Raw genomic sequence first — 230,686 nt, forward strand, 5'->3', positions numbered from 1 at the left:
ATTAATATTAATTTTGGTAACTAAAGTAACCTATTTTTTTTATGACCTAAAATTTTAGATTACAAGAATTCAGGCATGAAATATTTGTTCAATCCTTCAAATATATTCTGTTCATAAATGCTGTGATGCTTATTAAATACACTGACTATATGACCTGATATTTGCCTAAGGAATGTTTACTTGAACAATGTTTTATTACATGTAAGTACAAAGATTAATTAGTATAAAAAATTATGAAATGCGACAAGAATACGTCAGGAAAATTTTAAGTTTTTGATATTATTTAAGTTGCATTGTCTTTGACATCGTAGAGGTCAGCAGTTCGAGTCTGCTTATACCTACCAAAATTCGTTGATTAATCAACACAATAAAGCCCACTCATTGTAGTGGGCTTTTTGTTAGGGGTATTTTCGGGGAATGGTGTAATTCCCCAATGTGGAAAACTCGCCTATTTAAACTTAAAACCAATAATTAATGGTAGTTAATCCGCTCTGGTTTACCCTAATATGAGGGCAAGTCTGCATAAGCTCTATTATGTTAAATAGCCTGAACGAAAGGAAAAGTTCTTTTGAATTTTTCTAATATATGTAGGTTTTGTTTTAGGGTATTCAAAGCAGTTTCTTTTGTAGCGATAGGGTTAAAAATATCTATTCCCCTTAGATAAGAGATACCTTCTAAAGCGGTTTCTTCTGATTTGGATAGTCCAGAACTTGGTACAAATCCAATAATTAAATGAACCTTGTATAAAGAATCTTCGAAATCTACAAGATCAAACATATAAAGAGGTATTTCATCTTGATTTAAATCAGTAATACATAATTCGACCCATTGTCTGAGCTCAATCAAATTAATTGCTTGTGAAAATAGGCAGCCAATAGCAAACCCAAGATCAGAACTATTTTCTTTATATATTTTCCACATACTTAAATATTTCTAAAATTAATATAATTCACCTTATATGAAATGCTTGAAATTTTACACTTAGCATCAATATTTTATCCGAAACCATGATGGGGTTCAGCGCACTGTCATGGTTTTTTTATGATTATTCACGTTTCACGCATACTATTTAACCTAACAAAGAAAATTTACGAACCATATTTTGTTCAATTTAAAAAGGTATTTGAGTTAAGCCTAAATTGATTCAAGGCTTGTCTTAAATAGAAATAGAGCACCGTGTGGCGCTTTATTTCTATTTAAGATTCTCGGAATTTAAATAATCTTCTAAAAATTTAGACTCAAGTTTTTTATTTGACTTAAATCGGATCCAATTTTTACCATCCCAGCCTTCTGGAAATATACCGAAACCTAGCAGACAAGTATCTTCAAGGACTGGTGTATATAGAGCCATAACAATTAGGCGATATCTATTAAAATCATTAGGTTGAGGGTTAGTGTAAGTTAATAAATTATTATATGAAATATCAAAAGGTTTAATGAATAACGCGTCATCTCCACTATCAGTTGTAATTAAGTCTGTTTGATTTTTATTGAAGTGTTTTAAAAATTGAGCTATTGAAAAGGATTTAAAGTCCAATAGAGTATCACTTGTGCATACATCCTTTTTCATGAAGTATCCATCTTTCATTATGAAGTTATTATCAAATGGTTCACTAAGTTCTTGAGCCCAAATATGTAAAGAGCAAATACTTAGAATAAAACCAGATAAAAGTGCCTTATAACTAGCCATATAAGATGAAGATCCTATTTTAATTTTGTATAAGTCCCATTATGTCAATTAGGGGACAGCGGCAGACTATAACAGTTTATTTCTTTTTCTTTATTGCCTTTTTTATTGTTTCATTGATGGTGCTTTGGAAATTTATGCGACCTACTGCGGCTAAGAATTTCTTGGAAATGGAAAAAATAGTGATAGATCAAAGTAAAAAAGATACTTTGAATAAAGTCGCTTAAACAAGACTGATTAATACTTTATAAAAAGAAAGGAAAAACCATGATTTACGCTTTGATATTTGGCTTGGGTATTTGGGTTACGATTCCAGCTCTTATGATTTGGTATTTGATTCTACCAAAAACATACTTCCTAACTTTTAATGGTGAGATACCTTCACGGCTATCTATCTTCACACATCATTTTTTGTCCTTCCTCCTGCTGTTTATGATTCTTGGTTTGGGTTTTGAAATAGCAGTTAAGTATCCAGAGGGTCCGATCGTGCCAATATTTTTCTTCTTATCGATTGTTTTAATATTCATATTCTGCATTTACTTTGGACGAAATAAAATTAATTTGGGCGATAAGAAAAGGATATAAAAAATAAATGTGCCGAGCCAACAGCCAGATGACACATCATCTGGCTTTTTTATGAAGTAAAACATGAAATAAGTTCACCTCAACATGAGCATGTTTCAGTAAATGTGTTAAATAACATGCATAAATATTGTTAAGTCTATGATGCTTATCACTATTCAATAATTACAGCATCTAAAAGTTAAATTCGACATTTCTTCCACACTCCGATTCAATCCAAGCTACATTTAAAATGACGACATTTATGAAGAGCAACACGAGCCAAGCAGCAAAAAACCAGTACGCTAATAATAAGGTAGAGCATGTCGGGAGCTTTTTAAGACCATTAAAACTGAAAAAAGCCCGTTATGATTTTGCTGATCGTGTGATTTATGAAGAAACATTACGTCAAGTGGAAGATGCCGAAATTCATAACCTGATTGATATTCAGTTGGATAATGACTGCACCATTATGACGGATGGTGACTTTCGCCGTGGTTGGTGGCATTACGATTTTCTTGAACAGTTTGACGGCATTCAAGGCTATAAGACCCGTGATGGACTACAGTTTAAAGGTGTTATTAGCAAAGCTTATGATGTTCGTGTAACTGGGAAAATTGATTTTCCAGAAGATCATCCAAGTCTTGCGCATTATCGTTTTTTACATCAGGCCATTGATGGCTTTGCGACGGCAAAATTTACTTTGCCGAGTCCCAACATGATGTTGTATCCACATTTGCGCAATAATCATCATTATGCCGAGCGTTTGGCTGAATACGTTGAAGATCTAGGGCAAGCTTATCAAAAAGCAGTTCAAGCCTTATATGACCAAGGTTGCCGTTATCTTCAGATTAACGATGAATTTTGGGCCTATTTGTGCGATGAAGAACAACGTGGCAAAGAGCTTGCATCGGGTATGAATCCTGATGATCTAGCAGATTTTGCTGTTCAGACTTTAAATCTTGCGCTTGCCAATAAGCCTGAAGACCTTGTGGTGGCACTGCATATTAACCGTGGTAATTTCTTATCGAGTTGGTTGTATCAAGGTGGCTATGCAGCGATTGAAAGTTTTATTTTTGAAAAATTACATAATATTGATCGTTACTTATTAGAATTTGACACCGAGCGTGCAGGTGGTTTTGAACCTTTAGCAAAATTACAGGGCACGAATGCTGAAGTCTTTTTAGGCTTGATCTCGACTAAAATAGAGACTGTTGAAGACAAAACGAAGCTGATTGCCAAAATTCAGCAAGCGGCAGTATGTCTTCCCCTTGAGCAATTGGGTCTATGTCCACAAAGTGGTTTTGCTTCGATGGAAGAGGGCAACCGTATTTCTTATGACACGCAGTGGAAGAAGCTTAAACTGATGAATGAAATTGCACAGGATGTATGGGGCTAGCCTATATTGTATCGGCATGACTTCTGATGCTGCCAAATCGCGTGGCATCAGATGCACTTTAGGCCGATCTTTATTATAATTCGGTTTTATTTTGTCTTGATCCTCTGGATCACTTTCCCTTTATGTCTCAACTTTCGACTTGTTTTACTCAAAATCAGTTTTGTGTGCTGGTGGAATATCTCTGCTCAATGAAAGAGATTCTGCCTGTAAAAACTCAATTTGCTGGCTTTCCTGCATTGATGACTTTGGCAGATCGAGTCCATGCGGATGATGATCTTGCCCCGATTATTGCTGCACAAGCTTACCCAAAACACGTCGAAAAAGTGCTGCATTTTGCTGGTAAGGGGCGCGACATTAGTGACTTTGAGCAGTTTTTAAATGATGCTCAAGCGATTGGACAGCAAAATTTATTATTGCTCACAGGTGATAAGCTTAAGAACCATCACAAGGGCGAGGATTCTAGCGAGCGTACACGTTATCTTGAATCCGTAAATGCCGTGATGGCAGCGAAACAACATGGTGATTTTTGTGTAGGTGTTGCATTTAACCCGTTTAAATATGCTGAAGCCGAACGTGATGCACAGTATTTAAAATTGCATAAAAAGCTGAAGGTTGGTGCAGATTACATCATTACCCAATTGGGTTATGACTTGTCTGCTTTGAAAGAAGCAAAAGCATTTTTAACCCAGCATGGCTATTCTCAAAAATTACTCGCCTGTGTCATGCCACTAACACTGGGACGCGCCAATTTTATGGTGAAGCATCAAGTGGCGGGCATTGTCATTACACCGCATATGCTCAAGAGCTTGGGTGAAGAAAAAGAATCAGGTTTGACTGATCGGGTGTATCTACGCTGTGCGTTACAAATTTTAATCTGTAAACAGTTAGGTTTTGCAGGTGTACACCTTTCGGCATGTCATAAACCTGAAGAGCAATTGCTATTAGAGAGCTACATTGAGGAGTATCGTCATCTTGGTTTAGATGAACTTGAGCTGCTGTGGAATGCACTTTGGCAAGTTAAAACAGGCAAAGAGTTTTATCCGGCGCTGACGTATTATTCACGCCCTGTAAGCTCCATGCAGATTTTAAAATATCAGCATTTGAATTTAATGCATGATGCTTTGTTCGAGTCTAAAGTCGCAAAAGGCATCGGACATTTTATTTTCCAGTCACGGTTTTGGAATGGGTCGCTTGCAGCACAAGCACTGCTTAAAACTGAATTTGTCAGTAAACATGGTGTAGTGGGCTGTGAAAGTTGTGGGCAATGTCGCCTAGGTGACACCTTATATATTTGCCCTGAAACCTGTCCCAAAGGCCTCGCCAATGGTCCGTGTGGTGGAACAACATTAGACCGCTGTGAATTTGGTGATCGTGAATGTATTCACTCAGTCAAAGCACGTCTTGCCAAAGCAGTTGATCAAACGCAAATTTTAAAAAACAACTTGATTCCGACAGTACCGATAGAAGTGCGTGGCAGTAGTTCATGGAAAAATTGGTATGTAAATCAAGCCAGTTAAAGTGTGGTTGTTTCATTTAAAACAGCTTATAAAAAAAGGCGGGATCACTAAAATGATTCCGCCTTTTTAAGTTTGGTCTAATTTAAAAAATATTAGAACTGGCCTTTTTCTTTACGCTCAAGCATCACTTTTTTCAACATGGTGCGTGGCAAAGTAAACCACAGCAGCACCAATGCCAAACTACATAAGCTAAATGCCATCAGGTCATAAGCTTCAAACAACATGCGTGATACTTCAAGCACGACAAAGTAGCTGAACATCATGATCATTGACATAGCAGACGCAACTGTACCTTTCGACACATCTGATGACATCATGGCTAAACGATACAGCACAGAGAAACAAATCCCTTCACCAAAGCTCATGATGGTCATACCAATAATCAGCGTCCATACAAAATAAGTCGGGATGAATAAGCCCATTAGGATGATCAGTGCACCAACTAACATGGTTGGTAGACCGAATAAAATGGTTTGACCGAGTGGATATTTATCGATGATTTTCACTAAAATCACGCTACCCAAGATTAGTGCACCCAATACAGGCACTTGCGCCATACCATATTGCATACCACTGAAACCGAGGTTTTCAACAAGCATTACAGGCGATAACGCAATCCAGAGCATGATTGGTAAACAAGCCATTGGTAGGGCACTGGTCATGATCACAAACTGTTTATTGTTAAAGACTATTTTAAAATCGCTCCAAATGCTGCTCATTGGTTTTTGCGTCAGATTCGCTTTTTGATCTGCCGGCATTGCCACTTTGAGACCTAACCAACCCAGTAAAGCCAATATCGAAATTCCGATAAAGCCCCAATGCCAAGACACGTGGTCAATCAGCAATGAGCCGACTAAAGGACCTAAGAGCGGCGCGAATAAAGTCATATTGCCCATAATTGCCATGACTTTAATTGCAGTACGTTCTTCAAAGTTTTCTTGAACGGCTGCATAACCTACGGCACTAATTACGGTCAAACCCATGCCTTGTAAGAAACGTAAGCCTAAAAAACTTTGAATATTTTGTGTGAATAAAATCAGTAAGCAAGTTACTGCAAAAAATAGCGCACCTGCCAATAAAATTTTCTTACGACCAATACGATCCGACAAAGGACCCATTAGCCATGCGATACAACCACCACCAAGTAGGTAGAATGACATAGACGAGGGTGCCCAAGCGCTGCTCACGCCAAAATCACGGGTTACGCCAAGCATGGCCGGTTGAATTAAATCGTTGCCCAAATAGACAGCGAACTCAAATAAAACCAATGCCAAAGGAAACAAGAAAGTGGCAAAGGTGAGTTTAGAAATGTGTGGGGGAGACATGGTTTTCAACATAGTTTTTACACCCCGTCAGCGCAAAGTCACTTTTTTTAAAATAAAAGGACCTTACCCCCTGACAGGCAGGAAGATTAAAAAATAATTTTGCAAATAGAAAAGTAATAACAGTGCACAGCGTCGATGGGGAGATCACGCTGAACAGACAGAACAATTCAATTTCAAAAAGGGAGATTTAAAAAAATACACCCACGACATAGCGTAGGTGTTAAAAGTGCAGCTAGTCTAACATAATTACTGGATGAACGAAATTGGCTGTTTTGGGCAGCAGAAAAAGGCTTGCTTTCTCATAATATTGATTACAGGGGTATACAATTTAATCGGTGCTGGTTTTTTCATTATCCATGGCGTTGGAATAGAATTTCACGCCTAATTTGATGCGGTCGCGACCATTGCTCATACGCCAACGATTGGTATCTCTGAGTGAATACACGCATCCACAGTATTCTTGTTGATAGAACTCTTCCTTTTTACTGATTTCAATCATGCGGTGAGCGCCACCATTTTTTCGCCAGTTGTAGTCCCAGTAAGTTATATCGGGATAATGCTCGGCAGCACGTATACCACAACCATTAATTTGCTTCATATCTTTCCATCGAGAAATACCCAGCGAACTACTGATTAGGCTAAAGCCATGTTCATGTGCATAGAGCGCCGTACGTTCGAAACGCATATCAAAGCACATTGTGCAGCGACTGCCTTTTTCAGGTTCATTTTCCATGCCTTTGGCACGTTCAAACCAATTGTCGGTGTCATAGTCGCAGTCAATAAAAGGAATATTGTGCTTTTCAGCAAAGCGAATATTTTCTTCCTTACGGATTAAGTATTCTTTAACGGGGTGAATATTGGGGTTGTAAAAGAAAATAGAGAAGTCGATGCCCGATTCGATCATGGTTTCCATCACTTCACCAGAGCATGGCGCACAGCATGAGTGCAGCAGAAGTTTGTTATGACCATCTGGAAGAGTGAGTTTTTGACGCTTTAGCTTAGACATAGTAAATAATGAAAAATTGAAGCAGAGTATTTTAGTTTTTATCAGTACTTTAAAATTATGAATTTGATGAAATGTTTTCATTTTAAAATAAATTATTTTCACTCTTTAAATCAATAGACCTGAATAATCCATACGATTGACTGGATTTTAACTTTATTTCAGTTTTATTTTAAGGCTTATCATTTGAACCTGAACTTAATGGAGTATTTTAATCGCGAGATAGGGGTGGTTTTTCTTATTTTTCAGTAAATTGTTCAGCTAAAGATCTGGTGATTTTGGATCGTAGCCAACATGGGGCAGGTGTAGCACCATGGCGATGGTGCCAATACATTGACCCGTTAAATGCTTTCTACAATCAACCTATACGGTGTTATATGTTGATTGTAGAACACTTTAAAAGTCATATATTTGTGAATAACAGTTTTACAGCAAGTATTATTAATACTGCTCCCATAAATTTCTCAAATTTATTTCCAGCTTTTAAGAATTTATTCCGAACCATTGGCCGAGAAAATAAAATAGCAACAACCATGAACCACAATGCATTGACTACACACATCCAAACACCATAAAAAAATTGAAGTTTCATCGGTGTCGTTGGTCGAACCAAGGTCGTAAATATGGCCAGAAAAAATAGGGTTGCTTTCGGATTAAGGGCATTCGTCATAAACCCGGTCATAAATGCCTTCCATTTGCTCAAAGCAAGACTGTCTATATTTTCTGTTGAAGCATCATAATTAAAGGGCTGAGTACGCAATAAACTGCATCCCAAATAGATTAAATACATTGCTCCACAAATTTGTAAAGAAAATAGTAGCCATGAACTTTGCTGAATGATGATGCCGACCCCAACAAGGGTATATAAAACATGAATTGAAATCCCTGCGCCTATTCCTATCGCGGTTAGGCATCCAATCAAATAGCCATAGCGGACACTGTGCCTTACGGTCACTGCAAAATCTGGACCCGGTAAAAGCACTGCAAGAAAATGAACTAAAGCCAAAGCTAAAAACTCTGAACCATATTGCGCCCACATATTATGGATGCTCATCAGAAATTTTATAGTGAATCGTTAATTTACCTTTCTTCAATTTATATTCGGCAATACTGATTTCAATAATTTCAGCTAAAGATTCCACATGGGTTCCACCGCAGGCAAATGCAGGCAGATGCCCAAAATTTATCTCACGGTAACCATTTGCATTTTGTGTAATAAATTTCTGCAAATTGTCAGAAATATATTGATTGCAGATGGCTTGCAGAGATGCAACATCAATATCTTGAGCAGCTTCCGATTTTATAAACTGCACTTTGGAATCTTCTGGCCAGTGCTGCGCTTTGATCGGCTCCCAGCCAAAGGCCTGCATTACATGGCCAATTAAATGTCCTGCTGAATGTAAACGGCTAAAATATTGTCTCTTATCAAGATTGACCTGAGCATAAGCTTTGCCTAAGGGGATTTCTTGGTCGCAGTAATGGATAATTTCTTTATCTTGCATAGCAACATGCTTAACGGTGACCGCGTTAATTTTTCCAATATCACTGGGCTGTCCGCCACCCTGAGGATGAAAAGGCGTTGCAGCAAGCTGAACTGCGAAAAGACCCTCTTGAGTTAATTTGCAGTCTATTACATTTACGTCAGCACAGGTTTTGCCTGACAAATAGAGGGCTTGAGTCATATAAATCTCTGAATAAATCGAATAAAAAGATTATATAAATGATGCTTGGTAATGATAATCTAGTAAAAAATCAAATCATTTTTGCCTCATGAGCACAAATCAAAGTATTTCATTGCTTCAAGAAATGGCTATTTTTGTCAAAGTTGTAGAAACAGGCAGCTTTTCAGAAACCGCTCGGCAGCTTGGAAATACGCCATCTGCAATTAGTCGAGCGATATCCCGACTGGAGCGCGCGCTTGGCACCCGCTTACTGCAAAGAACGACACGGAAATTGCGCCTGAGTGAAAGCGGAACACAGGTTTATGCTTATTGCCTAGAAATGGTGAATGCAGCTCAAGCGGTTATCGACAATTCGGGCAAGTTTAATTCTGAACCTCATGGCACTGTTCGAATCAGCGTGCCTAAGGCAGTGGGGCATTATTTACTTCACCCACATATTCCTGAATTTTTAGAACGCTATCCTAAGGTTGATGTCCAAATGTTATTGGAAGATAAACTCATAGATTTTATTGATGATGAAATCGATCTAGCCATACGAATTACCAATGAACCATCATTAGGATTAAAGGGCAGAAAACTGATTGAAATTGATCATGTGATTGTAGCGACGGCTGAATATTTAGAAAAACATGGGATGCCTCGGCAACCTCAGGATTTAAAGGAACATCAATGTATTTATTTGGGGGAACAGGCAAGTGACTCGAAGTGGAAATTTCAAAAAGAGAATAAAACAACCAGTGTTTCTGTGAAAGGTCGTTATTCAGCTAACCATACAGGCATAAGATTAGATGCAGCGTTAAAGCATATGGGGATTGCCAGTTTGCCGTATTTTGTTGCTCGGCATGCGTTAGAGACTCAAGCGTTAATTCAAGTATTACCAGACTGGTATTTTAAAACTTACTATAGTGGGGATGCGTGGTTGCTATATCCTCCAACACGCTATTTGGCGCCTAAAATAGAGGTTTTTATCCATTTTTTAGCAGAAAAATTAAAATTGGAACCCACGTTAAAAAATGAATAATCCTCTCATATTTAAAAGAATGACAGCGCAAAAATTGAAAAATGGAGTTGGAAACCAGTTGGCTTATTGAAATTGAACTGTATGCAGTTGTTCATTATTTTTACGATTAAACAGACTTGAGGATATTGCATTAAGTAATAGAGTGATATTCTTAAATGAAAATGATTATAATTGCGTTTAAGTTTTTATCGGTATTGCATCATGCAGTTCAATCTGTCCTTTTTAGCATTTTCAGTTCTGGCCATTATGGCAACAGCATCTCATGCTCAATCAGAATCCGATTTAGAACAGCCATCAGGCAATCAATTACCAACCATTACGACTCAAGCAGAAACCGATGAAAAACCCTATGCGGCTAAAACAGCAAGTGCAGTACTCCGGTCAGATGCCGCTTTATTTGAAACTGCACAATCAATTAGTGTCATTACAAATCAACAAATAGAACAAAAACAAGCAAGAACAGTTGCGGAAGCTTTAGATGGGGTAGCGGGCGTGACCTCTGGTCAATATGGACGTCGGGGTTGGGATGACTTTATTATCCGCGGACAAATTTCCAGTTCACAAACCTATATTGATGGATTGCGCGTACAAGCATCAGATAATGTTTTAAGAGCTGAAGATATTTCGGGTCTAGAGTCTATTGAAGTTGTGAAAGGTCCAACATCAGTGGGTTTTGGATTGGCATTGCCGGGTGGTTTAGTCAATTTGACCACCAAACGTCCACAAGCAGAAACGTCTTATAAAGGGGCGTTAAGTTATGGTAGTTATGGTTTAAAAGAAGGAACTTTTGATATTAACTATGCGCCAAACCAAAGTGCAAAAGGTGCTTTTCGTGTGGTAGGACGGGTGTCTGATCAGGATGATCCAACGGATGATGTGTATTTTAAAAACCAATACATTGCACCATCATACAATTTTGATTTAGGCGATAAAGATGATTTATCTGTGATTGCCAGTTATCAACATCGTGAATATATCCGCCAGCAGGGCATTCCATATAGTAAGGGAAGTTATAAAAACTATTCATCTAGTTTGTTTTTTGGTGAGCCGAATTATGGCTACGATGTGGATGTTTATCGTATTGGTGCGAATTATGCCCACTATTTTGATAATGACTGGACTTTCAAACAAAACCTTGCTGTGACCAAAACCGACACAAAAGGGAATGCAATATTAGCATCTGGTACAAATACTCTACCAACCATTAAACGTGCGATTAACAATCAAGATAAACAAGATATTAACTATACTCTGGATAATCATTTACAGCGTAATTTTGATTTTGAAAAGATCAACTATGATGTGATGGTTGGTGTCGATATGATGCGAGAACGCAGTGATTATTATCGTCGCACAGATACCATTAATTCGTTTAATGCAGGTAATCCTGTCTATGGGATTACCAGTACCAAACTGGGTACTCCAACTCAAGAACTGACCTATAGTCAATATGCTGGTTTATATTTGCGTAATACCATTAAAATTGATGATGATTGGATTATTGGGCTATCCGGTCGTCATGATTGGACCCAAGTTGAAATTGATAATGTCTTGAAAAATACGCGCACTAAAAATTCAGACAATGCCTTTACGGGCAGTGCTTCAGTCATGTATCGCATCAATGACATGTTTGCACCGTACGTCAGTTATTCTACCTCCTTTATGCCTGTGACGGATGCAGGGGAAAATGGCACATTACTTAATCCAGAAGAAGGTAAACAAGCAGAAGTAGGTGTAAAATTTCAGGCTTTGGATCAACGTTTGCAAGGCTATGTTGCCTATTATGATTTAACCCGTAAAAATGTGACTGAGTCAGATACTTCTGGAAATTTCTCAATTCAAACGGGTGAGCAAGTCACCAAAGGTTTTGAAGCGGAAATGGCGGCGGCATTAACTGAGCAATGGAATGTAGCGGCAACATATAGTTATATTCCAACTGCAAAAATAACAGAAAGTGTGACTGCCAGTGAGATAGGTAAACGTAGCAATCATGTACCTAAAAATGCCAGTTCATTGTCCACCCAATATTATTTTAGCCCTGATCAATTCGGTTGGAATATTGGTGCGGGTATTCGTTATCAAGATTCACGCACAGCACAGCGCAGTACGGATTTTGTCTATTTACCTAGTTATACCTTGGTTGATATAAATGCAGGCTATGAAGCAAAGTCTTGGGGCGCGGGTTTAAGTATTAAAAACTTATTTGATAAAGAATATCTGGCCGGAACCACACCAAATGCGCAATTGGTCAATTGGGGTGATCCAATGACGGTTCGCTTTAATGTGAAGTTTAAATACTAAAAACTTAAAACGGTTCGTTTCTACATATTTAATATGGTTTGATATGGCGCTGTAAAATTTTAATTTTGTGGGTATATTTTGAAGATAATGCCCACTTTTTTTTCAGCTTTTAAAATGCAAAAAGCATATTCAATTTATGTATCGATGATAGTGCGTTATGTTTGATGTTATTCCTTTGTACAGAAGTAAAAACAAAAGCATTATCTATCACATTCATTTCTTAGGTTAATGAACTTTCTTATACGATTGATTTAGTAATGCTGGCTGATTGATATAAAAGTTGAAGCTATTAGAAAGATAATAATGATCTGTGAAAAACCATAGCGGCTATTCACAGATCATCTTAAGCTGATTTATTACTTGTTAACAGTGATGATCAGTAATATTGATTTTGTTTTGTGCAGTTTTATTGTTTTGATATTTACCGCCACCCCAATTAAATTTCTGCGCGCAAATTCCTAAGCCCACAATAAATAAGGCAAGAACACTGGTATATGCCACTTCCTTAAGATAAGTCCCTTCAATCACCATGGTAATTAAGGCGCCAATAATAAAGATGATGACGAGATAAGTCAGCCAAGGAAATAGCCACATTTTAAATGGAATATCGACACCTTCAGCTTCCAACTTTTTACGCAGCTTCAATTGTGAAATCGCAATGGCAAGGTACACATATAAAGACACCGTACCGGTTGCCAGCATTAATACATCATAAATATTCATGCTTTCAGTCGCAGTGAAATATACTGCAACGATTGAAAAAAGACTTGAGAAAATAACACCAACCCATGGGCTGTTATTGCGGTTGGTAAATGCAAAACTTTTCGGTGCATCGCCACGTTTGGACAGAGAATACATCATGCGTGAACAAGTATAGAGTGCAGAGTTAAAGCAGCTACACACAGACGTTAAGACTACAAAATTAACAATATGGCGTGCTTCAGGAATACCTAAGGCTGTAAGGGTAACGCTGTATGTACCCCAAGTTGGGTCTTTTAATAAAGGATTGTTATGCGGAATTAAGCAAACAGTAATCAACATTGAGCCGACATAGAATAAAATGATCCGCCAGACAATTGAGTTAGATGCTTTGCGGATTTCTTTAGCGGGATCTTTGGTTTCAGCGGCTGCAACGGTGACAATTTCTGCCCCCATATAGGCAAACATGACACCCAGTAAGGCGGTAATGACAGAAGAAAAACCATTCGGCATAAATCCTTCAGCAGTTAAATAAGTGACACCGCCCAGCATAGAGGCATCGCCCCAAGGCCAAAGGTGCATAATGGCTAAACTGCCGACAACCAAGAATAGTACAATGGCAATAACCTTGATTAAGGCAAACCAGAATTCAAATTCACCATAGTTTTTGACATCGCGTAAATTAATCCAGACCAAAGCTACAATGACGAATAGCATATAGCCCCAAATCGGAATAAATGGAAACCAGTTATTTAGAATTTTGCCAGCAACAAAGGCTTCCCAACCCATGAGTAAGGTCCAGAAAGACCAATATAACCATCCAATTGAAAATCCAGCCCAACGACCAATTCCGCGGTCTGCATAAGTTGAAAATGAGCCGCTGTCGGGATTGAGTACCGCCATTTCACCCAGCATGCGCATGATGAATAGAACCAATAATCCGCCTAGCGTGTATGCGATAAGTGCCGCTGGCCCTGCACTGTAGATAACATTTCCTGAGCCTACAAAGAGCGCACCGCCAATTACTCCTGCAATGGAAATCATGGTGAGGTGACGTGACTTAAGTCCATTTTTTAAGCCTTGTGATGAATCGGGCTTGGAGGCATGTTGATTTTCAGCCATATTATTTCCCTTAATATCAAGGATATATTTGCAATTGGGAGTTATACCTTTTTCGCACTATCTATCCATTGAAACTGCAACCGAATTATTAAGCACTTAATTAAGATTAAGTTAACCTGTATAAATCTGATGTTTCTGTAAACAAGTGAAAGATCACACTTTGGCTACAAAACTGTTACATACTGTTTATGTGTGCTGCTAATTTCTCTTTTTTGTTGGCAGGTGACGAGAGCCATTTTTTATCTATTCAAAGGAGCCAATTGCTTTAAAAATGTGAAAAGTAGAGGAACGAATATTTACAGAAAAATAAAGACTAAATAAAATGAAAAAGCAATACATAGTTTTGCCAGAGATTTTAAAAACTGACAAAAGTTAAGTTTAATTTAAAAATAAAATTTTGATGAATCGATGCAATTGATTAATTGAGTGTCGGAATACCAACATCACGTAAGCACTTTAGCAGAATGCCAAAAGCGACCAATATTTCCTGTTCACTGACACAGGCGAAACCGAGCAATAGTCCTTTTTGCCGCGTAGAATAGTGTTTTGTATAGTATTGCGATAGCGCTCTGACTTTTACGCCTTGATCGAGTGCATTCGATGCAATCAGTACATCATCACTGCTGCTTGGTAATTTTAAAATAAGGTGTAAGCCCGCTGCGGTATTGTATTCGTGCAGAAAATCTTGACCTAAATGACGGTGAATTAAATCAATTAAAAATGCATGGCGTTTACTGTAAAGTAAGCGCATACGTCGAATATGTGCTCCATAATGCCCCTCACGGATAAACTCGGCTAACACTTTCTGATCCAGTAAATGTCCACCTCGATACAGTTCTGATGCCACAATGCGCAGTGGAGAAAACAGTTTTTTCGGCACCACTAAATAGCCAATGCGCAATGCTGGATAAATGGTTTTGCTGAATGTTCCCATATAAATGACGGGTGAATCAGGTTCCAATCCTTGCAAAGACGGATAGGGTTGACCTGAAAATCTGAACTCACTGTCATAATCGTCTTCCACAATCCAGCTTTTATGCTGACGGGCAATTGCAATCAGTTGCTTGCGCCGTTCAAGGCTCAAATGTGAACCTAAAGGATACTGGTGAGATGGTGTGACAAAGATCAGTTTAGGCGGTTTTTTGGGCTCAAGGTCAGGAATAATACCTTCTTGGTCAACAGGTAGCGAACGCAGATTTACGCCATTAATGCGTAAAATATTGCGCGCGCCCCAGTAAGCAGGATCTTCGATCCAGACTTCGTCACCGATATCGCTCAAGGTACGTGAAACCAAATCTATGGCCTGATGCGTGCCTTCGGTAATGATGATTTGATCGGCATCGCATTGTACCGAGCGCGCAATTTTGAGGTATTCCGCCAGTTCTTGGCGCAGTTCCAAACATCCACCTGCATTGCTGTAAATCAATCGGGTAATTTCTGGTTCACGGCTCAAGCGAGTCTGAATTCGGCTAAAAATATGGTGCGGAAATTCAGTGACATCAGGCGCACCGGGTACAAATGCGCCCCATTGATAAGGCGATGCCGCTGAATAGCCGATTAAATACGAACCGCGCTGAGATAAGCTGTAACTTTGCTGAGATTTTTTTTCTTGAATAGGAATGTTGGTATTTTCTGCTTTGATTAAAAAGGACTCGGGTAATTTCTCTGTGACCCAAGTGCCTTGTCCTGTGCGGGCATCGACATAACCTTGTGCCTGCAATTGTTCATAAGCGCTTAATACCGTATTGCGGGAGACTTTGATCTCTTTGGCAAGATCTCTGGATGCGGGTAAACGAGTTTTGGGTGCCAATACGCCATCAATTATAGCATTACGCAAGCAGCGAAATAATCGCAGCTGCAATGTTCCATCAATATCTTGCTGTAATCGCTGCAGCAAATAATCTCCAAGCAAACTACGCAATTGGCTCTCTCCTACAAATTCAAAGTGGCTCTCGTGGGAGCAATGTCGGTACGTGCAAAATAATCTGGTCAGGTGGTGATTGTAAAGGATCTGGCTCTTGCACGGTTGGCATAAATGCGAGCCTGTAAACGGCAGGCAATATACACACATCTTGGTTAAAGCCCAAGCGAAAAATCTAAGCTTAATTTTTTAATTTAGACCACGCCGCCTGAAGATATAGATCAATAAATACCGATACGCAGATATAAATTTATACTTTTTGCAGCCGCAAGGAAATGCGTCTGCATACAAAAAATAGGATCATGCAATGAACACGATGGTGAAAGGTCTCAGGTATACAAAGCGGGATAGAGCTGCTTGTAATAATGATTTTCAGCAGCTCGCTAAAGTGGCTTCCCATCTGGGTGAGCCGAGCGCAAGGCTAGATGTTCTTAGCTACCTCAGTCTACATTTTGGCATGTGAGCGCATTCTGATGGCGCGCAAAGAGCACGGCATTTATTCAGCTTAGTTATTCGGTTTCTTGCAGGATGCAGAATTTGATGAAGCGTGATTTTGGATATCGAATGCCTTCACTGATCAAGTTTTGTCAAAAATTTTGCTTTTGCCCGAGATTTGCTTTTGGAATTGATTTTTTCTTTTTGGGATTTTTATTATGTTGCAGCGTTTTCTAGTGAAACCATTTTCATTTTGTACCCTTAGCGGTGTCATGGCAATGTCGGCAGCCGTGCAGGCAGATACGCTTTCTTGGGGAGATGCGGAAACAGATTTAGGAAAACTGACGGTATCAGGGTGGGTGCGCGCGAATTATCAAGCTAAGGATTATTCGGACAGTGACCATAAATTAAAGTTCAATGCGGCAAAACTTAGTTTGAAATATGATGCCAAGACATTTTTTGGTAATGCTGAATATCGTTGTTATCAAAATGATACTTTGTGTGATTTTTCAACCTTGGTGAATGCCAATTTAGGCTATAAGCTAAGTGATGACAGCCGCATTACCGTAGGTCTACAGGATATGCCTTTTGGCATCGGCCGCTTTTGGAGCAGCAGTTGGTACGGCAGTTCAATGGACAATGCTGGCCTAGAAGATGTACATAATCTGGGCGTCAATTGGCAGCAGCAGTTAGGTGACAATACCAGTTTAAATTTGGCTTATTTTGTCCGCGATGGTGGAAGTTTTGTGGGGGATGGCAATGCAGCGCGCTATGCAGCGAATTATGTGAAACCTGAAGATGCCACGACCGATGACATTGAAGAAAAAAATATGTGGGTTGCGCGTATCAGTCAGCAGATTCCGCTACAGGACAGTCCGGTTAAACTTAATGTAGGCGGGTCGTACTGGCATTCAGATTTGGAAAACAGCAATCGTCAAACGGGGCACCGCAATGCATGGAATATTTTTGGCCGCTTAAACTACCAAAAGGCCAATCTAACTTTGACTGCTGGACAGAATAGGGCAGATACAAAGTCTTTGAGCAATCCAGATTATGCGACGGTTGGCTCATTTGAATCGAAGTATTTTGTCGCCAACAAAGCCAATTATTATGTGGCGAATGTTGATTATCAAATTAATGATTTTTATAAAAATTATGATTTAACTCCTTATGCCAGTTATACCGTATTTGATAAGGATAAATCAGGTTTTGCCACATCGACCCGCAGTATTTTGGGTGCTCAGCTGGATGTTCAGCAGTTTTCGCTGGCCGCGGAATATATCACTGGCAAAAATGATGTGTTCATTGGCGGTAATGCAGGTTCTTTGGCTGAGGGAGATGCATCTGGGCATAGCAGACTCTTGAATTTATTGTTTATCTACAATTTTTAATTATTGCTGCAACTCATCAGAATGGCACCTTTGAAAAAAGGCGCCATTTTTATGATTTTATTTTAATTATTTGATTTATATATTTAAAAAATTTTTAAATTGCCAGATAAGTATAAATTGGCCCTCTCTATCTTATCCAAAGTGGCTCTCGTCTAGAGCCAATAAAAGCGCAAAATGCAATGAACCACAGGTCCTTTGCATATCAGCAAAAGCATGATCGGGACGCTGAAATTTTATAAATGTATGAATCAAGAATGAGGATACAAAATGGACAGTAAACACTCTGCACTGAACGCACGTAAACTAAAAGCGACACCTCGTGGCGTGGGTGTCATGTGTCAATGGTATGCGGAGAAAGCAGAAAATTCCACAATTTGGGATGCTGAAGGGAATCAATATACAGACTTCGCAGGCGGTATTGCGGTACTGAATACAGGTCACCGTCATCCTAAAATTATTGCTGCTGTTACTGAACAATTGACTAAATTCACCCATACAGCGTACCAAGTTGTACCGTACGAAATTTATGTTTCTTTGGCTGAACGTATTAATGCACGTGCACCGATTGCAGGTGAAGCGAAAACAACATTCTTCTCTACAGGTGCGGAAGCTGTAGAAAATGCAGTGAAAATTGCACGCTCTTATACAGGCCGTCACGGCATTGTGACTTTTGGTAATGGTTTCCACGGTCGTTCATTTATGACCATGGCGATGACAGGTAAAACTGCACCGTATAAACGTGACTTTGGTGTGATGCCTTCAGGTGTTTTCCATGCACGCTACCCTGTAGAGTCAAAGGGCATTACTGTAGATATTGCGATTGAAAGCATTGAAGACATTTTTGCAGAAGATATTGCGGCACATGATGTAGCAGCTATTGTGCTTGAACCTGTTCAAGGTGAAGGCGGTTTCAACGTTGTTCCTGCTGAATTCTTAAAACGTTTACGTGCGCTATGTGATCAACACGGTATTTTGATTATTGCAGATGAAGTACAGACAGGCTTTGCACGTACTGGTAAGTTATTTGCCATGGATCACTATGAAACCAAAGCGGATTTAATCACTATGGCAAAAAGTCTTGGTGGTGGTTTCCCAATCTCTGGCGTAGTTGGCCGTGCTGAAGTGATGGATGCACCAAACCCAGGTGGCCTAGGTGGTACTTATGCAGGTAACCCAGTGGCTGTAGCTTCTGCACATGCTGTACTGGATGTGATTGAAGAAGAAGGTCTTTGCGAACGTGCAAATGTATTAGGTGCTGAATTAGTTGAAGTTCTGAATGAACTAAAACAGTCTTCATCTACAGTCAAAGAGATTCGTGCGTTGGGTTCAATGGTCGCAATTGAATTGGAAACGGCGGATCAAGCGAAAGCAATTCAAAACCATGCAATGCAAAATGGCTTGCTTATTTTGACCTGTGGTCGTTATGGTAATGTGATCCGTTTCTTATATCCTTTAACGATTCCTGCAGAACAATTCCGTGCTGGCTTAAACATTTTAAAACAAGGTTTTGCACTTTCTGCTGCAGCATAATTGAAGAGTAATGATCATGCTTCAAGCGCAATATAAAGATTTATTACAGCATCCAGATATTCGTTTTGATGTGCCTGAAAATGGCGGTTACATCGAAGTGAAAGATGCAGCAACACATGACACTTTGGCATGGGTGAAATCCCATGACCGCGCGTCAGTTGAGCAAGTGATTGCTCGTTCTCAAAAGGCACAAACTGCGTGGAAAGCGCAAACAGCTCTACAACGTGCTGATGTGCTTTGGGCTTGGTTTGATTTGATGCAGGAAAATAAAGAGTCATTGGCTCAGATTTTGACTGCTGAACAAGGTAAGCCTTTAGCAGAAGCACGCGGTGAGATTGGCTATGCTGCTTCATTTATTCGTTGGTTTGCAGAACAAGCTCGCCGTATCGATGGTGAGGTTTTAACACCAACTTTGCCGAATCAACGCTTGTTAGTGATTAAACAGGCGATTGGGGTTACGGCGGCGATTACGCCGTGGAACTTCCCCGCAGCAATGATTACACGTAAGGCAGCACCTGCAATTGCAGCGGGTTGTTCGATGATTGTCAAACCTGCTGAGCAAACGCCTTTAACTGCTTATGCTTTAGAAGTGTTAGCGCTACGTGCGGGTTTGCCACAAGATGTGTTATTGCACATCAGTGGTGATTCAAGCGAAGTGGGTAAAACATTGTGCGAAAGCGACACGGTGAAAAAGTTGAGCTTCACAGGTTCAACTCAAGTTGGCCGTATTTTGATGCAACAATGTGCGCCAACCATCAAAAAACTGTCTTTAGAGTTAGGTGGTAATGCACCTGTTTTGGTGTTTGATGATGCCAATCTTGAGCAAGCGGTACAAGGTATTATGGCCAGCAAGTTCCGTAATAGCGGACAGACCTGTGTCTGTGCCAACCGTATTTATGTACAAGACGGTATTTACGATGCTTTGGTTGAAAAACTGGCAGTTGCTGTAGCGAACTTAAAAGTGGGTGATGGCCGAGTTGAGACTTCAACCCAAGGGCCGCTGATTGATGAAGCTGCGATTGAAAAAGTGCAGTCGCATATCGCCGATGCCATCAGTAAAGGTGCGCAGGTTAAAATCGGTGGTCAACGCTCAAGCCTAGGTGGTACTTTCTTTGAACCGACACTTTTAACAGAAGTGACGCAAGAGATGAAAGTGGCGAAAGAAGAAACCTTTGGCCCATTGGCTGCATTGTTCCGCTTTAACACGGAAGAAGAAGCGGTTCAAATGGCCAATGACACTGAGTTTGGTCTGGCAACTTACTTGTTTACCCAAAACACAGCACGTCAGTGGCGTGTTGGTGAAGCGCTTGAGTACGGTATGGTGGGCATCAACACGGGCGCGATTTCAAACGAAGTGGCTCCATTTGGCGGTGTGAAGCAGTCTGGCTTAGGTCGTGAAGGCTCTAAATTTGGTATCGACGAATATCTCGAAATGAAATATTTGTGTGTGGACTTATCTGTTTAAGTTAGTCCAGCAATCATCAGTTAAAGAATCAGCCTTGCCCATTCAAGGCTGATTTTTTTTTCATTCATCATAATGTCGAAAATAATCATTCACTGCTTTAAGGGTTAAAAAATAGTGCAGAGCGCTTTTAATTAAATAGCTCGCTTATGAACGTAAAAATGAGTTAACGAAACGTTATAAAAATAAAAGAGAGATTTATTTTAAGGATGAATTTGATTGCTGAAATTGTAAATAGGGTAAATGTACCGCAACTTTTACAAGAGCAATTATGCAGTTTGTAGAGCATAAGAGTTTTAATCAAATTTATAGTGATATTGCTTTATTTTTATCTATTGTAAAAATCATGTGAAGCTAAAGCGAACAAATTTAATCTAAAGCATTGGGTTAAAAATTGAAGAAAAATCACAAATTCTTCATCTTGAGTCTTTTAAAATTGCTAGGCAAACATGATTTTAAAAAGATCAGGAAAGATAGCTTGTACCATACAGATTGGTTGGTTTTCTTTTTTCATCTTCATGATTTTAATATTTTTCTTTTTAATAAAATAAGGGTGATGCTGTGGATAATGCGGTCGAATATATGGGTGCAGATCTGTCACGGATTATTGAAATGGCGTGGGAAGATAGAACACCTTTTGAAGCCATAGAGCGTGAGTTTGGACTGAATGAGTCTGCCGTGATTCGGTTAATGCGGCAAAATTTAAAGTCGGGCAGTTTTAAGCTATGGCGTAAACGGGTAGCGGGGCGTAAAACCAAGCATTTGCAGTTACGTTTGCCCGAGGTAATCCGTGGTTACTGTACACGCCAGTATAAATATCATTAACTATAAAAGATGGTAGGATGGCTGAGTCACTTATTCCGCCATCCTATCCCGAACACTTTCCCACCAGCCAAGAATCTGCCAAATAAACCGTTCATTCATACTAAGTCACAATTTAAATAAGGAACAAGCAGGGCATTGCTGTGGGTCGTTGTCCAGTAAAAATACTTAAGATGACCAATCACTATGAAATCTCACATGAGCAAAATGAATTAACTTTTTAATTTCGCTCTTTTTAATTTAGCTGTTACGGCCAAAACATGATAGTTACACCTTCCAGCCTTGTATTTCCAATTCTATAGCGCATAAAACCTTGAGTCGCTCATCTAAATATTAACTTTAAGTTAATAAAAGTGATTTGAGGTTGATTGATCAAAAGTGAATAAAACGCTTTTATAGGCTTAGACCAAAATACAGAATTAGGATAAATGACATGGATGGTTCGGTTCAGAACAAAGAGCGTAAATGGAATACACGTCGACAGGCTAAACAGCTCAAAATAGAAATGGCCAGCAAGTATGCTGATGGTGTGGTGATTCCGACCCAAGATATTGTTAAGGTTTTAGAAACCTTAATTAAGGCTGGTGACCGAGTTGTTTTAGAAGGAAATAATCAGAAACAAGCCGATTTCCTTTCTCGCTCTTTGGCGCAGACGAACCCTGATGTTTTACATGATCTGCATATGATTATGCCGAGTGTTGGACGTCCAGAACACCTCGATTTATTTGAAAAAGGCATTGCACGTAAACTCGATTTTTCATTTGCTGGCACACAAAGTTTACGCATTAGCCAGCTGATTGAAGATGGTTTACTCGAAATTGGCGCGATTCATACTTATATCGAACTTTATTCACGCCTATTGGTTGATTTAATTCCGAATGTCGTACTTTCAGCAGGTTTCATGGCAGATCGCGAAGGCAATATTTATACCGGAGCAAGTACCGAAGATTCTCCAGCATTAATTGAACCCGCAGCATTTAGCGATGGCATTGTCATTGTGCAGGTCAATGAATTGGTGGATGACGTTAAAGATTTACCACGAGTCGATATTCCTGCCTCTTGGGTCGACTTTGTAGTTGTGGCGGATAAGCCTTTCTATATTGAGCCGTTGTTTACCCGCGATCCTAAACATATCAAGCCTGTACATATCCTAATGGCAATGATGGCGATTCGAGGGATTTATGAACGTCATAATGTACAGTCGCTGAATCATGGCATTGGTTTCAACACCGCTGCAATTGAACTGATTTTACCGACTTATGGCGAGTCTTTAGGTTTAAAAGGCAAGATTTGTCGTAATTGGACTTTAAACCCCCATCCAACCTTAATTCCTGCAATCGAAAGTGGCTGGGTTGAAAGTGTGCATTGCTTTGGTACAGAGCTTGGCATGGAAAAATACGTTGCGGCGCGACCTGATGTGTTTTTTACAGGACGCGATGGTTCACTGCGTTCCAATCGGATGATGTGTCAGCTTGCTGGGCAATATGCCGTGGACTTATTTATTGGTGCAACCTTACAAGTCGATGGCAGCGGGCATTCTTCAACAGTGACCAAAGGTCGTTTGGCAGGTTTTGGCGGGGCGCCGAATATGGGGCATGACCCACGAGGGCGCCGTCATGCGACACCTGCATGGTTGGATATGCGTCCATCGGGTGCAACAGAAACCGAGACCTATCTTGCACGTGGTAAAAAACTGGTTGTGCAAATGGTAGAAACTTTCCAAGAAGGTGGAAAACCGACTTTTGTCGATACCTTAGATGCGGTAGATGTTGCTAAAAAGGCAGGAATGCCACTCGCCCCAATTATGATTTATGGCGACGATGTAACGCATCTTTTGACTGAAGAAGGCATTGCCTACTTGTATAAAGCAAGAAGTTTAGAAGAGCGTCAGGAGATGATTGCTGCGGTTGCAGGGGTGACTGAAATTGGCTTAAACCATAATCCTAAGACAACCGAGCGGTTACGCCGTGAAGGATTGGTTGTATTTCCAGAAGATTTAGGCATTCGCCGTACCGATGCCACGCGTGAATTACTGGCGGCAAAAAATATTGCGGATCTTGTGACATGGTCTGATGGGCTTTATCAACCTCCAGCAAAATTTAGGAGTTGGTAATGAATGCACGTGTTCAACCCTATATTCGTCAACATTGTATTTTGCTCGCAGATTTTGCAGTCAATGCTTTAGTTGCAGAAGTCAATTTAACGCCAAAACCTGCGTTGGTCGATCAACGTGGAAGCGGTGCCCATGATGATTTGACACTGGATTTGATGGAGCGTTCAGCCCACAGTTTACATCCGATGTTTGTGGCAATGGCACACGCGGCCTTTCAACATGCAACTTGTTCACAAACATTACGTGAAGCGATTGGTGAAATTGGTCGTGTGGGTGAAGCCACCATGTTGCACGCCACCAATGGGGTGAATACCCATCGTGGCGCAATTTGGGCATTAGGTCTGATGGTCACGGCTAGTGCATTGATGAGTTTAGATACTAAACCAGTACAAGCTGTTGAACTGTGTCAATTAGCAGGAAAAATTGCCCAGTTCGAAGATCGTTTTATTCCCCAACAGGCACTCAGTCACGGTCAACAGGTACAAAAAGTATTTGGTATAAATGGTGCTAAAGCCCAAGCACAGCAAGGTTTTCCTACAATTGTGAAGTTTGGATTACCTGAACTGGATAAAAGCCGTCAAACACAGGGCAATGAAACAATCGCGCGAGTAGATGCTTTGCTTGCCATGATGACCACCCTTGATGATACCTGTGTGTTGTATCGGGCAGGAGAAACCGGATTAGCGCGAATGCAGCAGGGTGCTCAAGAGGTGTTGGATCTTGGAGGTTATTCAACGTTCGCCGGACAACGTGCATTTAATTCTTTAGAACAGGATCTTTTACGCTTAAGAGCCTCACCGGGTGGGGTTGCAGATTTACTCGCAGCCACACTATTTATTGATCGTGTTGAGCAATTTTATTTTAACAATAAATAGGAAATGCAGTAATGGAAATACTCAAGTTTGAATTTGCAGCTGGAAGTAGACCAACTAAAAAAGCATTGGTTGGTTGTGTCGGTTCTGGTGATTTAGAAATTTTAATGCAACCGAGCCAAACAGAAAAGATGTCAATCCACGTTGTCACATCGGTTGATGGTAGTTCAAAGCGTTGGGAAAATTTGTTTGAACGAATGTTTAGCGAGCAAGAACTCCCCGCTGTACATATTGATATACATGATTTTGGTGCAACACCGGGTGTTGTTCGCCTACGTTTAGAACAAGCATTTGAGGAGGTGAACGGTGGCTGATTTTCAAACTTTACTGGCAAAACAGAGCTTTATTGAACTGAGTGCGAGAGAACGTGCCAAAGCATTATTAGATGAAAATAGCTTTCGCGAATTATTAGATCCTTTTGCACGCATGATGTCACCTTGGCTGCCAAAACAGAATATCGTGCCACAAGCGGATGATGGTGTGGTGGTTGCAAAAGGCACACTTCAGCAAAAAACAGTCGTCATTATCTCGATTGAAGGTATTTTTCAGGGCGGAAGCCTAGGTGAAGTCGGCGGTGCAAAAATTGCAGGTGCATTAGAACTGGCCGCGGAAGATAACCGTAAGGGGATTCCAACCGCAGCGATTTTGTTACTTGAAACGGGCGGTGTACGTTTACAAGAAGCGAATCTGGGACTGGCCGCTATTGCAGAAATACAAGCAGCAATCGTGGCACTTAGACAATATCAACCTGTGGTCGCAGTCATTGCTGGGAGTGTCGGCTGTTTCGGTGGCATGTCGATTGCAGCAGCATTATGCAGTTATTTGATTATGACCCAAGAAGGACGTTTAGGACTCAATGGCCCACAAGTGATTGAGCAAGAAGCGGGCGTACAAGAATATGATTCCAAGGATCGACCATTTATTTGGAGTATTACCGGCGGACAACAACGTGCTGCAAGTGGCTTGGTAGATGCCTATGTTGAAGATGATCGTCAGCAGATTAAACAACAAATTTTGCAGTATTTAACTCAAGGGCTACCCGATTTACATCGCAGCTCAAACTATGATTTTTATTTGAATCATTTACAGGGTGTTGATACGACAGAGCAAGCCACACCGCTTCAAGTTCAGACTTTATATCAAGGAGAACAAGCATGAATATGGATGTACATGCAGTGAAAACGTCAATACGTGGTCAGCATTGGTTTCAAGCACTCACTGCTGATTTTAGCCGAATCGAGCAAGATGCAGAATCAGTTTGGGTTGCAGATGGACAAATTTCAGGAAAAACAGTTCGTGTCATTGCCGTGGTTCCGCATCAACATAATCTTTATCCACGAGCGCAACATGGTGAAGTGGGATTGTTAGAAGGCTGGACTTTAGCTAAAGCTGTGGATGAAGTCATTCAAGCAGATCGGAACAATCATCATAAACGTGCAATTTTATGTATTGTCGATGTGCCAAGTCAGGCTTATGGTCGCCGTGAAGAACTTTTTGGTATCCATCAAGCTCTTGCTGGTGCAGTCGACAGTTATGCGCGAGCACGTTTGGCAGGACATCCTGTGATTAGTTTACTGGTTGGAAAGTCGATGTCAGGTGCATTTTTAGCCCATGGCTACCAAGCGAATCGTATCATTGCACTTAAAGATGCAGGTGTTATGGTACATGCGATGGGGAAAGAGTCGGCTGCCCGTGTGACCCTGCGTACTGTGGATGAGTTAGAAAAACTCGCAGCAAGCATTCCACCTATGGCCTATGACATTGAAAGTTATGCCACATTAGGCTTGTTATCCGACCTTTTAACCGTTGTGAATCCTGAACAACCCACAACTGAAGATATTGCATGCGTTCAAGATGCATTTTTACAGGCATTAAATGACATTCAAACCACAGGTTCAACAGGACTTGAACATCGCTTACATGGTGAAAATCGACAAATGTCAAAACGTGTCCGTGAGTTATTACGTGAACAGTGGTAATGATCATGCAACCGCAACCACATGACCTACTCTGGGGAATCACTGTTGCAGATCTTGCTTCACCCGTGCCTGATTGGGTGAAAGAAGTTGTACAACGCGGAGACCCTGTAGTGATGCGCAGAGCCGTCACTCACAAAGGAATGATTCCTGTTGGGATTCGGGGAGTTGAGCGTTATCAGCGCTATAAACTAGAGATGCCGAGTCAGCAGATTAAGCAAATTATGAAGCCTGAGCAACTCTGTCAGGTAGAGCTTGAGCATTTTCCGCATTTGGCCAAACAGTTACAGCGCGTGCAGCAAACCATGAAAATGCTGCCATGGGTTTGGGGATATACAGGCAGTGTCGGGTTTGAGCTAGCCACGGGTATTCAGACAGTGACTGAAAATAGTGACATTGACCTGTTGATTCGGACAGAGGGATTTTTGACCAAGGATGAAGCCAAACAATTGCTGCATCAGCTGGAACAAACCGAATTAAAACTGGATGTGCAACTGCAAACACCAAAGGGTGGTGTGGCACTTAAAGAATGGGCAAGGACAACGGGAAAGGTCTTACTAAAACGAAATGATGGTGCAGTTTTGGTAAACAATCCTTGGCAGTAAAGGGATGATGGCATGAGTTCAATTTGGGTATATCCAGGTCAGGGTGCACAAAAAGTCAATATGTTGCATGACTTGCCTGAACATCGATTGGTTCAACACTATTTGGATCGTGCTTCAGTGGCTTTGCAACGTGATGTACTGACCTTGGATCAACCAGAGGCACTACGTTCAACAGAGGCAGTACAACTCTGTTTGTATCTGGCTGGTTATATCAGTTCAGCCATGCTGCTTGATGAACAGGTACAGCCAGATTATGTGGCAGGACTGTCGATTGGTGCATGGACAGCGGCGGCAGTCGCGGGTGTCTATAGTTTTGAACAAGGGCTTAAGCTGGTGTCATTACGCGGAAGGCTCATGCAAGAAGCTTATCCTTCTGGTTATGGTATGACTGCCATTATCAATGCCGATAAATCGCAGGTTAGCCAATGGGTTGCAGATGTTTATCAACAACTGGGTAATATTTATGTCGCTAATTTAAATGCAGCCAATCAGATTGTTATTTCTGGTTCAGAAATAGCGATGCAGCAAGTGATAGAAATTGCACAAAATCAGGGAGCAATTGCCAAAAAGTTAAATGTAAGTGTGCCATCGCATTGCGAATTGTTGGATGCACAGGCACAACAACTGGTTCAGGCTATGGCGCAGATAGATTTGAATCCAGCAAAGTTTAAATATTTAAGTGGTACATCCGCGCGGTTAATCTATGCAGCAGAGCAAGTTAAAGAAGATCTGATCTTTAATATGTGCCGAACCATTGATTGGGAAAGCACAGTTCAGGCAGCGTGGGAGCGTGGAGTAAGGTTACAGATTGAAGCTTTATCTGGAACCGTATTAACAGGTTTAGCCCGTCAGGTATTTAAAGAAGGAACCGTTCTGTCTTTTCAAGGAACGCGTTTAGACAGTCTTATTTGTGCGATGCATCAAGAAAGTGCTTGATCATCGAATGCATAGCTAGATAAATTTTAAAAAATCAGTCATTCAAGGATATGAGGAATTAACAATGATTATATATGGAACAGCACTCTTAGCCATCTGCCATTTATTGGGAGATTATTTTGGTAATACCTTAGGTATGTTGCTAGGCGTCAAAGCAAATGTGGGTGGCGTTGCCATCTCAATGATCTTACTAATTTTATCCAAAGAGCTTTTAGCGAAAAAAGGATATTTACCGCAAGGGACTCAATTTGGTGTGCTGTATTGGTCTGGGATGTACATTCCGATTGTTGTTGCCATGTCTGCTGGTCAAAACGTCGTCGCAGCATTATCAGGTGGAATGCTGGGTTTGATCGTTTCAGTGGCCTCGTTGATTGGTACTGTTTTGGTGATTCGTTATTTAAATAAAATGAACAGCGACTATGAGACTTATGAATGGCCAGTCGAAGCTCAGGAAAAGACAGCTTAATTTTCGTTATAAAAAATATGAGTTCAATGATTAAAAGGAATTAAATAATGGATGCTTTAATTGCGGTATTAGGTAAAAATGCGCTGGTGACTGCACTTGCAGTCACAGGGTTGATGATGTTTGTTTCTCATTTGCTTTCAAAGTATTTGACCAGAGGTAAACTGCAAAGTTCTGCAATTGCAATCACCTTAGGTTTAGTCGTGGCATATTTTGCAGGCGTGTATACACAAGGAACCAAAGGCATTTCAGATATTGCTATTTTTTCTGGCTTTGCTTTGCTCGGTGGCGCAATGATCCGTGATCTGGCTATTGCATCTACAGCATTTGAAGTGGATGTTAAAGAAGTCAAAAAGGCTGGGAAAGTGGGTCTGATTGCATTAGCACTCGGTTGTGTTGTTCCTTTTGTGATTGGTGCAATGGTGGCATGGTTAATGGGATATAAAGACCCAGTTTCAATGACCACTATCGGTGCAGGCGCAATGACTTATATTGTTGGTCCAATTACAGGGACAGCCATTGGTGCAACTTCCGATGTTATTGCACTCTCAATTGCGATTGGACTGATTAAGTCGGTATTCTTTATGGTGGGAACCCCATTACTGGCTAAATTTATGTACTTAAAAAGCCCAAAATCTGCCATGGTATTCGGTGGTTTGGCTGGAACGACAAGTGGAACGGCTGCTGGTTTAGCTGGAACTGATGTACGTTTAGTCCCTTATGGTGCATTGGTTGCAACATTCTATACGGGCTTAGGCTGCCTATTGGGGCCATCTGTATTCTTTCTTACCATAAATGCCATTTTTGGTTAAATGAATTTGTTTTATTCAGCATGGGCAATTTATGGAGTATACATAAATTGCCCAATTTTTTATGTTAAACATGCCTTGAGAACATACGACATTCAGCAATAAAGGCTAATAAGTTGGGGTCACGTTCCTTACTTTTTAAAAAAACTAAGCCAATTTGTTGTTTGATTTGATATTGTGCTTTGAGTCGAATTAATTTGACAGAGCTTTCATAAATCGTTGAAATACGTCCCGGTAATAAAGCCAGTCCAACCCCAGAACTCACCATACTAATCAACGTAAAAATATCACTGACTTGTAAAAAGACTTTTGGATTAATACCTGCTTTTTCAAAGACAAAATCACTATCATTACGTGTAGCGAAGCCTTTTTTAAGCGTTAAAAAAGTTTCATCTTTGAGCTGACTTAAATCAATTTCATCAAATCCAATATATTTAGAATCTTTATTGACCGCTAAAAAAATATCATCTTCAAACATAGGTAAATGTTCGAATTCTTGACCAGATGTTGTTTCGTTAAGGGCAACAATAATCGCATCTAACTCAGTGGCCTTTAATTTTTTGACCAAATCCAAATTTGAACTTAATGAAAGTTGTATATCTAAATCGCCTCGTCTGAGTTTTAAGCCACTAATCACGCTTGGAATGGTATTCACTGTTAAAGAATACAAAGAACCTAAATGAAAAACTTTTGAGGCAAATCCAGCTGCTTCTCGGGTTTTATTGACCGTAGTGACAATATCCTGAACAATTTTCTTTGAATGTTCTTCGAGTACATAAGCACTCTTTAAGGGAATTAAATTGCGCCCTTCATTTTTGAATAAAGGGCAACGTAATGAATTTTCAAGAGAATGTAATGCTTTGTGAACACTGACATTACTGATTTGCATTTCAACAGCCGTTTTTGACAAATTACCACATCGCATAAAAGCTAAAAAAATTTGAATTTTTTTAAGCGTCAGTTCTTCGTCTATTTCCACCGAGTTTTATCCTTAAATGCTGATGGGCGTAATGGATAAATATAGCATGCTAATTTTTAAAATGTTTAATGGAATGGTGTACTAAAAATGATGTTAATACTACGGATATTTACTACCTAATCTATTCAATCAGTAATTCGGGTTTGAAATGATGCTAGAAATTTTAGCTAGGGTTCTTTAATTATAAACTTTTAGTTCGTATGCCTAATTTCTTATAAATAGATTAGAAATGGACAATGTTAAAAAGTTTGATCATCCTAAACGCTCTCATAATTATGATTTAGAAAAACATGTTTTTAATATACTGTTCATCATGAAAAATGCACCAGCAATAGGCCTTTTACGGGGATATGTGCATTCAATTGATACTCAAAAAACATACTCATTTTAGTATCGAAAAAGCATGAATCATCGTGATTTTAAAAGTACAAAACCGTAACATATCAATAAAAAGGATTTCATCTATGATTTAGATCTAAATTTCTTTAGAACAACAGGATCAAATATGAAATCGCCTACAATTGTGCTGGTCCACGGATTTTGGGGAAATGCTCTGCATTGGCAACATGTCATTCCTTTATTAATCCAACAAAATTTCAAAGTAAAAGCAGTAGAAATTCCTTTAACGTCTTTAGCTGATGATGTTGAAAGAACCAATAAGATGATTAATCAAATAGATGGCCCTGTATTGCTCGTTGGTCATTCCTATGGTGGTGCCGTCATTACTGAAGCAGGTAATAATGAAAAAGTGGTGGGGTTGGTATACATAGCCGCATTTGCGCTAGATCGTTCTGAAAGCCCTGGCCTGATTACTCAACAGCATCCGCCTGAAGCTGCTGCTAACCTTTATCCAGACAGTGATGGTTATTTATGGGTCAATGCAGAAAAATACCATGAGAGTTTCTGTCAGGATTTAGACCCTTCAGAATCTATAGCAATGGCGATTGCCCAGAAAGCACCTCTTGCCAGTACTTTTGGTGACACTATTGTGACACCTGCATGGAAGACTAAACCGTCTTGGTATCAAATTTCAAATCAGGACCGTATGATTGCCCCTGAAAATCAAAGAAAAATGGCTGAAAGATTGAATGCCAAGGAGATCATTGAGCTTGAAGCGAGTCATGCTTCTCTTGCATCAAGACCGAATGAAATCGCGGATTTTATTATCAAGGCGGCTTCATCTTTTTAGTTTTTGAAATATGAGCATAACCGTGAGTATCGAATATTACTTTTAAATAGCCCATTCTCTTAAAATCCCTTTAAAAATAAAGGGATTTTATTATTCGTTAAAGCATTAAAAATAGTAAAAACCCTGATGAGTTAGCAACTATTGTTCAACTTTTCTCTATGTTGTGATTAAGCGTTAGCAACATCATTTTATGAAAAAGAGCCTATTTATGATTTAATTTTTTAATCTGCGAAACTTCCAAATCAGCTATTTTAAATAAAATGAAATAAATAAGAATCTCAACTAGAAATTGCAAAAGAACACATGATATTTTGTGTAAAAGCCGTACTATAAAAATGATTTTATTGAGTTTCTAATATTATGTCTCAGATTGATGTTCTCGTTCCTTTGGCTGAAATTGAAGTGAATCGAGCTGAACTTCTCTCCATTCAACGCAATGATTTGGTGCCGTTACTGAATGATCAATATCGTCTCAATCATTATGCAGACCAACTGATTCAAGCACAGTCTGTGCTGCTAAATGGGGTCGACCCACATTTAACGCAGCAATTAAGTTTAACCATCGAGCAACTGATTCAGTCCTTAGCAGATTCAAAAAAATATTTAAAAACGCGAAAGTTTAATGCTTTGCAAAAGTGGTTGGGTATAGATTTAGAATATGGTTCTGGTCAGGTTGAATATTATAAAAACTTAGATCAGTTACTCAATCGAGCCAATCATTTAAGTCAAAAATTACAGATTGAGATTCAAAAGTCACAAGCCCGTTTTCAGCAGTTGCTTGGGCATCGCGAGCAAATGGCAAAATACATTCGTGCTGCGCAAGAGTTCTTGGAGGAATATCCAAATTTTGTGCAGAATCAACATCCACTCGATAATTTTGCTGATCGCTTAGCTAAAAAAATTCATACCTTACAGACTTTGCAAGCAAGTAATGATATTGCAATTACACAAATGCAGTTATCTCAGCAACTTTCTTTTACCTTGCTCGATCGTTTTAAAGAGGCACAGCAGGTGCTTATTCCTGCGTGGCAATATCATGTTAAACAAAGCAATCAAACCAGTTCGACAAGTGAATTGGAGAAGTTAGATAATAGCCGAGAAAACTTGATTAAAACTTTAAAAAAATCTCTCCAGAAACCAACACATTAATAATTTTACTTAGGTGTCCCATGACCAATTTTGAGCATAAAGATTTACCTACAGACGTGACCACAGATGTCGTTCAGCAAAAATTTCAGCAACTGAATTTACAAGAAATAGGATTGCAGGATTCAGACTTTAATGAAGTGATGAATGCACATAAAGAATTGGCTGAAATGAGCCATACCGCCGTCGCTGAATATGGTAAAAATATTGCAACAAAAACCTCGACTTATACCGATGAATTATTAAACTTAGTGCAAAATAAAGACCTTGATAGCACAGGTCAAAAGTTAAATCAGGTGGTTCAAGTTGCGCAGCAGTTGAACACCAACAGTATTTTAAATCAGAAAAAAAGTTCGGGTTTTTTTGGCAGTTTGCTTAGTAAAATGAGAGGCGCGAAGCAAAGCTTTGATCAACATTTTAATAGCACCAAAGAACAAATTGATGTGTTGGTCAAAGAAATTGAAACCTCTCAGTCGGGGTTAAAAAGTCGTGTTACAACTTTGGATAAAATGTTCCATGGTGTACAAGATGAATATAAACAGTTGGGTATTTATATTGCCGCTGGAAAATTGAAAGAACAGGAAATTCAGCAAGAAATAGCGTTCTTAACCACACATATTCAAGATCAATCAACGGTACAAAAAATTTATGATTTCAATCATCTTGCCAATAATTTAGAAAAACGAGTCAGTGATTTACAAGTTTTGCAGCAATCAGCGATGCAAACTTTACCCATGATTCGGATTATTCAATCCAATAATTTAATGTTGGTGGATAAATTTTACGCCATTAAGAACATTACTTTGCCTGCATGGAAAAACCAAATTAGCTTGGCCATTTCTTTGCATGAGCAGAAAAATAGTGTCCAACTGGCGAATAGTATTGATGATGCGACCAATGATTTATTGCGCCGTAACGCAGACTTATTACATCAAAACTCTGTAGATACAGCTAAAGCCAATCAGCGTTCGGTGATTGATATTGAAACGCTTGAACATGTGCAAAACACCCTCATTAAAACAGTAAATGATGTGCTTCAAGTGCAAAAAGAAGGTATGCAGAAACGTGCAGAAGCAACCACACGTTTACGTGCTTTGCAGAATAATTTGAATCATTTGGTTTTAGAGTCAAATACAGGTGGGAGCAATAAACATGAGGATCGTTCTTAAATTGATGACTTACACTTTAGGAGAAAGTAATTGCCTCCCTTAGATGAATATGCTGTGAATCCACAACAGATTGAATCGGGTGTCGTGGCGTTGAAAAAGCGCCAACGCAATGTGATGTTATTGTGTATTAGTAGCACAACAATTTTTCTTGCTTCTGTGGTGGCATTATTTTTACAACATGATTTTGTCTATAGTTTTTTTGGTGTGACCACTGAACTTAAACAATTACATATGCCCATCAGTATAGATAGCCATCTTGCGGCATTGGGGCAGCATTCAGATTATTTTACCAGTTTGCTGTCATGGTTTGGTTGGCTCATTCTGAAGCTGTTTGTCTCTTTTGTAGGGGCATTTTTTGTCATTCATTTTTTGAAAAAAATCCGTTTTTTTTATATTCGTTTTCAGTCTTTTATTTTGAAATTTGTCAGTTGGTTGATCGCATTTATAGTGTTGTGGTCAGGACTGACTTATCTACAATATGATTTAAAGCATGATGAAAATGATGCTTATGCCGAAGCGATTCAATACGATAAAAATATTCAGCAAAGTGAGCTGGCCCAATATTTACAGCAAGCTGATTTAGATGAGCCAGTGAAGGCTTATTTACTGGCGCAAACTGCGTTATTGCATAAGCCTGTCGATAAAGATGCCGCAATTCCTCAGGTTTTAGCTTTGGTGAAAGCGGAAAAATCAGATCCACATTTTATTGAATATGGTTTTAAACCTGAACAATTATGGACGATGCAGCATCAGCTTTATGGCAAGACTTTAACGCCGATGGCTGAAAGTGTGTCGCGTCAAGTAGATCAAGCAGCACAAATGAGTGCCTTTGTTAAAATATTGATTATTGCGGTACTGATTGTATCTGCGGTTCTGAGTTTGATTTTATTTCTCTTAGCACAGCATTTAAAAGGTCGAGCTTTAAGAGTAGAGCAGCGTCTTATACCTTGATCATCAACCCTAAAGGCTTGAATTGAGGCTTTTAGGGTGTGTATTTATTTTGCCTTTATTCTGTTTTTAAACACCACATCCCTGATCAAAGATAAGATAAATAAGTTTCAATCTAATAATTCGATCTTAATTATAAAAACAAACTGTTTTACCTATTTAATAATTTATCTTATGATGACTGCATTCAATAGATATTTACTCCTTTGGAGACCTTTGCCATGTTAGATCAAAATACTTCAGCACAATTAAAAACCCTACTTGAACGCTTAGAAAGTCCCATTGAAATTGTGGCATCGCTCAATGATTCCGACAAATCAGACAAAATTAAGGAATTGGTCACTGAAATTGCAGCATTATCCGATCAAGTGACTGCTCGTTTTGATGGCAGCAATAGCCGTCGTCCAAGCTTTGGCATTGCTAAAGTCGGTGAGCAACCACGGGTGAACTTTGCGGGCTTGCCGATGGGACATGAGTTCACCTCACTGATCTTGGCCTTGTTACAGGTGTCAGGCTATGCTCCTAAAGTATCTGATGAAGTTTTGGCACAAATCAAAGACTTAAACTTAACCGCTGATTTTGATGTGTTCGTATCTTTAAGCTGTCACAACTGTCCTGACGTAGTGCAAGCCTTAAACCTGATTGCCATTAATAACCCCAATGCCACTGCAACCATGATTGATGGGGCGTTTTTCCAAGATGAAGTTGAACAGCGCAAAATCATGGCCGTACCCATGTTGTTCCAAAATGGTGAGCATATTGGTCAAGGTCGTATGACTTTGGAAGAAATTGTGGCAAAACTCGATACACACTCATCGAGCAAAGATGCGCAAAAACTCAATGCCAAAGGGGTGTTTGATGTACTGGTGATTGGTGGTGGTCCTGCGGGAAATACCGCAGCAATTTATGCAGCACGTAAAGGCATTCAAACCGGTATTGTGGCAGAACGCTTTGGCGGTCAGGTCATGGATACCATGGACATTGAAAACTACACCTCAGTACAAAAAACCCAAGGTCCGAAGTTTGCTGCTGAAATGGAAGCCCATGTGCGTGCTTATGATGTTGACATCATGAACCTACAAAAAGTGGCTGCCATTAAAGGTGCCGATGAAACGGTAAATGGTCTCGTTGAAGTGACATTGGAAAATGGCGCGAAACTGGAATCCAAAACCATCATTTTATCGACCGGTGCACGTTGGAGAGAGATGAATGTACCGGGTGAGCAAGAGTACAAAACCCGTGGCGTGGCTTACTGCCCACATTGTGATGGTCCATTGTTTAAAGGCAAACGGGTAGCAGTGATTGGTGGCGGGAACTCGGGTGTGGAAGCAGCAATTGACCTTGCAGGGATTGTTGAGCATGTGACCTTGGTTGAGTTTGATACCAAACTACGTGCCGACCAAGTCCTACAAGACAAACTGAATAGCTTACCCAATACCACGGTGATTATGAATGCACTCTCGACGGAAGTGGTCGGTGATGGTTCACAAGTCACGGCACTCAAATACAAAGACCGTGCTACGGATGTAGAACATACAATTGAATTGGCAGGGATCTTTGTACAAATTGGTTTATTGCCAAATACGGATTTCTTAAAAGCGTCCAATGTGGAGCTTTCAAACCGTGGTGAGATTGTAATTAACGACCGTAATGAAACCAATGTGAAAGGTGTATTTGCTGCGGGTGACTGTACCACTGTGCCATACAAACAAATCATCATTGCCACAGGTGAAGGTGCGAAAGCGTCGCTGTCGGCTTTTGATTACATCATCCGTTCAGGGCAGTAAATAATAAAAAAGAGGTTAAAGTGTCCCCAAACACTTTAACCTCTTCATCAAGAGTTATTTGACTATTATTTTTCTCAAATCTTTTTATCAAATCTTTTTGTTTTACTGGAGCTTTGGAGGTTTACCCCTAAGTTCCTTTTTTATGCCTGCAAGGTGTAAATCTAAAGTGTCCCCAAGCACTTTAGATTTACAGTTGCATTCAACATTTTTTGTTTTGTAGTCTTATTATTTTACTTTTCCCAAGCTTTTTTTTATTTAATGAAGCAATTATTATTCCAACTCAATGGAAAATATTAAGATTTAAATAAGTTCAAGCCTTTAAATTTTTCCATCAATTGCACTTGGGTTTCTACGTGCTCAGGATGCGGCGTAATACAGTCAATCGGGCAAACGGCTAAACAGGTCTGATGATCATAAAAACCGACACATTCTGTACAACGGTCTACATCAATTTCATACACTTTACTGCCTTCAAAAATGGCCTCATTAGGACATTCAGGCAGGCACATATCGCAATTAATACATTGATCGGTAATCAATAAAGCCATGCGTTGATCTCTTAGCTCGCTACATATGCCAGTGCAGACGCGGTAATGTCTTGCATTGAATGCGGTAGATTGCGAATGAGCAGGGCATAGTTCATATCGACATCGGCTGGAACAGGAATATCAACGATATGCCCCGAGCCTTTGGCTTCAGAAATAGCATGGCCTTTTTTGTCTAAAATTTCAGTCAGTGTAAAAGTGATATTGCCAGAAGTGGTCATGAGTTCTAATGAATCACCCACGTCAAAACGGTTTTTAACTTCAATTTTAATATAGTTGCCATGACGTTCCAAAACCTCACCCACAAACTGTTGATGATCAAAACGCGATGAACCCGTTTCGTAGTTTTGATATTCGCTATGCACATGACGACGCAGGAAACCTTCGGTATAACCACGGTTGGCCAAACCTTCTAATTGATTCATTAATGCTGGGTCAAAAGCTTGACCCGCCAGTGCATCATCAAGTGCTTTACGGTAAATTTGTGCAGTACGCGCACAATAGAAGTAAGACTTGGTACGACCTTCAATTTTTAATGAGTGAATGCCCATTTTCGCTAAACGATCGACATGCTGAACGGCACGTAAATCTTTAGAGTTCATGAAGTAAGTACCATGTTCATCTTCTTCAGCAGCGAACATTTCTTCTTCATTGCGTTGTAATAAAACCGGCTCGCCAAATTGGTGTTGTTCTATGGCGTGTTGCTCATCGGCATCTTTATTATTGCAGCAAGATGCTGTCTCCAGTGGTTGGACTGGAATGACATCCCCAGATGCATCTTCTGCTGCTTCGTGAATATTATATTCCCAGCGACACGCATTGGTGCAAGCGCCTTGATTTGCATCACGTTTATTCATATAGCCTGAAAGTAAGCAACGACCGGAATAAGCCATACAGAGTGCGCCATGTACGAAAACTTCAATTTCCATATCAGGCACGTTCTGTTTAATTTCTTCAATTTCCTCTAATGATAATTCACGTGACAAAATGACACGGGTTAAGCCCATATTTTTCCAAAATTTCACCGTTGCCCAGTTCACCGCATTGGCTTGAACAGAGAGGTGGATCGAAACTTCTGGAAAATGTTCACGCACCATCATGATTAAGCCGGGATCAGACATAATCAAAGCATCAGGTTGCATTGCAACAACAGGCTCAAGGTCTCGAATAAAATTTTTCAGTTTGCTGTTATGCGGCTGAATATTGACAACCACATAGAATTTTTTGCCTAAAGCATGTGTCTCAGCGATACCAATTTTTAAGTTGTCATGATCAAACGCATTATTACGTACACGTAAGCTATAACGTGGCTGTCCTGCATAAACGGCATCGGCTCCATAAGCAAATGCATAGCGCATATTCTTAAGTGAACCAGCAGGAGATAGAAGTTCAGTTACGTGGCAAATAGTCATGACTCAAATAAAGGCATATAAAAAATATGTCTTTATTGTAGGGATATAAAAAAATGATTCAACCTAGTAAAAAGCTCGGATTTCATCAAATTGGCAGAGTAATTCAGCTAAACTAGAGTTGCTGTATATGAAAATACCTCTATTCATTTATGTTGGGATCTTGCTTATAAATCGGGTTGGTTTTTTCAAATCTCTTAGCGATCAAACTCAGTGAAATATTTTGTTATTGATCGTGAAATAGGCTGAATGATATATCTGTAATTTGAGCAAAATTGTGTAACTCAGTCAGCCAAAAACTGACGATATTTGACGTTATTATGATCAACATAAATTTTGCAAGATCGCCGCCAAGGGCAGTGGCCTTATTAGCGTCTAGATATCAATTTATCTATATGGAATTTTATTGTTTTACAATCTGTAGCAGAATAAGGTTTACCATTTTATAATGCGAAATTAAGGGGGATGTCTAAATTTAAGTTTCTGTGATTAACCAGTTGGAATAACAATGAATTTTCTATTTCTATCTGCCCGAAATCATTGCCGTTGCATTTAGTCAGAAGTTTTATTTAATACAGGTGTACCGAAAGGTTTTAATACATGTAATGCATGCCGTCAATCCAGTGCTCAAGTTTATCTTTTGACTTGAAGAACCTTGCAAAGTTTAGGATTTTTACAAACGATTTATCCTGTAAAAACTATGCAAGATTGTTAGCAATTTTAGCTTGAAGCGATGATTGGGATTTCTGATTCGGCAGCATAAAAATCATGCCCGCTATATTGGGGAAATGCGATAAAAGTTCATGAAGGCTGGGGTGATCTATTGTATTTAGAGCTGTCTAAACAAGAAAAATTGCAGGCATTTATGTAGCGCGTTGAACCTAGAAAATGTCGTTTTGATGCTGTTTATGAAGTTGGATCGAGTATATTTAAGTCATCAAAAATTAATTAAAAAATTTCGAAATATTATAAAAATTGTATAATCACGAGGTGTTTTTTTAATATGAGCACTGCAAAATTTTCATTTTCAGGCCGAAACCTGACCTTTAGACTGGCTCGCCTTATGGTATTTACGACTATTCTTGGTCCTTTGCTTGAAATGGTCGTCTTCATTGTCTAAGTTCGCATGTCTTTGCTTAAAACAAAGTGCTATTCAAATTCATCGCTTATTCGGTCGCTTTTAATTGCTTTAAAATTTGACAATGATCAATGGTGGTATCACTGGAACAGCTCTTGCGTAAGTCTTGGAGCTGCGTGTAGAAAGTCTGTAATTCGGTAATTTTTTCTTCAACTTGTTGAATGTGCTGTTCAATCATTTGATCAACGACTTGGCAACCTGCCTGAGGCTGTTTGACTAATTCAACGAGCTGACTAATTTCTTGTAATGACATATTTAAAGCACGGCAGCGTTTAATGAAAATTAAGCGTTTTAAGGCTTCATCATCATAATAACGATAGTTATTGTCACCACGAAAACAGGGTTGAATCAGCTGTTTTTTTTCGTAAAAACGGATGGTGTCCGTAGACAGGTGTGTTTTTTGGGCTAGATCACGAATTAAATAATTTTTCATGGTATTCATCATTGTGCTTGACCTTGGAGTTACTCCATAGTTTTGAATGAGCATAATACAAATAAATGTAAATTGAAACGGAGTGATCATATGGCATGTTCTTGCAGTCATACCCCCGCACCACAAAAACCGAACAGTAAATTTAGAACAGCTTTGTGGATTGCATTGTTTATTAATGCTGCCATGTTTGTGATTGAATTGATTGGCGGAGCTTATGCACATTCATCGGCACTTTGGGCAGATTCGCTCGATTTCTTTGGCGATGCCATGAATTATGCTATTTCACTGGCTGTATTGGGGGCAAGTTTGTATTGGCGTGCGACCGTTGCATTGTTCAAAGGTGCAACAATGGCACTGTTTGGTCTGGTGGTCATTGGAAAAACGGCTTATGCCTATGTACAAGGAATTCCACCTGAAGCGATTACGATGGGTGCAATTGGGGCTTTGGCTTTAATTGCGAATGTCATTTCAGCCTTAGTATTATATGCCTTTCGAGATGGGGATTCGAATATGCAGTCGGTATGGCTCTGCAGCCGTAATGACGCGATTGGGAATGTGGCTGTAATCTTAGCTGCGGTCGGTGTATTTGGAACAGGCAGCTTAATTCCAGATTTAATGGTGGCTTTGGTGATGTCGATTCTAGGGTTAACTGGTGGTTATCAGGTGATAATGAAAGCCATGAAAGAACGACAAGCAAGTAAGCGTATCAATCTAGTCGAGGAATGCCATTAAACAATGAGAGCGTCATACTCTCATTGTTGAATGTTATCAAATCACTCGAGGAGGAAGATAAATCGTAAATTCATTGACTGGTTCAATCAGTACGCTATAGGGGTTTAACTGATTCTCGAAAGAGACTAGATTCATACGGTCTAAAAGATCAAATTTTGCATGAAGTAACGTTGCTGGCTTCGCTTGTAGACGATCATGCCAAACACGATAAGTACCTAATTTACCGTCTCTGCGATGGTAAAAGCCCGCAAGTGGGTGGGTTAAATAGACCAAGTAAGTTTCTAAATTGGGGAAGCCTTCGTAGTGCCATGGGTTTTCATGTGATTGTGTGAGTTGTAGTTCAGCACTGGCCCATTCAGACTGAGTTTGCATTTTATATTGACGGTATAAGCCATCAGCATCTTGATGGCAGTCAAAATCGAATATCGCAGTATGCCAAGGTAATTGCCACAAATAACGCGGTACGATCAGTGTCCAAGAGTCTAATGTTGTACCAATAAACCAGACGCAACGTTCTTGTGTTTCCTGATCAATCACATAAACACGATAATTGGTCTGTCCCATCGTAAAGTTAGGAAAAGGGCACACCGCAGAAGTAAAATCAACATCTATAAATGGAACGACAGACATCAAAGCCTGTTCTTTCCCTTGATATTGAATGGTATCCAGCTTAAAGCGTTGAGGAATAATATCCTTAAAACGAATGGGGTCTAGTGCATAAGTAATTAATGCAAAATGTTTTAATTTGCATTGCACATCAAGGCCAGTAGGCTTGGGGCGCGGATGCAGAAAATCTTGGAAATTTAAGTTTGGAAAAGTCATTGAATCAATTTAGTAAATTTATAATTGTTGCGTAAATATAAAACAAAGTTTACTGATGAGTAAATAAAGGCTGAAGCATTATTTACATTTGCTTTTAAACGTTTTTGTTTTTCTAATTTAGACAAGCAAAGCAAAGGCTATCACAACCATAACTGGGCTATACAAAATTGTTTTAAAACCGAATAATTCCTAAAAAAAGCGTTATTCAAGCAACGGACAGACTTTTGAATTAAATATACAGTGTTTGGTTAATAATAAAAATATTCAAAAATAATGGCTTATGTCGTTAGAGTATCCATTTTACTCCAAAAATTTTGCCAAAGCTGTAGGTATTGTCCAAGTAACTGTTCATAGCTATGTTGCTGAGAACCTTGGTAACTTTGAGTCAGAAGGGCCCAAATATCATCTTCATGATTGTCATCATTGGCTAATTTTTCTGAGTGATCTACCACACCATGACACGCATAATATCCATAGCTAAATTGCACATCATATTTTTCTAAATTAATTCTGAGTGCTTCACTGTATTTAATCACCTGTAATTCTGCACAGGCTAAAATTAACAACAAATTGTTATAAGACGGTAGGTGTGGATGATTGAATTGGTTAAGCTCATAGGCTTCCGTAACGACTTGTTTCTGATCTAAAGGATTAACCTGCAATAATTTCAATAAATCCATAAAGTAAACCAGATGAGACCTTGCTGGCGAACTTAAACTTAGCTCATATGTATTAAAACCTAACTCATCAATCAAGTTGAGTGATAATAAATAGCGAGCGTAGGCCTTAGCATGAATACGGTCTACTTCATAAATATTTTCATGATTTTCTAACTGCAAAGCTTGATAAATAACCATACTAAGCGTGTCGGTAAAGTTTTTTACAATGGCAGTAAAATAATTGATATGAATAAATTTTAACTGTTCTAAAGACAAGGTTTGGTTGCTAAGACGGGTTAAAATGGGAAGCTGAAACAACGGATGTTGTAGGCACGTTTGTTTAAGTTGTTGAACCTCATGGGCATGCTTGTTCCATAAGGTAGCCGGAATAGACTTTTTAATAAAACTCAAAGCTTCAAGCCGTGCATTTTCAGATTGAGTGAAAGAAAGTGTACTCATAAGTGGAGGTCAGTCTTTGAATCTTTCAATCATAGTAAAAAAAATATAAATACGCTATACCATTTTTCATAAAAGACTTTTATTTCAAACGTTTGCTCTTGTAGAATAAATATAGTAATAAATGATAAACATGATTTTTTTTAATACGATTCAAAAAATGTTATGCTAGGGCACATTTACGTTAGATCATTAAAAAGATGCATGTTTTTCTATTTTATTTTGCTTCGTTATACAATGAAAATAAGGTTGGTAGGTAAGTAGCATGTCCAAAAAAGACGACATAATTAATACTGCACTGCATCTTTTTAATTCTCACAGTTATAACTCAATTGGAATCGATCGGATTATTAGTGAATCTGGTGTTGCGAAAATGACATTTTATAAATATTTTCCATCCAAGGCGAAACTGATTGAGGAATGCCTACATCGTAGAAATATGAATCTACAAGAATCTTTAGATGCCACAATTGATAAATGTGAGCATAATGATTATCTAGCACATGTAAAAGCCATTTTTTTCTGGTATCACGCATGGTTTCATATGGACGACTTTAATGGTTGTATGTTTCAGAAGGCCGTTGAAGAAGTCTCTAAAATATATCCATCAACAATGCAACCCGCTATAGAATATAAAGAGTGGTTACTCGAAAGAATCCGTTCGGCTTTACAACAGTTACAAATCAAACAGCCACTTCAGTTGGCTATACTGCTGACTAGCATCCTAGATGGGATGACGATTCAAGCACAAATTGATAAAAACTCGGTTAATATTGATGAATATTGGAAACGTGTTTATCAGTTAATTCAATTGGAACTCATGTCAGCTTAAGTTTTTACTGTGCTAAATCGATTGCAACTTATAAATTTTAAAAAATAAAAAAGCGTGAATATTATAATTATATATCACGCCTCGCTGAAAGTTCTTGATTTAATATTAATATTGAAGTCTCTTTCATCATGAAATTGGCTAAAATATTAATACTATGAGGAGTTTGAAAACTCCTTTCTTATGTTGTTTTTATACTTGTAAAGTGCCCTCTGGATGTATTATAAATTTCAGCTAAATAAAACAAATCAGGAATATACAGACCTGTCTGTTTATGTTTGAGATTATAGGTACTTTTGTTGATGAAGACAACAATTTTTAGTCAGTTTTTTGACAAATTCTGACCAAAAATTGTCAGTGTGGTTAAACTTTGTTCAGTTTTAATAAAAAATAAATCTTTGAAATTAAAAAAAAACCGAGGCAATTCCTCGGTTTTTCAATATTAAACGGTATTATTTTTCAACGAATGCACGTTCAATCACGTAGTCGCCAAGTACACCCATACGTGGAGATTCTTTTAAACCATGTTGGTCAAGAAGCGCTGCAACGTCGTCTAGGAAGGCTGGGCTACCGCAAAGCATTGCACGGTCAGTTTCTGGGTTGAAACGTGGTAGACCAATTTTTTCAAAGATTTCACCAGTTTCAATTACAGTGGTTACACGGCCTTGATTTGGATAATCTTCACGCGTTACAGTTGGGTAGTAAACAAGTTTGTCTTTAATGCCTAATTCTTCAAAAAACTCATTGTTTGGAAGTTCATTCAAAATTAAGTCTTGGTAAGCCAATTCAGAAATGAAACGTGTACCGTGAACAACAATCACTTTTTCAAAGCGTTCATAGGTTTCAGGATCACGAATGGTTGCCAAGAATGGCGCAAGACCCGTACCTGAAGAAAGAAGGTATAAGTTTTTACCTGGGTTTAAGTCATCAAGCACTAAAGTACCTGTAGGTTTTTTAGAGACTAAGATTTCGTCGCCCACTTTTACTTTTTGTAAAATAGAGGTTAAAGGGCCATCTGGCACTTTAATTGAGAAAAACTCTAATTCTTCTTCATAGTTAGCACTAGCAATAGAATAAGCACGCATTAAAGGCTTACCGTTTACTTCAAGACCAATCATCACAAATTGACCATTTTTAAAACGTAGCGCAGTGTCACGCGTTGTTTTAAAGCTGAATAATGTGTCATTCCAGTGGTGGACGTGAGTAATCTTCTCGACGTTGAAAGCAGCCATTAAAGGTCTCAATAAATTATCAAATTAGAACAGCTTACTATTCTAATCTAAAAACATTCTCGATAAACTGAATATATTTAATTGAACTTATCAGAAAAAGTGATGATGACTGAACTTAAAGTGCCTATTATTGGGTATATGAATTCGCCTTATCGTGAAAAATTCGGTATTCCGAGGCAACCCAATTTGGTTCAAGTCGAATCTTATATTGAAATGGTGGAGCCTTATAATGATTTATTGGCATTTGAAGGCATTGATGAATTTAGTCATTTATGGTTGATTTGGCAGTTTCATGACAATAAAAATCAACAAGATAGCCATAAGTTTCGCCCTCAAGTCCGACCACCACGTTTAGGCGGCAATAAGAAAATAGGCGTATTTGCGACACGGAGTATGTATCGTCCTGCACCTATGGGCTTGTCTGTGGTGCAGTTGAAAGAAGTGAGAAAAGTCGGGAAGTCTGTTCGTGTTTATGTGACAGGGAGTGATTTGCTCAATGGCACACCCATTTTAGATATTAAGCCATATATTCAATATTCAGATGCAGTTGTTGCTGCAAAAAGTGGTTATGCACAGCATGAGCCTGAGCGAATGCTGGTGATTTGGAGCGAAAGTGCGGAGCAACAAAAGCAAGAGTTGATTCAGGCACAAAGCTTAGATGATCGAATAGTGAGTGAATTGGAACAAGTTTTATCTTTAGACCCAAGACCGGCTTATCAAAATGATGCAGGGCGGATTTATAAGATGAATTTTGCCCATTTAGATGTGAGTTTTTCTGTAGGATTGGACAGCATTACGGTTGTGGATCTTGTTCAACTCTAGCGTAGGGTAATCCAGCAAAGCACACTGATTAAAACGAGCATATGTAGCATTTGAACAGGAACGAATACGCGTGCGAATTTCCAGCCACCCGTTAAAGTCGCATTAATAGATTTCGAAATTGCATGAGCGCCTAAGCCTAAAATCATGGCATAGAGTAATGTTGAGTTGGTTGGATCACCTTGAATGACCACGGCCGCTGCGGCTGCGTGAATTTCAAACAGTGAAGCTAATAGCGTTCCTGCAATTAATCCGGCATCCCCAAGTAAAAGATCGAGTCCATAAATTCCTGCTTGAATAATGGTTAATGTACCTGCAATGATGGCAGCTTCTTTTAAGCTAAACATTCGGCTATCGATTAATTCTATGTTTTCAAGTGCCTTAGCGTTGCGTAAAAGCCATAAAGCACAGAGAGCAAGAATAATGATGGCAAGTAATGAGGGGAAAATCAGAACTTTTAACCAACTTACCGACACGCCAGCCACAATGATTAACAACAGCAATAAGGTAGAAATGCAGGACATAAGTGCTGCACCTGCATTGGAGTTTGCTTCTGCTCGACCTGAGCGAACTTCCATACCTAAACTCGCAATGGTAGCTGTACTGGAGACAAAACCAGATGCTATAGATGAAAGAATGAGGGCATTTTTTGAAGAAAGTAAGCGTTTTGCAATATGTGCTAAGGTTTGAACCACCAGTATCAGCGCAAGCAGTTTTAAAATAATATAGGGGTTGAGGACTGAACCCCATAAAGGCGTGTTTGGGGTCAGCGGTAAAGCAATTAAAATCAGCGCAAGTAGAAATAAACCATCTTTAAATTCAGCTTCGGTAATCCATTTACTTGCAATACCATGCATCGAATGTTTCATCATTAAAATAATGGTCAGTACAACGGATAAACTTGCAGCCAGTGTAATGTTCCAAAGGCAAAGTGCGCCGATAAAATAGGTCATGACAAAGGCCAGTTCAGTGGTTACACCGGGATCTTTAAGCTGATTTTTAAGCGAAAAAATACCAATTCCACCTATAATGATTGCACCGATCAGACCAAAAATAGCACCAAAAGTAAAACAGAGTGCACCGAGTAAGGCACAGATGACAAATGAACGAACGCCAGCAAAGCTATGTTGATTTTCACGTTGCTTACTTCTCTCACGCTCTAAACCGATTAATAAACCACAACCCAAAGCCGCAGCCATAATCATCAGTAACTCTTGAAATGATGTGCTTTGAAGCGATAGATTAAGCAGATTATTCACAGTATTAATCCAAAAACTGAAGGTGGAGGAATGTGGCGGTTAATTGAACAGTGTATAGAGCATTATTGGCTATAAATCAGCGAAAGTAAAAGCGTAATCGTCGTTAAATCAAGAGCAGTGATCGCCTTTATTTAAAAGTGAGATAAAGAATCAAGAAAGTTAATTTAATGCTTAAGTGCTTATTTTTCTAAAAGTGATTTAAGCCAGATGAAATTTAGTTTGCTATAGTATTGCGATGTTTTGGGGCTTAGAACAATGAATTTTAATTTTGAAATGGACACATCTTGGTGTCTAGAACAATTACAAAAAGATGAACGTATTACCGAGCGCAATAAGCTACTGATACAAACGACACATCGACAACGTGAGCAACTCAAATGGCATCCCTTACAATGGATTGCAAATTTTGATCTGGTGGATCAATCGCATCCTCAATCAACCCTGACTTTAAACCGTTTATGTCAGTGGATTGCAGAAAAAGCCAATATTCCTTTTTATATTATTGATCCTTTAAAAGCAGATGTGCAGGCGTTGACCAATGTCATGTCGCAAGAATTTGCAGTGCGTAATAAAATTTTAGCGGTTGAAATTCACGCAGATAAAGTGTTGATTGCAACGGATCAACCGTATAAAACAGAATGGGTTGCTAACTTAGAACACAGTCTTTTGCCGAAAAAAATTCAGCGTGTATTGTTAAGTCCAGACCAATTACAGCGCTATTTGGTGGAATATTACCAAGTCAGCCGTGCTGTAAACTCATCACAAAAATCCAGTGCTTATGATCGTGATCACAAAGGGGTAGAAGCCCTTTTACAACTGGGAGATACTCAAAATCCAGATGCCAATGATCAGCATATTGTGAAGCTTGTAGACTGGGTTTTACAGTTTGCCTTTGAACAAGGCGCCAGTGATATTCATCTCGAACCGCGCAAAGATGCAGGAAAAGTACGCTTTCGAATAGATGGTGTGCTGCATACCATTTATAAAATGCCCGCCAATACACTGACCGCGGTGATTTCACGGATTAAGATTTTAGGTCGTATGAATGTGGCGGAAAAGCGTAAACCTCAAGATGGCCGATTAAAAACCCGTACCCCAAAAGGGCAAGAAACCGAGCTGCGTTTATCGACTTTGCCGACTGCGTTTGGCGAAAAAATGGTGATGCGTATTTTTGACCCTGAAGTATTGGTCAGAAGTTTTCAACAGTTGGGTTTTGAAGGCGATTTACTTAGTGATTGGCAAGCTTTAACCTCGCATAGTCATGGCATTATTTTGGTGACGGGACCGACCGGTTCGGGAAAAACCACGACCTTGTATTCTTCACTGAAACAGCTGGCAACAGAACAAGTGAATGTTTGTACCATTGAAGACCCGATTGAAATGCTTGAACCGAGTTTTAACCAAATGCAGGTAAATCAGGGGATTGATTTGGGCTTTGCCGATGGCGTGCGTGCTTTAATGCGTCAAGACCCCGACATTATTATGGTGGGTGAGATTCGAGATCATGATACTGCAAATATGGCGATTCAAGCTGCGCTGACAGGTCATTTGGTGTTATCTACTTTACATACCAATGATGCACCTTCAAGTCTGACTCGATTGCATGATTTAGGCATCCAGCCCTTTTTAACTGCGGCGACCATTTTAGGGGTTTTGGCACAACGTCTGGTGCGGAAACTGTGCCCACATTGTAAACAAGAAACCTTTATTAATGAGCAAGAGTGGAAGCATTTAACTTTTGATTATGAAATCGAGATGCCCAATTTTGTCTTCCATGCTGTTGGTTGTGAAGCATGTCGTCACACGGGATATAAAGGTCGTATTGGTATTTATGAATTTATGCCTTTAAGTTTGGAGAGCAAACAACTGATTGGGGCAAATGCTAACTTAAACCAGTTACGTCATCAGGCGAAAAAAGAAGGCATTGAACCTCTTCGAATTGCAGGCGCACGTAAAGTTTTAGCAGGTATGACCACTTTAGAAGAAGTCTTGCGCGTGGTGCCTTTAAATTAAAGTATTGGTGAAAATTAAGAAATCTTAAGATTCACCTCATCTTGATTTGTTTTAATGACTTTATCGAAAAGGTGAACAAAAAAATGAGGGTTTTAAGCATGAATATGATTTCAAAAGCAGCTTTAATTGCAGGTTTGGTGGGTGCAACAACATTTGCTATGGCAAATACCGCAGTCAATCAAACTGCAATTGCACCGCAAGTGACCACGACGGTTAAACAGGCGTTGACTTTAAAAGACGACACTAAAGTACAGCTCAAAGGTTATGTTGTTAAAGCTGTAGGGGATGAGAAATATCAATTCCGCGATAATACAGGCACAATTACGGTCGATATTGATGATGAGTTATGGCACGGTAAACCCATCTCGGCAAAAACGCCTGTCACCTTAATTGGTGAAGTCGACATCGATTATAAACCTGCAAAACGTGTTGAAATTGATGTGGAAGCCGTTAAATTCTAAGTCATTTATGCAGTTGAAATAAAAGATCGCAGCGGCTTAAGCAAATATCTTTCCCAAAACCACATGAGTCGCTCATGTGGTTTTTTCAATCCAAGGCTTTTTAAAGCATGTTATCTTAAAAGTAAATCATGCCTCAATATGAGAACAACAGATGCGAATCTTACTGGCAGAAGATGATGCCTCCCAAGCAGAAAGCATAAAAACATGGCTGGAAATGGATGGTTATAATATTGATTGGGTTGAGCGTGGTGATCATGCCATTTTAGCTCTTGAACAGCATCAGTATGATTGTGTGTTGTTAGATCGTGGACTACCCAAAATCAATGGCGATGACATTCTGAAAACTTTACGCGCACAGCAGCAACCCACGCCGGTGATTTTTATTACAGCGCAAGACAGCATTCATGATCGCGTTGAAGGTTTGGATTTGGGGGCCAATGATTATTTGGTCAAACCTTTTAGTTTGGAAGAACTTTCAGCCCGTGTACGCTCGCAATTACGACAACATCAAGCTCAAGTGGGACAATATCTTCATTTTGCCAATTTACAATTAGACCCACAAGCAAAAACCCTAAAGCAAGAGGGTCAACCCATTAACCTTACTGCAAAGGAGTTTCAAATTTTGCATAAGTTGATGCAAAAACCAGATCATGTGGTTACACGTGAGCAACTCGAGGAATCTTTATATGCATGGGGTGATGAGGTTGAAAGCAATGCGATTGAAGTCTTTATTTATCAATTGCGTAAAAAAATAGGCAGCCAATATATTAAAACCATTCGCGGTTTAGGCTATCGTATGAGTCACGATTAATATGCTGAAAACAGTTTCTTTACAAACCAAACTGATTAAAACTTCATTATTCAGTTCAATTCTGACAGGGCTGTTGGCATTGTTGCTGTTTGTGCTGATTTCACTGTATCAGACCATGCAAGTACAAGATCAAATCATGGATGAAATTGCCGATATGCTGTTGATTTCGGATATAACCACGCATTCAGGACAACAAGTGGATGAACTGAGTGATGAGTTTGATATTCAATACCAATTAAAAGATCAGCAACATATACTCACCGAATCAAAAGAATTTCCGCTAGAACAGCAAAATTCAAAACTGCAAATGCTGGCATCGAATGGTTATCGCTATATTTGGCAAGATCAGCAATTATGGCGTATGTATAGTGCCGAAGATGCTGAACTGAATATGTCTGTGACGATGTTACAACCGGTAGGGGAGCGCTTTAAGGAGCTGGCGCAAAATGTCATGGGCTATAGCTTGGTGTTAATTTTGCTTTGGTTCATGCAGTGGCTGATTTTACATTTTGCGGTGAAACGTCAATTTAAAGTCATTCAACAATTGTCTAAAAACATTGCTGAAAAAAATGCCGATGATTTAGCACCTATTCAGCAGCAAGAGCCTGAGTTAAAAGAATTACAGCCGATGGTCTTGCAGTTGAATCAGTTGTTGCAGCGGCTTAAACAATCGTTGCTCGCAGAACAGCGCTTTACTGCGGATGCTTCACATGAACTGCGTTCACCTTTATCCGCTATTCAGATGCGTTTACAGGTGCTTAAACGTAAATATCCAGATTTAAATCAGGACTTGGCGAGTATTCAAAATGATGTCAGTCGTGGTACGCAAGTTTTGGAAAATTTACTTTTACTGGCCCGTCTTGATCCAACCAATACCCATCAATTGCCGAAAATAGACGTCAATTTACAGTCTATAGTTTGCGATGTCATCCAAGCTTTGCAACCCTTTGCACTAGAGAAAAATATTCAGATTACGACACATATCGCGGATGATCTTTCTATCTTTGCCAATGAAAAATTAATCTTTACCTGTGTGCGAAACCTTGTTGATAATGCAATTCGCTATGCTGGACAGGATGGGCATGTATTTATTGATGTACAACAAAGACAGCAAAATGTGGTCATGACCATTGCCGATGATGGGCAAGCGCTAACTGAAGAGATTTTACAGCGTTTAGGTGAGCGTTTTTATCGTGCCTTAGGAACAAAAACACAAGGCTCGGGACTTGGACTTTCGATTTGTCAAAAAATAATGCAATTACATGCGGGTGAAATCCATTTTTCTAAATCGGGCTATGGTGGATTACAGGTCACGCTGCAATTGCCACTGCTTCATAAATAACTAAAAAGCAGTATGTTTGTGCACATACTGCTTGTTTCCACGTTTATTGTTTTAAATTATGATTATTTTTATTTGGTTAGAATGAGTCGATTATTACGAGTGAGGCGTAAGCGATATTCTTCTCCAGCATGCATAATTCGGATTTCTCTGCCTAAGGAAAATAAGTTGTTCGAGTACAACATAGGTAGTGATTGAGCTGCGTCATTATTACGTGTAAATAGGCTAAATGGTGCGTTCATTCCTTCGACTCCGTGGTATATGGGGGAACAATTTAAATGATAATCATTATCGAATAGACCTGTCAATCAATTATTTAACAATTTATAAAAAACTTAAATTTGCTTACACTGCGTTATATTTTCACGCAAAGGAGTAGGTAATGTCCAAACCCACGATTCATGTTGCAATTGCTATTTTATTGCATCAGGGCAAAGTACTGGTGGGCTGGCGTGAAGCAAATCAGCATCAGGGCAATAAGCATGAATTTCCGGGTGGGAAAGTAGAAGAGGGTGAAACACCTTTAGCTGCATGCCGCCGTGAAATTTATGAAGAAGTCGGTGTGGGTTTACAGGACTGGCATACTTTTGATGTGATTCGTCATGAGTATGATGATGTGATCGTGAATTTGCATTTATTTCATGCCATTGTACCCACCGCATTATTGAATGAAATTCAACAGCCTTGGGCATGGTATAGCCGTGATGAATTATTGAGTTTGAATTTTCCGAAAGCCAATCAAGCCATGATCCAGCGGTTATATTGGGCACACCAAATTAAGATTTCAGATCAATTAGATGGCTTGACACAATTACATCAAGATCAACTCATGTACTGGCGTGTTGAGGGGACTCAGGCACAAATAGTTGAACTTGCAGCGTTGAGTGTTGAGCAACTGTCTCAGCTTATTCTTAATGTTGATATTTACACGAAATTGAACACGATCCAACAACAAATGGTTTCCACAATTCATTTAAAACAGTCGCAATTGATGTCTTTAAAGCACGGTGATTTAAGCATTGGAAAACGCTATATTGCTGCATGTCATGACTTGGCAGCGATGCAACAGGCACAGCGTATTGGTTGTGATGCGATTGTGTTGAGTCCAGTACTGGTGACAGCAACACATCCAGAAACGCCTGCACTTGGGTGGCAGCAGTTTAAAGCTTTAGCATCGCAAGTTGAGATTCCTGTTTTTGCACTCGGTGGCATGCAAGCGAGTGATCTTGGTTTGGCGCAAGAACAGGGTGCATATGGTATTGCAGGCATTCGATTCTTATAAAAAATGGTTTAATAGGATGTATTAAGCACTATCTTTTAGATGTCAATACATCCTCGATTTTATAAGCCTTTCAGTGCCTTTTGCGCTTGTTGAATCAGTTTTTGATCTTTTTGCTGTTGTGCAGCTTTTAAAATCACCAGCCAGAGTTGTTTTTTCATGGCATTACTTTGTGCATAACTCAGTCCGCGTTGCGCGAGAGCCTCAGCATTTGCAGGCTTATTTTTTTTCTGCGCGACCAAAGCCAAATACAAAAAAGTCTCGGCAGATTGTGGTGCTAAACGCTGTGCTTGCAGTGCAGCAGCTTCTGCTTCATTCCATTTTCCCTGTGTATAGGCTTGTTGAGTTTTTTGCATGAGTTTTTTAAATGCAGGTAGTTGACGGCCATCTTCAAATTGCTGTTTGCTTCTTTGTTCAGGAATAACCACTTGCATTTTTTTACGTTGAATTTCTTCACGATCATAAGGCGTAATGACAACGCCATCCGATGTTTTAATGGTCTTTTTTTCAGTAGACGGTTTTTTTTCTACTGCTGGCTGCTGAGGGGCAGGTAGGCTTTGACAGCCGACCAACCCGATTAAACCTAAACCGATTACTATCTGTTTATAGCTGCTGAATCGTACATTCATGCTTAATTTTCACCACTAATTATCATAGCCACCACTTGAAATGACTTTCTCATTACTTGGCAGATCGCGCTGCATTTCAGTTTCGCTTTCACGAATATAGTTTTCAATACTATCGTTTTGATCTGTGGGTGCTTGATTGTTTTCAGTATCAGGATTGTAAACAGGCTCTACTTGATAATGCGGTAAACCACAACCTGTTGCCTCACGCGGTACATTATTACGTAGCAGTGGAATATACATGGCACCTTCACAGCCTTGCGCAGATAGGTGTCCAGTCGCACGATCAATCCATTGCCATTGCACATTTTCTGTTTGGCGTAAGTTCACTGGTTTTTGGCGCAATTGCTTCATGACATTGGTCCAAACTGGAAGCGCACCTGAAGAACCCGTTAATCCCGTCACTTTGTTGTCGTCTAAACCCAGCCAAACCACACTTAAATAGTTGCCAGAATAACCTGCAAACCATGAGTCGCGTGTATCATTCGTGGTTCCTGATTTTCCTGCCAGTTTTAAGTCTGTAGGAAGAGCGCTATATGCCGAACGTCCAGTACCCGCGCTCATGACTTGTTGTAAGCCGTAATTTAAAATATACGCAGCAGAAGGGTCGATGGTATTTTGAACTGTAAGACCGTAACGTTCTAACAAACGACCATTCGAGTCGACCACTGAGCGAATGGATTTGATGGGATATTTGAAACCACCCGTTGCAAAGTTGCTATAAACACTCATCACTTCCATAGGTGACATATCAACAGCGCCCAGAAAAATAGACGGATAATTTGGAATTTCTGATGTCACACCAAATTTTTTCAGATGATTGCTAAATGTTGAAAGTCCAAATTCTTGTCCTAAACGCACCGCTGACAGGTTGTATGAATTTGCCAAAGCTTCTGCCATAGGAACCACACCATGTCCACCACCACTATAATTTTTAGGTGTCCATGTTTTTCCTTCACTGACGATGTTGATGGAACTATCTTCAATTGGACTTGCCCAATTGTAACGTCCCGATTCAATAGCACTTAAATAAATAACGGGTTTCAGTAAAGAACCGACTTGGCGTTTGGCATCTAAGGCACGGTTAAAACCAGTAAAATCTTGGGTAGAACCTACGGCTGCAACCAACTCACCATTTTCAGGATGAGAGATTAAAACAGCCCCTTGCAAGTCTTTTAGGCGTTTTGGATTGGCATTGGCTAAACGTGAAACAGAAGCTTTAAAGGCTTCTTGCACTTGCGTTTGCGCAATAGGATCAAGCGTGGTGAAAATTTTCAAACCTTGATTGGTTAAATCACCTTCTTGATATTCAGTGCGTAATTGACGACGCACAATATCGAGAAAGTCTGGGAAGCGTGCAGGGCCTAAAGTTGGCTTTGCAATGACATTTAATGGGCGTGCAGTTTCTTGCTCAAACTGTTTTTGAGTCAGATAACCCATAACCAACATATTATTGAGCACAATATCACGACGTTTTTTGGCACCTTCAGGATTCTTCCATGGGTTAAATAGCGTCGGCCCTTGTACTAAACCAACTAAATATGCCTGTTGAGCAATATTTAATTCGCTTAAAGGTAAACCAAAGTAAAATTGTGAAGCGAGACCGTAACCATTAATCGAATAATTACCATTTTGCCCCAAATTTACTTCATTTAAATAGGCTTCTAAAATTTCATCTTTATCGTAATGCAGTTCAATTAACAAGGCCATTAAGGCTTCATTGACTTTACGTTTTAAGGTTTTTTCTGGGCTTAAATAGAAGTTTTTAACCAACTGCTGAGTTAGCGTCGAGCCACCTTGACGTTTACCTCCAGTCACATTACTGACTAAAGCACGTGCCGTACCACGAACTGAAATACCATGATGATGATAGAAATTACGATCTTCAGTGGCAATAAGAGCTTCAATTAATGGTTTAGGTACATTTTTAAGTTTAATCAGGACACGGTCTTCATTATGTTGTGGGTAAATTCCGCCAATCAACAAAGGCTCTAAACGTGCAATCCCAGTAGAAGACGGTTTAGTTGCACTGACTTCACCAATTTGATTGTTGCTAAACGTGACTTTTAAAACTTGTTCTGGTTCAACACTGTCACCAAAGTCAAAACCTCGGGTATGTACATAGAGTTCATCACCTGAAGTCACATAACTACCTGATTTGGTATAACTCTCTGAATTTTTATAACCCAGTAATTTTAATTCTTGGGTGAAATCTGTTTGATTGACCGGCGCATTGGTATAGACCTCTAAAGGACGCGCAAAAACTTTTGCAGGAATATCCCAGCGTTGTCCTTCAAATTTATCTCGTACAATATTGTCCATTCGTATTAAGTAGATGCTAAAAACTAAGAAAACACCAATGACTAATATTGAGAAAATAAGGGCCAGTAAACCGATACCGCGTTCAGACTTCATTAATGATTATAAGATCCAAATAAATTATGCTAATGATGCGAAGCTTTTCATTTTTTTGCAATAATTAATCTGTGAATGAAAACAAAATATAACGCTAAAAAAGTAAGTCTATAGGTAATGAGTTGTTGATTTTATAAAAGATGTTATTTTACAGTTGAGTCTGTTTTTATAGGTGTTGGATGGGTTTTAATTGGTGTTGCCAAAAGTGAAGGATTACGGATTATGACATGGCTAAAGTGTGGATTAAAAAATGTGATTTTTATCATGAAAATTTAATACCATTATAATTTATATAAAGTTAGCTTTAAGTATAGGTGCAGGTTGAAAAAATGGTTTATTTTAGCTTGGTAAATCGATATAGCTTGTATGATCAACTTTTAAAGTTTTTTAAAATGAATAGGGTTAATGCTATGATATGCATGAATCGTAGCGGAGCGATGACTTAGGTGCAAATTTCACATAAAAATTTTCGTAACATTGGATTGATCGGACGTCCAGATAAATCCTCCGTCGTTGAAACTTTAAGTCTCATTCATAACCATCTTTTACGTATAGGGCTTCATCCTGTTTTTGATTCAGAAACAGCAGCATTGGTTCCTGATAGTCGTAATACGCAAACAGTGAGCCGTAGTTTACTGGGTGAAGTGGTTGATTTGGTGATTGTGGTCGGTGGTGATGGTTCTTTGTTACATGCTGCACGTGCTTTGGTAAAACACAATACGCCAGTGATTGGCATCAACCGTGGTCGTTTGGGCTTTTTAACCGATATTAAGCCGACCGAGGTGATTTTTAAACTGGATCAAGTGCTCAAAGGTGAATTTCAGCTAGACCGTCGTTTTCTATTGGAAATGGAAATTCGTTCGAAAGGCGAAAATATTTATGATGCGATTGCTTTGAATGATGTGGTCTTGCATTCAGGCCGCTCGGTTCATATGATTGACTTTGAATTGAATATTGATGGTCAGTATGTCTATCGCCAGCACAGTGATGGTTTAATTGTATCTACCCCAACGGGTTCTACAGCGTATGCTTTATCTGGTGGTGGGCCGATTGTTCATCCAAGTATGGATGCCATCTCTTTAGTGCCTATGCATCCGCATACTTTGTCTTCACGTCCTATTGTGGTCGGTGGGCATAGTGAAATTAAGATTATGATTCGCGAAAACCGTGTGTTACCGATGGTCAGTGCCGATGGTCAACATAGTGTTTCGCTGAGTGTTGGTGATAGTTTACATATCCGTAAACATCCATTTAAATTGAATTTACTTCATCCACCGGGTTATGACTTCTATATGGCATGTCGAACCAAACTTGGTTGGAATCAAGATTTTGACTCTTTACAACAGCAGGATTAAATGATGAATATTGAACAAATGCTGGCTATACTCGATCCTGAAATTGTTTCGCGTTTAAAAACAGCAGTAGAAATTGGTAAATGGCCAAATGGCATTGCTTTAACCACAGAACAGCGTCAAATTTGTATGCAAGCTGTCATTGCGTGGGAAGCTCAAAATTTACCTGAAAAAGAACGTAGTGGTTATATTGATAAAGGTCATAAAGAGGAAGGGGAAGAATGTGATTCGCATGTTCCTGAACCTGAATTTCAACCGATTCGTTTTGTTTAAAGATAGGTTATTTTAGTCACTTAATCTTAAATTGAAGTTGTAATTATGGCTACACGTAAAAGCCATTCGAAACTGTTCGAGGCAGGACGATATTAATATCGTCCTGTTTTTGCGAGAGAGATGACACTTGGTGGTATTTGCCGAGTTTTGCAAATGGAAAAAGTTTACTTGCGCTATCACTAGCTCATTTTTAAAAAGTAACACAATGAGCTCCAGATATTTGCTAATCAGCGGTAAGAATCCGCAGAGCCTGATCTTTTAGCCTATTAAATAACTTTTCGGCTTTGCCAAAGTTCTTTAGCTTTTAACATTGCGTCATCATAAGAGTCACAAACTCCCATGGTATATAACGCAATGCCCATGGTTTCAGTGACGGCAATTTCACCATATTCATGACGTTGCTTGCCTTCCCAAACTGCTTTAAACACGGCTAAATCCAGTTCTTCCTCAATCGGACTACGGTTTTCAGTCAATTTGGGTAATTCGTGTTCGTACAGCTCACCATTTTTAATGCCACAAATTAAAGTTTTAGCATCCGGATTGCGTTCAAATTCACCGCCTTCACCTTTAATAACAGCACTATTTTTATAGCCTAATTTAAAAGCCGTTTGCTGATGCGAACTACGATAAGCTGGATGGAAAATCGCTTGCATGGTTGCTTTTGCATTAAATGGATTAATTAGGCGAGCTAACGTGTGAATTGGAGAGCGTAAGCCCATCACATTACGTAAGGCAATTAAATCACTCAAAATGGGTGAAATGGCATCCAAAGGAATATAGGCAAAATTGGTTTGTTGTAATTGTTGTTCCACATCGGTGTCATTTTTGCAAATAGCATAACCGAGATATTCTAATACCTGTTCGGTATATAGACGGTTTATCGTATGCCCAGATGCACCATGCATGACTACCTTATAGCCATTTTGGGTAAGGGTGAGTGCAGCCAATAAAAACCAAGGATAGTGTTTTCGTTTACCTGCATAAGATGACCAATCTAAATCTACATCTAAATGTTTAAAATTAAGTTGATCACGTGTTGCTTTTACAAAGCCTGTTAGCTCATCTACAGATTCTTCTTTAACGCGCAGCAGCATTAAGAAAGCGCCGAGCTGAACATCTAAAACTTCACCTTTTAAGATCATACTAAAAGCTTGGTAAGCTTCATCAAAACTAAGCGATCGCGCACCATTTTTCCCTTTACCCACAATACGAACAAATTGTGCAAAGGGATGTTCAAAATCTTTGTAGAGGTTTCTTTTATTGTTCATGCGTGCGTACCAGAGTATTTCGTATGAAAATGAATGTCCACACTATGACATAAAAATAAAATGAAGAAAAAGAGAATATCCATATTAGACTAATGTCTGAATGGATTTTGTGTGAAAAACAATCGAAAAGGACGCGTGTTAACAATTTCTTGATCTAAATTCAAGTACACTTTCTTCTTATAGGATTTATTTAAATTTTCATGATCTCCTTAGTCTGATGTTTTGCACTTAATATATATTTCTCTCACATATTATTTGCGAACTTGACTATTTCATTTGTGAATCTTTTTTTGTTTTCATCTTAAGTCGAGTTTTTCACAAGAACTCATTGTCTTTTTGCATCTGGTAAAAAGATTTAGGGTTGTATATTCGTAAGAATAGGCAAGAGAAAATTGATATTTCTGCGTGCGGAAATACATGAAGAAGTTATGATTATGGCTAAAAAACCTTTATATAAATCGCTTTATTTTCAAGTGATTGTTGCCATTATTGCGGGCGTGTTAATCGGTCACTTTTTCCCAAGTGGTACACAACTAGTCAATGGTGTTGAAAAACATGTGCCTGGTTTAGGCGAGCAATTAAAACCGTTGGGTGATGGATTTATTCGCCTAATTAAAATGATTATTGCACCTGTAATTTTCTGTACTGTGGTCAGTGGTATCGCTGGCATGGAAAGTATGAAGTCTGTGGGTAAAACAGGCGGTATCGCTTTACTCTATTTTGAAATCGTATCTACGATTGCCTTACTTGTCGGTTTGCTTGTAATTAATATTGCAAAACCGGGTGTGGGCATGAATATTGATCCTGCATCTTTGGATATATCTGGTATTTCTAAATATGTAGAATCAGGTCAATCACAATCGACGATTGATTTCTTGATGCATATCATTCCGAATACCGTTGTAGGTGCATTTGCTGAAGGTGAAATTCTTCAAGTCTTACTGTTCGCTCTTCTGTTCGGTTTTGCGTTGCATAAGTTGGGTGATGCGGGTAAACCTGTACTGAAATTTATCGATCAAATTTCTCATGTCTTCTTCAATATCGTAAATATGGTAATGAAGTTGGCTCCAATTGGTGCATTTGGTGCGATGGCATTTACCATTGGTAAATATGGTATTGGTAGCCTTGCGCAGTTAGCACAATTGATTATCTGTTTCTATGTAACCTGTTTACTGTTTATTTTCATTGTATTAGGCACAATCTCTCGAGTTTGTGGTTTTAGTATTTTGAAAATGATCCGAATGATTCGTGAAGAACTTCTGATTGTATTGGGAACATCATCTTCTGAATCAGTGCTTCCGCGCATGTTGAAGAAGCTTGAAATTGCGGGTTGTGAAAAATCGGTTGTTGGTTTGGTGATTCCTACAGGTTATTCATTTAACCTAGATGGTACATCTATTTATCTTACAATGGCGGCCATTTTTATTGCGCAAGCGACCAACACACCTTTGGATATTGAGCATCAAATTACTCTTTTAGTGGTGTTATTGATTTCTTCTAAAGGTGCTGCGGGTGTCACAGGTTCAGGTTTTATTGTTATGGCGGCAACGTTATCGGCGGTAGGGCATATTCCAGTGGCAGGCTTGGCATTGATTTTGGGTATTGACCGTTTCATGTCAGAAGCACGTGCATTAACCAATCTTGTGGGTAACTCATTGGCAACGATTGTTGTAGCGAAATGGGTCGGACAGTTGGATAAAACACAATTAGATTATGCTTTAGCCAATCCAGAAGAAGTGGATCGTTTAATGTTAGAAGAAAACAACCAAAACCATGCGTAATCAGCATGGATGAAAAAAGGAAGCTTCGGCTTCCTTTTTTATTGACTATAAAAGTCATAAAAATGACAGGAATGGGACATGACAGCAGACGATAAAATCACTAGCATGGCAGGAAGCTAAAAACTAAAACTGAAAATAAGGATGATATATGTTGGCTTATGATGCTGATCTAGAACTGTTTCGCGATAATTTTAAACGTTTTATGAGTGAGCATATTGCACCTCATTATGAGCAATGGGAACATGAAGGCATTATGCCGCGTTCGATTTGGAGCTTATTGGGGGAAAATGGTTTCTTATGTGTCGATGTACCTGAAGAATATGGTGGCTATGGCGTTCCGATCAATTATTCATTGATGCTGGTTGAAGAGTCAGCCCGTGCAGGATTTAGTGCATTATCAACGGGTATTTCATGTCATTCTGAAATTGCAGCACCGTATATTTTGCATATTGGTACAGAACAACAGAAACAATATTGGCTGCCAAAAATGGTTGCGGGTGAAGTTGTTGGTGCGATTGGCATGACTGAACCGGGTGCTGGTTCAGACTTACAAGCCATGCGAACCAATGCAATTTTGCAGGGTGATCACTATCTATTAAATGGTTCAAAAACCTTTATTTCAAATGGTCAGCATGCAGACTTGGTGGTGTTGGCGGTGAAAACCGATCCGCAAGCACGTGCAAAAGGCGTGTCTTTAATGCTGTTAGATACTCATTTAGACGGTTTTAAAAAGGGTACCAACCTGAATAAAATAGGCCTACATTCACAAGATACTTCAGAACTGTTCTTCGATAATATTCAAGTGCCCAAAGATCAACTGTTGGGTCAGGCCGGGCAAGGTTTTGCTTATTTAATGCAAGAATTACCACGTGAACGTACAGCGATTGCTTCCACCGCTCTTGGTGCTATTCGTGGTTCGATTGATGTCACGATTGCTTACGTAAAAGAACGTCAAGCATTTGGTCAGCCGATTAGCCAATTTCAAAATACACGATTTGTTTTGGCTCAAGCAAAAATAGATGAACAAGCGACAGCAGCTTTTTATAATCAAAATGTCGAACTGTATATGCAAGGTAAATTAGATGTTGAAACTGCCGCAGCATTGAAAAGTTTTAGTACCGATATGCAAATGAAAATTGCCGATAACTTGTTACAGCTTTTTGGTGGTTATGGTTATATGACTGAATATCCAATTTCACGTTTCTTTGTGGATGCACGTATTCAACGCATTTACGGTGGCACCAATGAAATTATGAAAGAAATTGTAGCGCGTAGTATTTTAGGGCGTTAATGACGGGTTGTTTAATGTCTAAAAAAAGAGCCGAAAGGCTCTTTTTTATTGGCTTAATACCAGTAAACTTTCTTTAATAAAGGCAGGTAAGTCGTCAGGAGAGCGAGAAGAAATATACAGATTATTATCATTCACCACATCAACATCGTAATACACAGCACCGGCATTAATCAGATCTAGGGCGACGGTTTGAATGGTCGTCATTAACCGACCTTTAACCACTTTTGCAGCAATTAGCAGTTGAGGGCCGTGACAAATACTCATAATTGGTTTTTGTGCATTGGCAAAATTACGGACAAAATCGACAAAACGATGATCACGACACAATTGGTTGGGAGAATGTCCTCCGGGAATAAGTAAGGCATCAAAATCATGCACAGAAACATGGTCTATACTTCGATCAATGGTAACCGCAGATTTGCATTTTTGACCATAGACAATATTACCGGCTCTGTTTTCAATATTTAAAATACTATGACGTGCAGCTCGAAAGGCCTGTACAGGTTCCGAGTATGCAATATCTTCAAAATCATGGGTCACTAAAACGGCGATTCTTTTTGACATTATTATTCTCCGAATTGCTTTATTAAAAGAATATAGAGGAATCACTAAATTTTTGTGATGGATTTTGGTAAATGACTCTTGTAAAAGAGAAAGCCCCAAAGACAAAGCTTTAGGGCTAGATTTTAATACCATAATAAGCTGAAATTAATTAGAATATTTTTGACTTTCCATTTGACGAAGTTCGGCACGTAGAATTTTTCCGACGGTTGACTTTGGTAACTCATTCAATATTTCAATCGATTTTGGGACTTTGTAGGCGGTTAGGTTGTCTTTACAATGTTTTAGGATTTCACTGACAGAAAGACTGGCATTATTCGAGGCAATAAATGCTTTAACCGATTCTCCCGTTTGATCATCGGGTACACCAATGACAGCAGCTTCAATAATATCTGGATGTTCAGCTAAAATTGCTTCAATTTCATTGGGATAAACATTAAAACCTGAAACAATCACCATATCTTTTTTACGATCTAAAATATAACAAAAGCCATCTTCATCGACTTTGGCAATGTCACCTGTATGTAACCAACCATCGATAAAGGTTTCAGCCGTTTCGGTTGGGCGGTTTAAATAACCCAATACAATTTGGGGCCCTTTTACACAGAGTTCACCGGCTTCACCTAATGGAACTTCGTGACCTTGTTCATTGACAATTTTAATGTCGGAACCCGGTAATGGAAAACCAACAGAACCCTGACGAATTTCACGAATGGGTGGATGAAGTAGCGCAGCACAACTGGTTTCTGTCATGCCAAAACCTTCAATAATCGTGCCGACTTTAGCTTTCCAGTGTTCTGCTGTTGCAGGACGCAGTGCCGTGCCGCCAGAAATGCTACAGGTCAGTTTTGGTGGGTTTGCAGTAAACCAACTTTCAGCCAATAAGCCCGCATAGAGTGTATCGACTCCAGTTAACCACGTGACTTTAAATTTTTCAAAAGCAGGTTTTAAGTTGCTGACTGGTCGTGGAGAAGGAATTAGCAGATTGTGAGAACCCGCTTCAAAGAACATGAGGAAATTTACACTAAAGGCAAAAATATGATACAGCGGAATTGCCGTTAAAATGCAGTCGTTATGGTTAAATCCAGATTCATGGGCATGTAAATAATCGCCAGTTATTTTGACCAAAGATGCCACATTTTGATGACTAATTATGGCACCTTTACTACGACCCGTTGTTCCACCTGTATATTGATATAGGGCAATATCATGTTGAATAGGGATATATTGTTCTAAATTTTTACCCATTTCTAAAGCATCTGTGAAGGTTGTATAGACAATACTTGGTTTGAGTGAGCGACCTTGCGCTTCGGCATCTGCCTGCATTTTTTGTGCAATCATGCCCTGATAAGGCTGATCAAAAAACTCACTTAAACTTGCGGTTACCAGTGCCAAGGATTGAAGCTGAGCGTTGTTTTGAATCACACGTTCAAAAGTTGCTAAAAATAAATCAGAAACAATCAATGCTGTTGCAGCACTGTCAATTAATTGGTATTCAAGTTCGCGCGCTGTATACAGTGGATTAATATTGGTAATAATTAAACCCGCTTTCCAACAAGCAAATACAGCAATCGGATATTGCAAAGAATTTGGCATTTGTAAACCAACCACATCGCCTTTTTTAAGTTTCAGGTGATGCTGTAAATAATTGGCAAAGGTGCTTGATAGATCATCAATTTCTTGAAAGGTTAAGCTCTTGGTTAAGCCTGTAGGTAACACCACACTAAATGCGGGCGATTGTGAAAATTGAGCCGTGGTGTGGGTCAATAATTCTGGTAAGTTTGATTTAATTTGATCAGGCTTAAGTTGATAACCATGTAATGAAATGGGTAAATTTTTTTCCCATGGGCGCTGTGCGTAATGACTCATTGATGATCCTTAAGATAGATGTTTTAGTTTTGTTTTGGTTTTTATGTCAGTCCAGACATTTGTCTTCAAACATCAAGCAAATGTTTATTTTTGGCAATGATCTAATCTGCCAATGACCCCAATAAATAGTAAAAAAGCAGAGTGTAAAAATATTGATATTAAGCGTTTTAAAATATGATGTTATTTGCAAAACAAGATCAATATATTCGACCAGATAGCATAAAACTCACCTTGGTCGTACAGGGCTAAAAATGTACAACTGTAGTGTAATTTATGGAAAATTGGCAAAAGGTCATTAATTTTAAGAATTTATTGCAAAATCATAGAGAATAAAATTGCTGATTAAATCAACTGTATGTTTTTAAGGCTGAATCAATCAAAGTCTTATTGCGTAACATTTGAAAGCTAACTATTGTTATACTGTTTGCATAATGTTTTTGAAGGGCGACATAACAATGATCAACGACGATCAAAACACAAAGACTTCTCTTGACCTTGCTCAGATTCGTGAGGATATTGACTCAGTTGATCAGCAGATTCAACAGCTTATCAACCGCCGAGCAAAATTGGCAGAAGCAGTAGCAAAAGCAAAGTTTGCTTCTGAAGAGAATCCAATGTTTTACCGTCCTGAACGTGAAGCGCAAGTTTTGCGTAATGTTATGGAGCGCAATGAGGGGCCATTATCTGATGTGACCATGGCGCGTCTATTTCGTGAAATCATGTCGGCTTGTCTTGCACTTGAAGCACCACAAAGCATTGCATTTTTAGGTCCAGTCGGTACTTATACCCATTCAGCTGTGCTGAAGCACTTTGGTCAGGATGCGATTGTTCGTCCACTTCCAACCATTGATGAAGTATTTCGTGAAGTGGAAGCGGGAAGTGCACATTATGGTTTGGTGCCCGTGGAGAACTCTTCTGAAGGCGTGGTCAACCATACTTTAGATTGTTTTAAGTCATCGCATTTAAATGTGATTGGTGAAGTTGAATTGCGTATTCATCACCAATTTTTAGTCTCTGCAAATACCCGTAAAGACAGCATTAAACAAATTTATGCACATCAACAAACTTTGGCGCAATGTCGCAAATGGTTAGATGCGCATTATCCGGGTGTAGAGCGCGTTGCTTTAAGTTCAAATGCTGAAGCGGCACGTCGAATTCGTACTGAATGGCATTCAGCAGCAATTGCATCTGATGTTGCTGCCAATATTTATGACTTAGAAATTCTACATGGCAATATTGAAGATAACCCGGAAAATACCACACGTTTCTTGGTGATTGGTCGTGAAAAAGTACCGCAAAGCGGCAATGATAAAACCTCATTACTGATTTCAGCACATGATCGTGCCGGTGCATTGCTTGAAATTCTTGCACCTTTTGCAAAACATCATATTAGCTTAACCAGTATTGAAACCCGTCCTGCATTACCTGAAAAATGGGCTTATGTATTCTTCATTGACTTAGAAGGTCATGTCGAGCAAGACAATGTCAAAGCGGCAATTGAAGAAATTCGTCCGTTGGTGAAAGAAGTTCGAGTATTAGGTTCATATCCGATCGCGGTATTGTAAATCACTATTTGGTGGTTAATTTTAACTTGAAGTTAACCACTTTTATCACTTGAAATAATTGGAAGAGTAACATGTCGTTTGTCCCTGCCAATGAAGGCATCTCAAAGTTAAAACCTTATCAACCGGGTAAGCCAATTAGTGAGCTTGAGCGTGAGTTAGGGATTACTGATATCGTCAAATTGGCATCGAATGAAAATCCATTGGGCTGTTCTGATCAGGTCAAACAAGCAGTGGCTGCTGAGTTGGCTGAAATTGGTCGTTATCCTGACGGTGGCGGTTTTATTTTAAAAGATCAAATTTGTGCGCAATTTGGCGTGACTGCTGACTGTATTACTTTGGGTAATGGTTCAAACGACTTATTAGAAATGTTTGCTCGTGCATTCGTTTCTTCAAGCGATTCTGTGGTGTATAGCCAACATGCATTTGCTGTTTATGCTTTAGTGACGCAAGCAATTAATGCACAAGCGATTGAAGTCCCAGCAAAAGGCTTTGCACATGATTTAGATGCCATGGCTGCTGCAATTCAAGACAATACTAAACTCATTTTTATTGCCAATCCCAATAACCCAACGGGGACTTGGTTTGAAGAAGCTGAATTTGAAGCATTTATGCAGAAAGTACCTGCAAGTGTGATTGTGGTACTGGATGAAGCGTATGTGGAATATTTTCCAGAAAATTTCAATAGCTTAAAATTTTTAGCACAATATCCAAACATCATCGTTAGCCGTACATTGTCTAAATGTTATGGTTTGGCAGCCCTGCGTGTGGGTTTTGCATTGGCATCGAAACAAGTCACTGATTTTTTAAATCGTATTCGTCAGCCCTTTAATGTGAATCATCTTGCTATGGTGGCTGCTGTTGCTGCACTAAAAGATGAAGACTTTATTGAGCAATCACGTATTGTCAATAAAGCAGGTATGAATCAATTAGAGCAAGGTTTTCAGTCGCTTGGCTTAGACTATGTGGCATCACGTGCGAACTTTATTTTGGTTGATGTTCAGGCTGATGCTGCACAAACGTTCAATGCCTTGTTAAAAGAAGGGGTGATTGTACGTCCAGTCGGAATTGCAAATCATCTGCGTGTGTCGATTGGTACTGAAACTGAAAATGCTAAATTCCTTAGCGCACTTGCGAAGGTACTTGATTTAGCAAGCAATACTGTAGAGGGAAAAGCTTAAGTGATGTCCAAGCCTCTATTTGAAAAAGTTGCATTTATTGGACTTGGGTTGATTGGTTCAAGTCTAGCGCGTGTGATGATTGCTGAAAATTTAGCAAAGCAAATTGTTGCATCAACACGTTCGCAAAAAACATTGGATGATGCGAAAGCACTTGGATTGATTCAAGCGGGCTATAGCAATCCTGTTGATGCTGTTCAAGGTGCCGATTTAGTCGTTTTAGCCTTACCTGTTCGTGCGACAGAAAAAGTACTGGAAATGATTAAGCCTTATCTTGCTGCGACCACCATCATCACTGATGTTGGTAGCACCAAAGGCAATGTGGTAGATGCTGCAAAGGCGGTATATGGTGAAAATTTACCAGAAGGTTTTGTACCGGGGCATCCGATTGCTGGGGCTGAACATACAGGCGTACATGCCGGTAAGGTCGATTTGTTTGCCAATCATAAAGTCATTTTGACGCCTTTACCGACCAGTGCCGATTGGGCGGTGGAAAAACTGACACAATTGTGGCAAGCGGCTAAAGCTGACGTGATTTGTATGGATGTCGATAAACACGATGAAGTCCTTGCACATACCAGTCATCTGCCACATTTGATGGCATTTAACTTGGTCGAGCAGCTTGCCAATCGTGAAGATAATTTCGATATCTTTCGTTATGCAGCAGGTGGTTTTCGTGACTTTTCACGCATAGCTGCCAGTGATCCGCAAATGTGGCATGACATCTTTTTTGCCAATAAGAAAGCGATTTTAAATGCAGTCGATGGCTTCGAAAAGCAACTCGCAATATTACGTAAACTGATTGAAGATGAAAACTCACAGGCATTAATGGGGGTGTTGGGGCATGCACAGGCTGCACGACAACACTTCAATCACATGCTCGCCAAACAACCTTTGATGGAGAAAAATAAAGTGACACAACAATTTACCATTTTGCCAGGTTCTCAAAATTTCCAAGGTAAATTTACCGTGCCTGGTGACAAATCTGTGTCACATCGCTCCATCATGTTTGGTGCGATTGCAGAAGGCACAACCCATGTTACAGGTTTCTTGGAAGGTGAAGATGCGCTGGCAACTTTGCAAGCTTTCCGTGATATGGGCGTGAGTATTGAAGGGCCAAAAAATGGTGAAGTCACTATTCATGGTGTCGGTATCAATGGCTTAAAAGCGCCTGCAAGTGCCTTATATATGGGGAACTCGGGTACATCAATGCGTCTACTTTCAGGTATGTTGTCTGCGCAAAAATTTGATTCAGTCATGACCGGCGATGCGTCATTGTCTAAACGTCCAATGGAACGTATTGCCAAACCTTTACGTGAAATGGGTGCACAAATTCAAACCACGGGTGAACGTGGTACGCCACCAGTATCGATTACAGGGAATCAAAACCTTCAAGGTATTCATTACGATTTGCCGATGGCATCTGCACAAGTGAAATCAGGCATTTTACTGGCGGGTCTTTGGGCCAGCGGTGAAACATCAGTGACGGAACCAGAACCAACACGTGACCATACAGAGCGTATGTTGCGTGCATTTGGTTATGAAGTAAAAACTGAAGGCAATCGCATTTCATTACAAGGTGGCGGTAAGCTCATTGCGACTGAAATTCAGGTGCCATCAGATATTTCATCTGCCGCATTCTTTATGGTGGGTGCTGCCATTACTGAAGGTTCAGACGTGACTTTAGAGGCTGTTGGAATTAACCCAACGCGTACGGGCGTGATTGAAATCTTGAAACAAATGGGTGCGGACTTGACCGTTGAAAACGAACGTATTGCAGGTGGTGAACCGATTGCAGACATTCGTATCAAAGGCTCTCGTACGCTTAAAGGCATTCATATGCCTGAAGATCAAGTGCCATTGGCCATTGATGAATTTCCAGCGCTCTTTATTGCCGCAGCATGTGCCGAAGGTCAAACGATTTTAACGGGTGCTGCGGAACTTCGCGTCAAAGAATCTGATCGTATTCAAGTCATGGCAGATGGTTTAAAAACTATGGGTATTGACTGCACACCAACGGATGATGGCATCATTATTGAAGGTAAGGGGAAGTCAGGCGATTGGTCTACAATCTTCACGGGTGGTGAAATTGAATCGCATCATGATCACCGTATTGCGATGAGTTTTAGTATGGCCGGTTTGCGTACTTCGGGCGCAATTAAAATTGTCGGTACAGAAACGGTGGCAACCAGTTTCCCTACTTTCACTGAGCTTGCAAATCAAGCCGGTTTAGCGATACAAGTCAGTGAATAATTAGTCTAGTTTTGTACATTTGTTAGACAACAGCCAAGCTTTTGCTTGGCTGTTTTGTTTTTATTGCTTATTCTAAAACCATACAATAAGAATGCCTTTGGATATATCGATGAGAAAATTACAATTTACAGCAAACTGTGAAAAACATAATCATGCTGCATTGCAGAGCAGTGATCGTCATGTGACTCAGGAATATGTTGCAGATCTTTTGTCTAAAGAATTAGGCGAATATGGTTTTCAGACCTTGTCACAAAGTGGTGACCATGTTGCTGTCAGTGTAGATAATCATTCCTTGCCGCTGTCCATTACTTGCCAAGGGCATGATCAGGGTGGTCATTTGGTCTGTGAAATTACATCATATCCTGATGAAGATCAGGACTGGTTAGACCGCATTACAGAGCAGAGCTTGCTGAATCAATTGGCACAAGCCGTTGAAAATACATTAAAACAAGATGAAGCTTTTAGCGAGTTTGAGTGGAAGGGTTAGCCTTAGCAAAAAGGTAGGCTTGAAGTTTGGAAGGGCAGATATTGCTGACACCGATATCGGCTACTTTTGAATTTGAAATAATTTTTGAATTTGAAATGATCAGGGCTTGTTGACCTTGTATAAATAGCCTGAGCTGCGAAAAACAGTGCTGTGTTCGCAGCTCAGGATTTTTATTTTATTCCACACGTAACCAAGTCTGACTGCGACCTACGGCTGATACTCCCATATATCCGCGAAGAAATAATTTTTTGCCATTGGTACTGATTTTGCCTTTAAGACGGTAAAATTTTCCAGAAACAGGATCAATGATTTTCCCATTTGTGTAATTAATTTGATCTTCTGTTTTTAATCCAGAAATCACCTGCATACCTATGATGGGTTTGTTGGTATAGGGTGCAGGGCAATTGGTACAAAACTCTTTCGGTGTATAGCCGACACGTGGTGTTGATTTGAGCGCTGTACCTGCATATGTACCATCGGCCTGTTGCTCAATTTTGACTAACCCTTTAGCTTCACCGGTTTTATCGTCTATATAACGCCATGTGCCGACAATATTTTGTGCAATGGCTGAAGAGCTCAATAAAGCGATGCAAATTATCCCAAAAATAGTTTTCATAATATCCTTCTAACTATTAAAAATGTTTCCGAACATCTTAAGCCGTACTTGGCTAACTATTTGATTGTATAGTTTTTAGATTTTCAAATGAAGTGCAAAATAATTCATTTTGGAAAGGGGAATCTAGAGCATTTGTTATTTCGTGCAACCTATACAGCGTATGGCAAAGATAAAGTAATGAAAATATGCATGGCTTAGTTTGCTAGTACATTGCCAAAGGCAGCGACTTTTAACATGAGCCTAATCATAGATTGAACTATCGCTCAAAAAAAGACTCGGATTTATGAGTCCGAGTCAGGTGTTATTGAAAGAGCATAGTGTTGAACTTTAAATGCTAATCTAAGGTATTATAATAAAATTATAAATAACAATTAATTATATAATGGCTTCAAAAATATCTTTTTGTATTGCAGTTTTTTTATTTTTTCTATCATGGTGCTTGCCTGCTTATGAGGGAATAATAGGTGTTGGGGTGATGCTTACTGCATTTGCTTATCATTTTATGATTTTACCTATATTTATTGTCTTTCCTGTTTGGGCAAACCTTACATTCTTATTTACCCTTAAGTATTATATAAAATCTTCACCTGCTAGTGATCTCGGTTCAATCTATGCCGCTGTCACTTTCGCATTAATGTTTATTGGTGTAGCAATGTCACTGAATAAATTGAATGTGGGTGCGCTGGTATGGTTGGCATCATCTATTTTTTTAATGTGCGCTTTTACCCTTAAAAAAATTTCTGAAATATACGCAAGAATAATTTTAGTTGCTGTTATAAGCATTTTCACTTTCTTGGCTATTCAACTGTATTTATACACTGTAGATGAAGCAAAATTTCAAACTACGCAGAGTCAAGAGTTGGGTTTAAAGCGTTATTTATTTCGTGGCAAAGACAGTGACTTTAATGTGCCTGCTTTGACTCAGGTATCACAAAATCACAGTACACGAATTTTAAATCGTGAAAAGGTAGATGATCAAGCACGTGATATGATCACTTTAATAGGAGAAACTATTGAAGTTGATTTTAATAATGTGATTAGTGTACCGACTTTTAGTCATAAGCAAGCCTCATGTGAATTAGAACCTAATCAACAACATACCTTACTTTATCCAATTCAGTATCTTGAAAAAGGGTATTATTGGCGGAAATATTTCAATTCTGGTGCTGTAGCAATTGGAATACCAACGCAACAAAAAGCGACCATCCTATATCATGCAACAAATCTTGATTCGAATTACACGCAAATAAAAATCATACGTAAAGTAGATCAACATGTGTTATACGAACAAAGGCTTGTGACACAGGCTGAATATACTGGATGTCATTATGAGCCACGAGGCTATGCCAGTGAATTAAATACAGCTTTTGAGTTGGGGCTTAATCCATTTGAAATCAAAAATAATGGGTTTATACCACATGGGAAATTTAAAACCAATGAAGTATTAGTGGCTGGTTGCTCTTGGAAAAAAGAAACACATAATCGTTTTCAATTTGAAAATAAGAAAATTAATTTTTTAGATCAACAAGTGCTTCAGCCGCAGTTATTATGCTCGGATCATTATATTGCTGTTGCTTCGGTGGAGAAAAGAGGAGTGACACAGTTAGAAACTGGACTCAATCTAAAGATGTTTCAACGAGAAGACTTACAACCTATTGAATGTGGCACTTTGCGTTATTTATTATCGGAATCCCAAATACAGGCATTTTATGAGGGTGGCTTAATGATGACGCAGGTAACAGTCTTAGAGGAAAGACCAACACATGCAGAGTGTCCGAAAGTAGAGTTACGTTTAAGTGATGGATTTGTAGATACAGATTACAATTATTTGAGTAAAAGTAATTAAGCTAGAAAAGGATCATCAGATGATGATCCTTTTCTAATTCTTATGAAGTTGTTAAAAAACGAGAAATCGCAATACGCAATTGTTTTAAATAGCCCGTAAAGAAATGGTTTGCATTAGGCAAAATGGTCAATAGGTGACGTTGAGGTTTTGCCCAAGTAATTAAGTCTGACAATAAAGTGACTTCATCACCTTCACCATGAATAAATAAAATATCACCCTTAATTTCAGGGGTCACATAATGACGTAAACCTGCAACGGTTGCAGTAGGTAAGCCACATAAAATCAATTGCTTAGGTTTTATTTCGTCAGGTAGTGCATGATAACTTTTAGCCATCACATGTGCTCCAAAACTAAAGCCACCAGCATAAAAAGGCAGGCTAATATGTTTGGAACGCATCTGTTTAATTACTTCTAGAGTATCATCAGTTTCACCAAAGCCTTCATCATGCACACCAATGCTTTGACCTGAACCACGGAAACTAGGACGGTATACAATACAACCGCGCTCAAGAAACATTTGAGCAAGAAGGGTTGGCACTTTATGCTGTGGTGTGCCGCCTTGTAATGGATGAGGGTGACATACAACCGCGAATCCTTTCACTTCACCCTGTGGATAATCAACAAAAACTTCAATTTGACCGACAGGACCTTGAATGAAAATTTGCTCGGACATATTACAACCGACTAATAATAGGAGAATAGCGTATTTTACCGATAATGTTCAGTAAAAACACAAATTGGAAATAAAATAAGTCTACTGTTATAGTCTGTTTAATTATTTTTTGATCAGGTTGTCCATGCTCGCCTTAATTTCTCCTGCTAAGACTTTAGATTATGAATCTGCACTTCCTACCGATTTGCATACTCTACCAAGATTGCTGGAACATTCACAACAACTTATAGACGTAAGTCGTAAACTGTCTGCTACAGATATCGCCAATTTAATGAGCGTGAGTGAAAAAATTGCCAAATTGAATGTAGAGCGCTTCCATGATTGGCAATCAGACTTTAATTTTTCGAATGCACGTCAGGCTTTATTTGCGTTTAAAGGTGATGTTTATACCGGTTTAGATGCTTACAATTTAAATGATCAAAAACTTGAATATGCACAAAAGCATTTACGGATGTTATCTGGATTATATGGTGTATTACGTCCGTTGGATTTGATGATGCCATATCGTTTAGAAATGGGCACAAAATTACACAATTCACATGGTCATAATTTATATGAATTTTGGGGCGATAAAATTACCAATTTAATTAATGATGATTTGGAACAAGCCAATTCAGAATTATTGGTCAATATTGCTTCGGATGAATACTATAAATCAGTCATCGAGCGTAAGCTTAAAGCTGAAATTATTAAGCCTGTGTTTTTAGATCAAAAAAATGGCAAATATAAAGTCATTAGCTTTTATGCTAAAAAAGCCCGTGGTCTGATGGCTCGATACATTATTGAAAATCAGTTGAGTAAAGTTGAAGACTTAAAATCATTTAATAGCGATGGTTATTATTTTGATGCTAACAGTTCACTTCAGGGTGAGTTGGTGTTTAAACGTGATGAAAAAGCAGCTTAATTTAGTTTTTTAAAGGCAAAAATCCTGACATTGTTCAGGATTTTTTCTTTGTCTGAAATATAAAGTTTTAAATTTCATGAACTGCTTGAGAAGCATTAAAGCTAAAAAGAATCTTTTAAGCATCATAGAAATAAAAGCGGAGTTGCTCAACAGTCATGTCATTTTAGAATGATCATCTTCTGTTACAGTCTCTTTTATGATTAGCTTTAATGGATATTAAAATATTTAGAAAATGTGTCTTGCATCACCTTTTCATGTTGTTTTTTGTTATCATAATGAAAAGTTTTTAAAATAATAAAATTATATTATGAAAAAATTACTCATTCTAATCTTCATTCTTGTTGTTGTGCTATTGGGATATTATGTTTACCAAGATGCTGAACGTAAAAAAAAGAATGAAGTTGATCAGTTGATTTATGATGCTCATCATTCACTCAGTGTAATAGATTCTAATCCTAATCTTTTTATTCACCATACTGGAAGTAAAGACGTAAATACAAAGCCTTTGGTTCAATTGGTGAGTCAGTCCGATAAACACTAGACGATTAATTTAGTTGACTAAATTAATATCTTATTGAATTTTAATTAAAAATAAATTTTAGAAACAATAAAAAATCATTGTGTTATAATTTGCCCCGACCATATTTGAATCATATTTTTTATTAAATAAGTATTTGATTTTTTTGAATTAAGTGAGCTGCATAAAAGTTATGCGGCTTTTTTGTTTACAATTTTTGTCATTTGGCTCTTTAGGCCCTAATGAAGAATTGTTCAATATACTTGTTTTAAATGAAAATATTGGCATATCCATTGCTTAGACATCTACAAAATTAATGGTGATTGGTATTAGACGGATCATTAATTTTGTAGCGTGCTGACCGCATAAAGTTTACTTACAGGGGTGAAGTCATGACGACTCCTAGTCCATCTTCAGAGAATATGCTTGAACGCTTATTTAAGTTGAGCGAAAACAAAACCAATTTTCGCACCGAAGTTCTTGCTGGTGTAACTACTTTTTTAACAATGTGTTACATCATTATTGTTAATCCAATGATTTTATCCGAAACGGGGATGGATCATGGCGCTGTGTTTGTAGCAACCTGTCTTGCAGCCGCAATTGGTTGTTTGGTTATGGGGCTTGTTGCAAATTATCCAATTGCACTGGCACCGGGTATGGGGCTAAATGCTTACTTTACCTATTCTGTGTGTATGGGTATGGGCGTGCCTTGGCAAACTGCACTTGCCGCTGTGTTTGTATCAGGCTTGGTGTTTATTTTCATCAGTATGTTTAAAATCCGAGAGGCAATTGTCAATGCAATCCCAATGTCATTAAAACTGGCAATTGGTGGTGGTATTGGTCTTTTTCTTGCTTTGGTTGCACTCAAAAATGCCGGTATTATTGTTGCTAACCCTGCAACTTTAGTGGGTTTAGGCGATTTAAAACAACCTTCGGTGATCCTTGCCTTGCTTGGTTTCCTCATGGTTGTGGTCATGCATCAGTTTAAAGTGCGTGGTGCAATTATTATTAGTATTTTGGCGGTGACGGCTATTTCAACAGCATTGGGTTATAACCAATTCCATGGTGTTGTGGGGCAAGTGCCATCAATTGCACCAACATTTATGCAAATGGATTTTGAAGGTTTATTCACTGCAAGTTTGGTCGGGGTAATCTTTGTCTTCTTCTTGGTTGATTTGTTTGACTCAACAGGAACATTGGTTGGTGTATCACACCGTGCCGGCTTATTGAAAGATGGTAAATTACCACGTTTGAAAAAAGCACTTTTTGCAGACTCAACTGCAATTGTTGCTGGTGCAGCTTTGGGTACGTCTTCAACTACGCCTTATATTGAATCATCTGCTGGTGTTGCCGCGGGTGGTCGTACAGGTTTAACGGCTGTCGTTGTTGGCATTATGTTCTTGTTATGCCTCTTTTTAGCACCACTTGCGCAATCCGTGCCAGGTTTTGCTACAGCGCCTGCATTGTTATTTGTTGGGGTGTTAATGATTCAAGGTATTGTTCATATTGAATGGGATGATATCACTGAAGCGGTTCCTGCCTTTTTAACCATCGTATTTATGCCATTCACCTATTCAATTGCAGATGGTATTGCAATGGGTTTCATTAGCTATGCGCTGATTAAACTATTCACTGGTAAAGCGAAAACTGTACCTTATATGGTGTGGATTGTTGCCGTACTTTGGGCATTAAAATTCGTATTATTTGGTGGTTAATTTTCCAAATTTATAGTACAGCGTGTTGAACTTGCATTTATAAATGTGCCACACGCTTCAGGGTGTAAACTCAAGTTTGCACCTTTTTTTATTTTTAAGGATTAGGATATGAATAGACTTGAGCTCATCCGTGCTTTGCCAAAAGCAGAATTACATGTACATATTGAAGGGACGTTTGAGCCTGAGTTGATGTTTGAAATAGCTCAACGTAATCAAATTGATATTCCTTATAAGTCGGTTGAAGAAGTAAAACAGGCCTATAATTTTCATAATCTACAATCTTTTCTTGATATTTATTATGCGGGTGCGAATGTTTTAGTACTCGAACAGGATTTTTATGATTTAGCATGGGCATATTTTGAAAAATGTCATGCTGATCATGTGACGCACACAGAAATGTTCTTTGACCCGCAAACTCATACTGATCGTGGTGTGGCATTTGCAACTGTATTCAATGGTTTACAACGTGCTTGTGATGATGCAAAAGCTAAATTGGGTATTAGCTCGCATTTAATCATGTGTTTCTTGCGTCATTTAAGTGAAGAAGCGGCATTTAAAACCTTAGAACAAGCACTACCATTTAAAGATCAGATTATTGCGGTCGGTTTGGATTCTAGTGAAGTGGGGCATCCACCTGCCAAGTTTGAACGTGTTTTTGCCAAAGCTCGTGAAGCGGGTTTCTTGGTGGTGGCACATGCGGGTGAAGAAGGTCCGGCTGAATATGTTTGGGAAGCCTTGGATTTACTTAAAGTAAATCGTATTGACCACGGTGTGCGTTCAGAAGAAGATCCTGAATTGATGCAGCGTTTAATTCGCGAAAAGATGCCTTTAACGGTGTGTCCTTTAAGCAATTTAAAGCTCTGTGTGGTTGATGATATGGCACAGCACAATATCCGTCGTTTATTACAACAAGGTGTGCATGTCACGGTAAATTCAGATGATCCATCTTATTTTGGTGGATACATGAATGATAATTTTATTGCCATTGCTGAAGCTCTAGATTTATCCAATGATGAACTGAAACACTTGGCTAAAAATTCGTTTGAGGCTTCTTTTATTTCTGAAGCTGAAAAACAAAAATGGACACAGCAAATCGATGCTTTAGCATAATTCATATTTGTCTATGTGCTGTTTTATTTGGCGGATTAATCGATTGATCCGCTAAATTATGAAGGTTAAAAATTAGGTTTGATGGTGAAAAAGCGTCTTTGTTGGGTGTTGGCCGCGTGTTTGGTGATTGGTTCGATGTCGGTTTTTGCGACCAATCAGGATCATTCTTTAACACAAAAAATGTTAAAGCCAGTATTGGAACAAAGTTGTAAAAGTGAATTAAATGATTCAAAAATTTGGCAATCGGCTGCATTTTTTATGAGTGTAGAACGCCAAACGGGTGTACAAAAACAAATCTGTGCTTGTGTGAGCGATCATGCACTGAATAATATTTCAGCCAAAGACTTGGCCTTGGCATCAGTCAGTGAATCTGCGAAAAATAGCCTGATTAAACAAGCGGTATTGAATAGTGTGAAGGGCTGTGCTCAAGAAGCGCTTAACTAAGTTTTAGCTGTAAAAAAGCCACATCGGTGTATGCCTGATGTGGCTTTTTTGATGTTGGGCTTTAATGACTTATTTATCTTGTCGAGTCATACTGCGTAAAATATTATCTTTGTCGATAAAATGATGTTTTAACGCTGCTGCGATATGACCGATGACCAGAAAACCAGCAAACCAAGATAAATAAATATGAACTGGTTTAACGATCTCTAAAATATCGGGATTGTCTTGAACCAGACGAGGTATTTCAAATAAATATAAAACGGGTGCAGGATGCCCAGCACTCCAGCTAAACAAACAACCTGTAATCGGTAATGCCAACAACATTAAATATAAGGCCAAATGTCCAAGATGTGCCAAGACTTTCATCATCGGTGACATGCTGTCTGGGAGCTGCGGAGCAGGATGGGTATAGCGCCAAAACAAACGAATCAACACAAGGAATATGATGGTTGTCGCGATATTTTTATGCAGGGTAATAACTTGACCTTTAAAGCTACCATCAACATCATAGCTTAGAAAATTGCCACTATAGAAACCAATCAACCATGCTGCAATGAAAATGATGGCCATGAGCCAATGTAGCATTTGTGCTGTGCGCGTATAGTATTGTGAAGTGCGTTGCATGTTGTACCAACATGTGATTTTTAGTTTAACTATGCTAATCAAATTACAGTCATTTAAAAACCTTGAATATAGAACAAAGCGTATAATTCTTGAAACGCTGAAAGCTGTATCATTTTTAGTCAGATAGTCGGGATGCTTGGAATTGCAACGAAATATAGATTTCTTCTGCATCAAAGATTCTGCAAAATACGCGCAATCTATTTTAAAACTTAGGATATTGAACTGTGAAAAAATTAATTGCTGTGCTTGTGCCTCTAACTTTAGCTTTAACCGCTTGTGTTTCAACGAACACAACAACTGGTACAGCAGGCATGCAATCAACAACTCAGCAACTGGGCAATACGGCACTTAAAATTGCCATTAATGCAAAATGTACAACAGAGTTAAATAATACGGCTGCATGGCAAACAGCAACGAAATTGATGACAGCAACGCAAAAACAAAATATTCAGTCTGAAATTTGTGGTTGTGTCAGTGAAAAAGCACCACAAAGCGTAACGGCTGTAGATTTGGCAACCGCAGCGATTGATCCAGCAGCACGTAACACGATTGTTACAAATGCAGTGACTAAAACGATTAATGCTTGTGTCGCTGAAGCAGTGAAATAATTGTTAGTAAAGAAGGGTCTGTTGATATTTCAGCCATGCATTGCGTTATTGGCTAAAACAACGCAAACAAGGCATGAAATGCAGACAATGGCGACCCCCTTGTTAAATTTCATAACGAAGTTTGGGGAAGTTTTAGTGATAACCCTGAGCAAGACTAAAGCACTGCTTTGGTCGTAGCGCAAGGCGAAGTACGAGGACAGGGACATTTTTGCCGCTACTACGTTATGTTTTACTCATTTAGAATAACTAAATTTCGCGAAACATGCCTTGCATTGTCTAAAAATGTCCTCTGTCGCAAGCATCTGTGAAATATCAACAGACCCTCATAATGAGGCTGACGTGTTCAGCCTCTTTTTTTTATAGGTAGATGAAGTGATGAAAATTGCTGGTGTAGATGAAGCGGGGCGTGGCCCACTCGTCGGTTCTGTGGTTGCTGCTGCGGTTATTTTAGATCCCAATAATCCAATTGAAGGTTTAAATGACTCTAAAAAACTTTCTGAAAAGAAACGTGAAAAATTATTTGTAGAAATACAAGAAAAAGCATTGGCTTGGGCAATTGCTGAAGCAAGTCATACAGAAATTGATGAAATTAATATTCTTCAAGCATCCTTGTTGGCAATGCACCGTGCTGTGGAAGCTTTAAATATTTCACCTGATCATGTGTTGGTAGATGGAAATAAAGTCCCACAAGGCTTAGCCATGAGCTGTGATGCGATAGTTGGTGGGGATGCCTTGCATGCGGAAATTTCAGCTGCCAGTATTTTGGCGAAAGTAACCCGAGACCGCGATATGGTTGAGCTTGATGTGCAATATCCACAATTTGGATTTGCGAAACACAAAGGCTATCCAACCAAAGCACATTTTGAAGCGATTGCAGAACATGGTGTGATTGATCAACACCGCCGTAGTTATGCACCTGTAAAAAAAGCATTAGCTTTGCTTGAACAAAACTAAGCTTTAGATAAATTTAAAGCGGCTTAGAAAAGCCGCTTTAGGGGAAAACATTTAATGTTTAACGATTAAAGTTATTCTGGGTATTCTGTGTAAAATTATCTTCTTCAAACGAAGGTTGATAATCTTGATCGAGATGTTGAAGATGTTCGTGCATAGCGCGTTCATGTTGAATACGTTGGTAAATTTCTTCACGGTGAACTGATACTTCTTTTGGAGCATTTACACCAATACGAACTTGATTTCCTTTAACCCCAAGTACAGTTACACTGACTTGGTCCCCAATCATTAATGTTTCTCCGACACGTCTAGTCAGAATCAGCATGTTTATCTCCTTGCAAAATGCTAAACCTGCAATTGATCTAAAATGAACAAAACACAACCTTAAATATCAAAAGAAAACTTTAACAAAGCAATGTCAGGAACATTACCCAAGATGCAGTTTTGTTAAAATTTTCTTAAAACCTTAGGGCTAATATAACAGAGCCACTATAAGAAAAACTATAGTGGCTCGGCTTTTTTGTGTTGTTTTTCAAAAACTGTCTAACAATGACAATTTTTGTTAGCTGCAAATTAGGCGCGTACGCTTGATTCGCCATGCTCTCGGTCTAAACCGAAAGCAGTATGTAGTGTGCGAACTGCAAGTTCTAAATAGTTTTCTTCAATGATCACAGAAATCTTAATTTCTGAAGTCGAAATCATTAAAATGTTAATGCCTTCTTCAGCTAGGGCAGTAAACATTTTGCTTGCAACACCCGCATGTGAACGCATACCTACACCCACGATTGACACTTTGACAATATCATCACGGGTTGCGACTTCACGTGCACCAATTTTTTGTGCTGTGTCTTCTAGAATGGCTGTGGCTTTTTTCAATTCACCGCGATTCACCGTGAAAGTGAAATCAGTTGTACCATCTTCTTCAACATTTTGGATAATCATATCCACTTCAATGTTGGCATCACCAATTGGGCATAAAATTTTAGAGGCAATACCTGGTTCATCAGGTACACCTAGAATGGTTAATTTTGCTTCGTCACGGTTAAATGCGATACCAGAGATAATTGGCTGTTCCATGTTGTCTTCCAATTCAGTAGTAATAAGAGTGCCGACGTTTTGTTTAAAGTCTTCGTCAAATGCGCCATCATTGTCATTATCAAAGCTTGATAATACACGCAAAGGCACTTGATACTTGCCTGCAAATTCAACTGAACGAATTTGAAGAACTTTAGAACCCAAAGATGCCATTTCAAGCATTTCTTCAAAAGAAATACGATCTACTTTTTTCGCTTTAGGTGCAACACGTGGATCGGTGGTATAAACACCGTCTACATCTGTGTAGATTTGGCACTCATCTGCTTTTAGTGCAGCAGCAATTGCAACACCTGAAGTATCTGAACCGCCACGTCCTAGAGTCGTGGTGTTACCAAGTTCATCAAAACCTTGGAAACCAGCAACAACGAGTACACGTCCAGCATCTAAATGATCAGTTAAAACGTCAGTATCAATTGCTTCGATACGCGCTTTGGTGAATGCACTGTCAGTTTTAATGCCAACTTGGCGACCTGTTAGAGATTTAGCTTCAACGCCAATAGAATTAAGCGCCATCGCTAACATGGAAATCGTTACCTGTTCCCCAGTAGAAACCATTTGGTCGAGTTCACGTGGATCAGGGGTTTCGGTAATGGCTTTCGCTAAAGCAAGTAGGCGATTGGTTTCGCCACTCATGGCTGAGACAACCACTACAACCTTGTGACCGTGGTCATGCCAACGCTTTACACGACGAGCAACATTTAAAATGCGCTCGGGAGTACCCATTGAGGTACCGCCATATTTTTGAACGATTAATGCCATAGTTGTTCCATAAAAGCCATGATCCTGAATTACCTTTTCAGGATCAGTTACACAAAAAGTGAAGTCTTATTTTGCTTCAAGCCAAGCAGTTAAACCTGCTATCACTGATGCAAACTTCTCGTTAAGTGGCGCGCCACCTTGTGCCAAGTCAGGTTTACCACCACCTTTACCACCAAGTTCAGTGGCTAAGTGTTTGATAATGTCACCTGCTTTAATGTTTGCAGTGAAATCTTTTGCGACCGAAGCAAGAAGGCTGACTTTGTCGCCTTCAATCCCAGCAAGCACAATCACTGCATTGTCTAATTTAGATTTTACCCCATCATGTAAGTTACGTAGCGATTTCGCATCCATATCTTGCACGGTGGTGATTAGAGTCGAACGACCAGCAATGGTTTGAACTTGGCTTAAAAGTTCAGCTGCTTGCAAGTTCGCCAATTTTTGGTTCAGTTGTTCAATTTGTTTTTGCAATTGATGAGCTGCTTCAACCGTCGCTTCAACTTTTTCAACCGTTTGATCTTTTTGTGCTTTCAATAAGCCATTGATCTGTTGAATGTCTGCATCAGCTTTTTGAATCACTTCAACTGCTTTTGTACCTGTCACAGCTTCGATACGACGTACACCGGCTGCAACACCACCTTCAGAGGTGATTTTGAACAGACCGATATCACCCGTACGTTTGACGTGAATACCACCACATAGTTCAATCGAGAAGCTTTTCTCTTCAATCATTGAACCCATAGAAAGTACGCGAACTTCGTCACCATACTTTTCACCAAACAACATCATTGCGCCTTTTTCTTGCGCAGATTCGATGTCTAACAATTCGGTGGAAACGGCTGTATTGGCAATTACTTCAAGGTTTACAATGCGTTCAACCTGTTGTAGCTGTTCAAATGTCACCGGTTGGTCATTGGCAAAGTCGAAACGTAAGATATCGCTGGCAACCAATGAACCTTTTTGCTGTACATGAGCGCCGAGTACTTGACGAAGGGCTGAATGTAAAAGATGCGTTGCAGAGTGGTTACGCGCAGTGGCTTCACGAATATCGGCTTTTACAATTGCTTCAACAGACTGAGTGGCTTTTAAGCTACCTACAGTCACGATACCTTGATGGACAAAAGCACCACCAGATTTTTTAGTATCTTGAACTTCAAAAATACCCGTTTCATTTTTGAACAGGCCAGTATCACCGATTTGACCACCGCTTTCTGCATAGAAAGGCGTTTGGTTCAGTACGATCAGTGCTTCATCGCCTTCATTCACTTCATCAACTTGCTCGCCATCTTTATAGATCGCAATAATTTGACCTTGACCTTGGGTGGCATCATAACCGTCAAATTGAGTTTCGCCTTCAACATTGACAATGCTGTTGTAGTCGATTGCAAATTTACCCGCATCACGTGCGCGTTGACGTTGTGCCGCCATTTCAACTTCAAAGCCAGCTTCGTCAATCGTTAAATCACGTTCACGTGCAATATCAGCTGTTAAGTCAGCAGGGAAGCCGTAGGTATCGTAAAGTTTAAAGACAACTGCGCCTGGAATGACTGAACCTTTCAGGTTCGCAAGTTCGCCTTCAAGCAGTTTCAAACCTTGCTCAAGAGTTTTAGCAAACTGTTCTTCTTCTTTTAATAATAAAGCTTCAATACGTGCTTTATTTGCTGCAAGTTCTGGATAAGCAACACCCATTACATCAACAAGCGGTTGAAGCATTTTGTAGAAAAATGAACCTGTTGCACCGAGTTTATTACCATGACGTACTGCACGGCGGATAATACGACGCAGTACATAACCACGACCTTCATTGGATGGGTTTACGCCATCGGCAATCAGGAAGCAACATGAACGTGCATGGTCAGCAACCACTTTTAAAGACGCAGGGTAGTCAACAGGTGTGTTGTTTGCCGCAGCTTCAGCATCAATTGCAGTGGTATCAAGCTCAATAATTTGCGCAGCAGATTTAAGCAAGTTTTGGAACAAGTCGATTTCGTAGTTTGAGTTGACGTGTTGTAAAACCGCAGAAATACGTTCTAAGCCCATACCTGTATCTACAGATGGAGCAGGTAATGCATGTAATACGCCATCAGCAGTACGGTTAAACTGCATGAATACGTTGTTCCAGATTTCAATGAAACGGTCGCCATCTTCTTCAGGTGTGCCCGGTAAGCCACCCCAGATGTGGTCGCCATGATCAAAGAAAATTTCAGAACACGGGCCACAAGGACCAGTATCACCCATTGCCCAGAAGTTGTCAGATGCGTATTGACCGCCTTTATTATCACCAATACGGATAATACGGCTGGCATCTAAGCCAATTTCTTTGTTCCAGATGTCAAACGCTTCGTCATCGGTATGGTAAACAGTGGCATAGAGTTTATCTTTAGGCAGTGCTAACCATTCGTCGCCAGTCAGGAATTCCCATGCAAATTTGATCGCATCACGTTTAAAGTAATCGCCAAAAGAGAAGTTACCTAACATTTCGAAGAAAGTATGGTGACGTGCTGTATAACCGACGTTGTCTAAGTCGTTGTGTTTACCACCGGCACGTACACATTTTTGTGAAGATGTTGCACGAACATAATCACGTTTTTCCAAACCAAGGAAGCAGTCTTTAAACTGGTTCATCCCGGCATTGGTGAACAGTAAAGTCGGGTCGTTGGCGGGTACTAGTGAACTCGACGCGACACGTGTATGCCCTTGCGATTCAAAGTAACGCAAAAATGCTTCACGAATTTCAGCTGATGTCATAAAACGAGTACTCACAACCAAGTCACTCCATATATTTCGTATTGGCTAATAGCATAACCGAGCAGATTCATTTTTAAGAATAGCTGCCTCAGTACACTGGGCTTAAAATTTTAAAACGCCAAATTATAACGGAAAAAGCCGTATGCACCAATCACTTTAAGGTGAATTAATGACAATTCTATAGAATCGTTGTCCTGAGCTTTTTGATGTAAATCTAAGAGTTAATTGATCTAGAGCCGTTATCGTCAAAATTTAATGCACAGCTTGGTCAATGTTTTTAGCTTACTTTCTTTGATCCTGATTTGTGAAAAAATGGCATCAAAATTAAAGTCAGGGTGATTGGAGCGCAATATTCATCAATAGATGTGAAGAAATGGTATCGATATTCAGTCGAAATCCATTAACATATACAAGTATTTACATCTACCCAAGAGTTAAGGATATCTAATGCAACGAGTAGCCATTAATGGTTTCGGGCGAATTGGTCGCAATGTATTACGTGCTTGGTTTGAAAATCCTAAAGATTTTCATTTTGATATTGTAGCGATTAATGATGTTGCAGATGTAGAGACTTTAATTCATTTATTTAAATACGATACAACCCATGGGCGCTTTAAAGGTAAAGTTGAAGTGTTATGGGAAAATGAACAGATTTTTTTACATATTTCGGCGGGTTTGGCGCAATTAAAAGTCAAAGTCTTTTGCCAAGAAAATCCAGAATTATTGCCTTGGCATGATTTAAATATTGATGTTGTACTTGAATGTACAGGTTTGTTTCGTTCTCGTGAAGCTGCGACAAAACATATTACAGCAGGGGCGAAGCGGGTCATTATTGGCGCGGCTCCTTTTGATAGCGTAGATGCCGCGATTGTCTATGGTGTCAATCATCATGAAGTAAAAAGCACCGATCAAATTATTTCCAGCGTATCGTGTACCACACAAGCCTTGGTTCCACTGGTTAAAATCATTGATGATGCTTTTGGCATTGATACGGCACTCATGACTGAAATTCATGCCGTCACAGCAGATCAATCGGTATTGGATCATGCGCATCGTGATTTACGTCGTGCGCGTGCTTCGGGGCAAAATATTATTCCAACTACTTCCTCTGCTTTGGGGGCTTTGAAAAGTGTAATGCCAAAAATGGCAGATCGTATTGATGGTTATTCTATTCGTGTACCGACCATTAATGTGGCAGCCATCGACTTAACGTTTATTTCGCAATCACATATTACAGCGCATAAAATTAATGAAGTCTTGGTCAAGTCAGCACGTCATGATTATGCTGAAATTATGGATGTGACAGATGAGCCGTTGGTTTCATCAGACTTTAACCATTCTCCCTATTCTTTGGTGGTGGATCTGAATCAAACCATGGTGGTGGGACATCAAGCCAAAGTTTTTGCATGGTATGATAACGAATGGGGTTATGCCAATCGCTTGCTTGATTTGTGTGAATCCTTTACCTAATAAACACATAAAACAGAGGCAGGTCGAATATTCAACCGACCTCTGTTTCAAGCAAAATTATTCTTCTTCACTGATGTAGTTTGGATCGTTTAAGAAGCCTTCTTGAATTTCTTTCGGCATGTCTTTGTGCCACCATGCATAGATGGAGGATTGAATCTGTTGATCTTCATCGGGATCATTGAAGGGTTCATCGTCTTCACGAATAAGTTCATCGCCTTCAAATTTAAACCAAAATTCCCACGGGTCATCATCACCACAACCCCAAGCTTGTGTATGGATGTCAGGAACTAAGCTTTTTAAGAAGTTTAAAATGGCTTCCATAAATTCATCGCCAGATGAACCATGCACAAAGTGAGCAATCGAATATCCTTCAAAACGGTAAAGTGATTCTGGCCCTAAGTCATATTCAACCTGATCGATTTGATCAATCAGATCTTGGGCAAGTTCTTCACCTTCAGTCGGATTGATGGTGATCGCAATTTGTTTGAATATTTCAGCATTGCCCCGATGTTCTTGAAAGAGGCGATCTAATTTATTCATGATTTCTGGGTTAGGATGCTTAAAGTATAAGTTGCTGTGAAGTTCCATAGTGAGTGCAGACCCCGAGATGTCGAAAGCATAAAATGCGGATAAATAATGATTGTTTTTAACGGTTGTAAATGACAACTGAATATAGTGTTATTGATGAATAAAAATACAATGTATTGCGGTTATTTGGGAAGCATTTTTTGAATTAATCTGTTGGCTGTGTCATTGGTGATTTAGGAATTGGGTTGATAGATCAAAATAGTTGCTGAACTTAAACGAATTTTTGAAAATTTAGATGATTAATTGGTTATGATAGTGAATAACAACTAAATAAGATAAGAGAAATGCATATTATGTTGATATTTATCTGGGGTTTTATTCTACTTTTAGCAATCGCTGTGGTTTTTTTGATTTGGGTACAAATAAAGAATCAAACTGATGTATTGAGTGAAACTGAACTTAATCAAAAACTTGAAGAAAAAGTCATTCACTTAGAAGAAAACTTAAAAAAGACCTTGGAAATTATGCAGGACTTGGCCAAAAAAATGCATCTTCAGCAAGAAATGTTGGATAAAACCACGGTTAAATTAAGTCAGATCGAGTTAAAAAATGCTGAATTGGTTGGCTTGCTGGCAAAGGCGGTAAATTCGTCCGATAGACCATCACTCTAATTTCAGTTTTTAAACTTTAAATGATCTTAAGTCAGCATGAATCTTAGCTCAGCATAAACCTTAAAATGGCTGCGGATACCATGCTAATCAACACTGTAGGCAGTAAGGAAAAACGTGAAGCTGCAAGCAGTGTAATCGCAATCGCCAGTAAGTCGGCAGGGTTGTCTTTGACAAAATAAGGCGCAATCACTGAAATGAGCACACAGCCAGGAACCACTTCTAAGATTTGTTTCTGGCGAGGGGTGAGGGTTTTATTTTTAAGTAAGACATAACCTAAAACACGTGTCAGATACGTGGTGATTGCAATGCATAAAATGGCAATGAGGGTTGCTGAATGAATCACTCTTTATCTCCTAACAACCAATAGGCAGAAGCAATGCCTGCGACCGCCCCAATAGGGACATGCCAACCTTGGGGTAAATATAAATAGGCCAGTGCAGCCGTAATTAAACTGACCAACCATGGTCGCGCTGCGTGTAAACCTTTCCACATGCCGCGTAATAACACTAAAAAGACTGCGGGAAATGCCATGTCGAAGCCAAAACGTGAGGCATCACCTAAAATGGGACCAATTGCGCCGCCTAATGCGGTGAATCCAACCCACATGAGGTAAAGAGCAAAACAAAGACCTGCGTAAAAAGACAGATTAAAGGCATGATTGATGCCAGTCTGAGCTTGTCTTTTTTGTGCATCCGCCAAGGCAACCGCCCAACTTTCATCACACATAAAAAATAAAGCAGGGAAAACCTGTTTATTGGGTAAATGTCTGAGGTAGGGCACTAGGCTTGCACCCATCAGTAAATGGCGACTATTGACTAAAAAAGTAATGAACATCAGCATTAAAATATTAGGTGGATTGGTCCACAATTCTAAAATGGCAAATTCTGAACCACCTGCAAAATTGAGACCGGTAAATAAAGGCACTTCAATAAAAGAAAAGCCTTTTTGCGTGGCTTGTGCGCCGAGTACTAAAGCAAAGGGAATAATCCCTAATAGCATCGGAATTGATATTTTTACGCCACGTTTAAATTCAGTGAAGTCTTGTGAGTACGTTAAATCTTGAGTGATATTTTTTAACGTAAACATAAGGTTTGGCCTGACAAGAGGAATTAAATTGAAAAAAGATATTTTATGATGATTTATGGGGTATTTTTCACTTAAATTAGCTTAATTTAGATTTTAAATGGCATTAAATAGCGTTAAATTGTATTTGGTTGAAATTTACTGCTTTGGTGGTTGGTGATGGATCATATTGATAAACGCATACTGAAAGCCTTACAGCACAACGGGAAGTTGCAAAACAATGAATTGGCTCAAATTGTTGGTTTGTCTGCATCGCCATGTTTACGGCGCGTTAAACAATTAGAAGATGATGGCATTATTGAAAAATACGTGGCTTTGGTTGATCCGACAAAAGTCAATCTTGCGTTAACGGTTTTTGCTCGAATTTGGTTGAAAGGACAAGATGCAGAAACTGTAAACCAGTTTGTAGATGCTGTACATGATATGCCTGAGGTGGTTGAGTGTCAGCTGATGGCAGGGGATTGTGATTTCTTTTTAAGAATTGTGGTTGCCGACTTAGCTGCTTATCGTCAGTTTCAAATTCATCATTTAAATAAAATTGCCGGAATCCAAAATGTCAAAACGGAGATTCCTTTACAAAAAGTCAAGCAAACAACAGCTTTACCTTTGGACGGATAACTTGCTTTTTGTATGATTGTATTTTGGGCTTAGATATTGAATTTTCTATTGATTGATAATTTCATAAATTTGAATGATTTCATGTTGATTAAACAATAAGTATTCGCCATTTTTTCTGAAAAAGTCAGGTGCACAGCTAAAACTATCGTGCTAGACTAGGAGAAATCGGGTGTGCTCCCGATTTTTTTATGCGGATTCGTTCCGCGCTGACAGAATTTAGGTTTACAACATGCCCATTTCAGAGACATGGTTATTACCTGATGGTGTAGCTGATGTATTACCAGAACAGGCGCAAGTGATTGAAACTTTGCGTCGTGACGCACTAGATTTCCTCGCATCTCGAGGTTATCAATTGGTGTACACGCCATTTATTGAATACATCGAATCTCTATCTTCTCTTTCAGAATCGAATCAAGATTTAGACTTAGCTACTTTTAAAGTGATCGATCAGCTTTCTGGCCGTTTACTTGGTGTGCGTGCCGACATGACACCACAAGTGGCTCGTATTGATGCGCATGTACATCCAGTAGAAGGTGTGGCTCGTTACTGCTATGCAGGAACGGTTTTACATACGAAACCACAAGGGTTTAATACCACACGTTCACCACTACAATTGGGTGCAGAACTATTTGGTTCAGACAGCATAGATGCTGATGTCGAAATGGTTGATGTTATGTTGAGCTTGATTGAAAAAGCAGGCTTGGCAGCAGGTACGCATTTAGATTTAGGGCATGTTGGGTTATTCCGTAGTTTAGTTAAACATGCCGGTTTGACCAAGGCTGTTGAAAGCCATCTTTCGGATTTGTATCAGCGTAAAGCACTGCCAGAACTTGCAGAATTTACTCAAGAATTAAAATTTGGTTCAGATTTTTATGCGCTTGGGCGTTATTCAAGCGATTTAGATGCGTTACAAACACATTTAAGTGCTGAAATATTGGCAGATGAAGCCTTTAAGCACGCTTTTGATGTATTGAAAACGACTCAAGTCGAAATTCAATCACGTTGGCCAAATCTGCACATTGGTATTGATGTTGTAGAGTTGCGTTCATATCATTATCACACTGGTTTAATGTATGCAGTGTATGCGCCAAACCGCGCGGCGCCACTGGCACAAGGTGGGCGCTATGACGGCATTGGTCAGCATTTTGGTCGTGCTCGTCCTGCAACAGGTTTTTCGTGCGACTTATATGCTTTAAGTGCAGGTCAATTTACAGATTTAAATGTAGTGGTTGCACCGAAGGGTACTGCGGCTGATTTGCTTGAAGCAATTTCGAATGCACGTATACAAGGCTTTGGTGTAATTCAGTTACTTGGAAATGACAGTTTAAACTCAGTACCGCATGCAACTCACCAATTGGTGAATGTGGCAGGTGAGTGGAAAGTCGAAAAGATTTAATGACGTGAATTAGTTTCAAGTGACTAATTTAAGTTTTCAATTTTAACAGCATGATGCAATGAGGCTATTATGGGCAAAAATGTTGTGGTACTCGGTACCCAATGGGGCGACGAAGGTAAAGGTAAGATTGTCGACCTGCTCACAGATCAAGCGGCTGCGGTAGTTCGTTACCAAGGCGGACATAACGCTGGTCATACACTCGTGGTTGGTGGTAAGAAAACTGTATTACACCTCATTCCATCTGGTATTTTACGTGAAAACGTACTTTGCTTAATTGGTAATGGTGTTGTACTTTCACCTGCTGCATTAATCGAAGAAATGGACATTCTTGAAAAAGAAGGCGTGCCTGTTAAAGAACGTTTACGTATCTCTCCAAACTGTCCTTTAATTCTTCCGAACCATATTGCACTTGACCAAGCACGTGAGAAAAAACGTGGTAATGCGAAAATTGGTACGACTGGTCGTGGTATTGGTCCAGCGTATGAAGATAAAGTTGCACGCCGTGCAATTCGTGTTGCTGACTTAGTGCGTGGTGGTGAACATCTTAAAGCTCAACTTGAAGAGCTGCTTGAATACCATAACTTCCAATTAACTCAATTCTACGGTGTAGAAGCGGTTAATCTTGAAGATGTACTTGCGCTTTGCGACCAATGGCGTGAAGTTGTAGCTCCACTTGTTGTGGATGTAACAACTGAATTGCATAACTACCGTAAAAACGGTGAAAATATTATGTTTGAAGGCGCTCAAGGTTCACTTCTTGACGTCGATCATGGTACATATCCGTATGTAACATCTTCAAATACAACTGCTGGTGGCGTAAGCTCAGGTTCAGGTTTAGGTCCATTGCACCTTGACTATGTACTTGGTATTACTAAAGCATACACAACACGTGTAGGCGCGGGTCCTTTCCCAACAGAGTTGGTTTATGATGCTGCGAATGACGTAGGTGATGCAATTGGTAAACACCTTGGAACTAAAGGTTCTGAATTTGGTGCGTCTACTGGTCGTCAACGCCGTTGTGGTTGGTTTGATGCAGAAATTTTACGTCGCTCTGTAGATGTAAACTCACTTTCTGGTATTTGCTTAACTAAACTTGATGTTCTTGATGGTTTAGAAGAAGTGAAAATCTGTGTAGGTTACGAAGCTGCTGATTCTGGTTGTGTTGGTTCTTCTGATGCGCTTGCATTTGAAACTTTAAAACCAATCTATGAAACAATGCCAGGTTGGTCTGAGTCGACTTTCGGTGCAAAAAGCATGGAACAATTGCCAGCAAATGCAATTGCTTATGTAAAACGCATTGAGCAGTTAATTGAATGTCCAATCGACATCGTTTCAACGGGTCCAGACCGTGAAGAAACCATTGTATTACGTCATCCTTTTAATGCTTAATTTAAGCGAATAGAAAGATGGTAAAAAAGCCTCGCAATATGTGAGGCTTTTTTTTATTCACTCTTTTTACAAGCGGATAAGTGGGTATCTATTTATGAAATTTCTGCAAGACTAAAGTTGCATCAGAGAATACTGTTTAAATCATTGGCAGTTGCTAAAATACCAAACATAAGATAAATAGCGGGTTGTGCGGATGCATAAAAATATTTCAGGAACGATTTTTTATTCCTTACTTTTTGCAATGGGTGGAGCACCGACTATTGCGATGCTGATTATTCAAGCACAGACTCAAGATCCTAATATTATTTATGGGGTGTTTATTGGTTTAAGTGTCATTATTGCGTGTATTTTGGTGCCATTAATTTTAATTCAAAATGCATTTTTATTTTTTAAACGAAAGAATGATCAACTTGAAGAAAAAATCAAACCACTTTGCCAAGTGTATTTGGTGCTGAATGCTTTGTGTCTAATTTATTGGCTTAGTTTTCAGTTTCTTAAATAAGTACGGTTACATAAATGATATGAATGTGGATTGAATAATAATTTAAAGCTGATCCACAATTCCATATAATCGCCTTAAAACAGATATCTATTTTTAAGGCGGAGATTATTATAATGAACAGCAAGTTTATTTTGAGTTTGTGTGCAGCAAGTGTGATCACTATTTCGGGTTGTACAACTGTCGCGGAAATGGCAGGGGCGGATTCATCCACATTAAATGTAGCTGCGGCACAAGGTTTTAATAAAACAGTTCAAGAAGCAAGTGCAAATAAAACCTTAGACACATCATCAGCGACGTATAAACGTATTAATGCGGTATTTTTGCGTTTAAAACCGTATGCAGATCAAGTGAATCAAACAGGTCAGAAGTTTAGTTGGCAACTGGCAGTATTGAAATCCGATCAGGTGAATGCCTATGTTGCACCAGGCGGTAAAGTTGTGTTCTATACCGGTATTGTCAATAAGCTAAACCTGACAGATGCAGAAATTGCGGCAGTGATGGGGCATGAAATGGTCCATGCTTTAGAGGAACATTCTAAAAATAAAATTGGTGCTCAAGCGCTCACTGATTTGGCTTTAAATATTGGTCTAAGCGCAGCAGGCGATAATGTGGGTCAATTGGGGGCTGCGGCTGCTCAGTTAGGCGCGCAAGTGGGCGTGGGTTTACCTTATTCACGTAGTCTTGAAAGTCGTGCCGACCAAGGTGGATTACTTCTTATGGCACGTGCAGGGTATAACCCGCAAGCAGCCATTACCCTTTGGGAAAAAATGAATAAATTAGATGGTGCAGGTGGTTCATCATTCTTGTCTACTCACCCTTCAAATAGCCAGCGTATTGAAGCAATGCGTAAAAATTTGCCTGCGGCTCAAGCAATTTATAACAAGCGTTAATAAGCAGTTAGGTTTAAAAAAGGATGTGGTAGGCATCCTTTTTTTTATAATTTTTTTGATTTTGAAAATCAAAAATTATTTGTGACAGGTGAAGCAGTGCTTTATTCTTTGTTCAGGGTGCAGGATTAGGTTGTTGACGATGGATCTCTTCAATGTCTTGTAAAATGTCTACAGATAAATCGATGTCAAAAGCTTGGATGTTTTCTTTCAGTTGATCTAAATTGGTTGCACCAATAATTGTACTGGTTACAAAGAGCTGTTGCTTGATAAACGCCAGTGCAAGCTGAGTGAGGGTTAAGCCATGTTGCTCTGCAAGTTGAGCATACTGTTCGGTTGCCCACTCACTTTCTGGATTGCTATAGCGGCTAAAACGCGAGAATAGTGTGACGCGAGCATTGGCAGGACGTGCACCATGACGGAATTTACCTGTCAAATAGCCAAAAGCCAAAGGGGAATAGGCCAGTAAGCCTACATTTTCATAATGGGCAATTTCTGACATGCCAATTTCATAGGTACGGTTTAATAGGCTGTAGGGGTTTTGTACACTGACAAACTTTTCTAAGCCTAATTTTTCTGCCAAGTTTAAAAATTTCATGGTTCCCCATGGGGTTTCATTAGACAGTCCAATAGAACGAATACGCCCTTTTTTAATTTCATCACTTAAAGCGGTTAGGGTTTCTTCTAAAGCCGTAATTTCGTTGTTTTGCTGTGCTTCACTGTTGCCATAACCGAGTTTGCCAAAGAAGTTGGTTGGTCGTTGTGGCCAATGTAGTTGATACAGGTCGATATAATCGCTTTGCAGGCGTTTTAGCGAGCCATCAATGGCAGACGCAATCTCTGCTGCTGTAAAGCGCGTTTGCCCATCACGGATGTGACTGCCGCCTTGTGAGGGACCTGCTATTTTTGAGGCAATAAATAATTGGTCTCGATTGCCACGTTGTGCAATCCAGTTGCCCAAGATGGTTTCAGTGGCACCTTGAGTTTCAGGTTTGGGTGGCACGGGATACATTTCCGCGGTATCCCAAAAGAACAAACCTTGATCTAAAGCATATTCAAGTTGTTGGAAGGCCTCTGCTTGTGTATTTTGCTCACCAAAAGTCATGGTGCCTAAACAAATTTCAGGAACCAATATTCCTGTATTGGCTAAAGGTTTAAGTTGCATCGAGGTTTATCCTTCAATTTTTATCATGGAGTTTTAAATCGTGTATAAGACTAACTGATTTAGGCATAAGCGTTAAATCATAAATAGTTTTAATGTTGTCACAATTGTTATAAAAGAAAAATGAAAGCATAAAAAAAAGCAAATCATGAGATTTGCTTTTTTTATTGAATGTCACAGAACAAAAAACTTATTCCTCGTCATCATCCTTATCTAAAGAAACATCGGTTTCTTCAGGTGTCACATCAAAAATAAGAATGGCTTTACCATCTGTTTCGATCATGCCTTGTTCTTCAAGCGTTTTTAAAACTCGTCCAACCATTTCACGAGAACAGCCAACAATACGGCCAATTTCTTGACGGGTAATGCGGATCTGGCGGCCATTTGGAAGAATCATGGCTTCAGGTTGTGAAGAAAGATCAATTAAACAACGTGCAATACGACCAGATACATCTATAAATGCAAGGTCCGTAACTTTACGTGTGGTGTTTTTTAAACGGCGCACGAGTTGAGCAAATACAGCGTAGCTAAGATCTGGATATTGTTTGCTTAATTCATGAAAATTTTCATAGGTAATTTCAGCAATTTCACATACGTCACGTGTACGAACTTCTGCAGTACGTTGTGGATTTGCTTCAAATAAGCCCATTTCCCCAAAAAAGTCACCGGCATTCAAATACGCAACTACAATTTCGCGCTCATCATCTTCGCGTAAAATAATGGATACTGAACCTTTTAAAATCAAATAAAGAGACTTTGATTCAGTGCCTGCATCTACGATCGCAGTGCGTTTTGGGTAGCGGTTAATATATGCACGTTTTAGTAATGCTTTTACTGACTCTGGTAGCTGGCCAGGAGAAAGCGCATCAGTGCTAAGTTGTGAAAAGTTTGCAGTCATGCTAACGGTTCCGAATATGGATAAGTAATAGATCGCACAAGACCTAAAATGAACTTGTCACATAGAAGAGATGAAATTCCGTATCAACTCAATTTATGTTAGTGTACAGGTACGTCGTAAATTTATAGCTTTTTTCAGGTAGTTGCAATGCAAACAAGTGTTCATTGGCTAGAGAATGTTGCTTTTGAAGCCAAATCAGAGAGTGGTCATCAAATTGTCATGGATGGGGCTGAGGCATACGGTGGTGAAAACCGTGGCCCACGTCCTATGGAGCTTATATTAATGGGACTTGGTGGGTGTGCTTCCTTTGATATTGTGACTATTTTAAAGAAATCACGCCAAGATGTGACCGGAGTTGTATGTCAGTTGAAAGCGGATCGTGCCGATAGCATTCCTGCTGTGTTTACCAAAATCCATTTACATTTTGTGGTCACGGGTAAGGCGGTAAAAGAAAAACAGGTGGCTAAAGCGGTTGAACTTTCTGCTGAAAAATACTGTTCAGCAAGTAAAATGCTGTCAGATGGCGGTGTAGAAATTACTCACGATTTTGAAATTATTGAAGCTGAGTAATGAAAAATAGATGGCAATTCATCGATGAGTTGCCATTTTATAAATCTAAGAATGATATAAGTCATACCTTTTTAAGTTAAAAAATTACAATAAATTGATAAAATAGTCTTCGTTCAACCTAAATTCAGAACATTAAAAACAAGGTTCAGTAACTTCGTTCACTTGCTGCTTTATCTTCATCTAATTTCTGCTCTTAAACTGCATTAAAATTCTGACTGCTCAAAGGCACTTGCTATATAAATTTTTAAATCATCAAGCACAAATGCATGGTGTTTTATGCAGTTGCTTAAAATGAGTCAGATAATATATTCCAAATAGAATTTGATACATAAGATATCAAATTGAACTTGAAAAACCTGCGATATAGACCCATATTATAACTGAGTTGCATTTTTTATCTTAATGACTTTAATTATTGAAAATTAAAAATATTTTTTAATAAAATTGTTGAAAAATATCAAACCATTCCCATCTATTATCCAAGTACAAAATTTGTTGTGAGGAAAATAAGAATGCGTTTTGAAAAATTTACAAATCGCTTACAGCAAGCCTTATCAGATGCCCAATCTTTAGCGATGGGTAAAGATAACACCGCAATTGAAGGTATTCACATTCTATCTGCACTGTTGGAAGAATCATCTAATATCAGCCTGTTACAACAGGCAGGTGCAAATTTAAGAGACCTTCAAACCAAGTTGCAGCAGGCATTAAATAATGCCGCAACGATTGCGAATCCAACGGGCGACATCAATTTAAATCCAGAAGCTGTGCGTGCATTGAATCTAGCAGATAGTTTTGCACAAAAAGCGGGAGATGAATTTTTATCTACGGATTGGGTAATTTTAGCGCTCGCTGAAACAGGTGCAACGAAAACACTACTCAATAGTGTAGGTGTGACGACAGATAAGCTGCGTAAAGCAATTGAAAATATACGAGGTGGTGACAAAGTTATGGCAAATAACCACGAAGATCAACGTGATTCTCTGAATAAGTATACGGTTGATTTAACTGAACGTGCCATGTCTGGCAAGCTTGATCCAGTCATTGGGCGAGATGAAGAAATTCGTCGCACGATTCAAGTTTTGTCACGTCGTACTAAAAATAACCCTGTGCTGATTGGTGAACCGGGGGTTGGTAAAACTGCGATTGTAGAAGGCTTAGCACAACGTATTGTTAATGGTGAAGTACCTGAAGGCTTAAAAGGTAAACGCGTTTTATCTTTAGACTTAGGGTCGCTATTGGCAGGTGCGAAATATCGGGGTGAGTTTGAAGAACGCTTAAAAGCAGTGCTAAAAGACCTGGCTAAATATGATGGCGAGATCATCTTGTTTATTGATGAGTTACATACGCTTGTCGGTGCCGGTAAAGGTGATGGCGCGATGGATGCAGGGAATATGTTAAAACCTGCATTGGCACGTGGTGAGCTGCGCTGTGTGGGTGCAACCACTTTGGATGAATATCGTCAGTTCATTGAAAAAGATGCAGCATTGGAACGTCGTTTCCAAAAAGTCTTGGTCGATGAACCGAGTGTAGAAGATACCATTGCAATATTACGTGGTTTAAAAGAGAAGTATGCAACGCATCATGGTGTGCAGATTCTTGATTCTGCGATTATTGCTGCGGCGAAAATGTCGCATCGTTATATTACAGACCGTCAATTGCCAGATAAAGCCATTGATTTAATTGATGAAGCTGCATCGCGGATTAAAATGGAAATTGACTCGAAACCTGAGCCACTGGACCGTTTAGACCGTCGTTTGATCCAGTTGAAAATGCAATTGGAAGCGGTGAAACAAGATGCAGATTCAGTCAGTAAGGCTGAAGTTGAATATTTGGAAAAGCAAATTGAAGAAGTTCAACGAGAATATAACAATTTAGAAGAAGTGTGGCGTGCTGAAAAAACCTTAGTCGAAGGGACGAATCAGGCTCAGGTTGAGCTAGATAAAGCCCGTACTGCGTTTGAAAAAGCACAGCGTGAAGGTGATTTGGCTGAAGCAAGCCGTTTGCAATACGGAGTGATTCCTGAATTGCAAAAACGCCTTGCAGCGGAAGAGGTGGCTGAAGAAACGAGTGAAGAGCCAAAATTGATTCGTACCAAAGTGACTGAGAATGAAATTGCAGAAGTAGTGAGTGCTGCAACGGGTATTCCTGTCGCAAAAATGTTGCAAGGTGAACGCGAAAAACTTCTGCATATGGAAGATTTTTTACATAACCGTGTGGTGGGACAAGATGAAGCGGTTGTTGCTGTATCGAATGCCGTCCGTCGTTCACGTGCCGGTTTATCTGATCCGAATCGACCAAGTGGTTCATTCTTATTCCTTGGACCAACAGGTGTTGGTAAAACGGAATTGACCAAAGCTTTGGCGAATTTCTTGTTTGATAGTGACGATGCTATGGTTCGTATCGATATGAGTGAGTTCATGGAGAAACATTCTGTGAGTCGCTTGGTCGGTGCACCTCCGGGCTATGTTGGATATGAAGAAGGCGGTATCTTAACCGAAGCTGTGCGACGCAAACCTTATAGTGTAGTGCTGTTTGATGAAGTGGAAAAAGCACATCCTGACGTGTTTAACATCTTATTACAGGTGCTTGATGATGGTCGTTTAACGGACTCTCAGGGGCGTGTGGTTGATTTTAAAAATACAGTCATCGTGTTGACCTCAAACTTAGGTTCACAAGATGTACGTGAGTTAGGTGGAAGCGCTACGGAGGATGAGGTTCGTGCGGTGGTGATGAATGCGGTATCGCAACATTTCCGTCCAGAATTCATTAACCGTATTGATGAACTGGTTGTTTTCCATTCATTGAAAAAAGAGCAAATTCGAGGTATTGCAGATATTCAGTTGGATCGTTTACGTTCACGCTTAAGCGAAAAAGACATGAGTCTTTCTGTAGAGGATAGTGCTTTTGATCAATTAATAGATGCTGGTTTTGACCCTATTTATGGTGCTCGACCACTGAAACGTGCAATTCAACAACAAGTCGAAAACTCGTTGGCACAAAAAATATTGAGTGGTGAGTTCATTCCCGGCGATACGATTTTGATTAAAGGTGAACATGGTCATCTTGAGTTTGAGAAAATGAAATTGAGTTAAAAAGTTTTAACCCAGTTTCAATCGAAAAGTAAAAAACCTAGCTTCGGCTAGGTTTTTTATTGAGGAATAGAAATGTTAAAAATGACATTTTAAAGTCAAAATGTGACGTAAGTTTTCACTTTTTTGTGATGGAAATATCATCTAAGTGCTTTATTTGCAAAATAATTATCTTTATTTGAGGATTCTCTTTATAATTTATTTTAATAAAAAATAAACAGCTTGAGATGGAAAAAATGACTAAATTAAAGTGGGGTATTGGAAGTGTACTTACGCTTGCTGTGGTCGCAGTAGGAGGGAATCTTTATGCAGATAAAAGTTTGAAAACTTATTATCAGCAGGGTAGCAAGCAATCGAATAATTTAAATTTACAATATCAACAATTTCACATGGGGTCTTTAAAAGGCAGTGCGAACTGGGTTGCCGAATTAGTACTTGATCCATGTAAACCGAAAGAAGTGATCCAATTGAGTGGTCAGGATAATATCAAACGTAGTTGGAATGGATACGCGATTCATTCAGATATTAAAATTATTCAAGCGCCGGGGGCACTTCAGTCCTTGTTGAAGGAACCGCTTAAAGTACAAACGACAGTCAACTGGTTAGGAAACATGAATAGCACGTTGACGACGCCAGTCATTACACGAAATGAAGCCCAAATACAGTCTAGATTAGATCCGATAAAATTAAAATTTCGTGCAAAACCGATAGATCAACAGTTGAAGATACTGGATTTACAACTTGAAATTCCGAATTTGACCGTAACAGATACAAACACACATTTCCAAATGGTGGGGTTAAAGCTAGAAACTGACCAAGGACTAAATGGTGAGTATCTCGAGGCGGGGAAAACCAAAATTCAGATGGATTTGCTGAAAATGTCAGATCGAGATGTCAATAAACCAATCAATGCTGAGCTGAAAAATTTTAGTATAGAGACGCAAAGCGAGTTAACGGATCGGGTTTTAAACACTGAAATGTTGTTGCGGCTAGATGAAATGAAAATGCCCTTTGTGCCAGCAATGCAGAAAGTACAGTTTAATTTTAATGTGATTGATTTGAATCGACAAAAATTACAGAGTTTTTTTGATATCTTGGCGAAAGGTGAAAACAGTTGCGTGGCCAAAGAAGCACTGGTGAAAGATATAGAACCTGCTTTATTGGCGGTGATCAATGAGGGTTTCCGTTTTGAATCAAAAGATAATCAGTTTGCTATGGGGGAAGGGCTTGCTCAGGCGAGTATGACGGGACGTATTATGCCGAGTCATCAATCGACCATGATGGGCATGCTAAAAATAATGCCAAGTTTAATGGAATACAAAGCAGATGTTCAGTTTGATAAAAATATGATGTCGAGTGTAATGAATAATTATATGCAAAAGGGTGGAGCTGCGAAGTCTGATCAAAATATCGAAAATATGTTGTCCACTATGCAGCAGTCAGGTCAGGTGAAACGTGAGGGTGATATTTTGAAAATGTCAGTTGAATACAAATATGGGCAGACAAAGTTCCTGACTGAATAATACGGTGTGGCATAAAAAATGGGACGAAAGACGTCCCATTTTTATGCCTGAAAACTTTCCAGCGCAGATCTCAGCAGAGATGAAATACGACCTAGTATTTCATCTCCAAAGCATTAGCTTTTTGGATGGGTAATTTTCCATGCACGGTGAATTTTGGTATTGCGTTTGAAGTCAGTACCAATGGTTTCATTGGTAATTTCTTCAACATCAAAGAATGCCAAAATTTCATCATCCATTTCAAAACCACGATAGTTGTTTGAAAAGTATAATGTACCTTCAGTTGTTAAACGGTTCATTGCGCGTTTGAGTAATGACAAATGGTCACGTTGCACGTCAAAAGTACCGTGGAATTTTTTCGAGTTAGAGAAAGTTGGCGGGTCAATGAAGATCAGGTCGTATTGTTCATGACCTTCTTTTAACCATTCAAAACAGTCGCTTGAGAAGAACTGATGTTGTTGATCGGCATGATCGACAGTTAAGCCATTCAGTACAAAGTTTTCTTTAGACCAGTTTAAATAAGTATTCGATAAATCGACGCTTGTGGTACTTGCAGCACCGCCTAGAGCAGCATGAACACTGGCAGTAGAGGTATAGCTATACAAGTTTAAGAAGTGCTTGCCTTGCGCTTCAGCCGCAATACGTAAACGCATTTGACGATGGTCAAGGAATAAGCCTGTATCTAAATAATCCGTTAAGTTGATTAAGAATTTTGCTTTGCCTTCTTGCACAATAAAACGTTTAGATGCAGTACTTTGTTTTTCGTACTGCGTTTTACCTTCTTGACGTGCACGGGTTTTAATGAAGATCGCATCACGACCTAAACCTGTCACTGCACGAATAGAAGCAAGCGCTAAATTAAAACGTTTTTTTGCTTTTTCAGGATCAATGGTTTTTGGTGGAGCATATTCTTGAACGTGTAAACGATCGCCGTATAAATCCACTGCAACGTTAAAGTCAGGCAGATCAGCATCATATAAACGTAAGCAATAGATATTTTCTTTCACTGCCCACTTTTTCAATGCCTGCATATTTTTTTGCAGACGATTGGTAAAGTCTTCAGCACCTTCAATTTTTTCAAATTGTTGCGGCTGCCAAACAGCAAGGAAAGGCTGAGTTGCCGTAGCAGGTTTAATTTGACCTGAACGAATATAAATTGGCAATTTACCATTCATTAAACGTAAGGTTTGCGGATCATTAAACGCTAAAACGTCCGCTTGCTCAATTTGAGAAGCAATCACGGCTGCTGTTTGATTTGGGAAGTGTTTTTGCAATAGGGCAGATAGGCCTAGGTACAAAGCACGATTCGAAGCCTTTTCGCCTAAACGCTCACCATAAGGCGGGTTAGTTACAATAAATGCTTTTTTACCCATTGCTGCAAAATCAGGCCAGTCAGCCAGAGTACGTTCTTCAATTTTGATGTGATCAAGCAATGACTCAAAACCTGCGGCAATAATATTTTGCTTGGTCGCTTTCACCGCTTCCCAGTCAGCATCATAAGCATAGAACTGAGGTAATGGTTTTTCTAATGCAGCTTGGTGACGTTCAGTGGCTTCAGTTTTAATTGACATCCATAAATCATGGTTATGGCCATTCCAACCATTGAAGCCAAAGCGACGTACTAAACCAGGTGCACGATCCGTCAACATCATCAGTGCTTCAATGATGAACGTACCTGAACCACACATTGGGTCTAAAATAATGTCTGGATTACATTGGAGTAATTTGGCTTTTTGTAGAATTGCTGCTGCAAGGTTTTCTTTAATTGGTGCATCGGTCATAAAATGACGATAGCCACGTTTATGTAAAGAATCACCTGATAAATCTAGGCAGTAAGTGTGCTGAGTTTTACCCGCAAGCACGTATAAGGTAATTTCTGGTTGTTTAATATCAACACTTGGGCGTTTGCCGACAGCTTCCATAAAGGAATCGACCACACCATCTTTTACACGTAAGGTCGCAAATTGACTGTTTACTTTAATGTCGCGTTCGACGTGTAAACGAATGGCAAAGGTACTTTGTGGTGCAAAAATAAGAGACCAGTCAAAGTTCATTGCACCTTCATACAGCTCTTCTGCCACATCACGTGCATCATGAGTGAAGTCCAATTCATGGGTATGAATAGGCGTCAGTACACGAGATGCTAAACGCGACCAGATACAAATACGGTATGCATTTTCTAGCGTGCCTTGGAAAACTAAACGTCCTGGAAAGCGTTCAATATTTTGAACACCTAAACCTTCCAATTCTTCTTGGAGTAAGGTTTCAAGTCCATCTGCACAGGTAACCCAGTATGTAGAAAGACGTAGTTTCGAATTCATGCAAATTTCCAAAAGCAGCTAAGCAATCTAATATTTTAACGTATTTTAGTGCTGAAAAGTTTTTAAATTAGGGGGAAGCCTGAGTCTGAAGCAAAAATATCGACTTTTTATCTCTTAAGCGTTCATATTTGGTATGCATTTTGCTGATTAATATCTTGATTAGTGATCAGTCAGGTATTTGGGCTGAAAGCGTGGTTTAAAATTGATTTGATGGGGGCATTCATGACGGATTCAGTTTATAAAGGTTTTAAGGAAAATGGCGATGCATTTTCAGTTGCAACACTTATTTATGCGCGATTGAGACGTGTGGCTGGGCGGGTGATTGATGTGATGTATCTGGTACAGAATAAGGATTATGCCCAATATGTTGTCGGTTTGGCGCAGGCGGAAAAAGATGCCGAATTAGACCGACATGCAGCGCGTTTAAATGCTTTAATTGTTGCTGAACGTGAGCCTGAGTTTGTGGTTATTCAGGAAGAAAAGAAAGTAATCGCTGAAATTGTTCAAAATGAAGTTGAGGTTACAGAAGACGAAATTTATAGAGCACAAGTTTCACATCATTATATTGGTGCATTGCGTTGATAAATAAGGCTCTAAATCATCGCATTTATTTAGAGCCTTTTTTATATAGATAAATAGATGAGAGGTTATTATTGCTGGAACAATCGTAACTTTCCTGTATGGCTAGCGTAGAAAGAATGACTCAACAGAGAGATATAAATATTCAGCTTAAAAAATTTAATGTTTTGATCGGGTTGATACTGAATAGGCATTTTATTTGAGTGATGTTGGACGTATTTTTGTGAATAAGAGAAGCGAGATCAAAAATTTAAATTGACTAAAAATTGCTTGATCGTGCGCATTGGTCTCGGATTATGAAGAATAATATCTGTATAATAGTTCAACTTAACCGCAAGGGAATCTCTCATGCACTTGGCAGCATTGCATACTCCGAGCCAGATTCAACTCAATCAACAGGGTAATCTTAAGCATTTCTTGACCATTGAAGGTCTTTCCAAAGAAACCCTGACAAAAATTCTTGATACCGCTAATTCTTTTTTCAATGAACAAAATCAACTGATTACGACTCCACTTTTGGAAGGTCGTACAGTCATGAACCTATTTTTTGAAAACTCAACACGTACACGTACTACTTTTGAAGCAGCAGCAAAGCGTTTGTCGGCAAATGTTTTGAATATTGATATTGCGCGCTCAAGTACATCGAAGGGTGAAACGCTACGTGATACGCTGTGGAATTTAGAAGCAATGGCGGCGGATATTTTCGTGGTTCGTCATTCATCTTCAGGTGCAGCACATTTTATTGCACAAACGGTCTCGCCACAGGTTGCCATCATTAACGCGGGTGATGGTCGTCATGCGCATCCAACTCAAGCCATGTTGGATATGTTGACGATTCGCCGTGAAACGAAAAAGCCATTCGAAACTTTAAGTGTTGCAATTATTGGTGATATTAAACATTCACGTGTGGCACGTTCAGATGTGGTGGCATTGCAAACTTTGGGCTGTAAAGACATTCGCGTGATTGCACCCAATACCTTGCTTCCATACGGTTTTGATGAATACGGTGAAGAGATCCGTCTATTTAATAATATGGAAGATGGCATCAAAGATTGCGATGTGATTATTACCTTACGTATTCAAAATGAACGTATTGATTCTCCAGCGCTCGCATCGCAAGCTGAATTTTATAAAATGTATGGCTTAAATAAAGAACGTTTGGCAATGGTAAAACCGGATTGTATCGTGATGCATCCGGGTCCAATGAACCGCGGTGTAGAAATTGATTCCAGTATTGCTGATGGCCCGCAAGCGGTCATTTTGCAGCAAGTGACCAATGGTATTGCTGTACGTATGGCAGTACTAGCGCTGTCTATGCAAGGCCAGTTACAGGAAAAAGGTTTAATTGAAGCGATTGCGGGATAAGGGAAAGTCATGAGTATTGTAAAAATTGAAAATGTCCGTGTCCTCGATCCAATCAAGCAAACGGATAGCGTAGAAACAGTTTATTTAGAACAGGGCAAACGCGTTGCGGCAACAGATCATGTGAGCGAAAGCATTGATGGACAAGGTAAATGGTTGATGCCAACCATGGTCGATTTGTGTGCACGTATGCGTGAACCGGGTCAGCAACAGCATGGTACGTTAAAGTCTGAAGGTCGTGCAGCACGTAAAAACGGTATTCTACATATCTTTACACCACCGGATTCCAAACCAATCGTACAGGACAATGGTGCACTGATTCATGGATTAGTGGAAAAAGCCATGTTAGATGGTGGCATTTACTTAAAAGTGATTGGTGCACAGACTCAAGGCTTAAATGGCAAACAACCTGCCAATATGGCAGGTTTGAAAAAAGGGGGTTGTACTGCTGTTTCTAACGCTAATGCACCCTTTGCGGATGATGATGTTGTACTTCGTACGCTTGAATATGCAGCTGGTTTAGGTATGACCGTTGTGTTTTATGCGGAAGAACATCAAATTGCCAAAGATGGTTGTGTACATGAAGGTTTTGTTGCCTCACGTCAAGGTTTACCGATGATTCCAGCCTTGGCCGAAACAGTGGCGATTGCAAAGTATCTCTTGATGATTGAAGCCACTAAAGTTCGTGCCCATTTTGGTTTGTTGTCCTGCGGGGCTTCTGTTGAACTCATTAAAATTGCCAAAACTAAAGGCTTACCTGTTACTGCTGATGTTGCAATGCACCAATTGCATTTAACCGAAAGCTTAACCGATGGTTTTAACTCGTTGGCACATGTGCGCCCACCATTACGTGCTGAAAAAGATAAACAGCTATTACGTCAAGGCGTGAAAGATGGTGTGATTGATGCGATTTGTACCCATCATGAACCACTGAGCAGTTCTGCAAAATTAGCGCCATTTGCTGAAACGGAACCGGGTTTAACCGCTTTTGATACTTATGTTGCTTTTGGTGTCCAATTGGTTAATGAGGGTTTATTTGAGCCTTTAGAGTGGGTGGAAAAAGTCACATTGGCTCCAGCAAAAGTGGCTAATATGGTTGATCGTTGGGTGGAAGAGTCTGGTTGGGCTTTGGTTGACCCTAAACTCGAATGGTTGGTCTCTAAAGATTCAATTCTTTCACAGGGTAAAAATACACCGCTTATTAATCAAAAAGTTGTGGGTAAGGTCATCCAAACTTTTGCGGCTTAATTGATTTCACATTTTTCTAAAAGTTATAAAAGTCAGCTTCGGCTGGCTTTTTTTGTGGTTGAAAAACAATTGTATTTTAAACAATACAATTATTTACACTGATTAAAAAACGAACAGATAAACTAAAAATTAAGCATGATAAAACGAGAATAAAAGGAATAATGGATGAATATTAATTTGATTGACTTACTTAAGAAGAAAGTATCTGCGATTGTCCTTGAGGGTGAAACAGAATATCTTAGTGAAAAGAGTCAGGCATTAACTAGTTTTTTCCCAATCCTATTATCGATTTTAAAATCTCAGCCAAAGCTTATTGAAATTTTACAGAATCAATTAAATCCAAGATTAACCGATATTTTTATAACTAATCCTGCTTTAAAGCAGCAATTTTTAGAACAAATTTCAGGTACTGTCCCGACTGGAGCAATGGAATCTACCCTAAATCGCTCAATTGCACCAACGCTTGGTGTGTTAGAGATTGAAGCGGGGTCTGCTGAGCCAAGTGCGATTGTGCATCTAATTGAAACACATTGGTCAGCCGTGTCGAATGCCTTACCACCTTGGGCGCTTGCATTGTTAAGTGCTTTAGGCATAGGTACAGCAGTTGAACATACTTTACATCAAGCGCCTGAAATTACCTCTTATAAGGAGGCTGAAGAAAAAAAGAAATCAGGTTTTTTATTACCTCTGATTGCTTTTGTTATTTTAGCGGTGCTACTTGCATTAATATTTAGGGCTTGTTCTGGTCAAAAAGAAACTGAATCGGTAAGTACTCTTCCTGCACAAACAGCCAGTAGTGAACCTGCTAAATTACAGCTCAGTACTGGTGCGGCAGGATATTTAACAACGTGTCAGTTATATTCTGGTAATGCGAGTTATATCAATATTTTGCAACAGGAAATTAAACAAATTTTTAATCATACCATGGGTTGTGGTGTCGAGAGCAATGCCAATTATCATACCGAATTTATTGATCAAGATGCTATTCCAAGCGTATTAAAACTGGTCAAGGGCGTGCCAAATGCCTCCTTAACTTGGATGGGAAATCAACTTTCTATTCAGACTGCTGATCCTACAGATGCACAACAACTGGCAGCTAAAATTCAACCACTGGTTAAAAACATGACAGTGCTTACTCAAACCGCCACCAATACTGCTACATTCGTAGATAGTCATGCTGTAATTAGTACGGGCAATAGCAATGCGGAAAAAGCTTTGGCGGAAATTAACCCCGATAATATTCGCGCTTTAGATATTGCAACAGCACTTAATATGCAAATTATTAATTTTGATACCGCCAGCACCCATATCCCTGAAGCAAATAAATCGATTTTAGATCAAGCCGCTGCTTTGATGAAACGTGCGCCACAAGTGAAGTTAACCGTTAAAGGTCATACCGATGCTGTAGGTCATGCTGCAACAAATAAGACCTTATCACAAAAACGTGCGCAAGCTGTTGTGGATTATTTAGTGAAACAAGGGGTTGACCCTGCACAATTACAAGCCGTCGGTTATGGTCAAGAACAGCCGATCGCGGATAATTCAACGGCTAATGGTCAGTTTAAAAATCGCCGTATTGAATTTGAAGTACTCAATACTGAAACAGGTGTAGTACGAGAAGTAAATGAGGATGGAATTAAAAAACAGTAAGTCATCTGTGCATCTAAGAAGTAAAAAATCTCTGGGTAAAAGCAGAGATTTTTTTATTGGAACTATCGCTAAATTGATCACTTTTTGCTTAAATACGCAGCGAAAATTATAAATAATGTGGTTAATAACATAATGATGAATAAAACAATACTTTGCAGCCTAATTGTCGCGACAACTTTAGTTTCGGGTTGTGACTATTTTAAAAATAAGAAGAGTGAACCGGTTGAGGAAAAAGTTGAAACCTCAAATTGGAGTTGTACTGATGCAAAAAATATCGGACAGGTTGAAGCATATCTAAAAGCTGAATATTTAAAACAGTTAGATAAGCAATTACGTCATTCGAGCTATGAAGCAGATCAAGAATTATTAAAGAAAATCACGCAAAACGTGAAGTTTAAAATTAAGAATGTCACCACGATTACAGATGATCCAAGCACAGCCAAAAACTTAGCTTGTAGCAGTGATCTGGTGGTTCAATTGCCTAAAGGCTTACAAAAACGTGCTGAAAATGCTTATTTAGAAGCACCTTGTGAAGATTGTGAAGGCGAAGAACATGCATCGACATTAAATTTACGTGATTATTTGGAAAGTGGTGAATCAAATTTAACGCTTGGTGATGATCAACTGAGCGGTGCTTATAGTTATGATATTACCAAGACCGATAAAGAAGGTTTAACCATCAGCGCGGAAAACCAAAATGCAGTGATTGATGGTATTGTTTTTGTGACAGTGAAAGCGGTGCAATATGAATCCTATGTTAAACAGAATAGTGAAAACCGCGAATATTCAGAAAAATATTCTCAAGAACAGGCAGCAGAAGTCGCTTTAGCACAAAAGGTGATGGATATTCGCCAAAAAGAATTAGATGCAGACAAAACTAAAGTGGTTGAACGCTTAAATCAGATTTGGGATCAATTCTCGCCTGAACAAAAACAGCAGTTGCAACAAGATCAATCGGATTGGTTTGAAAAACGTGATGTAGACTGTAAAGTCATCGCACAAAAGAATGTATATCAGCTCGCCGATAATGATAAAGAAGTCTATCAAAAGAAATCTGATTATTGGGATGATGCAATGCGTCAACAAAATGAAGCGATGCAATACACCAAATGTTTTAATCAGAAAACTACTGAACGTATAATTTATTTAAATAACATTTTTAACTAAACTGACCGATATAAACGCTATTAATGAAAAGGACGAATTGATTCGTCCTTTTTTTATTGGCATGCTGTGCTGAACAGTAAAGTGTGAAAGTATATGCGAATTAGTTTTATGGGTGCAGGGCGAGTTGCGCATCATCTTGCTCATGTATTAAGCCAACATCATCAAATTGTTCAGATTTATAGTCGAACTTTAGCAACTGCACAAACTTTAGCGACACAAGTGAATGCAACTGCGACCACGAATATTGAAGAATTGAATCCTGAAATTGATTTGGTCATTATAGCAGTGAGTGATCAGGCGATTGCTTCGGTTATTAGTAATGTTCATCAGCAATTACCCAAGGTTCTGATTGTACATACTTCAGGCAGTACCGACATTGAAGTCTTGGCACAGATCCATGCACGGGCAGGTGTGTTTTATCCTTTGCAAACCTTTAGTTTAGAGCGGGAAATAAACTGGTCAGATACGCCTATTTTTGTAGAAGCCAAGTCTGAAGATGATTTGGTGTTATTAGCAGAACTGGCCAATCAGTTAAGTACTCGCGTTTATTCATACACTTCGGCACAACGTTTAAGTTTACATTTGGCCGCCGTGTTTGCTTGTAATTTTAGCAATTATTGTTATGACATGGCGAAGCAAATCGTGGATGCACAGCACGTGGATTTCTCATTGCTGTATCCGCTGATTTTAGAAACAGCCAATAAAGCCTTACATAATGATCCAAAATTGATGCAAACAGGGCCAGCGATGCGCGGTGATCAAAATATTCTAAAAATGCACGAACAGATGTTGCAAAAGGCGCAACGTGAAGATTTAAAAAATATATATCAGTTAATGAGTCAGCAAATTCTACAATCGCATGCGACTCAATCTTAATTTTAAATCAGACTTAATTTTAAATCAGAATACGATTTTCTTAGATTAATATTTGAATAATCGATAAATAAGGGGACAATAAAGCAATGGCAAAGGATTTTAACAGTCAGCATGTGGTCGATGGTTACGATGTACACATTCGTAAACTCATTCCGGGCTACGAAGTGGTGCACCAACAGATTCAAGCATTGCTCAAAACCTATGTCAATGAACATGCACATGTCTTGATTGTGGGTTGTGGTACAGGTTATGAACTGGGCTATTTGTTGCAATTGTTTCCGAATTGGTCTTTTACGGCCACTGATTTATCGGCAACCATGTTGGAGAAAGCCAAACAATATATTCAGCCGTTAGATGCACTGCATCGGGTTGAGTTTGTACTGGCAGATGTTGATCAGTTAAAAACAGAGCAGACTTATGATGCAGCACTTTCCATTCTTGTTACACATTTTGTTCCTTATGCACAGAAACTCAATTTTTTTAAAGCAATTGATTCGCGCTTAAAACAGCACGGCGTGTTTATTGGCTTTGATTTGACCGCAATAAAGACCGATCAAGAGCGAGGAATGCTTCAACATATTTGTGAGACAAATGGCTTAAGTACAGCGCAGTCTACGGCAATGTTAAGTCGTTTAGCAGATGACTTTTACCCATTGTCGGAACAAGAAACATTTGAACAATTAAACTTGGCAGGTTTTGGTTCTGTACAACGCTTTACCCAAATTTTATCTTATCAAGGTTTTATGGCACTGAAGGTTTAATAGCTTGCATTAAAAATGGCTCATATTTGAATGAGCCATTTGTTAACTTATCTTTTAAATTTACTTGATTTTCTTAAAGAGGAAATCATTAATTTTATGACCTTCCTCTAAACCACGACGTTCAAATTTGGTTTGTGGACGCCAGTCTGGGCGTGGGTAGCTATTGCCTTGACCTGCCATATTTTCAAGATTTGGACGATTATCTAATACGTCTAACATCCATTCAGCATACGGTTCCCAATCTGTAGCAGAGTGGAATGTACCACCCATTTCCAGTTTTTGTTCAACCAATGGCATACGGTCATGCGACACAAAACGACGTTTAAAATGACGTTTCTTTTGCCACGGATCTGGGAAATAAAGCTGTACCGCATTAATGCTATTGTCTGGCATTTCACGTAGCACTTGAATGGCATCTGCATCAAGTAAACGTAAGTTGGTTAAACCCGCCATACCTGCTTCATAGACACATTGTGCAATACCGGGTATATGAACTTCAATACCGACATAGTTGCGTTCAGGATTCGCCTTTGCCATAAGCACAAGCGAACGTCCCATACCAAAACCAATTTCAACAGTCAAAGGGCGTTCTGGATGTTCAAACTGCTGACGTAAATCGCCCACAGGATATTCCAAAATTAAGTGACCATATTGTTCAAGCGCAGTACGTTGAGAGGTATTCAGCGGAGATGAACGACGCATAAAAGTAACAATTTCGCGATGTTCATTCAAGTTGTCCAGTTCGACGACTTGCTGGTCTAATTGATCGTTCGACATAACTTTGGCAAATGTAAAAAATTCGAATGCGGTATTTTAAGTCTTAAGGGGTGTAAGTCAAATTTTTTACTGGGTTCAGTTCAATTTAATTGCTGAATAAAGTTGTGTGATATAAAAAAGCGCCTAAATAGACGCTTTAAAATCGATGAAAATTAATTGGAACTGTAACGGTCAACTAAAGTGCTGCTCGCTTCATTTAAGCCAATAATATTGACTTCAATATTTTGCGCTTTAAATTTCTGCACTACATTATTCAGCATATTCACTGAAGTAATATCCCAGATGTGTGCATGAGTTAAATCAATTTCAACTTTGCTTATATTTTCTTTAAAGTCAAAAAACTGAAAAAATTTATCTGAACTGCTAAAGAAAATTTGCCCTGAAATGCTGTAGTGACGAGTATTGTTGATCAGCTGGGATTGAACTTTGACTTCATGTTCCAATTTATTGATTAAAAATAGCGCTGAAAGTAACACGCCAAGTAATACACCAAGCGCAAGATTATGCGTTGCTAATACGACAACCACCACAGTAAGCATAACCAGATTACTTTGTTTGGGGTGCTTACTAAAATTGCGCACCGAATCCCAGTTAAAGGTGGTGAATGACACCATAATCATAATGGCAACCAAAGCGGTCATAGGAATATATGCCAACCAATTTTTTAAAAAGACCACCAAACACAGTAAAAATACCCCAGCAGTTAAGGTGGATAACCGAGTACGCGCACCTGACGAGACGTTAATAATTGATTGACCAATCATGGCACAACCGGCCATGCCGCCCATAAAACCGCTGACAATATTGGCATAACCCTGACCGCGGCATTCTTGATGACGATCGCCTTCAGTTCCAGTGACTTCATTTACAATGGTCGTGGTCATCATAGTCTCAAGCAAACCCACGGTGGCTAAAGTCATAGCGTAAGGGAAAATAATCCTGAGCGTTTCAAAGTTCAGTGGAATGTCAGGAATCAGGAAAATAGGCAAGGTGTCTGGGAAATGGCCTAAATCACTGACTGTACGCATATCTGCACCTAAAAAAAGTGCAACGAGACTTAAAACAATAATGCAAATTAGTGGAGAGGGAATGAGTTTGCCGATTTTAGGAAGATAAGGAAATAAATAAACGACAGCTAAACCTAGCCCGACAAATAAATAGCCTAAGCTATCCATTTTATTCAGCTCGGGAAGTTGAGCAGCAAAAATCAAAATCGCGAGGGCATTCACAAAGCCGTAGACTACGGATTGAGAAATAAAGCGCATCAACTTTGCAACTTTAAAGTAACCGGCAATGACCTGAATCATTCCTGTAAGCACTGTCGCTGCTAATAAATATTGCAGACCATGATCTTTTACCAGAGTGATCATCAGTAAAGCCATAGCACCCGTGGCAGCAGAAATCATGGCGGATCGGCCGCCAAAAAATGCAATCGTGACTGCGATACAAAATGAAGCATACAAGCCGACTTGTGGGTCGACACCTGCAATAGCCGAAAAAGCGATTGATTCAGGAATCAGCGCTAAGCCAACCACCAAACCGGCTAAAACATCGGTACGGATATTGGAAAACCATTCTTCTTTTTTCAGGCTAATCACAACGTTAATTTTCATCAAACTTTAAAGCTGGCTATGTTAAAACATCTTTATAAAAAAAAGCACATTAGATTGACTTGAAAAAAGCGAGATTTTGGACAATATTCAGAAGGTAAATATTTTTTATTCATTTATGCTTTTTTGCAATTTACAGGTTTGATCACTTGAAAGTTTGTTAGAAGAGATTTAAAACAGTTAATAGTTAGATAACAAGGATCAGATATGAAGCTTTATTATTCTCCGGGTGCATGCTCTTTGGCTGCTCATATTATTTTAAATGAAATTAACGTCGATTTTGATTTAGAACGTGTCAATCTAAAAACACATAAAACAGAAAAAGGGGCCGATTATTACGCCATTAATCCTAAGGGCTATGTTCCTGCTTTAGAAATTAATCCGGGCTTGATTCTAACTGAAAATGTGGCAATTTTACCTTTCCTTGCACAGCATGATCCAAAACAAGATTTAATTCCACCATCGGGTTTAGGGCGTGCCAAAGTGCTTGAGTGGCTTGGTTATTTAAACTCTGAATTACACGATGCTTACGCCGTATTCTTTGGTGCGCCACTATCTGCTGAAGCGAAAGAAAAAGCCTATGCGGAAATTGATCGTTTATTAACTTATATTGATAAAACAATCGGTGAATCTGATCACGATTATTTGGTTGATGATAATTTTGGCCCAGCAGATGCTTATTTGTTTGTACTGACAAATTGGTCAAATGGCATCGAACATGATTTAACACCCTATAAAAATATTATTGCATTACGTCATAAAGTGGCTGAACGTCAATCGGTACAAATTGCAATGCGTGATGAAGGTTTGATTGCTTAAGTGAACTTGATTTAATTTAAAAGTGCCTAAGGGTGCTTTTTTTATGTCTATTGAATTGGGTGGGTAGTGTTTACTTTAGGTGCTGGATCTTGCACAACTATTTCCGATTACTGCGGTGGAATTTTAGATTAAGCAAAAATAATTTTGAAGTGAATTTTTTTATTGTTGATTTTTTATCAATAATATTTTGCATTTTGATGAATTTTTAGCAATAAAAATCTCAAGTATATTTGCTACTGAAAATGAATCCTTTAAGGTTTGAAGCATGAGTAATATTCTGATCGTCAATGGCGCTAAACAATTTGCACATTCGAATGGAGAGCTAAATGATACTTTGACAGCGTTAGCAAATAAGGTACTTTGCGAACTGGGTCATACCGTTCAAATTTCACGTGCAGATAGTGACTATGAGATTCAGGCAGAAATACAAAAATATGTATGGGCCGATGTGGTGATTTATCAAATGCCCGGCTGGTGGATGGGCGCGCCTTGGACGGTGAAAAAATATATCGATGATATCTTTACAGAAGGGCATGGAACTTTATATGCAAGTGATGGCCGAAGCCGTGCAGATGCATCAAAGAAATATGGTTCTGGGGGTCTCATTCACGATAAAAAATATATGTTATCACTGACATGGAATGCACCTATGGAAGCATTTATTGAACAAGATCAATTTTTTCATGGTGTTGGGGTGGATGGTGTGTACTTACCCTTTCATAAGGCCAATCAGTTCTTGGGTATGCAAAGTTTAGAAACTTTTATTGTCAATGATGTGGTTAAAGCACCTGAAGTTGAAGCCTATATGGCGCAGTACCGTGAACATTTAACCCAAGTTTTTGCTTAATCTGGAGATGTGACCATGTTAACTGTAATTGCTGAAATTATTTGTCATTCAGAACAAGGTTTTAAAACGGTACTTGATTCATTTCACAACATCCGCAAACAGGTATTACAAGAGCCTGGTTGTAATCTTTATGACGTACATATTGATCATCCTGCAATTGAGAGTGCATTACAGACCAAAGTGCCATTTTCAATCATGATGTATGAGCAGTGGGAGAGTATGCCGCACTTAGAGATGCATATGCACAGTGTCAATATGCAACAACATGCCAAAGCAACCGAAGGGGCGGTTGCTCACGTACAAATTCGTATTTTAGAAGCACAATAAGCTGCGCATGTGAGTTTGAAAGAGTCTTAATGACTCTATTTATTCAAACTCACGTGGCTCATTAAATTGAACCTGTTCGAGTTTCAATGCATAGCGATGTTTTAATGTCGACCATTGAACTTTGACAGGTTGCGTGCTTTCAGCAAATTCATTTTCACCTGTCGTGCTTTTCACTTTGCCTGTCATAAAGTTAATACTTCGCGCTGTGATGTCACCTGATGCGCGGTGAAAATCATTCACATCATAGCCAATTAGCTTAAATGCGCGGTCTTGGTATCGAAAGGTATAAATGTGATTGGTCACATACCACGAACCACAGCTTAACCAGTAGTGCAGATGAATTTTGAGCACGCCTCTTTGAATGCTCAAAGCTTCGGTTTCACCAAGCGGATCAGCCAGACAAGGGGACTCTGCATCGCCTTCAGTCGGTAGTGAATGATTACTCGCAATGAGCTGATAGCCACTTGGCTGTTTAAATAAAACCAAAAGTTTCCGTTCATTTACATTCAGTACATTACTGCCTAAGCCTGCATTTACCACGAAATGGTCTGGATTGGTGTCTTCAATAATCAGGGCAATATCTGCTTGACCATCTTGGTTTAAATCGCCTTGTACTTTTTCCAAGATTTTCCAATTTTTTGGAACAAAGGATTGATAGCTTGTTTTGAGCGTAGTTTCTGTCTCTGCTTTTGCCCAAACATTACTTGTTAGTGTAATGAAAAATAGGGTGTTAAGTATAAGTAAAGGTTTGATAAGTTTTAGCATGGGCTTAAATTCCTCTCATTTTTATATGGTTATAGATATTTGAAGGTGAAGATTCTTGAGTTTATTTAAATGTGTTGATTGAGCGAATTCAACTATTGAATACTCATAAAGCACTGTTTTTATATTGAAATGAATAAAAAGGACTCCGAAGAATCCTTTTTAATGCTTAGAGCAGATCAGCTCATTATTTAAAGAAATAGCCTGTTTCTGGCGAGCTTGCATTGGCCATACGTTTACGCGGCATGCGACCTGCTAGATAAGCTTCACGACCAGCTTCAACCGCTTTTTTCATTGCAGAGGCCATTAAAATTGGATTTTGTGCTGCGGCAATGGCTGTATTCATCAACACGCCGTCACAACCCAATTCCATCGCAATGGCTGCATCGCTGGCTGTACCCACACCTGCATCAACCAAGACAGGTACTTTGGCATTTTCTTTGATAATTGAAATGGTGTGTGGATTTAAAATGCCTAACCCAGAACCAATCAAGCTACCTAAAGGCATAATGGCTACACAGCCCATACTTTCAAGTTCTTGCGCCACAATCGGATCATCAGAGGTATAGACCATAATCTCAAAACCATCATCAATTAGCGTACGTGCGGCTTTTAAGGTTTCGGTGATATTTGGGTATAAGGTTTTTTCATCACCTAAAACTTCAAGCTTGACCAAGTTATGACCATCTAGAAGTTCACGTGCAAGCATGCAGGTACGCACGGCACTATTGGCATCAAAACAACCTGCGGTGTTTGGCAGAATAGTATATTTTTCAGGAGGGACAACAGAAAGTAAATTCGGTTGATCAGGATGCTGTCCAATGTTCACTCGGCGAATCGCAACAGTGACAATCTCTGCGCCACTGGCTTGAATTGCTAGATCAGTTTCAGTTAAATCTTTGTATTTACCTGTACCAACCAATAAGCGTGAATTAAATGTACGCGAACCAATTATAAGTGGGGTATCTTCCATGGGAGCTCCGAATTAGCCGCCACCGACGGCATGAATAATTTCGATATGATCTTCAGCACAAATAAGCGTTTGTGCCAATTTACTTTTGGAGATGATCATTTCATTCTGTTCTACAGCAAAGCGTTTGCCTTCAAGTGCTAACTCTTGAACCAATTCTAATAAATTGGTACATGATGTATTTTTTGATTCGCCATTTAAGTAAATATGCATACTGATTTCCCTATTTTTACTCTATTTCGCGTATTTAAATGCATTCCAAGCAAGGAGCAGCCAACCTGCAATCATGAGTGCACCACCAATGGGTGTAATTGCACCTAAAATACGCGGTAAGCCTAACGCCATGACATATAAAGAGCCACAGAAAAATACAATGCCGATTTGAATGAGTAAAAAACTGGCTTTAATTGGAAGCTGAGGAATAACTCGGGTTAAAATGGCAAGTGCCAAAAGCCCAAGTGCATGATAGAAAAAATAATCGGTCGCTGTTTGCCACCATGCCAGTTGAGCTTCGGTCGCGTGTGCTTTTAAGCCATGTGCACCAAATGCGCCAAGCATGACGGCAAGTGCTAAGTTAAGGGCTGAAATTGCAATCCACATAAGCAATTGTCATATGAGTAAATTTGCGCCCAACCTTAACATATTTTCGGCTTTACACGAAAGGCGAAAAGCAACAATAGCAATGCCTAAATACAAAGAAAGGGCACGCGGCCCTTTCTTTAATTATGCAATAAAATCAGTCTAATTGTTTAATTAGAAGACATTGCCACTTTAATTTTTTCCATTGCATTTTTTTCTAACTGACGAATACGTTCGGCAGAAACATTATATTCAGCAGCCAATTCATGTAGTGTCGATTTTTCATCGTCTAACCAGCGGCGCTGTAAAATGTTGCGTGAACGATCATCAAGTTGGTCCATTGCACTATGAAGGGCAGAGCTACTTTGTTCCTCGTAGTCTTCTTCTTCGGCAAGACGCGCTGGATCATAGCGGTTGTCTTCTAAATACAGTGCGGGTGCAACATGTGTTGAACCTTCATCGTCATCATCACCTTGTGCTTCAAAGGCAGCATCATAGGCAGTAAGCCGACCTTCCATTTCCAAGACTTGTTCTGGTGTCACATTTAAGTCATTGGCAATAGATTTTGCTTCATCGAGTGTGAGTTTTTTACTCGATTTTTTTAAGCTGCGTAAATTGAAGAAAAGTTTGCGCTGAGCTTTGGTCGTTGCAATTTTAACAATGCGCCAGTTACGAATCACATATTCATGAATTTCAGCTTTAATCCAATGCACCGCAAAAGAGACTAAACGCACGCCCATATTAGGGTCAAAGCGCTTAACGGCTTTCATTAAGCCTAAGTTGCCTTCTTGGATTAAGTCGCCCTGCGGCAAGCCATAGCCTGCATAACTACGGGCAATATGCACCACAAAACGCAAATGCGACATCACCAGCATTTTTGCTGCGTCTAAATCTTGCTCGTAATAATAGCGCTCGGCTAACTCTTTTTCTTGTTCAGCCGTTAAAATAGGAATCTGATTGACAGTACTGATATAAGCACCGAGATTTACCCCTGGCGCCGATAATGACAGGGGCATCAATTGATTGCTGCTGTCACTCATGTGTTCTCCTTTAAAATGGGATGACATAACCAACTTAAATTTTATCTTAATCTAATATTTTTGTGAATTAAGGAAAATTGGGTAGAGAAATGTAATTTTTTATGCAAATTTGAAAAGCTATAGTCTAATTGAAAATAATTAAGATTCAATTAAGTAGTGATATTCCGAATCGGAAATTGTGGTCATGCCGCATTTGAGTTGATGCATTTGGCAATAGCGCATGACATCTTGTTGACTATGTGGATCTGAAGATTTTAGCAAAAATAGATGATCTGATTTATTCTTGAGTGCTCGCTTAAGCATCAATAAGGGCATGGGGCAAGGTTTTCCCATTGCATCTATAATCATCGCTGTATTTGCTAGATCATTCATCTTATTTAATATCCAGTAAAACTTTCTGAAATGTTAGCAAATTTAGCGCCAAACAAAAATAAAATTATTGAATCACAACATCAAGATACTTTTATAAAAGTAAGAAATAATTAGTAAAAAAATAGCTAAATTAATAACGCAGATTAATCAAAAAAACAGTATGAATTGTTAGAAACCCGTGTTAAGCTCTTTGCGTATTCAAAATAATGACAACACTTAAATTTGTCATAAAATTGAATACAGTAATGGATGTAACCGGGATTTTGTTAATAGTAATACAGAATGATTACAAGCTTAGAAATAATAAATATTTTTAAACCTTGTTTACTCTGCTGTTTGCAACACCGGGTGGTCCTTCTATAAATACAATGAGGATTAACTTATGACAGCTCGTGAACAAGGCGTAGTTAAATGGTTCAACGACACTAAAGGCTTCGGCTTTATTCAACGTAACGGCGGCGACGACGTATTCGTTCATTTCCGCGCTATCCAAGGTGACGGTCACCGTTCACTTCGTGACGGTCAACGCGTTGAATTCAGCGTAGTTAAAGGTCAAAAAGGCTTCCAAGCTGAAGAAGTACAACCTTTAGACTAATCGCCTGATTATTCATGAGAACGCCCCAATGTAATTTGGGGCGTTTTTGTTTATAATGGACTACTATTTTTCCTGATTATTAAGTTAGAGCACATTTTTATGTCATCTGGTTTTGAAACCTTAAATTTACATCCGAAACTTAAACAAGCTATTGATGCTTTAGGTTTTAAAGAAATGACGCCCATTCAGGAAAAGGTTTTAAAATTCACTTTGGCTGGACATGATGCGATTGGTCGTGCGCAGACGGGTACGGGTAAAACAGCTGCTTTTCTCGTTAGTGTAATTAATGATTTGCTCAATAATCCGATTAAAGAACAACGCTTTCGCGGCGAAGCACGTGCACTGATTCTTGCACCAACGCGTGAATTGGCTTTGCAAATTGAAAGTGATGCTAAAGATTTAACCAAATTTACAGATTTACATTTAGTCACTTTATTGGGTGGTGTAGATTTTGATAAGCAAAAAGCACAACTTGATAAGCAATTTGTCGATATTATTGTGGCAACACCAGGTCGTTTAATTGATTTCGTTGAACAAAAAGAAGTTTGGTTAGACCAAATTGAATTTTTAGTCATTGATGAAGCAGACCGTTTATTGGATATGGGTTTTATTCCATCGGTCAAACGAATTGTTCGTTATTCACCGCGTAAAGAGCAACGTCAAACGCTGATGTTTTCGGCAACCTTTAGTTATGATGTTTTAAATTTGGCACAACAATGGTTATTTGAACCAGTGACTGTGGAAATTGAGCCAGAAAAGAAAACCAATGCAGATGTTGAGCAGCGCGTTTATATGGTTGCAAAAACGGATAAATACAAGTTATTGCAAGAAATCTTGCGCGATGAACCGATTGAAAAAGTCATGATTTTTGCCAATCGTCGTGATCAAGTGCGTAAACTTTATGATCATTTAAAAAGAGATGGTTATAAAGTGGTGATGTTGTCTGGTGAAATTGCACAAGACAAGCGTTTGAAAATGTTAGATCAATTTAAAAATGGTCAGCATAATATTATGATTGCAACCGATGTTGCAGGTCGTGGTATTCATGTGGATGGTGTTTCACATGTTGTGAACTTTACCTTGCCAGAACAGTCGGATGATTATGTACACCGTATAGGTCGTACAGGTCGTGCGGGTACAAGTGGTGTGAGTATTAGTTTCTTGTCTGAAGATGATGCGTTCTATCTTCCAGAAATTGAAAAAGCGATTGGTCAAAAACTACCTTTAACGCGTTTAGAAGGTTATTGTTAGTTTTAAAACTAAATTACATCAATGTAAAAAGCCGCTTATTTAAAGCGAATGCCAGTCAGTTAAGAAATTGACTGGTTTTCTTATTTTTAGATTAGCATTTTAAATTTATGATGTTATTTTATGCGCGGAAATGTCATTCGTATCTTGCGAACTTAAAATATATTTTGAGGCTTCTCATTTAAGTTTATTTAAAGTAATGAATTAAATTAAAATATTTGATTTAAAATTATAAATAGCTGTCTTAAATAACTAAAAAGTTAAGGTGTTGATTGTAAACCCCTTAACTGATTAGCATTACTTAATTTAAAGCAGTTTTTTTGAAATGCTTTAAGCATTATTAATGCATTGCTGGGATTAAGTGATTGTGCAATGACTTAGTTTGCTCGACATTTAAAAGTGAGCGTGGTTTGATAATCTTCATCTCGAGCAAGGCTACCATTTTTTCCTGCTAAAGTGCCTATAACGCTTGCTGCGGCTTGAATCATTTGTCCAGTTTGTTCATCGACAACCCCTTTTAACGCACCGTTATATTCAGTTTTTTCATCAATAATGACAGCAGTGGCTTTTTTACCACAGGTCGTGTTTGCGGCAGCAATTGCATTGTTTTTAGCAATTAAATTACTTTTCCCTACACCAGTGACTTCATATTGATTATTTTCTTTTTGAATCGCTAAGGATGCCGTTGGGTTTGATGCGCAGGCAGTTAATACCAGCGTGGCGGCAACTGTAGAACATAGCATGAAAAATTTATTCATTTCTTCCCCTTATGTGTTTTCAAACAATAAAGGCTATTTGAGCATAACTTTTTGGATGATTTTTGAAAGACTTGTATAAAATATGCAGTTTTATATGGCCGCTCTGTGACGGATTAATCTGTAAGATTGGAATTGAGTGGCGTACATTGGTTCATCGCTCTAGAGAATCTGAATAAGAGTATGCTAATCTTATTGAAATATTTTAGTACATAGATATAGAAACCAATGACGGATTCAGTGGTAGATACGGTTCATTATAATATTCATCAACGTCAGTCGATTGGTCATTTGGTCGAGCCTGCGCCGAATGCAGAGCAGTTAGAAAAAGCCTTTCAAGCGGCACTCACTGCGCCAGATCATCATCGTTTAAAGCCGACGCGTTTCATTGTTATTCCCAGTGATCAGCGAGGCGCTTTTGGTGAGTTGTTATCTAAAGCTTTGGCCGATTTAGGTGAGACTGATCAGACGCAGTTAGAGCGGGTTAAAAATCACCCATTTCGTGCGCCACTTTTGGTTTTGGCATTAACTCAGTTTCAGCCGCATCCGAAAGTTCCAAATTTTGAGCAAACCTTAAGTACAGGTGCGGCGGTACAGAACTTTTTGTTGTCACTGCAAGTTCAAGGTTTTTCAACGATGTGGCGCAGTGGTGCCGTGGTTGAGTCAAATTTATTTAAACAACTTTTAGGTCTAACGAAAGATGATTTAATTTCTGGAATTATTTATATTGGAACGGCAGTTAAAGCTATTCCAGCACGTGCAGAAATAAATACACAAAATTATGTCAGTTATTGGAATAAATAACTTTATTGAATACTGAGTCATTAAATACTGAGTCGAGATATAAAAATAATGTCAGAGTTAAAATTTTCAGATCTTGTTGAGCCTGTTTCAGTGGATCAAAAGACTGCGTTACGTGTAACAGTTTTGGGTGGTGGTAGTTTCGGTACTGCAATGGCCAATACCGCAGCTCGAAATGGCTGCGATACCATGATTTGGATTCGGGATGAAGCAGCAGCAGCAGAAATTAATCAAACCCATGTAAATAAACGCTATTTAGCCGATTTTACTTTAGAGTCTGGTTTGAAGGCGGTGACGGATTTAGAAACGGCAATTTCTAATCGCGATATTATTTTGGTGGCGATACCAAGTCATTCTTTTCGTCATGTGCTTCAACAAATTAAGCCATTTATTACTTCTCAGGCCGTTGTATCTTTAACCAAAGGGATTGAAGCCAAAACCTTCAGTTTTATGAGTGATATCATTCGTGAAGAATTACCTGAAGTGCCTTATGGTGTGCTGTCGGGACCAAATTTAGCCAAAGAAATTATGGCGGGACAGCCAGCAGGAACTGTAATTGCAAGTCAGTCGGAACTGGTGCGTTATGCAGTGCAACAAGCTTTACACAGTGCATTATTCCGTGTCTTTGCCAGTGATGATGTGCATGGTGTAGAACTGGGTGGTGCTTTAAAGAATATCTATGCTGTTGCAATGGGGATGGCGGCTGCTTACAAAGTGGGTGAAAACACCAAAAGTATGATTTTAACCCGTGCATTGGCTGAAATGAGCCGTTTTGCGGTGAAATTGGGTGCCAATCCGCTGACATTCTTAGGTTTATCTGGTGTCGGTGACTTGTTTGCGACTTGTAGCAGTCCTTTAAGTCGCAACTATCAAGTGGGTTTTGCACTAGGTTCGGGTAAGACCTTGGAACAAGCAACCACTGAATTGGGGCAAACGGCAGAGGGGATTAATACCATTGTGCAGGTGCGAAGCCGTTCTGAAGAATTGGATGTTTATATGCCCATTACCAGTGCTTTATATAATGTGATTTTTGAAGGTGCACCACCTTTAAGCATTGCACTGTCATTAATGAAAAATGGCCATCGTAGTGATGTAGAGTTTGTTTTACCGCATAATGAAGTGTAATCTTTTTCAATATAATTGAATAAATTCGCGCTGTCATAAAGCTCAGGTATAATCGCTGCATATTGAAAATAAGGAAATTTTAATGCAACTCACTTTAGTTCGTCACGGTGAAGCCTCTCCAGCAATTAATGGGAATGATGATAAGCGTCCATTAACTGCGCGAGGGCACAGACAAGCACAGCAAGTTGCAGAATATTTAAAGGATGTGATTCAACCCGATGTATTTGTGGTTAGTCCTTTATTGCGTGCACAAGAAACCTTGGCACATCTGCAGCATTATTTTAATGATGTGCCTGTGATGCTATGCGATAAAATTAAGCCTGAAGATGATGCGAAATTGGCGGTTGAATGGTTGTCTCAGTTGCCTTATGAATCTATTGTTGTGGTTTGTCATATGAATGTGGTTGCACATATTTCATCATTATTGACCGCGGAGTCTTTTCATCCCTATGCTTTGGCTGAAGCGCGTATTTATGAGCAAGCAGTCATTGCAACTGGGTTGTCTACACAGTTAAAAATTTTTATTCCAAACGCATAAAATATTAATTAAAACGGCAGAAAAACATTAATGTTGTATTTATGGATGCCTGAAGCCAATGGGGTTTGGCAATGGTCAACTGGAGAGAGCTGGTATCAAGCCTCTAGTCTTGAGCATTTAATTCAAGAGACTCAAGCCTATCATGGTGAAGAAGCGGTTGCGTTTTTTCCAAGTCGTGATGTGCAAATACTTCAACAAACCTTTGCCAAGCCGCAATATAAAAAATTAGGTGTGGATGGGGTTAAATATCTACTTGAAGAATTTGTGGTTTTGCCCATTGATTCAATGAAAGTATTGCATCATTTTCAGAATCCAGATCAGCTCATTATTTTGGGTGTTGCCAATACGACGGTTGAAACGCTACAACATGCCTTGACCTTGATTCCAGTTAAAGTCATTTCCTTGTTGCCAGATTTTCTGATTTTGCCAAGTCCTGATGTGGGGCAAACAATCATTGCTAATGTATCGGGGTGTTTACTGGTACGTGAAAATGAATTTATGGGCAATTCGGTCGATGATTTGGCTTTATTTTTAGATTATCAGCCTCAAGGGCAGCATTATAAGATTAGTAATTTTACCGCTGAGCAAATGCAGAGCCTTGAAGCCATGGTTGCATCTGATCAGATTGAAACTTTTCATTATGAAGTGCCGATATTAAAAAAAGCCAAGAATCATCCCTTTAATATTTTACCTAAAGCAAAAGCTGCGACAGGGATTTCGGGCTATTGGAAGGCATGTGCTGCTGTGTTGATTGCTGCACTGGTGGTTCAGTTTAGCTATGATGCGACACGTTGGTATAAATATAAAAAAGTTGCAGATCAGACTGCGCTGCAAGCTATTGATCAGTATAAATCTTGGTTTGGGCAGAGTAGCCGTGTCACTGAGCAAAATTTAAAAAGTCAGTTTGAAAGTCATGTGCGCTTAAACAAAGGTGCTAATACACAATCTTTACAGTTATTAAGCCGTGTTGGTCCAGTCCTCATGCAAAATCAGATTGTTGCTCATCGTGTTAATTACGAGAGCTCTATTTTAAATATGGAATTGAAAGCCAATTCTGCTGCTACATTGCAAGGTTTGACTCAGCAGCTTAACCAACAAGGCTTTAAGGTTGAATTAGGAAATATTCAGCCGAATGGCACGGGTGTCATTGGATTGGTGAAAATACAATAATGAAAACAGCAGAAAAAATACACAATTCCATTGAGCAATCGATGGAAAAGATCACCGATTATCTTGAACGCCTGTCTGTGCGTGAACGCTATATGGTAGTTTTTACCACAATTTTTGTGGTGGTTGCGGTAGTGGGTTCAGCGCTTTGGTATATGCATGCAGCCGCAGAAAAACAGCAAAACCGGGTCAATGATTTAAAAGACATGATGGTTTGGATGCAAAGCAATGCAGTGACCATGAAGCCTGCCGATGATTTGCAATTAAGCGCATCGGATAAAGTTCAGCGTGTTGCTCAGCAGCAGAGTTTATCGGTTGCATCGCAACAGGCAGGTGAGCAAATTCAAATTGTGGCCACACATGCAAATTATGCAATTTTAGCCAATTTTTTAACGCAATTAGCACAAATGGGACTAAGTCTTGAAAAAATAGAATTAATTTCAGAAGCGGGGCAGATTAAATTAACAGCGACAGTGCAATAATGGGTGAAAATAAAGACCCGCTAAGCATGGTGTTTTGTATAGGCTATGCCTATAATATGGCGACTTAAAAAGCAGTAGACTTTTACAGATATGTTATATTCTCTTGCTCGCCCTTTGTTGTTTTCTTTAGCACCAGAGCGTGCACATGAGCTAACACTATCGTTATTGAAATCGGCCCATCGTATGGGCATGATGCGTCAAAGCATTGCCTCTAAACCGGTTACTTGTATGGGAATTCAATTCCCGAATCCAGTTGGTTTGGCGGCAGGTTTAGACAAAAATGGCGCTTATATTGATGCCTTAGCTGGACTAGGCTTTGGTTTTATTGAAATTGGAACCATTACACCACGTCCACAAGCGGGTAATCCGCATCCTCGTTTATTCCGTTTAGTTGAAGCCAAAGCCATTATTAACCGTATGGGGTTTAATAATGACGGGGTAGATAAACTGGTTGAAAATGTTAAAGCTTCGAAATTCAAAGGAATTTTGGGAATTAACATTGGTAAAAATGCCGATACCCCAGTTGAAAATGCAGTCGATGATTATCTGATTTGTCTTGAAAAAGTCTATAACTACGCTTCTTATGTGACAGTGAATATTTCATCGCCAAACACCAAAAATTTGCGTAGTTTGCAAAGCGGTGATGCACTGACAGAATTGTTAGAGACGTTAAGAAAACGTCAGCTTGAATTGGCAGAAGAACATCAACATTACGTACCGCTTGTGCTTAAGGTTGCCCCAGATTTAAGCGCTGAAGATATCGAATTTATTGCAAAGCAATTGCTGCAATTTAAAATTGATGGTTTGATTGTGACCAATACGACTTTGTCACGTGAAGGCGTGGAAAATCTGAAATATGCGGACGAGGCAGGTGGCCTATCTGGCGCGCCAGTGTTTGAGAAAAGCACAGCATGTTTGGCAGCATTTTCAAAAGCTTTAGATGGTCAAATTCCATTGATTGGTGTTGGTGGTATTTTGTCGGGCGAACAAGCTTTGGCTAAACAAGATGCCGGTGCAAACCTTGTACAAATTTATAGTGGCCTCATATATACAGGGCCAACACTAATTAAAGATTGTGTTGATGCTCTAAAATCATCATGAATACACTGGATATCTTTGTACTCATTATTTTGCTCATTGGAGGGCTAAACGGTTTGCGACAAGGATTGGTTACAGCCTTTGCGAACTTGGTAGGATGGATTTTTGCACTGATTATTGGTGCAAAATATGCAGTCATCCTAGCACCTTCGATGGTCTCGTTGAGTCAAGATCCAGTGGTACAAAAAATAGCAGCTTTTGCATTTATTGTATTGGTGATTGTGGTTTTAACTTGGATTATTACTGCGTTACTCAATAAAATATTAAAGAGCTTGAAACTAGGACCATTAAACCGTTTAGCGGGTGGTGCTTTTGGTTCTTTAAAAGGTTTATTGATTGTACTGATTACTATGCAGGGGATTGGTCCTTGGGTGGAAAGTTCACCCCATTGGAAACAATCTAAACTTGTACAACGCCTGATGCCTTATGCACCATGGGCAACCAAACTTTCAAAAGATGCGGCACATGACGCGCTTGATCATATTAAGTCTGAAGATGCATCGAAATCTTCAGGCTCGTCATCTGATAAAACGCAGAAGCATGCAGCGCGTACAGATGAATCAACAAATAATCCTTTTTATTAATCCTAGCGTGTTTGCGAGGTTGCTATGTGTGGAGTAGTTGGTATAGCTGGTAAGTCACCTGTTAACCAAATGTTGTTTGATGCATTAACGATGTTACAGCATCGTGGTCAGGATGCAGCCGGAATAGTAACTTGTCATGAAGGGCGGTTGTTCTTGCGTAAGGACAACGGTATGGTACGCGATGTTTTTCATACGCGTCATATGCGTGCATTGCTAGGTAATTACGGTATTGGTCATGTGCGTTATCCTACAGCGGGTTCATCAAGCAGTGCAGAAGCACAGCCATTTTATGTGAACTCACCTTATGGGATTACTTTGGCGCATAACGGTAACTTGACCAACGCTGAAGAAATTCACGATGATTTGTTTAAAACAGATCTTCGTCATATGAATACGGATTCAGATTCAGAAGTATTGTTAAATGTCTTTGCACATGAAATGCAAAAAAATGGCAAGCTGAATCCAACCCCAGAAGATATTTTTAAAGTGGTTTCACGTGTTCATGAGCGTTGTAAAGGTGCTTATGGTGTTGTGGCAATGATCACTGGACAGGGTTTGGTCGGCTTTCGTGATCCAAACGGTATTCGTCCATTAATTTATGGTTCACGCGAAACGGAACAAGGCATGGAATACATCATTGCCTCTGAATCTGTTGCGATTAGAGCTTTAGGTTTTAAAGTCGAGCGTGATATTGAGCCGGGTGAAGCAATCTTTATTTCATCGGAAGGTGAGATTTTTACCCAGCAATGTGCAACAAACCCAGAATATCGCCCATGTATTTTTGAATACGTTTATTTTGCGCGTCCAGATGCGATTATTGACGGTATTTCGGTATACAAAGCACGTTTGAAAATGGGTGAAAAACTTGCCTATAAAATTTCACGTGAATGGGGCGAGGAACACGATATTGATGTGGTGATTCCAATTCCAGATACATCACGTACTTCAGCTTTAGAGCTTGCCAATATTCTGGGTGTGAAGTTTCGTGAAGGCTTTATGAAGAACCGTTATATCGGACGTACCTTCATTATGCCGGGTCAGAAACAGCGTGAAAAATCAGTTCGTCAAAAGTTAAACCCAGTGGAACTTGAGTTTAAAGGCAAGAATGTATTGCTGGTGGATGACTCGATTGTTCGTGGTACGACCTGTAACGAAATTATTCAAATGGCACGTGATGCAGGTGCGAAAAAAGTATTTTTTGCTTCTGCTGCACCTATGGTGAAATATCCAAATGTGTATGGTATTGATATGCCTGCGAAAGATGAGCTTATTGCCTCTGGTCGTAGCGTTGAAGAGATCCGTGAAATTATTGGTGCAGATCGTTTAATTTTCCAAGATTTGGAGGATTTAAAAGGTGCAGTACGTACCAGTAAAGTGCCAGCATTACAGGAATTTGATTGCTCTGTATTTGATGGTGTGTATGTTGCAGGCGGAATCGATGAAGCTTATTTAGATGAGCTTGAACGTAAACGTAATGATTCTGCAAAAAAAGCGAAAGGTGGTTATATTGATGTGAATATTGATGCCGCATCAGTTGATCTTACTGGAGTAAAAGAAGAATAAAATTCTTCTTTAATTCGATGAAAAGCGGGAATTTCCCGCTTTTTTCATTTATGATAGTTCAATAAAGACAATGTAATAGAGGATCTTTACATTGAAGAGCGTGGGTTATTCTTTCATTAAAAATAAAAACATGGTTTGGTCTGCAAGTGTTTGTATACTCGCGGTGTTGTTAACGCTATTCATTTTAAATACGATTTTGGGTTTGTTGGTCTTTTATCTTGATTCAACTCAGTCTATCTTTTGGCATGCATTAAGTCCTTATCTCATTGCGTCGTTGCTTAGTGTGATGACCATTTCTGTACTTTACGAGTTCTATGTATTTCGTTCGGGTGGGCATTCGCTTGCAAAGCAATTGGGTGCTCGTCGACTCAGTTTAATTGAAAGTATTCCTGAAGAAAATGTTGCTTTGAGAGTAACTGAGCAATTGGCGAATACCTTTTTAATTGAGACACCCGCTGTATATGTGCTTCCCGATGAAGTGGGTGTCAATGCACTGACTGCTGGATTTTATCCGCGGGATATTGTCATTATTTTGACTTGGGGCGCTTTACAAAATTTAGATGAATTGGAGCTTTATGGCTTGTTAAGCCATGAATTTAATAAAATTTTATCGGGTGACACGGCAGAAAATACGCGATTAAAAATTCTCTATAGCAGTTTAACTACTTTTAGCCAGTGGGGCAGTAAAATTGCCAAGCTGGGTTTTACGAAGCATGGTCAAGCGCATACCCATAAATTTGCGACTTCCTTTGTTGCAATTGGGGGTGTTATTTGGTTGGTTGGAAGTCTTGGGATCTTAATTACCCGTTTTATCAAATATATATCTTTGGGTAGTCGAACCTTTAAAAATGATCAAAAAACCAAGCGCCTTATTCAAAATGATGCCAATGTTCAGACGCTATTAAGAATTTATGTGCATCATTCAGGTTCGCAAATTCATAGTGAGTATGCTGAATCTATTTCACATATGTGTTTTGCCAACTCTTTAAGTCCACAAAATTGGATGAATATCCATCCAGCGATTGAACAGCGTATTTATGAGTTGAATCCGGGTTTGGTGCAAGATTTACAGCTGGAAAATTTAAAAAAACTACGCAATCAGCCATTATTCAGTTTATTTCGATCCTTAGAGGAAATGAATAGTGAAATATATCTGCCATGGAGTTCGCCACAACCCTTGCCACTATTGCGTTTATCACCCATAAGTTTTGCCATTAAGGATGCCATTAAGCCTTTAAATCCAGAAATACGCCATAATATGCAGCGTCCAGAGTTGATATTAAGGGCTTTGCAGACCGCGACGGGTTCGCGTGAAGTTATGGTGGCAATTTTAATGATTCGCCAATATCGTGAATTTATTCCAGCAGATGCAGAGGTTAGCCGCGCAATTGTCGATTCTTTGCTGAATTTGGATGGTCGTGTCCATATTTCTATTTTTTATGATGCATGTAAAAACATTGGTGGTATGCCAGCCACAATTGCACGGCAATTTTTAACCAAATTGGCTCGGATTATTCAAGAAGATGGTGAAATTGGGCTGTTGGATGAATTGCTGCTTGAATATGTGAAATTTGAATTGAATCTTCTACCGTTGCATATGCCAACCTCTCTGGGAGAGGTAAAACCCGATATTGTACGTTTGATTGATGCTTTATTGCATGTGCAGCAGATTAATAGCTTAAATCAGCTTGATGTACGTGAAAAAATTCTAAAGCGTGTACTTGGTGCGAAAGAATTGGAAATGTATACAGAAATTTCAGATGAGCCGATTGATTTGGCTGAAATTTTGAATGATATCGCGGGGTTGTTGTTGCGTGACCGTTTAAGTATTTTGGGGATTGCAGAACTCTGTTTGTGGAATGATCGTATTATCACCCAAGATGAATTGGACGTATTGCAATTGCTGTATTGGCGTTTTGGTTTTGAAACCAGTGAAATTGTTGAACAAATGCAGAAAAAAAATAGTTTGATGATTGTGTAGCAAGGGTGAGATAAAATTATAGATGAGTGATGATTAAACTAATCGTCAATAAAAGCACAGCAAAATATAGATATTATCGTTAGAATACCAAGCATTAAATTGGTGATGAAAAAAGATGATAGGGCATCAGCGTGACATACTGGCGACATTAGGGATCGATATTTGGATTCCTAAGGATGTTGCATGTCAGAATATGCCATCGTCATCGATCTGGCGAGATCAGGCTGCACCTGAATATTTGACTGAAATTGTCATTGCGAAATCTCAGCCTGAAATACCAATAGTGCCTCAGATTGAGCAGCCTAAAGTACTTGAGCGGATAGAAGCTTTAATCACACCATCTGTGATCAAAGAAGTGCCAACTGAAGTTGCACCTTTGGCTATTGAAGAACGTACAGCTCTACAGATCGCACCTTTTCAATTACAAGCTTTTGGCTTGCCCGATTGTGTCATTGTTGTTGATGCCACGGAAATGACGGCTGAACAACAGCAGCTTTGGAATAATATTCAGCAGGCAGTTCAGGCTGAATATTATGAGCTACAGTGGCCATTTCCTTTGCTTAATTTCCAAGATAGTCGTGGTGTAGACAGTTATGTACACGGTTTCTTGGATGCTATTAGTGCAGATAAAAACATTATTTTAATCGGGCAGCTGCCTTATTTAGCTGACCCCAAAAGTATAAATTTGGCTGGCTTGCAAGAAATGCTTGATCAGCCATTATTGAAAAAACGCCTATGGCAATTTATGCAAAAAAAAGTAATCAGAGCGCGGATGGGATATGAATAAGAAAGTTGTGGTTTTTAGTCAGCTAGATCAAGATGTACTTCAGCGCTTACAAGCTCAATATCATGTGGTGGTGATTAACCCAAAACAGGGTGATGTGAATGAGCAAATACGCGAACAGGTCAAAGATGCGGATGCCATGATTGGTGCGGGGCGTTTACTGAATGAAAGTAATTTGGCGACCGCACAGCAGCTTAAAATTATTTCCAGTGTGAGTGTTGGTTATGATAATTATGATCTTGCTTATTTGAATCAGAAAAAAATTTGGTTAACCAATACACCGCATGTGTTGACCGAAACCACGGCTGATTTAGCCTTTACTTTGTTGATGAGTGCTGCGCGAAAAGTGCCTTATTTAGATCAATGGACCAAGCAAGGTCATTGGCAACGTACTGTGGGTGAAGCACAATTTGGGCATGATATTTTTGGTAAAACACTCGGTATTATTGGTCTAGGTAATATTGGTGTTGCTGTGGCACGTCGTGGTTTTTATGGTTTTAATATGAATATTCTTTACCATAACCGCCGTGAAAGACTGGAATTGGCACAGCCTTTAAATGCAAAATATTGCGCTTTGAATGAGTTGTTGCAACAGTCTGATTTTATTGTTGTTGCCGTTGATTTAAATGCCGAATCTAAAGCATTAATTGGGCAATCTGAATTTGATAACATGCAACCCCATGCGGTTTTTGTAAATATTGCTCGTGGTTCTGTAGTGGATCAGCAGGCACTTATTGCTACCTTGAAGGCCGGTAAGATTTTTGCTGCGGGACTGGATGTGTATGCAAAAGAGCCGTTACAAGAATCGGAGCTTTTTCATTTGGACAATGTGGTGACTTTGCCACATGTCGGTTCTGCTACCGCAGAGACGCGTAAAAAAATGGCTGAACTCGCCTATCGTAATGTGGTGGATGCACTTGAAGGGCAGACCCCACCTTATATCGTCAATCCTGTATTTTCTTAAAATTTAATAACACTTCATTGCAAATGCCTTCAATTTTCAATGCTATAGTCTGATAAATTGAAAAAAAGCAGTTTGAGTATATAGCATTGAAACGGTTTTTATTGGCTTGTAGTACAGCTTTGATTTCAGTCATGGGGACAACGCACAGTGCTAATCTGAATGCTGTGCCCCAGTTTAGTGTTCCTGAAATTGGCAGTGGGATTGGTTTAATTGACCAGCAAAAAGAAAAAATGATAGGGGAAAAAGTCTTTCGCGAAGTGCAAAGACACATGCCAGTCATGCAAAACCCATGGTTAGAAGATCAGTTATTCAATGTATTTGCACATATTTTAAGTCAAACCCAGCTTGGTCAGCCTATAGGCTTGGTGATCATTAACGATGCTCAAATTAATGCTTTTGCTGTTCCCGGTGGATTATTTGCCCTGAATGCAGGCTTAATTACCTCTGCTCGAAATATGGATGAGGTGGCAGGTGTAATGGCGCATGAGGTGGCACATGTATCACAACGTCATTACAGTCGTTCACAAGAAGCATTTAAGGGGCAAGGTTTACTGACCTTAGCAGGGCTTTTGGTGGGAGCTTTGGTTGCTTCGCAAGCAGATGGTGATATTGGTACAGCCGTGATGTTGGGGACACAAGCCGCATTAATGGATAAGCAGTTGAATTATAGCCGTAACCAAGAGCGCGAAGCCGATCGTATTGGTATGCAATATATGTATTCAGCGGGTTATAACCCACAGAGTATGGCTGACTTTTTTGAGGTGATGCATCGCGCGACGAGCCAAGTGTCTTTTTTACCTGATTTTTGGTTAACACATCCATTGAGCACGGAGCGGATGAGTGAAGCACGCTTACGGGCAAATCAATTGCCTCAAGTGAAATCGAATTTGCATGATGAAGATTTTGAAATACTGAAATGGTACAGTATGGTGATCTCTAATCAGGCAACAGAACAACAATTACAGATTTTGGCAAATCGTAAAAATTTTGCGGGACAGGTGGCTTTATCTGCATTTTATTTAAAACAAGGCGACTATGTTCTCGCTCAGCAAGTTTTAGATCAGGCAAAGATGCATCAGCGTTTAAATAATTTGATGATTCTTATTCAAACGGATATTTATTTAGGGCAAAATAAAGTCGATGAAGCATATACAGCGATTCAATCCACTGCGCGAATTATGCCTGAAAATAGAGCTTTAGCTTTTAAATTGGCTGAAGTGTTGATTCGTCAAAAGGAAGCAGGGCAAGCCCTGAGCTTAATCCAGCGTTTTAGCAATAAGAATCCGCGAGATATTGCTGCATGGCGTTTGATGCAACAAGCTGCAAATATTGATCAACAATCCCCTTTGAGAACGGTGAATGTATTACGTTATCGTGCAGAGGTTGAATATTGGTCGGGTTGGGAAGAAAATGCAATTAAGTCATTATTGCACGCAGAGCGTTTAGTTAAAAATAATGAAGGATTGTCTGCAAAACTTAAAATACGACTGAGTGAAATGCAAAAAGAGCGACAGCTAAAAATCTAACTCAGGATAATTTTTTACAGCAAAGAGAATAAAAATAAGGAGGTTGGAAATGATTGAAGGGCAATGCTTATGTGGGTTGGTAACATACCGTTATCATGCCGAGATTGAAAAAACAATCATCTGTTATTGTAAGCACTGCCAACGTGCTCAAGGTTCTCTATTTGGTTGGAATAGCCCGTTAGATAAATCTAAATTTGAGATTAGTAGTGGTATTAAATTTTTAAAAGAATATTTTCATAGTCCTTATAAAGCACGTGTTTTTTGCCAAGAGTGTGGTAGTCCTATTTATTCTTATCGGGTGGATCTACCTGATGTTATACGTTTACGCTTGGGCACGGTAACCAGTGGTCAATTGCCAGCACCAACGGAACAGGCTTACCTAGAATACAAACCCTCTTTTTTGCATATAGATGAATGAAATCTACCGCTAAAGTTGCTAAGTATATGATAATCTTGGTTTGAATTTATATTTTTAACGATGACCTGTATTGATTGATTTATGAAAAAAATATTATTTTGCTTATTGGTGTTGGGGTGTTCTGCATCAGGTCGTGTCTTTGCAAGCGTAGAGCAATATGTAGCAGCAGTAGAAAAAATTTCTAACCAGTATAAGCAGGAAACAAGGAATTTTTTTAGTGGTTTAGATGCGCGACAGAGCAATTTTACACCACAGCAACAGGTACAATTCTGTGGAATTGTTGGGGATTATGTTGAGCGGCTATATCAAGCGGCAGATCAAAATAGAGGGGCTTTGGATCGTCAATTTAGACAAATGACTAAGCAAGATGTGATTGATCAAGTAATGTCGTCAAAAGAGATGTTAATTTTGAAAAAATATAATATTCAATGTGATCTGAAATAGAAAATAACAACTTTTGAACTGTCTTTAAAGAGAAGGCAGTTCAACGTTAAAGAATAAATTTGATAAGCGTGGGATTACGCAAGTTTTGCTTTAATTTTTGCAGAAACTTGTGCAGGATCGGCACGTCCGGCTATGATCGGACGTAGAGAATTCATCACCTTACCCATATCTTTCATGCTAGTAGCTTCTTGCGCAGTAATTGTCTGTGCAATGATTGAATCAAGTTCTTCCTCAGTCATAGCTGCTGGTAGAAATTGAGAGATAATCTCAACTTCGGCTTGTTCCTTACTAGCTAAGTCTTGTCGATTAGCACCTTCAAAGGCTTTAATCGATTCTTTACGTTGTTTGATTTGCTTTTCAATGACCGCAAGAACTCGACTATCATCAAGCTCTACGCGCTCATCGATTTCAATTTGTTTGATTGCTGCCTGTAGACCACGAATTACCGTTAACTTAGACATTTCTTTAGCGCGCATAGCTGCTTTCAAAACTTCAGTTATTTGGTTTTTTAAAGTCGTCATCTATTTTTTCCAGTTCAGTCAATCAGTCACAAATTAATTTTAGTAAAGGCGAGTAGTACGTACAGATTCACGCGCCAATTTCTTTTGGTAGCGTTTAACTGCAGCAGCTTTTTTGCGTTTACGTTCTTGAGTTGGTTTTTCATAGAATTCGCGTTTACGAACGTCAGCTAAAACGCCCGCTTTTTCGCATGAACGTTTGAAACGACGGATAGCTACGTCTACTGGTTCGCCTTCTTTCAATTTAACTTGTGGCATGAAGAATCCTCATTAAGTTATGGATAAGATCTAGACTGGATTGCCTAGATCACAAGTGAAGGACAGTATTTTACTCATTTACATCTCATATCACAAGTCTATAATAGCATTAGTAATATTTAGATACGGGTAAAAGGCAGTTTAATGATCGTTCTTGGCTTAGAAACTTCATGTGATGAAACAGGTTTAGCACTTTATGACAGTGAAGTTGGTTTAAGAGCACAGGTGCTATATAGCCAGATTAAATTGCATGCTGAATATGGTGGCGTTGTGCCAGAGTTGGCTTCACGTGACCATGTGCGCAAGCTAATTCCTTTAATGAATCAATTGCTTGAAGAAAGTAAAATTCAAAAATCAGAAATTGATGCGATTGCTTATACCCGCGGCCCTGGCTTAATGGGCGCGTTAATGACCGGTGCATTATTTGGTCGTACCCTAGCATTTGCATTAAATAAACCGGCCATTGGTGTGCATCATATGGAAGGTCATATGTTGGCGCCTTTATTGTCTGAAACTCCGCCAGAATTTCCATTTGTCGCTTTATTGGTCTCTGGTGGGCATACCCAGCTTATGGCAGCACATGGCATTGGTCAATATGAACTCCTTGGTGAGTCGATTGATGATGCTGCGGGTGAAGCTTTTGATAAAGTTGCAAAAATGATGGGGCTTGCTTATCCGGGTGGACCCAATGTATCTAAATTAGCCTTACAAGGCAGTGCAACCGCTTTTGATTTTCCACGTCCGATGTTACATCAAGGGTTGGACTTTTCATTTAGTGGTTTAAAAACTGCGGTTTCCATTCAATTGAAAAAAGTTGCCGGTCAAAACCGCGAAGCAGATATTGCTGCGTCTTTTCAAGAAGCCTTGGTCGATACCTTGGTTAAAAAATCGGTTAAAGCTTTGAAGCAAACGGGTTTAAAACGGTTGGTGATCGCGGGTGGTGTGAGTGCCAATTCGCGTTTACGTGAACGGTTAGAAGCCGATTTAGCGAAAATTAAAGCGACCGTTTACTATGCAGAACCTGCATTATGTACCGATAACGGGGCAATGATTGCCTTTGCAGGTTATCAGCGTTTAAAAGCGGGGCAACACGATGGTTTGTCGGTAACCACGACACCACGCTGGCCGATGACGGAATTGAGCAATCCTGAGCAGGAATAAGTATTGAATTTTGAAAAGAGGCGAAAGCCTCTTTTTTTATCTTCATTTATCGCAGTATGAATGGTTTTAAGTCGAGTATTGCTAAAAAGAGACTCGAAACAATAAAAAAAGAGTAATTTCTCATTAAGAAATTACTCTTTTAATGATGCTCTTCATGAATGCTTCAATTAATCTTGACGAATCAATAGATTGAATTGCTCTTTAAGTTCAATATATTTTGGATTTAATTTTGCTTGATCGCTTTTATCTTTAAAAATTTTCGCCACAGTCGCTTTGACTTCATCTGTATGGCTGTGTGGATGTTTTTCAGTTGCAACAGCATCATTAAGTAATACTTTAACTTTGGGTGTCGCCCCTTTATTTTTTCGGCCAGTTTTATGTGTGCCTTTTTTATGATTTGCATAACGACGCGCACGCGTATAACCCATGAGCAAAAATTTTCTTGCCATGTCTGCGCCAACAAAATCATTCTTCTCTAAATAATCTAGGAATAATGCAAAGATTTTTGCACTACTTTCAGTGGCTTGTGCTTCATCTTCAAATTGCCAAAAGGGTAAAATTTCCGATTTATACGGTTCAACCAATAAAACACCTTCTTCACCACGACCAATGCGATATAACTTTGGACGCTTTCTAAAATTAATCTTTTCAAAGTCGAGTGAAAAGTCAAAACTGCGTGAAAATGTTTTGGCATCAGACTTAGGCGTTAATGAAACCTGTTCATTATCGGTCATGGGGGATTCCTTAAAATGTGTGATTTCTTTGAATAATAAACACTATTCATAACGAGCTTAGATAGAGTTTAAGGCATTGTGATATGTCAAAACTGCAATGTATATAATAATGTATATCACCACAGCTGTTTATCTCGCCTAAATAAAAGGATTCAGTGTTTTGAGAGAGAAGATATTAAACAATCAATAATCTAGAATTTTTGCAAATACGAACGACTGAAACAACAATCTAAAATGATGGTGCATTTGATTTTAGATCATTATTTCAGAAATCATGAAAAATTAAAAGGATGCCAATCGTTGCGAGCCAATCCAATGTTTGGAAAACTGATAAGCGGCACGTCCAGAACGTTGACCACGTAGTTGACACCATCTTAAAGATTCAGCACGAACTTCATCAGTAAATTCCGTATCTGCTTTAGCTAAATAATGTTCGACTATTTCTAAATAGAGCTTCTGATCCATTGGGTAAAAAGACAGCCATAAACCAAAACGATCAGACAATGAAATTTTTTCTTCAATCGCTTCTTGAGGATGTAATTCTGTGTATTGCGGCACATCGACACGCGTAACAGGCGTATTTTCATGCATAAATTCAGGCAATAAGTGACGACGGTTACTGGTTGCATAAATAATAAAATTGCTTGAGCCTGACTGTAGCGAACCATCTAGCACACTTTTTAAACTGCGGTAGTTTTCATCTTCTGCGTTAAAAGCCAAATCATCACAATACACAATAAATTTTTCAGGACGATCTTGAATAAGCTTCTGAATTTCAGGTAAGTCTGACAAATCATCACGTTCTATTTCAATTAAACGTAAACCCTTAGATTCATATTGAGTCAGTAAAGCACGCACAATAGAGGACTTTCCTGTGCCTCGTGAGCCGGTAAGTAGTACGTCATTCGCTGGCAGACCTTGGAGAAATTGTAAGGTGTTTTGGATTACTTTTTGTTTTTGCTTTTCAATCCCTTTTAAATCATCTAAATAAATTTTCTTCGGTTGTTGAATGGCTTTCAATTGTTTGTCTTGCCATTTATAAGCAGATGCTGAAAAGTCAGTTTCTTGTTTCAGTTCGGGTAAATTCTGCTGTAATTGTTGCAGTACAGTAGAAAGAGCTTCTAAGATATGGTCAGGTAAATTAATTGTTGCCATGATTGTTCAGCTTGTACGTTTGAAAGATAAAAAAAAGATAGTTTTGCTTAAGAACTGTATATCAATTAGTCGTGATTTGCCAATGGAATAGGCATTTTTTGTCATGATAATCCGCTGAGTTTTCTGTCAATGTAATGCTTGATGACCTATTATGAATAGTGAATGACAATGAAAGTGTTTGAGGGATAGGTATGTTATTTAAAGATTTCACACAAGATATTAATCCACATCAAGCGTATCGAATAAAAAAATTAAAAAGCCAACTCGGAACAGCCGAATCATATGAAGAATGGAAAAGTATCGCGCTGAAAATAGATGAAGAATCTGGCGCTCAAGAATGGAAGTTTGATAACTGCTCACCTTATTTTGATGCTGAAATTATTGCCCATCGATTAGTTTTATTAAAACGCTATCGGCTGCAAAAACGTACCCGTGATCTGATGTATATATTACGTGAAGGTTTAACCTACGATATTGCGAATATTGCTCATCCCATGTTGTTCACTGCGACATATATGGGAACTAAAAAAATTATTGAAGATTATGTGGAAGAAGTCAGTGAAAGTCTGGCTTTTATTGCTTCAACGGCTTGTCAGTGTTTGTCATTGTCAGAAAAAATTGATTTTTTTCAGCATTGTAAAAAAGCATATGGGCAACCTGCCTTAATGTTCTCTGGAGGAGCAACCTTAGGTTTGTTTCATACGGGAGTATGTAAGGCTTTACTTGAGCAAGATTTAATGCCCAAGGTGTTATCTGGCTCTAGTGCAGGGGCCATTATGACGGCAATGCTAGGGACTTCAAAACCTTCAGAAATTTCAGCGCGTTTAAATGGTGAAAACTTTTTTAGTGAAGCTTTTCATTTTCGTAAATTCAGTGAGCTTTTAAAAGGTAATGGTGGGCTTGCCGATGTGAAATACCTAAAGAAATTCCTTGTGGAAAATTTAGGTGATATTACCTTTGAGGAAGCATTTAAAATTTCTGGCTTGCACATCAATGTGGCTGTAGCCCCTTATGATGCTTCACAAGAAGCGCGGATTATGAATGCCTACACATCACCAGATTTGTTGGTTTGGAGTGCCGTTTTGGCGTCCTGTGCAGTCCCGATATTATTTCCGCCCGTTAGACTCACCAGTAAACGCTACGATGGCGAATTAACGCCATATATGGCCTCCACGCGTTGGGTAGATGGCAGTGTACGCAGTGATTTTCCTCAAGAGAAAATGGCACGCTTGTATAATTTAAATTACACCATTGCCAGTCAGGTCAATCCACATATTGTGCCGTTTATGCAAAGTGATGCAGAGCGCTATCGCAAAGATATGTTAAGTTGGCCGGAACGGATTATTCGTCGTCAGGGGAAGGTCATTACCAAAGGAATTATGGACTTTGCACGCGGCCGAGTTGGAAAAATCCCACCAATACGACGTTTGCTTGATCATGGTTATGGCGTGGTGGATCAAGGCTATTATGGTGATTTGAATATTGTGGGCAATTATAGTTCGCGACACTATACCTATATGTTGCAGAACCCACGTCCATATTTGTTTAAATTATTACAGCGTGAAGGTGAGCAGGCGACATGGCCTAAAATGTCATCTATTGAAACGCATGCCCGCGTCGGTAAAACCATTCAACATTGTTTGGAGCTTTTAAATTATCAACAAGATCCAGAGCAAAAAGCCGCAGAATTTATTGCAGTTTAATGCTGAAGATATTCATGGTTTAAATTTAACGTTAAAGACCAAGCCTACAAGTTTGGCTTTTGGGCGTGCTTTATATGCATTTGAATATGAGCAGCAACATTATTGGTTGAAAACCCAAGCATCGAATGTTAATCCATATTATGAAGCCGGATTTTTAAATGAATTGGCTTTTTATCAACAATGTATAGCACAACAAAGCTGTGCAGATTTTTTGTTACCCTTTCAAATTATGCCTGACGTCGATATTTTCGCTAAGCAACAAGTATCGGGGAAGGCTGTTTTAATTGTGGGACATGCAGAGGCATTGCTCCATGATTGTTCTGCGCTGCCGATTCAAGAGATTGAAAAAATACTATTACAGTTACTCGATGCCGTTGATCAATTACATCAATTCGGTTGGATTCATGCTGATTTAAAAAGAGAGCATTTGGTTCAGTATCAACAAAAAGTGTGCTTGATTGATTTTGAACATGTACAAGAAATTAATTCACAGGTCGTATTGCAAAGTTTAACCGCAACGCCACGTTATATGGCACCTGAATTGTTTCATGCTGCGGCAAAAACCGTTCAAACCGATATTTATGCGCTAGGCATCATTATTTATGAATGGCTTACAGGGCAGCGTCTGACTGCAAAAAATTATCAAGAGTGGGCCTATTTACACTGTCAAAGGTTAACAATTGAACTTCCAGAACATTTTTTACGGTTTAAAAGGCTTTTAGATGGAATGCTGGCGAAGCAAAAAGAATATAGATTTACCAATATTTACACTCTAAAACAGTGCTTAATGACTGAAATTGTTTAAGAAAAATACAGAAAAACCGTTTTTGTTTTTTATTTAAACAAACAAAACGATTTTTCATAAAAAGGTCTTGTCATCATGAATCGATCTCTATAATATACACAGCCATTGGGGACGTGGCGAAATTGGTAGACGCACTGGATTTAGGTTCCAGCGCCGCAAGGTGTGAGAGTTCGAGTCTCTCCGTCCCCACCAATTATTATCAAACTTGTTTGATAATAAGGTTATAGAGGATTGGTGTAATGGTAGCATGACGGTCTCCAAAACCGTTCGTCAAGGTTCGAGTCCTTGATCCTCTGCCAAGTTTTTAAAAAATCCAACAACATGTTGGTACCCTGATGGGGACGTGGCGAAATTGGTAGACGCACTGGATTTAGGTTCCAGCGCCGCAAGGTGTGAGAGTTCGAGTCTCTCCGTCCCCACCATCATATGAAAGCAAGGTTATTAACCTTGCTTTTTTATTGCCTGTATATAATGAAAAGTTAAATAAAAAGCCCTAAACAGGGCTTTCAATATATTGCATACGTTATTCTTTTTATCTCGATCTAAAAGTGAACTTGTCTTTAAGCTTTTAAATGATCTTCAAATTCTTCACCCAGTTGCATTGCAAGTGAATTCCCCGCTAAATCACACGTCACAAGACCATATTCTTTTTTAAAGCTAAACGTAAATCCGCGATTGTCGGTTAATGATTTTACTGAATAGCCTAATTTTTCTAACCAAATACGAAATGCAATTAAATTTTTTGCTTTAACAACTTTTTTCACGAGAGAACTCCTTGTATATATTAAATACCTTGTGGGCACTTCATAATTAATAGGGGTGAAATGGTTTTTTTTAAAGGGGAGATTTGTGCTGTTTTTTATAAAAAAATTATTTGGTTGGTTTTTTATACAAAAACAGGGTAAATAAGCATTAAAATTGGCACAGAAAATTAAATATAAAATGAATTTTTAGCTGGTAGTTTGGGCTGTATTAAACTGATTTATATTATTTTTATTGGTAGTGGCCAGTGTCATGAAATAATGGAAATATTTATACACAATTTTAAAAGCGTTGCTCAATCATTTTTTATCGGACTTTGGCTGACTATTGTTCTAAATTGCAGTAAAAGTACTAGAACTTAGCTGATTGAGGTGTTTTGTCGGCAGCTTAGATCAGATAGAAACCACCTTAAATGAGTTTTGAACAGGATGTCTCTGCTGAATGCTGATACTTTTGTAAGATGATGGAATGATCACAGAAACGATTAAACAGAATGTATGAAATCAAATTCAAAAGATGCAGCAACAAGATTTAATTCCTATTGCTGTCATGCTCGGGCATACAGATTGCTGATTCAAATTGAGCTATAGGCTCATGCTTAGATGTATCAAATTTTATCAGTCAAACTTAAAAGTTATCTTTTAACTGTCTTAGTCGTTGGAATTCTGCCACATTTTCGACTCTTAAAAATGGGTTGGTTTCTAGTTCTAATTCAATTGTACTGGGCAGTGTGCATTGACTGAGCATGCGCTTGGCTTCAACCTCGTCAAAGCGCTGTTGAATCGCTAAATTGTCTGGTTCTACATGTAATGCGAATTTTGCATTTGCAAGGGTATATTCATGCGTGCAGTAAACTTTTGTGCGCGCAGGTAGGGCAGCCAAGCGATTGAGCGAATGATACATCTGTTCGTATGTCCCTTCAAAGACCCGGCCACATCCCATAGCAAAAAGTGTATCCCCGCAAAAAACAAGCTCTAAAGCTTCAATAAAATAGACAATATGACCCAGTGTATGACCGGGTACGGCAATAATTTCAATGTCTAAATCATGGAATGTGATTTGCGCTTGGTCTTGTAGCGGATGAGTAATAAAGGGAACTTTAGTTAATTCTTCACGTGGGCCATAAACTGGAATATTACGATTGAGTAAAAGCTCAGGTACGCCGCCAGTATGGTCTTTATGCCAATGTGTGAGCCAAATTTGCGTTAAATTTAAGTTGTTTTCCGCACAGTAAGCTTCCACTAAATGTGCTTCAGTTGGGTCAATCGCAACAACATCCTTACTTGGTCGATGCTCTAATAACCAAATATAGTTTTGTAATTGATTTTTGACATCAATCATATGAATTTGAAAAGTCATGAGATACGAGACCCGTGAAATAGATATGAATAAGCTAGCGTTAAAGTCGATTTTTTTCTAGTCGTAGAGTGCAAAAACATAATATTCAAGCACATTATCCAGTCTGAGTAGCACCGCTAAAACTGGATAGGAGTTGTGAAGTTTCGGCTTGGCTATTTAAAAATACCCATTCATGATTGGATGCAAACTTGATAAAGCCATATGGACTTTATCGTTATCGACTATTGAGCATCACGGGTTTGATGCGCTGCATAAGCAATCGTTGTTATCATCAAAGCTGAATTTTTGATTCATTGAGAAGAATAAATGTACGAAGAACATTAAGGCTTTAAAAGCAGCATTAAGTTTTGCTTTATAATAGAGACAGATTATCCTAAGGGAAGAAATATGAATATACCCTTGATATTGAATGTTATCGCATTTTTTGTCTTATTACTTTTATTAACCCAAACACGAAAAACAGATTGGAGCTTAGCGAAAAAAGTTTTAGTCGGTTTATGTTTAGGTGTCGCTTTTGGTTTGGTTTTGCACCTGATTTATGGTGAAAACGCTGCTGTATTGAAAGACACCACTCAATGGTTTAATTTGATTGGTAATGGTTATGTAAAACTTTTACAAATGGTTGTTATGCCTTTGGTTTTTGTCTCTATCTTGGGCGCAGTCATTCGATTACATGATGCAGGATCATTGGGGAAAATTAGTTTCCTCAGCATTGGAACGCTATTGTTTACCACGGCAATAGCGGCTTCGGTGGGTATTTTAGTGACACACTTATTTGGATTGAGTGCGCTTGGCTTAGTTCAAGGCACGGCTGAAACAGAACGACTTAATACGATTCAAACGGACTATGCTGATAAAGTATCTGATCTCAATATACCGGATTTATTTTTATCGTTTATTCCGAGTAATCCATTTGCAGAACTGACAGGTGCTCATCCGACCTCAATTATTAGTGTGGTTATTTTTGCAGTGCTTTTAGGCATGGCGGGTTTAAACCTAATTAAAACCGATCCTGAAAAAGGTCAAAAAGTGCTGGCTGCGATACAGGTTCTACAAGCTTGGGTCATGAAGTTGGTGCGTTTAATTATGACTTTGACACCTTATGGTGTTTTTGCATTGATGGCAAAAGTCGTTGTTAGTTCTAAAATGGCAGATATTCTCAATTTAGGTGGTTTCTTAGTAGCATCCTATGTTGGTTTAGCCATTATGTTTGCTGTACATGCGGTCATTCTATTGATCACAGGTGTGAATCCGATTCAGTTCTTTAAAAAGGTTTGGCCAGTACTGAGCTTTGCATTTACCAGTCGTTCAAGTGCTGCGAGTATTCCTTTAAATATTGAAGCCCAAACTAGACGTTTAGGTGTGCCAGAGTCGATTGCGAGTTTTTCAGCATCTTTTGGAACAACGATTGGGCAAAATGGTTGTGCAGGCTTATATCCAGCCATGTTGGCGGTGATGGTTGCCCCAACGGTCGGCATTAATCCTTTTGATCCTATCTGGATGATTACCTTAGTTTGTGTGGTGACTTTAAGTTCGGTTGGCGTGGCAGGTGTTGGTGGTGGTGCAACATTTGCGGCACTGATTGTATTGCCTATGCTTGGTTTGCCAGTCACATTGGTGGCATTGCTGATTTCAATTGAACCGTTAATTGATATGGGCCGTACGGCATTGAATGTGGATGGATCAATGACTGCGGGTATGGTCACGAGTCAGTTGTTAGGTCAAACCAATAAATCGATATTTGAACAAGATGCAGCCGATTTAAAAGAAATTTAAACCATCAGTTTTGATGAGCGTGTCCATATGATGCGTTTATGTAAAGCCAATAGATTACTATTGGCTTTTTTTTATTCAAAATAATCTGTATCAATTATTTTTTAAAATCTGTCGCTATTTTGAGGTGATGAGTTGCGTAAAATGATGAAAAAATACAGTAAGGTCAATGAATATGAAAATGTATCAGGTCGATGCTTTTACCAATGCGTTATTTAAAGGCAATCCAGCCGCAGTGATTGTGACCGAACAATGGTTGGATGAAGCATTGATGCAAAATTTGGCTTTGGAAAATAATTTGTCTGAAACGGCATTTGTAAAAGTCATTGACGCAGAAAATTATGAAATTCGTTGGTTTACCCCAACAACAGAAGTCGATTTTTGTGGACATGCGACTTTGGCCAGTAGCTTTGTGCTGTTTAAAGATTTTACCTCGGCTAAAGTAATTCAATTTCATGTGAAAAATTTGGGTGTTTTTGTGGTCAGCCAAGAGGCAGATGGCAAAATCAAAATGAATTTTCCAATTCGCCGTGCAGAGAAAATTACAGACTACCCTGAAATACTAAGCCAAGCTTTAAGCAAGCCATTTAAAAATGTGTATTTGAATAGCCAAGCCTATATTGTGGAATATGAGAATTCACAAGATGTCATAGATGAAACGCCAAATTTAGAACTGTTAAAACAACTGGGGAAAATTCGAACGGCAATTACAGCACAAGGAACATGGGTTGATTTGGCTTTAACGGCGCAAGCTGAGCAATATGATTGTATTTCGCGTTATTTTGCCCCAGCCAACGGTATTAATGAAGATCCAGTCACCGGTTCAATTCATACCGCGATTGCGCCGCTTTGGGCTGAAAAACTAGGTAAGAATGAAGTCTTAGCGTATCAAGCCTCACAGCGTGGAGGTGAGTTGTATTGTGCTGTGCTTGAAAATGAACGGATTGAAATTTCAGGTTATGCAAAATTGTATATGCAGGCAGAATTATATTTGTAAAATACTAACTGATTTTACGCACGGCACTCATTAAAGGGCTGGTTGCACTGCCTTATATGTATTGCAAAGTTTAAATGACCTTTGTATAGGCATTATTTCTACTTGTATATTAACTTACATAGTGATTAGCTCTCACTATATGCAAATAGTAGAGTTTGGTTCTCTACTAAAACTTAAAGTTTGGTCAAAAGATAAAACCTACTATTTGCCCTAACCACTTGCACAACTCTGGACGGTAACTAAGCACTTTGATGCTGTATTCACAAGAAAAGACGGTGGTTATGCTGAAAGAATAAGTGAATAAATAAAGCAGGTGAAAATTATGTTTTATCTTGGTATTGATGTTGCTAAAGCTAAAATTGATTGCTGTTTAATTTTAGAAAACTCTGAAAGTAAAAAGAAAACCAAAACTTTTTCGAATATGCCCAAAGGTTTTGAACAGCTTCAAACTTGGCTAAATCATCATGCTGCAAATTCTACGCAGACCATTATTTTAATGGAAGCCACTTCTATTTATCATGAACGCTTAGCTAAATATTTATTTGATGCAGGCTATCAAGTCTGTGTAACCAATCCCGCTAGAGCTCGATATTTTGCTCAGAGCATGTCTAAGCTGAATAAAACAGACAAGGCTGACAGTGAAGTTCTAGCTCGATTTGCGATGACTGCGGATCTGCATTTTTGGCAGCCTTTACCCGAACATATTCAATTACTGAATGCTTTGCTGGATAGAAGAGCTGTACTTTGTGAAGATTTACAACGTGAAAAAAATCGTTTGGAAAAAGCAGAGTCTACCTTCACGATAGAACCTGTACTTCAGTCTATCCATAAGAGTATTAAACAGTTAAACAAACACATTCAGGATATTGATCAGCAAATTGATGATCACATTGATCAAAATCCTGATTTAAAAAATGATAAAGAATTGCTCAGCAGTATTCCAGCCATTGCGGATCGCACCAGTTTATTAATGCTCAGTTTCTTGCGCAGCCATAATTTTGAAAGGGCTAGTCAAGCGGCTGCCTTTGTCGGCTTGGTCTCCATTCAAAGGCAATCGGGTAGCTCCATTCATGGCAGAAGCCGTTTATCCAAAGCTGGCTCTTCCAAAATACGTGCTGGTTTATATATGGCAGCCATTGTCGCAACTCGGCATAATCCCCACATTAAAGAGATGAATGAAAGGTTATTGGCCAATGGTAAAACCAAGATGATGGCGATTGGAGCTGCGATGAGGAAGTTAGTTCATCTTTGTTATGGTGTACTCAAACACCAACAGCCTTATCAAGAAAATTATTGCATCAATTCTCAATAATCCTCTTGATATCTGAGACGGTATCTTTTGAAAGGTCAGAAGTAGACAAAACCTTTTGTTGGTCTGAGCGAACATCCTTGTACGCCAGCCCAACGGGTAGCATCCATGCCACCTGTCCGCGGAATTAATTTTTTCTATAATTTAGTCTGGCAGATTTAAGCGGCTGCGTAACATCAGACACTAATCAAGATGAGCGACAAAGCCGTTGAAATAAACGGCTATTTTTTCAAAAAACTACTATTAAAAATAAGAATCATTTCCTAAGATGGCAGGGTTATAAAAATTCATATGACTGAATAAATTGGAATAATTATGTTAATGCGGTTTAAACAACTTACCATCTCCTTATTTTTAGTAGGCTTGAGTGCCACAGCTTGGTCCCAACCGATTTTGGTTAAATCTCAACAGAAGATTGAGGAATATAAATTAGAGAATGGTTTTCGTGTGATCCTTGCGCAAAATGATAAAGAAAATAAAGTATTTATGAATACGGTTTATTTAACTGGTTCATTGAATGATCCGCAGGGTAAAGGTGGTTTAGCACATTTATTGGAACATTTAGCGTTTAAAGGGACACAGAATATTAAAGGCGAAGAATTTCAACGCCGTCTTGATCAATACACCTTAATGACGAATGCCAGTACGGACTATTATTCGACCAAATATACCAATGTCATTCGTCCAGAACAGAATGTGATTAATGAAGTGATTCATCTTGAAGCTGAACGGATGGATAAATTGGTTCTACAAGAAAAATTTGTCCCTTCAGAAATTTCGATTGTGAAACGTGAACGTGAAGTTCGTATGGATCAACCTTTTTCTGTAATGATGGATCAAATGTGGAAGTCGGCTTATGGCAATCAATATTTAGGGCGCTTACCGATTGGTGATTTAAACGAATTACAATCCATTAAAATGGATGAGCTGAATAAGTTTTATCGCACATGGTATGCACCTAACAACGCCGTCATGGTGATTTCAGGTAAATTTGATAAGGCTGAAGTTTTAAAGCAGATTGATCAAAGGTTTAGTCCAATTGCAGCACGTCATGTTCCAGCACAGACGAAAGTTCCGGTGCTTGATTCGTCTAAAATGAAACAGCGCAATTTTCTGGTGCAAAAGGGTAGCGATCTAGCGAAATTCAATGTTTATTTGAATGGTAAAAATGAAAAGATCAAACCTGAACTTGTTTTAGTGCCTTATTTATATAGCATGCAGCCGAGTGGACATCTTTACCAAAGTATGGTGGAAACGGGTTTAAGTACAGCAGTTCAATCAACGACATGGTTGGATCAAGACTTTAATTTAGTTTTTATAGGTGCAATTTATGCACCTAATCATGATGCCAAGAAAGTTGAATCTGCGCTCATTTCTGGGGTAGAAAAGAATCAACCCTTCAACGAAACTGAACTTAATCGGGTAAAAAATCTAATTCAAAATCAGTCAGAGAGTGTATTAAGCAATGCCGCAGCATTGGGTGGACGTTTGAGTGATTATTATGTGTCTTATCAGGGTGATTGGTCGCAGTATTTTACCGATTTGGACAATATAAAAAAACTTAAACTGACCGATGTGAATCAAACCTTAACCCAGTTTTTAGTCCCACAACATCGTATTTCTGGTGATATTCAACCGACACCTGAAGAGCAGAAAAAAGCATTAAAGCAAAAGCAAGCATCTGAACCGGCTAAAACTTTAACGCAAACCGATATTCAAGCAGAACCTTTGAAAGATAGTCGTGTCTATCAGCAGGAGGTTGCAGAATACGTTAAGGCTTCTAAGCAGTCCTTAGTCAATACTGAAAAGAAAATTCAACGTGGCACATTGAAGAATGGTATTCAATATGCTTTATATCCGACATCGACACGTGATGATAAAACCTACGCCACAATTTCGATTGATTTTGGCACTGAAAAATCATTGTTTAATCAAGGTGAAGTTTTAGATTTGATGGCGTATTTATTATTACGTGGTTCAGATCAATATAGCTTGCAAGATATTGCCGATAAATCAATTGAAGCGGGTGGTGGTGCAACTGCAAATGCAGCAGGCAATAGTATTACCATTCAAATTGTTGCGAAAAAAGAAAAGTTTGCAGATTATTTCAAATTTATGTTAGAGGTTTTGAAAAAGCCGAAGTTTGAACAATCCCAATTTGATTTGATTAAATCGCAAAGTTTATCTGCGCTAGACCGACCTTATACCGAACCAGAAACCGTGGCTGCGCTGACCATGACACGTTTGTTAGAGACTTATCAACCGGGGGATTTGCGTTACCATTTTGAACCTGAGGTCTCTAAGCAACAGATTAAGGCTGCGACAGTTGAGCAAGTGAAGACCTTGTATCAAAATTTCTTTGTCAGTAATCATGCGCAAATTGCAATTACTGGTGATTACCAAGCCAAAGCGATGCTTAAAATATTGCAAAAGGAGTTTGGGGGTTGGAAAGCAAAATTGCCATATCAACGACTCAGTTCCGATTATCAAGCTTATCCTGCACAGAAAGTTCATACGTTATCTGAACAACGTGAATTTGGTAATTATCAATCTATTTTGACCTTTCCTGTCGGTGCGGATCATCCTGATACGCCTGCCTTAATGGTATTTAGTTATATTTTGGGCGACTCACAACTTTCTTCGCGCCTCGCACAAGAGCTGCGTGAAAAAAATGCCTTGGTTTATGGTTTTGGCAGTGGTTTAAACTTGGATGAGTGGTTAGATTCAGGTGCTTTAACCATTGAAGCCAATTACACCGCAGGTAAGTCGGCACAAGTTTCACAGGGTGTGCATAAAGTTTTAAATGATTTGCTCAGCAAAGGTGTAACCGAGCAAGAGTTGGAAGCTGCCAAAGCCAATATCTTGAAAAAACGGGTTACCGCTTTAGAAGATGAACGCAATATTCATCGCATGCTAACACCACAACTTGAACATCATCGAGATCTATTGTTCCGTGAAAAACGTGATCAAGCGTTGGCAAAATTGACTAAAGCCGATGTCGATACTGTTATTAAGAAATATATTAAGCTGGATCAATTCGTTGAAGTCATGGCTGACCAATATGGCAAAGCAGAAAAGTAATTTTATCTTTCCTTTGTGTTAAGACCAGCAAACTTAAAAAAGTGCGTGGTCTTCATCCTTCTAAACCTCGCTTGATTAAAGGGAGGTTTTTTTATAAATGATAGAACTGTTTGGCATTGTGATGAAAGACTTGTTGCAATGCATTGGGATCATAGGCGATGACGGCATCACTAAAAGCATCAATAATATTGACCAATGATGTACTCACCCGATCCATCGGAAAATTAGAAGCAAACATAACGCGATAAGTACCAAAGCTTTTTAGCATATGGGTAATGAGTGGCATGGCTAAATCATAAACTTCTTGTTTGCTGGCTACGCGACCTTGCTTATGAAATTGATGACCTAATACAGGCATAAATAAACCTGACATTTTGGTATAGACATTTGGACATAAGGCTAGCTCAGCCATGTCTTCCTGCCAACGAAATAAAATATTTTCACGGGCAATTTTGGTCAGTCCCGTAAGTGTACCGACTTGACCAAAAAGCCCTGCAGGTGTGCCAAAGTGATCCAGCACAATGGATGTTTCAGGAAATTGTTTGGCTAACGCAATTACATCATTTAATTGGGTGGAATAGACCCAAGCATCAAATGTTAAGTTGAGGTGTGCTAAGGCTTCGAAACCTTTTAGAAATTTTTTATTACGATATAAGTGCGGTTCATCTGCCCAAGCATGAATGTTTTTATCTTCATGCACTGCGGCCATTTTACGAATGCCTTTAAAGCGTGGCGAAGCTTTACGGTGTAACTGCAAGATCTTTTTAAAATTACTGTCTCGTGGGTCTGCTGTTGCGACAATGCCACCTAGTTTGACTGTTTCTTGGTTAAAGGGTAAAGACTCAATAAAATGGGTTTCATCGACAACGCCTTTGCCTTTGTTTTTATGCCAACGGGCTTCAACATGCACGACTTGTTCGACCAAGTAATGTCCAATATCTTGCATATAATTTTCAGGTAAATAAGGCGCAGTAATATGATTGGTTAACCCAAGCGTTTCGATCAGCTCATCGGATTTAACCAGACGTACAAGCTTATCTAGTAAGTAGGGATGCTTAGCCAATAATTTAACTGCCAAAGCAGCTGAATAGGGCATGTGAGAAGCATCCCATTGGTGAATATGCGCGTCAATAATTGCAAAATCTAGTTGTTGCATATTTATGCCTAATTCAGCGTATCCTTACTCTTTACCATACTGCAAAGTATGATTGCTTTGAATGACCTTTTATCCAAAAAATAGCGAGCTAAAAAAAGCCCTGACGGGCTTTTAATCATATGATCAATGTTTGTGATCATGGTCATGCTTATTGGCATGAAATTCTTCGTTATGACGGAAGCGAAGATAGTTTTCAAACTGTTCGCAATATTCATCATAGTTATCTTCAAGCATCATTTGAAACTGTTGCATGATGTAAGACATGACTTGATCTTTAGCATCACGCATTTCATTGCCATCTTTAAAGTTGTTGGCTGCGACCCACGTATTAAAACGAGCCGTACCAAATAACATTGCAGCACTGACTTGCCCACGTATTTCAGGTGGCTTTACTTGCGAACCTTTTTCAATGCGGCAAAAGTCATTGGCATGTTTAATAAATTCATCAGCACGTTCAAAAAAAGCAGCATTTAACGCTTCTTCTTCGGTTACATCTGTTGCTTCAATCTTTTGAACCATGAACTTTTCCTGCAAAAACGATCTAATGCCATATTATAGGCAAAGGCTTGCAGAAACTAAACCTTTGGCTTAATCTAAAAATAGCCTAAGTATAAAAATGGATAATGTAATGCAAGATGCTATTGCGGTACAAAGTTTAAAAAGTGACATCGCCTTATTGCGTCAAAATATTTGGCCGCCTGTAAATTTAGCCAATGTTGAAGGCTTGCCTATTTATTATGGTTCCAAGGTTGAAGTTGAAGAATATTATCGACAATGGACAGGACTCATTGAAAGGGCACAGGATTTATTCCAACCGTTTATGCAGGATGAGGTGGTAGATGCAATTCATTTACCCAGTCATTTGAACTTGCCTTTATTTTATTTTCATGTGGATCGGATTCGGATTAATAAAACCCGTGCCAAAGAGTCGAAGACTTTTCGTGGGATTGCCAGTTTGATGGATAAATGCGGACAATATGAAGTTGAACAGGTTCAGGCGATGCAAGCTTGGTTAGAAAGTGATGATACTGCTGCCTTAGTTGCACACCGTGAATTTATTGACCTGCGTACCTATGTATTTCAGCATGGGCAAAGTGACTATACACGGACTCGGTTTTATGTGAATGGTATTGTACTCAGTACAGAACCACACTTTGAATTGGTTGATGCACGTGATAAGCCGCGTAAACAGCGTAACGATAGTTATAGCGATCCATTGGCTGATAATCATACGTGGAAAATTTTCGGCAAATATCGCTAATTTATGGTGATATTTGATTTTCGTTTATGACCAAAAAGTATCTGTTTTGGAAAATGTGACTAAATGCTGCTCGATTTCTTGCAGTATGTATTTTTTTTCATTGGCAATCCAACCGAGTACAAACCACACTTTTTGTTTGCGCTGAACAATGTCTAGAAACATCGTTTCAGCCACAATTAAATCGTTATATTGTCCCAAACTTTCTTGTAGCGGTTTTAAGTCCTTGAGATACTTTTTAACGGCTTTATTTTGATAGAGCGAAGCAATAAATTCGACACAATAACGTAAACGTTTGACTCGTTTACGGGTGCGATGTCGTGACGGAATATCCAGCTCTAGAAATTGGTCGGCGTCCTTGCCAATTTGCTGATGCAATTTCTGGAGTTTTTTGGCGATATCTTTTTTTAAGACCGTCTTTTTTTGCTTTTTGGTGGGTTGATGCACGAATCGCAGTAACGCTAACATTAACTGAACCGTATCTAAAGCACGTAAAGCTGCATCAATCGGAACATTATTTTCCTCTGTAGCGGGAGGAAGCTGAGTGAAAGGCGCGCCTGCTTGTTGTAGCTGTGGGATGAGGCCTTCATTTAAGGCATCACGGTCTCGCGTTGAACCCAGTTGACGAAACAGTGTCGCAAGTTGTTGTTGCCAGTTTGGGTCAACATCATTGGACCAATCGCCAAAAATGCGTAAAGCACTTCTTAGGCGGCGAATCGCGACACGCGTTTGGTGCACATGTTCATGCGTATAGTGTTCAGAGGCAATGGCTGTGGCATTTGGCAATAGGTGTTGTAAGCTATTATTTACAATTTGTTTTAATGCTGCATCGGTAGAGCCTTGTCGATTAAGTTGCAGTGGAGCTGCAAATTGTACAGTTGTAGTCTTTAGGTTTTGGCTTAGACAATCACCACGCTGTGCTTTACTTCTTACATCTAACCATAAATCATATTGTTTAACCCACGGTTGGATAAATTGAATAAAGTTGGTTATAGCCCCTTTTTTAAGTTCAAATTCAAGCTCATAAATGGCTAATTTTTGCTTGTCGTGACGAATTTCACCCCGATCCAAACTGACTTCAATTTCTGCATGATTATAATGCACCACATAAACGAGGCGATTTACATCGGTCTCAAATTGCATGCTTAAATTTTTAGCCTGTTTGCCTAAAGCATGCTCTAGCACTTTTTTTGCTTGTGGATGTGATTGATAAATTTCGAGATTTAAAGCGGGATGTTCTAGTGGTCCTAAATCAATTTCTAATTCAAAGCGTTCTAAATGATGCTCACTCGACGCCTTTAAGGTTTGTATCCAGTGTGTGTCTTCAAGGCGTTGTCGCAATGAAATATGCTGTTGGGCTAAATGCCGTTCGGGCGTATCGTAGTATTGTACAAATAGTGAGCGGGGCTGCGCATTTTTAGCCAAAAACAGTTGGTAGAGTTTTTTTTGATGTTGCGCGGGAATCTGAAATTTTAATTCAACTTCTAGCATATCAAAACTCCTGACATTTTATTATTCATGTCGTTCTATTTTAATTGTAAGTCAGGCCGAAAAAAATAGTAGTAGTGTTATGCTGAAAAGTAGATCAAGCATATCGTCCAAAATATCGAGATTTATTCGAATAGAGAACCATATGCTTTAATTTTAGGCTTTGGATCGTTTATTTAATAAATTTCCGGCTGACGAGGAACTGTTCGGTCGCTTCAAGTAAATGCTGCGCATAAACCTCTTGTTTCGCGGTGAGCCAACCCAAAACAAACCAGTCACTGGCTTCAAGTTCCGTTTGTTGAATATAAGCTGCGGAAGAAGCCAGAATTTGATATTCACTGGCTGCAAGCTGAGCGTCATTTAAAGCTTTGCTATATTTTTGCAAATTTTTAACATCATAAATCGAGGTTAAAATAGGGAAGCTAAATTTTAACTCATGAATTTTAGTGGATAATTTATCGAGGCTTTCAAAGTCAGCAATATCGGCACTGGCCAAACTGTCTTGTAATTGCTTGTATTGATTTTGCAATGTGTTTTGAGCAAACCATTTTAAATCGTGGGCTTGGGGTTTTTCCTCATGCTCTAAACTAAACATCAAGAGTTCCAAATAGTGATGTACGTTTTGCGTTGAGCGAACTAAATTGGACAACTTTTCTTTGGCATACAAAATATCTTTGGTCAGATTGGATGCGGTATTGGGATTTTGTAAGAAAGCTCCCAAAGTAGTTTGCATGTGTTCCAAATGCTGTAAATGATCAAACTGCTGTTTAAATGCACCCAGTTGCATGGCCCATTTATCCGAAACGACTTCATTCCAATCTTTAAATAAAGATAGCGTTAAATTCAAATGATCTAAGGCAATTTGGGCTTGTTGAACATGTTCTTTTTCCGCCACGACAGCTGCAATGGCCGCAATATTTGGCAGTAAATGTTGTAATTGTTGAGCAATCAGTAGTCGTAAGTTTTTGTTGGCAGCGTCTTTTTTACTTAACGTAAATTCTTTTGCTGATTTTGCCGGACTGACTTTTTGATGTTTAGCTAAAAGATGGCCTACTTCAGCTTTACTACGAACATCTAACCAAAGTTGGTATTTTTTTACCCATTCAAAACTAAAGGCTAAAAGGGCTTGGATGGAGCCTGCTTTAAGCTCAAATTCAACTTCATGAACTTCCCGTTGTGCTGTTTCAGTACGGACTTCACCGACATCTAAACTGACCTCAATATCAGTTTCTTCAAATTGAAGAACGCGAAAAGTGCGCTGAATATCTGTCTCAAATTGTAATTTAAGTTGCGCTTGTGAGTTGCCCAAAGCATTGCTAAGGATTTGCTGTGCTTCAGCATCATTATTATAAATAGTTAAATCAAGCTCTGGTGCTTGCTCTTGTTCACCAAGGTCGTAATTGTGCTCAAAGCGGTGTAAATGGCTTTTTCCCGCAGCCTTTAAGGTCTGAATCCAACGTGTACCTTCTAATCGTTGTCTTAAGGCAACACCATGTTGTGAAAGCAAGCATTCTTCAGTGTCATAATATTTTGCTTTAAGTTGAATAATTTCTGATTTTTTAGGATCTAATGCTTTGAGTAAAGCATTACGTCGTGCTTCAGGAATTTGAAATTTTAATTCAACTTCGACCATGATCTTTCATCCTAATTTTTTGACGCTATGTTAGACATAAAAAGCGTCATCTTTACGGTAGAAATGCGTTATGAAAAAATGATTCTTAATAGCGCTTGAATTGTATTCTTTCTTTTAAGCCTTCAATTGTAGCGAAAATGATTTTTCATGTAAGACTTGACGACGCAATTCTTCTGTCATTGCATTTGAAATGAACAAAAAGTTATCGCGAGGAACACTTTTGTTTGTATGTGAAATACGCTAACGTAAAGAAAAATAAACAGGATGATAAAAATGAATGCACCCGTAGAGCTTAAATTGGAACTTAATTCGCAACCAGAATTTCAACTGCCGATTCAAAATTATCATGAATTTTATCGCTTTTATTTAACCGAGCATCGAAATATCATCAGTCGCCGTTTACACGTATTTGGCAGTAGTGTCGGTATATATTTCTTTGGCAAAGCGATTCGTCAAAGAAAGCCAAAATATTTTATCTATGGGCTGTTATCCTGCTATGCTTGTGCATGGGTCGGACATTTCGTTTTTGAGAAAAACAAACCGGCTAGTTTTAAACAACCGATCTACAGTTTTATTTCGGATTGGCGTATGTTTTCCGATGTATTACGAGGAAATTTAAGTTTAAAAGACCGCTCATTGGATAAAATTTCAAGCTAATGAGAGAACTAAAGCATGATTTAGCCATCATAATAATGCTGGTATGAAAAACAGGTCGCACTTTGATCAAAAATTTAAACTGCTTAGGGCTTGCAAAAATAGAATGAATATTCTATTAATAGTTATATGTTGAATTGTTGATCTTTTAGATTAAACAAAAATACAAATTTAAAGCTTTCCAAGCCTAGAGCGACCTTTCTCTGGGCTTTTTTTATGCATGAATTTATAGCGAAAATTTACAGTATTTTATCATTGGAAAAATACATTTTTATTGGATTAATGGATTGAATTGAAATAGGTTCTAGCTAAAATAGTTGACTCTCTAATTCTTTATCCGCTTCCCCAAGCGCGTTTTATGACAAAGCATTAGAAAGTCAATTCGTTGTTTTGTTCCAAGTTACTATTTTTTTGTTTATGGTTATTCTGTAGTTGTATTAAATCGTTTAATTTGCATTCGATCTATCCCTGAAAATAGGTATTTCCCGCTCAATAATGGGAAATGTGAGATTAATTACAATTTGCTAAGTTTTTCATCCGTCTATGGTTAGCAATCAATTACTATTTGCCTGAAATGCACTGAATCTGGTTAATCTTGTGCATATAATAGGGCAGTTTTAATTTTGGCAGTTTTTTATGCGCGGTTTATATCTTATTACCAATGATGATCCTTTAGAAGTTTTACTTGCAAAGTTGGAAGGTGCTTTTGCAAATGGTGGCATAGCCGTATTGCAATATCGCCGTAAGAAAGTCACACAAGAAGATCAAATTTACGAAGTGGAATATATGAAAGCCTTGTGTGCTGAATATGCTGTTCCTTTTGTGATTAATGATGATCTAGAAATGGCAGTTAAATATGGTGTAGGTGTACATTTGGGGCAAGATGATGGCTCAATTGCCGATGCTGCCGCACAATTACCTCAAGGTGTACTTATTGGTTGTAGTTGTAATAATTCACTCGAACTGGCTGAACAAGCCATTGCAGAAGGTGCAAATTATGTGGCATTTGGTGCAATTTATGCCACTGATACTAAACCTGAAGCAGGCAATATTGGTCTGGAAACATTAAAGCAAGCAAAAGCCAAGTTGAATGTACCGATTTGTGCCATTGGTGGTTTAACGGTTGAAAATTCCGATGTTGTGATTACAGCAGGCGCAGACTTATGCGCGGTGATCAGTGATATTTTAGGTCGTCCAATGAATCATATTCCTGAACGTTTAGATGAGTGGTCTGAACTTTTTAGTGCGACGGTTTAAGCAGTTTTTTTATTTTTGTAGTTAAATTTTTAGTTGAGTAAATTGATGAGCTTATCTCCAAAGCAAGAACAATTGTTTAAACAAGCCAGCAAACATATTCCAGGTGGGGTGAATTCACCGGTACGTGCTTTTAATGGGGTGGGTGGCACGCCTGTATTTATCGAAAAAGCCAAAGGTGCGTATTTATACGATGTCGACGGTAAGCGTTATGTCGATTATGTGGGTTCATGGGGACCAATGATTTTAGGGCATGCGCATCCAGCCATCATTAAAGCAGTTCAAGATGCTGCTGTGGACGGTTTGAGTTTTGGTGCGCCCACTGTTCATGAAACCACTTTGGCAGATATTATTTGTGAAATTATGCCGTCGATTGAATTGGTTCGTATGACCAATTCGGGGACTGAAGCAACCATGACCGCCATTCGTCTAGCACGTGGTTATACCGGTCGTGACAAGATTGTAAAATTTGAAGGTTGTTACCACGGTCATTCAGACTCGCTGTTGGTTAAAGCAGGTTCGGGTATGTTGACCAATGGTGAAGGTGAAGCGACGTCTGCGGGTGTGCCTGCTGATTTTGCTAAACATACGCTCACACTTCCATACAATGATATTGCGACACTGAAAGAATGCTTTGCTAAATTTGGTCATGAAATTGCTGGGGTCATTGTTGAACCTGTAGCGGGTAACATGAACTTGGTTATCCCAATTGATGGTTTCTTACAAGCAATTCGTGATGTATGTGATGAACATGGTTCAGTGTTTATTATTGATGAAGTAATGACGGGTTTCCGTGTCGGTCTAGGTGGTGCTCAGGCACATTATGGCGTAACACCTGACTTGACGACTTTAGGTAAAATTATTGGTGCAGGCTTACCCGTCGGTGCATTCGGTGGTAAACGTGAAGTGATGGAATGCATTGCACCACTGGGTAAAGTTTATCAAGCGGGGACATTGTCGGGTAATCCATTGGCGATGCGTGCCGGTATTGAAATGTTTAAACATTTACGTGCCGAAGGTTTCTATGAAAACTTAACTGCACAATTAGCAAAATTACTGGCGGGTTTACAAGTTGCTGCGGATCAAGCAGGGATTCCATTCAAGACTCAACAAGTGGGTGGGATGTTTGGTTTGTACTTTACCAATCAGACAGACATTACCAGCTTTGATTCAATGCTGAAATGTGATGTTGATGCCTTCCGTAAATTCTTCCACGGTATGTTAAAACGTGGGGTAAACCTTGCACCATCCGCATTTGAAGCTGGATTTATTTCGATTGCACATTCTGATGAAGATATTGAATTTACTCTACAGGCAGCACGTGAAACTTTTGCTGAAATGAAATCGGTTTAAGTAAATAGTTTTCAGCTCAATTGATTGATCATAAAGCTCGTGGTTGAAGGACTACGGGCTTTTTATTTTTATAGGACTTATTAGGAGTAAACGTGAAAACCAAACATTATTTAATGCTAGAAGATGCTGAGTTGCTATTAAATTACGCCCATCAATATGCAATACAACATGCATTTAATGTCAGCATTGCGATTGTGGATGAAACAGGTACTTTATTGGCAATGAAGCGTATGGATGGTGCTTCACCCATGACAGCAAACTTATGTTTAGAAAAAGCCAAATGCTCAGCCATTAGCCGTCGTCCATCAAAATTATTTGAAGATCTTATTAAAAATGGTCAGATGGGTTTTCTAACGATGGATAGTTTTTCTGGCATGTTGGAGGGTGGAGAGCCGATTTTATATGCAGGGCAATTGGTCGGTGCTGTTGGTGTGTCAGGAGTTAAATCCTTTCAGGATGCAGAAATTGCGCAACATGCAATTCAGGCTTTTTTGGCAAATATGCCTGAATAAGGGATATATTGAGAATCGACACAATCAGGGTGTAGAGATTAACTGTAAAGATTTCTTGGCACTTCTTCTTATGCGGGGGCAGATTTTGACTAGGGTATTTAGACCCCCAATTCTATTTTTCAACCAATTGAAATAATTTTGAGTCAAAATCGGAAAAACCGTCGTCAATTCTAGTATTGAGCATTGTAATTCTGTGGCAAGCTTTCTATTATTGCTGGCTTGTTTTCGCGATCAGCTTGGAATTGAACATTGAGTAATTTTCTAACCGAACACCTGATACATCGTGATGAAGATTTTATGGTGATCCATAAACCTGCGGGTGTACTCACCGTTCCCGGCAAAACTGAAGATTTACAAGATTGCGTGATCAATAGATTATTAAAAATAGAACCTAAAACCTTATTGATTCACCGTTTAGATCGTGATACTTCGGGTATCTTGGTTTTTGGTTTGACCAAATGGGGACAAAAAACCATTTCCCGTCAGTTCCAAGAACGTCAAACAGCAAAAACATATCAAGCCGTTGTGGCTGGACATTTGGTCGGTGAAGGTACTGTTGACGTGCCTGTGGTTTACGACCCTGAACATCCGCCATTACATATTGCCGATATTCATCATAACAAGCCTGCATTAACGCATTGGCAAGTCATTGAACATTTTGAAATTCAAGGGCAGGCGGTCACGCGTGTCAAACTTACCCCGATTACAGGTCGTTCACATCAGCTTCGCGTACATATGCAGTATCTGGGTCATCCGATTGTGGGGGACACTTTATATGCGACACGGGAACAGCAACAGTTGATTCCACGTCTATGCTTACATGCTGAACACTTGGGTTTTTACCATCCTCAAACAGAGGAACTTGTGGAGTTTTATTATCCTGTTCCTTTTTAAGATAAAAACTTTTTAATCGTCATCGAATTTGCTCACTTTTTAGTGGGCTTTATGTCAAAATATATTGCTTAAAGACCTATTTTCTTGCTCAAATACTAATCAGGTTTTGAGTTTAAAATTAGTGTCCTCATTTTTAGATAAAGGTGGAAAAATTGCATCAGTTTGCTATTGGTCAGCGTTGGTTATCAGATACAGAAACAGAGCTTGGTTTAGGGGTTCTTATTGATGTAGATGAACGATCGGTTAGCATTTTATTCCCGAAAAGTGATGAAACACGTGTGTACGCACGTAATAATGCACCTTTATCGCGTATTGTTTTTAACATTAAAGATGAATTACAAGATCAAGAAGGCACCAAGTGGCTGGTTGAATCTTTTGAAGATCGTCATGGTGTGGTTCGTTATAACGTGGTGCGTACTTTAGAAGATGGGACTGAAGAGCGTAAATCATTAAACGAAACACGTATTGGTGCGCATATTCAGCTGTCTAAGCCACTTGATCGTTTGCTTGCCAGTCAAATTGATTATAAAGAATGGTATGACCTTCGTATTGAAGCTTTGCTTATGCAAGCCAATATGAAAGCCAGCCCATTACGTGGCATGGTCGGTGCGCGTGTCGGTCTAATTCCACATCAGTTGTATATTGCTCATGAAGTCGGGCAGCGTTTTGCACCTCGTGTTTTACTTGCCGACGAAGTAGGTTTGGGTAAAACCATTGAAGCAGGCTTGATTATTCATCAGCAACTTAAAACAGGTCGTTCAGAACGTATCCTGATTTTAGTGCCAGATTCACTGCAATATCAGTGGATGATTGAAATGCGCCGTCGTTTTAATCTACAGTTCTCTTTATTTGATTTAACCCGTACAGCATCGATTAAAGAACATGATCCAGATTTAAATCCATTCTTGACTGAGCAATGTATCATTGCCAGTGTGGACTTGATGGTCGATCATGATGATTTACGTGAACAAGCACTAGAAGCTGGTTTCGACTTGCTTGTGGTCGATGAAGCACATCATTTGATGTGGAGTGAAGAAGAAGGTGGTAATGACCGTTATGACCTTGTTGAAGAACTGGCTGAGAAAACACCGGGTGTTTTACTGCTGACAGCGACACCTGAACAATTGGGTGTAGAAAGCCATTTCGCGCGTTTACGTTTACTTGATCCACAGCGTTTTAGTTCACTTGATCGTTTCTTAGATGAAGAAGTGCAATATCACCACACTGCAAAAATTGCAGAAGTGTTGATGTCAGATATGCTTTTAGAACAAGGCCATTTATCTGCGATTGAAGGCTTGCTTGGGCATAGCATTCAGGATGAGCCAGAACAACGTTTCCGTGCCATTCACGAATTATTAGACCGTCATGGTACAGGTCGTATTTTATTCCGTAATACCCGTGAAGCGATTCAAGGTTTCCCAGGTCGTGACTGTCAACCAGCTGCATTACCTGCACCAGCACACTGGTCTAAAGATGGTAAATTACGTGAACAAATGTGGCCTGAAGAAGCACAGCTTGATGGTGCTTGGATGGAACACGATCCACGTGTTATGTGGTTGATGGAAATGCTCCGCACAGGGCTGAAACACAAAAAAGTATTGCTGATTGCACGTACTGGACCTGTGGTTGAAGCTTTGGAAAATGTACTGCGTTTACATGCCGGTATTCGTACGGCTATGTTCCATGAAGGTATGAGCTTACTTGAGCGTGACCAAGCAGCTGCATATTTTGCGGAAGATTCTTACGGTGCACAAATTTTACTCTGTTCGGAAATTGGTTCTGAAGGACGTAACTTCCAGTTTGCTTCTGACCTGATTTTATTTGATTTACCGGCGAACCCAGACGTTTTAGAACAACGTATTGGCCGTTTAGACCGTATTGGTCAAGAAAACCGTATTCAAATTCATGTGCCATATTTAGTAGGTACAGCGCAAGAGCGTATGTTCCGTTGGTACAACGAAGGTTTAAATATTTTTAGTAATATTTCACCTACGGCTCAAACGTTGCAAGAAAACTTCATTATTAAATTAAAAGATTGTTTATTGGCTGATTTGGGTCAACAGTTTGAAGATTTACTTGAAGAAGTCTGTGTGCAGCGCGAAGCTTTGGAAGCTGAATTGCAGGAAGGTCGAGACCGTTTGTTAGAATACAACTCTTGTCGTCCGATTGTGGCGCAAGAAATTGTGAAAGCGCTCGAAGATTATGATGACAACACCACGTTGCCAATGTTTATGAAGCGCTTTATGGCATCGACCAATATTGACTTTGATGAACAAAGTAACGGTACGGTGATCATTAAACCAACTGATCAAATGCAGGTTCAAGGTTTAACGCTTGATGAAGAAGGCATGACAGCCACTTTCTATCGTGACCAAGCACAAGCCCGTGAAGATGCGCAGTATTTAACGCTGGAACATCCATTCACAGAAAGTGTAATGGAAATGATTAATACACAAGGCTTTGGTAGTACCAATGTTGCTGTGTTGAAATCTGCGGCATTACCGCAAGGTTCGGTGTTATTGGAAGTGTGGTTTAAAGTTGATGTGGTTGCGCCGAAAGCCTTGAACTTACCATCAAGCCTACCGCAACAACTGATTCGTGTTCTCTTGAGTGAAAAAGGTCAGGATTTATCGAATAAGATTGCTCCCGATATTTTGAAACCTTATTTACATCATTTGGACAGTAATAGCTGCCGTCAGGTAGTGAAAGCGCGCCGTGATGTGATTGAACAACGTTATGTACAAGCTTTGGATATTGCGAAAGCGGCATTGCCAAGCTTTAAACAACAAGCTAAAGAAGTGTATGGTAATAAATGGCAATATGAAATTGACCGTTTAACTTATCTTAAGCAATTTAATCCAAGTATTCGTGAAGATGAAATTGCACGTTTACAGAAATTGCAAAAAGAAGGTATTGGCTTGCTCGATGGTTTATCTGTCACACCTGAAGCGATTCAAGTACTTGTGGTGGTAAAACCTTAAGTTTTAAATGAAAGAAAAGCACCTTCGGGTGCTTTTTTATTGTCTTATATTTTGTACCAAATATAGGCCTATCTGGCGTTTAGAATTCAGCTCATGTTAAAATAGGGTATAAATTTTAAAAACATATAAGAACAATTATGGCTAAATCTTTAGTGATCATGGGGTCTTCAACGACACATGGCGGCATCGTATCTGAATGTGAAAACACATTTATTATCAATGGTATTGCAGTACATTTGCATGGAATGAAGCATTTTTGTCCCAAATGCCAAGTTGTGGTGTCATCTATTGCAGCAGATCAGTCAACACTGGTAAAAGGGCGAGGCGTTGTGCTGGCTGGAGATAAAACCACCTGTGGAGCAACTTTTCTAGCAAATCAGACTTTAGTGGTTTCACAAAAATAATCGTTCTATTAAGTATGCTGTATTGAGAGCAAAGTTGACTTTGAAGTCAGCCTATTGGTGATTTATCGATTTAATCTGCGTATATTTTTACGTAAGCTAGCAATACGGTTAATCACTTTATCAAAAGAAGAGCACAGTCAAATGGCTGATGAATTATTTATGAAAACAGAAATTCATTTTACTCATGCCAATGGAATTCCTGCACAAAGTTATCAAAAGTTCTTTACTTATTTTCAGGATGAATTTGATTTAAAGTCCATTCCAATGATTGGGATGAATCCACAGTACCCGATTACCCATGATTGGCGTTATTTAGTCGATCAAATTATTGATGATGTTGAACAACAATTTCAGGGCAGAAAAGTGGTTGGTCTTGGGCATTCTTTTGGTTCATTATTAACACTCATGAGCGCTTATAAGCGTCCTGACTTATTTTCACAATTGGTGATTATGGATCCACCTTTTGTGATTGGTTCTAAATCTGCCATGTTTGAGATTGCACAAAAATTAAAACTCAAAGCCATTGATCAATTTACACCAGCGGGAATTACCTTGAAACGCACAGATCATTGGAAAGATCATGCGCATGCATATACCTCAATGCGGCATAATCAATTATTCCGACATTTTGATGAAACCTGTTTTCAAGATTTTCTAAACCATGGCCTGCAAGAAGATGCTGAGCGCGGTGGTTTAACTTTGGCTGTACCGAAGCTCGTTGAAGCTGAAATTTTTCGAACTGTACCTGCGTGGTGGTGGCGTACACCAAGAAAAGCACCTGTTGTACCTGTCCATTTAATTAGTGCAAACAAGAGTCCATTTTATAAACAAGGTTTTCCACAAGGCATACAAAAGACTTATCAGATTAATTATAGTTTGCTGCAAGGTGGACATATGTTTCCATTAGAACAGCCTGAAAAGACAGCCGAATTGGTTAAACACATTATTGCTCAACAAAAAAAGTAATGAAAAATGATTCTAAAGGAGTAGAGGGGATACTCAATAAGTGATAACGCCTCAGTATAAAGTTATTAGTTTATTTTGGCTTCATCCAAATGACGTGCACCTTCTAAAATCATGCGAATCATGATCATGGTTTGTTCTGCTATTTCTTTACGTTCATTGATTGGGATGTCGATGAGTTTAGCACCCATATTAAATACCAATTGCGTAATGGCTTTTGCTACCAAATCAGGGTAGCACAGTTTGCTGTTATTTAAGCGTTCTAACAAAATTAGATCATCTTTCAGTTCTTGCTGAAAATAATTTAACTGGCGTTCAACGGCTAATTTGTATGAGGTAGAACCAGTATAGGCTTCACGAAGTAATAAACTTAAATTACCTTCATCTGCATCCAATTGTTCAATAAAAACCTCAACAGAACTACGAATGATACTGTTTTGTTTCGAGGCTTTTAAACGTGCTTCAAGTAAAATTTGGCGTAATACATTGCCTGAACGATCAATTAATTCAATTGCAAGCTCATCTATATCTTTGAAATGTCGATAAAAACTATTCGGAGCAATGCCCGCTTCTCGGGCAACTTCACGCAGACTTAAGGATGAAATACTTTTTTGCGGGCCAATTAAATTGAGTGCAGCTTGAAACAGTTCTTCTTTAGTAATCGTTGCTTTTCGACCGACGGTGCGGACAACAATCGGCTCATGCGCAAAATTTTGTGCATCAATTGTGGCAGTAACATTTTTTTTAATTGAAGACTGGTTCATATTTTTCAAGAGATTAGAGACACTCAGACATTATAGCTGTTGCTTGGTCACATGGGAAATGAATAGAAACAATACAAGTGTATATACAAATATATATACATGTGTATAATAATATAAATTCAATCGCGTGGTATCTGACTATGCATGTTTTAGAAAAAACCAAATCTCCCCTAGGTTCACTTGCTGAAATTGTTATTGATCAGCATGCAGCTAATTTTTGGTTGCAAAAATTTAACTCCCTTTGGTCTCTCAATCAGGCATTGGGCAAAATTGTTCAAAAAGAAAATTCTGCTCAAAACATGGTGAGTTTAACCATTCAGTTCAATCGTCATTTCGATGTAGGGCAAGCTGGACAGCATCATCCGATCTTTGTGAGTGTTAATGGTACTCGCTATGAACGTAGCTACAGTTTGACTCAACTGGATGCACAACATGTGCTATTAACCGTTAAAAAAGTTGATCAGGGTAAAGTTAGTTCTTGGTTAGCTGAGCAGTCTAAAGTCGGTGATATCCTTGAATTCGGGCGGCCTTATGGCGATATGCTGTTACCTGTACAAGCTCAAGCAATGGTATTGCTGGCTGCGGGTAGTGGTATTACGCCAATGTTTAGTTTACTCAAAGCATTATCCAAGACCAATCGGATGGCTCAAGCACCGATAAAATTATTGTATTGGGTGAGAGAATATGCCGATGTTGCTTTTAAAGCACATTTTGAGAAGCTCGCTGAACAATATCCTAATTTTACATTTCAAGTTTTTTATACCCAAGAAGAGGATGCTGGTGAGCGTTTAAATGTAGCGCATACCGCATTAATTTCAAATATCGAAAATAACGTGGTCTATGCTTGTGGTCCATCTGGATTTGTAGCGCAGGCTGAACAGTTATTTGCACATGCTCAAAGTTTTAAAAGTGAAGCTTTTAGTATGACACCGATAGAGAGTTCTGATATTGGCTTTGTAAATGTAACTTTGCTGAAATCTAAAAAAGTCATTGCTATTCCAAAAGGTCAGTCCATTTTAACCAGTTTAGAACAGCAAAATATCAAACCCACCCATGGTTGCCGTATGGGTATCTGTAATAAATGTGTCTGCAATAAAGTTGAAGGTTCAACCAAAAATATGGTGAATGGCAGTCAAAATGCAGAACCCGGTAATGTATTGAAAATATGTGTCAACTCAGCTCAGTCTGACCTTGTTATTGATTTATAAGTGAGTCCAATATTATGAATATGCCGATTAAAATGCAATATTTTAAAAATCCTAAAAATGGCGAGCTTACTCAATCTCAATTAGATGCTTTAGCACGTGAGCTGGATGCAATTAAACAAGAAGTCTTAGATGATATTGGCGAGAAAGACGCTCAATATATTCGCCGTGTTTATTCAACTGTGCGTTATTCATCAATCGCGGGTCGTGCCTGTTTATTTGCAGGTTGGTTTCCGCCAGCATGGCTTTTAGGTACGGCTTTACTTGGTTTTTCTAAAATTATGGAAAACATGGAGTTGGGTCATAATGTTATGCATGGTCAATATGACTGGATGAATGATCCAAAATTCCATGGTTCAACTTATGAGTGGGATATTGTGGGTACAGCGGATAATTGGCGTCAAACCCATAACTATAAACATCATACTTATACCAACATTAAAGGTATGGATGACGACATTGGTTATGGATTATTACGTCTTTTCCCTGAACAGCGTTGGAAACCCGGCTTTCTTTTACAACCTATTTATGCCATTCCATTTTGTTTGCTATTCCAGTGGGGAGTTGCAATTCAAAACCTTGAAATTGGCAAAGTGTGGTTTGGTCGTAAGACGAAACAGGAACTGAAAGAAGAGTGGAAACCTTTACAGACTAAAATCACCAAGCAACTGTTTAAAGATTATGTGTTTTTCCCCTTAATTGCAGGTCCAGCGGCTTTGCCTGTATTAGCGGGTAACTTCGTTGCAAATGGTATTCGTAATATTTGGACATTTAGTATTATTTTCTGTGGTCACTTCACTAAAGACGTTGAAGTGTTTCCAAAAACAGTACTGGAAAATGAAAGTCGCGGTCATTGGTATATGCGTCAGATTCGTGGTTCATCGAACTTAACCGGTTCAGAAGCCTTCCATATTTTGACAGGGCATTTAAGTCATCAAATCGAACATCATTTATACCCTGATATTCCAGCACGTCGCTATCGTAAAATGGCACCGAAGGTACAGGCTGTATGTGAAAAGTATGGCTTGAATTACAATAATGCCAGTCTATTGAAACAGTATGGTAGTGTGATTAAGCGTATAGCAAAATATGCATTTCCATTTAAAAAATAAATGAAACATTGCACCAAGAAACCACTTTAAATGAAGTGGTTTTTTTAATGGTGAATATGCGCTTTAAGTGTTTTAACTAAATGTGCATAATTGCCTTTTTTTGCTTTATCCAATACATGTGTGATTTCTTGCTGACTCCAATTTTGGTTTTTAGCCTGATGGAAAAATAAGGACAGCAACACAAATGGATTTTCGCCAAAACGAATATATATACCTTTGACCTGTTTGGGGGGATTAAATAAATTCATTATACATTTACCCTTATTTATTGTTTGTTATGCGCTATATTTATTATTTATGTAGATACTATCACAGTATTTTTTTTCAAGAAAACATTAGTTTAATTTAAATTTTTGTTCAATTTTGATAGTTCTATTTATTGTTTAGATCGAAAAAGGAATCTACGGAATGTTTTGCGCTTAAATGGCAATTTGAATACTGTTTGGTAATGGCGGCAGTGTTTTATTGACACCGATCATATAGGCATGATGTGCAAGAGCCAGCATTTCTTTATCTTCACGACTGTTGCCATAAGCATAAATCACTGCATAATCGCCTAAAGAATAATTTTCTAAAATACGTTGTCTTTTCTGTTCTGAACTACAATCTGGCGTTGTGTATTGTCCCGTATATAAATTATTGATTTTTTCAGTCTGCGTACAAATTAAATCAATATTTAATAAGCGACAGACCGGTTCAAGATATATATCTACCGATGCTGAAACCAGTACAACATCATGACCTAAAGCTTGATGTTGCTTCAGTTGTTTCAGTAACGCAGGATTCAGTTGAGTCATTAAGCTGGTTGCATATTCTAAAGCAACTTGTTGTAACTCTAGCACATCTGCATGCGTAAACATTGCGTTAAATAATTTAGAACGCATCGCATGTGCAGGGTAGGCATTTAAATAGTAGGCTTGGATCCACGGTAGGATTTTAATCCCTTGTTTGACGATATGCCGTTTAGAGAGAGCATAGAATATAAACCCCGTGAAACTATCTTTTGTACACAGGGTTCCATCAAAATCGAAGAGCGCTAAATTTTTATTCTTTTTGCTCGTTGCATACATGATTGGTATCTTCCATTTACGCGTGTTGCAAACCAGTTGGTATTATAGTCACGGCTAAGTTTAGGACCAGAAATAACGACCTCAGGCATGATAGCATAGATAGGTTCTTTACCTGTTTTCTCTTTGTAGAGCTTGGCTACTGCACGGTATGTTGCTGTATCTTCAAAACTTTTAGATTTTTCTTTCTTTAAGTCCGTACGGATTTGACGTGGTGTGACCAAGATGTTATTGGCTGCGAAAACACTGATCAATTCACGTTCAGATTGGCTGCTGACAGAGCGGATTGAACCATCTTTGTTGTAAAGTAACAGGTCTCCATCTAAGTCTAACTCAGCAACTGTAAGATCATTGAGCATACTTTGGAATGCTGCATTACGGCTTGAATACATACCTGAATTATAGTCTGCAAAACGATAAATCGCTTTATCATAATCCGCCGGGTACATCATTAAACGATGAATACCATAATACAAACCACCATATTGGCTGTATAAGTCCGTGCGTAATTCGGCAATATTGCCACCTTGGCGTTTGTGCTCTTTGGCATAGCCAATATGAACTTGCATTGAACCCAATGTGGTAATTGGATTTAACTTTTCACCAATGTCTTGCCCCACTAATTTTGCTGCACCGGTTAATGCACTGACATGGTAATGCTTGGACATATAAGCAAAAATTTCACGATATAGCTCATCGAGTTCACGTTCAGTTTTGACCCGACGCATTTGACTTAAATAGTTATCTTCAGGACTCGGCTGATTTTTTAAAACTTCTTGAAAATAACCGGCCACTGTTCCGCCCAAACCATCGCCTAATTTATCTTTAAATTTTTCTTCTAAACGGTCTTGGACTTCTTTCACTGCTTTTTCACCTAAACCCGGAACTTGTGGGTCAGCGACAAAGTTAGATTCTTGATCTACCACAGCGACAATACTGCAAATATTTTTTTTAGTTTGAGGAATATCAAGCTGATCGGTGATACTAAAAATATCTTTAGCCCACGAATTACGGTTATTCACACGTGGTGGGATGAGGCGTTTAATTTGATCTTCTTCTAAAGTCGGTTCATTATTTTTTGACCACCAAGAACCATCGCCACATGCCACTAAACTTAGCGACAATGCAAGGATACTCAAGGATTTAAGATGAGATGAAATAAAAAGAGTTTTTTTCATAAGGATGAAAACATGTTCCAAAAGGATGAGCCAATACAGTAGATGCAGTATACTATGTCGGTCGAAAAAGTGATGAATTTATATGTATATTGGTCCATATCAACTGTCAAATAATTTAATTGTTGCGCCGATGGCAGGTGTTACGGATCGTCCATTTCGGACGTTGTGTAAATATTTTGGTGCTGGGCATGCAGTCAGTGAAATGATGACATCTGACCAGACTTTACGCATGAGTAAAAAAAGCTTATATCGTGCTAATTTTGATGGCGAGCTTGCCCCGATATCGGCACAGATTGCAGGTTCAGATCCACTTGATCTTGCTGAAGCAGCACGTTTTCAAGTGGCGAATGGTGCACAAATTGTTGATATCAACATGGGCTGTCCTGCTAAAAAAGTATGTAATAAATTAGCGGGTTCAGCTTTGTTAAAAGATGAAGATTTAGTTGCCCGTATTTTAGATACGGTCGTTGCGGCGGTTGATGTTCCTGTGACTTTAAAAACGCGACTGGGTTATTTAAATGGTCATGAAAATATTATGCGTGTTGCAAAACGTGCAGAACAAGCGGGTATAGCTGCATTGGCATTACATGGTCGTACGCGTGAGGACATGTATTTAAATACGGCACGTTATCGTTTGATCAAAGAAGTCAAACAAATGTTAAGTATTCCTGTGATTGCCAATGGTGATATCGACAGTCCTGAAAAAGCAAAATATGTGCTCGACTACACGGGTGCTGATGCCATTATGATAGGCCGTGCTGCACAAGGTCGCCCTTGGATTTTTCGTGAGATTTCTCACTATTTAGCAACAGGCCAATATTTAGCTGCCCCGAATATTCAAGAAGTTAAGGATGTGCTTTTAGGGCACTTATCGGAACTCTATGAGTTCTATGGTGAATACTCGGGTTGTCGTATTTCACGTAAACATATTGCTTGGTATACCAAAGGTTTACGTTCTAGCAATGAATTCCGTCAAAATATGTATAAAGTAGAAAGTACTGCCGATCAGTACAAAGTGGTTGAAGCTTATTTCGATGATCTTTTAGCACAAGGTGAAATCATGAGTGATGTTCAGGTCGAACAGATCAATTTACTTGAAACAAAATAAACAGTAGCGAGTAAAAAAACCTCTCAATGGAGAGGTTTTTTATCATCTAGAGCATATTAGGTTTGGCTCATTTCTAGTACCAATTGATTGACTAAATCAGCAGCTTCCATTTCACGAATTTGAGCGACATTTGTTCCCGCCCAGAATGCAGCAAAACCAAAGTCTCCTTGGGCTGATGCAGCGGCATTGAGTTGTTTGCCTAAATCATAAGAATAAGGGTAGGTAGCGACATCAGGTCGTTCAGGTCGGTCGATTTGGGTATGCCAATGATTAATTAAGCCCCGTGCAGGACGACCTGAGATACTTTCAGTAATTTGAGTAATGGGGGTATTGAATAACGCTTTTCGATAAGCAGCATTGGCATTTGAACTTTTACATTGTACAAAAGCAGTCCCCAGTTGAACAGCTTCGGCACCTAACTGTATGAGCCGCTGGGCTTGATGTCCATTCATAAGACCACCAGCAGCAATGATAGGTAACTGACAATGTTGTTTTAGCAACTGAACTAAGTCAGAGGTTTTTACCGCGCTGTCAAATGTTTCATTAAAAATGCCCCGATGCCCGCCAGCTTCAATGCCTTGAGCAATAATGATATCAATACCTGCGGCTTCAATTTCAAGTGCTTCAGCTAGATTGGTCGCTGAAACCATGGTCATAATTCCAGCTTTTTTTAATGCTTGAATTTGATGTGGATGTGGAATGCCAAAGTGGAAACTGACCGCTTTAGGTTTTGTTTCTAAAACTAAATTTAAATAATCATCATGATCTAAAAAACTAGGATAGATACATTCTAATTCAGTTGGAGGAACTGCATTATATTTCTCAAATTGAGGAATTAAATATTGAATCCACTGCTTTGCAACGTCATGGTCTAGAGCTGAACTTTGGTGGCAAAAGAAATTGACTTGGAAGGGTTGGTGAGTCAGCGCTTGAGTCTCTAAAATCTGTTGGCGTGCGGCTTCAACAGAACTTGCACCCAAGCCGAGTGAACCTAAACCACCTTGATTAGAGACTTCTGCTGCCAATTGAGGGGTAGAAACACCTGCCATTGGGGCAAGGAAAATAGGATGTTTAATATCGAGTTGTTCTAATAAAGTCATATTTAGCTCCTACGAGTACAGATTACTTTGCCCAAGCACTCAAAATTAAGCAAATAATATTCGTTATTTTTTTACGAAATAAAATGATTATTTTTTTGATTTTCTTGAATAAAGAAATTTGAAAATAACCTTTCATACTGGATCATATAAAAGTTCAATCAATCAGTTTGATAAAATGAAAAATCAATTTGGCTGGATATTTCAGGCATAATATTGTGCTGTATTCGGTGATTATTGGACGATTTATGCTGAAGCCGTTAATTTTAGCGACTTTAATATCAACTTTAGTGCTTTCAGCCTGTTCATCTTCTGAACAAAGTGAAGCACAGATTGATCCTCAAAAGTATCAAGTTCAGGATGTTGCCAGCTTGCAACAGCGCTTTGACTTATTAAATCAAAAATTATCAAAGGATTATCAAGCCTTTAAAAAAACAAATAGTATTGCTTTCTCAGACCAGTCGGTATTTGATAGTCGTCAGCTTAAGACTCTAAATTTACATGCAGTCAGTCGAACGTCTTTAAAACCAGTTAAAACAGCCTATTGCGAAATGATGAATGGTTATTTTGCTGAAATGTATCATTTGGGGCATCAAAATCTGAGTTTGATGGCGCAGCTTCAATTACCTCATGCACAGCATGAAGATTTAGCAAAAAGTTTTGCAAATGCAGATCAATTTTATGATTTTATTTTAAATCGGTATACATCGTACCGTCAGGCACAAGAAATTATGGGCTTTGGCTGTAATTTAAAAGAAGCTTTAACTTAGATTTAAAAAAGCAAAATTCAAAAAAGCCCCTATTTAGGGTAATGCTGATCAGTTAAGGAGTTTTGTAATAAACCCCTTAACTTTTTAGTTCTTCACAACGGAGTCTTATATCTTTAAATCAAATACTTGGAGCTCATCTATTACTTTGGATAAGCCCAAATGAGAAGCAAAGCTTCGCAAGAAAGGCATCTTGCGGCGCAGTGCGCCTCACCGCAAAACTCGTCAAATCCCTTTTATTGATTAATAAATCGCAGAAACTGTACTTTTTCAAAGTAGTCTTGCCTCAAACAGTTGCGGATGACGTTTCCGCGTATCGAATAACATTATGAATTTAAAATAAAAAAGCCAGTCAATTTCTTAACTGACTGGCATTACCTATTTAAGGGGCTTTACTCATACATTATGAGCGTGCTCAGCGTTTTGCTTGTAGTCAATTTTCTATTGGTTATCGCCTTATAGTTCTGATTTAAACTCCATAGAAAATATGTGGGCATGGGTTAAATGCAAGCCTAAAGAAGGGTTGGTAGATTCTATTGATTTATTATTTCAAATGTTTTTTTATGTTGCTATAAAGAATTAGATGGCTTGATTATATATTTAAGTATGAAAATTATGGTATGGAAAGTGATAGTCATTATCATTATTTTTTATTTAATGGTGGATATTAATAACAAATTAAAATTATTATTTATTTTTTGATTAATTTGGTTTTAGTCTTTGAAAAACAATATTTTTTTAATAATATTGTTTGTATTTTATTTTATTGTTAAGGAAATTTTAAGGTTGTAGTTCTATTTTTTCTTATTATATTTTTTTGTGAGATGATAATGACTACATTCATCTTTAAACATGCTTCATCTAATAAGATTAACTATTCAGACTTTAATTTAGATCACTTCAAATATAAAAAAGAACGATTTAATAAAAGTACTTTAAATAAAAACTGTGTGGAAGAATTACTTAAAGTTTGGTGTAAAAAGTCTCTTATTGGTTTGGATGTTACGATTTTAGACCGCAATCAAACATTAGAACGAGTGAGCGTTGAAAATTTTATCAGTGATAAATATAAAGAAATCCATAATGCTTCACTCTCTGAGTTTTTTTCAACATTGTTTGTAGGTTATACCGAAAACAGCATGCAAGTGGCGATTGGGCTGGAAAACTTAAATGGAAAAGACGCTTTTCTTGAACAATATTTAGAAACACCTGTGCAGCTGAGCCTAGAGAAAATTATTCAGCGCAAAGTTTCAAGGGACAAACTGGTTGAAATTGGCAATTTGGCTTCTCTCAGTATGGAAAATGCAAAATTGATGGTGGCCTTTTTGGTGTTCCATTTAAGCCGGCAAAAAATTGAATGGGCTGTGTGTACCGGCACAGTTGCTGTTCGCTATGTTCTACAACAGATGGGGCTGCATTTTCATGTCATCGATAAAGCCAACCCAAATGCACTAGGGGCTGCCCAGAAGCAATGGGGAAATTACTATCAGCAAAAGCCGTTCGTGCTGGCGATAAATGTGGCCGATGCGCTGGCTGTAACTGAAGAAATATACAATTCCAATTTCTAAATATTAATGAAACTGGCGAAAAGACCAGTTTCAAACTTGGATTTCTGAAGATGATGAAAACATTATTTGATTCAATTGCTTATTATGCAAAGCATAGCCCAGAGCGGGAAGCAGTGGTGACTGAACATCAAACCATTAGCTATGCTGATTTGCAGGCACAAGTTGACCGATTGGCAGCTGAACTGATACAGCTGAAAAGCCAAAATATTGCGATTTACGGCGGCAACAGCATTGAATGGATTGTGGTGGATTTGGCTGCAAAAAAGGCCAATATCACGGTTGTTCCTATTCCGCTGTTTTTCAGTGAAGAGCAAATCAAACATCTGTTGAGTGATAGCCAAGCCGATACAGTTTTCATGCCTATTGTATTAAGTGATGTTAATCAAAAGCCTGTCACGCTTAAATGGTTGGAAGAACTGAAAGCAAGCAAGGTCATAAAGCATATTTCGGCTGCAACTGCTGTAAGAGGTCAATTTATTCATTTAGTTAATACAAAAGATCAAATTCAACATAGCCGTGTAAGTTTAGCTTCTGTAAAGCCATCGAAAATAACTTATACCTCGGGCAGTACTGGAACGCCTAAGGGCGTATGTCTAGGAGAGGATACGCTTGATTCAATTACAGACTCGCTGAGTAATGCGTTGACATCGCTTCAGTTGGGACGCCATTTATGCCTTATTCCTTTTGCTACGCTGCTTGAAAATATAGCGGGAATATACGTGGCACTGAGCATGGGCAGGTCACTGATCGTCGGAGAGGTCAGTCAATTTGGCTTAATCTCAAATCATGAATTTAAAGTTCAAAATTTTGTCAATGCAGTAAATGAATATCAAATTGAAAGCGTTATTTTACTGCCGCAAATGCTAAAAGCCATTGTGGAATACATTGCAGCGCATAACCCTAAAGGGCTTAGTAGTTTGAAATTTATTGCCGTCGGCGGCGGGAAAGTTTCCCCTGATTTGCTGATGCAGTGTGAAAAGCTTGGGCTTCCAGTTTATGAAGGTTATGGTCTGTCGGAATGCGCTTCTGTGGTCAGCCTGAATTTACCCAACGCACTTAAAATCGGCAGCGTCGGTCGGCCATTACCGCATGTGGAAGTCAAAATAGATCCCAGTGGGGAAGTGCTGGTGAAGGGTAATGCTATGCAGGGCTATCTGAATGAACGTCTTGCAAGCCAGTATATCCATACTGGTGATGCGGGTTTTTTCGATGCGGAGGGTTACTTATTTATTACTGGTCGTATTAAGCAAATTATTGTCAGTAGCTTTGGCCGAAATATTTCACCTGAATGGGTGGAATCCAATAGTGCGAGTGAACCTGAAATTCATCAGATTGCTATTTTTGGTGAGGCACAGCCATATTTATCCGCAGTGATATATGCAAAAGATTCGGTATCAAACCAGATGCTTGATCAAGCAATACAAAAAGCCAATTCGCGCATGCCGGATTATGCTCGCATTCAGCATTGGTGCCGCGCTGAAGAGCCGTTTTCTTTAAAAAATGAGATGCTGACAGATAATGGAAAGTTACGCAGAAATGCCATTCAGCAGCAGTTTAAGGCTGATTTATTGCTGGATTAAGGTGTTGAATAAATTTCAGGAAAATCAAAATTATTTCTGCTTCAAGCGAAAGCTAGGCAATAAGCAGCAACAGTGAGATGGACATATGAATATGAAACAAGCGGTAATGAATGCGGGTGAAAATGAGCTTCTTTTAAAGTCAGCAAGCAAAGAGATTAAAACGGCTTTAATTGAAAATGGCTGGGTTCTGTTGCGGAATGAAAACTATGATGTCCGCAGTTTTAGCCAGTTAATGACATCATTATGCCAAAAGTTAACTTACGATCCAGCACGTGAAAATATTACCCAGCAATCGCAAAAAGTAGATGCAGGAACTCAAGCTGTAGGGCTGCATATTGAAAATGGAACCACGCCTTTGCCGCCGGATATTATTGCCTTTTTCAGTGCATTAAGTGCTTCACAGGGTTCCCAAACTACGGTATGTGATGGCCATTTGGTTTGGTTAAATTTGCCGGATAAATTAAAGGAAAAATTTTCAGCGCCAATGACCATCAGCCGGCATTTGCCCAAAAATATTTGGCAAAAATATGTTGCAGCTGCTTTGAATATCAATACGCCTGAAGAGGTAACTTGGGATGATTTACAGCGCTTTACAGATATGATTCCCGGCCAAAGTATCAGCCGTGCAGAAAATGACGGCATTGAATACCACTTAAAGATGAATATGATTCGGCATGATAATTTAAAGGGCATTCCTGCATTTGCAAATACATTATTAGGGCCGTCTTATAATTATCAAAAACCGCGTTACTCTTTTTCGGATGGTGTGGAAATCAGCCCAGATTTAATTTTAGAACTGGCCGACCTCTGTGAAAAATATACTGCTGAAATTCATTGGCAGGACGGTGATCTGGCCATTATTGACAATAAGCGCTTTATGCATGGCAGGCGTGAAATTCTAGTTCCATTGGAAAATAGAAAACTCTATATCAGCATGGGTTTGGGAATGAATCATAATTTTTAACTTGGCATGTGCATACTGCATAAATATTTTTATATTCAGTGAGAAAAACGATGTCTAATTTAACGGCTGTAATTATTGGGGCAACAGGGGGCATTGGCCAAGCCATTGCAAATACTCTAGCTAAAAAAAGTATTAACCTTGTTTTAGCGGGCAGGAATGAAGACATGCTCAAAGAGATGCAGGCTAATCTTGCAAAGGATTATCCTAGCATCAAGTTAAACTATTTATGTTGCGATCTATCTAAACCGGAAAGTCGTCAGCACTTCATACAAGCACTTACTGTGCTGAATATGCCGATTAATTATTATATTAATAATGCTGGAATAAATGATTTTGCTTTATTTTCAGATCAGCAAGATGGAATGATTGAAAAAATGATGATGATTAATGTGGTTTACCCATTAGAACTCATTCAGAACGTCATCCCATTAATGTCGGCAGTGAATCCCAGTCAAATTATTAATATCGGCTCTACTTTCGGAAGTATTGGCTACCCGGGTTATGTAAGTTACTGCGCAAGTAAATTTGCATTAAGAGGAGCAACAGAAGCTCTTGCACGGGAATATTGTAAAACAGCGGTCAAGTTTAGATATTTTTCTCCCCGTGCCACCAATACGGCAATGAATAGCCCTGCGGTGATTCAGATGAATCAGCAATTGGGGGTGAAAATGGATAGTCCTGAACTTGTTGCAGATGAGTTATATCATTTTCTACAGAGCGATCAGCAATCTTATCAGGTTGGTTACCCCGAGAAGATATTTGTAAAAATAAATCAACTTTTACCACATATAGTTTCTGGTTCTATTGAGAAAAATATATATACAATTCAGCATTATGCAAAATTGTGTAATGAGAAATAATAATATAACTGAATTTAAAAATATCTGTACTGACTCGATTGTAGGCACAGCTCATCTTTTAGGTCGAGTAGATTTAGAAGCTATTTTAGCTTGTATTACTAAAGATCAAGCAAGTGCGGAATATATTAAAATAACCCGAATCCTGTTTAAGCCACTGATTCCATAATTTGAATTGTTGGCTTATTTCGATGGGTTAATTGATATGCACATAACGATGCGTAAATCCCACTTAGAAATCCACGAATACTACGTGCTTTACTCGTCACTAAATTGTATTGTCCTTTCAATAAGCTGAATAACGTTTCTATCTTATTACGTTGTTTTAAGTGATATTCATCTTGTGCACAGAGTTGAACAGTCCGCATGTTCTTTCGATGATACGTAATTAAATCAATACCTTGATCCTTTAACCTGCTTTTTAAATCTTGGCTGATATAGCCACGATCCGCATAAAGCTTTGCTTCTAAGCCTTCAACCAAATGTTCAACCATTTTGATGTCAGCAATATGCCCATTGGATAAAGCAGAACAAGCGATTTCACCAAATTGATTCATCGCAATATGTAATTTACAGCCATAAAACCAACCCATCGAGCTTTTGCCGCGAGATGCAATTCTCACTAACGATTTATGGCGTTGGATGCGTTGATTTTTACAGACGGGTAGAGTCGTTGAGTCAATCCATAAATATTGTTTGTATTGACCTTTCATCAAAGCTACATGTAAAGCTTGTAGTGCCAATTGATGTATATTGATCAGATGAATCATTCGTTGGTAACAGGGTAAGCTTTTAAATAAATGACTTTTATCTTCCTTTAACCATGTGAAGAAGGCTTTGAAATTACTGAAGTGAGAACACTTATACCAAATGGCGATAAAGCTAATTTCTGAGATGGTCAGCTGTGCAGTTCTGATTCTTAAAAAGTGGCGGATTTGTTTGAGAAATTTCCAATAAGTTGCTTCAAATTTAAGAAAGAAATCATCAATTACGCAAAATAATTCGGTAGTATTGAACATCAGGACTAGAGCTTTAGGTTTGGTGTGGTAACTCAACTGATGGCTCTAGTCCTCTTATTTTGCAAGTCAATTTCTTATCCGCGATTCGGGTTAAAATATTATATTTTAGCTCAATAAAGATACAAGCTAAGGCAGTCTAATGATTAGTATTCTGCTTTAGCTTGTTATATTGGGAGCTACTGAATGCTTCGTATTAATAAATATCCATCTCCAATTAGCATTCTTTTCTTAATATTCGGTATGAGGTTTTTTTTGGTGATGACATTCGTCAGGTTATTTGAATACATTATTGAGGGGTTATTTTGTCGCACTAAAAGGTGTCTATAAAATAAGTGGTGATTCTATAAAATAAAAAATATAGTCAAAAAATAAATCGCTATTTATTTTTATTTTAACGTCTAATTAAGTTTGATTGTATTTTATATAAGTATCTAGAACTTAGGGAAAAATCATGAAAAACCGCTATCCCAAACCCATAATAATAATCCATTGGCTTACATTTGTTTTGGTGGCAACTGTATATTTAACTGGTGGGAATCCAACAACCACAGGCTTGCTAGGGCAGATTCATGTCATAGGTGGCATATCAATATTTATTCTATTTTTGATTAGATTGGGTTTTATTTTTATCTATAAAAAAAGTATTCCTCAAAATAAGATACTGAATCAGTATCAAGAAAAACTATTTAAAATTGTTAGATTTACGCTGTATTTAAGTTTATCTATTGTCCCAATCGCTGGTTGGTTTGCGCTATCAAGTTTGACTGATAACTTCAAAGTACTATTTTTAAACTTGCCCCTTTTAAGCAGTGTTAGAGATATTCAATATATTGGTGAATTGCATGAATTTTTAGGTAATGCTTTTATTACAATTGTAGGATTACATGCCAGTGCGGCATTAATACACCATTTTATTTTCAAAGATCATGTATTGAAAAGCATGCTCTTGAACAGAAATAAATGATTCGGATCTATAATTGGAAAAACAGATTATTTTTTAGTTAAGAACAGCATGCTTTATCGATATAAAGTATGCTAAATGTTTTTATAGCGTTCTTCTATACCCATCATTTTCAGTTCTTGTCGTTTATTTTTCAGGATGTTATTTTAACTCGCGTGCTTCTATTTTTAGATCATTTTTTTCAATATTTTATTGTAATTTAAAGGAAATATATCCATCAATAGTCATGGAAGCAGTCCTAGAAATTAATCCTGCAACACAGCGATTTGAAATCCCTTTGTTTTTAAAATGGTTGAATTTTAACTAAAAAAAAGTTTTTGTGATTTATTAACCTATCTATTGCCTAAAGTGTTTTCAATTTTTTCGGATAAAATAGGGATAGTTTTTACTCAGTTTTGTACGCCATAGCGCACAACAATTTAGGGATTTTGCGACTATACCATCTCAAGCTTATTTCTTATTATGAACATATAGAGAACAGGATGTTCCGACAATAACAATAATAGAATCAGCATAAGGAATGTGAGGTACGACAGGAGTTATACCTAAGGCATCAAATACGAAAAACCCCGACAGGATGTCGGGGTTTTTTTATTGCCTCTCGCAAAGTTCGATCATCTATTCAGAAAGGCTTGAGTGGGGGTATTTAATTTCAATCCACTTTATCCAACTTAAAATCGTATTTTTATCAATTTGACTATATTTGTCAGTGGGCGTTATTGATTTTTGATATCAGTACAAATCAATTCGTTTACATCGGATGGATGTTAAACAGTGAACCAATCCATGCAGAGAAGCCCATGGCAATAATTCCCCAAATCGCTACACGTAAACTGCCTTTGAGCATAGATGTACCTGCAAAGTAGCTCGATAAAGCCCCTAGTCCAGCTAAAGATAAAATCCCGACAATCATGACGACTGTTGCAACATATTGATCTGGGCTAATTAAAATAGAGAACATTGGGAAAAGTGCGCCCAGTGAAAAAGCAAGGGCAGATGAACCCGCAGCTTGTAATGGGTTGGCAGTTGTATTTTCATGAATACCTATTTCATCACGTGCATGTGCACCAAGGGCATCATGCGCAGTGAGTTGCACGGCAACCTCATGTGCTAATTCAGGATCTAAACCGCGCATAATATAAATATGGGTTAACTCTTTGAGTTCATGGGTTGGATTTTTATCTAATTCTTTAGCTTCCATATGTAGATCGGCTTCTTCAATATCTACTTGTGATTTTACGGAAATATATTCACCCGCTGCCATGGAACTTGCACCGGAAATGAGACCCGCCACACAAGTGATTAGTAGCATTTGAGTTGATGCTCCGCTTGCTGCCATCCCTATAATTAAACTGGTGACTGAAATAATTCCATCATTCGCCCCGAGCACTGCGGCACGAAGCCAGCCAGTTCTTTGAATATAATGTTTTTCATGATGAGAATATGGCATATAAACATGCTCTTAGAAAAGTTTAGCACTTTAACCATATAAGGAATGGGAGGTAAAAAGCAAGGTTGATCTAAGAAATAAAAAAGCTCCAAATAAGGAGCTTTTTTATTTACAAAATAAAATTATTGTTGAGTTTTTTCTTTAACATCTGCGGCACCTTTTTCAACAGCACCAGCGGTCGCAGCAGTTGCATCTTTTGCTGCTGTTTTTACATCATCTGCCGCTGCTTCAGTTTTTTTAGCCGCTTCGTCTGCTGCGGCATCAATGTGAGCTACGGCTTTATCTGTTGCAGCTTCAGTTTTTGCCGCTGCTTCGTCAGCAGCATTTTTAATGTCCTGACCTGCTTGAGTTGCAGCATTTTCTATGTGTTGACCAGTTGTAGCACCTGTTTCAGGCGCTTTTTCTTTATTACAGCCAACAAGTGCAACAGTAGCAGCAAGACCTAAAGCAACAAGTAGTTTATTCATTGTCATATTTCCTTTTAATTGTTTTATCCACATGAATGGGATATGTGCGAATATAATCGAAAATAGCTCAAATAAAGATCAAAAATTTGTTAATTAAATGTAACCTTTGATAAAAAAAACGATTGAAAAAAAAGGCTTATATCTAAAAATAGATATAAGCCTATGTATTATCATTCAATATAAATGATTTAATTTACTCAGATTACTGCCCTGAACGGATGATGTAATCAAAAGCCGACAGCGACGCTTTCGCACCTTCACCTGTGGCAATGATAATTTGCTTGTATGGCACTGTGGTACAGTCACCTGCTGCAAATACACCTTTCACATTGGTTTCATTACGGTCATTAATTACAATCTCACCACGGTTTGAAAGCTCCACATTGGATGCTTTTAAGAAATCCGTATTTGGCAATAAACCAATTTGTACAAAGATCCCTGCCAATTCAATTGTATGTTCTACATCTGTAGCACGGTCTTTGTATTTGAGTGCTGTGACTTGTGAACCATCACCGACCACTTCAGTCGAGAGTGCATTCATAATTACGGTGGTATTGGGCAAGCTATTCAGTTTGTCTTGTAAAACTTGGTCAGCACGTAGTTTGGTATCAAATTCAACCAAGGTCACATGCTCAACAATCCCTGCAAGGTCAATTGCTGCTTCCACACCCGAGTTCCCGCCACCAATCACTGCTACCCGTTTGCCTTTAAACAATGGACCATCACAGTGTGGACAGTAAGCCACGCCACGGGTTTTGTATTCCTGCTCACCCGGTACATTCATTTCTCTCCAGCGTGCACCAGTCGATAAAATGATGGTTTTAGATTCCAGTTTAGCGCCATTTTCCAATGTCACTTCAACGAGACCATTCACTGTTTCATTGGCACCTTTAATGGCAGCCACTTTTTGTAGGTTCATGATATCGACATCATAAGCGCGGACATGGGCTTCCATTTCAGCAGCAAACTTCGGACCTTGGGTTTTTTGCACTGAAGTGTAGTTTTCAATGTCCATGGTATCCATGACCTGACCGCCAAAGCGTTCCGCTACAATACCGGTTTGAATGCCTTTACGTGCCGCATAAATCGCTGCGGTATTTCCCGCAGGGCCACCACCAATCACCAGTACATCAAACACCCCTTTGGCATTGAGTTTTTGCGCATCTTTGCTGGATGAGTGGGTATCGAGTTTTGCCACAATTTCTTCCAAAGTCATACGACCTTGACCAATATGCTCACCATTTTGGAACAACATTGGTACAGCCATGATTTTGCGCTGTTCAACTTCGTCTTGGAAGAACGCCCCATCAATCATGGTTGCAGTGGCATTGGGGTTGTTAATGGCAATCAGGTTTAAGGCTTGCACCACGTCAGGACAGTTATGACAGCTTAATGATACAAACACATCAAAATCAGCCGTTAAGTTTAAGCCTTTGATTTGTGCCAAAACTTCATCAGACACTTTAGGGGCATAACCCGACACCTGTAACAAGGCCAAGATCAGTGAGGTGAACTCATGCCCCATCGGCAAGCCCGCAAAGTTCACCCGGGGTTGCTCACCGACTTTGGCAATGCCAAAGCTTGGACGACGGCTATTGGTGCCATCAAAACGAGCAGTCACTTGATCGGATAAGGCGGCAATTTCAGTGACCAATTCTTTAATTTTGTCTGATTTGTCGGAATCATTGAGCGATGCCACAATTTCAATGGGACTTTCTAAGCGTTCCAGTAGGGTTTTTAATTGTGCTGAAGTATTTTGATCTAACATGGCAAAGGTCTCCAAAGGAGTAAATGTCTATTGAATGAACTCATCATAAGATAAATTATTAAATAGGTAAAATGATTCATTTTAATAAAAACAATCGAATAAATAGATTGTTTTGTTCTTCATCAATGTAAGTGATGTTTTAACTTGGAAGATGAGGCTTTAATGTGAATATTCAAGTGTTTATTGAATATTTTATGGAAAGCGTGGGATTTATGTAATGATCAATAGAAAATTTGATTATGATGAGGGGAAAGTTTTTCACTAGGCAAAAATCAATGAATCTTAAATCTGGAATTTATCAACATTATAAAGGGAATTTATATCAAGTTTTTCATGTGGCGACACACAGTGAAACGGGTGAAAAGTTGGTGGTCTATCAGTGTTTATATGGTGATTATTCGATGTGGGTACGTCCATTAGAGATGTTTCAAGAGACCGTTACTTTATCGGATGGTCAAGTATTACCACGATTTAAATTGATTCAAGAAACGGCTTAAGTATAGATTTTTATTATAGATAAGTTAGAATCGGTACAAACACTAAAAATAGAGACATCTGATATGAGCATGAGTTTGGTATTTCAACAACGGATGCAAGAGTTGTATCAAAATTTTATCAAATTTGATGCTTTGCAAACTGATCGTATTCAGCGTTATCGAAATATTGAACCAGACTCTGCATTATTTCTAGCCATGCAAATTCGGATCCAACAATCGAAGAGTATTTTGGAGATTGGAACTTCAACAGGGTATTCGACTTTATGGCTGGCAGATGCCGCGCAAGAAACGCAAGCTCATGTAACCACATTAGAAATAGATCAATCTCGGACAACTCAAGCAAAGCAATATGCTCAAGAGTTGGCATTGGATCATGTGATTGATTTTTGGGTAGGGGATGCGCAAAAATTTCTTGAAAATAGTGCCAAACACTATGATTTTATCTTATTAGATGCTGAACGCGATGCTTATGTCGATTACTGGGTTTTTCTACAAAAGATGCTTCATCCGCAGGGCGGCGTTTTGATTGTTGATAATGTCATCTCGCATGCCGAGGAAGTTAAACATTTTATTGAATTGGTCGAAAATGATGGACGTTTTATCAGTACAACCCTGTCTATAGGTGCAGGATTATTCATGATTTGTTATAAATAATCCTGCTTCTGCTGCCTGCGACAAAATTGCTGGAATAAGGAAATTTTTCAGTAATAAATTCTGTAAAAATGTTCAAAAGAATCTATTTGAACATTTTTACGTTATATGGCGGCCTCATCACTTTGATTTATGGCATATTTTTTAATTTATTGAATTGAAACACGAGTAAAATGCACATCGTATTCTAAGTACTTATGGACAAAAGCTGTTTTGTCACTACAGCGCAACAAATTATTGTAGATAAATTCAGGTACAGGGTGATATAGCTCTCCTGAGCCATTATTATAAAAAATTTTTAAATACCGTGAAGAAGCATTGTATTTATAAGAAGTTACGATAAGTAGTGTTCCCATATGCAACTCCTTTTTCTTCTTTTTTTATAGACTTTTATGCGACCTTTGTTTTATTTAAAGGTAATGAAAAAGACCAGATGAATGTATAGCAAATTTGTAACAGGCAAATAAAAGTAAACAGGTAAGTGCAATATGCAAAAAAGCAAGAATCATTGAAAAAAGATAAAACTATTTCTGATTTATTGAAAGTTAATAAAATGTTACCTATGCGCTTAAATCTAAATATCAAAAAGTTATGCAATGCTATAAAACTGATCAGAATAATCGTATTTCTTCACTCATATAAAATTTTATAAAAGGTATCAGCATGAAAATGAATGAACTTTTTAATCTGAAAGATAAAGTCGCTATTGTTACAGGAGGTGCGGATGGTATTGGTAAGGCAACGGCATTACTTTTAGCAGAAGCGGGTGCACATATTGTTATTGGTGACTTAAATATAGAAAAAGCGCAAAAAGTCGTGCAAGAAGTTGAGCAAATAGGCGTACGCGCTTTAGCGGTGCAATGTAATATTTTAGATGATCAAAGTTTGGTTGATCTTGTTGATTTAACTGTGAAAACTTTCGGTACGGTCAATATTTTAATTAACAATGCCGGTGGTGGCGGTGGAGGGCGTGAAAATCCTTTTCAAATTACCATTGATGATATTAAACGTGATTATGAGCTTAATGTATTTAGCGGTTGGCGTTTAAGTCAGTTATGCGTACCGCATATGAAAAAATCAGGTTATGGTTCGATTGTAATAACGTCTTCAATGTCGAGTCAAAATGCGTCTCCAAATATGAGTGGATATGGTGGTTCTAAAGCGGCTGTCAATCATATGGTGGCGAACCTAGCCTTTGATTTTGGTCCAGAAGTTCGAATTAATGCTGTAGGCCCCGGTGCAACGCGAACCGCAGCTTTGGCAAGTGTACTAACCCCAGAGATTGAAGCAAAAATGTTGCAACATACACCCATAAAAAGACTGGGAACCGCAGACGATATTGCTGGCGCGATGTTGTATTTGGCTTCACCTATTTCATCGTGGGTGAGTGGACAAACCATTTTTGTAAATGGTGGCGGTGTTCAGACTTTAGATTAGATTCTAATTTAATAAAATTTAAGCAATAAAAAAACCACGCTAAAAGCGTGGTTTTTTGAATCAGTTCAATCTAATAGAAATTAGATTTTACCCACTAGGTCGATTGAAGGCGCTAAAGTCGCATCGCCTTCTTGCCATTTAGCTGGGCAAACTTCACCTGGGTGAGCATGAACGTATTGAGCTGCTTTAACTTTACGAAGAAGTTCTGAAGCATCACGGCCAATACCACCAGCGTTGATTTCAACGATTTGGATTTTACCTTCAGGATCGATAACGAAAGTACCACGATCAGCAAGACCAGCAGATTCGATTAATACTTCAAAGTTTTTAGCAAGTGTCCAAGTTGGATCGCCTACCATTGGGTATTCGATTTTTTTGATTTCTGCTGAAGAATCGTGCCAAGCTTTATGAGTAAAGTGAGTGTCAGTAGAAACTGAGTAGATTTCAACGCCTAATTTTTTGAATTCAGCATAATTATCTGCAAGGTCGCCAAGTTCAGTTGGGCAAACAAAAGTGAAATCAGCTGGATAGAAGAAGAATACAGACCATTTTCCTTTAAGGTCAGCTTCAGTTACTTCAATAAATTGACCGTTAAGGAATGCTTGTGCTTTGAATGGTTTAACTTCTGTATTAATTAAGCTCATCATTGTCTCCATGATCGAGGTTTGTATTTAATTTCTAAAAGAATAGCGAATTTTTTGTTATTGCTGAAACAGTATTTTTACATTATTCAAATCGGAAAAACCGAATTAAGTGCTGTAAAGCTTACAATTTCAGCAAATCTGATGTTCTTGTCTATTGAGCCACACAAAGATGATGGACGAATGACAAAATATCAGTTCTTCAGCTTGCTTAAGAACATGAAGGTTCATGAACTAAAATTCAAGGGTAAATTTTTTTAAATTAAATTTCTTTTCTGATTAGAACAATGTTGTTAAGGAGCAATTGCTCTTGTACGAAATGGTTTTGAACATGGTCGAAGTATCAAAATATTCGATTTTCGCTTGGATCGTGCGCTATTTTTATGGTTTTGAATATTCTTTTCATTAAAGCTAATGAATAAATATTGCCTTATCTTTCTCTCGACAGCGTTACAGCGTAAAATACACAGTTCAAATTTTTGTTTTGGGATAAATTATCTGTGTTAAGTCATTTAAATGTAGATCAGTGGGTCATGGCACGTGACCGTCATCGTTTAAATCGACTACGCAAAGGTAAAGATGCCAGTGAGGCGCAATATCAAGAACTTTTTGAAAAATCCAATCATAAAGTACGTGAACGTCTATCGCGGCTCCCAAATATTCGGCTGAATCAAGATCTACCCGTTACCCAATCTGCGGATCAGCTGATTGAAGCCATTCAAAAACATCAAGTGATTATTGTAGCAGGGGAAACAGGATCGGGGAAAACCACGCAGTTACCACAAATTGCCATGCTGGCTGGACGTGGTCTAACAGGGATAATTGGTCATACCCAACCGCGTCGTCTTGCTGCACGTAGTGTATCGCAGCGTATTGCCGAAGAAGTCGGTGAAAAACTGGGTGAATCGATTGGTTTTAAAATCCGTTTTAATGAACAAGGTTCGCAAGATTCGATTGTTCGTTTAATGACGGATGGTATTTTACTGGCCGAACTGGCGAATGATCGCTATTTAACCAAATACGACACCATTATTATTGATGAAGCGCATGAGCGTTCGCTTAATATCGACTTTATCATGGGCTATTTAAAACAGCTCCTGCATAAGCGTCGTGATTTAAAAGTCATCATTACCTCAGCAACCTTAGATGTAAATCGCTTTAGCAGTTACTTTTTTGATGCGCCAGTTTTTGAAGTGGAAGGGCGAAGCTTTCCCGTAGAACTTCGTTATCGTCCCATTTCAGAAATGAGTATTGGTGGCAGTGATGATGATGAATTTGATGATTTTGAAGAAAATTTGCCACGCGCAGTGGTGCAAGCGGTAGAAGAATGTTTTGCTGATGCGCAACAAAAAGGCCATCCTGAACATGCCGATATTCTAATTTTTGCCAGTACAGAACAAGAAATTCGCGAACTACAAGAAACCTTGCAAAAGCATGGTCCGCGGCACACGGAAATTTTACCGTTATATGCGCGCTTAGCTTTGGCTGAACAACAAAAGATTTTTAGTCCGGGTGGTGGTGGGCGACGCATTATTATTGCCACCAATGTTGCTGAAACAGCGTTAACCGTACCGAATATCCGTTATGTGATTGATAGTGGTTTTGCCCGTATTTCACGTTATAGCTATCGTTCACGGGTTCAGCGTTTACCGATTGAGGCTGTATCTCAAGCCGCAGCCAATCAGCGTAAAGGGCGTTGTGGGCGTATTGCACCGGGTGTGTGTATTCGATTGTATTCGGAAGATGATTTCCAAAGTCGTCCTGAATTTACCGAACCTGAAATTAAGCGTACCAATCTCGCATCGGTGATTTTGCAAATGCAAAGTCTGAATTTGGGTGATTTAGAAAGTTTTGATTTTATTGAACCGCCAGATCATCGCTTGGTGAATGATGGTCGCAAGCTATTGATTGAGCTTGGGGCGATGAATGAAAAAAGTTCTCCTAAAGCTGAAGCTGATAAAGAAAATCCCTCTAAGTCTCCCTTTGAGAAAGGGAGACTTTCTAAAGAGGAAGGTTCCTTAACCAAAATCGGTCAAATGATGGCGAAGATGCCGATTGACCCGCGTTTGGCACGAATGATTTTAGGTGGTGCACATTTTGGTGTTTTGAATGAAGTGTTGATTATTGTGGCAGCGCTTGCTGTACAAGACCCGCGTGAACGCCCAAATGATAAACAAACGCAAGCCGATCAGAAACATGCGTTATTTAAAGAAGGCGATTCTGACTTTTTGTTCTACATCAAGTTATGGGAAACTTTACAGAATAACCGTGAATCGATGAATGAAAATAAGCGTCGTAATTTCGCGCGTCAGCATTTTCTTAGTTGGTTACGTTTACGTGAATGGAAAAAAACTCATGAGCAACTCTCTGAATTGGCTCAGGGTTTAAAGCTTTCATTTAATGATAAAAAAGCCAGTTATGAAAACTTGCATCGTGCTTTATTGACCGGTTTGCTTTCGTTCATTGCCAATAAAACCGATGAAAAAAATGTCTATATGGCGGTGCGTCAGCAGAAAGCCCGTATTTTTCCGGCATCGACTTTACATAAAGGTGGTGCATCTTGGGTGATGGCATTTGAGATGGTGGAAACTTCTCAAGTGTATTTACGGACTTTGGCGAAAATTGAACCTGAATGGATTCTACTGGCTGCACCTGATTTGTTAAAGCATCACTATTTTGAACCGCATTGGTCGAAAAAAGCCGGCATTGTGAATGCTTATGATCAAATTTCATTGTTTGGTCTGATTATTGAACCGAAGCGTTTGATGAATTATGAAAAGGTTGATCAAGTTGCAGCTCATGAAATTTTCCTGCGAGATGCTTTAACCACTGGTCATTTGGGGATTACGCCACCATTTTTAAAACATAATTTACAGAAACTAGAAGAAGTAGAACGTGTTGAAGACAAATTACGTCGTCGTGATTTGGTGGTGGATGAAGAAACCATTTATCAATTCTATGCGTCAAAAGTACCTGAAGACGTCGCCAGCCGACGTGCTTTTGAAGACTGGCGAGCGACGATAGAACCGCAAAGTCCGCGTTATTTATTTGTCGATGATGATGCGTTGTGGATGAATGATCGTCCAACCACGCAGCAATTCCCTGACCATCTGCACAATGGTTCATTGCGTTTTGCGGCAAGTTATCGCTTTGACCCAAGTCATGATGAAGATGGTGCCACAGTTAAAATTCCTGTACAGGCTTTGCCGCAGGTCGATGAAAATATTTGGTCATGGGGAATTCCCGGCTGGCGACAGGATTTGATTGAAGCATTATTAAAATCTTTGCCGAAGGATAAGCGTCGAAATTTGGTGCCTATTCCTGATACAGCACGTAAGTTGATGAAAGGCATTGATGCAGTTCATTTACGGGAACACATTTTTAGTTACTTGGCATTTCAACTGCGGGCGGAACAAATTACAGCGAAAGACTTTAGTTTTGAACGCATTGATCAGTATTTGTTGCCGTTCATTAAAGTGATTGATGAAAAAGGGCATGTAATTGAAAAAGGACGTGATTTAGTTGAGCTGAAAGCTCGTTGCCGCACGGAAACACATAGTCCAGTCAAACAGCTTAAAGGTGAATTTAATACTTTCCCTGAAAGTTTTACTTTTGAAGCATCGCAGAAAGTCACAGGCGTGATTGTGAAGCAGTATCAAGCTTTAGTTCCAGTGAAAGCATTTGCAGAACTGGATGCAAAAGATGAATCGGGTGTGGTGATTCAAACCTTTAATGATCAAGCTGAAGCCATTCGTCAGCACCGTGAAGGGGTGATTCGTCTAGTGTATATGCAGTTGGGGGATTTAATTCGTCAACTGAAAAAACAGATTTCAAAACCACTGGCTTTAGCCTATTCGCCATTGGGTGATAAAGCCAAATTAGAGCAAATGTTGGTTTATGCCACCCTACAGATGGCAATAAAAGATCTTCCTGTCAATACTGAAGAGTTTCAAAATTTAATTTTAAATGTAAAAAAATCTTTCCTTACGCACGGACAAGAGGCATTATTAATACTGAGCGATATTTATATTCAATGGCAGGATATTCGTCGGAAATTGTTGGTTTTAGACGATTCTCTGTTTGGAAAAAATATCGATGACATTGAAGATCAGCTTGATTTAATGGCTCTTTCCAACTTTGTATATGTCAAATCTTCAGACATATGGCAGGAATTCCCTCGTTATTTGAAGGCATTGGTCTTGCGTTTAGAGCGCTTGCCAAATAACCTACAAAGAGACAATTCTGCCATTGATCAAGTTGACCCGTGGATGGAAAAATTATTTAAGTTTAAAAATGATGCGCGCCTAAAAGAACTGTACTTCATGATTGAAGAATTTCGTATTTCTTTGTTCTCACAGCCAATGAAAACCAAGATGCCTATTTCTCCAACCAGATTGCAAAAAGTATGGAATCAATTAGGCATTAGTTAACATAGCGCGAGATTAGTTGAGTAGGAGTTTTACATGGGCATTCGTATTACAGGTACAGGCTTGTATCATCCAGAAGAAGCCATTACCAATGAAGAGTTAGTAACCAGTTTAAATGCTTATGTGGAACTGTTTAACCACGACAATGCTGACAAAATTGCAGCGGGTGAAATAGAAGAACGTCGCGGTTCAAATGCTGAATTTATTGAAAAAGCATCGGGTGTTAAAAGCCGTTATGTTGCTGAAAAATCAGGTGTGCTCGATCCAAAACGTCTGTATCCACGTTTACGTGAGCGCAGTAATGATGAGCTTTCTATTCAAGCGGAATGGGGCGTAACTGCGGCTAAACAAGCGATGGAAAATGCAGGCGTAACGGCAGAAGATATCGATGTGGTTATTTTGTCATGTTCAAACATCCAGCGTGCTTATCCTGCTGTAGCCATTGAAATTCAATCTGCTTTGGGTATTCAAGGTTATGCTTATGACATGAATGTGGCATGTTCTGCTGCAACCTTTGGTTTAAAACAAGCCGCAGATGCCATTAAATGTGGTGCACGCCGTGTATTGTTAGTTAATGTCGAAATTACCTCGGGTCATACCGATTTCCGTTCACGTGACTGTCACTTCATTTTTGGTGATGTTGCAACGGCATCGATTATTGAAGATACGACCAGCAAAACTGGTTTTGAAATTTTAGATACGCATTTATTTACTCAATTTTCAAATAACATTCGCAACAACTTCGGTTACTTAAACCGTAGTGAAGATGCGGTAGTCGATGATAAATTGTTCAACCAAGATGGTCGTAAAGTCTTTAAAGAAGTTTGCCCATTGGTGGCTAAAATCATTACCGCACAACTTGAGAAAAACGAAATTGCACCAAGCAATGTGAAGCGTTTTTGGTTACACCAAGCCAATGCCAGCATGAATGATCTGATTTTGAAATATGTCGTGGGTAAAGATGCTGACCGTTCACTTGTACCGATTATTTTAGATGAATTTGCCAACACGTCTTCTGCTGGTGTAATCATTGCATTGCATCGTACTGCACACGAAGTTAATGATGGTGAATATGGTGTACTTTGCTCATTTGGTGCAGGTTATTCTGTTGGATCGATACTTGTGCAAAAACATGTTGTTGGCTAAGTCATAAAGAATAATAGGTGGCTCATCATAGATTTATGCTGTGATGGGTTCACTGATGATTCTTGTACTTATACAATAAATATAAAATGGTTGTGGTTAGTCTTGCTGACCATAGCCATTTTTATTTGCCGATCTAACGTAATTTTATTTTCAATTTATGCCACGCCAAAATTTAATAGATATTGAAAATATTGAATAGTTAAAAAATTCTCAAGAACGGATTCAGCAACAAAATATTAAAAATGTGAAGATATTTGAGTTTTGAAATTGGCACGGCTTTATTTGTGTTATAGCCATATTTTTTATAATTGAATATCAAATAATTAACGATGAATACTTGTTGAGAGAGATTTGCTTAAATTCTCTAGTCGGCATACATTGTCTGCATTATATATGATTAAATTCACAGTAGGATGTGAGTTCAATGTGAGGCGAGTATGGGACAGGATCGTTTAGTACCGCGGTATCAATGGGTTGCAAAACAATTATTCAGAAGTTCTAAAGCACTCAATGAAATTTTTCAGGATCAGCTTAATATTGTCACTGATCTCAATGCACAAAATATGTTTCGGATCGATCAAGAGCAGCATTCTGTATATATCGCAAATGGTTTATTTCAACTGCAATTTTCTGTACCTACATCTACACCAGTATTAGTTCAGAGCAGTATTTTGTCTTGTGATTTTAATTATTGGGGACAAAAAGCAGAATTGGTGGAAGAGTTCATATTGCATGATCTGTATTTTTTGACTGGCGATTTAAAGCCGCAACATTCTCTTTTTCTGCGTCAAAAGGCACAACAGTTCCGGCAAGTCTTGTTAGATCAGGTCTATTTATGGATCGATGGCGCTGAGCGGGTCAGTATTTTTTTGAAACAGCTTTCTTTGCTTCAAGCTGAAATGATTGATCATCTGATGATGAAGGCTGATTTTTATCAGTCTACTGTTTTGACTGATTGTGTAATCAATGAAAGCCAAGTACCTGAACCGATTATTCAAATGCTACAAGAGATTTGCTCTATTCAAGGCATTTGTGTGGATGGAATTCTACCAATACAGCCTTTAATGGAATGTTTGGATGATTTTTGTTTTAGTGCCGCTCAATTTTTACCTCGTCCCATGTATCGTATTTTGGCATTGTCATTTGAAGAGCGCTTTAATTTAAATGAGTTAATCGAATATCAAGATGATATACATTTGCTCTATCGTCATGCAGAAGAAAAAAGCCATTTATTGGGTTTTGTGCGTTTAATGCGGCGCGAACTTTGGCACCGCGATGATTTATTGTCAAAGCATAACTTTCTTGATTTGAGCGCGATTGTTTGGCAAAAAAAGGTGGCAAAACTACCGTTATTTGATTATCCACGTGTAGTGAATTGGTTGTTTAAACAATCAGCTGAAGTGTTGGATTGGATCAGTGCAAATATTCAACAAAGCAGTGTCAGGGTTGCTGTGACTGCCCTTAGTTTTGTCGATAGCAGTCAGGTTCATGCACAGATTATTTTAGCCACCTTACAGTATTTTCAGCATTCATCTGCACGCATGTTTATTCAGAGTTGTCATTATTTTGCTATGCAAGAAGCGTGGTTTAAACATGAAAATAACTATACCGTCATCCTAAAAGGACAAAGACAATCGATTGAGGATCAGCGCATTGCCATCAGTCCATCTATTTTGTACTTGGATGAATGGATGGCGTTGATGCGTAATGTTGCGAAAACAGATGATCATATGGTTAAACAGATTTATGTGCGTTTAAGTCGGGTCATGCAAGCGTATATGTTGCATCTACACAAAATAACGCAAGCATTGCCTGAAGACTTGATGGGCTATCTTCGTCCCGAAACCCATCAAAATCGTGATTTTTATACGGTATTACAGCGCTATAAAATGCAGTTGGATCAGTTTAGACAGATTTTTTATTTACGTCATCGTTATACTCGAGTATCGGTCTTTGATGCTTATGTACGCGATTATTTGGTTGATTATTTTACAGATAATAAAAGTGTACCGAAAAGTATCACTTGGATGGGGCTTTTTCATCAAGCGGTGTATTGGCATGACCAAATTCAAACACAAGAAATCATGAGCAAGTTAAAGAAAAATTTTGCCTTAGCGGTATGGCAACCAATTACATTAATAAAAAAGATCCAATTTTCAGATTGGTGTTTTGAAGAACTGGCAGATTTAGAGCGAATTATTGAAGAATCTAAACGATGTCATCATTGTTTAGCGGCAAGTTATGCACAGCATATTGTTGATCGGGAATATGTGGCTTTTCATATGTCATCTCAAACGGTTCAACAACATATGACATTGGGTTGTCATGTTCAAGAAGGGAAGCTGGTCTATGATCAGTTGGAATATTCCAATAACCGTAAAGCCGAAGCGCTTGTTGTGGAGGTCGCAGTGCAATTTATTGCTTGGTTAAATTCACAGCTATCGTTGCTTAAGTGACAGCTCGTGTCGTTAAACTTTTTTCTGGGCTTAACTTTTGAGGAAAAAATCGGTAGGCTATAGCCGTTAATTTATGGTTATAGGTCTTATGAAACAAGAAACTGCACTCAAGCTTTTAAAAGCAGGCGAAAATGTCTTTTTAACAGGTTCGGCTGGTGCAGGGAAAACCTATACACTTAATCAGTACATCAATTATTTGAAAGCGCGTAAAGTGCCTGTCGCGATTACTGCTTCAACCGGTATTGCGGCAACACACATGAATGGGATGACCATTCATACGTGGGCAGGCATTGGTATTAAAGATTTTTTATCTGATGCCGATCTAAAAAATATGAAAGAGCGTAAGTATTTAAAAGAGCATTTGGAAAATGCCCAAGTGCTGATTATTGATGAAATTTCGATGTTGCATGCCAAGCAACTGAATTTGGTCAATCAAGTCCTCAAATATTTTAAAGAAAGTGATGAAGCTTTTGGCGGGATTCAAGTCATTGTTGCGGGCGACTTTTTTCAGTTGCCACCGGTAGGTAAAAATGATGAACGCAACCGTGATAAGTTCTGCTTTATGTCCGATGCTTGGGTGGAAGCGAAATTTCGGGTCTGTTATTTGACCGAGCAACATCGTCAAGGCAACGACTATTTAAATGACATCTTAAATGCGATTCGTAGTCAAAGTATTACCACGGAACATTTGCAGGCTTTAGAACAAACCAATCAACAAGATATTGGTGAAACCTTTACCCGTTTATATACCCATAACATGGATGTCGATGCGATTAACTTTAAACATTTAAACGCAATTGAGTCTGATGGTCGCCAATTTGACGCAGTATGTGATGGTAATGACAAGTTAATTGAAACCTTAAAATCTTCAGTTCGTGCGCCGGAAAACTTAACCTTAAAGAAAAATGCCAAAGTGATGTTTGTAAAAAATAACTTTGATATGGGCTATATCAACGGCAGTTTAGGGGAAGTGATCGGTTTTGAAGAAGACGATGATCATGGCATTTTGCCTAAAGTAAAACTCACCGATGGTACGGTACTTGTGGTCGAGCCTGAAACATGGTCGGTGGATAATGATGCAGGGAAAACCATTGCTAGTTTTCAGCAGATTCCACTGCGCTTAGCATGGGCCATTACCATTCATAAATCACAAGGCATGACCTTGGAAGCTGCGGAAATTAACCTGAGCCATACTTTTGAAAAAGGGCAAGGTTATGTCGCAATATCACGACTTAAAGCCTTAAATGGCTTAAAACTGCTGGGGATTAATCAACAGGCTCTTGAGCTAGACAGTTTGGCCATTAAAGCAGACCGACGCTTTCAGGAGTTGTCAGATGAAGCAGAAAACCACTTCGAGTTGATTGATTTAATTCCTCAACATAAAGCATTCATTCGTCATTGTGGCGGGATATTGAATGAAACAGAAATTCAGCGTAATGAAAAGAAAATTGCTAAAAGTGCGGGCAAAACCAATTATACCACTGCAACACTTGATGAAACGCGTGCACTTTTTGAAGAAGGTTATGAAATTCAAGATATTGCGGTTGAACGTGGATTAACCCCTGCGACAATTATCAATCATTTGGCAAAATTGCATAAAGAGCAAGGCTTAGATATTTCTGTGGCTCATCCTGGTGATGAAGTGGTTGAGCAAGTACGTAAAATTTATAAGCGCTTAATGAAACGTCAAAGTGCTGAAAATTTTAGTGAAGAAGGGGCAATTAAACTACGTCCTATTGTAGAAGCGACTAACCCACGTATGGGTTATGATCAGGTACGTTTAGCCCTTCTTTTTGTCGAATAGTTTGGCGAATTATTGGTTTAAAGTACTTTAATTTATGCTTAATTTTTAGAAAATTTCATATCCCAAGACTTAAGTTGCGCTACACTGAAAAAATCTTATTCAACAGCAACCCACGGATATGGAATTTAACGCGTGGTACAAGCTTCGCAGATTTGTTTATGATAATTTGCATAACGATGACTATGAAAGTACTTTTAGTCGCTGCTTAAATTTCTTTCTCATTTTATTGATTATTAGTAATACCGTTGCAGTGTTACTTGAATCGATTAATGATGTTTATCTGTTGTATCAACTGTACTTTGATGCGTTTGAATTATTTTCCATCTTTGTTTTTACAGTCGAATATTTATTACGCTTTTGGGCTGTTGCTGAAAAAAATCCGTTTAACAGTGCATGGCAAAATAGATGGTTATGGGTGCGAAGTGGTGGTGCCATCATCGACTTACTTTCAATTTTACCCGCATATATTAACTTCTTTGTGCATATCGATTTACGTTTCCTACGAATCCTCAGATTATTTAGGTTGCTTAAACTGACGCGTTATTTTGTATCGTTACAAATTTTATTGCGTGTGATTGAACGTGAAAAAGGCTCATTTCAAGCGGTTATTTTTATTTTACTGATTATGATTGTGATGGCCGCAGCTGGGGTGTATGTCGTTGAAAATAAGGCACAGCCTGAAGTATTTAGTTCAATTCCTGCTTCTATGTGGTGGGCAGTGGTCACACTGACCACAGTGGGTTATGGGGATGTAACGCCCATCACGCCGTTGGGTAGGTTTCTTGGGGCATTGATTACAATTTTAGGGGTTGGTTTAGCGGCACTTCCAGCAGGTATTTTGGCGAATGGTTTAGCGAGTGAGCTTGAACTGCGTAAGCAAAAGTTGGAATTAAAATTTCGTGAACTTTTACAAGTCGCTGAAATTGATTTAATTGCAGATGAAGAAAAAATTGAAAACTTGCGGAAAGAAGTCGGTCTGACTGTTGAGCAAACGCAGGATATTTTATTGCAGCTTATTCGTGAGGGTAAGGACGAAGAACTAGAACAGGAAAGGAATAAATATTGTTTCTGCCCGCATTGTGGACATAAGCTACCTGATTAAAATTTTAAATTTACAGCAAAAAGAACAAAGTTGATGGTTTAAGTATTTATAAAATAGGTGGGTTTAAAATGGTTGAATGTAATTTATTTTAATAAAAATTAATGTGGTAAATGATAAATAGCTGAAGTAGAAAAGTTAAAAAAGAGGAAGTATTCACTTCCTCTTTGCATTATTTAGGTTCTGCGGTCATCATGCCCATGCCAGCGATCCATTCTTGAATCGGTTCATAATAATGGATTTCAGCATCATATTCACCGCAGGCTGAAAGTGCTGCAAATGCTGCAATCCATGCTCTGATTTCCTGACCACCACGTCCACCATCACGACGAATTTCATCATTGGTCATTTGGGCCAAATAATCAAAATCTGCATTTTTAAAGCGCTGTAGCAAATCTTTATCCCACTCAGGGTTAAGGGGTAAGGCAGCTGATAAGTCACCCTTTGCCAAACGTTGACCGACTGCAATCACTTTGGATTGGCGATGCTCACGTGTCTCTGGTGTTGGATTACGACCAGCGATAAGAAACTCTTGCACTTCATCTGGTGCGGTCTGAATTTGTGGTGTTGGGGGATCATGGGATAAGCCACCTGATCCAATAATTAAAATTCGTTCATCCAAGGTTTTAAGATATTCACCAATCACTTTACCCAGTTCAATGACCCGTTTGATCCGTGGCATAGGTGCAGCAGCACCATTAATAAACACAGGAATCACCGGATAACGGTCAAGTTGACCTTCACAAAGTAAGTCCAGTGGTTGAGTAAAACCATGATCGGCTTGCATACGGTATGAATAAGAAAGATCAATTCCATGATCTAAACAGTGCTCAATTAAGCCAAGCGCTTGATCTTCTGGCACATTTAATGGCGCTGGTCCATAGTTCCAGTCACCGGCAGCCTGTGCTCGAACCCCTACGCAAAATGCAGGCATAAGGTCATAAAAGAAGCCATTAAAATGATCTGGGCCAAAAGAAATAATTAAAGTCGGATCGTATGCCTTAACTTGATCGGCTAACTTTTGAAAAGTTGCTCGTGCTGAAGCCTCAATTGCTGGAGGAGGAGATGCAAAATCAAGTAACGGAGTGTGGGATACACAAATGAGTTTTATAGGCACTATTTTCTCTCAAAGCTACATTTGTTAATCCTTGCAGCTTAAGTTTAAATGCCTGTGAAAATACAATATTTATCTTAGATCAAACCATAGTAAAAATATTCGTATTAGATTCATCTGTCTGTAGTGTTATTTTTTAAAGTATTGAAAATATTTGATATATTTTATTGTTAGATCATTTAAAGCGGTGGATTGTAAAAAGGTTTAACTCGAAGTGATTAAGTATTTTAATGCTGTTAAGACCAAAGTTTTAAATTCATTTGCAACTTAGGCATGTTTTTCAGCTTCGGCTGTATTGCCATCGAAAATACGAGACAAGTAAAGGAAGGTCAGTAAACCTGACATTACAACTTTAAGCGCTTGATTCAGGTTTTTAGCACGTTTAACCTGCGTCAATAAATCAAAGAAGTCAGCTTTAAACTGTTGAGCTGAATTTAATTCAGGTAAAAGCTAGTGGTAGTTGCTGTCAAACCATTTGGTCATTTCAAGTGTTGTAACGTCGGTACAGTTTGGTGCACGACCACGGGCTAAATAAAATTGTTGATCGACTCGGTTAAGTTTAGATACTGCATTAAAAACATCATCGAACAAAATTAAACATGAAACAAACTAATTAATTTTATGATAAAATGATATTTATTCATTATTATAAGTTTATTGGTTTTTTGCTCATGCTAGAAATTCGTCATTTGAAAACTTTAACTGCATTACGTGAGCACGGTTCACTGGTCGCTGCTGCTAATGATCTGTGTTTAACGCCTTCAGCTATTTCACATCAATTGAAAGAATTAGATCATTGGTATGGGGTAGAAGTGGTCAATCGTCGGAGTAGACCTGTCACATTTTCCAATGTCGGGCAACGTATACTTAAGCTTGCGGATGATGTCTTGCCACAAATTCAAATTACTCAGACAGACATTACTCGGATTGTGCATGGTCAGACGGGGCGAATCATTTTTTCATCTGAATGTCATAGTTGCTTTGATTGGCTCATGCCTTTATTGAATCAATATCGTCATATGTATCCTGATGTGGATCTCGATTTTGCTTCAGGTTTTGAATCAAATCCGCATGAACTTTTGCAAAATGCAGAATTTGATATGTTGATTACCGCCGACCCGATTGCCTTAAAAGGGATTGAGTATTTTCCGATTTTTGAATATGAATCTCGTTTGGTCTTATCCAATACACATCCTTTGGTGAGAGCAGAACGTATCACGGTACAAGAGTTGGCAGAAGAAACTTTAATTACTTATCCAGTGGATAAGCACCGTTTAGATATCATGGCTAAATTATTTATTCCTGCCAATATTTTGCCGAAGCATATTCGTACGACCGATTTAACCCAAATGTTGATTCAACTGGTCGCAAGTGGTCGTGGAATTGCAGCGTTACCGGATTGGGTTGTGAATGAATATGAGCAAAAAGGCTGGGTGACTTCCCGTCGTTTAGACTGCGTTTCATCTACGGGATTACGTCGTACCTTATATGCCGGTTATCGAACGGAAGAGAAAGAAAAAAGTTACTTTGAGGGTTTTTTAAAGCAACTGACCAAGTTCTCTCAAAAGCGTAATCAATACTATTCTGCATAAATAGAATCAGTCTTGATTTGATATTGAGATGATCACAAAACAGATGAGCTAAAGGATAGGCTCATCTGTTTTTAAGACCAAATCATTATTTAATATAAAAACAAAAAAGTTGATTTTTAGATACTTTGATTTAAATTCACTATGCTGCGAGCTGGTCATTCCATTCTGCTGGAATTTTAACGAACTGAAATAATGACTCGCTTTTTTAAGAATGACCAATAAAGAGTGTCAGTATACCTGCGGCAATTAAAGGACCCACGGGAACACCGCGCAAGACAGCAACGCCAGCAACAGTACCAATCAGTAAGCCTGCAACCACATCGGGCTGATTGGTCATCAGTTTAACGCCACGCCCACCCAGCCATGCCACCAAAAGACCAATTGCGATGGCAAGTAAAGACTTCCAACTCATAAATGATTTTAAAATGGCTTCACCTGGAATTTTTCCACTGGCAATAGGTGTCAGTACACCAATGGTCAGAATAATAATACCAATATTTAAACCATGTTGTTGCAAGTAAGGAAAAAATTCACTCAGTGGCGTAATTCGAAAAACAATCAATACGCCAGCTGCAATCGTGACAGCATTATTATGGCTAAAGATGCCACAAGCCAATAAAACCAAGAGTACGATAAGATTTAAATCTAAATTAGACATTACTTTTTGCAGGAGATTAGGAGAGATTATGTCTATTGTATCGGGTTTTAAACTTAGATTTGCTTTAAAGCACTCGAACAATAAAATTAGTCTTCATTTCAGTATAGAATGCGCCTTTCATGCGAGTTAAAAGGGTCATTTATGTTCTTGGAAAAGATGTTGCAGTCGCAAGGTTTTGGTTCACGCAAACATTGCCAACAGCTCATAAAAAATGGAGCGATTGCCATCCAAGGTGAGGTCATGACCAATGCAAAACATAAACTAGATCTGAATCATTTAAGTTTTTCGGTCTATGGTGAACGTTTTGATTATCGTGAAAATGTTTATATTGCTTTAAACAAGCCACAAGATTATGAATGTTCACATCAGGCAACGCATCATTTTAGCGTATTTGATCTATTTGATGATGTATTGATGAACCGTGGTTTGCAATGTGTCGGTCGTTTAGATCAGGACACCAGCGGTCTTTTATTGTTGACAGATGATGGTCAATTTCTACAAGCTTTAACACATCCGAAAAAACATGTTGCGAAAGTATATCGAATGCAAACGGCCGATCCTGTGACCGAACAACAAATGCAGCAATTGAGACAGGGTGTTGAATTACGCAATGAATCGGGAAGTTTTGCCGCAACAGATGTGATAAAAATTGCAGAACACGAATTACAGATGACCATCCATCAAGGGGTTTATCATCAAGTTAAGCGGATGTTAGCGGCTGTGGGAAATAAAGTTGAACAATTGCATCGTCAGCAAATTGGCGCTTTAGAACTTCCAGATTTAGAACAAGGGAAGTGGATTTATCTGAGTCCAGAACAAGTAGAGCTTGCCAAAACACGTATGGCTATTTAAGGAAACAATGATAGGTTTGAAACTCATCATCTTTAATAAAGCCCATTTGTTCATAAAGTTGATGTGATTGATAATTGTTCTTTTCTGTTTGTAGGCTAATGCGTTGTGCATTTGCATGTCTTGCAAATAAAATTGCAGTATCAATTAATTGTTTTGCTGAACCCTGACGACGATACGTTGGGGTGACATAAACATCGTCCAAAATATAATAGGTCGAGCAAGCCACTGAAGAAAAGCCCATATAAAGTAAAATAAAACCGGTCAGAACATCATCTTTTACATGAATAAAAATAACACTTTCTTCATTCTGAAAGCGTTGTTTTAAAAATTGATAGGAAAGCTTTAAATTTGAAGATGCGCCGTAAAATTGTCGATACTCATCGAATAAAACAGCAAGTGGATGTAAATCCTCCAAAGTTGCACGTCTTACGATCATCTGACACTCCATGCTTTTTTATTTTCTTTGCATGAAGCATACCTAAGTTTTTATGAGATTTTTTTAAATTTTGTTTGTAAATGCAACACTGTTAAGTTTTGTCACTTTCACCCAAAATTGCATTTAATTCCTCAAATAAATCTAAATGATCGTCATCTAAAATCGATTCTTGATCGGTCATAGTAGACTGTTCTATATGATTATTTAACGTATTTTGCTGTTGCTTTAATTTTCGAATTTTATTCAGCTGATCTAGATCGATACTCTGATTTTCAATTGAAAAGGGGATAGATTTAGTTAAGACGACTTGCTTGAAAAAAAGTCGAACGGCTTGTGCAGGCGTCATCCCCAATTGCTTAAATACAGCAAAAGCATGCTTTTTTTCTTGGGAGTCAAGTCTTATCTGATAAACTTCTGTTTTTCTCATAATTTTTTGATTACATCTAATTACTTAACTTTTCAGCATTGATTTTAATCAAATCTAATGTAATTTCAATATTCATACACTATATTTACCAAAATAATTTGTAATGACAAGCATATTACAATGTCAGTTCAAAATGTGATGAAAATGCCATTTCTTGTAAAGTCATCGGATCATTGAAACGAATATGCTTTGCAAGCAGCTGAAGTGGTGCTGAAAAATCATCTTCCCTTTTGTGTTGCACCACTGGGTAGAATGGATCATTTTTTATTGCAATACCTAAACTGTTTAAATGAACGCGTAATTGATGCTGTTTTCCTGTAATCGGTTGCAGTTGATATTTGCCCCAAACGGTATTGTGTTCGAGCAAATCAATAGCCGTTTCACTATTTACAGTTCCATCCACCACTTGCATGGTATAAAACGGTTCACCTTTTTGCATTCTTAAGCGGGTACAGCAGGGAAAGGTTAAACCTGCATGAAAAGGTGCGATGGCATGATAGGTTTTTTGAACTTCTCGCTGTGCAAACATTTGTTGGTAGATTGCTCGTGTAGAGACTTGTTTAGAGAATAAAACCACACCCGCCGTTTCACGATCTAGACGGTGAATGGGGGTTAAAAACTCATTGCCCGTTTGTTTTTTTAGACGAACCAAAAGCGTTTCTTGGACGTATTGACCTGTTGGGCTGATGGTTAAAAAATGTGGTTTATCGATCACTAATAAATGTTCATTTTCAAATAAAATTTCATGTTCAAAAGGAACATGTATTTCATGCGCTAAAAAACGATAGTAAAACACATGACTATTTTCAATATAGGGCGAGTTACAGCTTAAAATATTGCCCTGAGCATTATAAATTAAATGACGGTTAAAACGTTGTTGCCATTCATTTGCGGCAATATGTGGAAATTGCTGACACAGATATTGATAGAGATTTTCAGGTGTAGGCAAAATTTGAGGCAAAAACACTTTGCTTGCACTTACGCCATTGAGCATGGGTGGGATGAATTCAGTCTGAGTCATGGGGTGTATCGTGCGTATCAATCAATAAAAAATTACAATGAAATGTAGGAAAAGTTACACATTTAGAAGTGCGAGCATGGGCAATAAAGCAGTGCGATGCTATCATAATTGTTCTTTTGAGTTTTGTCGTGAGTAATATGCAGTATTCATTTAATTTCAACCTAAACAATGAAGACGATACCCAAAATCTAGCACAGGTTTTGGCGCAGCATTTTACCACGGGTGTGGTTTATTTAATTGGTGATTTGGGTGCAGGCAAGACCACGCTGACGCGTTATTTTTTGCAAAGTTTAGGGCACAAAGGTGCGGTTAAAAGCCCCACCTATACGTTGGTTGAGCCTTACACGATTCAAGCTAAAGATATTTTTCATTTCGATTTATATCGCGTAAATGATCCTTATGAACTTGAACTGATGGGAATTCGTGATTATTTAGAAACGCCTGATGCACTATTTTTATTTGAGTGGCCATCCAAAGGTGGCGATGAAATTCCGCAACCAGATCTGATTATTAATATTGAAAAGTCTGAAGATGAGTTGACGCGTACAGCGCATCTAAGTTTTTCATCCGCAGCCCTCAAACAAGCATTAGAGAGTCAATTAAACAATGCGTGATGATTTAAGTGAACGTCGTATTCATACCCTTAACCCTGCGCTGGCCAATCAAATTGCCGCAGGTGAGGTGATTGAACGTCCTGCATCAGTGGTGAAAGAGTTATTAGAAAACTCGATAGATGCGGGTGCGACAGAACTAATTATTCGTGTTGAGCAAGGCGGCAGCACCTTAATTGAAATTATTGACAATGGTCATGGTGTACATCCTGAAGATTTAGCCTTAGCGGTGATGCGGCATGCCACCAGTAAAATTCAAACTGCGGATGATTTACAAGCCATTATGAGCTTGGGTTTTCGTGGTGAGGCATTGGCTTCCATTGCTGCCGTGTCACGTTTAACCTTAACCAGTAGTCAAAATAATGACGGTATTGGTTATCAAGTTGAAGTGAATGGTACAGCTTTTGACCATCAAGACATTCAAGCCGTAGCGACTCAGCAGGGAACGCACATTCGTGTGCAAGACCTTTTTTTTAATGTACCTGCTCGGCGTAAATTTTTAAAAAAACAGGGCACTGAGTTTGGACATATTGAAGAAATCGTACGTCGTTTAGCGCTGACGCATTTTAATATTCGCTTTGTGCTTGAACATAACAATAATATTCGTTTGAATTTACCGATTGCCGATAGTGGTGCATTACGTTTCCAACGTGTTCAGCAATTATTAGGTCGAGCATTTACCGAAAATGCCTATTGGATTGATGCGGATAGTATCAGTATGCGTTTATCTGGATGGTTAGGTCATCCATCTGATGCACGTGGGCAAGCGGATTTACAGTATGTCTATGTCAATGGACGGATTGTGAAGGATAAAACCATTTCCCATGCGCTACGCATGGCTTACGATGGTATTTTGCATGGACATCAACATGCTGCCTATTTACTTTTTTTAGAAGTCGATCCTGAAAATATTGATGTGAATGTACACCCAACCAAACATGAAATTCGTTTTTTAAATCAACGTGAAGTGCATGAATTTGTGCGTCATTATGCCAAAGAGACACTGGCTCAATTTCAAACGGCAAGTGTTGATTTAGCGCAAGCCATGAAAGTGCAAGATGAGGTTGTTCATGCTCAAGTGCAACATCCACGTTATCAGGAACAGTTTCAATTGCATCGTTCTGTTGAGACTCAACAGCCTGTGATGTTGGTTGAGTCATCGACTGAGTTATTAACGGATTTTCATGCCAGCAGCCCACAAACGGTGCAATATTCAGCAGCATCTTCGCAAAGAAGTTATGTAGGCTCACAGCAGGTCAATAATGCCCTGAAAAGCTATTTATCCCCCTTACGAGATGCTGTAACAGCAAACGCTGCAGATGTAGAATTGAACCAGTTTGAGCAAAATTCAGCAGTCAAGGTGGATGAGCATCCTTTGGGGATCGCAATTGCACAATTGCATGGCATTTATATTCTTGCGCAGAACATCGAAGGCTTAATTATTGTGGATATGCATGCTGCACATGAGCGCATTGTGTTGCAACAAATGAAAGCTGCGTGGGATAAACCTGAATTTTGGACATCACAGCAATTGCTCATTCCTAAAGTGATTAGCATTAGTCGTATGCAAGCCATGCGTGTGGATGATTTAAAAGATCAGCTTGCGCGTTTGGGTCTTGAAATGGATCAATATGGCGATGAACAGGTGATTGTACGTGGTGTACCCGCTATTTTACATAAAGCCAATTTTGAATCTTTAGTACCTGAATTACTCAATGATTTAGACCCAAATGATGAAGCTCAAGGCTTATTACAAAAACGTGATCAAATCTTAGCAGGCATGGCATGTCATGGGGCAGTCCGTGCCCATCGAATCCTGAGTCTTTCAGAAATGAATGCTTTGTTACGTCAAATGGAACAAACCGAATTTGCCAGTCAGTGTAATCATGGACGTCCAACTTGGCGTGCATTTCCACTTTCACAGTTAGATAAACTTTTTGCTCGAGGAGAGTAGTTGTACATGTCAAATCAATTGCCGGTCATCAATTTAATGGGACCAACTGCAAGTGGTAAAACCGCTTTGGCATGTGAGCTTTATGAGCAAGGTCATTTTGAGCTCATATCTGTCGATTCTGCGCTTGTTTATCAAGATATGGACATTGGTACAGCAAAGCCGACGAAAGAAGAGCAGGCGCGCTATCCACATCATTTGATCGATATTATTACTCCTTTGGAAGTTTATTCAGCAGCAAATTTTGTCGAAGATGCTTGTGTGCTGATTGACGACATGCATGCACGTGGAAAAACCCCGATTTTAGTCGGAGGAACGATGCTGTATTTCAAGGCTTTGTTAGAGGGCTTGTCGAGTAATTTACCCAGCGCAGATTATGCGGTTCGTGCTGAAATTGAAGCTCAAGCGGAGCAACAGGGCTGGGATGCAGTTTATGCCGAATTATGTAGCGTAGACGCATTGGCGGGTGAGAAATTTAAGATCAGTGATAAACAACGAATTATCCGTGCATTAGAGGTTTTTAAACTCACTGGGCAGCCGATTACAAAACTACAAGCTGAACAACCAAAAAATGTACCATATCGCTACACTTTTCATAATCATGCTTTATTGCCAGATCGTGTAGAATTGCATAAACGTATTGAAAAACGTCTTAAAACTATGTGGGATATCGGATTTTTACATGAAGTAGAAGTACTGATTGAAAAATACGATTTGAATGATAATTTACCCTCAATGCGTTCCGTCGGTTATCGTCAAGCTATAGAATTTATACAAAAAAGTGACCAAAGCAATGAAAAACGACAAGAAATGGAGGATAAGTCTTTATTTGCGACACGACAACTTGCAAAACGTCAATATACTTGGCTCAGATCTTTGCAAGAGTCGCATAATTTTAAAACATATTTGACGATAAAGCAGGCTCAAGAAGACTTGCGAAACTGTTACGGATAAAGCAAAATTTAGTAACTATCTTTTTTATAATTTTTAATTGAAAAATAGAGATAGTTTTTGCGCTGATTTTTAAATTTTTTGGAGTTATAACATGTCTAAAGGTCAAACTTTACAAGATCCGTTCTTGAATTCTCTCCGTAAGGAACGTATCCCTGTTTCTATCTTCCTTGTGAACGGTATTAAATTACAAGGTCATATTGAATCTTTTGACCAATATGTAGTTTTATTAAAAAATACGGTAAGCCAAATGGTTTACAAACATGCAATTTCTACAGTTGTTCCTGCACGTAATCCACGTCCTGCTGGCGCTCCTGCTGGTGCTCAAGGCGCTGGTGGCTTCGGTGGTGCTCAACCTGGTCAAGGCGGCTTCGGCGGTCAAGCTGGTGGCGGCTTCGGCGGTCAACAGGGCGGCTTCGGTGGTCAAGGTGGCTTTGGCGGTCAAGGCGGCTTCGGCGGTCAAGGCGGCTTTGGCGGTCAACAGGGCGGCTTCGGTGGTCAAGGCGGCTTCGGCGGTCAACAAGGTGGCTTCGGCGGTCAGCAAGGCGGCTTTGGTGGTCAGTCAAATACTGGTTTTGACGCTGAAACTAAATTTGAAGACTCTCAAGAAGACGAAAATAATCGTTAATTGTTGATTCTTAAAAAACCTCTCCTTGTGAGAGGTTTTTTTGTGAAAAATTTTAGTTTTACATCAATAAATAGATGTAATCGTTTTTAAATAAAATTAAAGTAGCGGTAAAATTCAGTTGAAATAGCCAAGCATAAAATAGAATTATTTATGTAATAAAAAAACCAGCTGCTGATAGCAACTGGTTCTTTATTGAGAATAAATAAGTTGAGATTATTTATTTTTTTTACGATCAAGATTTGGGTCTTTTATCTCTACAAAGGCATTACTGCGAATTTCACGTAACCAACTATCTAACTCTGAATCAAATTGACGTTCACCTAAAATTTGACGAGCCATACGTTCTTGATATTCGCGGGTCATGTCTTGTTGACGAGTATCTGTCACTTGAAGAATGTGCCAACCAAATTGTGTTTGGAATGGTTCACTGGTTTGACCAACAGGTGTGCTTTTCATACGTGCTTCAAACTCAGGAACCATGACACCCGGGCTTACCCAACCTAAGCTACCACTATCGCGTGCAGAGCCAGGATCATTGGAGAAAGTGGATGCGAGTACTGCAAAATCTTCACCCGCTTTTAAACGGTTATAAATGCTATTGATCTGCTGTTTTGCATTGTCTGGGCTGACCACTTCTGATGGCTGAATCAAAATATGGCGTGTTTTATATTGAGACACAATCGCTTTTTGCTCTGCACCTTTACGATCGACCAGTTTTAAAATGTGTATACCGTCACGTACAGGAATTAAATCCGTTGTTTGACCCACTTCTAAGGGGGTTACACGTGCTGCAAGTTCGCTTGGAATTTCAGATAGATTACGAAAGCCCATATCGGCACTTTCAACTTTTACGCCATTGGCTGTAAATTTCTTATCAATTGCAGCAACATCATTACTCTCTTTTAATGCGGCTTTAACTTGTGCGGCAACCTTTTCAATATCTTTTTCACCCGAAACACGTACGTGTAATACGTGAACCTGATTGCCTAATGCCGCTTGACCTTGTGGGGTCTTTAAGAAATTTTCAACGTCTTGATCACTAATTTTAATTCGTGACATCACCATTTGCTGACGTAAACGATTAATGGCTAAATCTTCTGCAATACGATTGCGCAGAGATTCATACGTTCCCGGTGCAATGGCATCTAGTTTTTGTTGAAAAGCTTCTAAGCTTTGACTTCCAGACTGGTTTGCAACTTTCATGACTGCTTCATTTAAGCTTTTTTCATCCGCTTTAATGTTGTAGCGTTTAACTTGTTCAAGTTGTGCTTGACGAATAATGAGTTGGTCAAGTGCTTGTTGTTGCAAATATTGCTCTGGCGGAACTGGTTTTTTTTGCGCTTCAAGTTGATGCTTGATTTCCGCAATATTTTGTTCTAAATCGCTTTTTAGAATGACACTGTTATCTACTACAGCAACAACCTCATTTTTTGATTGTGCGAAAGTAGTCATTGATGAAGATAAGGCTACAGCAAGCGCAGTCGCTTTAAAAAAATGTTTTAACTGGATTGTCTTCATTAACGTTGTGTCCAAGATTGATTAATATTATTGAAACCTAGAATACGATTCTCTAGTAATGATGAAAGCTTGTTATTGAAACCACCTAAGCCTTTCAGGCTAATTTCAGCCATGATGGCACGTTTAGCGTTCACACCATCTTCATTTACATTGTCTAGGTCGTTGTAGTAAGAACGTCCATACACTGAAACACCCCAACAACACGACTCATAATTGACACCGAGTAAATATTCACGTGCCACGTTATTTTCGATATCGTATTGGGCATGACCCATAATGCGCCAGTTATTGGATATTGGCTGAATGAAAGACGCCACCACTTGATCATACTGATCTTGTCGGTTTGGAATATCTTTACGATAGAAGTAACCGACATTATAAAGATTGCCTTTATCGCCAGTGTAATAAAGCTGTAAATCACGTTGAGCATTGTCACCATTCGACATCCAAGCCGAGTTTGCACCAATACTAAATTTTTGTGAAAGTTGGCTAGAGACACTTAAAACAGGGCCTGTATGGTGCTCAGTATCAAACTCATCTGCAACATTATCTAAACTAACGCGACGATCTTCAAAATAATAACTTTGACCAATACCAGCTTTTAAGCGCTCTAAGCCAATTTCATCAAATAGGCTGTAGCTTAGACCAAGCGTTAAGAAGTTATTGTCTTCTAAACGGTCATGTCCATAGAAACGGCGTGCACTAAATAATTGATCATAATTAATAGAGGCGGTTGCTGAGTCAAAGTTCGGATGACCTGTTTGGTTTCTATAGGGTGCGTAAGCATAAAATGCGCGTGGAGTCAGGGTTTGTAGGTACTTACCATCTTTTTCAAAGGTTAAACCTGTATCTAGAGTGAATTGCGGTACAGTGACTGATTGCTTTTCATCTGAAGAATTGGTGTTTTGGTTGCTATTGATGGTGTCTTGGTCGTAGAACGTGTTGATGTTACGAATCGATACTTCTGGAATGACAAATGACCACGGGTTACGGTAATTATAACGTACAGCAAAGTCATTATAGATACGAGTACCACTTGGTTCGAAGGTGGTACTTGTTCCATTGCTGGCATCGCTAATGTCTTTTTTGAAGTAAGCGGTATCGTGATTAAACTCGTATTGTAAACCCAGTGGATTACCTGTTTTATAATTTAACAGGAACTGTGGTAAACGTGCGTAAGGACGGTCTTCATCAGAAACGGTTTTATCCAAGGTTTGGAAGTTTTCAACCTTTAACTGAGCTTTTAAGCCGGGAATACCATTTTTATAGTTCAGTTCCCATGCACGACGTAAGTTTAAATCGGTTTTAGAGTTTGGATTATTATTTAAATCAGTAAAATAATCTTTATCTGATGCGTAGTTATAATCTAGGTTGGTAGAGAACTGTTCATTGATTTGCCAATTATGCAGTAAATGTAAGTCTTTACGGTCTTGGTCATCATACTTCTCATCAGAAGCTAAATAACCGCCCCAAATCATACCTGAGCCGAAGTTTTCAGTTAAATAACGGAATTCACCTTCAAGCATTGGCCCACGATCAGCAATATAGCGTGGAGTCACTGTAGCATCGTAATTGGGTGCCAAATTTAAATAAACAGGTACAGCAAGTTCTATACCGCCATCATTGGTGAAGCCAAAACTTGGGCTTAAAATACCTGTCGTGCGGCGGTCATCAATCGGGAAGTTAAAATAGGGAACAGCTAAAACGGGAACGTCTTTAACATAAAGTTTGGTTCCGTGCGTTTCTCCGCGACCAGTTTCTTGATTCAAGGTAATTTTATTGGCTTGGATTTTCCAAGTCGGTGTTTCATCTGGTGGGCATGTGCTGTAAGTCGCATTGTTCATGACCACAATATTTTCAGAAGTGCGGGAAATTTTTTCCGCGCGACCATGCGCATGTTGTTGTTCTGAAATATAGAAGCTGTTATTTAAATCGCCTTGCTGCGTTTTTAGGTTGTAATTGATTTGATCACTTTGGGCGAGCAAACCCGCTTGAGCCATTTGCACACGGCCTTCAGCATTGGCAAAGGTTTGTGTTTTATCAATGGTGATTTTATCGGCACGAATTTGACGACCATCTTGGTCAATCATTACGTTGCCTTCAAGTACCGAGTCACCATTTGGATCATAATGCCCATAATCAGCAGTTACCACTGAAGTCGCTTCAGCAGCACCTACCGCTTTGGTCTCAGGACTGATCGGGGTGATCCAAGCGCCTTGACAATAAGCTGAGCTTAAGTACTGTCCTTGCCGTTGTTTGGCTTCGGGGACTGACTTGTCAACGTAGTATTGTTCAAAAAACTGTTGTCCAGGATAAGCTTCTTGAATGCTGTCCTTCATTTTTTGATTGTTGACAGTCGAAGCTGGAAGTGTGGACTCAGCATAGCTTGAAATCGAGCTGCCACATAAAAGGGTCAAGATAGCAGTCGCTAAAGGATTAAATTTGAACTGATGCTTCATTTGTCTCATTAACCAAGTATGCTTAATCGCAATTAATTATTCTCGCATCATAGAGAAAAAGTTGATAAGTGGCTACACTTAGTACTTTAAAAACTCAGCCTGTTTTAGAATTTATCGCAAATGAAAACACAACGTGAACAAATCATACATACATGGATTACATCTGTACTTGATTCAGATCAATTTGAAATTAATTTTTTGCCAGGCGATGCAAGCTTCCGTCGTTATGCACGAATCAAGTTGAATAATAAAACATTTATGCTTATGGATGCACCACCAGAAAAAGAAGATTGTGTACCTTTTGTGACGATTGACCAGTTTTTCGATACGCATGGTGTTCGTGTACCGCATATCGTTGCAAAAGATTTACAGCAAGGTTTTTTATTACTTGAAGATTTTGGTGATGTTTTACTCTCAACTCTGCTGAACGATGACACTGTTGATGCCTATTATGCGCAAAGTTTTAAACAGTTAATTGAATTGCAAGCGATTGATGGTGTGAAACAATTTCCTGAATATTCGTATGAAAAATTGCTCAGCGAGATGCAATTATTGACCGATTGGATGCTGCCATCACTGCACATTGAGCCAAGCAAAGAAGAGCAGGCGTTAATTAAACGAACCTTTGCAATTTTGGCCAATGCTGCATTGGCACAACCACAAGTGATCGTGCATCGCGATTTTCATAGCCGTAATTTGATGAAAATTGAAGGTGAAACGGAACTTGGGGTGATTGATTTCCAAGATGCCGTGATTGGCGCGGATACTTACGACCTAATTTCTATTACCCGTGACGCTTATGTGCAGTGGAATGCCGATCAAGTTTATGCATGGTTTAAGGTTTTCTATGATTTGTTGCCTGAAGCTGCAAAACAAGACCGTGATTTTGAACAGTTTAAACGTGATGCTGATTTAATGGCGATTCAACGACACATTAAAATTTTAGGTATTTTTGTACGTTTATTTGAGCGTGATGGAAAAACCGGTTACCTCAAAGATTTACCGCGTGTGATGTGGTATTTACTTGAAGAAAGTAAGCCGTATGCAGAATTACAACCGTTTATGCAGTTTATTCACGCTAAAGTAATGCCGAAATTTGAAGCCAAATACGGTATTTACGAGGTTGCTGCATAATGAAAGCCATGATTTTAGCTGCGGGTCTAGGAAACCGCATGCGTCCACTGACTTTATACAAGCCCAAACCATTGCTTGAAGTGGGTGGTAAGCCATTGATTGTATGGCATATCAAAAAACTAAAAGAAATTGGTGTGACTGAAATAGTCATTAATTCAGCATGGCTAGCAGATGTTCTGATTGGTGCTTTGGGCGATGGTTCACAGTTTGGCGTACAGATTCGCTGGACACGTGAGGATGAAGGGTTAGAAACCGCAGGTGGCATCATTAATGCTTTACCCTTACTTGGGACAGAACCTTTTATACTGGTAAATGGTGATGTCTGGACCACCTTTGATTTTCGTTCTTTACTTGATGTAAATCTTGAAAATGATCTTGCTCATTTGGTCTTGGTGAATAACCCTGAACAGCACCCGAATGGTGATTTTACCCTTACAGCAGGGCGAGCGTATACCTTTGATCAAAATCAACAGGGTGAAAATTTAACCTTTAGTGGGGTTTCCGTCATTCATCCTAAAATGTTTGATGGTCTGGAAAATGGCAAACGACCACTTGCACCTTTATTAAAAAAGGCCATGTTGGATGGAAAAATTTCAGCAGAAAAAATGCAAGCAGCTTGGGTTGATGTTGGCACACCAGAACGATTAAGTGACCTAGATCTACAGATTCGTCAAGGGATGTACGCTTAAGTGCATAATCACTAGGCGTTAACTAGTGTTCCACGGCTTAGAAATCGGTATACTTCAGTTTAATTTTATTGAGATGTCTTCTTTATGCATCCTTTTTTTCAAGACTTAAAGCAAGGTAGTCAAAAGCTTGGCTTAGATTTGAGTGAAGAAGCATTAAATTTATTGCTGAAGTATCAAGATGCACTTGTGCTGTGGAACAAAGCTTATAATTTAACAGCGATTCGTGATCCTAAAGAAATGTTGGTGAAACATTTGCTTGATAGTCTAAGTATTTTAAAAGACTTACCACAAGGTCGTTTGCTTGACATTGGTACGGGCGGCGGTATGCCGGGCATGATCATTGCTTTGTGTCAGCCAGAACGCGAATGTGTTTTACTCGATTCAAATGGCAAAAAAATTCGTTTCTTGAAGCAATTTATTGCTGATTTAAAACTAAAAAATGTAATTGCAGTGCAAACACGTGTTGAAAATACTGACAGTATTGATGACTTGGGACAATTTGATGTCATCACCAGTCGCGCCTTTGCATCCTTAATTGACTTTGTTGCTGCATCGAAACCGTATATGCATGAGCACAGTATCATTGCTTCAATGAAGGGCTTAATTCCTGAAGAGGAAGTTGCAGTCATTAAGCAAGAATTTAGCTGTGACATCGTTGCATTAACGGTTCCGCGCTTAGATGAACAGCGTCATCTACTTTTGTTAAAACGTATTTAATTATTTTTGAAGGGTTGGGGTTACCATGGCACAAATTATTGCGATTGCGAACCAAAAAGGTGGTGTAGGCAAGACCACAACCGCAGTAAATTTGGCAGCATCGTTAGCTGTGTTAAAGAAGCGCGTTTTACTTGTGGACATGGATTCACAGGGAAATGCCACGATGGGATCTGGTATCCAAAAAAATGATCTTTTATATTCAGTTACGGATGTTTTGTTGGGCGAAGTTCCGATTGAAACAGCCATTACCAAAGCTGAAGTGGGTTATAAAGTTTTAGGTGCAAATCGTGATTTAGCCGGTGTGGAACTTGCGATTGCGGAACAAGAGGGTCGTGAGTTTATTCTGCGTGAAGCATTAAAAGAAATAGATCATTCTTTTGATTATATTATTGTCGACTGTGCACCTAGTCTAAGCTTAATTACAGTCAATGCTTTAGCTGCGGTGCAGGGCGTACTTATTCCAATGCAATGTGAATATTATGCACTGGAAGGTTTAGCTGATTTGACTCAAACCATTGATCGTATTCAACAAGCACTGAATCCTGATTTGAAAATTATAGGTGTATTGCGCACCATGTATGATGCACGAAATGCATTGACGCGTGATGTTTCCGAAGAGCTTGAACAATACTTTGGCAAGAAACTGTATGACACCGTTATTCCGCGTAATGTGCGCTTAGCAGAAGCACCTGCACATGGTTTACCGATTATTTTCTTTGAAAAAAGTTCAAAAGGTGCAGTTGCTTACTTAAATTTAGCAGCTGAAATGGTAAAAAAAAGTAAAGTACAAAAAGGAATGACAGCATGACCATAAAAAAACGAGGTTTGGCTAAAGGTCGTGGTTTGGATGCCTTGCTTGGTTCAATCCAAAAAGAAAAACTACAAATGGAAGCTCAGGCTTTAGATCATGGTCAGTTAAAACAAATTAATGTTCATTTGCTGACCCGTGGTGAATATCAACCTCGACGTTTTATTCATGAGCACGATCTTCAAGAGCTTGCGGCTTCAATTGAAAAACATGGTGTGATGCAGCCGATTGTCATCCGTCCAATCGATGACGAAAAATTTCCTTATGAAATTATTGCTGGTGAGCGCCGCTGGCGAGCTGCACAACTAGCAGGTTTAACTGAAATTCCTGCGATTGTGCGTGATTTAACCGATCAAGTTGCGATTGCTTTAGCATTGATTGAAAACATTCAACGTCAAGATTTGAATCCAATTGATCAAGCAATGGCGTTACAGCGTTTTCATGAAGAGTTTGGCTTAAGTCACCAAGAAATTGCCGATACCGTCGGCAAAGCACGGACGACCATCAGTAATTTATTGCGTTTACTGTCCTTGGCAGAATCGGTCAAAGATTTTATGCAGCAAGGTTTGCTTGACATGGGGCATGCCCGTGCAATTTTAACTTTAAAAGCCAAAGATCAGCTTAAAGTTGCAGAACATGTGATTGAAAAAAGTTTATCTGTGCGTCAAACAGAGCAATTGGTGCGTGATTTGAATGCACCGAAACAAGAAAAAGCCAAAGCAGACGTTGCACCAGATATTCAACAATTAACACAACGTTTAGCAGAACGTTTTAGTGCAGATGTAAAGATTGATCATAATAAGCAAGGTAAAGGAAAATTAGTCATTCAATATCATTCTTTGGATGAATTGGATGGCATTCTAAATATTTGTTTCGCAGAATAATTTTTTATTTTATTGGGGAAATACATGTGGGAATTAGTCAAAGCAGGTGGGTGGTTAATGCTGCCCCTTGTTTTATGCTCGATTTTTACTGTTGCAATTACAATTGAACGCATGATTCGGTTAAAAAAATCGCTGATTTTGCCAAAAGCATTATTACTGAATCAGACTCAAAATGCACATGCGGTCATGCAGCAATTACAACAAGATGAAGCATTAAAAGGCAGTACCTTGGGACGTATTTTTACTGCTGGCTATCAAAGTAAAGATCAAAATGAACAATATGCTCGTGCGCAAATGGAAGTCACGGCTTCTCAAGAAATTGGCTATTTGGAAAAAAATATCAATTTCTTAGGTACATTAAGTGCTGTAGCGCCACTTTTAGGTTTGTTGGGTACAGTTTTAGGTATTATTGAATCCTTCCTAGTGATCGATTTAGGTACTAATAGTAATCCAACACTGATGATTCCAGGTATCTCAAAAGCCTTGATTACCACCGCAGCAGGGATGTTTATTGCAATTCCAGCATTATTTGCTTATCGTTATTTTCAGCGTTTAGTGCAAGAATATGTTGCCGAGCTTGAGCAACAATCGACATTATTTCATGCGGCTCTTTTCTATCAAAATTCTACAGTTGAAGAACAAGATCTTAGAAAAGCAGGTTAGGGTGAAAAATGAAATTCAAACGCACACAAGTTGAAGATATTCACATTAACCTGACACCCATGATTGACTGTTTATTGTTTATCTTGGTTTTCTTATTGTTATCAACCACATTTAACCAATTTAGTCGTATGAATTTAACCTTGCCCGATGCGCAAGGTGTTCCGCCTAAACAATATGAACATAAAATTGAAGTGGTTGTTGATGCTTCAGGGCATTATTCAATTAATGGACAATCGATCGCGAGTAAAGATGTTGTTGATTTAAATACTGCAATTAAACAGATTTCTAATGAACGTCGTGATTTAATGTTTGTGATTGCTGCCGATGCTAAAGCCACACATCAAGATGTGATTCGTGTGATGGATGTTGCGGGTCAGCTCGGGTTTGTTAATATCAATATTAGTACTAAAGTTCCGTCTAGAGGTTATTAGTGAAGCAAGATTTTAAAGTCTATCTACGTCTTTTGGGCTATTTAAAGCCTTTTTGGGGTATAGCGATATTAGTTTTTATCGGTTTTGCAATTAGTGCAGCAACAGAAGTATCTATTGCAAAATTATTAGAAAAAATCATTACCGCAATCCAACATAGAGATCAAGGCTTTACTTCTATATTTCCTTTTTTAGTGGTCTTATTGATGTTTTTCCGTGGCGTAGGCTCCTTTATTGGGGGCTATTTCACGGCAGTGATATCGCGTAATTTAGTCTTTAATATCCGTCAGGAAGTTTTTGGTAAGTTGCTTAGACTGCCATCTCAATATTATTTAGACAATACCAGCGGTCATATCACCGCTAAAATTATGTACAACGTGGAGCAATTAACCGCTGCCTCATCTGAATCACTTAAAATCGTTGTGCAACAAGGTTTGATTACTATTGGGTTGTTAGGGTATTTGTTGTATAGCAATTGGCGACTGACCCTGATTATTCTGATTTTTGCTCCGTTGATGGGTTTCCTGATTCGTAAAGCGTCGAAACGTATGCGGATATTGTCCATACAAGTTCAAGACACCATGGGTGATGTCAACCATGTGGTGCAAGAAACAGTGAATGGTAATTTGGTGGTAAAAGGTTTTGGCGGCCAAGAATATGAACAAACTCGTTTTAAAGATCACTCGCTTGAAAATTTAAAACGTGGTTTGAAAATGGTGGTGGTGCAGCAGCTCAATAGCCCTGTTGTGCAATTCATTATGTCAATTGCTATGGGTATTATTATTTGGATTGCGTTACGACCAGAAATTTTACGTGATACCAGTGCCGGTGAGTTCGTTGCTTACATTACAGCAGCGGGTATGCTAAGCAAACCAATCAAAGCATTAACCGATGTCAATGAAAAATTACAACGTGGTATGGCGGCAGCGCATTCAGTTTTTGAATTACTCGACTTGCCTGAAGAGCAAAATACAGGGACGTTAACGCCTGTGCTTAAAGGTAATATTCAATTGCAAAATGTGAATTTAATTTATGCAGATGGCCATCAAGCGATTCATGATTTTAATTTAAATGTTAAAGCCGGTGAAACGGTTGCTCTGGTTGGGCGTTCAGGTGCAGGTAAAACGTCCTTAGTGAATCTACTGGTGCGTTTTCAAGAGACCAGCTCTGGTCATATTTATTTAGATCAGTACGATATTCAAGATATAGACTTGAACTCTTTGAGAACCCAAGTTGCGATGGTGAATCAGCAAGTGGTGCTATTTAATCGTACTGTTCGTGACAATATTGCCTATGGACAGCTCGAAGGTGCAACCGATGCCGATGTTATTGCCGCAGCAAAAGCCGCTTATGCACATGACTTTATTATGGCTTTACCGCAAGGCTACGATACACAACTGGGTGCACAAGGTTTGAACTTGTCCGGTGGACAACGTCAGCGTATCGCCATTGCACGTGCCATTTTGAAAAATGCACCCATTTTGATTCTAGATGAAGCCACCAGTGCCTTAGATAACGAATCGGAATACTATATTCAACAGGCTTTTGATGCTGCCATGCAGGATCGCACAACGATTGTGATCGCGCATCGTCTATCGACCATTGAAAATGCTGATCTTATTGTGGTGATGGATAAAGGTAGAATTGTCGAGCAAGGTACGCATGCGGAATTAATTGCTAAGCGTGGCGCTTATCACCAATTGCATCAGCGTAATTTTGAGGAAAATTGATTTATGTCAATTGCACAATTGATTCAAGATGCTTGGAATAAACAAGCGAAGTGGTTAATTGTGCTTAGACCTTTGGCATGGCTCTATCGTGGCGGTTTTTTATTGAATAAAAAGCTCTACCAAATGGGCATTAAATCAAGTTATCAAGCAGCCGTACCCGTGATGGTGATTGGAAATATTACCGTGGGCGGGAGTGGTAAAACACCATTACTGATCCAACTGGTCAGTTATCTACAAAATAAAAATATTCGTGTTGGTGTGATTAGTCGTGGTTATGGTGGAAAAGGGCCGTTTCCAGCCTATGTTGATTTGGAATCTGTGCCAGATGTCGTCGGTGATGAACCTTGTTTGATTGTGCAGTCAACAGGTGTTCCTATGGTGGTGGGTTCAAATCGACAACAGAGTATTGAATATCTATTATCCAAACATGATTTGGACTTAATTGTTAGTGACGATGGTTTGCAACATTTGGCTTTACAGCGTCAAATTGAGTGGATTGTATTGGATCAAAATCGTGGTTTAGGCAATCAGAAATTATTACCTGAAGGCTATTTAAGAGAACCCGTTAGTCGGTTAAATACAGGAACCGTGATTGAGCATGCAGCAAGTCCTAAAACGGCTTTAAATATGCATTTAGAGGTGAATACGCCTTATTTACTCAATGCAATCGAAGCTAAAATTTTTAATCCAGCCAATAATTTCTATGCTGTCGTCGGGATTGGTTTTCCGCAACGTTTTTATAAAACTTTAGATTCTATCGGTATTCATCAATTTCAATGTCATGAATTTCCAGATCATTATGATTATGAAATCACAGATCTGCAATTTGAAGATAGCAATCCAATGATTACCACTGAAAAAGATGCAGTGAAAATTTTGCCTTTATTAAAGCAAAATCCAGATTTTAAACGGGAAATTTGGGTGGTTCCTGTTGAAGCAGCACTTTCACCTCAGTGTTATGAAATTTTACATCAGCAATTACAGCAAGTCGGTATTCAAATTTCTTAAGGTTCATCATTTATGAAACATATTGTTATTCCTGCGCGTTTTGCAAGTTCACGTTTACCCGGTAAGCCATTGTTAGAAATACATGGTCGTCCAATGGTTTTACGTGTGGTTGATCAAGCAAAAAAAGTCGCAGGTTTTGATGACTTATGTGTTGCTACCGATGATGAGCGTATTGCTGAAGTTTGTCGTGCTGAAGGGATTGATGTTGTGCTGACCCATGCAGATCATCCATCGGGTACAGATCGCTTAAGTGAGGTTGCTCGAATTAAGGGTTGGGCAAGTGAAGATATTGTGGTTAATGTACAGGGCGATGAACCTTTGCTTCCAGCACAATTGGTACAGCAAGTTGCGCAATTATTGCAATCACAGCCTGAATCTTCCATGTCAACATTGTGTGAACCAATTCATAGCCTAGAAGAATTTAAGCGTGACAGCATTGTGAAAGTGGTGATGTCTAAATACAACCAAGCTTTGTATTTTAGTCGTGCGACCATTCCTTATGATCGTGATGGCGCTCAGCAACAGGTTCAATCATTGCATCCGCAAGCATATCGCCACTTAGGTTTATATGCTTATCGCGTCAATTTGCTACAAGAATATGTGTCTTGGGACATGGGTGTGTTGGAGCAGCTTGAAAGCTTGGAACAATTACGCGTACTGGAAAATGGTCATCGTATTGCGATTGCGGTTGCAGAAGCAAACTTGCCACCGGGTGTCGATACACAAGCCGATTTAGATCGTCTAAATGAAATGGATGTATCTTGCTTTGAGTAGGATTTTGGCGCAGGTTGGATTTAAATTTAATGCAGAATAATGTGGTTGCACAAGTTTACCCATGGCAAAAAACGGTTTGGGATACGCTCACGGGGCGTTTCCCAAAACTTGGTCATGGCTTACTTTTTTATGGCAAAAAAGGCTGTGGTAAAGAAGCTTTTGCACAGCATTTTTTGGCATGGGTTTTGTGTGCAAATCGACATGAGAACAATGCTCCCTGTGGTGAATGTAGTAGTTGTTTATGGTTGAAGTCAGATACTCATCCGAATTATGTGTATATCAGCACAGATGAAGAAAATAAAAAGCAAAATGCGAAAATTAAAATTGAAAAAATTCGTGATTTATTGCCTTTTGTGCAACAAACCGTAGATGGTTGGCGTGTCATTGTGATTGAGCCAGCGGAAGCACTTAATATTGCTTCTGCAAATGCATTGTTAAAAACACTTGAGGAACCGGGTGATCGGATTGTCATTATTTTATTGGCCGATCACTATTTGAAACTTCCTGCGACTATTCGTAGCCGCTTACAGCATTTTGCTTTGGATCGTATGTCTGAAGCGCAAGCAGACGCATATTTGACTGAGTATTTGCCAGACTTAGATCAGACACAAAAACAATTGTTACTTAATTTATCCAATCAAATGCCGCTGCAAGCAATGCAACTGGCAAGTGCTGAATGGCCAAATAAACGACAAGAATTTTTAAATGATTGGCAAAAACTCGTGACGCAAAAGAATATGCCGATGGCAATTGCGACCAAGTGGAATAAAGCACTTAATTTTAGTGATTTTGCGCAAATGTTTGAATACTTGTTGTCCGATTTAATTTGTGTCAAGCTAAATCAGCAAGTCAAAAATCATGATTTGGATTTCACTGTACTATCAGAACAATATTCATTGGAATTCTTATTTGGTATTTACGCTGACTTGCAACAATCTAAACAATTTATTGAGCAGAATGTACAAAGCAACTTAGTGCTTGATCAATTGTGTATAAAACTAATGAATATTTAAATTTAAAGGGGAATGTGATGCAACCACGTATGGGCGGTATTATTCAAGTGAATATCCCAGATAAAGACACTTTGTACGCCAGCTATATGCCTTATGTTGTGGGTGGCGGCTTATTTGTTCCAACCAAGCAACCGATTAAATTGGGTGAGGAAGTCTTTGTACTGGCAACTTTACCTGAGCAATCACAGAAAATTCCTTTAACAGGTAAGGTGATTTGGATTTCACAAAAACAAAATGGAATTAAATTACAAGGCTTTGGTATGCAGCTTTCAGGAGAGAAAGGCATTTATTACAAATCCGAAGCCGAAAAATTGCTTGCAGGTATTAAGTCTGAAGGACGAAGTAGTTACACTATGTAGTTGTTAAACTCTTTAGGATCTTACCGTGTTTGTAGATACGCATTGCCATTTAACCATGCTTGATTTAACGCCTTATGATGGTAACTTAGATTTAGCGTTAGCACAGGCGCGTGAAGCGGGTGTATCCAAATTCATGAGTATTTCAGTTGATCTGGATGATCATATCGAGCTTGCTAAAATTGCAGCACGTCATGATGATGTTGGGTACAGTGTTGGTGTGCATCCTTGTGAAGATCCTGCGACGATGGCGCGTGCCACCACAGAGTATTTAATTGAGCTTGCGCAACCCGAAAAGGTTTGGGCAATTGGTGAAACAGGCTTAGACTATTTTCACAGCACAGACTTTATTGCAGAACAAAAAGAATGCTTTGCACGACATATTCATGCTTCTCAGGCGGTAAAAAAACCTGTGGTTGTGCATACCCGTTCTGCAAAACATGACACGGTTGATGTTATTCGTGCTGAAAAATCGACCCACGGTATTTTGCATTGTTTTACTGAAGATTGGGAAACCGCCAAGGCCGTTCTGGATTGTGGTTATTATGTGTCATTTTCCGGTATTGTTTCGTTTAAAAATGCCCAAGATTTAAGAGATGTGGCGAAGCAAGTGCCACTTGATCGTGTTCTGATTGAAACGGATAGTCCTTATCTTGCGCCGATGCCTTATCGAGGGAAATCTAATGAGCCAAAATACGTTCCCTATGTAGCCAAAGCCTTAAGTGACGTATATGATAAGTCTATTGAGGAAATTGCTTTCATTACCATGCAAAACTTTGAAAACCTCCTCAATTTAAAGTAAATAATTCGAATTGATATAAGCGCATAAGAGAGTTACAGAGTGAAGATGGATCGTCAGGCTCAGTTTCGGGCAAGAGAAGCGTTAATTTTTCAAGTTGCAGAGCAACTATTGTTAGAAAATGGCGAATCAGGAATGACACTTGATGCGTTGGCAGCAGAACTGGATCTTGCCAAAGGGACTCTGTATAAACATTTTCAAAGTAAAGATGAACTCTATATGCTTCTTATTATTCGTAATGAGAACATGTTATTAGAAATGATTAAAGATGCGGAGAAAGCTTTCCCAGAGCACTTGGCATTTTTTATGTTGCATCATTTGCATCATCCTGAACGCACAGTATTGTTTCATCAAATTGAAGAACGTCTTTCTACGACAGGTGTCGGTATTCATCTTTTGTTTAGCGAACTTTATCAGGTACGAAAACAGCGCTTACGCATTATTTTTCGCATGACTGAAAGTTATTTGGAAAATATTCAAAGTGCGATGTCTGTGCGTGACTATTTAGCTTCAATTTGGGCTTTAACACATGGTGCGGCAGCAATATTAAATTCTAGTTTCTATCAGCGTTATTTAGGTTCACGCGATACACTTCGTGTTGCCTATATTGATCAGGCTTTGGCGATGCCCAAGAAGCAAATGAGTTCAACGGAACAGTTCGCTTAAAGGTCAGCTATGAAGCACACAAAATCAGCATCAATTCGTGGTTTCACTCTGATAGAATTGATGGTGGTTATTGTGATTATGGCAATTATGGCCTCTTTGATTTTAACCAATATTAATGGAGTGGATCAGCGTAAAGCGATGCAAGCACGAGAAGTGTTTATTATGGATTTACGCAGGATTAATCGAGAAGCCAATGATCAAGCACGCATTTTTGCACTTGATGTTCAAACTGCAACCGATGTATCGCCATTTCGTTATGCTGTAATTGAATATTTAGTTCCATCCACTCAAACTGTACAAACATCTCCATTTTCTAAAAATAAAAAATGGCAAAACTATGCCGAATTTAAACCGCGTGATTTACCTGAGCAGGTTTCCTTTAATGTGCAATCACTCGATCAGCAATATGAAAATGCCAATAATGATGATTTGCTGAATGCCAATGCGCCTAAATTACTGTGGTTAGGCAATGGTGAAACAAAGCCAGTCCGCATCCAGTTTTATTTCGAGCAACGCCCAATTGGTGAGGAAATTGAGATTGATCATTTAGGTAAAATCAATGAAAGCTAGATATTCAAAGCAGAGCTATCTCACTTATCGCCACTCAGGATTTACATTGCTTGAAGTGATGGTTGCTTTGGCTATTTTTGCTACAGCAGCAATCGCATTGACTAAGGTTGCCATGCAATATACTCAAGCGACATCCAATGCAATTTTACGCACTAAAGCACAATTTGTGGCGTTGAATGAAGTTGCTGTGATGGAAATCAATCAAGAGTGGTTACAAGGAACGCAGTCAAAACAGATCACACAACAGGGTGAAACTTGGCAAATTGATAAATCTGCACAATCAACCATCAGTCCAAACGTACAACGCATTGAAGTTCAAGTCAGCTTGTTTAATGCTGAAGCAGGCAAAGTAGAATCAGGCATTACGCATTTGGTTTTCTTTAACCATAAGGTCAAAGCTTGATGCAACCGAAAAATAAAAAAAACCAAACGCTACACGCACAGCATAGTTGTTCGTCTTGCATTCAGACAAAGCGTAATCCTCGCTCCTCAAGCACAGCTTTCGGACTTGCTGCACGTTCGAGCGTTACTCGACTTAATCATGCCTCGGGTTTTACTTTGGTTGAGCTGTTGGTTGCAATTGCTATTTTTACCGTGCTCTCGGCATTGGGTTGGAAGGTTTTTGATTACTTGATTAAAGTCAAAGAGCGTAATACTGAACATGAAATTAATTTAGGCCAGTTACAGGAAGCTTATCAACAAGTTTTGCGTGATACCGTGCAAGCTGTGCCGCTGACTGCAAATATAAAGAGTGAGATTCAACCCGCCTTGATTTTGCAAAATGGTCGTTTCAGTTTTAGTAAAACAGGTGTAACCGATCCTTTACAGCAGGGGATTTCACCGGATGAGCGTGTAGAATATCAATACCGGGCGGATGAAAAAAAACTGTATCGCTTGAAATATCGCCATTTAAATAGTACTGGGCGTGAACAACCTGAATCAAGTGTTTTGTTAAGCGAAGTAGATCAGTTTGAAGTGATCGTGTTAAATCCAAATGAAGCAACTTCATGGCCAGATGCGCAAGCAGATTTAATGAATGTCACGCAAAAACAACGCTTACCTAAAGGAATTAAAATCAAATTAACAGTCAAAGATGTTGAATATGAATGGATTTTCAGTTTGTTAAATACAGATTATTTACAACCGAAAGACAATAATTAAAATCACCATGCAAATAACCCAACGTTATAAGGTCTAAAAAATTGAGCATGAAGCAGCAACAGGGTATTGCCTTAATAACGATATTGGTGATGGTGGCATTAGCGACTATTCTTGCTGCGACCATTGCAAAACGTCAGGCAAATACTGCGGAAAATACAGCCTATTTAATGCGTCAAAATCAATCCTTGTTGTATGCCAAAAGTGCGGAAGCCTTTTTTTCGGAGCTTTTGGTGGATGATGCAAACAATGTTGGAGCTGTTGATCATTTACAAGAAAACTGGGCGAAACCGATGCCTGCTTTTCCCGTAGAAGATGGTTTTGTCTCTGGAACTTTACAGGATGAATCAGGTAAATTTAATTTAAATAGTTTGGTTAATGACGAAGGTGTACCGAATCCTCAGGCAAAACTGTGGTTTGAAAAGCTGTTGCTACGTGTGGGATTGTCAGAAAAATTAAGTGAAGCTGTGATTGATTGGCAAGATGCTGATGACGAAATCAGTGGTACGATGGGGGCGGAAAATAGCTATTATCAAGGATTACCACAAGGTTATTTAGCTGCAAACAGTAAATTTCATAATGTAGAAGAGCTTAAATTGGTTCGTGGTTTTGAAGATCAAAAATATTTGCAAATCGTGGACTATGTCAGTGCATTACCTGCATCGGATAGCAAGGTGAATGTCAATACAGCACCCGCTATGCTGCTTGCGAGTTTAGACCCTAAGTTAGACATTAATGCTGTTGAACAAGCTTTACAAAAACGCCAAGCCAATTTGGAGCATTTTTCTAATATTAATGATCTTTGGGCAATGGAGCCTTTTAAACAAGTCAATCCTGATGTGCAAAGCCAAGTCAATGCGTTGCTGGGTGTGCAATCCAACTATTTCAAAGCCAAAATTGAAGTGTTGCTGAGTGAACGGAAACGTCAGTTTAGTAGTGATTTAGTACGTAAAGATAAAACGGTGTATGTTGTATATCGAAGTATGGCACCATTTTAATCAGATGGATCAATCAGTTGTAATATAATTCAATGCATTATAGTGTTTTATCGTTATGCAATTTCCCAATTGCATTGAACAGTAAAATTAATGCGCAGACTTTCACTTTTGCTTTATAATCCAATTTAATTCACAAATTTTGGATTGCATCACGGCACATGTTAATTCGTAAGTTATTTAAGTTTGAAAATGCTCATATCGTGCGAAATTGCACATCGGATCGCTGTAAGCGTTCAATTCATGGTCATAGTTATAAAGTTGAATTATTGCTTAAAGCTTCGAAGCTAGATCATGGTCAAATGGTGTATGACTTTGGGTTGTTGAAGGGTGTAATCAAAGATATTTTTGACAGTTTCGATCATGCTATTTGCTTTTGGCAGCATGACGACGCTGAATATATTGATGCCTGCAAAAAATTTAGTGCGCGTTGGGTATCTTTGCCTGTTTCGCCATCGGCAGAACAATTTTCACGTATTTTTTTCTATTTAGCTCAACAAATATTGGCATCGACCATTACCCAAAATGGGGAAGGTGATGTGGAAGTTTACTCGGTCATTGTGCATGAAACAGATACAGGCTATGCGCAAAGCTTTGTAGAAGATATTGAAAATGAGCAAATGGGTGTGCTGAGTCTTGAACAAATCGTGTTCTCTGAACAAGTTCAAGCTGAATGGGCAGACTCAACGATGTATGAAAAACTACAACAAGGAATTAAATTCCAAAACCCAAGTGTCGATCTTCAAGTCAAAATTTAAAGATGGAACTACATTTGGGTAGGTTTTCAACAAGGATTAGGAAGCAGTCATGTCTTTAACTGAACAACAGCAAATTAAATTGGATAAAATTCAATTGGATGCGGGTTGGAAAAGTGGTTTGAGTGAATTTCTGCTCAGTCCCAAAATGGATGAGTTAAAAGACTTTCTTGTTCAGGAAAAAAAATCAGATAAAATCATTTATCCACCAAGTTCACTGATTTTTAATGCATTAAATACCACGCCTTTAGCCAATGTTAAAGTGGTGATTTTAGGCCAAGATCCATATCACGGACCAAATCAGGCACATGGATTAAGTTTTTCAGTCCAGAAAGGGGTTGCAATACCCCCATCTTTGCGTAATATTTTTCATGAGCTCAATACAGATTTGGGTGTTGTTAAACCCATCCATGGTGATTTAACTCGTTGGGCTGAACAAGGCGTATTGTTGCTGAATGCAGTATTGACTGTTGAAGCGGGTCAGCCGACTTCGCATCAAAAACGGGGGTGGGAAGATTTCACCGATCATGTGATTGATGTTTTAAATGAACAACGTGACCATGTGGTTTTTATTCTTTGGGGTGCGTATGCGCAGCGTAAAGGACAACGCATTGATCAAAATAAGCACTTGGTATTAAAGGCTGCTCATCCTTCACCATTGGCGGCGAATCGTGGTGGTTTTTTTGGTTGTAAAGTATTTTCAAAATCCAATAATTATCTGAAACAAAATGGCATTGAGCCTATAAATTGGCAGCTGGACGCATGACACTATCTCCTGAATTAAAAAGTTATCATTCCGATCTAATTGTAGAGGAAGCAAAAAATGGCTGGCGCATTGTTCGCCTGAATCGCCCGAAATCTCTACATGCTTTAGATGAATCAATCGTCACTGCACTATTAAAAGTGTTCCAAGATTTTCACCATGATGATGCGGTAAAAGCAATCTGGTTGGATTCTACAACTCCTAAAGCATTCTGTGCAGGTGGTGATGTACGTAAACTTCGTCAGTTGGTGATTAACGATGAAGTTGATACCGCAAATAAATTCTTTGAACAAGAATATGCGTTAGATTTGTTGTTGCATAATTATGCTAAGCCTGTGCTGGTTTGGGGTGAAGGCTATGTCATGGGTGGTGGACTAGGGTTGTTTATGGCCGCGCCATTTCGCCTTGTGACCCCATATTCACGTCTAGCGATGCCTGAAATTAATATTGGCTTATATCCAGATGTGGGTGCTACACGTTTCTTGGCAGACCGTGGTGCAATCGGTTTGTTTACGGGTTTAACAGGTTCAATTATGACCGCAGCCGGTGCTTATGGTATTGGTTGGGCAACCCATATTTGTGATGCGCAGCGTGATAATGTGCTGGAAAAACTCATCAATATTGATTGGGGACATTATCCTGCTGGTGATTTTCGTGCCATCGACGACACTTTAAATAGTATGCATCGTCCAGTCGGGCCTGGGCCACTACAAAACTCATTAGATGTGATTCAAAGTGTTTGTCGCGGTGTTAGTTTTGAGCATGATTACGAATCTATTATTGGTTTGAGTGATGCAAGAAGTGATTGGTTGCGTCAAGCCAGTGAAAATTTGCAAAAAGGTTCACCGACCACCGCTGCTTTAACATGGTTGTTATGGCAATGGGGTAAACAAGTTCATTCTTGGAATGAAGTTTTTGAACTAGAAACCCAAATTTCGGATTGGAAAATTCGTCATCCAGATTTTGTCGAGGGTGTTCGTGCGCGTTTAGTGGATAAAGATCTTTCTCCAGAATGGAAAAAGGGTGTTGATTTTTCACTTAAAGCAATTTTGTCAGATTGCCCGCCTGTGACTAAAAATGAAAGTTGGAATAACCTGTTGAAACATTATGCTGTGATCGGTTAAGAATGGCGGATGAAATACAACTGACTGACGAATATTGGATGCAGTTTGCTTACGAGCAAGCTGCTATCGCTGCATCAAAGGAAGAAATTCCTGTTGGTGCGGTTATTGTCAGTCAAAATCAAATTATTGGCGCAGGTTATAATGCGCCCATTTCACTGAGTGATCCGACGGCACATGCTGAAGTTCAAGCATTGCGTCAAGCCTGCTTAAATCTAAATAATTACCGCCTTCCAGAAGATTCCGTGCTTTATGTGACTTTAGAGCCTTGTACAATGTGTGTGGGTGCCTTAATTCATGCACGGGTCTCTAAAGTCGTGTTTGGTGCAACTGAGCCGAAAGCTGGTTCTTTGGTTAGTGCAAGAAAATTATTTGAAACAGGTTATTATAATCATCAGTTTGATATAGAAGCAGGTTGTTTGAATGAACAATGCTCCAAACAACTAAGTGATTTTTTTAAAATGCGTCGCGAGCAAAAAAGACTGCAAAAGTTACAAGAAAAGTCCTTAAATGATCAGAATAATTCATCTATAAGTATGTAAAATAGAATGACAATAATTATTGTCAATTAAAGGTTAGGATAATTCATGAATTCTATTCAAATTAAAAAAGAATTTAATGCACCTGTCGATCAAGTTTTTAATTTGCTATCAAAACATGCGACTTATAATATTGCCTTTGCTCCAATTCAAGTGGTGCGCGTGAAAGATTCTGCCGACCCAGAGCGTCCTGATGGCGTAGGTTCGGTACGTCGTATGGGGTTTGGTCCGATCAAACCTTTACAAGAGCAAATTACTTTACTTGAGCCGAATCAGCGTATTGAATATCAAATTATTAAAAATCCTTTGGTTAAGCATCATTTGGGGATTATTGAGTTTCAAGCGCTTGATGCAGATAAAACTTTGGTGACTTACACCATTGAGTTGCAAGCACGTGCACCTTTTGTGAGTAAATTAATCCTTGCGCAGCTTAAATCTGCGATTAAACTAGGTTTTTCGAAATTAGCTAAAACTGTATAGCGTAAAGTGGAAAATTAATGACAGTTCAAATTATTACTATCGATGGCCCGAGTGGTTCTGGAAAAGGCACACTTGCGGCTAAACTCGCAGCGCACTATCAATTTCATTTGTTGGATTCTGGTGCTTTATATCGTCTGTTGGGGCTGTCATTACATCAACACAATTTATTGGATTCTTTGGATTCAGCACTTGAGCAATGCATTAAAATTGCAACAAATTTAGACATAAAATTTGTTACAACTGAAACTAGTCATCCCCAAGCCCAACTTGATGGTGAAGATGTCACTCAAATCATTCGTACTGAACGAGTGGGTGAATTTGCATCAAAAGTTGCCGCAATTCCTGAACTTAGAGCAGCGCTTTTAGAGCGTCAGCATGCTTTTGCACAAGAACCGGGATTGGTTGCAGATGGGCGCGACATGGCAACGGCTATTTTTCCAGAGGCTCAAGCCAAGATTTACCTCACTGCATCGGCTGAATCTCGAGCGGCGCGACGTGTAAAGCAGTTGCAGGGTATGGGGCTAGATGTTAAAATAAACGACATTTTAGCTAATATCGAAGCTCGAGACAAAAGAGATATGGAGCGCACAGTCGCACCACTCAAGCCA

The 230,686-nt window shown here is 39.0% G+C and carries 216 protein-coding genes, 3 tRNA genes and 1 pseudogene (1 of these 220 cut by a window edge); 148 read left to right on the top strand and 72 right to left on the bottom strand.

All coding sequences use genetic code 11. From position 1 onward, the window contains the following. Positions 1–537: 537 nt before the first annotated feature. Positions 538–921, bottom strand: coding sequence for a hypothetical protein (locus F994_RS02685; protein ID WP_004648513.1), 384 nt, complete (start codon positions 919–921; stop codon positions 538–540). 271 nt (positions 922–1,192) lie between these two features. Further along, positions 1,193–1,690: a hypothetical protein gene (locus F994_RS02690; protein WP_004648514.1), complete on the bottom strand. Its 498-nt coding sequence runs from the start codon at positions 1,688–1,690 to the stop codon at positions 1,193–1,195. Between the two features lie 823 nt (positions 1,691–2,513). On the opposite strand from F994_RS02690, the gene F994_RS02705 reads away from it, so the two are divergent. Next, positions 2,514–3,647 carry a 5-methyltetrahydropteroyltriglutamate--homocysteine S-methyltransferase gene (locus F994_RS02705; RefSeq protein WP_004648518.1) on the top strand — a complete coding sequence of 378 codons (1,134 nt, stop codon included), beginning with the start codon at positions 2,514–2,516 and terminating at the stop codon, positions 3,645–3,647. A gap of 122 nt (positions 3,648–3,769) precedes the next feature. Then, entirely contained in the window at positions 3,770–5,164 is a 1,395-nt protein-coding gene (locus tag F994_RS02710) for a methylenetetrahydrofolate reductase C-terminal domain-containing protein (protein ID WP_004648519.1), read from the top strand. 92 nt (positions 5,165–5,256) lie between these two features. Here the strand turns inward: F994_RS02710 and F994_RS02715 are convergent, their stop codons facing one another. The 4 genes from F994_RS02715 to F994_RS02730 all read right to left on the bottom strand — a co-directional run bounded on the left by F994_RS02715 (position 5,257) and on the right by F994_RS02730 (position 9,174). Next, positions 5,257–6,489 (bottom strand): MFS transporter, encoded by a 1,233-nt coding sequence (locus F994_RS02715; RefSeq protein WP_034696633.1) that lies wholly within the window; start codon positions 6,487–6,489, stop codon positions 5,257–5,259. Between the two features lie 328 nt (positions 6,490–6,817). Next, on the bottom strand, positions 6,818–7,495 hold the full coding sequence (locus F994_RS02720; protein WP_004648522.1) for an epoxyqueuosine reductase QueH: 678 nt from the start codon (positions 7,493–7,495) through the stop codon (positions 6,818–6,820). A gap of 400 nt (positions 7,496–7,895) precedes the next feature. Further along, entirely contained in the window at positions 7,896–8,531 is a 636-nt protein-coding gene (locus F994_RS02725; RefSeq protein WP_004648523.1) for a LysE family translocator, read from the bottom strand. Position 8,532: 1 nt separating this feature from the next. Then, entirely contained in the window at positions 8,533–9,174 is a 642-nt protein-coding gene (locus tag F994_RS02730; RefSeq protein WP_004648524.1) for an alanyl-tRNA editing protein, read from the bottom strand. Between the two features lie 88 nt (positions 9,175–9,262). Here F994_RS02730 and F994_RS02735 point away from each other — a divergent pair, with 88 nt between their 5' ends. Further along, complete coding sequence (locus F994_RS02735; protein ID WP_004648525.1) at positions 9,263–10,195, top strand: LysR family transcriptional regulator; 933 nt, start codon at positions 9,263–9,265, stop codon at positions 10,193–10,195. A gap of 201 nt (positions 10,196–10,396) precedes the next feature. Further along, positions 10,397–12,496: a TonB-dependent siderophore receptor gene (locus F994_RS02740; protein ID WP_004648526.1), complete on the top strand. Its 2,100-nt coding sequence runs from the start codon at positions 10,397–10,399 to the stop codon at positions 12,494–12,496. 363 nt (positions 12,497–12,859) lie between these two features. Here the strand turns inward: F994_RS02740 and F994_RS02745 are convergent, their stop codons facing one another. Both F994_RS02745 and pdxR read right to left on the bottom strand, forming a co-directional pair. Continuing rightward, on the bottom strand, positions 12,860–14,317 hold the full coding sequence (locus tag F994_RS02745; protein ID WP_004648527.1) for an amino acid permease: 1,458 nt from the start codon (positions 14,315–14,317) through the stop codon (positions 12,860–12,862). 418 nt (positions 14,318–14,735) lie between these two features. Further along, positions 14,736–16,238, bottom strand: a complete 1,503-nt coding sequence (gene pdxR / locus F994_RS02750) for a MocR-like pyridoxine biosynthesis transcription factor PdxR (RefSeq protein ID WP_004648528.1) — start codon at positions 16,236–16,238, stop codon at positions 14,736–14,738. 707 nt (positions 16,239–16,945) lie between these two features. Between pdxR and F994_RS02755 the strand changes: the two genes are divergently transcribed. From F994_RS02755 to madM, 13 genes are all read left to right on the top strand, one after another. Further along, complete coding sequence (locus F994_RS02755) at positions 16,946–18,064, top strand: TonB-dependent receptor (RefSeq protein WP_171065321.1); 1,119 nt, start codon at positions 16,946–16,948, stop codon at positions 18,062–18,064. Between the two features lie 267 nt (positions 18,065–18,331). After that, positions 18,332–19,594 (top strand): 4-aminobutyrate--2-oxoglutarate transaminase, encoded by a 1,263-nt coding sequence (gabT, locus tag F994_RS02760; protein WP_004648531.1) that lies wholly within the window; start codon positions 18,332–18,334, stop codon positions 19,592–19,594. A 16-nt stretch (positions 19,595–19,610) separates the two neighbouring features. Further along, positions 19,611–21,059, top strand: a complete 1,449-nt coding sequence (locus F994_RS02765) for an NAD-dependent succinate-semialdehyde dehydrogenase (RefSeq protein ID WP_004648532.1) — start codon at positions 19,611–19,613, stop codon at positions 21,057–21,059. Positions 21,060–21,638: 579 nt separating this feature from the next. After that, positions 21,639–21,881, top strand: coding sequence for a TIGR03643 family protein (locus F994_RS02770; protein ID WP_034696634.1), 243 nt, complete (start codon positions 21,639–21,641; stop codon positions 21,879–21,881). Between the two features lie 430 nt (positions 21,882–22,311). Continuing rightward, complete coding sequence (gene mdcA, locus F994_RS02775; RefSeq protein WP_004648534.1) at positions 22,312–23,991, top strand: malonate decarboxylase subunit alpha; 1,680 nt, start codon at positions 22,312–22,314, stop codon at positions 23,989–23,991. Continuing rightward, on the top strand, positions 23,991–24,866 hold the full coding sequence (locus tag F994_RS02780) for a triphosphoribosyl-dephospho-CoA synthase (protein ID WP_004648536.1): 876 nt from the start codon (positions 23,991–23,993) through the stop codon (positions 24,864–24,866). Before mdcA ends, F994_RS02780 begins: the two co-directional genes overlap by 1 nt. Before the next feature lie 11 nt (positions 24,867–24,877). Continuing rightward, positions 24,878–25,177 carry a malonate decarboxylase subunit delta gene (locus tag F994_RS02785; protein ID WP_004648537.1) on the top strand — a complete coding sequence of 100 codons (300 nt, stop codon included), beginning with the start codon at positions 24,878–24,880 and terminating at the stop codon, positions 25,175–25,177. Continuing rightward, positions 25,170–26,021: a biotin-independent malonate decarboxylase subunit beta gene (locus F994_RS02790; RefSeq protein ID WP_004648538.1), complete on the top strand. Its 852-nt coding sequence runs from the start codon at positions 25,170–25,172 to the stop codon at positions 26,019–26,021. The genes F994_RS02785 and F994_RS02790 overlap by 8 nt, the downstream gene beginning before the upstream one ends. Continuing rightward, complete coding sequence (mdcE, locus tag F994_RS02795) at positions 26,018–26,842, top strand: biotin-independent malonate decarboxylase subunit gamma (protein ID WP_004648539.1); 825 nt, start codon at positions 26,018–26,020, stop codon at positions 26,840–26,842. The genes F994_RS02790 and mdcE overlap by 4 nt, the downstream gene beginning before the upstream one ends. Then, a complete protein-coding gene (locus tag F994_RS02800; RefSeq protein ID WP_004648541.1) occupies positions 26,842–27,444 on the top strand; it encodes a malonate decarboxylase holo-ACP synthase in 603 nt (200 codons plus the stop codon). Before mdcE ends, F994_RS02800 begins: the two co-directional genes overlap by 1 nt. A gap of 12 nt (positions 27,445–27,456) precedes the next feature. After that, complete coding sequence (gene mdcH, locus F994_RS02805; RefSeq protein WP_004648542.1) at positions 27,457–28,380, top strand: malonate decarboxylase subunit epsilon; 924 nt, start codon at positions 27,457–27,459, stop codon at positions 28,378–28,380. A gap of 64 nt (positions 28,381–28,444) precedes the next feature. After that, positions 28,445–28,846 carry a malonate transporter subunit MadL gene (gene madL, locus F994_RS02810; protein ID WP_004648543.1) on the top strand — a complete coding sequence of 134 codons (402 nt, stop codon included), beginning with the start codon at positions 28,445–28,447 and terminating at the stop codon, positions 28,844–28,846. 47 nt (positions 28,847–28,893) lie between these two features. Continuing rightward, positions 28,894–29,655, top strand: coding sequence for a malonate transporter subunit MadM (gene madM / locus F994_RS02815; RefSeq protein WP_004648544.1), 762 nt, complete (start codon positions 28,894–28,896; stop codon positions 29,653–29,655). A 64-nt stretch (positions 29,656–29,719) separates the two neighbouring features. On the opposite strand, the gene F994_RS02820 is transcribed toward madM, so the two are convergent. Further along, the gene (locus tag F994_RS02820) at positions 29,720–30,631 is read right to left on the bottom strand and encodes a LysR substrate-binding domain-containing protein (protein ID WP_004648545.1); all 912 of its coding nucleotides are present in this window, start codon (positions 30,629–30,631) and stop codon (positions 29,720–29,722) included. A 505-nt stretch (positions 30,632–31,136) separates the two neighbouring features. On the opposite strand from F994_RS02820, the gene F994_RS02825 reads away from it, so the two are divergent. From F994_RS02825 to ahpF (F994_RS02845), 5 genes are all read left to right on the top strand, one after another. Then, a complete protein-coding gene (locus F994_RS02825) occupies positions 31,137–31,820 on the top strand; it encodes an alpha/beta hydrolase (RefSeq protein WP_004648546.1) in 684 nt (227 codons plus the stop codon). A 360-nt stretch (positions 31,821–32,180) separates the two neighbouring features. Next, positions 32,181–32,969, top strand: a complete 789-nt coding sequence (locus F994_RS02830; protein WP_004648547.1) for a hypothetical protein — start codon at positions 32,181–32,183, stop codon at positions 32,967–32,969. A gap of 20 nt (positions 32,970–32,989) precedes the next feature. After that, the gene (locus F994_RS02835) at positions 32,990–34,135 is read left to right on the top strand and encodes a toxic anion resistance protein (protein WP_004648548.1); all 1,146 of its coding nucleotides are present in this window, start codon (positions 32,990–32,992) and stop codon (positions 34,133–34,135) included. Positions 34,136–34,165: 30 nt separating this feature from the next. Further along, positions 34,166–35,086 (top strand): hypothetical protein, encoded by a 921-nt coding sequence (locus F994_RS02840; protein ID WP_004648549.1) that lies wholly within the window; start codon positions 34,166–34,168, stop codon positions 35,084–35,086. A 218-nt stretch (positions 35,087–35,304) separates the two neighbouring features. Further along, positions 35,305–36,870 carry an alkyl hydroperoxide reductase subunit F gene (gene ahpF / locus F994_RS02845; protein ID WP_004648550.1) on the top strand — a complete coding sequence of 522 codons (1,566 nt, stop codon included), beginning with the start codon at positions 35,305–35,307 and terminating at the stop codon, positions 36,868–36,870. A gap of 293 nt (positions 36,871–37,163) precedes the next feature. Here ahpF (F994_RS02845) and F994_RS02850 read toward each other — a convergent pair whose 3' ends face one another. From F994_RS02850 to F994_RS02860, 3 genes are all read right to left on the bottom strand, one after another. Further along, a complete protein-coding gene (locus F994_RS02850; protein ID WP_004648552.1) occupies positions 37,164–37,418 on the bottom strand; it encodes a YfhL family 4Fe-4S dicluster ferredoxin in 255 nt (84 codons plus the stop codon). Between the two features lie 11 nt (positions 37,419–37,429). Beyond that, positions 37,430–38,827 (bottom strand): prephenate-dependent tRNA uridine(34) hydroxylase TrhP, encoded by a 1,398-nt coding sequence (trhP, locus tag F994_RS02855; protein WP_004648553.1) that lies wholly within the window; start codon positions 38,825–38,827, stop codon positions 37,430–37,432. Between the two features lie 1,163 nt (positions 38,828–39,990). Continuing rightward, complete coding sequence (locus F994_RS02860) at positions 39,991–40,395, bottom strand: Cd(II)/Pb(II)-responsive transcriptional regulator (protein ID WP_034696635.1); 405 nt, start codon at positions 40,393–40,395, stop codon at positions 39,991–39,993. Between the two features lie 90 nt (positions 40,396–40,485). On the opposite strand from F994_RS02860, the gene F994_RS02865 reads away from it, so the two are divergent. Next, positions 40,486–41,127: a cation efflux transmembrane domain-containing protein gene (locus tag F994_RS02865; protein WP_004648555.1), complete on the top strand. Its 642-nt coding sequence runs from the start codon at positions 40,486–40,488 to the stop codon at positions 41,125–41,127. A gap of 36 nt (positions 41,128–41,163) precedes the next feature. Here the strand turns inward: F994_RS02865 and F994_RS02870 are convergent, their stop codons facing one another. Beyond that, positions 41,164–41,949 carry a DUF2071 domain-containing protein gene (locus F994_RS02870; protein WP_004648556.1) on the bottom strand — a complete coding sequence of 262 codons (786 nt, stop codon included), beginning with the start codon at positions 41,947–41,949 and terminating at the stop codon, positions 41,164–41,166. A gap of 278 nt (positions 41,950–42,227) precedes the next feature. Further along, positions 42,228–43,067: a hypothetical protein gene (locus tag F994_RS02875; protein WP_004648557.1), complete on the bottom strand. Its 840-nt coding sequence runs from the start codon at positions 43,065–43,067 to the stop codon at positions 42,228–42,230. A 262-nt stretch (positions 43,068–43,329) separates the two neighbouring features. Here F994_RS02875 and F994_RS02880 point away from each other — a divergent pair, with 262 nt between their 5' ends. Next, positions 43,330–43,896 (top strand): TetR/AcrR family transcriptional regulator, encoded by a 567-nt coding sequence (locus F994_RS02880; RefSeq protein WP_004648558.1) that lies wholly within the window; start codon positions 43,330–43,332, stop codon positions 43,894–43,896. A 449-nt stretch (positions 43,897–44,345) separates the two neighbouring features. On the opposite strand, the gene F994_RS02885 is transcribed toward F994_RS02880, so the two are convergent. Further along, positions 44,346–45,125 (bottom strand): ferredoxin--NADP reductase, encoded by a 780-nt coding sequence (locus F994_RS02885; protein WP_004648559.1) that lies wholly within the window; start codon positions 45,123–45,125, stop codon positions 44,346–44,348. A gap of 102 nt (positions 45,126–45,227) precedes the next feature. On the opposite strand from F994_RS02885, the gene tsaA reads away from it, so the two are divergent. Then, positions 45,228–45,947 (top strand): tRNA (N6-threonylcarbamoyladenosine(37)-N6)-methyltransferase TrmO, encoded by a 720-nt coding sequence (gene tsaA, locus F994_RS02890; RefSeq protein WP_034696487.1) that lies wholly within the window; start codon positions 45,228–45,230, stop codon positions 45,945–45,947. Here the strand turns inward: tsaA and F994_RS02895 are convergent. Continuing rightward, complete coding sequence (locus F994_RS02895; protein WP_004648562.1) at positions 45,944–47,149, bottom strand: MgtC/SapB family protein; 1,206 nt, start codon at positions 47,147–47,149, stop codon at positions 45,944–45,946. The two genes, tsaA and F994_RS02895, sit on opposite strands and share 4 nt — an antisense overlap. Before the next feature lie 309 nt (positions 47,150–47,458). Here F994_RS02895 and F994_RS02900 point away from each other — a divergent pair, with 309 nt between their 5' ends. The 4 genes from F994_RS02900 to F994_RS02915 all read left to right on the top strand — a co-directional run bounded on the left by F994_RS02900 (position 47,459) and on the right by F994_RS02915 (position 51,830). Then, entirely contained in the window at positions 47,459–49,216 is a 1,758-nt protein-coding gene (locus F994_RS02900) for a type IV pilus assembly ATPase TfpB (RefSeq protein WP_004648563.1), read from the top strand. A gap of 98 nt (positions 49,217–49,314) precedes the next feature. Then, positions 49,315–49,677 carry a NirD/YgiW/YdeI family stress tolerance protein gene (locus tag F994_RS02905; protein ID WP_004648564.1) on the top strand — a complete coding sequence of 121 codons (363 nt, stop codon included), beginning with the start codon at positions 49,315–49,317 and terminating at the stop codon, positions 49,675–49,677. A gap of 151 nt (positions 49,678–49,828) precedes the next feature. Beyond that, positions 49,829–50,488 carry a response regulator transcription factor gene (locus F994_RS02910; RefSeq protein WP_004648565.1) on the top strand — a complete coding sequence of 220 codons (660 nt, stop codon included), beginning with the start codon at positions 49,829–49,831 and terminating at the stop codon, positions 50,486–50,488. A 4-nt stretch (positions 50,489–50,492) separates the two neighbouring features. Continuing rightward, a complete protein-coding gene (locus F994_RS02915; RefSeq protein ID WP_034696636.1) occupies positions 50,493–51,830 on the top strand; it encodes a sensor histidine kinase in 1,338 nt (445 codons plus the stop codon). Positions 51,831–51,898: 68 nt separating this feature from the next. Here F994_RS02915 and hemP read toward each other — a convergent pair whose 3' ends face one another. Next, the gene (gene hemP, locus F994_RS17080; protein WP_004648568.1) at positions 51,899–52,069 is read right to left on the bottom strand and encodes a hemin uptake protein HemP; all 171 of its coding nucleotides are present in this window, start codon (positions 52,067–52,069) and stop codon (positions 51,899–51,901) included. 140 nt (positions 52,070–52,209) lie between these two features. Between hemP and F994_RS02920 the strand changes: the two genes are divergently transcribed. Next, the gene (locus F994_RS02920) at positions 52,210–53,109 is read left to right on the top strand and encodes an NUDIX domain-containing protein (RefSeq protein WP_004648569.1); all 900 of its coding nucleotides are present in this window, start codon (positions 52,210–52,212) and stop codon (positions 53,107–53,109) included. Positions 53,110–53,168: 59 nt separating this feature from the next. Here the strand turns inward: F994_RS02920 and F994_RS02925 are convergent, their stop codons facing one another. Both F994_RS02925 and mrcB read right to left on the bottom strand, forming a co-directional pair. Beyond that, positions 53,169–53,735, bottom strand: a complete 567-nt coding sequence (locus F994_RS02925; RefSeq protein WP_004648570.1) for a hypothetical protein — start codon at positions 53,733–53,735, stop codon at positions 53,169–53,171. Between the two features lie 15 nt (positions 53,736–53,750). Further along, positions 53,751–56,147, bottom strand: coding sequence for a penicillin-binding protein 1B (gene mrcB / locus F994_RS02930; protein ID WP_004648572.1), 2,397 nt, complete (start codon positions 56,145–56,147; stop codon positions 53,751–53,753). Positions 56,148–56,593: 446 nt separating this feature from the next. On the opposite strand from mrcB, the gene F994_RS02935 reads away from it, so the two are divergent. Together F994_RS02935 and F994_RS02940 are read left to right on the top strand one after the other, a co-directional pair. Then, positions 56,594–57,502, top strand: coding sequence for an NAD(+) kinase (locus F994_RS02935; RefSeq protein WP_004648573.1), 909 nt, complete (start codon positions 56,594–56,596; stop codon positions 57,500–57,502). A gap of 3 nt (positions 57,503–57,505) precedes the next feature. Next, positions 57,506–57,772, top strand: a complete 267-nt coding sequence (locus tag F994_RS02940; RefSeq protein ID WP_004648574.1) for a YeaC family protein — start codon at positions 57,506–57,508, stop codon at positions 57,770–57,772. Between the two features lie 266 nt (positions 57,773–58,038). On the opposite strand, the gene F994_RS02945 is transcribed toward F994_RS02940, so the two are convergent. Further along, complete coding sequence (locus tag F994_RS02945; RefSeq protein WP_004648575.1) at positions 58,039–59,040, bottom strand: glycosyl transferase family protein; 1,002 nt, start codon at positions 59,038–59,040, stop codon at positions 58,039–58,041. Between the two features lie 434 nt (positions 59,041–59,474). Between F994_RS02945 and F994_RS02950 the strand changes: the two genes are divergently transcribed. Together F994_RS02950 and F994_RS02955 are read left to right on the top strand one after the other, a co-directional pair. Next, positions 59,475–60,821: a dicarboxylate/amino acid:cation symporter gene (locus tag F994_RS02950; RefSeq protein ID WP_034696638.1), complete on the top strand. Its 1,347-nt coding sequence runs from the start codon at positions 59,475–59,477 to the stop codon at positions 60,819–60,821. A gap of 148 nt (positions 60,822–60,969) precedes the next feature. Beyond that, positions 60,970–62,112 (top strand): acyl-CoA dehydrogenase family protein, encoded by a 1,143-nt coding sequence (locus tag F994_RS02955; RefSeq protein ID WP_004648577.1) that lies wholly within the window; start codon positions 60,970–60,972, stop codon positions 62,110–62,112. Between the two features lie 45 nt (positions 62,113–62,157). On the opposite strand, the gene F994_RS02960 is transcribed toward F994_RS02955, so the two are convergent. Both F994_RS02960 and F994_RS02965 read right to left on the bottom strand, forming a co-directional pair. Continuing rightward, positions 62,158–62,676: a type 1 glutamine amidotransferase domain-containing protein gene (locus tag F994_RS02960; protein WP_004648578.1), complete on the bottom strand. Its 519-nt coding sequence runs from the start codon at positions 62,674–62,676 to the stop codon at positions 62,158–62,160. Positions 62,677–62,820: 144 nt separating this feature from the next. Continuing rightward, positions 62,821–64,542, bottom strand: a complete 1,722-nt coding sequence (locus F994_RS02965; RefSeq protein ID WP_004648579.1) for a long-chain-fatty-acid--CoA ligase — start codon at positions 64,540–64,542, stop codon at positions 62,821–62,823. Positions 64,543–64,997: 455 nt separating this feature from the next. Between F994_RS02965 and pheA the strand changes: the two genes are divergently transcribed. The 4 genes from pheA to F994_RS02985 all read left to right on the top strand — a co-directional run bounded on the left by pheA (position 64,998) and on the right by F994_RS02985 (position 70,022). Further along, positions 64,998–66,107 (top strand): prephenate dehydratase, encoded by a 1,110-nt coding sequence (gene pheA, locus F994_RS02970; RefSeq protein WP_004648580.1) that lies wholly within the window; start codon positions 64,998–65,000, stop codon positions 66,105–66,107. 71 nt (positions 66,108–66,178) lie between these two features. Continuing rightward, positions 66,179–67,285: a histidinol-phosphate transaminase gene (gene hisC / locus F994_RS02975; RefSeq protein WP_004648581.1), complete on the top strand. Its 1,107-nt coding sequence runs from the start codon at positions 66,179–66,181 to the stop codon at positions 67,283–67,285. 3 nt (positions 67,286–67,288) lie between these two features. After that, entirely contained in the window at positions 67,289–69,535 is a 2,247-nt protein-coding gene (locus F994_RS02980; RefSeq protein WP_004648583.1) for a bifunctional prephenate dehydrogenase/3-phosphoshikimate 1-carboxyvinyltransferase, read from the top strand. Between the two features lie 109 nt (positions 69,536–69,644). Beyond that, positions 69,645–70,022 (top strand): hypothetical protein, encoded by a 378-nt coding sequence (locus tag F994_RS02985; protein WP_004648584.1) that lies wholly within the window; start codon positions 69,645–69,647, stop codon positions 70,020–70,022. 175 nt (positions 70,023–70,197) lie between these two features. On the opposite strand, the gene F994_RS02990 is transcribed toward F994_RS02985, so the two are convergent. Next, a complete protein-coding gene (locus F994_RS02990) occupies positions 70,198–70,638 on the bottom strand; it encodes a DUF2147 domain-containing protein (protein ID WP_004648585.1) in 441 nt (146 codons plus the stop codon). 382 nt (positions 70,639–71,020) lie between these two features. On the opposite strand from F994_RS02990, the gene F994_RS02995 reads away from it, so the two are divergent. Further along, positions 71,021–72,484, top strand: a complete 1,464-nt coding sequence (locus F994_RS02995) for a hypothetical protein (protein WP_004648586.1) — start codon at positions 71,021–71,023, stop codon at positions 72,482–72,484. 40 nt (positions 72,485–72,524) lie between these two features. Here F994_RS02995 and F994_RS03000 read toward each other — a convergent pair whose 3' ends face one another. Next, positions 72,525–73,157, bottom strand: a complete 633-nt coding sequence (locus F994_RS03000) for an alpha/beta hydrolase (protein WP_004648587.1) — start codon at positions 73,155–73,157, stop codon at positions 72,525–72,527. Positions 73,158–73,281: 124 nt separating this feature from the next. Between F994_RS03000 and yaaA the strand changes: the two genes are divergently transcribed. The 5 genes from yaaA to F994_RS03025 all read left to right on the top strand — a co-directional run bounded on the left by yaaA (position 73,282) and on the right by F994_RS03025 (position 77,847). Continuing rightward, positions 73,282–74,061 (top strand): peroxide stress protein YaaA, encoded by a 780-nt coding sequence (gene yaaA, locus F994_RS03005; RefSeq protein ID WP_004648588.1) that lies wholly within the window; start codon positions 73,282–73,284, stop codon positions 74,059–74,061. Between the two features lie 307 nt (positions 74,062–74,368). Then, complete coding sequence (locus F994_RS03010) at positions 74,369–74,602, top strand: hypothetical protein (RefSeq protein ID WP_004648590.1); 234 nt, start codon at positions 74,369–74,371, stop codon at positions 74,600–74,602. 368 nt (positions 74,603–74,970) lie between these two features. Next, the gene (locus F994_RS03015) at positions 74,971–76,293 is read left to right on the top strand and encodes an NCS2 family permease (protein WP_004648591.1); all 1,323 of its coding nucleotides are present in this window, start codon (positions 74,971–74,973) and stop codon (positions 76,291–76,293) included. Positions 76,294–76,401: 108 nt separating this feature from the next. Next, complete coding sequence (locus F994_RS03020; RefSeq protein ID WP_004648592.1) at positions 76,402–77,403, top strand: adenosine deaminase; 1,002 nt, start codon at positions 76,402–76,404, stop codon at positions 77,401–77,403. A gap of 81 nt (positions 77,404–77,484) precedes the next feature. Next, positions 77,485–77,847, top strand: a complete 363-nt coding sequence (locus F994_RS03025; RefSeq protein ID WP_004648593.1) for a hypothetical protein — start codon at positions 77,485–77,487, stop codon at positions 77,845–77,847. A gap of 69 nt (positions 77,848–77,916) precedes the next feature. Here F994_RS03025 and F994_RS03030 read toward each other — a convergent pair whose 3' ends face one another. Continuing rightward, positions 77,917–78,471, bottom strand: a complete 555-nt coding sequence (locus F994_RS03030; protein WP_004648594.1) for a cytochrome b — start codon at positions 78,469–78,471, stop codon at positions 77,917–77,919. Between the two features lie 224 nt (positions 78,472–78,695). Here F994_RS03030 and F994_RS03035 point away from each other — a divergent pair, with 224 nt between their 5' ends. Both F994_RS03035 and rnhB read left to right on the top strand, forming a co-directional pair. Continuing rightward, the gene (locus F994_RS03035) at positions 78,696–79,079 is read left to right on the top strand and encodes a hypothetical protein (protein WP_004648595.1); all 384 of its coding nucleotides are present in this window, start codon (positions 78,696–78,698) and stop codon (positions 79,077–79,079) included. A gap of 375 nt (positions 79,080–79,454) precedes the next feature. After that, entirely contained in the window at positions 79,455–80,033 is a 579-nt protein-coding gene (gene rnhB, locus F994_RS03040) for a ribonuclease HII (RefSeq protein WP_004648596.1), read from the top strand. A 58-nt stretch (positions 80,034–80,091) separates the two neighbouring features. Here rnhB and csrA read toward each other — a convergent pair whose 3' ends face one another. The 3 genes from csrA to alaS all read right to left on the bottom strand — a co-directional run bounded on the left by csrA (position 80,092) and on the right by alaS (position 84,644). Then, on the bottom strand, positions 80,092–80,355 hold the full coding sequence (gene csrA, locus F994_RS03045) for a carbon storage regulator CsrA (RefSeq protein WP_004648598.1): 264 nt from the start codon (positions 80,353–80,355) through the stop codon (positions 80,092–80,094). A 248-nt stretch (positions 80,356–80,603) separates the two neighbouring features. Beyond that, positions 80,604–81,884, bottom strand: a complete 1,281-nt coding sequence (locus tag F994_RS03050) for an aspartate kinase (RefSeq protein WP_004648599.1) — start codon at positions 81,882–81,884, stop codon at positions 80,604–80,606. Positions 81,885–81,950: 66 nt separating this feature from the next. Next, complete coding sequence (alaS, locus tag F994_RS03055) at positions 81,951–84,644, bottom strand: alanine--tRNA ligase (protein ID WP_171065309.1); 2,694 nt, start codon at positions 84,642–84,644, stop codon at positions 81,951–81,953. Between the two features lie 432 nt (positions 84,645–85,076). On the opposite strand from alaS, the gene F994_RS03060 reads away from it, so the two are divergent. After that, entirely contained in the window at positions 85,077–86,099 is a 1,023-nt protein-coding gene (locus F994_RS03060; protein ID WP_004648601.1) for a type I glyceraldehyde-3-phosphate dehydrogenase, read from the top strand. A 57-nt stretch (positions 86,100–86,156) separates the two neighbouring features. Here the strand turns inward: F994_RS03060 and F994_RS03065 are convergent, their stop codons facing one another. Then, on the bottom strand, positions 86,157–86,687 hold the full coding sequence (locus F994_RS03065; protein WP_004648602.1) for a hypothetical protein: 531 nt from the start codon (positions 86,685–86,687) through the stop codon (positions 86,157–86,159). Positions 86,688–86,980: 293 nt separating this feature from the next. Here F994_RS03065 and F994_RS03070 point away from each other — a divergent pair, with 293 nt between their 5' ends. Then, positions 86,981–87,298 carry a hypothetical protein gene (locus tag F994_RS03070; protein WP_004648604.1) on the top strand — a complete coding sequence of 106 codons (318 nt, stop codon included), beginning with the start codon at positions 86,981–86,983 and terminating at the stop codon, positions 87,296–87,298. Between the two features lie 43 nt (positions 87,299–87,341). Here F994_RS03070 and F994_RS03075 read toward each other — a convergent pair whose 3' ends face one another. Then, complete coding sequence (locus F994_RS03075; RefSeq protein WP_004648605.1) at positions 87,342–87,641, bottom strand: AzlD family protein; 300 nt, start codon at positions 87,639–87,641, stop codon at positions 87,342–87,344. After that, entirely contained in the window at positions 87,638–88,384 is a 747-nt protein-coding gene (locus tag F994_RS03080) for an AzlC family ABC transporter permease (protein WP_004648606.1), read from the bottom strand. Before F994_RS03080 ends, F994_RS03075 begins: the two co-directional genes overlap by 4 nt. A gap of 156 nt (positions 88,385–88,540) precedes the next feature. On the opposite strand from F994_RS03080, the gene F994_RS03085 reads away from it, so the two are divergent. The 5 genes from F994_RS03085 to F994_RS03105 all read left to right on the top strand — a co-directional run bounded on the left by F994_RS03085 (position 88,541) and on the right by F994_RS03105 (position 93,176). Next, positions 88,541–88,999 carry an Lrp/AsnC family transcriptional regulator gene (locus tag F994_RS03085; protein WP_004648607.1) on the top strand — a complete coding sequence of 153 codons (459 nt, stop codon included), beginning with the start codon at positions 88,541–88,543 and terminating at the stop codon, positions 88,997–88,999. A gap of 229 nt (positions 89,000–89,228) precedes the next feature. Continuing rightward, complete coding sequence (locus F994_RS03090; RefSeq protein ID WP_004648608.1) at positions 89,229–90,395, top strand: ATP phosphoribosyltransferase regulatory subunit; 1,167 nt, start codon at positions 89,229–89,231, stop codon at positions 90,393–90,395. A 69-nt stretch (positions 90,396–90,464) separates the two neighbouring features. After that, positions 90,465–91,784 (top strand): adenylosuccinate synthase, encoded by a 1,320-nt coding sequence (locus F994_RS03095; protein WP_004648609.1) that lies wholly within the window; start codon positions 90,465–90,467, stop codon positions 91,782–91,784. Positions 91,785–91,977: 193 nt separating this feature from the next. Further along, positions 91,978–92,286 carry a hypothetical protein gene (locus F994_RS03100; RefSeq protein ID WP_004648610.1) on the top strand — a complete coding sequence of 103 codons (309 nt, stop codon included), beginning with the start codon at positions 91,978–91,980 and terminating at the stop codon, positions 92,284–92,286. A 113-nt stretch (positions 92,287–92,399) separates the two neighbouring features. After that, positions 92,400–93,176 (top strand): M48 family metallopeptidase, encoded by a 777-nt coding sequence (locus F994_RS03105; RefSeq protein ID WP_004648611.1) that lies wholly within the window; start codon positions 92,400–92,402, stop codon positions 93,174–93,176. Between the two features lie 112 nt (positions 93,177–93,288). Here the strand turns inward: F994_RS03105 and F994_RS03110 are convergent, their stop codons facing one another. Further along, on the bottom strand, positions 93,289–94,338 hold the full coding sequence (locus tag F994_RS03110; RefSeq protein ID WP_004648612.1) for an NADP(H)-dependent aldo-keto reductase: 1,050 nt from the start codon (positions 94,336–94,338) through the stop codon (positions 93,289–93,291). Between the two features lie 187 nt (positions 94,339–94,525). After that, positions 94,526–95,233, bottom strand: a complete 708-nt coding sequence (crp, locus tag F994_RS03115) for a cAMP-activated global transcriptional regulator CRP (RefSeq protein WP_004648614.1) — start codon at positions 95,231–95,233, stop codon at positions 94,526–94,528. Positions 95,234–95,380: 147 nt separating this feature from the next. On the opposite strand from crp, the gene F994_RS03120 reads away from it, so the two are divergent. The 3 genes from F994_RS03120 to F994_RS03130 all read left to right on the top strand — a co-directional run bounded on the left by F994_RS03120 (position 95,381) and on the right by F994_RS03130 (position 100,418). After that, the gene (locus F994_RS03120; RefSeq protein WP_004648615.1) at positions 95,381–95,803 is read left to right on the top strand and encodes an OsmC family protein; all 423 of its coding nucleotides are present in this window, start codon (positions 95,381–95,383) and stop codon (positions 95,801–95,803) included. A 512-nt stretch (positions 95,804–96,315) separates the two neighbouring features. Then, positions 96,316–98,898: an ATP-dependent chaperone ClpB gene (clpB, locus tag F994_RS03125; protein WP_004648616.1), complete on the top strand. Its 2,583-nt coding sequence runs from the start codon at positions 96,316–96,318 to the stop codon at positions 98,896–98,898. A 233-nt stretch (positions 98,899–99,131) separates the two neighbouring features. Beyond that, positions 99,132–100,418: a DUF945 family protein gene (locus tag F994_RS03130; RefSeq protein ID WP_004648618.1), complete on the top strand. Its 1,287-nt coding sequence runs from the start codon at positions 99,132–99,134 to the stop codon at positions 100,416–100,418. Between the two features lie 113 nt (positions 100,419–100,531). Here the strand turns inward: F994_RS03130 and rlmKL are convergent, their stop codons facing one another. Further along, entirely contained in the window at positions 100,532–102,736 is a 2,205-nt protein-coding gene (rlmKL, locus tag F994_RS03135) for a bifunctional 23S rRNA (guanine(2069)-N(7))-methyltransferase RlmK/23S rRNA (guanine(2445)-N(2))-methyltransferase RlmL (protein WP_004648620.1), read from the bottom strand. Between the two features lie 222 nt (positions 102,737–102,958). Between rlmKL and F994_RS03140 the strand changes: the two genes are divergently transcribed. The 7 genes from F994_RS03140 (at position 102,959) to F994_RS03170 (ending at position 110,379) form a co-directional block, all read left to right on the top strand. Further along, a complete protein-coding gene (locus F994_RS03140; protein ID WP_004648621.1) occupies positions 102,959–103,318 on the top strand; it encodes a hypothetical protein in 360 nt (119 codons plus the stop codon). A gap of 345 nt (positions 103,319–103,663) precedes the next feature. Next, on the top strand, positions 103,664–104,680 hold the full coding sequence (locus tag F994_RS03145) for an aspartate carbamoyltransferase catalytic subunit (protein ID WP_004648622.1): 1,017 nt from the start codon (positions 103,664–103,666) through the stop codon (positions 104,678–104,680). 9 nt (positions 104,681–104,689) lie between these two features. Further along, positions 104,690–105,925, top strand: coding sequence for a dihydroorotase (locus tag F994_RS03150; protein WP_004648623.1), 1,236 nt, complete (start codon positions 104,690–104,692; stop codon positions 105,923–105,925). A 165-nt stretch (positions 105,926–106,090) separates the two neighbouring features. Then, positions 106,091–107,575 carry an OmpA family protein gene (locus F994_RS03155; RefSeq protein WP_004648624.1) on the top strand — a complete coding sequence of 495 codons (1,485 nt, stop codon included), beginning with the start codon at positions 106,091–106,093 and terminating at the stop codon, positions 107,573–107,575. A 135-nt stretch (positions 107,576–107,710) separates the two neighbouring features. Next, entirely contained in the window at positions 107,711–108,742 is a 1,032-nt protein-coding gene (locus F994_RS03160; RefSeq protein WP_034696642.1) for a lysozyme inhibitor LprI family protein, read from the top strand. 93 nt (positions 108,743–108,835) lie between these two features. Beyond that, positions 108,836–109,618 (top strand): Rossmann-like and DUF2520 domain-containing protein, encoded by a 783-nt coding sequence (locus tag F994_RS03165; RefSeq protein WP_004648626.1) that lies wholly within the window; start codon positions 108,836–108,838, stop codon positions 109,616–109,618. Positions 109,619–109,704: 86 nt separating this feature from the next. Further along, a complete protein-coding gene (locus F994_RS03170; protein WP_004648628.1) occupies positions 109,705–110,379 on the top strand; it encodes a class I SAM-dependent methyltransferase in 675 nt (224 codons plus the stop codon). 60 nt (positions 110,380–110,439) lie between these two features. On the opposite strand, the gene trmB is transcribed toward F994_RS03170, so the two are convergent. Both trmB and F994_RS03180 read right to left on the bottom strand, forming a co-directional pair. Next, complete coding sequence (gene trmB / locus F994_RS03175) at positions 110,440–111,156, bottom strand: tRNA (guanosine(46)-N7)-methyltransferase TrmB (protein ID WP_004648629.1); 717 nt, start codon at positions 111,154–111,156, stop codon at positions 110,440–110,442. A gap of 152 nt (positions 111,157–111,308) precedes the next feature. Next, on the bottom strand, positions 111,309–112,754 hold the full coding sequence (locus F994_RS03180; protein WP_034696644.1) for a SulP family inorganic anion transporter: 1,446 nt from the start codon (positions 112,752–112,754) through the stop codon (positions 111,309–111,311). A 219-nt stretch (positions 112,755–112,973) separates the two neighbouring features. Between F994_RS03180 and F994_RS03185 the strand changes: the two genes are divergently transcribed. From F994_RS03185 to F994_RS03195, 3 genes are all read left to right on the top strand, one after another. Beyond that, a complete protein-coding gene (locus F994_RS03185; protein WP_004648632.1) occupies positions 112,974–113,585 on the top strand; it encodes a glutathione binding-like protein in 612 nt (203 codons plus the stop codon). Between the two features lie 265 nt (positions 113,586–113,850). Beyond that, positions 113,851–114,432 carry an NAD(P)H-dependent oxidoreductase gene (locus F994_RS03190; RefSeq protein WP_004648633.1) on the top strand — a complete coding sequence of 194 codons (582 nt, stop codon included), beginning with the start codon at positions 113,851–113,853 and terminating at the stop codon, positions 114,430–114,432. Positions 114,433–114,447: 15 nt separating this feature from the next. Continuing rightward, the gene (locus tag F994_RS03195; RefSeq protein WP_004648634.1) at positions 114,448–114,759 is read left to right on the top strand and encodes a putative quinol monooxygenase; all 312 of its coding nucleotides are present in this window, start codon (positions 114,448–114,450) and stop codon (positions 114,757–114,759) included. Positions 114,760–114,798: 39 nt separating this feature from the next. On the opposite strand, the gene F994_RS03200 is transcribed toward F994_RS03195, so the two are convergent. From F994_RS03200 to F994_RS03225, 6 genes are all read right to left on the bottom strand, one after another. Next, positions 114,799–115,524, bottom strand: a complete 726-nt coding sequence (locus F994_RS03200) for a hypothetical protein (protein WP_004648635.1) — start codon at positions 115,522–115,524, stop codon at positions 114,799–114,801. Between the two features lie 184 nt (positions 115,525–115,708). Continuing rightward, positions 115,709–116,494 carry a thiazole synthase gene (locus tag F994_RS03205; protein WP_004648636.1) on the bottom strand — a complete coding sequence of 262 codons (786 nt, stop codon included), beginning with the start codon at positions 116,492–116,494 and terminating at the stop codon, positions 115,709–115,711. A 12-nt stretch (positions 116,495–116,506) separates the two neighbouring features. Further along, positions 116,507–116,704 (bottom strand): sulfur carrier protein ThiS, encoded by a 198-nt coding sequence (gene thiS / locus F994_RS03210; RefSeq protein WP_004648637.1) that lies wholly within the window; start codon positions 116,702–116,704, stop codon positions 116,507–116,509. Positions 116,705–116,725: 21 nt separating this feature from the next. Continuing rightward, positions 116,726–117,091 (bottom strand): DUF423 domain-containing protein, encoded by a 366-nt coding sequence (locus F994_RS03215; RefSeq protein WP_004648639.1) that lies wholly within the window; start codon positions 117,089–117,091, stop codon positions 116,726–116,728. A 149-nt stretch (positions 117,092–117,240) separates the two neighbouring features. After that, the gene (gene rpoH / locus F994_RS03220; RefSeq protein ID WP_004648640.1) at positions 117,241–118,110 is read right to left on the bottom strand and encodes an RNA polymerase sigma factor RpoH; all 870 of its coding nucleotides are present in this window, start codon (positions 118,108–118,110) and stop codon (positions 117,241–117,243) included. Between the two features lie 138 nt (positions 118,111–118,248). Next, positions 118,249–118,482: a sulfurtransferase TusA family protein gene (locus F994_RS03225; protein ID WP_004648641.1), complete on the bottom strand. Its 234-nt coding sequence runs from the start codon at positions 118,480–118,482 to the stop codon at positions 118,249–118,251. Positions 118,483–118,864: 382 nt separating this feature from the next. On the opposite strand from F994_RS03225, the gene F994_RS03230 reads away from it, so the two are divergent. Further along, positions 118,865–119,077 (top strand): cold-shock protein, encoded by a 213-nt coding sequence (locus F994_RS03230; RefSeq protein ID WP_004648643.1) that lies wholly within the window; start codon positions 118,865–118,867, stop codon positions 119,075–119,077. 99 nt (positions 119,078–119,176) lie between these two features. Next, positions 119,177–120,328, top strand: coding sequence for an ATP-dependent RNA helicase RhlB (gene rhlB, locus F994_RS03235; protein ID WP_004648644.1), 1,152 nt, complete (start codon positions 119,177–119,179; stop codon positions 120,326–120,328). Between the two features lie 374 nt (positions 120,329–120,702). Here the strand turns inward: rhlB and F994_RS03240 are convergent, their stop codons facing one another. Next, positions 120,703–121,083, bottom strand: a complete 381-nt coding sequence (locus tag F994_RS03240) for a hypothetical protein (protein WP_004648645.1) — start codon at positions 121,081–121,083, stop codon at positions 120,703–120,705. 225 nt (positions 121,084–121,308) lie between these two features. Here F994_RS03240 and F994_RS03245 point away from each other — a divergent pair, with 225 nt between their 5' ends. From F994_RS03245 to F994_RS03310, 14 genes are all read left to right on the top strand, one after another. Further along, entirely contained in the window at positions 121,309–121,884 is a 576-nt protein-coding gene (locus F994_RS03245) for a nitroreductase family protein (protein WP_004648646.1), read from the top strand. A 48-nt stretch (positions 121,885–121,932) separates the two neighbouring features. Further along, the gene (locus tag F994_RS03250) at positions 121,933–123,006 is read left to right on the top strand and encodes an NAD(P)H-dependent glycerol-3-phosphate dehydrogenase (protein WP_004648648.1); all 1,074 of its coding nucleotides are present in this window, start codon (positions 121,933–121,935) and stop codon (positions 123,004–123,006) included. 82 nt (positions 123,007–123,088) lie between these two features. Next, a complete protein-coding gene (locus F994_RS03255; RefSeq protein WP_004648649.1) occupies positions 123,089–123,544 on the top strand; it encodes a SixA phosphatase family protein in 456 nt (151 codons plus the stop codon). A 30-nt stretch (positions 123,545–123,574) separates the two neighbouring features. After that, positions 123,575–124,714 carry a type II secretion system protein GspL gene (gene gspL, locus F994_RS03260; RefSeq protein WP_004648650.1) on the top strand — a complete coding sequence of 380 codons (1,140 nt, stop codon included), beginning with the start codon at positions 123,575–123,577 and terminating at the stop codon, positions 124,712–124,714. Further along, positions 124,714–125,193 carry a type II secretion system protein GspM gene (gene gspM, locus F994_RS03265; RefSeq protein ID WP_034696499.1) on the top strand — a complete coding sequence of 160 codons (480 nt, stop codon included), beginning with the start codon at positions 124,714–124,716 and terminating at the stop codon, positions 125,191–125,193. The genes gspL and gspM overlap by 1 nt, the downstream gene beginning before the upstream one ends. Before the next feature lie 90 nt (positions 125,194–125,283). Continuing rightward, the gene (locus F994_RS03270; protein WP_004648652.1) at positions 125,284–126,294 is read left to right on the top strand and encodes a quinone-dependent dihydroorotate dehydrogenase; all 1,011 of its coding nucleotides are present in this window, start codon (positions 125,284–125,286) and stop codon (positions 126,292–126,294) included. Continuing rightward, entirely contained in the window at positions 126,291–126,875 is a 585-nt protein-coding gene (locus F994_RS03275; RefSeq protein ID WP_004648653.1) for a CvpA family protein, read from the top strand. Before F994_RS03270 ends, F994_RS03275 begins: the two co-directional genes overlap by 4 nt. A gap of 24 nt (positions 126,876–126,899) precedes the next feature. Further along, positions 126,900–128,438: an amidophosphoribosyltransferase gene (gene purF / locus F994_RS03280; RefSeq protein ID WP_004648654.1), complete on the top strand. Its 1,539-nt coding sequence runs from the start codon at positions 126,900–126,902 to the stop codon at positions 128,436–128,438. Positions 128,439–128,568: 130 nt separating this feature from the next. Then, positions 128,569–130,419, top strand: coding sequence for a M48 family metalloprotease (locus tag F994_RS03285; protein WP_407636530.1), 1,851 nt, complete (start codon positions 128,569–128,571; stop codon positions 130,417–130,419). Between the two features lie 115 nt (positions 130,420–130,534). Next, positions 130,535–131,206: a hypothetical protein gene (locus tag F994_RS03290; RefSeq protein ID WP_004648656.1), complete on the top strand. Its 672-nt coding sequence runs from the start codon at positions 130,535–130,537 to the stop codon at positions 131,204–131,206. Continuing rightward, positions 131,199–132,167, top strand: a complete 969-nt coding sequence (locus tag F994_RS03295; protein WP_004648658.1) for a 2-hydroxyacid dehydrogenase — start codon at positions 131,199–131,201, stop codon at positions 132,165–132,167. The genes F994_RS03290 and F994_RS03295 overlap by 8 nt, the downstream gene beginning before the upstream one ends. Positions 132,168–132,253: 86 nt before the next feature. Beyond that, entirely contained in the window at positions 132,254–133,693 is a 1,440-nt protein-coding gene (locus F994_RS03300) for a M48 family metalloprotease (RefSeq protein WP_004648659.1), read from the top strand. A 49-nt stretch (positions 133,694–133,742) separates the two neighbouring features. Next, positions 133,743–134,111, top strand: a complete 369-nt coding sequence (locus tag F994_RS03305) for a GFA family protein (protein ID WP_004648660.1) — start codon at positions 133,743–133,745, stop codon at positions 134,109–134,111. Positions 134,112–134,192: 81 nt separating this feature from the next. Continuing rightward, positions 134,193–134,555: a hypothetical protein gene (locus F994_RS03310; RefSeq protein WP_004648661.1), complete on the top strand. Its 363-nt coding sequence runs from the start codon at positions 134,193–134,195 to the stop codon at positions 134,553–134,555. 74 nt (positions 134,556–134,629) lie between these two features. Here F994_RS03310 and F994_RS03315 read toward each other — a convergent pair whose 3' ends face one another. Then, positions 134,630–135,076 carry a GatB/YqeY domain-containing protein gene (locus tag F994_RS03315; protein WP_004648662.1) on the bottom strand — a complete coding sequence of 149 codons (447 nt, stop codon included), beginning with the start codon at positions 135,074–135,076 and terminating at the stop codon, positions 134,630–134,632. Between the two features lie 39 nt (positions 135,077–135,115). Then, positions 135,116–135,331 (bottom strand): 30S ribosomal protein S21, encoded by a 216-nt coding sequence (gene rpsU, locus F994_RS03320; RefSeq protein ID WP_001136722.1) that lies wholly within the window; start codon positions 135,329–135,331, stop codon positions 135,116–135,118. A gap of 144 nt (positions 135,332–135,475) precedes the next feature. Here rpsU and tsaD point away from each other — a divergent pair, with 144 nt between their 5' ends. Further along, complete coding sequence (tsaD, locus tag F994_RS03325; RefSeq protein WP_004648663.1) at positions 135,476–136,492, top strand: tRNA (adenosine(37)-N6)-threonylcarbamoyltransferase complex transferase subunit TsaD; 1,017 nt, start codon at positions 135,476–135,478, stop codon at positions 136,490–136,492. A gap of 167 nt (positions 136,493–136,659) precedes the next feature. Here tsaD and F994_RS03330 read toward each other — a convergent pair whose 3' ends face one another. Then, entirely contained in the window at positions 136,660–137,226 is a 567-nt protein-coding gene (locus F994_RS03330) for a DUF4385 domain-containing protein (protein ID WP_004648664.1), read from the bottom strand. A 282-nt stretch (positions 137,227–137,508) separates the two neighbouring features. Continuing rightward, complete coding sequence (locus F994_RS03335) at positions 137,509–138,381, bottom strand: ATP-binding protein (RefSeq protein WP_004648665.1); 873 nt, start codon at positions 138,379–138,381, stop codon at positions 137,509–137,511. A 191-nt stretch (positions 138,382–138,572) separates the two neighbouring features. Between F994_RS03335 and F994_RS03340 the strand changes: the two genes are divergently transcribed. From F994_RS03340 to F994_RS03360, 5 genes are all read left to right on the top strand, one after another. Then, positions 138,573–140,084, top strand: a complete 1,512-nt coding sequence (locus F994_RS03340) for a DUF3336 domain-containing protein (RefSeq protein ID WP_004648666.1) — start codon at positions 138,573–138,575, stop codon at positions 140,082–140,084. Further along, positions 140,074–140,889 (top strand): serine/threonine protein kinase, encoded by an 816-nt coding sequence (locus F994_RS03345; RefSeq protein ID WP_004648667.1) that lies wholly within the window; start codon positions 140,074–140,076, stop codon positions 140,887–140,889. The genes F994_RS03340 and F994_RS03345 overlap by 11 nt, the downstream gene beginning before the upstream one ends. A gap of 107 nt (positions 140,890–140,996) precedes the next feature. Continuing rightward, positions 140,997–141,081, top strand: a tRNA-Leu gene (locus F994_RS03350). Between the two features lie 33 nt (positions 141,082–141,114). Then, positions 141,115–141,188: transfer RNA gene (locus F994_RS03355), tRNA-Trp, on the top strand. A gap of 38 nt (positions 141,189–141,226) precedes the next feature. Then, positions 141,227–141,311, top strand: a tRNA-Leu gene (locus tag F994_RS03360). A gap of 138 nt (positions 141,312–141,449) precedes the next feature. On the opposite strand, the gene F994_RS03365 is transcribed toward F994_RS03360, so the two are convergent. Next, a complete protein-coding gene (locus F994_RS03365) occupies positions 141,450–141,653 on the bottom strand; it encodes a hypothetical protein (RefSeq protein ID WP_004648669.1) in 204 nt (67 codons plus the stop codon). Between the two features lie 625 nt (positions 141,654–142,278). After that, on the bottom strand, positions 142,279–143,010 hold the full coding sequence (gene gloB, locus F994_RS03370) for a hydroxyacylglutathione hydrolase (RefSeq protein ID WP_004648670.1): 732 nt from the start codon (positions 143,008–143,010) through the stop codon (positions 142,279–142,281). Positions 143,011–143,397: 387 nt separating this feature from the next. Between gloB and F994_RS03375 the strand changes: the two genes are divergently transcribed. From F994_RS03375 to F994_RS03390, 4 genes are all read left to right on the top strand, one after another. Beyond that, positions 143,398–144,786 (top strand): L-cystine transporter, encoded by a 1,389-nt coding sequence (locus tag F994_RS03375; RefSeq protein ID WP_004648671.1) that lies wholly within the window; start codon positions 143,398–143,400, stop codon positions 144,784–144,786. Between the two features lie 172 nt (positions 144,787–144,958). Then, positions 144,959–145,780 carry a PhzF family phenazine biosynthesis protein gene (locus F994_RS03380; RefSeq protein ID WP_004648672.1) on the top strand — a complete coding sequence of 274 codons (822 nt, stop codon included), beginning with the start codon at positions 144,959–144,961 and terminating at the stop codon, positions 145,778–145,780. A gap of 322 nt (positions 145,781–146,102) precedes the next feature. Beyond that, positions 146,103–147,092: an IS110 family RNA-guided transposase gene (locus F994_RS03385; protein ID WP_004648673.1), complete on the top strand. Its 990-nt coding sequence runs from the start codon at positions 146,103–146,105 to the stop codon at positions 147,090–147,092. Between the two features lie 312 nt (positions 147,093–147,404). Continuing rightward, positions 147,405–150,170 (top strand): M16 family metallopeptidase, encoded by a 2,766-nt coding sequence (locus F994_RS03390; protein ID WP_004648674.1) that lies wholly within the window; start codon positions 147,405–147,407, stop codon positions 150,168–150,170. A gap of 91 nt (positions 150,171–150,261) precedes the next feature. Here F994_RS03390 and F994_RS03395 read toward each other — a convergent pair whose 3' ends face one another. After that, positions 150,262–151,326: an amidohydrolase family protein gene (locus tag F994_RS03395; protein ID WP_004648675.1), complete on the bottom strand. Its 1,065-nt coding sequence runs from the start codon at positions 151,324–151,326 to the stop codon at positions 150,262–150,264. A 123-nt stretch (positions 151,327–151,449) separates the two neighbouring features. After that, positions 151,450–151,845 (bottom strand): DUF3144 domain-containing protein, encoded by a 396-nt coding sequence (locus tag F994_RS03400; protein WP_004648676.1) that lies wholly within the window; start codon positions 151,843–151,845, stop codon positions 151,450–151,452. A gap of 109 nt (positions 151,846–151,954) precedes the next feature. Between F994_RS03400 and F994_RS03405 the strand changes: the two genes are divergently transcribed. Continuing rightward, on the top strand, positions 151,955–152,587 hold the full coding sequence (locus F994_RS03405) for a hypothetical protein (RefSeq protein ID WP_004648678.1): 633 nt from the start codon (positions 151,955–151,957) through the stop codon (positions 152,585–152,587). Positions 152,588–152,611: 24 nt separating this feature from the next. Here the strand turns inward: F994_RS03405 and F994_RS03410 are convergent, their stop codons facing one another. Both F994_RS03410 and F994_RS03415 read right to left on the bottom strand, forming a co-directional pair. Next, positions 152,612–154,075 (bottom strand): CYTH and CHAD domain-containing protein, encoded by a 1,464-nt coding sequence (locus tag F994_RS03410; protein WP_004648679.1) that lies wholly within the window; start codon positions 154,073–154,075, stop codon positions 152,612–152,614. Positions 154,076–154,244: 169 nt separating this feature from the next. Then, the gene (locus F994_RS03415) at positions 154,245–155,705 is read right to left on the bottom strand and encodes a CYTH domain-containing protein (protein ID WP_004648681.1); all 1,461 of its coding nucleotides are present in this window, start codon (positions 155,703–155,705) and stop codon (positions 154,245–154,247) included. A 273-nt stretch (positions 155,706–155,978) separates the two neighbouring features. On the opposite strand from F994_RS03415, the gene F994_RS03420 reads away from it, so the two are divergent. From F994_RS03420 to F994_RS03455, 8 genes are all read left to right on the top strand, one after another. Next, a complete protein-coding gene (locus F994_RS03420) occupies positions 155,979–156,362 on the top strand; it encodes an Mpo1-like protein (protein WP_004648682.1) in 384 nt (127 codons plus the stop codon). 633 nt (positions 156,363–156,995) lie between these two features. Further along, positions 156,996–157,616 carry a thiamine phosphate synthase gene (gene thiE / locus F994_RS03425; RefSeq protein ID WP_004648683.1) on the top strand — a complete coding sequence of 207 codons (621 nt, stop codon included), beginning with the start codon at positions 156,996–156,998 and terminating at the stop codon, positions 157,614–157,616. A 45-nt stretch (positions 157,617–157,661) separates the two neighbouring features. Further along, positions 157,662–158,966, top strand: a complete 1,305-nt coding sequence (hemL, locus tag F994_RS03430; protein WP_004648684.1) for a glutamate-1-semialdehyde 2,1-aminomutase — start codon at positions 157,662–157,664, stop codon at positions 158,964–158,966. A gap of 92 nt (positions 158,967–159,058) precedes the next feature. Beyond that, the gene (locus tag F994_RS03435; protein WP_004648685.1) at positions 159,059–159,478 is read left to right on the top strand and encodes a GlcG/HbpS family heme-binding protein; all 420 of its coding nucleotides are present in this window, start codon (positions 159,059–159,061) and stop codon (positions 159,476–159,478) included. A 249-nt stretch (positions 159,479–159,727) separates the two neighbouring features. Next, positions 159,728–160,372 (top strand): RluA family pseudouridine synthase, encoded by a 645-nt coding sequence (locus F994_RS03440; protein ID WP_034696506.1) that lies wholly within the window; start codon positions 159,728–159,730, stop codon positions 160,370–160,372. Positions 160,373–160,515: 143 nt separating this feature from the next. Continuing rightward, positions 160,516–163,353, top strand: coding sequence for an RNA polymerase-associated protein RapA (rapA, locus tag F994_RS03445; RefSeq protein WP_034696508.1), 2,838 nt, complete (start codon positions 160,516–160,518; stop codon positions 163,351–163,353). 137 nt (positions 163,354–163,490) lie between these two features. Beyond that, on the top strand, positions 163,491–163,757 hold the full coding sequence (locus tag F994_RS03450; RefSeq protein WP_004648688.1) for a PAAR domain-containing protein: 267 nt from the start codon (positions 163,491–163,493) through the stop codon (positions 163,755–163,757). A 159-nt stretch (positions 163,758–163,916) separates the two neighbouring features. Further along, the gene (locus F994_RS03455) at positions 163,917–164,723 is read left to right on the top strand and encodes an alpha/beta fold hydrolase (RefSeq protein ID WP_034696646.1); all 807 of its coding nucleotides are present in this window, start codon (positions 163,917–163,919) and stop codon (positions 164,721–164,723) included. Between the two features lie 65 nt (positions 164,724–164,788). On the opposite strand, the gene fabR is transcribed toward F994_RS03455, so the two are convergent. Next, the gene (fabR, locus tag F994_RS03460; protein ID WP_004648690.1) at positions 164,789–165,484 is read right to left on the bottom strand and encodes an HTH-type transcriptional repressor FabR; all 696 of its coding nucleotides are present in this window, start codon (positions 165,482–165,484) and stop codon (positions 164,789–164,791) included. Between the two features lie 140 nt (positions 165,485–165,624). Between fabR and F994_RS03465 the strand changes: the two genes are divergently transcribed. Next, a complete protein-coding gene (locus F994_RS03465) occupies positions 165,625–166,692 on the top strand; it encodes a ferredoxin reductase (RefSeq protein WP_004648692.1) in 1,068 nt (355 codons plus the stop codon). Between the two features lie 14 nt (positions 166,693–166,706). Beyond that, positions 166,707–167,801, top strand: a complete 1,095-nt coding sequence (locus F994_RS03470) for a fatty acid desaturase family protein (protein WP_004648693.1) — start codon at positions 166,707–166,709, stop codon at positions 167,799–167,801. Between the two features lie 44 nt (positions 167,802–167,845). Here the strand turns inward: F994_RS03470 and F994_RS03475 are convergent, their stop codons facing one another. From F994_RS03475 to F994_RS03485, 3 genes are all read right to left on the bottom strand, one after another. Then, complete coding sequence (locus F994_RS03475) at positions 167,846–168,049, bottom strand: hypothetical protein (RefSeq protein WP_004648694.1); 204 nt, start codon at positions 168,047–168,049, stop codon at positions 167,846–167,848. A 171-nt stretch (positions 168,050–168,220) separates the two neighbouring features. Beyond that, on the bottom strand, positions 168,221–168,871 hold the full coding sequence (locus F994_RS03480) for an HAD-IB family hydrolase (RefSeq protein WP_004648696.1): 651 nt from the start codon (positions 168,869–168,871) through the stop codon (positions 168,221–168,223). Continuing rightward, entirely contained in the window at positions 168,838–170,046 is a 1,209-nt protein-coding gene (locus tag F994_RS03485) for a DUF1615 family protein (RefSeq protein ID WP_004648697.1), read from the bottom strand. The genes F994_RS03480 and F994_RS03485 overlap by 34 nt, the downstream gene beginning before the upstream one ends. Positions 170,047–170,128: 82 nt before the next feature. Between F994_RS03485 and dusB the strand changes: the two genes are divergently transcribed. After that, the gene (gene dusB, locus F994_RS03490) at positions 170,129–171,154 is read left to right on the top strand and encodes a tRNA dihydrouridine synthase DusB (protein ID WP_004648699.1); all 1,026 of its coding nucleotides are present in this window, start codon (positions 170,129–170,131) and stop codon (positions 171,152–171,154) included. A gap of 56 nt (positions 171,155–171,210) precedes the next feature. Here dusB and F994_RS03495 read toward each other — a convergent pair whose 3' ends face one another. Continuing rightward, the gene (locus tag F994_RS03495) at positions 171,211–172,254 is read right to left on the bottom strand and encodes an NAD(P)H-dependent flavin oxidoreductase (RefSeq protein WP_004648700.1); all 1,044 of its coding nucleotides are present in this window, start codon (positions 172,252–172,254) and stop codon (positions 171,211–171,213) included. 245 nt (positions 172,255–172,499) lie between these two features. On the opposite strand from F994_RS03495, the gene F994_RS03500 reads away from it, so the two are divergent. The 5 genes from F994_RS03500 (at position 172,500) to F994_RS03520 (ending at position 177,990) form a co-directional block, all read left to right on the top strand. Continuing rightward, positions 172,500–173,021 carry a putative periplasmic lipoprotein gene (locus tag F994_RS03500; protein ID WP_004648701.1) on the top strand — a complete coding sequence of 174 codons (522 nt, stop codon included), beginning with the start codon at positions 172,500–172,502 and terminating at the stop codon, positions 173,019–173,021. 827 nt (positions 173,022–173,848) lie between these two features. Then, the gene (locus F994_RS17085; protein WP_004648702.1) at positions 173,849–174,586 is read left to right on the top strand and encodes a thermostable hemolysin; all 738 of its coding nucleotides are present in this window, start codon (positions 173,849–173,851) and stop codon (positions 174,584–174,586) included. A 50-nt stretch (positions 174,587–174,636) separates the two neighbouring features. Further along, positions 174,637–176,166: an AMP-binding protein gene (locus F994_RS03510; RefSeq protein WP_004648703.1), complete on the top strand. Its 1,530-nt coding sequence runs from the start codon at positions 174,637–174,639 to the stop codon at positions 176,164–176,166. A gap of 85 nt (positions 176,167–176,251) precedes the next feature. Beyond that, positions 176,252–177,130 (top strand): TauD/TfdA family dioxygenase, encoded by an 879-nt coding sequence (locus tag F994_RS03515; protein WP_004648704.1) that lies wholly within the window; start codon positions 176,252–176,254, stop codon positions 177,128–177,130. A 50-nt stretch (positions 177,131–177,180) separates the two neighbouring features. Continuing rightward, positions 177,181–177,990, top strand: a complete 810-nt coding sequence (locus F994_RS03520) for an SDR family oxidoreductase (RefSeq protein ID WP_004648705.1) — start codon at positions 177,181–177,183, stop codon at positions 177,988–177,990. 146 nt (positions 177,991–178,136) lie between these two features. On the opposite strand, the gene F994_RS03525 is transcribed toward F994_RS03520, so the two are convergent. After that, positions 178,137–179,006, bottom strand: coding sequence for an IS982 family transposase (locus F994_RS03525; RefSeq protein WP_034696510.1), 870 nt, complete (start codon positions 179,004–179,006; stop codon positions 178,137–178,139). Positions 179,007–179,457: 451 nt separating this feature from the next. Between F994_RS03525 and F994_RS03530 the strand changes: the two genes are divergently transcribed. Then, positions 179,458–179,970, top strand: coding sequence for a cytochrome b (locus F994_RS03530; protein WP_004648708.1), 513 nt, complete (start codon positions 179,458–179,460; stop codon positions 179,968–179,970). Between the two features lie 748 nt (positions 179,971–180,718). Here the strand turns inward: F994_RS03530 and F994_RS03535 are convergent. The 3 genes from F994_RS03535 to ahpF (F994_RS03545) all read right to left on the bottom strand — a co-directional run bounded on the left by F994_RS03535 (position 180,719) and on the right by ahpF (F994_RS03545) (position 183,652). Next, entirely contained in the window at positions 180,719–181,417 is a 699-nt protein-coding gene (locus F994_RS03535; protein WP_004648709.1) for a VIT1/CCC1 transporter family protein, read from the bottom strand. 122 nt (positions 181,418–181,539) lie between these two features. Continuing rightward, positions 181,540–181,884 (bottom strand): hypothetical protein, encoded by a 345-nt coding sequence (locus tag F994_RS03540; protein ID WP_004648711.1) that lies wholly within the window; start codon positions 181,882–181,884, stop codon positions 181,540–181,542. Positions 181,885–182,086: 202 nt separating this feature from the next. Beyond that, positions 182,087–183,652, bottom strand: a complete 1,566-nt coding sequence (gene ahpF / locus F994_RS03545) for an alkyl hydroperoxide reductase subunit F (protein ID WP_004648712.1) — start codon at positions 183,650–183,652, stop codon at positions 182,087–182,089. A 275-nt stretch (positions 183,653–183,927) separates the two neighbouring features. Here ahpF (F994_RS03545) and F994_RS03550 point away from each other — a divergent pair, with 275 nt between their 5' ends. Together F994_RS03550 and F994_RS03555 are read left to right on the top strand one after the other, a co-directional pair. Continuing rightward, the gene (locus F994_RS03550; protein ID WP_004648713.1) at positions 183,928–184,149 is read left to right on the top strand and encodes a DUF1653 domain-containing protein; all 222 of its coding nucleotides are present in this window, start codon (positions 183,928–183,930) and stop codon (positions 184,147–184,149) included. A gap of 63 nt (positions 184,150–184,212) precedes the next feature. Further along, positions 184,213–184,803, top strand: coding sequence for an O-methyltransferase (locus tag F994_RS03555; RefSeq protein WP_004648714.1), 591 nt, complete (start codon positions 184,213–184,215; stop codon positions 184,801–184,803). Between the two features lie 146 nt (positions 184,804–184,949). Here F994_RS03555 and F994_RS17090 read toward each other — a convergent pair whose 3' ends face one another. Beyond that, complete coding sequence (locus F994_RS17090) at positions 184,950–185,156, bottom strand: KTSC domain-containing protein (protein WP_004648715.1); 207 nt, start codon at positions 185,154–185,156, stop codon at positions 184,950–184,952. 307 nt (positions 185,157–185,463) lie between these two features. Between F994_RS17090 and F994_RS03560 the strand changes: the two genes are divergently transcribed. Continuing rightward, the gene (locus F994_RS03560) at positions 185,464–186,237 is read left to right on the top strand and encodes a glucose 1-dehydrogenase (RefSeq protein WP_004648716.1); all 774 of its coding nucleotides are present in this window, start codon (positions 185,464–185,466) and stop codon (positions 186,235–186,237) included. An 80-nt stretch (positions 186,238–186,317) separates the two neighbouring features. Here F994_RS03560 and ahpC read toward each other — a convergent pair whose 3' ends face one another. Then, a complete protein-coding gene (gene ahpC, locus F994_RS03565) occupies positions 186,318–186,881 on the bottom strand; it encodes an alkyl hydroperoxide reductase subunit C (RefSeq protein ID WP_004648718.1) in 564 nt (187 codons plus the stop codon). A 530-nt stretch (positions 186,882–187,411) separates the two neighbouring features. Here ahpC and hrpA point away from each other — a divergent pair. From hrpA to F994_RS03595, 5 genes are all read left to right on the top strand, one after another. After that, positions 187,412–191,308 (top strand): ATP-dependent RNA helicase HrpA, encoded by a 3,897-nt coding sequence (hrpA, locus tag F994_RS03575; RefSeq protein ID WP_081399737.1) that lies wholly within the window; start codon positions 187,412–187,414, stop codon positions 191,306–191,308. Positions 191,309–191,341: 33 nt separating this feature from the next. Next, positions 191,342–192,451 (top strand): beta-ketoacyl-ACP synthase III, encoded by a 1,110-nt coding sequence (locus F994_RS03580; protein WP_004648720.1) that lies wholly within the window; start codon positions 191,342–191,344, stop codon positions 192,449–192,451. A 437-nt stretch (positions 192,452–192,888) separates the two neighbouring features. Beyond that, positions 192,889–194,907 (top strand): hypothetical protein, encoded by a 2,019-nt coding sequence (locus F994_RS03585; RefSeq protein WP_004648721.1) that lies wholly within the window; start codon positions 192,889–192,891, stop codon positions 194,905–194,907. A gap of 88 nt (positions 194,908–194,995) precedes the next feature. Next, positions 194,996–196,711, top strand: a complete 1,716-nt coding sequence (locus F994_RS03590) for an AAA family ATPase (RefSeq protein WP_004648722.1) — start codon at positions 194,996–194,998, stop codon at positions 196,709–196,711. 118 nt (positions 196,712–196,829) lie between these two features. Then, positions 196,830–197,813 (top strand): ion transporter, encoded by a 984-nt coding sequence (locus tag F994_RS03595; RefSeq protein WP_004648723.1) that lies wholly within the window; start codon positions 196,830–196,832, stop codon positions 197,811–197,813. Positions 197,814–197,982: 169 nt separating this feature from the next. Here the strand turns inward: F994_RS03595 and F994_RS03600 are convergent, their stop codons facing one another. Both F994_RS03600 and F994_RS17095 read right to left on the bottom strand, forming a co-directional pair. Beyond that, positions 197,983–198,927: a 3-carboxyethylcatechol 2,3-dioxygenase gene (locus F994_RS03600; protein ID WP_004648724.1), complete on the bottom strand. Its 945-nt coding sequence runs from the start codon at positions 198,925–198,927 to the stop codon at positions 197,983–197,985. A 264-nt stretch (positions 198,928–199,191) separates the two neighbouring features. Then, a pseudogene (locus F994_RS17095) lies at positions 199,192–199,515 on the bottom strand (hypothetical protein). 80 nt (positions 199,516–199,595) lie between these two features. Between F994_RS17095 and F994_RS03605 the strand changes: the two are divergent. Continuing rightward, positions 199,596–200,516, top strand: a complete 921-nt coding sequence (locus tag F994_RS03605; RefSeq protein WP_034696653.1) for a LysR family transcriptional regulator — start codon at positions 199,596–199,598, stop codon at positions 200,514–200,516. Between the two features lie 205 nt (positions 200,517–200,721). Here the strand turns inward: F994_RS03605 and F994_RS03610 are convergent, their stop codons facing one another. After that, positions 200,722–201,174 (bottom strand): DUF441 domain-containing protein, encoded by a 453-nt coding sequence (locus tag F994_RS03610; RefSeq protein WP_004648726.1) that lies wholly within the window; start codon positions 201,172–201,174, stop codon positions 200,722–200,724. Positions 201,175–201,315: 141 nt separating this feature from the next. On the opposite strand from F994_RS03610, the gene F994_RS03615 reads away from it, so the two are divergent. After that, a complete protein-coding gene (locus F994_RS03615) occupies positions 201,316–202,026 on the top strand; it encodes a pseudouridine synthase (protein WP_004648727.1) in 711 nt (236 codons plus the stop codon). On the opposite strand, the gene F994_RS03620 is transcribed toward F994_RS03615, so the two are convergent. From F994_RS03620 to F994_RS03630, 3 genes are all read right to left on the bottom strand, one after another. Next, the gene (locus F994_RS03620) at positions 202,019–202,462 is read right to left on the bottom strand and encodes a GNAT family N-acetyltransferase (RefSeq protein WP_004648728.1); all 444 of its coding nucleotides are present in this window, start codon (positions 202,460–202,462) and stop codon (positions 202,019–202,021) included. The two genes, F994_RS03615 and F994_RS03620, sit on opposite strands and share 8 nt — an antisense overlap. A gap of 91 nt (positions 202,463–202,553) precedes the next feature. Next, positions 202,554–202,889 (bottom strand): type II toxin-antitoxin system RelB/DinJ family antitoxin, encoded by a 336-nt coding sequence (locus tag F994_RS03625; protein WP_004648730.1) that lies wholly within the window; start codon positions 202,887–202,889, stop codon positions 202,554–202,556. A 115-nt stretch (positions 202,890–203,004) separates the two neighbouring features. After that, entirely contained in the window at positions 203,005–203,910 is a 906-nt protein-coding gene (locus F994_RS03630) for a pseudouridine synthase (protein WP_004648731.1), read from the bottom strand. A gap of 137 nt (positions 203,911–204,047) precedes the next feature. On the opposite strand from F994_RS03630, the gene tsaE reads away from it, so the two are divergent. The 4 genes from tsaE (at position 204,048) to hfq (ending at position 208,051) form a co-directional block, all read left to right on the top strand. Beyond that, the gene (gene tsaE / locus F994_RS03635) at positions 204,048–204,524 is read left to right on the top strand and encodes a tRNA (adenosine(37)-N6)-threonylcarbamoyltransferase complex ATPase subunit type 1 TsaE (RefSeq protein ID WP_004648732.1); all 477 of its coding nucleotides are present in this window, start codon (positions 204,048–204,050) and stop codon (positions 204,522–204,524) included. Further along, positions 204,517–206,475: a DNA mismatch repair endonuclease MutL gene (gene mutL / locus F994_RS03640; protein WP_004648733.1), complete on the top strand. Its 1,959-nt coding sequence runs from the start codon at positions 204,517–204,519 to the stop codon at positions 206,473–206,475. The genes tsaE and mutL overlap by 8 nt, the downstream gene beginning before the upstream one ends. 6 nt (positions 206,476–206,481) lie before the next feature. Then, positions 206,482–207,426, top strand: coding sequence for a tRNA (adenosine(37)-N6)-dimethylallyltransferase MiaA (gene miaA, locus F994_RS03645; protein ID WP_004648734.1), 945 nt, complete (start codon positions 206,482–206,484; stop codon positions 207,424–207,426). Between the two features lie 91 nt (positions 207,427–207,517). Continuing rightward, a complete protein-coding gene (gene hfq / locus F994_RS03650) occupies positions 207,518–208,051 on the top strand; it encodes an RNA chaperone Hfq (RefSeq protein ID WP_004648735.1) in 534 nt (177 codons plus the stop codon). A 213-nt stretch (positions 208,052–208,264) separates the two neighbouring features. On the opposite strand, the gene F994_RS03655 is transcribed toward hfq, so the two are convergent. Both F994_RS03655 and F994_RS03660 read right to left on the bottom strand, forming a co-directional pair. Beyond that, complete coding sequence (locus F994_RS03655) at positions 208,265–209,569, bottom strand: peptidylprolyl isomerase (protein WP_004648736.1); 1,305 nt, start codon at positions 209,567–209,569, stop codon at positions 208,265–208,267. Next, entirely contained in the window at positions 209,569–212,028 is a 2,460-nt protein-coding gene (locus F994_RS03660) for an LPS-assembly protein LptD (protein WP_004648737.1), read from the bottom strand. The genes F994_RS03655 and F994_RS03660 overlap by 1 nt, the downstream gene beginning before the upstream one ends. Positions 212,029–212,148: 120 nt before the next feature. Here F994_RS03660 and F994_RS03665 point away from each other — a divergent pair, with 120 nt between their 5' ends. The 24 genes from F994_RS03665 to cmk form a co-directional block, all read left to right on the top strand. Beyond that, positions 212,149–213,162 carry an aminoglycoside phosphotransferase family protein gene (locus tag F994_RS03665; protein WP_004648738.1) on the top strand — a complete coding sequence of 338 codons (1,014 nt, stop codon included), beginning with the start codon at positions 212,149–212,151 and terminating at the stop codon, positions 213,160–213,162. Continuing rightward, on the top strand, positions 213,162–213,851 hold the full coding sequence (gene murU, locus F994_RS03670; RefSeq protein WP_004648740.1) for an N-acetylmuramate alpha-1-phosphate uridylyltransferase MurU: 690 nt from the start codon (positions 213,162–213,164) through the stop codon (positions 213,849–213,851). Before F994_RS03665 ends, murU begins: the two co-directional genes overlap by 1 nt. Before the next feature lie 84 nt (positions 213,852–213,935). Next, complete coding sequence (rsmG, locus tag F994_RS03675; RefSeq protein ID WP_004648742.1) at positions 213,936–214,568, top strand: 16S rRNA (guanine(527)-N(7))-methyltransferase RsmG; 633 nt, start codon at positions 213,936–213,938, stop codon at positions 214,566–214,568. Between the two features lie 25 nt (positions 214,569–214,593). Next, positions 214,594–215,376: a ParA family protein gene (locus tag F994_RS03680; protein WP_004648743.1), complete on the top strand. Its 783-nt coding sequence runs from the start codon at positions 214,594–214,596 to the stop codon at positions 215,374–215,376. Beyond that, on the top strand, positions 215,373–216,260 hold the full coding sequence (locus tag F994_RS03685; RefSeq protein ID WP_004648744.1) for a ParB/RepB/Spo0J family partition protein: 888 nt from the start codon (positions 215,373–215,375) through the stop codon (positions 216,258–216,260). The genes F994_RS03680 and F994_RS03685 overlap by 4 nt, the downstream gene beginning before the upstream one ends. Before the next feature lie 24 nt (positions 216,261–216,284). Continuing rightward, complete coding sequence (locus F994_RS03690) at positions 216,285–216,923, top strand: MotA/TolQ/ExbB proton channel family protein (protein ID WP_004648745.1); 639 nt, start codon at positions 216,285–216,287, stop codon at positions 216,921–216,923. Positions 216,924–216,931: 8 nt separating this feature from the next. Further along, the gene (locus F994_RS03695) at positions 216,932–217,354 is read left to right on the top strand and encodes an ExbD/TolR family protein (protein WP_004648746.1); all 423 of its coding nucleotides are present in this window, start codon (positions 216,932–216,934) and stop codon (positions 217,352–217,354) included. Beyond that, the gene (gene msbA, locus F994_RS03700) at positions 217,354–219,081 is read left to right on the top strand and encodes a lipid A export permease/ATP-binding protein MsbA (protein WP_004648748.1); all 1,728 of its coding nucleotides are present in this window, start codon (positions 217,354–217,356) and stop codon (positions 219,079–219,081) included. Before F994_RS03695 ends, msbA begins: the two co-directional genes overlap by 1 nt. 3 nt (positions 219,082–219,084) lie before the next feature. After that, positions 219,085–220,089, top strand: a complete 1,005-nt coding sequence (gene lpxK / locus F994_RS03705) for a tetraacyldisaccharide 4'-kinase (protein ID WP_004648749.1) — start codon at positions 219,085–219,087, stop codon at positions 220,087–220,089. Between the two features lie 12 nt (positions 220,090–220,101). Next, positions 220,102–220,863, top strand: a complete 762-nt coding sequence (kdsB, locus tag F994_RS03710; protein WP_004648750.1) for a 3-deoxy-manno-octulosonate cytidylyltransferase — start codon at positions 220,102–220,104, stop codon at positions 220,861–220,863. A gap of 29 nt (positions 220,864–220,892) precedes the next feature. After that, entirely contained in the window at positions 220,893–221,876 is a 984-nt protein-coding gene (locus tag F994_RS03715; protein ID WP_004648751.1) for a DNA polymerase III, delta' subunit, read from the top strand. Between the two features lie 17 nt (positions 221,877–221,893). Next, positions 221,894–222,235, top strand: coding sequence for a PilZ domain-containing protein (locus F994_RS03720; protein ID WP_004648752.1), 342 nt, complete (start codon positions 221,894–221,896; stop codon positions 222,233–222,235). A gap of 25 nt (positions 222,236–222,260) precedes the next feature. After that, entirely contained in the window at positions 222,261–223,034 is a 774-nt protein-coding gene (locus F994_RS03725) for a TatD family hydrolase (protein ID WP_004648753.1), read from the top strand. Between the two features lie 45 nt (positions 223,035–223,079). After that, entirely contained in the window at positions 223,080–223,697 is a 618-nt protein-coding gene (locus F994_RS03730; RefSeq protein ID WP_004648754.1) for a TetR/AcrR family transcriptional regulator, read from the top strand. 9 nt (positions 223,698–223,706) lie between these two features. Beyond that, positions 223,707–224,267: a type II secretion system protein gene (locus tag F994_RS03735; RefSeq protein ID WP_004648756.1), complete on the top strand. Its 561-nt coding sequence runs from the start codon at positions 223,707–223,709 to the stop codon at positions 224,265–224,267. After that, positions 224,257–224,670 (top strand): type II secretion system minor pseudopilin GspI, encoded by a 414-nt coding sequence (gspI, locus tag F994_RS03740; protein WP_004648758.1) that lies wholly within the window; start codon positions 224,257–224,259, stop codon positions 224,668–224,670. Before F994_RS03735 ends, gspI begins: the two co-directional genes overlap by 11 nt. Further along, positions 224,670–225,428, top strand: coding sequence for a type II secretion system minor pseudopilin GspJ (gene gspJ / locus F994_RS03745; RefSeq protein ID WP_004648759.1), 759 nt, complete (start codon positions 224,670–224,672; stop codon positions 225,426–225,428). The genes gspI and gspJ overlap by 1 nt, the downstream gene beginning before the upstream one ends. Before the next feature lie 47 nt (positions 225,429–225,475). After that, entirely contained in the window at positions 225,476–226,423 is a 948-nt protein-coding gene (gspK, locus tag F994_RS03750; protein WP_004648761.1) for a type II secretion system minor pseudopilin GspK, read from the top strand. A gap of 158 nt (positions 226,424–226,581) precedes the next feature. Beyond that, positions 226,582–227,178 (top strand): 6-pyruvoyl trahydropterin synthase family protein, encoded by a 597-nt coding sequence (locus F994_RS03755; protein ID WP_004648762.1) that lies wholly within the window; start codon positions 226,582–226,584, stop codon positions 227,176–227,178. A 49-nt stretch (positions 227,179–227,227) separates the two neighbouring features. Next, positions 227,228–227,941: a uracil-DNA glycosylase gene (gene ung / locus F994_RS03760; protein WP_004648763.1), complete on the top strand. Its 714-nt coding sequence runs from the start codon at positions 227,228–227,230 to the stop codon at positions 227,939–227,941. Beyond that, positions 227,938–229,062 (top strand): enoyl-CoA hydratase/isomerase family protein, encoded by a 1,125-nt coding sequence (locus tag F994_RS03765; RefSeq protein ID WP_004648764.1) that lies wholly within the window; start codon positions 227,938–227,940, stop codon positions 229,060–229,062. Before ung ends, F994_RS03765 begins: the two co-directional genes overlap by 4 nt. 2 nt (positions 229,063–229,064) lie before the next feature. After that, on the top strand, positions 229,065–229,601 hold the full coding sequence (gene tadA / locus F994_RS03770) for a tRNA adenosine(34) deaminase TadA (RefSeq protein ID WP_004648765.1): 537 nt from the start codon (positions 229,065–229,067) through the stop codon (positions 229,599–229,601). A 45-nt stretch (positions 229,602–229,646) separates the two neighbouring features. Continuing rightward, on the top strand, positions 229,647–230,078 hold the full coding sequence (locus tag F994_RS03775; RefSeq protein ID WP_004648766.1) for an SRPBCC family protein: 432 nt from the start codon (positions 229,647–229,649) through the stop codon (positions 230,076–230,078). 17 nt (positions 230,079–230,095) lie between these two features. Next, positions 230,096–230,686, top strand: the 5' portion of a protein-coding gene (cmk, locus tag F994_RS03780; RefSeq protein WP_004648767.1) for a (d)CMP kinase. It continues 99 nt past the right edge of the window; only the first 591 of its 690 coding nucleotides appear in the window; its start codon is at positions 230,096–230,098; its stop codon lies beyond the right edge, outside the window.

The organism is Acinetobacter bohemicus ANC 3994, assembly GCF_000367925.1.
GTDB classification, from domain to species: Bacteria; Pseudomonadota; Gammaproteobacteria; order Pseudomonadales; family Moraxellaceae; genus Acinetobacter; species Acinetobacter bohemicus.

Excerpts from the sequence above, each read along its gene's own strand:
- F994_RS02685 (WP_004648513.1), bottom strand. The coding sequence starts at position 921 with ATGTGGAAAATATATAAAGAAAATAGTTCTGATCTTGGGTTTGCTATT.
- F994_RS02690 (WP_004648514.1), bottom strand. The coding sequence starts at position 1,690 with ATGGCTAGTTATAAGGCACTTTTATCTGGTTTTATTCTAAGTATTTGC.
- F994_RS02705 (WP_004648518.1), top strand. The coding sequence starts at position 2,514 with ATGAAGAGCAACACGAGCCAAGCAGCAAAAAACCAGTACGCTAATAAT.
- F994_RS02710 (WP_004648519.1), top strand. The coding sequence starts at position 3,770 with ATGTCTCAACTTTCGACTTGTTTTACTCAAAATCAGTTTTGTGTGCTG.
- F994_RS02715 (WP_034696633.1), bottom strand. The coding sequence starts at position 6,489 with ATGTCTCCCCCACACATTTCTAAACTCACCTTTGCCACTTTCTTGTTT.
- F994_RS02720 (WP_004648522.1), bottom strand. The coding sequence starts at position 7,495 with ATGTCTAAGCTAAAGCGTCAAAAACTCACTCTTCCAGATGGTCATAAC.
- F994_RS02725 (WP_004648523.1), bottom strand. The coding sequence starts at position 8,531 with ATGTGGGCGCAATATGGTTCAGAGTTTTTAGCTTTGGCTTTAGTTCAT.
- F994_RS02730 (WP_004648524.1), bottom strand. The coding sequence starts at position 9,174 with ATGACTCAAGCCCTCTATTTGTCAGGCAAAACCTGTGCTGACGTAAAT.
- F994_RS02735 (WP_004648525.1), top strand. The coding sequence starts at position 9,263 with ATGAGCACAAATCAAAGTATTTCATTGCTTCAAGAAATGGCTATTTTT.
- F994_RS02740 (WP_004648526.1), top strand. The coding sequence starts at position 10,397 with ATGCAGTTCAATCTGTCCTTTTTAGCATTTTCAGTTCTGGCCATTATG.
- F994_RS02745 (WP_004648527.1), bottom strand. The coding sequence starts at position 14,317 with ATGGCTGAAAATCAACATGCCTCCAAGCCCGATTCATCACAAGGCTTA.
- F994_RS02755 (WP_171065321.1), top strand. The coding sequence starts at position 16,946 with ATGGCAATGTCGGCAGCCGTGCAGGCAGATACGCTTTCTTGGGGAGAT.
- gabT (WP_004648531.1), top strand. The coding sequence starts at position 18,332 with ATGGACAGTAAACACTCTGCACTGAACGCACGTAAACTAAAAGCGACA.
- F994_RS02765 (WP_004648532.1), top strand. The coding sequence starts at position 19,611 with ATGCTTCAAGCGCAATATAAAGATTTATTACAGCATCCAGATATTCGT.
- F994_RS02770 (WP_034696634.1), top strand. The coding sequence starts at position 21,639 with ATGGGTGCAGATCTGTCACGGATTATTGAAATGGCGTGGGAAGATAGA.
- mdcA (WP_004648534.1), top strand. The coding sequence starts at position 22,312 with ATGGATGGTTCGGTTCAGAACAAAGAGCGTAAATGGAATACACGTCGA.
- F994_RS02780 (WP_004648536.1), top strand. The coding sequence starts at position 23,991 with ATGAATGCACGTGTTCAACCCTATATTCGTCAACATTGTATTTTGCTC.
- F994_RS02785 (WP_004648537.1), top strand. The coding sequence starts at position 24,878 with ATGGAAATACTCAAGTTTGAATTTGCAGCTGGAAGTAGACCAACTAAA.
- mdcE (WP_004648539.1), top strand. The coding sequence starts at position 26,018 with ATGAATATGGATGTACATGCAGTGAAAACGTCAATACGTGGTCAGCAT.
- F994_RS02800 (WP_004648541.1), top strand. The coding sequence starts at position 26,842 with ATGATCATGCAACCGCAACCACATGACCTACTCTGGGGAATCACTGTT.
- mdcH (WP_004648542.1), top strand. The coding sequence starts at position 27,457 with ATGAGTTCAATTTGGGTATATCCAGGTCAGGGTGCACAAAAAGTCAAT.
- madL (WP_004648543.1), top strand. The coding sequence starts at position 28,445 with ATGATTATATATGGAACAGCACTCTTAGCCATCTGCCATTTATTGGGA.
- madM (WP_004648544.1), top strand. The coding sequence starts at position 28,894 with ATGGATGCTTTAATTGCGGTATTAGGTAAAAATGCGCTGGTGACTGCA.
- F994_RS02825 (WP_004648546.1), top strand. The coding sequence starts at position 31,137 with ATGAAATCGCCTACAATTGTGCTGGTCCACGGATTTTGGGGAAATGCT.
- F994_RS02830 (WP_004648547.1), top strand. The coding sequence starts at position 32,181 with ATGTCTCAGATTGATGTTCTCGTTCCTTTGGCTGAAATTGAAGTGAAT.
- F994_RS02835 (WP_004648548.1), top strand. The coding sequence starts at position 32,990 with ATGACCAATTTTGAGCATAAAGATTTACCTACAGACGTGACCACAGAT.
- ahpF (WP_004648550.1), top strand. The coding sequence starts at position 35,305 with ATGTTAGATCAAAATACTTCAGCACAATTAAAAACCCTACTTGAACGC.
- F994_RS02850 (WP_004648552.1), bottom strand. The coding sequence starts at position 37,418 with ATGGCTTTATTGATTACCGATCAATGTATTAATTGCGATATGTGCCTG.
- trhP (WP_004648553.1), bottom strand. The coding sequence starts at position 38,827 with ATGACTATTTGCCACGTAACTGAACTTCTATCTCCTGCTGGTTCACTT.
- F994_RS02860 (WP_034696635.1), bottom strand. The coding sequence starts at position 40,395 with ATGAAAAATTATTTAATTCGTGATCTAGCCCAAAAAACACACCTGTCT.
- F994_RS02865 (WP_004648555.1), top strand. The coding sequence starts at position 40,486 with ATGGCATGTTCTTGCAGTCATACCCCCGCACCACAAAAACCGAACAGT.
- F994_RS02870 (WP_004648556.1), bottom strand. The coding sequence starts at position 41,949 with ATGACTTTTCCAAACTTAAATTTCCAAGATTTTCTGCATCCGCGCCCC.
- F994_RS02875 (WP_004648557.1), bottom strand. The coding sequence starts at position 43,067 with ATGAGTACACTTTCTTTCACTCAATCTGAAAATGCACGGCTTGAAGCT.
- F994_RS02880 (WP_004648558.1), top strand. The coding sequence starts at position 43,330 with ATGTCCAAAAAAGACGACATAATTAATACTGCACTGCATCTTTTTAAT.
- F994_RS02885 (WP_004648559.1), bottom strand. The coding sequence starts at position 45,125 with ATGGCTGCTTTCAACGTCGAGAAGATTACTCACGTCCACCACTGGAAT.
- tsaA (WP_034696487.1), top strand. The coding sequence starts at position 45,228 with ATGATGACTGAACTTAAAGTGCCTATTATTGGGTATATGAATTCGCCT.
- F994_RS02895 (WP_004648562.1), bottom strand. The coding sequence starts at position 47,149 with ATGATTATGGCTGCGGCTTTGGGTTGTGGTTTATTAATCGGTTTAGAG.
- F994_RS02900 (WP_004648563.1), top strand. The coding sequence starts at position 47,459 with ATGAATTTTAATTTTGAAATGGACACATCTTGGTGTCTAGAACAATTA.
- F994_RS02905 (WP_004648564.1), top strand. The coding sequence starts at position 49,315 with ATGAATATGATTTCAAAAGCAGCTTTAATTGCAGGTTTGGTGGGTGCA.
- F994_RS02910 (WP_004648565.1), top strand. The coding sequence starts at position 49,829 with ATGCGAATCTTACTGGCAGAAGATGATGCCTCCCAAGCAGAAAGCATA.
- hemP (WP_004648568.1), bottom strand. The coding sequence starts at position 52,069 with ATGAACGCACCATTTAGCCTATTTACACGTAATAATGACGCAGCTCAA.
- F994_RS02920 (WP_004648569.1), top strand. The coding sequence starts at position 52,210 with ATGTCCAAACCCACGATTCATGTTGCAATTGCTATTTTATTGCATCAG.
- F994_RS02925 (WP_004648570.1), bottom strand. The coding sequence starts at position 53,735 with ATGAATGTACGATTCAGCAGCTATAAACAGATAGTAATCGGTTTAGGT.
- mrcB (WP_004648572.1), bottom strand. The coding sequence starts at position 56,147 with ATGAAGTCTGAACGCGGTATCGGTTTACTGGCCCTTATTTTCTCAATA.
- F994_RS02940 (WP_004648574.1), top strand. The coding sequence starts at position 57,506 with ATGAATATTGAACAAATGCTGGCTATACTCGATCCTGAAATTGTTTCG.
- F994_RS02945 (WP_004648575.1), bottom strand. The coding sequence starts at position 59,040 with ATGAACAATAAAAGAAACCTCTACAAAGATTTTGAACATCCCTTTGCA.
- F994_RS02950 (WP_034696638.1), top strand. The coding sequence starts at position 59,475 with ATGGCTAAAAAACCTTTATATAAATCGCTTTATTTTCAAGTGATTGTT.
- F994_RS02955 (WP_004648577.1), top strand. The coding sequence starts at position 60,970 with ATGTTGGCTTATGATGCTGATCTAGAACTGTTTCGCGATAATTTTAAA.
- F994_RS02960 (WP_004648578.1), bottom strand. The coding sequence starts at position 62,676 with ATGTCAAAAAGAATCGCCGTTTTAGTGACCCATGATTTTGAAGATATT.
- F994_RS02965 (WP_004648579.1), bottom strand. The coding sequence starts at position 64,542 with ATGAGTCATTACGCACAGCGCCCATGGGAAAAAAATTTACCCATTTCA.
- pheA (WP_004648580.1), top strand. The coding sequence starts at position 64,998 with ATGATCAACGACGATCAAAACACAAAGACTTCTCTTGACCTTGCTCAG.
- hisC (WP_004648581.1), top strand. The coding sequence starts at position 66,179 with ATGTCGTTTGTCCCTGCCAATGAAGGCATCTCAAAGTTAAAACCTTAT.
- F994_RS02980 (WP_004648583.1), top strand. The coding sequence starts at position 67,289 with ATGTCCAAGCCTCTATTTGAAAAAGTTGCATTTATTGGACTTGGGTTG.
- F994_RS02985 (WP_004648584.1), top strand. The coding sequence starts at position 69,645 with ATGAGAAAATTACAATTTACAGCAAACTGTGAAAAACATAATCATGCT.
- F994_RS02990 (WP_004648585.1), bottom strand. The coding sequence starts at position 70,638 with ATGAAAACTATTTTTGGGATAATTTGCATCGCTTTATTGAGCTCTTCA.
- F994_RS02995 (WP_004648586.1), top strand. The coding sequence starts at position 71,021 with ATGGCTTCAAAAATATCTTTTTGTATTGCAGTTTTTTTATTTTTTCTA.
- F994_RS03000 (WP_004648587.1), bottom strand. The coding sequence starts at position 73,157 with ATGTCCGAGCAAATTTTCATTCAAGGTCCTGTCGGTCAAATTGAAGTT.
- yaaA (WP_004648588.1), top strand. The coding sequence starts at position 73,282 with ATGCTCGCCTTAATTTCTCCTGCTAAGACTTTAGATTATGAATCTGCA.
- F994_RS03010 (WP_004648590.1), top strand. The coding sequence starts at position 74,369 with ATGAAAAAATTACTCATTCTAATCTTCATTCTTGTTGTTGTGCTATTG.
- F994_RS03015 (WP_004648591.1), top strand. The coding sequence starts at position 74,971 with ATGACGACTCCTAGTCCATCTTCAGAGAATATGCTTGAACGCTTATTT.
- F994_RS03020 (WP_004648592.1), top strand. The coding sequence starts at position 76,402 with ATGAATAGACTTGAGCTCATCCGTGCTTTGCCAAAAGCAGAATTACAT.
- F994_RS03025 (WP_004648593.1), top strand. The coding sequence starts at position 77,485 with ATGGTGAAAAAGCGTCTTTGTTGGGTGTTGGCCGCGTGTTTGGTGATT.
- F994_RS03030 (WP_004648594.1), bottom strand. The coding sequence starts at position 78,471 with ATGCAACGCACTTCACAATACTATACGCGCACAGCACAAATGCTACAT.
- rnhB (WP_004648596.1), top strand. The coding sequence starts at position 79,455 with ATGAAAATTGCTGGTGTAGATGAAGCGGGGCGTGGCCCACTCGTCGGT.
- csrA (WP_004648598.1), bottom strand. The coding sequence starts at position 80,355 with ATGCTGATTCTGACTAGACGTGTCGGAGAAACATTAATGATTGGGGAC.
- F994_RS03050 (WP_004648599.1), bottom strand. The coding sequence starts at position 81,884 with ATGGCATTAATCGTTCAAAAATATGGCGGTACCTCAATGGGTACTCCC.
- F994_RS03060 (WP_004648601.1), top strand. The coding sequence starts at position 85,077 with ATGCAACGAGTAGCCATTAATGGTTTCGGGCGAATTGGTCGCAATGTA.
- F994_RS03065 (WP_004648602.1), bottom strand. The coding sequence starts at position 86,687 with ATGGAACTTCACAGCAACTTATACTTTAAGCATCCTAACCCAGAAATC.
- F994_RS03070 (WP_004648604.1), top strand. The coding sequence starts at position 86,981 with ATGTTGATATTTATCTGGGGTTTTATTCTACTTTTAGCAATCGCTGTG.
- F994_RS03080 (WP_004648606.1), bottom strand. The coding sequence starts at position 88,384 with ATGTTTACGTTAAAAAATATCACTCAAGATTTAACGTACTCACAAGAC.
- F994_RS03085 (WP_004648607.1), top strand. The coding sequence starts at position 88,541 with ATGGATCATATTGATAAACGCATACTGAAAGCCTTACAGCACAACGGG.
- F994_RS03090 (WP_004648608.1), top strand. The coding sequence starts at position 89,229 with ATGCCCATTTCAGAGACATGGTTATTACCTGATGGTGTAGCTGATGTA.
- F994_RS03095 (WP_004648609.1), top strand. The coding sequence starts at position 90,465 with ATGGGCAAAAATGTTGTGGTACTCGGTACCCAATGGGGCGACGAAGGT.
- F994_RS03100 (WP_004648610.1), top strand. The coding sequence starts at position 91,978 with ATGCATAAAAATATTTCAGGAACGATTTTTTATTCCTTACTTTTTGCA.
- F994_RS03105 (WP_004648611.1), top strand. The coding sequence starts at position 92,400 with ATGAACAGCAAGTTTATTTTGAGTTTGTGTGCAGCAAGTGTGATCACT.
- F994_RS03110 (WP_004648612.1), bottom strand. The coding sequence starts at position 94,338 with ATGCAACTTAAACCTTTAGCCAATACAGGAATATTGGTTCCTGAAATT.
- crp (WP_004648614.1), bottom strand. The coding sequence starts at position 95,233 with ATGACTGCAAACTTTTCACAACTTAGCACTGATGCGCTTTCTCCTGGC.
- F994_RS03120 (WP_004648615.1), top strand. The coding sequence starts at position 95,381 with ATGCAAACAAGTGTTCATTGGCTAGAGAATGTTGCTTTTGAAGCCAAA.
- clpB (WP_004648616.1), top strand. The coding sequence starts at position 96,316 with ATGCGTTTTGAAAAATTTACAAATCGCTTACAGCAAGCCTTATCAGAT.
- F994_RS03130 (WP_004648618.1), top strand. The coding sequence starts at position 99,132 with ATGACTAAATTAAAGTGGGGTATTGGAAGTGTACTTACGCTTGCTGTG.
- rlmKL (WP_004648620.1), bottom strand. The coding sequence starts at position 102,736 with ATGAATTCGAAACTACGTCTTTCTACATACTGGGTTACCTGTGCAGAT.
- F994_RS03140 (WP_004648621.1), top strand. The coding sequence starts at position 102,959 with ATGACGGATTCAGTTTATAAAGGTTTTAAGGAAAATGGCGATGCATTT.
- F994_RS03145 (WP_004648622.1), top strand. The coding sequence starts at position 103,664 with ATGCACTTGGCAGCATTGCATACTCCGAGCCAGATTCAACTCAATCAA.
- F994_RS03150 (WP_004648623.1), top strand. The coding sequence starts at position 104,690 with ATGAGTATTGTAAAAATTGAAAATGTCCGTGTCCTCGATCCAATCAAG.
- F994_RS03155 (WP_004648624.1), top strand. The coding sequence starts at position 106,091 with ATGAATATTAATTTGATTGACTTACTTAAGAAGAAAGTATCTGCGATT.
- F994_RS03160 (WP_034696642.1), top strand. The coding sequence starts at position 107,711 with ATGAATAAAACAATACTTTGCAGCCTAATTGTCGCGACAACTTTAGTT.
- F994_RS03165 (WP_004648626.1), top strand. The coding sequence starts at position 108,836 with ATGCGAATTAGTTTTATGGGTGCAGGGCGAGTTGCGCATCATCTTGCT.
- F994_RS03170 (WP_004648628.1), top strand. The coding sequence starts at position 109,705 with ATGGCAAAGGATTTTAACAGTCAGCATGTGGTCGATGGTTACGATGTA.
- trmB (WP_004648629.1), bottom strand. The coding sequence starts at position 111,156 with ATGTCGAACGATCAATTAGACCAGCAAGTCGTCGAACTGGACAACTTG.
- F994_RS03185 (WP_004648632.1), top strand. The coding sequence starts at position 112,974 with ATGAAGCTTTATTATTCTCCGGGTGCATGCTCTTTGGCTGCTCATATT.
- F994_RS03190 (WP_004648633.1), top strand. The coding sequence starts at position 113,851 with ATGAGTAATATTCTGATCGTCAATGGCGCTAAACAATTTGCACATTCG.
- F994_RS03195 (WP_004648634.1), top strand. The coding sequence starts at position 114,448 with ATGTTAACTGTAATTGCTGAAATTATTTGTCATTCAGAACAAGGTTTT.
- F994_RS03200 (WP_004648635.1), bottom strand. The coding sequence starts at position 115,524 with ATGCTAAAACTTATCAAACCTTTACTTATACTTAACACCCTATTTTTC.
- F994_RS03205 (WP_004648636.1), bottom strand. The coding sequence starts at position 116,494 with ATGGAAGATACCCCACTTATAATTGGTTCGCGTACATTTAATTCACGC.
- thiS (WP_004648637.1), bottom strand. The coding sequence starts at position 116,704 with ATGCATATTTACTTAAATGGCGAATCAAAAAATACATCATGTACCAAT.
- F994_RS03215 (WP_004648639.1), bottom strand. The coding sequence starts at position 117,091 with ATGTGGATTGCAATTTCAGCCCTTAACTTAGCACTTGCCGTCATGCTT.
- rpoH (WP_004648640.1), bottom strand. The coding sequence starts at position 118,110 with ATGAGTGACAGCAGCAATCAATTGATGCCCCTGTCATTATCGGCGCCA.
- F994_RS03225 (WP_004648641.1), bottom strand. The coding sequence starts at position 118,482 with ATGAATGATCTAGCAAATACAGCGATGATTATAGATGCAATGGGAAAA.
- F994_RS03230 (WP_004648643.1), top strand. The coding sequence starts at position 118,865 with ATGACAGCTCGTGAACAAGGCGTAGTTAAATGGTTCAACGACACTAAA.
- rhlB (WP_004648644.1), top strand. The coding sequence starts at position 119,177 with ATGTCATCTGGTTTTGAAACCTTAAATTTACATCCGAAACTTAAACAA.
- F994_RS03240 (WP_004648645.1), bottom strand. The coding sequence starts at position 121,083 with ATGAATAAATTTTTCATGCTATGTTCTACAGTTGCCGCCACGCTGGTA.
- F994_RS03245 (WP_004648646.1), top strand. The coding sequence starts at position 121,309 with ATGACGGATTCAGTGGTAGATACGGTTCATTATAATATTCATCAACGT.
- F994_RS03250 (WP_004648648.1), top strand. The coding sequence starts at position 121,933 with ATGTCAGAGTTAAAATTTTCAGATCTTGTTGAGCCTGTTTCAGTGGAT.
- F994_RS03255 (WP_004648649.1), top strand. The coding sequence starts at position 123,089 with ATGCAACTCACTTTAGTTCGTCACGGTGAAGCCTCTCCAGCAATTAAT.
- gspL (WP_004648650.1), top strand. The coding sequence starts at position 123,575 with ATGTTGTATTTATGGATGCCTGAAGCCAATGGGGTTTGGCAATGGTCA.
- gspM (WP_034696499.1), top strand. The coding sequence starts at position 124,714 with ATGAAAACAGCAGAAAAAATACACAATTCCATTGAGCAATCGATGGAA.
- F994_RS03270 (WP_004648652.1), top strand. The coding sequence starts at position 125,284 with ATGTTATATTCTCTTGCTCGCCCTTTGTTGTTTTCTTTAGCACCAGAG.
- F994_RS03275 (WP_004648653.1), top strand. The coding sequence starts at position 126,291 with ATGAATACACTGGATATCTTTGTACTCATTATTTTGCTCATTGGAGGG.
- purF (WP_004648654.1), top strand. The coding sequence starts at position 126,900 with ATGTGTGGAGTAGTTGGTATAGCTGGTAAGTCACCTGTTAACCAAATG.
- F994_RS03285 (WP_407636530.1), top strand. The coding sequence starts at position 128,569 with ATGGTTTGGTCTGCAAGTGTTTGTATACTCGCGGTGTTGTTAACGCTA.
- F994_RS03290 (WP_004648656.1), top strand. The coding sequence starts at position 130,535 with ATGATAGGGCATCAGCGTGACATACTGGCGACATTAGGGATCGATATT.
- F994_RS03295 (WP_004648658.1), top strand. The coding sequence starts at position 131,199 with ATGAATAAGAAAGTTGTGGTTTTTAGTCAGCTAGATCAAGATGTACTT.
- F994_RS03305 (WP_004648660.1), top strand. The coding sequence starts at position 133,743 with ATGATTGAAGGGCAATGCTTATGTGGGTTGGTAACATACCGTTATCAT.
- F994_RS03310 (WP_004648661.1), top strand. The coding sequence starts at position 134,193 with ATGAAAAAAATATTATTTTGCTTATTGGTGTTGGGGTGTTCTGCATCA.
- F994_RS03315 (WP_004648662.1), bottom strand. The coding sequence starts at position 135,076 with ATGACGACTTTAAAAAACCAAATAACTGAAGTTTTGAAAGCAGCTATG.
- rpsU (WP_001136722.1), bottom strand. The coding sequence starts at position 135,331 with ATGCCACAAGTTAAATTGAAAGAAGGCGAACCAGTAGACGTAGCTATC.
- tsaD (WP_004648663.1), top strand. The coding sequence starts at position 135,476 with ATGATCGTTCTTGGCTTAGAAACTTCATGTGATGAAACAGGTTTAGCA.
- F994_RS03330 (WP_004648664.1), bottom strand. The coding sequence starts at position 137,226 with ATGACCGATAATGAACAGGTTTCATTAACGCCTAAGTCTGATGCCAAA.
- F994_RS03335 (WP_004648665.1), bottom strand. The coding sequence starts at position 138,381 with ATGGCAACAATTAATTTACCTGACCATATCTTAGAAGCTCTTTCTACT.
- F994_RS03340 (WP_004648666.1), top strand. The coding sequence starts at position 138,573 with ATGTTATTTAAAGATTTCACACAAGATATTAATCCACATCAAGCGTAT.
- gloB (WP_004648670.1), bottom strand. The coding sequence starts at position 143,010 with ATGACTTTTCAAATTCATATGATTGATGTCAAAAATCAATTACAAAAC.
- F994_RS03375 (WP_004648671.1), top strand. The coding sequence starts at position 143,398 with ATGAATATACCCTTGATATTGAATGTTATCGCATTTTTTGTCTTATTA.
- F994_RS03380 (WP_004648672.1), top strand. The coding sequence starts at position 144,959 with ATGAAAATGTATCAGGTCGATGCTTTTACCAATGCGTTATTTAAAGGC.
- F994_RS03385 (WP_004648673.1), top strand. The coding sequence starts at position 146,103 with ATGTTTTATCTTGGTATTGATGTTGCTAAAGCTAAAATTGATTGCTGT.
- F994_RS03390 (WP_004648674.1), top strand. The coding sequence starts at position 147,405 with ATGTTAATGCGGTTTAAACAACTTACCATCTCCTTATTTTTAGTAGGC.
- F994_RS03395 (WP_004648675.1), bottom strand. The coding sequence starts at position 151,326 with ATGCAACAACTAGATTTTGCAATTATTGACGCGCATATTCACCAATGG.
- F994_RS03400 (WP_004648676.1), bottom strand. The coding sequence starts at position 151,845 with ATGGTTCAAAAGATTGAAGCAACAGATGTAACCGAAGAAGAAGCGTTA.
- F994_RS03405 (WP_004648678.1), top strand. The coding sequence starts at position 151,955 with ATGCAAGATGCTATTGCGGTACAAAGTTTAAAAAGTGACATCGCCTTA.
- F994_RS03410 (WP_004648679.1), bottom strand. The coding sequence starts at position 154,075 with ATGCTAGAAGTTGAATTAAAATTTCAGATTCCCGCGCAACATCAAAAA.
- F994_RS03415 (WP_004648681.1), bottom strand. The coding sequence starts at position 155,705 with ATGGTCGAAGTTGAATTAAAATTTCAAATTCCTGAAGCACGACGTAAT.
- F994_RS03420 (WP_004648682.1), top strand. The coding sequence starts at position 155,979 with ATGAATGCACCCGTAGAGCTTAAATTGGAACTTAATTCGCAACCAGAA.
- thiE (WP_004648683.1), top strand. The coding sequence starts at position 156,996 with ATGCGCGGTTTATATCTTATTACCAATGATGATCCTTTAGAAGTTTTA.
- hemL (WP_004648684.1), top strand. The coding sequence starts at position 157,662 with ATGAGCTTATCTCCAAAGCAAGAACAATTGTTTAAACAAGCCAGCAAA.
- F994_RS03450 (WP_004648688.1), top strand. The coding sequence starts at position 163,491 with ATGGCTAAATCTTTAGTGATCATGGGGTCTTCAACGACACATGGCGGC.
- F994_RS03455 (WP_034696646.1), top strand. The coding sequence starts at position 163,917 with ATGAAAACAGAAATTCATTTTACTCATGCCAATGGAATTCCTGCACAA.
- fabR (WP_004648690.1), bottom strand. The coding sequence starts at position 165,484 with ATGAACCAGTCTTCAATTAAAAAAAATGTTACTGCCACAATTGATGCA.
- F994_RS03465 (WP_004648692.1), top strand. The coding sequence starts at position 165,625 with ATGCATGTTTTAGAAAAAACCAAATCTCCCCTAGGTTCACTTGCTGAA.
- F994_RS03470 (WP_004648693.1), top strand. The coding sequence starts at position 166,707 with ATGAATATGCCGATTAAAATGCAATATTTTAAAAATCCTAAAAATGGC.
- F994_RS03475 (WP_004648694.1), bottom strand. The coding sequence starts at position 168,049 with ATGAATTTATTTAATCCCCCCAAACAGGTCAAAGGTATATATATTCGT.
- F994_RS03480 (WP_004648696.1), bottom strand. The coding sequence starts at position 168,871 with ATGTATGCAACGAGCAAAAAGAATAAAAATTTAGCGCTCTTCGATTTT.
- F994_RS03485 (WP_004648697.1), bottom strand. The coding sequence starts at position 170,046 with ATGAAAAAAACTCTTTTTATTTCATCTCATCTTAAATCCTTGAGTATC.
- dusB (WP_004648699.1), top strand. The coding sequence starts at position 170,129 with ATGTATATTGGTCCATATCAACTGTCAAATAATTTAATTGTTGCGCCG.
- F994_RS03495 (WP_004648700.1), bottom strand. The coding sequence starts at position 172,254 with ATGACTTTATTAGAACAACTCGATATTAAACATCCTATTTTCCTTGCC.
- F994_RS03500 (WP_004648701.1), top strand. The coding sequence starts at position 172,500 with ATGCTGAAGCCGTTAATTTTAGCGACTTTAATATCAACTTTAGTGCTT.
- F994_RS17085 (WP_004648702.1), top strand. The coding sequence starts at position 173,849 with ATGACTACATTCATCTTTAAACATGCTTCATCTAATAAGATTAACTAT.
- F994_RS03510 (WP_004648703.1), top strand. The coding sequence starts at position 174,637 with ATGATGAAAACATTATTTGATTCAATTGCTTATTATGCAAAGCATAGC.
- F994_RS03515 (WP_004648704.1), top strand. The coding sequence starts at position 176,252 with ATGAATATGAAACAAGCGGTAATGAATGCGGGTGAAAATGAGCTTCTT.
- F994_RS03520 (WP_004648705.1), top strand. The coding sequence starts at position 177,181 with ATGTCTAATTTAACGGCTGTAATTATTGGGGCAACAGGGGGCATTGGC.
- F994_RS03525 (WP_034696510.1), bottom strand. The coding sequence starts at position 179,006 with ATGTTCAATACTACCGAATTATTTTGCGTAATTGATGATTTCTTTCTT.
- F994_RS03530 (WP_004648708.1), top strand. The coding sequence starts at position 179,458 with ATGAAAAACCGCTATCCCAAACCCATAATAATAATCCATTGGCTTACA.
- F994_RS03535 (WP_004648709.1), bottom strand. The coding sequence starts at position 181,417 with ATGCCATATTCTCATCATGAAAAACATTATATTCAAAGAACTGGCTGG.
- F994_RS03540 (WP_004648711.1), bottom strand. The coding sequence starts at position 181,884 with ATGAATAAACTACTTGTTGCTTTAGGTCTTGCTGCTACTGTTGCACTT.
- ahpF (WP_004648712.1), bottom strand. The coding sequence starts at position 183,652 with ATGTTAGATCAAAATACTTCAGCACAATTAAAAACCCTACTGGAACGC.
- F994_RS03550 (WP_004648713.1), top strand. The coding sequence starts at position 183,928 with ATGAATCTTAAATCTGGAATTTATCAACATTATAAAGGGAATTTATAT.
- F994_RS03555 (WP_004648714.1), top strand. The coding sequence starts at position 184,213 with ATGAGCATGAGTTTGGTATTTCAACAACGGATGCAAGAGTTGTATCAA.
- F994_RS17090 (WP_004648715.1), bottom strand. The coding sequence starts at position 185,156 with ATGGGAACACTACTTATCGTAACTTCTTATAAATACAATGCTTCTTCA.
- F994_RS03560 (WP_004648716.1), top strand. The coding sequence starts at position 185,464 with ATGAAAATGAATGAACTTTTTAATCTGAAAGATAAAGTCGCTATTGTT.
- ahpC (WP_004648718.1), bottom strand. The coding sequence starts at position 186,881 with ATGAGCTTAATTAATACAGAAGTTAAACCATTCAAAGCACAAGCATTC.
- hrpA (WP_081399737.1), top strand. The coding sequence starts at position 187,412 with ATGGCACGTGACCGTCATCGTTTAAATCGACTACGCAAAGGTAAAGAT.
- F994_RS03580 (WP_004648720.1), top strand. The coding sequence starts at position 191,342 with ATGGGCATTCGTATTACAGGTACAGGCTTGTATCATCCAGAAGAAGCC.
- F994_RS03585 (WP_004648721.1), top strand. The coding sequence starts at position 192,889 with ATGGGACAGGATCGTTTAGTACCGCGGTATCAATGGGTTGCAAAACAA.
- F994_RS03590 (WP_004648722.1), top strand. The coding sequence starts at position 194,996 with ATGAAACAAGAAACTGCACTCAAGCTTTTAAAAGCAGGCGAAAATGTC.
- F994_RS03595 (WP_004648723.1), top strand. The coding sequence starts at position 196,830 with ATGGAATTTAACGCGTGGTACAAGCTTCGCAGATTTGTTTATGATAAT.
- F994_RS03605 (WP_034696653.1), top strand. The coding sequence starts at position 199,596 with ATGCTAGAAATTCGTCATTTGAAAACTTTAACTGCATTACGTGAGCAC.
- F994_RS03610 (WP_004648726.1), bottom strand. The coding sequence starts at position 201,174 with ATGTCTAATTTAGATTTAAATCTTATCGTACTCTTGGTTTTATTGGCT.
- F994_RS03615 (WP_004648727.1), top strand. The coding sequence starts at position 201,316 with ATGTTCTTGGAAAAGATGTTGCAGTCGCAAGGTTTTGGTTCACGCAAA.
- F994_RS03620 (WP_004648728.1), bottom strand. The coding sequence starts at position 202,462 with ATGATCGTAAGACGTGCAACTTTGGAGGATTTACATCCACTTGCTGTT.
- F994_RS03625 (WP_004648730.1), bottom strand. The coding sequence starts at position 202,889 with ATGAGAAAAACAGAAGTTTATCAGATAAGACTTGACTCCCAAGAAAAA.
- F994_RS03630 (WP_004648731.1), bottom strand. The coding sequence starts at position 203,910 with ATGACTCAGACTGAATTCATCCCACCCATGCTCAATGGCGTAAGTGCA.
- tsaE (WP_004648732.1), top strand. The coding sequence starts at position 204,048 with ATGCAGTATTCATTTAATTTCAACCTAAACAATGAAGACGATACCCAA.
- mutL (WP_004648733.1), top strand. The coding sequence starts at position 204,517 with ATGCGTGATGATTTAAGTGAACGTCGTATTCATACCCTTAACCCTGCG.
- miaA (WP_004648734.1), top strand. The coding sequence starts at position 206,482 with ATGTCAAATCAATTGCCGGTCATCAATTTAATGGGACCAACTGCAAGT.
- hfq (WP_004648735.1), top strand. The coding sequence starts at position 207,518 with ATGTCTAAAGGTCAAACTTTACAAGATCCGTTCTTGAATTCTCTCCGT.
- F994_RS03655 (WP_004648736.1), bottom strand. The coding sequence starts at position 209,569 with ATGAAGACAATCCAGTTAAAACATTTTTTTAAAGCGACTGCGCTTGCT.
- F994_RS03660 (WP_004648737.1), bottom strand. The coding sequence starts at position 212,028 with ATGAAGCATCAGTTCAAATTTAATCCTTTAGCGACTGCTATCTTGACC.
- F994_RS03665 (WP_004648738.1), top strand. The coding sequence starts at position 212,149 with ATGAAAACACAACGTGAACAAATCATACATACATGGATTACATCTGTA.
- murU (WP_004648740.1), top strand. The coding sequence starts at position 213,162 with ATGAAAGCCATGATTTTAGCTGCGGGTCTAGGAAACCGCATGCGTCCA.
- rsmG (WP_004648742.1), top strand. The coding sequence starts at position 213,936 with ATGCATCCTTTTTTTCAAGACTTAAAGCAAGGTAGTCAAAAGCTTGGC.
- F994_RS03680 (WP_004648743.1), top strand. The coding sequence starts at position 214,594 with ATGGCACAAATTATTGCGATTGCGAACCAAAAAGGTGGTGTAGGCAAG.
- F994_RS03685 (WP_004648744.1), top strand. The coding sequence starts at position 215,373 with ATGACCATAAAAAAACGAGGTTTGGCTAAAGGTCGTGGTTTGGATGCC.
- F994_RS03690 (WP_004648745.1), top strand. The coding sequence starts at position 216,285 with ATGTGGGAATTAGTCAAAGCAGGTGGGTGGTTAATGCTGCCCCTTGTT.
- F994_RS03695 (WP_004648746.1), top strand. The coding sequence starts at position 216,932 with ATGAAATTCAAACGCACACAAGTTGAAGATATTCACATTAACCTGACA.
- lpxK (WP_004648749.1), top strand. The coding sequence starts at position 219,085 with ATGTCAATTGCACAATTGATTCAAGATGCTTGGAATAAACAAGCGAAG.
- kdsB (WP_004648750.1), top strand. The coding sequence starts at position 220,102 with ATGAAACATATTGTTATTCCTGCGCGTTTTGCAAGTTCACGTTTACCC.
- F994_RS03715 (WP_004648751.1), top strand. The coding sequence starts at position 220,893 with ATGCAGAATAATGTGGTTGCACAAGTTTACCCATGGCAAAAAACGGTT.
- F994_RS03720 (WP_004648752.1), top strand. The coding sequence starts at position 221,894 with ATGCAACCACGTATGGGCGGTATTATTCAAGTGAATATCCCAGATAAA.
- F994_RS03730 (WP_004648754.1), top strand. The coding sequence starts at position 223,080 with ATGGATCGTCAGGCTCAGTTTCGGGCAAGAGAAGCGTTAATTTTTCAA.
- F994_RS03735 (WP_004648756.1), top strand. The coding sequence starts at position 223,707 with ATGAAGCACACAAAATCAGCATCAATTCGTGGTTTCACTCTGATAGAA.
- gspI (WP_004648758.1), top strand. The coding sequence starts at position 224,257 with ATGAAAGCTAGATATTCAAAGCAGAGCTATCTCACTTATCGCCACTCA.
- gspJ (WP_004648759.1), top strand. The coding sequence starts at position 224,670 with ATGCAACCGAAAAATAAAAAAAACCAAACGCTACACGCACAGCATAGT.
- gspK (WP_004648761.1), top strand. The coding sequence starts at position 225,476 with ATGAAGCAGCAACAGGGTATTGCCTTAATAACGATATTGGTGATGGTG.
- F994_RS03755 (WP_004648762.1), top strand. The coding sequence starts at position 226,582 with ATGTTAATTCGTAAGTTATTTAAGTTTGAAAATGCTCATATCGTGCGA.
- ung (WP_004648763.1), top strand. The coding sequence starts at position 227,228 with ATGTCTTTAACTGAACAACAGCAAATTAAATTGGATAAAATTCAATTG.
- F994_RS03765 (WP_004648764.1), top strand. The coding sequence starts at position 227,938 with ATGACACTATCTCCTGAATTAAAAAGTTATCATTCCGATCTAATTGTA.
- tadA (WP_004648765.1), top strand. The coding sequence starts at position 229,065 with ATGGCGGATGAAATACAACTGACTGACGAATATTGGATGCAGTTTGCT.
- F994_RS03775 (WP_004648766.1), top strand. The coding sequence starts at position 229,647 with ATGAATTCTATTCAAATTAAAAAAGAATTTAATGCACCTGTCGATCAA.